Here is a 230,686-nt window from a genome sequence, read left to right as displayed (position 1 = left end):
ACCATTTCCACTCCGTGCCGGCATTCGGATATTTTCGTTCTAAGGCACCGGGGAGCGCAACGCCGGGGAGGTTCTTCTTGCGGTCCGCATCGTTAATGCAGGTAATTTTCGACCATCATAACAAAACCTCCTACTTGGTCGTACCGTACCACGAAGTAGGCTAATTAGGTATAAAAAAGGACAAAAACCACAGCAAATACAACGCAATTGTAATAATCCTTGCTAAAATACATATAAGAAGTAAGCTATTGGCAGAAAAATGGTACGTACCACTAATAATTATGTTGGCTACATATAAGAAACTCTATGGACAATAAACCTGAATATCAAAATGTGACCGTGAGTGATAAAATGGAAGAAGCACTCCAGACCGTCTTTAAATTATCCACCGGTGCACTAGCCTTATCTATCACTTTTAAAAGTGGATTAGTATCTGATGCAACAACACACCTTTGGACTCTAGCGACCTCATGGATTTTTCTATCGCTTGTTGTTTTTTCATTCGTCGCCAACAAATTAATTGATTTGAGGGTGAAAATGAGTGTTCAGTCTTACCTCAAAGACAATCCCGCTGATATCGAAAGGCTAAATGGTTTATCATCACTACATGACTATCCTTCATCATTGAAAAAACCTGTTGTAGCCAAGCTCTTTTGCATACTCACTCTCTTTATCAGCTTCATGTTTGGAGTTCTGTTTTTATTGGCATTTGCACTAACAAATTTAAATAATTAGCCAACCAGAGCATGGACCCTATCGTGAAAACGCCCGTTGATAAAGTTGAAGCACAGGGCACTCAGGGTCACGCTTAACGTTCAGATAAAAATAAGGACATCGTTTTGAAAAAAACCGAAACCTATTACGCTATCCATGTCGTTCAACATCCCAAAGGTTTGAACGGAATAACCTCCACCCTTAAAGGGCAAGTATACTTGGGCAAAAAAGGAAAGTTGTGTTCGATTGGAAATGAATGTGCATTTGCCTCAGAACAAGAAGCGTTGGAACGAATCAAACGATTTAAACCAAAAGCAAAGAACAGAAATGAATATGAATTTGAGATTGTTGAGTGTGGTTCAACAATTGGAGTCAAAGGTAGTATCTTAACTCCACAAAACTATTACATTTCCATACTGAAAATTCCTGAAGAAAGATTAGTCAGACAACCGAGTTTGAGAATTCTATTTGAACGCGATGGTTGTGTTTTGGGAGGAAACAACATTCCTGTAAAACACAAAAAAGCCCATTGGTTCGAGACTCAATCAGATGCCAGAGAATACATCGAAAAGTTACAGCAGAATCCGAGATTTGAAGGATTCGTATTTAGGATAGAAGAAAATCCAGATTCAAAAAAATAATCGAACCAGCGGGTTGACCTTACCGTGAAAACGCCCGTTGAGTCAGGCAAAGCACAAGGCACGGCAGGTCACCCGTAACGTTGGGTAACTAGATAAAAAATGAATAAATAAATTATGAGCAATGAAGAAATAACCGTTTCATTTTTCACATTCACCCTAGAATCACTCAAGATTATCGCGGGCGCATTTGTGGGTGCAACAGCGGCATTTGCCTTTGAACGTAGAAAAAAGAAAGATGATGAAGTTGAACGCCAAAAGAACGTCATAGTTGAAACCCAATTTGCCCTGGCCAGTCGCATAAATTTCGTGACGGGGGTTAACAAAGGTAGTCTAAACGAACACAAGGACAACCCACTCCGTTGGATAAAACTATTGCCACTTGAAATACACCCCGTCGTTCCCAAAATAAAGATTGATGAACTTGTTTTTATCCTCTTCTCAAAGGATGCGAACTTGCTTTCTGAAATCAATCTTATCGATGAAGCATTTGATTCTTTCGTGGGAGCCATGAAAAGACGTAATGAACTTCATCTTGATTTTCAAAACCATCCTGAAAAACCGAATCCAAACTTTGAAGAAATAATGACTGCGTTAACCGACGGGATTTATAAGTATTCGGAAGACCTAGAGAGTAGTATTGAGAAAACGATGTCACTTTTGCTCGATCTCATAAAAACTGGATATAAAAATGGCAAAGGTTTGAGTTTGGATCCCGTGGAGGCATCACACTCTAAAGACAAAGCTAAAGATACTAATTAAACGAAATAACCCAACCAACGAAGTCAGCTTATCGGTCGCTCCGCTCCCGAACGCTGCTTCGAGACGTTAGGAAAGGAAGGAAAGATATGAGTATATTCAAGAAACTATTTGGAGGTTCTGGAAACTCTGGAGGTTCCAATTGCTCCGCGCGCTCAGGGTGATCCGTGACGTTGGCTACAAATAAAAAATGACTAACACAATTGCACAAGTAACAAACGCTATAGTGAATGAGCCATTAAATTCATCCAGCCTCATTACTCAATATGGAAGCGGAATAATTACTAGCGTTTTGACCGCTGCTATTCTTGGCGCAGGAGCCATATTCTGGCGATACTTCGGCCATCCTGCCCTAACTCTTCGTATAAAACATCGTGATGAAAACAAACGAAGAGACGCTCTCATTAAGTCGTTCAACCAGTTGGTCTGTTCTGGCGGTATTGACTGTATTAAGCAAAAACATTTTGTCGCAATTGAGCTTCCAAATCAGACGTCCCAGCCAGTCGTTGTAAGATCGGTCCGTCTTGTGGAGGATGGCCGACCTGTTTATGGGTTATGGCATGACCCAAATCATCATGGACTATCCAGAGATCGAACAGAAATTGTGAAAACAGGAGTAAGGATCGCCCCACGTAGTCACGGGACGTGGTACTTTACAGGGCCAGAGTTCACCAGTGAACAATGTCCCGACATTCGATACTGCCAAATTGATTTTGAATACTTTCTGGATGATCAAGATATATACGTTCATTCCATGCGGTCGCCGGAGGATAAGGGTGATACTATTTTTACCATGTTCAAGATGTGGTGGAAGGCCGTTGGAGAGGATATAAAAAAGAAGAAAAAACAGCCAACCAGATCCTAGACCCTACTTGGACAACGCCCGTAGATTCGGTCAAAGTCTATTTCCCAAGCGGATCAGGATTAACGTTCGGCACTGAAAGAATATGAACTCACAAGATGAAATCCTGAATATCGCCCCTGGTCGCGATGGAAAGCAAAGAGGTGGTTTTAAGTCAGGGGTCAGTCCGCTTAATTCGTTATTTGTACTCGGGCCAGTCCTATGAAGTAATGTTTTCAAAAGCCCCCTCCCCTGTTTCGCGCATAACGCGGTCAAAGAGCGCGAGAATCGGTTTCATGTCCTGCGCGCTGTTTTCATCGCCGTCAATCAGCTTGTAAAGCGGGTCAATGATGATGAGTTCTGCGCGCGCGATTTGCGACGCGCAGAAATCCGCGCCACGTAAATTCATGATTTTCAGGTTTCCGCACAATTTATCAATATCCATGCGCATCGCGCGCGCAACGGTGTTTACGCGTTTATGAAAATGCGCGTCTTTAATTTCAAATTGCACCGTTACATCTTCCGTTCTTTTGGCTCTTCCCCGTCAAGGCAATCGCCCCTGGTCGCGACGGAAAGCAAAAAGGTGGTTTTAAGCGCAACTTTAGTCATTTGTCATTTGGCACCCTTAAAGGGGTGCGCCAAATAACAAATGAATGACTTGGTATTTGGTAGGTTTGGGAATAACAAATCACCAAACGCCAAATCAAAACTTCCAATCCAGTTTCAGCTGTTCTATTCGTTCTGGTGTGGCAATCCACGTTTCCCGCGATCCCGGTTTCCGGAAACGTTCTAATTTCCCATTAGCTGGGAAATCATCAATGACTTTTCGCGCATTGCTATCTGTCAGACCGCACTTTTCCTTTAGACGCAATCTGAATTCCGACATCGAACAATCAGCTTGCGCGATGATTTCCGCGTCTGTCGCGGTAACCTCCTGTTTCTTGCGCGCGTTGCGCGATGTCTCTGCAACCGCGGGAAGGTCGGAAATTTTGAACTTATTACTCCAAAACTCCGCAACGAAATCCGGTTGGGGCGCGTAATTGCGCAAAAGCGCGCTTACAACTACCGCGCTTTCGTTATCGCGGTGCGGGGTAAGCGCGAAGCATGCGTCATAATCGCGCGCGACTACACCAGAACCCGCGCCACGGTCGCGCATATTGCGATCTCCCGCGCTTCCTTTCGCGTCGTGATGCACATACAACAACGCCGCGCCTGTTTCGCGCATAACGCGATCAAAGACCGCGAGAATGGGTTTCATGTCATGCGCGCTGTTTTCATCGCCGTCTATCAGCTTGTAAAGCGGATCAATGATAACAAGCTCCGCGCGTTCGCGCTTCGCGATGCGCGCGATATCCGACGCGCGAAAGTCCGCACCGCGCAAATTCGCAATGCTCAGGTTCCCGCGCAATGCGTCCGCGCTTAATCCCATCGCGCGCGCAACCGCGTTTACGCGTTTATGAAAATGCGCGTCCTTAATTTCAAACTGCAAAACAAGGACTTTGCGCGGTTTCTCTATTGCCCAGTTAAGGAAATCGTGCCCGGTTGCTACGCAAAGCGCGAGTTGCAACGTGAAATAGGTCTTTCGCGTTTTCGATGGGCCGATAAGCGCGACCTTGTCGCCAAGGTCGAACGTATCGCGCAAAAGCGGTTCCGCGCTGGGTGGTTCGCGTTCGCACCAATCCGCTGCATCGATAATTTCCGGAAAATTGTCACCTCCCCTTTCCCTAAATTTCTGGATTTCCTGAAAAAGGGTTTCCGTTGTTTTCGTTTTCCCTTTCTCCACGGAAACAGCCATTTCCTGCAATTTTCCGAGCATTTCCCTTTTTCGGAAGGTTTTTTCCAGAATTTCCATGTAGCTTTCCGAATAGGCGGAAACATCGACGGAATCCGAAAGTTCCGAAAAGTATTCTATGGGGATTTCCGAGGCGTTTTCCCTTAATTGATCGGAAACGGAAACAAGGTCGATTTTCTGGAAGTCCATTTTTTGCAGGATTTCAAAAATTTTCCGGTTTCGAAGATCATAGAAATGATTCGGGGAAATTTCCCGCTCTATGCATTTCGGCATAACGCGGGAAGCTTCCAAGAGGATGGAACCAAGCAATCCGGCTTCCGCTTCAGGGGAAAATTGTGTTTCCATCATTTTCCGCCCCCGTTTTCTTGCTGGAAATATGTTTCCTCTAGCTTTTTCCATACTTTCGGGAGTATTTCCGAGATGGAAGCGATGTTGCTTAGACAATCCGCTTGCGCAGGCCGGCGGGAATGGTAGCTTCCTGTAGTCGTTTTTCGAATCCTTGGAGACCGACATTTTTCGAGGCCAGTAGTTGCAGCTACTGGCCTTTTTCTTTTCCCCGGCCTCATGCGGCTTCCCCCTCGTCAAACTCGATCTCGCAGAGCCCGTTGATATATCCCATGAGGCTGTCATAGGAGATAAGGCGGATCCCGCGCATCGCGCCGCGTTTTTTGATAACCGCGCTTCTTACGGGAGGGAGGTAGTCATTCGCATCGGAGGGAATAACCAGTTCGTTCATAGTGGAGCGGGAAAGGCCTGTATGAATGCAACGTTCGCCGGGTTTCGGCAAACGAATCCATTCAGGCTTTTCACTCGGGCGATTCGCTTCCGTCATGGAAGCGACCTTCTGTTGTGTTTGGTTGGATTTATTCATGTGCGCTATGAAAGCGCATCAGCGACAAATAAATCTATCGGGTGACTTTTAGTGTTCTGGCTGTCATTGGCACCAGCGAAATGCTTCTTGTGCCATTGACAGCAAGCTTATTCGAAGACTGTCAAGGGAGGTCAGGGAATGGATGGGAATGAAACCACTTCAGTGCTTTCTGAGCTTTCTCCATATATCGCCCTTGTTCTCTTTTGTAATTCCCAGCATCTTGACCGTTCGGGGGCGGGTATAGTTTTACATACTCCGACCATGAACAATTACGAAACCGACGAAATACCCCCAACCCAGTAAGGAGAGTTTCATAATCGTAACTGAATGGCAGCGCTTTGAGCAGAGGATCTCTCTTCTGTTTAGTTTTATTGTTAGCATATTTTTCTGGACGATTTCGGCTTATAGTCTCTTTCACAGCATCGAGTATTTCGGTGTCAGAATAGTTCCAGTTAATTCCCAAAGCCATAAATTCAGAATGATGCTCAATATCCCCGAAAACGTGCTTTCTCATTATTTTCTTGAAGGAATCTCGAAAAGCTTGGCTTGCGACTGTATCCGGATGAAACGCTGATGGGTGATCGGTGGCGAGCATTATCTGGGTGTAAGAAATTTCTCTTATGGGCGAACCTCGATATCCAAAGCAAAAGCCTTCCTCAAGCTCCCTGTAAACATTTGTAATAGGTGCGTCGGGGAAATGTTTGAAGTCGAAAAGAAACCAAATTATAGGCATGAATTTATGCCCATGCAGTTTGCCTTCTTTGAATTTTGCATCTTGAAATTCTTCTGTGGATTCTAGGATTTCATCTGCCAATTTCATTTGGTTCTGGAAATAGCAGACTGCTTTAGGCGCGGAAGGAATTTCGCGCAGGAATTCGTAATAAAATGCAGTTTCTAGAACAGAGATGTTTTCATTATCTATTGCGAAATTAAAAATCTCAGCGAAATCCCACTCTTCTTGCGCTACGCGCTTTGACTCTAACTCTTCGTTATTACTCATTCTATCCTTTCGTAATATCTGGCATTGAATCCAGAGCTTTCCGTTTAGTGTTTTCCTCAATGTGTGTGTAATTCTGAGAAATCATTTTGCTGTCATGCCCGACAATATCCATTGCAACAGCTTCCGATACTCCCGCATTTTTTAAAAGGCTTGTTGCGGTGTGGCGTAGGCAATGGAAACTAAGGGCGTTAACTTCCCTTGTTGTGCTTCGCCCTTTCCCTTGGCTGGCGTGGGTACGCTTTGGGGCAAGCCCGGCGGAGACTAGAATTTTATTGAACTGATTCGACAATGAAGCAACACGCCCGTTTTGTCTTTCAATCACGTCATAGGAGTGAAGAAAGATGGGAGCTTCTGGGTCATCTTGTGACGCTTCGGCAATCAACCAATCAAATAGAGGTTTTGCAATGGGTAGAATCATAACACGGCCTGTCTTTTGCGAAGAAAGGCGGATTTCCTGCCGGGTCAAATCGATGTTATTCCAGCACAAGCGGACAATATCACCCATGCGCTGCCCGGTATAAAGACCGGCTAAAATGATGCCCTTCCATTCATCGGAAGCATGCTCCAGAATCAACTTCAACTCCGGCAGCGAGAAAGCCCGCCGTTGCGACGTAGCGTTTTTTCGTTTGATGATCGGTACCAATTTTGCAGGATTGCTTTCCGTCAACGATTCGCGCATCGCATCGGTGAAAACCGTTCTCAGAACCTTGAGCGCCATATTTCCGCTCGTGATGGAGGTTGCTTCCGATGTTTTATCGCGAAAATCGGTGATTTCGGTTGTGGTGATTGAACTGATTTCACTAAGCCTCTTTTCTCCCAGATGCGTGAGAAACCGCTCAACAACCGCCGAGTATCGAGAATAGCTGGATGGAGCTAATTCAGCTTCCTTCCGCTTAATCCATTGCTTAAGGAAAGTTTCAGTGCTGGCAGAACCAAGCGGGGAACCATGAATTTCTTCATAGATGTCGGAGAGCACGCGTCGGGCTTGTTGTTCCGTCTTCAGCTTCCGATACGCCGCTTCATATTCATGCGCCCGAGATAACGCTTTCTTGCGGTCTGTCTCTTTGGTGCTACGCTGTCGCTGCTTCCCAGTAACGTCTGTATAGCAGGCAATCCAAAATCGTGAACCGAGTAGTTTTCGTATGCTGGCCATGTAGCCCCCTTGGTTTTCGAGGATCAAGATATATCACCTTACAATGAGGCTTACAATGACGTGGAGCGAAAATCATGTCGTCGAAATAATAAAAGCCTATAAAAGCGGGGGTTTGTTGGTGTTTAAAGGGGTGTGTGTTGCGCCGGGGGTTCGAATCCCTCTCTCTCCGCCATTTTAACGGCCAGCTTCTTGCTGGCCGTTTTTTTGTAAAAAGAGGGATGAGAACTGCAGTTCGACGCGAAGCGAGGCTTGAGCCTGCGAAAGCAGTGACCAACGGGAAAAAGAGGGGTACCAGATCGCCGTAGCTCGGCTTGTAGATCCAGCCGTCAGGTTGTTTGAAATAGTCGAGCATATCGACCGAGCTGTGATTTCCATAAAACACATCCAACGCATTTTGCGCTGCGTCCATCGGGAAGCCTTCAAAAAACATCCCGAGTGGAATAGAATCAAGGCCATCCCGAAATACAAGGGCAGTGTGTCGAACATTACAAAAACATTCCTGAAGGCCGCCCCCATCTCCCAGATATAAAGTCGCAGAAAGAAGAGATTGACCCGATGCCTCCTGCCCGCCTCCTATAGCAACTCTCCGCCCTATTATTTTCCGAGGCAGTAGATCGCCTTGTCGGTCCGCATAATGAGCTGGTTTTTTGATACGGCAATGCTGGCGTTGACGCGCGAGGGATCATCCTCGAACGTATTTACCGCAAGCAGCTTGAACTCCGGCTTGGCGTCGATGACATACGTCCCATTGTCCTGCGAAGAGACATAGAGCTTTCCGTCGGCGACCAGCGGAGAGGCGTAGACGAGACCTGCGGCGGGTTCGAGCTTTTCCTCGAACAAGGCCTCCCCTGTTTTCGCATCAAGGCACACGGCCGTCCCCTTTTCGTGGAAGAGATAGAGATGCCCGTCGACATAGACCGGTGAGGTGACATTCGAGCCGTACTTCACCGACCATAGGATATGGCTTCCCGTAACGTCGCCTTCACCGCCTGCGCGCACGGCCAAGGCACTGGCTTTACGTGCGCCAATGACGTAGACAATGCCGTCGTGGGACACCACACTCGAGCAAAGATAGCTGTCTGAAGGTCCTTCGCAATGCCATAATTCCTTGCCGGTCGCCGGATCGAAGGCCTTGATGTTCGAAGGCTTGTTACGCTCGCTGCCGGGAATGGTCAAAACCACTTCTTTCCGGCTTCCGGCATCCACCAGCATAGGAGAGCCCCAGCATTTGATAATCCCATCGACCTTCCAGACTTCCTTGCCGGATTCCGTGTCCAGTGCAATCAATGCCTGGCTTTCAACGTGGGCGTTTACAATCAGCCGGCCTTCGTGAAGCAGCAGTGAAGTGGCACAGCCCCAGTTATGGATGCCGGTGCCAACCATCGTTTTCCAGAGCTCGGTGCCTTCCAAATCAAAGGCGTAGACCCCCGAAATACCGAAAAAGACATAAAGTCGTTCGCCGTCGGTGACCGGCGTACTGGACGCGTATCCGTGGCGAGTGTTATTTGCGCCGGAGTATTTAGATTCCGGCTGTTCCGTCTTGAATTTCTTTTCCCACAGGATTTTTCCAGAATCGCGGCCGATGCAAATCAGATGGCGCTTAAGGTCGTCCATGTTGCCCGGAGCGTCAATCGACTCTCCATAACCGGAATAGCAGGTCACAAAAACTTTGTTGCCAACAATAATCGGGCTGGAGGTCCCCGGACCTGGAAGGTCGCACTTCCATACGATATTATTTTTCGAATCCCATGTTGTCGGCAAATCCGAGGCTTGTTCCGCCTTACCCAATCCGCCCGGTCCCCGAAATTGAGTCCAGTCGTTTCCTTCTGCGCCCAGCACGGTCAACATGCAGGCCAGCACCCCTAAGATTCGTGAAATAAATTTCCTGTCCATAGTACAGCCCCCCTTAGCATTAGACCACTTCTATCTCAGATAGTTCTCGCACTGTAGGAACGTGCCCGGCCTTTTGCAATGGTTCTTTCCTTTAAGGTTAGGGAAAATGTCCCGCGTTCGTGTCTACTTATACTCGGAAGAACCGTACGGTGCAAAAAAGAACGGTTGCAAGGGTGATTCTACTAAAACGGAAGTGGCCCAGCAACGGGCGCTTGGATTTAAGAATATTGAGAACTACAGGTTGCCATTAGGCTCAGTCATTTTCACCGCATTGATCTTTTATATTCCCGACATGGGGGCTATTGTATTCGCATGAAACGAAGAGATTTACTTCAACAACTGGCGATCACTGGGACCATCCTCGCACCGCCAGTGGCATTATCAAAAGGTTCTGCTTCGGATCGTCTAGGCCCCGTTCTTCCCAGAAGAACGCTGGGAAAATGCGGTGAAAAAGTCACCTGCCTCGGGCTGGGTGGCTACCATATCGGCTGGCCGGATGACGAAGCCACTGCTCAGGCCGCCATCGAAAAGGCGATGGAAGTCGGCATCCGTTTTTTTGACACCGCCGAAAGCTACGGCAAAGGGCGCAGCGAAGAACGCTACGGAAAATACCTCATCCCGAAATACCGCGATGATATTTTTCTCATGACCAAAACCCAGGCCAAGGATGCGGCCACCGCCCGCCAGCATCTTGAAGGCTCGCTGAGACGAATGAATACAGAAGTCATCGACCTATGGCAGATCCATTCGCTTAAGGATCCAGCTGATGCCGACGACCGGTTGGCCAAGGGCGTGCTGGACGAAGCGCTGAAAGCTCAAGCAGAGGGTAAGGTCCGGCATATCGGGTTTACCGGACACGCCTCGCCCTATGCCCACGTCCGGATGACCGAACATAAGGCGGTGCTGGACGCCTGCACCTCCTGCCAGTTCCCGATCAACCCTGTGGACGCAGCGTCGAAGCACAGCTTCATTGAAACAACCATTCCCAAGATGCTTCAAAACAACATAGGTATTCTGGCGATGAAGACGCTGGCCGACGGACGCTTCTTCGCGCAAAAGGAGATGAACGGCAAAGTTAAGTGGACCTCCGACAAGCCGGTAATTCCCGGCGCACTGTCTGTTGAGGAATGCATCAACTTCACGCTGTCGCTCCCCGTATCCGTATTGATTACCGGTGCCGAGAAGCCGGAATTTGTCGAGGAGAAAGCCGCCATCGTCAAACGGTTCACAACCCTCTCCGAAAAACAACGGCTGGCTCTCGCCGAAAAGGTTGCCGCCTATGCCGAAGAGGGTAAGGTAGAGTATTATAAGAACAAGGATCTGCGCAGCTCGTCCAAAACAACATAAGGGAGAGGCCATGAACAAAGCATCATCCGCCCTCGTAATGGGCGTGCTTATACCAGCCTGCATCTCCATGGCGGCACCAGTATGCAAGCTGGTGGAAACATGGAAAACGGAAGCGGTGCTGGACGTGCCCGAATGTGCGCTTCTCAACCCGGCGGACCATCTGCTCTACGTGTCCAACGTGTCAGGCAAACCAGCAGAAAAAAACGGGAAGGGATTCATATCCCAAGTGGATCTGGGCGGGAATGTTGTGAAGCTCAAGTGGGCAACCGGCCTGAACGCACCCAAGGGCATGGCCATCCATGGGAACAGCCTCTACGTCTCCGACATCGATGAACTTGTCCAGATTGATCTCAAGACCGGAATCGTTGCAAAACGATATTCGGCGGAGGGAGCTGTTTTCCTGAACGACGTTGCAGCAGATAAAGATGGCAATATCTATACAGGCGACTCTTCGGCCGAGAACGGCAGGATCTACAGGTTGAACAAGGGGCGGCTCGATATTTGGCTGGTATCCCCTGAAATGGAACGTCCAAACGGCCTTCACATGCTGGAGAACAGGTTGCTGGCCGGCGACGCGCGGAACGGAAAACTCAACTCCATAAACCTCAAGACCAAGAAAATCACCCGCATCGCGCAAACCGACTCCGGCATCGATGGCCTCAAGCCCGACGGGAAGGGAAACTATTTCACCTCCAACTGGAAAGGCCGGACAACACTCATCACTGCAGATGGAAAAACCATCGTTCTAATGGATACCACAGCATCGGGAGTGAACGCGGCAGATTTTGAATATCTGTCCGGCAAAAAGCTTCTGGTGATCCCTACCTTCTTCGACAACCGGCTTGTCGCCTATAAGGTGGAAGATCCTTCAGGCAACTGAGTCAGCCCTACTAAAATAAAGGACATACCATGCAATCACTGAAATTTTTATTGTGTACTCTCGCCCTTTTCCTTGGCCTAAACGCGCAAGCCAATGAAGTGCAGATCGTGAATGCCAAGGCCACAAAAACCTCGGACACCTGGACAATCGCCGTCACCCTGAACCATGCCGATGTTGACAGGCAACACTTTGCCGACAGTTGGCGGATTGTGACAAAAGACGGCAAGGTTCTAGGCCTCCGGGAACTCGGGCATCCTCACAAAGACCAACCTTTTACGCGTGACCTGAAAAATGTGCAGCTTCCCGATTCCACAACCACAGTATACATCGAAGCCCATGACAAGGTTCATGGATGGAGCAAGGAAAGGTTCGAGCTGAAGCTGGCTGAAGGCCTGCAAGTCGGTGAGAAGGCACCAAGCTTCCAAGCTATGGATCAAGACGGTAAGCCTTGGAGGCTTCAGGATCATACGGGTGGCAGATATTTGGTGCTCTATTTTTATCCCGCCGCCATGACCGGTGGCTGCACCAAGCAGGCCTGCAGCTACCGTGACTATGTCAAAAGCGACGCTGACTCGAATATTGAGATTGTCGGAATCAGCGGGGACACCCCGCAGAGTCTCAAATATTTCCAGCAGGCAGAGCAGCTTAACTTCACTTTGCTGTCCGACCCCGACGGAGCCATTGCCAAAATGTTCGGAGTGCCTGTCCGCACCGGTGAAAAATCAATTAAACGGACCGTTGAAAGCCAGGAGGTCGAACTGAGCCGCAGTGCGACGGCATCCCGCTGGACCTTCATTATTGATCCGCAAGGCAAAGTTGTTTATCGGGATACCGAGGTAAAGGCGACCGATGACCGCAGCACGGTGGTTGAATTCATTCGGAACCTGGAGAAAAATTGAACCCGAAAAAACTACACGGAAAATGGGCGCTGGTGACCGGATCGAGCCGGGGCATTGGTCAACAGGTCGCGATCGGACTGGCCGAGGAAGGGTGCAACATTATCCTGCACGGCAGGACGCTGGAGCATTGCGCCGGAACACTTGGTTTGCTGAAGGAATATGGGGTGGATGTACGGGCCGTGGCCGGTGAACTGGGAACACCAACGGGCGATCAATCGGTCATTGATGCGGTCTTGGCCGAGCAGGTCCCTGTGGATATCCTCTACAATAACGCCGCGGTTGGGAGCGATTGGAAAGACAGTGCTTTCGATATTCCGCTGGAGAACTGGGAGTGGGTTTTCAATATTAATCTCTTCGCGGTAATTCGACTTTGCAATGCGTTTACCCCGCTGATGGTGACGCGCGGATGGGGGCGGATTGTCAATGTTTCATCGGGGATCAAGGATCAACCGCAACTGGCCCCCTACAGTGTTTCAAAGGCCGCCGTAGACAAGTACACGCAAGATCTCGCGACGGAGCTGAAGGGAACGGGCGTGATCATTAACACCCTCGATCCCGGATGGCTGAAAACCGATCTCGGCGGCGAACAGGCCGACCACGAAGTCGAAACCGTGCTGCCCGGCGCACTGGTGCCGGTGCTGCTGGACGACCAGGCGGAGAGCGGCCGCATGTATGCCGCGCAGGACTTCCGAAGGCTGGAAAAATAACACGGGGTAAAATGCATGCATTTTTTCTAACAGGAGTCCGGAATGATTAAGCAACTCGCGCATGCCTGCATTATGTCATCGGACCTCGCCGCAACAGAGACGTTCTATTGCGGCAAGCTTGGCTTAAAAAAGACGTTTGATTTCTTCAAGGAAGGCGAGCTCTACGGCTTCTATCTTGAGCTCGGCAACGGCACCTTCCTTGAGGTGTTCGCGGAACCGGCGGAGGAACGCCCTTCACGTATTCGTCATCTTTGCTTTGAGGTGGAGGATATCGACCGGGTTGTGGAGAAACTGGATGCTATGCAGGTGGCGCATACAGAAAAGAAACTGGGCGGGGATAACACGTGGCAAACTTGGATCAAGGATTCCGACGGCATCGACATCGAGTTCCATCAATACACCGACGAGTCGTCGCAGACGACCGGCACGGACTGCCTCGTGGATTGGTGAAAGGGGAAAAACGGATATGAAAACACGAACATTGGGCCGCGGAGGATTTGAGATTGGGGAAGTCGGCATGGGCTGCTGGCAGTTCGGTGGCGACTTTGGCCCCATGGAAGAGCGCTCCGCCATGGCTATTCTGGAAGCGGCGGTCGAGAATGGAATCAATTTTTTCGACACCGCCGATATTTATGGAGCTGGGCGCAGCGAGGAATTGATCGGCCGGTTCCTAAAGACGTGCGGAACACCCGTTGCCGTGGCGACCAAATTCGGTCGCGGCGGGGATGTCTATCCGGACCACTACAGCCGCCAGGCCTTGCGCGATGCCGTACAGGCCTCCCTGGATCGGCTGGGGCTGGACGTCATTGATCTGCTCCAGCTCCACTGCATACCCATCGAGACCATACGTGATGGAGAGGTGTTCGGTTGGCTGCAGGATCTGAGGCAGGAAGGTTTGATCAAGCACTTTGGTGCAAGCGTTGAAAGCGCCGAGGAGGCGCATCTCTGCATGGAGCAGGACGGTTTGCTATCGCTGCAGGTCATATTCAACCTATTCCGGCAAAAGCTGGCCACCGAACTGTTTCCCCAAGCGAAGGAACAAGGTGTGGGCATCATTGTCCGCCTGCCGCTGGCCAGCGGCCTGTTGAGCGGAAAATTTACAAAGGATACACAATTCGCGGAGTCGGACCATCGGAACTATAACCGTGACGGCCAGTGCTTCAATGTGGCTGAAACCTTCGCGGGGCTCCCCTTCGAGAAAGGCGTCGAACTGGCGGATGCGTTGAAGGAACAGGTTCCCGAAGGAATGACGATGGCCCAGATGGCGCTGCGCTGGATTCTCGACCACGACGCCGTTTCGGTAGTCATTCCCGGTGCCAGCTCGCCAATGCAGGCGCGGGCCAATGCCGCGGCGTCGGATCTGAAACCGCTAGCGGAAGGGTTGCACGAAATACTCGGCACATTCTATAAGCAACGCGTTCACAGCCACGTTCGCGGAGCGTATTGACGAAAGAAACATAGTCCTTTGCTGGATCAGCATTCGAGAACCCGGTTAATAAGTTGGAATGATTATGAAAAACAAAGTTTTTACATTCGGGATCGCACTAATTTTAGGAGCGGTGCTTTGCGGTTGCAGTACGAAGCCGGAAGTCCTGACCATGAAACGCGGCGTTAACTTTAGCCACTGGTTTTCGCAAACAAGGCTTCCGGATTATCCTCCTGTGCCGGCCACCGCCGAGGATATACAACTGATCCGTTCGCTTGGTCTCGACCATGTCCGCCTGCCGGTCGATCCCGTCCGGATTTGGGAATTTCCGGACGAAGGGCCCTTAAATCCCGAGGCCCTGCAGGAGGTGGATGCCGCCATCGAGCTTGCGCTGAACCATGACCTAAGCGTTGTGGTGGATATGCACCCCCGCCCCGACCTCAAGGAGCAGCTCGAAAGCGATCCGGCCACCTTCCAGTCATTCCTGAAGCTTTGGCAGGAACTGGCAACGCATCTGGCACAATACGATACCGATCGTGTGGCACTCGAAATCCTCAACGAACCGATGGTGGAGAATCCCGAAAAATGGCAGTCGATGGCGAACGAGCTGCACGGCATCATTCGAAAAGCCGCGCCAAAGCATACCCTCATCATTGGCGGCGCAGAGTGGTCGGATGTCGCAACATTACGCCGGCTGGTGCCAGTGGGTGACCCTAACGTAATCTATACCTTCCATTTTTATGAGCCGCATCTCTTCACGCACCAAGGCGCCCCCTGGGGCTCGCCTGAATGGTTGGTGCTGACGAATGTTCCCTATCCGCTGCCGCCGGAAGCGGGTACCAACATGCTGGCTGGCGTGACCAACGAAATTGCCCGCGAAGCCCTGTTGGACCATATCGCCCAGCAGTGGGATGCCGATAAGATCGATAGCCGGATTAGCGGGGCAGCCGAATGGGCGGCAACGCATGGCGTTACGATCTGGTGCGGCGAGTTCGGGGCCTACCGCCCCTACGCCAACCCGATTGACCGCGCCCGCTATGTTCGCGATGTTCGTTCCACGCTGGAGCGCTATGGCATCGGTTGGACCCTATGGGATTATCAGGGCAGTTTTTCGCTGGTTGAAAAAGAAGCTCCGGGAGCGCCGGCAAAGGTGGACTGGCCAATGGCCGAAGCGTTGGGCCTGTCTTCCATTAAATCGACGCCATTGGAGACGGATTGAAGAGCAGCATCTGGCTTCAGCCGATATCGTTGCCCGACCACCCTTTCGGCCATTGGCTCAATCCCTTGTAGAACATGAGATGCTCATAGTGCGGCTTCACCTTGTCCTCGATCGCCAGCATCTCTTCTTCGCTTAGCGGCACAAACTCCTGTGCGATCCTGACGTTCTCCTCCAACTCATCGATGTTGTCTAATCCTACAATGATGGTGCTCACCGGAAGGGACATTGTGTAGCTCATGGCTTCCTTCATGGAGATAATGCCACCATGGGAGAAGATGCGGTCACGGGCGGGTATCTTCATTCCGATAACACCCATCTTCTTTTGTGTCGCCACAGGAAGCAGTTTTTCTATGAAAGGATTGTGGTGCTTGTCGGCGGCATTCAGAGCCATCAGCACGCAATCGAATGGATAGCGTTCAACCAGCACCCGCATGGGCTCAGGATCGGCATGCCCCGTGAGGCCCAGATGTGTGACGATCTTTTCATCACGGGCTTTCTCCATCGCCTTCAGCACGCCGTCGTCGGCAAATATTTGATCGATGTCTTCTTTGCCCTCCCCCTTGATGTTGTGAATCTGCCACAGATCGATGTGGTCGGTCTGAAGGTTGTTCAGCGACTTTTCCAGCAGTCGCATGGAACCGTCGTAGGTGCGGTCGTGGGTTTTGGTAGCCAGGTAGACCTCGTTGCGGCGGGTTTTCATAACCTCGCCGACATGGCGTTCGCTGGTGCCCTGCATCTCCGGTGTTTTGCGAGAGAGTCCGTTCTGTCCATACATGGCCGAGGTATCGATGTAGTTGATGCCCAGATCAATGCAGCGGTTGACGATCTCGATTGCCTGATCCTTCATGCCGACCTGCTCAACAGTGGCCTGTGCACCTAGGCTGTAGATGCCCACCATACGACCGGTGTTGCCTAGAGGACGTTGGGGAATTAGTGGAGGTTTACGCATTGCTCCTGCCAGGGATTGTCCCGGTGTCAAGGATGCCGCTACACCAAGCATGGCGGTATGGGCGGTTAGCTCTTTGAGAAACTGTTCACGGGTCCTGCCATTATACCTTTCCATAACAACATCTCCTTATCATCGCCGTCGTACTCAATACGCAATTCACCGATCAGCAACCCGACCAGATGAGCTTCACGGTAAGTGGTAAGCACCTCGGTGTCAAATCGAGACCCTTATAGATCCCGCCCATAAAACCAATCCATGACTACAGGGCAAATCCCGGATAGCTCACTTCTATTTGGTACACGCACTTGCCCGAGGTAATATACAACATCCTGGAATTAGGCCCTCGTCCAAAGGTGACATTCGTCGGCTTGTCCGGTACCGCAATCGTGGCCAACTCTTCCCCCGATGGTGAAAATATCGCCACTTTCCCATCGCCATGCAAAGCGGCGTAGACATTGCCCTTGATGTCAACAGCCATGCCATCAGCCTGACAAGCGGCGAATTCACCACGATATTCAACTTCGCCATTTTCATCTAAATCATAGGCAAGAATGGCATGTGGCACGGTCCTTTTTTCCCAACCGCCGACACCCCCACCCACAGCTCCATTATCAACGGAAGCAACATAGAGCGTTTTTTGGTCAGGGGATACCATCACGCCATTCGGCTTGACCGCATTGACAATAATCAAGGAGATCTTCCCATCCGGATCAATCCGATAGACGCCCTGAACCGGCTGATAGATTGGTTCAAACGCCATCTGACGCCCAAAAGAGGGGTCAGAAAAATAGATTCGTCCCTGTTTATCAATGGCCAGATCATTAGGTGCATTGAAGGGCAATCCATTAAACGTCGCCGCCAGAATGACGGATCGTCCCGTATTCAAATCAGTGCGGACAATCCGGCGTCCTCCAAAGTCGGCCCCCTCGGCAATCACCAGGTTTCCATGAGCATCAAAAGCCATTCCATTGGCCTGGCCGCTCGGAGAGCGGAAAATCCGGGCTTCTTTAGTCCGGAAATCATAGCACCAAATGTGACCGGCCATATTCAGCCCCCTGTGGCTCCACGTTATGTCCGAAAAATAGAGCGTCCCGTCAGGTGAAACCGCTGGACCTTCAGTAAAGGCATCGGCTCCATCAAAAAGTAATTCCAATCTGGAACCCGCCGGAACAACGGACGGCTCTTCTGCCATGGATTCAACCAACGAGCATCCCAAGCATAGCCATATACCAAATGCAATTCGCCAACTATCTTTGTTCTTCATGGATCAGCTCCCTCAATATAATTATGTTCAGCCAACATATGAGCCTAACTCAAATTCTGTATTGCAGCTAGACTTGACTGAGAACAGACCTGCCAGCTTCCCGTGCAATCATCCTGCAGTTTTCGGTCTGCTTTTCTTTTCACCGTAAACATACGGATTACCGTCATTGATGATTGCTACGTCCTCTCCGTCTTTTTCAACCGTCGGCGCATTGGTTGCACCCATTGTGAAGGCAATGCTGCCGCTCCACGTTGCTCCCGGGGCATTGTCTGAGCGCATAGTCAAGAAGACCGAGGAGTCATTCGTTTTCGCCGCGCTCGCATAACCTACTGCAAACCCGTCACCCGTATTGTCCGCCACGGCAAATGCACCCGGCACCGAATTGATGTTGTCTCTCCATACCTGCTGACCATGGAGGGTGCCGTTGGCATAACCCTCGCTCTGGATAAACGTGGTATCGATCAGTACGCCGGTTTGTGAAGCCAGGGGTTCCGCCGAAACCGGACTGGAGACCGCACCCGTCGCGCCGGCGGATTGCGCGGTAACCTTGTACCAGTATACGGTTCCGTTACTGAGAGAAGAATGTGTTACGGAGTTGGACGTAACGCCCGTGGCCACGGCAGCGTAAGTTCCATTGCTTGTTGAGGACCACTCAACGTCGTAGGTCTCTGCCTCCGACACATCGCTCCATGAGATCACTACTTCCCCATTCAATCCGATGGCTGAAGCAGTCGGCGCAATCAACACGGGAGCCACACCGGTGGTCTCATCTAAGCTGATAGAATCGATGGTTGCATCAAATCGCTCAGAACTGTCTAGAAAATCGGCACCCCCATCCTGCTGGATCAGGAAATAAGCCAAGCCGTTTGCCGGGTGCGGTCGCAGTAATGGGTGAACCCAAGGAAGTCGAACGTGTTCGGACGGCGATCCTGCCGGTCGGCGTTATCGTGTGCCACCCGGGACTGACGCAGGCGGTCATCGATCTCTGGATTACTCAGGCACAAAAACGGGTGGCCTTCGATATGCGGCTATTCAATACCCTCGAAGAAGCCGAAGCGTGGCTTGGCGTCGGTGAAGCCATGCTGGCCTGATCGGTCATTGCACCCCTTCCAAACACCTCATATAGGAAATCCATTTCCCCCCGTAACAGGCTTAGGATTTGGCCAAGGGTCTAGTATGAGCAACCCGTCCATCCACTTCTTCAACACACGAAAAGCCGCAGTGTACCGAAAAAACAACGGAGGGAGCATGGCAACGCCTGCCTAAATCCAGTGGATCGTGTCCATCCCGTCCAAAAAAAAAGCCCCGTGCAGCGTGTTTTTCGTGTGCTTCGCGACTTCGTGGTCAAAAATGACAGCTCGTGAAATATCCGGGTTAACCTCACCCCCCTTTGGGAGGGAAAGCCTATTCGCTTTGGCAAGATTGACATATCATTTCGGCCAACCTCACCGATGACAAAGCATATACGTAACCGCAATGCATGAATATTCAGCAAGATCGCACTATTTTTTGTTCTGTTAGTGCTATTTTTTTTTGAACACATTGATTAACTTCTGTACTGAATTAACGATCACGCAAAGGAGATTTATCCATGGCTAGGAATGAAGCACTGTATGAAGCTGTTTTAAAAGGTAAACGCAAAGATGTTGCGGTATTGGTTCAAGAAGATATCGATGCCAATGTGAACGTCGAAAGCATTCTGATGGATTCCATGGTTCCGGCCATGTCGGAAATCGGCGACCGGTTTTCGCGCAACGAAGCCTATGTGCCGGAAATGCTGATTGCCGCCCGCGCCATGCAAGCCGGACTGGATCTGCTCGACCCGCTCCTTCAGGAAGCCGGACACGAGCCGATCGGCAAAGTGGCCATCGGAACCGTAAAGGGCGATCTGCACGATATCGGCAAGAACCTCGTCGCCATGATGCTCAAAGGCGCAGGCTTCGAAGTGATGGACCTCGGCGTCGACTGCGATGTCGACAAATACAAGGAAGCGGTTGAAGGCGGCGCACAGGTTATTCTGCTCAGCGCCCTGCTCACCACCACCATGCCCTATATGAAGGAAGTCGTCTCCAGCCTGTCCGGTTGCGGCGCCAAAATCCTGATCGGCGGTGCCCCGGTGACGCAGGACTATGCCAACGAAATCGGCGCAGACGGTTACTCCGACGATGCCAACACGGCCGTTAAGGCCACCAAGGATGCCCTCGGCATTGCCGCCTAACCGTATGACCATCAAGATCCATTTCAATGGACGATCGGTCGCTGTCGAATCCGACAGTGACCGTTCCGTTTTGGAGCTGGCGCGCAAAGCGGGCTGGCACATCGATGCCAAATGCGGAGGGCGCGGTTCTTGCGCCAGCTGTAATGTCCTGCTCGGCGAAGGTCGCTACCGCGTCTTTGACGAAGAAATAGAGGTGCTCCCCGAACAACGTCGCGAAGTGCTCTCCTGCCAGACCAAAGTGCTTAGCGAGAATGCGGAATTCTTCATCCCCCGTTCATCCGTGATCTCCTTCGACGGCGCACGCATTGCTGACGAAATGGAAATCCCCGAACATGCCTTCAACCCTCGTTTTAAAGTGGGTTGCGGCGTTGCCGTCGATGTTGGCACCACAACCGTGGTGGCCGCGCTGCTGGATCTGAAGACTGGCAAAGTGCTCAGCCGCGAATCGCTCTACAACCAGCAGATCCTCAAGGCCGACGATGTGGTTTCGCGCATCTCGCTCTGCAACACCGAAGGCCAGCTTGAAGCGCTGCAGGAACTGGTAATCGGTCACACGCTAAACCCTCTGATCCACAAGCTATGCGCCGGAACCGGCACTGCCCCAGAAGAAATCGTCCATTTGGCGGTCTCCGGCAACACCGTGATGATGCACATTTTCTTTGGTGTGTCCCCAGTCAGCATTGGAACAATTCCTTTCAAACCGGTCAGCCATTTTTTCAAAAGCACCGCCACCGAACTCGGCATTGACATCAACCCCGGCGCGCTCGTCGAAGACGTCCCGGCGATCTCCGGTTATGTCGGGGGCGACATCACCTCCGACCTGTACGCTTCCAACCTTTGGAAAAACAGCGGACTGACCGTGCTCATTGACATCGGAACCAACGGCGAAATGGCCGCCTGTCTCGACGGAAAAATCTCCGCCTGCGCCACCGCCGCCGGGCCCGCTTTCGAAGGCGCCGGACTCCTGCACGGCGCGCGCGCCGCCAGCCGCGCTATCGACACCATCAAATACGATGCAAACCTCGATTTCGAACTGACCGTCATCGGCGAACCCAATCCCATGGGCTTATGTGGCTCCGCCATCATCGACTTTATCGCCGACGGCTTCCGTTGCAAACTCATCAACATGATGGGTCGCTACGACGTTGAAATGCTTCGGAAAAACTTTCGCTACGAATCGGTCTGCAACATGCACGCCTGCATGCTGGTTGCACCGGAGCTTTCCGCCACCGGTGAGTCGATCACCATCACCGAAGGCGACATTGCCGAAATCCTCAAGGCCAAGGCGGCCATCTACGGCGGACTAAAATCGCTGCTGGCCGAGCTGGGTAAAACCGTGCAGGAGATCGACCACATCGTTTTGGCTGGAGGCTTCGCCAAGCACATCAACCTCGAAAACGCCATTTGCATCGGACTGCTTCCAGACATTGGAACCGAGAAATATGAGGTCATCGGCAACGGTTCGCTCGCCGGCGCGGCCCTCGCCCTGCTCGACCAAAGCACCGAACAGGCCTATCTCGAACTCATCAAAAAACCCGAGATCGTCACCCTCAACCAAACCGACCATTTCACCAACCACTTCCAAGAAGCCCTCGCCATCCCCAACCTTGAAGAAGATGACTTTCCGAGCATGGGAACCGATAAGGCAGAATAATTTAGCGGTAAAATAATTTTCCCTTTCAACCGATGAACCGGAATCATTCTGCCGCTGAATTATTCTGCCTATATTTTTGTATGAGCCGTCATGAAATTTAAGCTGATCAGTTGTGAGATCTTTTTTCGGGAGATGGAGTTCCTGCTCGAGCAGTCGCCCCATCAGATTGACGTGGAGTTTCTGCAGAAGGGCCTGCACGACATTCCGACCGAAGAAATGCTCAAGCGCATACAGGCGCAGGTTGATGCCGCCTCGGAACAAAATTACGACACGATTATTCTAGGTTATGCCCTCTGCAACAACGGCCTCGTCGGACTGAAAGCCCGCAACACCAAGCTGATCCTGACCCGCGCCCACGATTGCATCACCCTCTTTTTCGGAAGTCGCCAGAAATATCAGGACTACTTCAATGCCCATCCGGGAACCTACTTCAAAACCACCGGATGGATTGAACGGGATTATGTTTCGGAGGAACTCAAGCCGCTTTCCATTCCAAACCAAATGGGCATGGACCAGACCTACGAAGAACTGGTTGAGCAGTATGGAGAGGACAACGCCGAATTCCTCTGGGAAGAACTGTGCGACACAAAGAAAAACTATTCGCAGATCACCTTCATCGAAATGGGCGTCGAACCCGACGACCGATTCGAAACGTTGTCTAAACAGGAAGCTGTGGAAAGACACTGGACCTACGAAAAAACCGCCGGCAACCTTACCCTCATCCGTCGTCTGCTTAACGGCGACTGGGATAACGAAGATTTTCTAACCGTCGCCCCCGGATCCGAAGTTGCCGCCAGCCATAATGAAAACATCGTAAAATCAGTTCCGTCCGCAGGACAGGCGTGACGACCGCTCTATCTCATCCTCTATGGAACGTTCTTCGGGATGATTCCAATTGCTTGCCATAATGGCATCGAGCTGCGGCAGATGACTACGATAGTCAGAAGGCGTCATGCGCGAAAACCGCTTAAAGGACTCTGCAAAATATTGACTCGTGTTATAGCCGCACTCAAAAGCAATGTCCGTGATGGGCGTTTCTGTAGTCTTGAGCAGCTCACAGGCTCGCTCAAACCGAACACGGTTAAGATACAGCATAGGCGGATAGCCGGTCAGCTGCTTGCAGCTGTTTGCAAAATGGGTCCGTTTCATGGAACAGCTGCTCGCCATTTCATCCAACGTCCATGGGTGATCCAGCGATGAAACAACCGTTTGCAAAAATTGTTGAACGCGCGTCATGGTCGGAGTCATGTGCCTGAGTGATGCGGGAGCACTATCTACAATGCCTGCCAGCTCTACGATAATGGCCCGAAGCAAGGCGTTTGCCGCGACGGCCTCGATCCGCGTGTTTCCGTTCAACTTTTGAATCAGTTTCGGAAACAGATCGCGCAGCAGGCCGGATGCCGGCCACGAATGGCGCTGCGCCGGAACCAGAATATCACTGACCAGTTTTTCTTCTGCAGCACTAAACCCCAGTGATGCCGGAAACCCGAGGCGCGCCTTTTTCGGTTTTTCTATTTGAGCGAGCTCAAACAGAACAAAGAAAATTTTATTCCGGGGCTCCCTCACCTTGAGGCTGCCGTGCACCTGCCATGGAAGTGTGAAAAACACCGATCCCGGATTCAGGCTTTCGGGGATTCGCTCAACCGCCCAGTCCAAGCGCCCCAGCTCCGCCAAAACAATTTCCATGCCCGGATTGGTGTGCGGATACATGAGTTTGTTCTCGATATGCCCGTAACTGATTATTCCACTGGATTCACACATGTCGGAAATTTACCACTGGGGAAATATGAAAGCAATGTATTGTAAATCATGTATAACAAAACATCTGATTTAGGGATTGGTAACGGAAAAGGGAACTTATGCTAAACGTACTGGATTTTGGAATTCTCATCGCCTATGTGGTGCTGGTGCTGTCCGTCGGTTGTGGCGCGGCCTGGATGCAGAAGCGAAAAGCGGCCAAACTGGGCCTCGAACGCGACGACGGCGCCTACTTTTTGGCCGCCCGAACACTGAAGTGGCCGATCATTGGCCTATCGCTGTTTTCCACCAACATTTCAACGGTCCACATTGTGGCGCTCTGCGAAGAGGGATATAGAAGCGGGCTGGCCTACGCCAACTTTGAGCTAGCGGCCGTCTTCACGCTGGTGATCCTCGCGGTCTTCTTTGTCCCGTTCTACCTGCGGGCCCATGTGACCACCCTGCCCGACTTCCTTGAAAAACGCTTCAACCGAAACTGCCGCGACTTCCTCGCCTTCCTGTCGATCATCTCGGCCGTGTTCATTCACATCGGCGTCTCGCTCTATGCCGGCGCGGTGGTCATCAACGCCATGCTCGGCTTTGGAACCGAGGTTGCGCAGCTGATGCCGACCATGATCATGATCGCCGTAGCCACCGGCCTCTACGTCGTGGTTGGCGGCCTGCTCGCGGTAACCTTGACCGACGCCATCCAGACCACCACCCTTTTGATCGGCTCGGCCATCGTTACGACCTTCGCCTTCATGAAACTGGGCGGCTGGGGCGTGCTGGAAGATACCGTCGGCCCGAATATGATCTCCGTGCTTCGTCCGTCCGGCGACTTCAGCCATATGCCATGGCATGCGGTTGTGATTGGATATCCAGTGATTGGAATCTGGTATTGGTGCACCGACCAAACCATCGTCCAGCGCGTACTCGGCGCAAAGGACGAAAACCATGGCAAGGCCGGTGCGATGTTCGCCGGCATGCTGAAACTGCTGCCCATGTTCCTGTTCGTACTGCCCGGCCTGCTCTGTCTGGCGCTGATCAACAAAGGCCTGCTCCCTGAACTGGCCGACAGCAAGGAGGCCTTTGCGCACATGGTGATGAATCTGCTGCCGTCCGGATTCCGCGGACTGATTGTTGCGGCGCTGCTGGCGGCGCTGATGGGCACCATCGCAGGCGCACTCAACTCGATTGCGACGCTCTTTGCTTTCGACCTCTACAAACGCTTCAAACCCGAAACCTCCGATAAAAAGCTGGTGCACATCGGCCGCATTGCCACCGTTTGCGGCGTGATCCTGGCCATCATTTGGTCTCCAATCATTGGAAAGTTTGATTCCATCTACGGCGCGATTGCCTCAATGATCTGCTACATCTCCCCGCCGATCACCGCCGTATTCATGGTCGGCATCTTCTGGAAGCGCGCGACGGCTAAAGCCGGAGCGATCACGCTCTGGGCAGGATTCGCCATGGGCCTGATTGTCTTTGCGCTCGACCTGCTAAAAGAGCACACCGGCTGGAGCATGCTGTTCATGCATGCGGCCGGTCTGCTCTGCCTGATCTGCATCATTATCATGGTCGTCGTTTCCCTGCTTGGTGAAGATACGAACACGGAAGAAAACCTCAAACTCGTCTGGGATTCCCCAATGACGCCGCTCCGAATCAAAGGAGCACGCGGGCTTATGAACTACAAGTTCCAGTCCGTCGCTGTCATGACCATTGCCTGCATCATCTACTTCATTTTCCGCGCCCCGTCCGCTGAAAAAATCAACGCATGGAAAACGGCCAACCCCGAGGCCGCCGCAAAAATCGAAGCCCATTGCAACCCGACATTGGAGGTCGAATAATGAAATCGCTACTTGCTGCCGCGCTCGCATTGCTCGCTCTACCGGTCTTTGCATTCTCCCCCTACGAAAGCTATCTGCAATCCGGCAAGCAGACCCATGTCGGGCTGATTGCGGTTGCCAAGGACGGGAAAACCGAAGAGCTGGCGTCCGCGCTCAAAACGCTCAATGAAAAGAAAGCGGCCAAAGCATTCAAGAAGGCCGACATCACCAACCTAAGCACCTACTCGAAAGAGCTGCAGGGGAAAACCTGGGTCATGGTTTATTTCGACTATGACGGCGACAACTATCTCGAAGCTGTTCAGGATTTTGAATCGGTAAAGGCCACCCAAACATTGGAAGCGCTGGTTGCTCCACATCCGCGCGCGAAGCGGTATGGCGACGTTTGGCTGCAGATGGAGTGGATCAATTATATCCACGGTGCAAAACCCATTGATGATCCTGACCGCCTCGCGATGGTCACCCGCGTTAAACCGGAGCGGGAACAGGAATACCGCATGCTGCACCAAAGCGTGTGGCCGGGCGTCACCGACCAGATGGCTCGCGGAAACTACCACAACTTCTCCATCTACTTCGTTGAAATGGGCGATGAGCTATTCGAATTTTTCTATGTGGAATATGTGGGCACGGATGCTGAAAAAGACGGCAAAGCGAACAAGGCCGACCCCTTCAATCAACGCTGGTGGAAAATCACCGACGCCTGCCAGGATCCCCTGCCCGATGCCGATGGCGTCTGGTCGAAGATGGATGGAATCTCGAAATAGAGATAGCTAAACACAAAGACACGAAGAGCACAAAGAATCACGAAGCTACTGCCCATTCCTTCTTTGAGACCTTAGTGCCTTCGTGTTTAAAAAAACAGGTAAAAACATGACTTCAAGAGAACTCGTTTTAGCGGCAATCAATCATCAGAACACCGACCAGATTCCGATCGACATGGGCTCCAATCCCAGTTCCGGCATTTCGGCGATGGGATATAATAAACTGAAAAAGGCGCTCGGCATCGAAGGCGGCCACACCCGCATCTACGATGTCGTACAGCAGCTCGCCCAACCGGAAGACGATGTGCTTAACGCGCTGGGTTGCGATGTGCTCGACGTCGGCCGCACCTTCAATACTTCCGATGACGACTGGTACGATTTCACCATGCTCGACGGCTCAACCGCGCAGTACCCAAAGTGGTTCCAACCATTGGAACGGCCCGATGGAGCCAACGAAGTGGAAGTCGACGGCATCGTAATTGCCCGCCGCCCGCCGGACGGGGCCTTCTACGACCAAACCTATTTTCCCTACGAGGACGACTATCCTGCGGACTACAGCGGCTTGCCCAAAGCCATGAACATGGTGCTCTGGCAAAACCTGGCCCACAGCCCGTGGGACAACGCCGCCGACCCGGACTTCTGGACCAAGCTCCGCGAAAACACCCTGCGCCTGCGCGAAAGCACCGACAAAGCGCTGATGGTCGTCTGCGGCTGCAACCTCTTTGAATGGGGAACCTTCCTGCGCAAGCTCGACAACTTTCTGATGGATCTGCTGGCCGAGCCCGAAAAGGTGGAAGGCCTGCTCGACGCACTTATGGCCATGCATCTCCAAACCTTGGAAAAGGTCTGCAACGCCGTCGGCGACTGCTGCGACATCCTGCGTTTCGGCGACGACCTCGGAACGACCGGCGGACTCTTCATGCCGCCCGACACCTACCGGGAACTCTTCAAACCGCGCCATACGCAGCTCAACGCCTTTGTGCATGAAAATTCGCAAATGAAAACCTTCCTGCACTCCTGCGGCTCCATCTACCGCATTATGCCCGACCTCATCGAAGCCGGATACGACATCATCAACCCCGTTCAAACCAACTGCTTTGAAATGGAGCCCGAAAAACTGAAAGCAGAGTTCGGCAGCGACATCACCTTTTGGGGCGGCGGCTGCGACACCGCATCGATCCTGAACAAAGCCACGCCGGAAGAAGTACGCAAGCACGTGCTCGAACGCTGCAAAATCTTTGCGCCGGGAGGCGGCTTCATCTTCAACACCATCCACAACATACTTCCCGAAGTACCGGCCGAAAACGTCATTGCCGCCTTCGGCGCCGTGAAGGAATTCAACGGGAAGTAAACCATGGAAGAACGAATCAACTGGTATCGCACGCCCATGGAGAAAGGAGTGATGCGGGAGCTAACCAAGCGCAGCGATGCAAAAGGGCTGGCGCAATGCCTCTCCGTCATTGCTCTATCCATCGCAACCGGGACGCTGGCCTATTATTCATTCCATCATTGGGCGTGGCCGATCACGCTGCTGGCGGTTTACATCCACGGAATGGGCTGCACCTTTTTGGGCGACCACGCGGCCATCCACGAGCTTTCGCACGGCACCCCCTTCAAAACCAAAGCGCTGAACGAATTTTTCATCCGGCTTTTTTCGTTTATCACCTGGATCAACTTTGTGCTCTACCGCGCCAGCCACATGCAGCACCATCAGGTTACCGTCCATACGGGCCGAGACTTGGAAGTTGAGCTGCCCTGGACGGTGAGCCGATGGGAATGGCTCGGCTACTGGACGATCGACTTCAAGCGCATGCTTCAAAAAACCGGCATTATTTGTCGCCACAGCTTCGGCACCCTGAAGGGCGAATGGGAGCATCGCCTCTTCCCTGAATCGGATCCCAAACTGCGCCGGAAACTGTTCAACTGGGCGCGAATGGTTCTGACGGGTCAATTGGCCCTGGCCGCTGCATTCATTCTATCCGGCCAGTGGATTCTGTTGTTTCTTTTCACCTTCGCTCCGTTCATTGGCAGCATTCTCGCGTGGGCGGTAACCGTGCCTCAACATGCCGGTCTGCCGGCGGACGTCCCGGACTTCCGGCTCAACTGCCGCTCCGTCAAAGTTCACCCGTTTGTGCGCTACCTGCATTGGCAGATGGACTACCACGTGGAGCACCACATGAACGCCGGCGTTCCTTTCTTTAATCTGAAGAAGCTGCGCAAGACCATTGAGCACGATCTTCCGGAATACGACGGACTCATAACCACCTGGTCAAAACTGCTCCCGATCATGCGGAAGCAACGGATCGACCCGTCCTATGTTGTTGCTTCGAAACTTCCGAACTCTCCCTCGCATTAAATCGACATTCCAGCAAGATCGTACCATTGCAATCCTGATCCGTCCTATCCTGCTTTTCTTAAAACCGTATCCTTGTTCCACCATTTAAACAAGGAGACCATGATGACAGGCAAACAGATACTTTTAGACGCAATTAAAGGCAAAGAAACCGAACGTACCGCATGGCTCCCCTTTGTGGGATGCCATGGCGGCTTTCTCATTGAAAAGACCGCAACGGAATATTTAAAGTCGGCCGACCTGATTATCGAAGGTCTCAAGAAAGCAAAATCGCTATATAACCCAGACGGTCTTCCCGTCATGTTTGACCTGCAGATTGAAGCGGAAATCCTCGGATGCAGCCTGCACTGGGCCGACGAAGTGCCTCCCGCGGTGACCAGCCACCCGCTGGCTCAGGGCAAGAAGATTGCCGACCTGCCGGAGCTCGACGAAACCAAAGGCCGCTTCCCCATTGTGGTGGAGGCGCTGAAAACGCTCAAGAAGGACATTGGCGACGACACCGCGCTGTATGGCCTCATTTGCGGGCCGTTCACCCTGGCCCTCCACCTGCTCGGCAACGACATCTTTCTCGATATGTATGACGAAGAGGACGAAGTCTGTGCTGTGATTGATTACTGTGCCGATATCTGCATCAAATCCGCCGACATCTACCTTGATCACGGCGCAGATGTAATCGCCGTGGTAGACCCGATGACGAGCCAGATTTCGCCGGATCATTTCGCGCAGTTCGTCACGCCGTTCATGAACAAAGTGTATGACCACATCCGTGCCCGAGGCGGCATTTCCTCCATCTTTGTCTGTGGCGATGTTACCCGCAACCTCGAAGTCATGACCCAAACCACGGCAGATAACATTTCGGTGGACGAACAGATCGATATGACGCATCTGCGCCAGCTCTGCGAAGCGCAAGGCAAGTCGTTTGGCGGAAATATTAAGCTGACTGCCGTATTGCTGCTGGGCGACGAATCCGACGCCAAAATGGAAACGCTCGACATTATGGAAAAGAGCGGAAGCAAAGGCTTCATCCTCGCTCCCGGATGCGACCTCCCCTACGCCGTTCCGGTTAAGAACCTGCAGGCTGTTTCCGAGATGGTTCACGATGAATATGCCCGCGAAGCAGCCAAATCGCTGCAGGCCAAGGATGCGGATTCGTTTGATGACGTCGAACTGCCCGACTATCATGGCGCCCGCGCAGTAGTCGTGGATGTGATCACGCTGGACTCCACCTCCTGCGCCCCGTGCCAGTATATGATGGAAGCCGTACAAAAGGCCGCCGACAAAACAATGGTCAAGGTATGGATCAACGAACATAAAATTAAAGTCCGCGAAGGCATTGGCATGATGGTCAAACTGGGCGTCAAAAACCTGCCGACCATCTGCATCAACGGCGAACCAACCTTTGCCTCGATCATCCCCGATCAAACCACGCTGGTTAAGGCCATTGAGCAAGCCGCTATGGCAAAAATGAGTGTGAGAGCATAAAGTCTGAAGATCGAAAGCCGAAGATTAGTGCCGTGACTTTCGACCTTTGACTTTCCGACCTTCAACCCAAAGGAACTTTGCCATGATTCCGATTTGTTTAATTACTGGATTCCTTGGAGCGGGAAAAACCACGCTGCTGAAGCGTAGCGTAGCGGAAAACCGCGACCGTAAATGGATCTACCTAGTCAATGAGTTTTCTGCGCTGGACGTGGATGGCGCCATTGTTTCGGAGGAGAACCCGGACGTGGTCTCCATCCCGGGCGGGAGCATTTTCTGCAAATGCCTCGTCACCGAATTCATCGGGCAACTGACGAAAATCCACGAACAGCACCCGGATGCCGAGGGCGTAGTGATCGAAGCCAGCGGCATGGCGGATCCGCGCGTAATCGCCGACATGCTGAAAGAAACCCGGCTCGACCAACACTTCGAACTGGCCAGCATCATCAGCATTGTGGAGCCGCGCAGTTTTCTGCGCCTGATCCACACCCTGCCGAACATTATCCACCAAGTGGAAGCCGCCGATCTGGTGCTGCTCAACAAATGCGACCTGTTCGATGAAGCACAGCTCGCCGACACCGAACGGGCCGTGCGTGGCATCAAAGCGGATGTTAACCTGGTGCGCTGCATAAAGGGTGCAGCTGATTTCCCCATCTTTGGCCCCCGCTCCACCCATAGCGAACTGCATGGCGAATATGCAAAATGCAGAGATCCGCGCTACTCCGCCTTTGCGTTGACCTTTTCAAGCGAAGTGGATGCCCAACAGCTGGAAGATTTCATCTTAAGAAACGAAGAAGACGTCTATCGGGTAAAAGGATACATCCCTACCGCGGACGGCCCGCTCTATTTCGACTATTCAAAAGCCGGATTTTCCCACAAGCCGGCCACCATCAGAGAAAGCTATGGTCTTGCATGGATCTGCCGAGGCGAAACGGCGGAGCAGATCCATCAGCAGGCGATGGCCTTGCCAGGCTGTGCCATTGCTTAGAGATCCAGCAGCAGCTTCCGGTAGCGTCGCGCGGGCACTCCAGAGATCCGGTTAAACAGCCTCGAAAAATAAGCGGGGCTGTTAATGCCGACGGCGGATGCGATTTCCTGAATGGTTAGATCGGTGGAACCCAGCAGGAGCTGAGCGCGCTCAATGCGTCGACGGTTGATGAACTCCACCGGACGCACGCCCTGGGTCTTGAAGAAGAGGTCGGAAAAATAGGTCGGCGTCAGCCCGGCCAGCCCGGCCAGCGTTTCCAGCGCAATATCGCGTTGCAGGTTTTCATCAACAAACTGGAGGATCGGAGCAAACCGCCGGTCTTTCTCCAACGCGACCTCGACCGCCTCATTGGCGTGCTTCAAAAACGACGCAGCCAACTGCATCGCCAGCCCTCGTGCTTCGAGCTCAACAAACATCGGCAGGTTGACGCTGGCCAATCGGCCAAACTTTCCGGTCAGCGGCTGGATCAAATCCACCAGCCGTTTAAAGATTTCATAATGAACCTTCTCGGCTGGCAGCGTCGGCTCGCAACGGTGGATTCCAAACAAGTCGGTTCCCGTCGCGAGCGTCATCGTTAATCCAACAAAATATTGCGTGTGGGATTCAGGGCACTGGTAGTCGGCGGTTACATGGCAGGGAACCAGATGAAGGTCGCCGGCTTTCAAATGGTGGGTTTGGCCGGAATGCCGAAGCACGGCCTCGCCTTCTTCGATTAGATAAATGCGCGAAAACGGGCTCGAAAGCCGTTTATAGTTCCAGTTGCTGGAAAGCCGGCAATGGCCCGCCTCAATCAGCCTCATCCGAACCGATTCAATTTCCCGTCGTTTTTCCAATGCATTAAATCCGTGATTTGTTCAACTTTGAAGAATTATGCATCATTCGCGGATTGAATGCTTAAAGTCGATCCTAATAATGCGTATTGAGTTATGAAACCAAGCCATGGGGAAAGACGATGAGTTATGAGAACGGATGGGCCGCGCTAAATCTGGAAATGCCGCCGAAGGTGCCGCGGACAGAATATTCACCGGAGTTTCACTGGGATCTGCTCAATGCCGTAACGGGCTCCCACCTCTCCACCGCATCGACACAGCAGGAACGCAATGCCGCCGGAAACAAGTTTGTGAAGGAATGGGACTACGGCATGTTTTGGTCGATCCTGACGCATTGCCAGGTCATCGAAGAATGCCGCACTAAAATGGGCCATGCCGAATATGCATCCGCCGGGAGCGATCGCTGCGATGATGTCGAATGCCCGTTCGATGATCCCGATGAGGTGCTGGCCTTTGACCCTTGGGCGGTCTACGGCCCGCGCGACCACGCCACGCTGGTCAAAGAATACAATGAGCACTACGCCATGCTCTGCAAACGCTATCCCGACACCGTCAACATGACCGGCATCTATGTTTCGTTGATGTCCGGCCTGATTGAAATCTTTGGCTGGGACATGATGCTGATGGCCATGGCCGATGCAAAAGAGTTCGGTGAAATGACCAACCGCTACACTTCGTGGATCCAGCAATACTTCAACGCCCTGGCCGATTCCGACGCGCCGTGCGTGATGATCCACGACGACATTGTCTGGACCTCCGGCCCGTTCTGCTCGCCGGACTGGTACCGCGAATATATTTTCCCGAACTATAAAAAGCTCTTCGACCCGATCCACGAAAGCGGCAAAAAACTGATCTACACCTCCGATGGGAACTACACCATGTTCATCGACGACATAGCCAAAGTTGGCGTTGACGCCTTCGTGATGGAACCGACGACGGATATGAAATACATAGCCGATAATTATGGAAAAACCCACGCCTTCATCGGCAACGCCGACACGCGCATCCTGCTCGGCGGAACCAAGGAGCAGATCCGCGCCGAGGTGCAGCGTTGCATGGATATCGGCAAGCACTGCCCCGGCTTCATCATGGCCGTCGGCAACCACATCCCCGCCAACACCCCCGTCGAAAACGCCCTCTACTACAACGAGGTCTACAAGGAGCTGGCACGCAGATAAATTAAACACAAAGACACTAAGAACACTAAGCATCAGTCCTTCGCGAACTTTGTGTCTTCGTGTTTAATAATTGGAGCTTTGGATATGAGCAGAGAACGAGCACGCGCCGCGCTGAACGGCGAAATGACCGACCGCATCCCGCAATGGGATGTTCCCGACTGCCCCGCCTTGGCGGAGCAGCTGTTCGACTACAACGTGCAGGCCGAACCGCACCGCGCCTGTATTGGCATGCTCAAGCACTTCGATGTCGATGCAACCATCAGCAGCATTCCCGGCGACTGCGCCGAATGGAACTTTCCGCTCGTGCGCTACTATGAGGACGCCACCTTTACCGACGATCCCGAAAACGAACGCTACAAGTCCCTCCCCCGCGCCCCCTCCCCGCGTCCGTACAACTCGATGTACGATGCGCTCGGCATGAAGGCCCACGGCGCCTTTTGGGGCTTCTCGCCTACGCTTACCATGCAAAACCACCCCTGTTCCTCTCCGGAGGAGGTGCTGGAGTTCCAGCCGTTGGACCATTTTACCCAGAGCCAAACCGAGCGCGCGGCCTTTTTCAAAAACCACTATGCCGAGAAGCAGACGCTGCTGGGCGACAGCACGATGGTGATGGGCTGGTACTACCACACCCTGTTCATGTGGCCGGTCGAACTCTTCGGCTGGGAAAACTTTATGATGGCCGCCATGGACGATCCCAAACGTTTCGAGGAAATGTTGCTGCAGTTCCTTGAAGTGTCCAAGCGCGACTTTTCGGCCATGTGCGAATCGCCGGACATTGAGCTGATCGGATGCCACGACGACCTTTGCAGCGCCAACGGCCCAATGTTCCCGCCGGAATGGTACGACCAATATATTTTCCCGCACTACAATGAAGTGCTCGACATCATCCACTCCGCCGGCAAGAAAGCTTTTTTCTGCTGCGACGGCAACCTGATGCCCCTGCTCGACCGCATCCGCGCCACCGACTTTGACGGGATTGCTTGCGACGGCAACAACGACCTTGAAACCGTACTCGACGTGTTTAGCGGAAAAACCATTTTCGCCTGCATGCAAAACCCGAACATCATTAACTTTGGTTCGCCGGATGAGATCCGCGACATGGTGCGTGAAACCGCCAAGCTTGCCAAACGAGAGCCCGGCTACTTTTTCTCCGCAGGCACCATGACGGGGAAAACGCCGCCGGAAAATATTTTGATCTATCAGGAAGCCGTCCGCAAATTCGGCGCACGATAACGTAGAGAGGTAGACGTTCATGACAATGCTCATGGAAAAGAAAGTGGATTGGCTTCGCATCCCCATCGACAAGGCGATACGGAAGAAGCTGATGGAACGCAGCGATGCGCGCGGCTTCCTGCAGATCATTCCCCAGCTGCTGTTCTCCGTGCTGACCGGCGCAGGAGTGGTTTATTCATTCTACCACCTGCCTTGGCCGTTCACGCTGCTCGCGCTATTTATCCGCGGCACGTGCTTCACCTTTTTGGGCGAGCACGCGGCGATTCACGAGCTTTCGCACGGCACGGTTTTTAAAACCAAAGGACTGAACGAATTTTTCCTGCGCCTCTGCGGATTCATCACCTGGAAGAACGTCATCTTTTATCGGGCCAGCCACATCCGCCACCATATGGCCACGGTTCACCGCGATCAGGATCTGGAGGTGCCCCTTCCCTATAGAATTACGCTCTGGCAGTGGATTCAATACTACACGTTTGATTTCACGCGTTTCCAATCCTGTGCCGGCATGATTCTACGCCACAGCTTCGGCATGCTTTCCGGCGATTGGGAAAACCACCTTTTTCCAGAAACCGACCAGAAGGCCCGCAAGCAGCTCTTTGGTTTTTCCCGCGCGGTGTTCATCGGCCAGCTGTGCATCCTCTCGCTAATCCTCTATTTGAAACTGTGGATCCTACTCGCCATTTTCACTGTCCCGTTCTACGCCACATGGCTGGCGTGGCTCGTCACCATTCCGCAGCACGCCGGACTGCAGCCCGACTCCACGGACTTCCGCCTATGCTGCCGCTCGGCAAAGGTCGATCCCTTCACCCTCTTCATGCACTGGAAAATGGACTACCACGTGGAACACCACATGCATGCCGGCATCCCCTTTTATAATCTGCCGAAGCTGCGCAAAGCCATTGAAGGCAATCTCCCTCCCATGGATGGGTTTTTTAAGACCTGGCGAGAAATTCGCTGCACTCTGAAACGGCAAAAAAAGGAGCCGGGCTACTATTACACTCCTTCGCTTCCGCCTACCGAAACGGAGCAGGCCCTCGATCCCGCAGTTTGATCTGGCGACCTGAAATTCTTTGTGCGCCGCAAATTTTTAAGGTAGCTTATTTGCTCCATTGAAACAGGGGAACAAATTATGCACCAAACCATCGAAAAACTGCTCAACGAACGCCCGGTCATCATCGACGGAGCATGGGGAACGGAACTGCAAAAGCAGGGATTGAAGCCCGGCGAATCGCCGGAAGCGCTAAATCTGGAACGCCCCGAAATCGTCGAAGCGGTGGCGGCAGCCTACGTAGAAGCCGGAAGCCGGATCATCATCACCAACACCTTTGGAGGCACCCGCTTCACACTCGAACGCCATAGACTGGCCGACCGCGTTGCAGAGGTCAACCGGGCCGGAGCGGAAATCTCCAAACGGGCGGCAGGCGACAAAGCGTTGGTTTTTGCATCCGTCGGGCCCACCGGAAAAATGCTGATGATGGAAGAGGTGACCGAAGAGGAAATGCTCGACGCCTTTACAGAACAAGCACAGGCGTTAGCGACCGGCGGAGCCGACGGACTTGTGATTGAAACCATGTCGGATCTGGAAGAAGCCAAAATCGCCCTGCAGGCCTGCAAAGCCACCGGCCTTCCAGTCGTTGCCTCAATGGTCTACGACGCCGGCGCCGACTTTGACCGCACCATGATGGGCACCACCGTCGAACAGGCCACCAGAGAACTGACCGAGGCCGGCGCAGATGTGATCGGCTCCAACTGCGGTCAAGGCATTGAAGGTTTCGTGAAGCTTTGCGCCAGCATGAAGGCGAATACAGATCTGCCGATTTGGATCAAGGGCAACGCCGGTTTGCCGGTCATGGTTGACGGCAAAGCCATCTACAAAACCACGCCGGACGAATTTACATCCTTCGCGCAGCCCTTGCTCGACGCCGGCGCCGACTTTATCGGCGGTTGCTGCGGCACCAGCCCAGACTTTATCCGCGCGCTGAAAACCGCTCTGAACTGATGGCCGGCGAAGGCAGAACGCCGAGCTTCTTACAGCCGTCCACGTATTGCACGACGGCAGAAAACAATGCAACCGCAGCCGAGAACGATCAACACGGCGCTAGCAGCCTGTCGGACTTGGACTGATTTTGAAAAATCACCGAAATCCGGCCAAACAACTGAGTGTAGAACACAAAAACCTTAAAGTTGTCCGCAACTGGATTTCTATTTTTAGATTCTCAGCGAGTTGTTTTGTTAAACCCGACAGACCGCTCACCTAAAATAATGAATGCGCCTTCGCCAATCACTGGAGCTCGGCGGAATGTCGCGGGGGAAACACGCTCCCTCTTCGCAAAATATTTGCAATAGCCTGAACACCACCCAAATTAGCGGCAACTTGAACGGGCGGATTGGTGGCATAAGCTTGCAATTCAGCCAACGTGCAATCCGGCAGAACCGCATATCTATAGGTGTCATCAACCGGGGTGGCACCATGATCAAGCCAGAGGCGGAACATGTCTATAACCTTGGAACTCCAAACTGCTGTCCCAAGCTCATCCTGAATCCGCGTTTCCCACTCTTCATCGGCTTCCAGAATTGGGTTAAACGGACGATCCCCAAAGGAAAGTACAAGCTCTGTTGTTGGATTGACGGAAGGCCAGATGACATAGCCCATGCCATCGTGATGGGACCAGGCAACATTGGTTACGGCATGACGTTCTTCCAATGCTGTGCCAAGAGAAATATTCGTGATAGCGGAACCATTAATGGAATAAGTCACATCCGTAAGCCTGCGTACGTTGTTGATGGTCGTCAGAATTTCTTCCTGGGTACCATCCACGGTTGCTAGGCGGTTGATCTTCTGCCCCACAATGCCACCATGCCGTCATCAAAGAGAAAGGTCCCTTTAAGAGCGCCAGCCCCGTTCTTATAGGTATAGGTTCCGTCGTCATTGAAGTTAACCAGATTCATCTCGAATGCCCCGAAACCGTAATAACCATCAGTAACACCTCCGGAAAAGAGGTTCAGCCCCCCGGGTTTGGGAGCCTGCAAATCCTCCACCAATATCCTTCCCCTGCTCCACCGTGGTACCGGGGACATGCCGGAAGTCCCACCCCAAGCGACTGAAGCGAAGCTCATCGCCACGGCGTACAATCGGCGTATAGCCTACGCCATAGTTCAGATGCAACGGAGCCGTGTCCCGACTTGCAGGAGCACGGGCACGCTGCGAACACCGCCGCGTATAAATTCCAAAGTTCGAACGACGGTGCGCCTGGTATTCCGACGTCCAGAAATAGCGGTGCCCCTCGAACTCCGGCGTCGTCGGCTGTTCGGAGTCGCCCGTTTCCCAGTAGGGAAGAATCACATTCGCTTCGAGATCGATCAATTCACTCTTTCGGGTAAGCAAATCTCCGCCAACCGCAATTAAGCGGCCATACAGTTCCTTGAATTGTAAAGCAACAGAATCTGTGCGCCCCAGCAGTACCGATGAGCGCTTTGGCGCGAAAGTATACTCCACCACCCCGCGAAACATCACCCAGCGCGTTCCTTCAATCATGCAATCGGCAATAAAGTCCAGCTGATCCGATTCGTATGCCCAAGGTTTGCCGGAAAAAAGTTCGCCGTATTCAATGACGCGGCTCGTCCATGAGATGCCGTACATGCCCCAATAATTCTGATCGCCATGGTGCATCAATATCCAGTCGGGATGCACGCCGGCAGATTCTTCCTCCCACCGGTTAAAGCTGATCGCCTTTTTCCAATGGTAGTCATACTCGTCCATATCGGCTACCTGATCCGTAAAGAGAATATAGCGCAGACAGTTTTCGATCCGGAACGACCAATTGGGGCCGCGGATCTGCGGCGAGGCATTGATGAACGCGCGCCCGAATTCGCGCATTTATTGGAATACCGCTTCAACGTCAGGATCCGTTGCCCGATCGGCATGGATTTCGTCGAACATCAACAGCCCGACAAGCACCATCGTTCCGCCGATAGTAGCTTCGGGATCATGGTAGTTGAAGGTCTCATGGTACTCATGGGGCGCGGCATGGCCGTTGTCGAAGCACCACGCCAGCGAATCATAAACAATCTGCCGCTGATCCGAACCTTGGAACTCGTCCAGATAGGCCAGCGCGAGTAGATCAAAAAAGCATTCGCGGTTGAGATCATACTGAGAGGCGGTAAACGTTGCGCCTGTCGGCAGGCTCTTGTACCACGAACCGTCGGCATTGAAATTATTGGTGACCGACCAGGGATCCGTAACACCCTTGTTGGAGAGGATGCCCGGAATATTGTTCGCAGCATAGTTGTCGCCGCCCCATTCGCTCCGAAGCGCAGCCAGCGCAGCCTGCTTCTCAGCCAACTGGGCGGGGCTGTTGGTTGCCGGCGTATAGGGTTGGACTTCATACCCGTCAGCAATCGCGGCGCAGCTGACCAACAACAGGAAACCTGTCTTTACGATTCCTCTTGGAATGTTCATTGGCCTCCCTTTACCGAAGCACCTTCTTCGCCCCGCTCTGTAGACAATTGAAACCCTACAGACGTTTCACTGCCCAAGCCTTCAACCCGGATCACAATCGGTTCTTTATAAAGTGTGCCGATCGTTTTACCCGAACCTGGAACATATTCGCGCCGCAGTCCCCGGTGATCCGGATTGGATGCATGGAATTCATACTCGCCGGAATCGTTTTTCCGCACCATCACCACCAGTGGAACATCCGATGAAATAGAGACGCCGTCCGCAAACTGTACTGTGCCGGGTTTGGAGAACACCGCGTAAAAAATACCGTCTTTGGCGATGGCCTGAATACCCGCGACGTTCTTTTTGGAAAACGTTCCAACCTGCGCTGCGCGCGCCTTCAGCTCCTGAACCGAACAGTTGGGATAGACGGCATAGGCATAGGATTGATTCTGAGGATCAGAGCCGTGATCGAGCCAAAGCCGGAACATGTTAAAGCGATCATTCCCCCAGATCTCTTTTCCCAGCTCGGCAATAATGATCTTTTTAAAATCCTTGTCCTGCTTCAGCTTCTCGTTGAACGGCTGTTCGTCGCATGAAAGAACCAATTTTGCAGCCCCGGAAACGACATAACCGACATGGTCGTGCCAAACCCAGGCAACATGATTCACAGTCAGCTGTTGCTCTATTGGATTGCTCTGCTTAACGGTTTTCGGACTGGATTCGTCAATGGAATAAACAACATTCCCCTTCCGCATCACGTTGTTGAGCGTGGTTAGGATTTTTCCGGAGCCCGGCGCAATGCGGCGGATGTTCTGTCCCAGCGCCACCATGCCGTCATCAAAGAAAAAGGTTCCCTTCAGCGCCCCCGCACCATTGATGAACTCGTACGAACCGGAACCATCAGGATCAAACTGCACGATCTGCATATCGAATGCGCCGCAGCCATACATGCCATCGTCAACCCCGCCAGAAAAAAGATTCAGCCCGCGTTTGGTTGATCCGGCTTTGCCGGAAGCGACGGTGCACCCCTGCTCCACGGTGGTGCCAGGCACGTGTTGGAAATCCCACGCCAAGCGACTCAGGCGCAGCTCATCGCCGCTACGCATGATTGGCGTGTAGCCGGTTCCATAATTAAGGTGCAGCGTGCCGGGTTTCTGCGAACTGTCCTCCGGCGGACGGGTGCGCTGCGAGCAGCGCCGCGTGTAGATGGCAAAGTCCGGACGGCGGTGTACCTGGTATTCCGTCGTCCAGAAATAACGATGGCCGGAAAACTCGGGCCGTGTATCAACTGCACCGCCTTCAACCGACCACGGCGGGAGGATTAATTCCGATTCAAGCCGTTCGAGCCCGGTCCGGCTTGAAAGTTGGTCGCCGCCCAGCTCCAGCAACTGTGCAACCAGTTCCTTGAACGAAGCCGCAACACCGTCCGTTCTCGCCAGTAGAAACGAGCCACGTTTGGGGGCAGACGTGTACTCGCAGTTGCCGCGATAAAGCGACCAGCGCACCCCTTCGGTCATGCAGTCGGCAATAAAGTCGAGCTGCTCGATTTTGTATGCCCAAGGCGTTCCGTTGAATACCTCTCCATATTGAATGACCCGGCTCGTCCACGCGATGCCATACATGCCCCAGTAGTTCATGTCGCCGTGGTGCATCATGCTCCAGTCCGGATGCACCCCGTCGGTTTCGGTTTCCCAACGATTGAACGAGAGCGCCTTGTTCCAATGATAGGAATATTCATCCATCACCACGGGATCATCGCAAAACAGGACATAGAGCATGCAGTTATCCAATCGGAACGACCAGTTCGGCCCCCGAATCTGCGGCGCGGCGTTGATAAACTGCCGGCCATAGTCGCACATATATTCGTAGAGATTTTGCGCCTTCATGTTTTTGGCGCGATCCGCGTGGATGTCGTCGAAAAGCACTGTTCCGACAATCAGCATCCGCCCACCGACCGTAGCCATGGGAGCATGATAGTTAAACGTCTGGTGATATTGCGGAGGAGCAGCAAAGCCGTTATCGAAATACCAAAGCAACGAGCGGTAGACCAAGCCCTTGGCCTTGTTTTTATCCAGCGCGTTTTTCGCCCCGAAGCGGGAATATCCGGCCAGTGAAATCAAATCGGCAAAATAGGCTTCGTGGGTTTTGTATTCTTTTTCCGTCAGGGTCTCGCCAACCGGCAGTTTCTTTTTCCACGAACCATCATCATTGAATGATTCAAAGAGAGCATCCGCATCAACCTTCCCTTTTTCCGCCTTGTTGCGAACACCGGCAACAACCTCGTCGTCGAGCGTCCAGACCTTCCGTACGGCAGCCAATGCCACCTGTTTTTCTGCCAGCAGGGCCGGACTGTTTTTTACTGGGGCATAGGGCTGCGAATCATAGCCGGCCGTACCAGCCCCGCAACATGTCGCAATCAGCAACACGGCCCCGACACATACATTGAAGTTTTTCATTCTCACCAAATCCTTCGGTCTTTCCGATAGTCCTACCTATCAATTTCCAACAGTAATATAGATTGCACACCGTTCCGACACAACCCGCACAATACGCAATAGAACGCTGCCATTTGCGCATGCTGAGCAACGGTCTTTTGACTACAAGAAAACAGGATTCAGCACGGGAGCCTGCATTAGGGAATTTCATACACCCGAACGTTGTCGTATATCCCCATAGCCGGATTCATGAGACGGATGGCGAAGTATCCGCCCTTCAGCACTTTTTCCGGATCGGATTCGACATAGGCAAAAGATTCGACGCCATCGATTTCCCACACGACCTTGTTGTCGATTTTCGTGATCCGCAGCTTATGCATTTCACCCGGCTTCTCATCCGTTGAATCGGATCCCTTTGCCAGGATTTTCTGTTCGGGACTTTTCCGAAGATTAGAAGTCGCCCAGCCATAGTGAAAATAGCTGATCCGATGTAAACGCCTCTTCTTTCACCCCGTAGTCAGCTCCGGCAAAGCCTGATAATTTGTCAGGCATGGATACGAATGAAAACAATGTGTCGGGGCGGGCTTCCTATACGGAGGAAGAACGCCGGGAACTGATCGAGGAGTTTAATTCAGCGGGGCTGACCCAGGCGGCGTTTTGCCGGGAATGGAGCATCAACCCGAAAACGCTGGCCCGTTGGCTGCGAATTGAACGTCAGGAATCTGAGGTTGCTTTTTGCGAGGTGGAAGTTCAGCCCGGACCTCCTGAGATAGATGAACTGAAGATCTTTCTGCCGAACGGGATTGAGGTTCAGCTTCCAATTCCGTCACTGAATGAACTCGGTATGGTTCTGCGGGAGGCTGCCGGATGTTTGGATTAAGTAATTCAATCCGGGTATTTCTGGCGGTTGAGCCGGTGGATCTGCGTAAGAGCTTCAACGGATTGCACTGTGTAGTGCAGGATAGGTTAAATGAAGATCCGTGTTCGGGCACATTGTTTGTGTTTACGAACCGACGGAAAAACCGGATCAAGACGCTGTACTGGGATGGTACCGGCATGTGGGTTGCTATCAAGCGGCTTGAAAAGGGCTGTTTCAGTTGGCCTCAAGGCGTTGGCGCAGATGAAAAGCTTAGTCTTGCTCCGGAAGCGCTGGCCCTGCTGCTCGATGGAGTTGATCTAAAACAAGGCTCGCTCAAACCTTGGTATCAGCGCTGATTTTTTTTGCATTTTCCATCAGGTTGGTGCCGCATTTTCAACGTGTTTTGGTATAATGTACGGCATGAATTTTAACCGGGAAAATTTTGATCTGATGGTAAAGGAGCGGACGTCTCTGAATGCCGAAAACACTCAGCTCAAAACCGAAGTTAAACTGCTTAATGAGAAAGTTCAGTATCTGCTGAAAAAACTGTTCGGGCGCAGTTCCGAAAAGTTAAGCCCGGATCAGATGGAACTACTGCTCGATGAACTGCAGGAAGCCCAAGAGGCTCTGGAAATAGCGGAAGAGGCCGAACAGGATGATTCAGAGCCGGTTGAGTCCCGTCGAGGAAAGCGCAAGCCGCTCAAGGAACGGGTCCCGGAAGACCTGCCGGTTGAGCAGGTGATCATCATTCCCGATGAGGTTCAGGGAAATCCTGGTCGCTATAAAAAAATCGGGGAGGAAAAAGTACGGGAGCTCGACGTTGTTCCGACCCGGTATTTTATCCGTGAAATCATTCGAGAAAAGTTTATTGAGATTGATAACCGTGAAGTGCCGCCGCTGATCGCACCAGCTCCGGCAAGACTGATTCCAAACAGCTATGCTTCTGCCGGTCTGCTCCTACAGATCATTCTGAGCAAATATTGCGACCATCTTCCGCTCTACCGTCAGGAACAGGTTTTAAAATACCGCCACGGCATCGAAATCAGCCGCAAAACCATGGGCAACTGGATGTATCTTATCGCCGACTGGTTAACGTTGATCTACGAAGCACTGAGAAATGAAATCCGGCAAAGTGAGTATATTCAGGCCGACGAAACTTTTATCAAATACCAAGACCCGAAAAAGGACCATTGTCCCAATGGATACCTATGGGCCTATCACAGTCCAGGCGTTGGAGTGCTCTTTGAATGGTTTCCGAGTCGTGCTGCATCATGTCTTGATTCGATGCTGACAGATTACGCCGGTCTTCTGCAAAGCGATGGATACGGTTCTTATCCGTCATGGCTGAACGACCCGGCTCATGAACAGGAAAAGGGAAATATTATTCATGCCTGCTGCTGGGCACATGCCCGGCGTAAATTTCATGAGGCCGGGGATTCAATCAGCCGGAAAATTATCAAACTCATTGCGAAGCTCTATCGCAACGAAACCACGTTGCGCAAACAACCGGAGCTCGACCGGGCAACCTATCGGCAGGAACACTCTGCTCCAGTGCTTAATGAAATAAAAACCATTCTGGATCGTGAACAGAAAAAACAACTGCCCAAAAGCAAGCTCGGAGAAGCTATCAGCTATACCCTCAAACGCTGGGACAGCCTGAACCTGTTTCTTGAGCACGGGAAGCTGGAAATCGACAATAACCTTGTCGAAAATGCCATCAGGCCCACGGCCATCGGCAAGAAAAACTTCCTCTTCTTCGGCAGCCCCCGATCCGGTCAGGATAGCGCCATCATATACAGTCTCATCGAAACCTGCCGAAAACTCGACATCAACCCCGCCGACTATTTGCGGGATGTGCTCGAAGCCCTTCCAACCATGGGACAGAACGAAGCTGCCAGCTGGACTCCGGCTCAATGGAACTCATCCCGCGCACAGTCAGCATAAATGCTGTCAAGTGGGTGAACGAACAGACGCATACGATCCGATAGCCCACCATATCCCCTTTGGTATACTGCCCGGCAATTCCGCTTCGGGGCTTTAACGAAGGATCGAATACGCTCTCGCCGTTCAGCCCTAGGTGACTGAACATAATCATGTGAAGGGAATATTCCGACACGCTTCGGAAATCGCATTCCAGAATATAGTTTTCGGGAGTCGGATTTTTATTCCAGCAGACAAAATGCGCATTCTGAAACTTCCCACTCATATAGGAATTCTTAATGCGGTCTTTACCCACATCCTTGAGCATGAGGTTTTCCACAAAGTCCCGTACGCCTTTTTCCTTGCAGCCCTCCTTCAAGAACCTTTGTGTCGCGACGGCATATTGGCTCTAAATTCGCAGTTGCCCATTTTCGATAGCGACCTGCCCCGGCCCTTCAATGATCCAATCATTCAAAGAAGATTCGTCATCAAACGAGTTGGAATAAATCAGCTTCGGTGTTCCGCCTCTGGAATCCTTCAACTTCAAAATTTCAAACAAGCAATACGAATCATATCGGCTGTCCTTAAGCGCGATGTTGTTCTTCAGAACATGGTCGATGATAATGTCGTAAACCTCCGGCCGATAGGCTGCATACCAGATGTATCCATCGTAGGAGATCGGGGTGCCTTTTTTCGCCGTCCCTTTGCCATTCAGTCTCTCGGCGAATTCGCCCTTCCCCTTATCAAGCACCTCAACCAACGTGTTCGCCATGGCCTGCACGTACCGCTCGCCAAAGTCATACCGGCCACTTTGATAGAACAGCTGAAAGTCCCTCGAATCAAAAGAGCCGTGCGTGAAGTCTTCAGACTGTTCCGGATTCTTCTCCTGGGCTTCATCGCTGTAAGGGTAGCGCACGCATTCCGCCCCATTCACCGCGTGGAAGGTCATGTCCGCTACGAGGAAGTCGATCATTGCCTGATTTACCGCGTCGATTTTCTTAACGCTATCAGAATGAATGCCAAAAATCTCATAGGCTTCGGCCAACGGAATCGCACCCGACATCACCGGGAACACCCGGTTATAGATATACACATTGCCATGCCATTCGCTGCGCTGCATCGTCTCGGGATAGCGGATCAGATTGTCATCGCCGACAAACACCTCGTAGGTATAGTCCAGCGTTTTCTGCGCCTCCGAAGCCAGCTCCAGCGCAATATCGCGATACGTTTTCACTTCATATTTCAAATCCCACACGGAGGGGTTTTCAGTAATCATTCTGACCGGAATCGCAATCATCGGCACACCGGCGAATCCAGATGCCCCCGGCGCCAATCCATGAGAACCATCCTTGTAGACCTCCAGTTCCTTATAGTTCGGCCAGACCGGTTGCAACGCTGCGATCATAACTAATTTGATAGCAGGTGAACCGATCATCAATCTGATCAATATTATCGTTCCGATACGCAACCGTTCGTCTGGCAATTTCAATCGCTCTGTTCAGCAGCGCAATATCTTTATCTTTCCGATACAGCCACTCCAGCATGTAGCTGTTGCTCCGCTTGCGGAAATAATAGTTCATCGAATTGTGCGTCGGCAGCCACGCATTGAGCGCGTACTGCGTCAACCCTTCGACTTCACGCTCGGTCAACGCACCCTTCACGCTCTCCAACACCAAATAGTCAGAGGAGGGATCATCCCAATTGTATTTATCCACCTCCGTCGCCTGAATGTATTCAACATTCCGAATCAACTTCTGGTTCGCCGAACGCGCCAGTACATCGCCACATCCGATCCCGATAAAGGAAAACCCAATAAACAATATTTTCCCAACAAAGATATTCTTCATAGTGACTCCAGAATCTATGACGGGTAGGTAATCCACTCCGGAAATTTACGATCCTTCGCCCAGCCGTCGCCAGCCAGCTCAAGACGCATGCCCAGTTCCTTCTTCAGCATTTCGAGGTCCGCAACTGGAATGGCGGAGGGTTCCTGCTTATTCAGCTGGTAGGGATCCTTCACATTATCGACCACTTCCGCCCGGCCGCCGTTATGAACGCAGTAGGTGTATCGATTCGTGCGCACACCTTTGCGTTTCATGTTCAGATAGAGGGCCGACTTTGGTTTCGGGCAACTTGCATAATCACCGGTTATGATGCCCTGACTGTAGTCTGTACCTTCAACCGTTTCAGGAATTCGATCTTTCATTCCCAGCATTCCCAGAACACTCGGCATGATATCCACCGAGCCCATCAGCAAGTTGTCGGCATGTGGCTTGATCTTTTCCGGATAGCATATAAGGAACGGGACAAGGAAGGATTCATCCTCATAATAATTTTTCCCGGTCACGCCATGACTGCCCATCATTTCGCCGTGGTCGGCGGTGAATACCACGATGGTGTTATCAGCCTCTCCCGTTTTTTCCAATGCCTGGAGAACGCGACCTAGTTGACGGTCGACGCCGGTGACCAGGGAATAATAGACCGCGGTGCATTTCACTGGATCATATAGTTTGTTTTCCGACGCGAGCTGAGGCTTAACGTTTTTCCGATACATCTGCTCATCAAGCGGCATGTCGCGGTAATAGGTGTCGTAGATATCCTTCTCGCAATCGTCCGGAGAAAAGTACGGATTGTGCGGCGGGTTCGGAGACCAGATCAGACTGAACGGCTTGCTCGCATCGCGCTCGCCGTTTTTGTTCTCCAAATAATCAACGATGGCATCCGCCTCAACCTCCGGCGTAAAACGCCCGGGTTTATAGGGCTGCCCATCTTTCTTTCCATTCACCAGCTCAGGGCGGTTTGAATAGCCCAGCGAACTGAAATGATCGTCCTTGAACAGTTGGAACCAATACTTGTTGCTCAACCGACCGCGTCCCGGCGGAATATAGGTGTCGTAGGCATTGGCATATTCTCCGCCGGGCGGCTCCGAGGTGCCGACATAGTTGAACTCCTTGTCAAAGAACGGTTCTGTACGCTGCCAATGGGTCTTGCCCACATAAGCCGTTTCATAACCTGCCGTTGCCAAGACGTCGGTAAAATATTCTACGTTGTACAGCAGCCCCTGCGGACGGCCGGCATGGCAGTTGACGTCTTCAATCCCATTGCGGCTCGGATACATCCCCGACATCAGCATGGCGCGGTGCGGACTGCAGACGGGATGCGTGCTGGTCGCCTGGGTAAAGACCACACTGTTCTCTGCCAGCCGATCAATGTTCGGTGTATGCACCGGATCGGTCTCGGTTCGCAGCAATTTATTAAACTCTGGCTTCTTCCAGAACCCCATGGCATGCATGCGCATCTGATCAGGGAAAACGTATAGCAAGTTAGGCTGTTTTTCCTGAGAAACGGTAGTTGAACAGCCGGCTAGAAATGCACTGCCCACTGTTATGCTTTTGCTGAATGATCGTCTGTTCATGTTATCTCTCCGATTTAACTATATTTTTCTACTGATTCCGGAACGTAGAATACGTTCAACACCTATTTCCAGTCCATAGGTTCATTCAATTCCATCTTAAAGACCGTTGCAATATCATCCATTTCGGAGTCAGGCACCTTTAGCCAAAAATTACGTTTGGCCCAATGAAACGGCGCTTCAACACCGCTTCCCAAAACAGTGATCCGCTTGAAGCCACCCTCGGGACAATAGGTGTGCCCCGCCAGATCCCGGATTTCTATTTCTTTCCCGGCGTCCGGTTTTCCCAACATGAAAAGATAGAGCGTCTTGCCGTCTTTCGATCTCAAAAAACGCCCGTCCTCCGCGGTATATTGGGTTGTAGCCGATTGCCCGCCATGTTTGCCGGCATCCGTCTTGGCATGTCCGAATCCATACACATCGAAGGCACGAGTTCCGTAAACCGCCTCTTCATGTTTTTTCATCCACGTACCGATTTTGTGCAGAATATCGCGCTGATCCTGGTTGATTACCCCGTCGGCTCTTGGCGAAATATTCAGCAACACCACTCCGTTTTTACTCCAGACGTCAATCATGTTTCGAACCACCAGTTCGGCCGGTTTATATTTCTGTCCTTCGATGTAACACCAGGATTTGGTGCTCAGCGTTACATCCGTTAACCAGACGGATTCTGACAGGTCTTTCTTTCCGCCCTGTTCGATATCCAGCACCCCAACGGACGATGGAAGATCAACCTGTTTATATGCAATAACGACGTCCTGGCGTTTCTTTTGGGCTTCATTCAAATAGTAGGCGGCAAACTTTTTCCGGTATTCCTGCGGAATCATTTTCAGCCAGGAATCAAACCAAATAATGTCCGGAGAATACTGATCGATAACCTCTTGCAACTGATCAAACCAATATTGATTAAACGCTGCTTCAGTCATATTGCCGTACAGCTTCGAAATATCGGGATCGGTTGATGACGTGGCAAAGTCCGGATGATAGGCATAGTGGCTGTTATACCCGCCCCACTGCTCCGGCTTGTCGGCATACCGCTGCCCGTTTCGGGCATGATGGAACGTCGTAATAAATTTCATCCCCCTGGCTTTGATGGTTTTTTCCAGCAACCCCGTAATGTCCTGTTTGGGACCTCGATCGGCCGCATTCCAGGGATTCACTTCGCTGTCCCACATGGCGAAACCATCGTGATGCTGCGCGCAGGGGCCGGCAAATTTTGCGCCGGCATCGTCAAACAACTGAGCCCAGTCTTCTGCATTGAATTTCTCCGCCTTAAACATCGGCACAAAATCGTGGTAGTTAAATCTGGAAGGTTCTCCATATGTTTTTACATGATGCTCATGCACATTCCCATCGCGGTACATGTGATAGGGATACCACTCGCCTCCGTATGCGGGTACAGAATAAATGCCCCAGTGAAAATAGATTCCCAACTTGGCATCGGCAAACCATTCAGGAGCCGCATCACGCTGTCCCAGTGATTCCCAAGCTGGTTCATATTTTTTCACCTCTTCAGCCTGCGTGGAACAATTGAACCCAAATAGACTGGCCAAAATATATCCTGCTCGTATGGATGAAACTTTATTCATAATATTCACCTACCCGTTACTGAAAACTCAGTGGTTATCATTTTAGGGAACTGCGCAAAAGACCATTTCCCTAACTCAAAAACTCCACCCTATTTAGAAAGTAAAAGTTCTGCGCTCAAGCCATCGCGACATACCACCTCAACGACGGTTTTCCCATTCTTGGAAGAAATAATCCGTGGTTGGGTTTCCACCGTTTCCATGGGCGTTACGAGCTCATCGATTTTCCATTCGCCATCCAACGTGATCTGCACTTTGGACGGACGGCTGGGCCAGAAGAACCATTCGCGTTCATAGATCGAAAGTTCGCCGCGGGTGCCGTCCGGCAACAGGTCCTCCTGTCCGTCGTAGATGTTCAGGTCGGGATCGGCCACGGAAAGGCGCAGTTTTTTACCTTCCCGTTTTACGATGAAGGTGGATTGCTTGTTCACATTCTTCACAAAGCCCTCGCCAAACGCCGCGCCCTTTTCTGCATAGACAGCATAGGCCGTAGCGTCCTCTTCGCTCAGTTCAACCACATGGGCGGAGCTGTCTTTTTGCAGCACTTTGACGGTCGGCTTCCGGCTAAACTTTTTCATCTGGTCCGCATCCGCATCGGCCACGAGCACATATTCATATTCGGCATCCTTCGGCGTTTTTCCATGGTCGAACCAGGCTGTTGCAAAATTGCCGGACACTTCTCCCTCATCATGAGGGTCCGGATTGGTCTGAACGGAACGAGAAAGGTGAAGCTTTCCTTGGGGCACATAATATCCAGTGCCGCGGTTGTCAATCAGCCACCGCGGCTGCTTGGTTTTCAACTGCCGCATAACGGGAAACTTATCGACCGCCCGCCCTCCCAGCAGCACCGGTTCATTTGTTGCGGACAGCGGAACCTGGAAGAGCGTCGTTTCGACAGGATAGCCGGGGATGTCGCTCTGGATATCTGAACCGAGACAAACGACTTTGTTACCGACAAAGAACCACGATTTTTTGCCGGTGAAAGACTCGAGACCGTATTTGTCGTGCCCCTTGAACTGGAAGGCCTGAACGCCACATCCATAGGACGTTTCCACGCCGCCGGAAAACGCCTGGTCGCTGAAGAGATATTCGCCGCCTTCATCCCGCACCACGCCGACACGCGTGGCGATATCTTCAAACGGCAGCCGGACAGACGTCGTTCCCGGATAACGCAGCCAATCAATCCCCTCATGCCAGGTTTCTTCCGACGGGGTCAGGCTGTCGAGCGAATCCGGATAAGCAACGTCGAGATAGCCGTTGGCAATGAACAGTGCGAAGGCAAAGTAATCCCGCCCCCAGCTTTCGTATGGATAGACATATTTGCTGTGCGTCCGGGCCGTGATCATCCAGTCGTCACTCTGCCGCTTCAGACCGACACAGGTATACGGCAACGACCGGAAACCGTCGAGCGGCTCATACGTTTCGCCCATGAGATCCAGCATATCGGCAAATTGTTCCGCGCTTTTATAGTTGCTAAAGCGGATGGATGCGAAAGCCTTAGGGGTCATCTTTTCTTTTGTGAAAAGACCGTCGAAATAAGTCCGTGCACACTTCTTGATTCGCTGGGCGGCTGCCGCAGAAGCCTGGAACGAGGTGCCTTTCAGGATATCGAACGTGCGAACCGATCCGTAGATGGCGCGACCGCCGTAGCCGTAGGCGTGGCCGGCGTGGTGAAAGATAGTGCCGTCCGGCTTGAAGGTTTCGTCGAGGGCATTGGCGTAGGCCGTACTGACATTGGAGAAGAAGGAGGAGAAGTGCTTCAGATCGCGCGCTTTTTCCGGCGAATCCTTCATCAGCAAGGGCGTGACCAGCCGAAGCGTCTGCAGGCCCTGCATGTCGTCGGCATCGTTGGCTTTGCGGCCTTCGTAGCCATAAACCAGGTCTTCGCGATACACCTGGTTGAAGCCGCTGAACCATTTGCAGGCCTTGATCGCTTCGTCCAGCCGTCCGTGGCGTTCGAGCGGTTCGCGCATAACGAACAGTGCGGGAATGTATTCGCGAATAATGTAGGCATAGTGGTGAATCCACCCCAACCCGGCGCCGGCGGCCATACCCTGATCAATCCCGTAGTCGAAGACGTCCATAAACATCGTTTCGAGCTTTGCTTTATTATCCGCCGACTGCGTAAATTCCCAGGCGCGGGCGATCTGAAACAGCGTACCGCAGTAGTCGTAGCGCCAGCTCATGATGCCATCATACAGCTCGTCTTTGGGAATGCCTGTTTCGGAAAAATATTCCTTCATGATGTTGCCGAAGACCAGAGGACGACCGTAGATGTTGTCGCCGTCGCGAACGATTTCCAGCTTGGCGAATTTCTTTTCAATGCCCTTGATCTTGGAATCATTCCAAGTCGCACGGTCGCTCTCGGGGAACCAGTACGGCATGGCCTGTTTTTCCAGGGTTCGGAAATCGGCCACGATTTCATCGGTCAGCGGTTCCAGATTGAAGGTCGGAGTCAGCTTGCTGAATTTATATTGGCAGTGCTCGTACTGGCTGACGAGACGGGCGTGAGGATCGATGTCGGGTAGCTGCGGGTTGGGGTTAACGGTGCGCGGGTTCATGGGAACCGAAAGCCCGATGGTATCGATAAAGAAAGTGCCGGAGCCGGTGTTGGGTGTATTGATGGTCAGGCGGGTCATGTCTTCGCGCGGCAGGCCTTTCATGTCGCCGCGGTCATAATTCAGCGCAACCGTGCGCCATCCTTTAAAGTTCAGGTTGTAATCAAACCAGCAGTCGACCTCATCCCCGCGACCGAACTCAAAACGGATGCGCTGCGGGCGCGGCTCATCGTTATGGATCCACATGAAGAAACCGTGAGGCGGTTCGAGAATGTCCACTGCCGTCGGATCAACGTGCTGCAACGCAGCACTGTCTTCGGTGAGCTTGCGCTGCTTGCGGTAGCCGATGGGCGTATCAAAAATGATTTGATCGTTCCCCTTCCATTCCCACTTAACCGACTGCTCGCCATGTTTCATTCGTCTTGTATCAAGAGTCAAATTTCCTGTGGCTGAAAACCCTGCGGGCATCCCTTCCTCAAAACTCTCAATACTTTTAACGGGCGTATTGTAGGCACTTCCAATCATTGGAATGAACAACGCCACAGCCGCACCTAGCAGGACGGGATTTAAAATGATTTTAGCAGTACGTTTCATATCGTTACTCTCAGTTTAGATTTCCGGTTTATATTTTGACCATTTTCCTCAACCCTCACAAACGAACCAGATCTGTTTTGCGCAAAATAGATGACGTAAAAGCGCAGTCAAAAAATATTAATAAACAGTGGCCGCTTGAGTAAACAGGAGGATTTCACAATAGGACCTCCCTTTTCACAATTCACGGAGTTGATTAAACTCAGTAATGGCGGAGGCATACGCTTCAATATTGTCCCAGGGAACCTCGGGCTCAAGCATATGCGTCGGGCAGCACAGAAGGCCGCCTTTATCTCCGGCGGTTTCCAGATTACGGAATACTTCATTTCGAATGTCTTCAGGGCTTCCGTGGGGAAACAGTGTTTGTGTTCCGAGCGTTCCGTTAAATGAAATGCGCCCGCCGAACTCCTCAAAGATTTCCTTAAAGTCCATGCACTCGGGCTGAATCGGATTAAGAATATCAACGCCGATTTCGATCAGATCACCAATGAAGGGTTTGCAGAATCCGCAGGAGTGATAACTAACCAGAATATCCGGCTTCACCTCTTTCGCAGCAGCAATGACTTTTACCAATCGGGGCTTCAACCATTCCTGATACATTTCAGGCGACATCATCGGCGAATCCTGCATACCGATGTCATCGCCCAGCCCGAGGATATCCGCTCCGGCTTCAGCAAATTTACGAGCACGGAAGCAGGCTAGGTCGGTTATCTTATCAAATAGCCATTCCGCTTTTTCATCTTCCATAGCCATATCGACAAACAACTCATCCATACTGCGCAGGTACCACGACGTTTCCCAGATCGTACATTCAGCCCAGACAAAAACAGCCAGCCCTTGATCATGAATCGCCTTCACTTTTTCAGGCAGATAGGAAAAGTCCATCCCTTCAAAATCGGGCCAGGGATAAGCCTCTAAGTCCTCTACGGTTTTAATGTTTTTAAGCGGATGATGCATGCGCGTCATATGTTCGGAATTAGGATTATCCTCATGCGCCACCCCCCACCCATCGAACTTTTTATCGTAGCTGAATCCGTCTGGATAATAGGTATGCCAGTCCACATTACGTTCCGGAATTCGCCAGACTTCTTCAAAATTCCAGGCAAATCCAGGATCATAAACAATGCGGTACGGTGCACCGAAATGTTCCAGATAATCGGTCTTCCCCGGGTAACGGTTTTTAAATTCCTCTTCGAGCGATGGACAAAAGTGCATCCCCAATAGAGCCTGTTCCATGCCTTCACGACGATATAGTTTTAAAAGCTGTTCTTTTTTAGTCATTTGAGTCCTTTTCGCTAGTCTGCTTCTTTCGATATTTGGTGGCGCTCATTTCCAGCAACTTGCTGAAGCCGCTCTCTTTCGCAACACGCGACATCAATATTTCAGCAAGAAACAAGATCAGATAATGCGACGCCCATCGACATGGCCGTGGTCGATCAAATAGTTGTGGCCATCCTTAAGCGCAAGTTTTACCCCGCATGCTACACCAGACGAGGTCCACGGGATGATTTCCAATGACTTAACCGGATTCAGCTCTTCCTCCGTCCACTCCCCTCCGTCGAGGCGGTGCAACAAAACCATCACTAAGACATCCATGCCCGAATAGTCTTTTTCGCGGATACGCTCTGCATAGAGCACGGTGCTCTCATCCGCCTCGGGATTGAGATTCCTGTGCGTTGCTGATTTGACGGTATCCCATCCAAGCACAGGCACCAGCGCCAGCGTGCGGCCATCTTCAATAGTGGCAACCAGCCCGTTGCCCACCTTCTTCACGTCGGCCGCCTTTCCATCCAAATGAGGCAGTGCAAAATGACCCAACTGCAGCTCATTACGATAAGGCACTCGAATCCGGTCGACCCGGATAACCCCGCCGGGAATAATGATGTCAGCTAAATCAATGCGTTCCGACCCAAGATTGATTCCCCCCTTGTTGGGGTCTCCCAATCCGAGCGGCTGCGTATTCATCTGCCGATACAACACACCGTCTTCCAGCTTGTTGAATGCAACATTCAACGGAATTCGAAAGTCCTCCCCGGATTCAAAGTGGCGAACCGAATAGTTTGCGGGATTGGCCCCTTCAGGCCCTTCTGTTTCGAGCGGAAAATGCGGATTGAACTGCAATTGGTTATAATATGGATCGTGAAGATATGATCTACCTGTGCGCAGTTCTGTGGTGCCCGTGCTTCCATGGTTTGTAATTTGCAGTCCCGGGCAAGGCAACTCAACCGACTCCGACCGATCACCCAGCTCCGGCCAGAAGCCCTCATTTTCCTGCGCCGTCCAGAACGGGGAATCCTTAGGCAGCGACAGCGCCACGAAAATCTTGGCCATCCAGAACGGGCTGGCGGCACAGCTGTAGAACTGAACCAGTGGCTCGAACGGACCATAGTAACCCAGACAAGGCAGACCGTTTACATACAGCTCTTCCCGAGTAAGGAACTGCAGCATGTTGCCCGATGCAATCTTTCGAGCAAAACCAGGATCCAACACCGGATCTTTCATCAGGAAATGAGCGCCGAATGCCGTCGAGGCAGCAAAGCGATAGATTAAACTGCGGCCCCACATGAGCTGCTTGCCATCGCGCGCAAAAAAGCGCGGCCAATTTTCAATGAAGTCCCGGTTGCGTTGCTCAAAAATAGCCGCCAGTTCCGGCTCGTGTTCATACCCATACCACTTGCACCAAATAGGAATATAGAAGTGGAACCCCCATGGGTTGTAGAAGTCAAAATTGGTATCGTCGATGTACCACCCATCTCCGGCATAGCTGCTTGCAATATTTTGAAGATGATCCTCCAGCGCACGCTCGTCGATTGGGAAGCCATTGATTTTGAGAAACGTCAACATGAGTATATTGAATAGCCGCCAGTTGGCCGCGATGGTCAGGTTATGGGCATAATCTGAGATAAGGTCTGCCACCCTCTGTTTTTCGTCAGGCGTATAGCGGTCCCATATCTGCTCGCGGGTATGCATCAGGCTAATGACAAGGGCGCCGCCTTCAACCGTGTGCTGATAGTTCTGGCGGCCATGTTCCTTCGTGAAATCGGTGATACGCCCCCAGTAGCGCGGCGAACTGGGATCCGATGCCTTCAGAATCATGGAATGGTAGTAATCCCTAAGATTAATCCCGTTGCATTCAAGCGAAGGATCCTCATTGATCAACGGGGCGGCAGCCATGAAGCTTCTGGCTAATCCCTCAAATTCGGCCGCTTGATATCTCCATTGAGGATCATCGGCCTGGGGATAGGTAATCTCGGATTGTTTGGGCAGCACAATCGGTTCATCCATGCCGCCCACATGCTGAAAAACACCTTCCGTTAGATTTTGTGCAGCATCCAACCAGTGCTGGCGAGTCATCCCGGTAAACGGACTTTGCTCCAAATCCGGATTCTCGACGCCGAATGCGTGTGGTGCGTTTTCCCCCCTCGCCGCTTCGCTCTTAACAACGCTTTCCCCTCTCTTCAAACCAGATGACATACCATACTCCTTTATCTAAACCATTTTCCTTAACCCTCTCAAACGAACCAGATCTATTTCCCGCAAAACACACGGCATAAAAGCGCAGACCAACACCGTACTAAACGGTGGTCTCTTAATTTTGATAACTCTCATTCTACGGTTCCTGATTATTTTTGAATCAGATTCCCATACCAATCCCGCAGCTGAACGGTTGAGGGTCTGTCATCAAGGAACATGGCCGTGGCATGAGCACCTAAACCGGAGCTGGCAAAAGTGACATCAGCCCCCACTTCTGAAAGCATGGTCTTTAGCGCTTCATGGCGTTCATTGTCTGTATGAAAAACCGGGCTTTTTCCAATTCGCTTGGCCCGCTCCTTGGCTCCGTTCATATCGGCACCATTCCAGCCATCGCCATCGTAATGCTGGCAGGGGTGGAAACCTTTCCACAGGGAGGCAATAACATCATTCCTTCTGCCGATATAACCACATGCGAGTGCACCTCGGGAGAAGCCGGTAATGACAACGTTGTCTTTATCGCCACCAAAGCTATCGACAAGTTCATTTACCAGTTTTACGGTATAATCTGCGGTGTCGTCCGCGTTACCAAAACCACTTTCTACGTTCTCGTTGAGATCATAATCAACAAACGGAACCGAGACCCAGATCACCTCTTCATGCTTACTCATCCCATACCCGATCGCGCATTGCTCGGGTCGACCGCTGGAATAGACGCTTCCGGTGTAATAGATGTTTCCGGGAAATTCTACAATGACGGGATATTTCCCATGCCGCGTCCATGTCTTCGGCAAATACAAAACACTGTAAATATCTGTATTCCGATGTTCGAGTAACTGATAACGCACTCGTTTCCCTGCGGCATATTTCCTCGTTTCCATATTCGGTACTGTCATGCGCCCTTCCGGCATCACCCATTCCGGTACTGTTCCGGAGGATGACAATCCTTTAACCTGAATGGAAGCACCGACAGGAGCTTTTGAGAACATGACCTCCACCTTATTAATTCGGTGCGGATTAAGCTTGGGCGTGCCGTCCTTGAATGACGCTCTGAGGTTGCATTTGAAGAGCAAACTTTTTCCGGCCTCTATCGTTGCCCTTTTCCCAATGGCGTCCCACCCCCTGTCCGGCACTACCCACAGGATTACTTCAACAGCACGAGTGCCGCTGTTATTAATTTCTGCCTCGATAAAGTTGGCATGATCAAGCCCCCAACCTTCGACAGGAGCAGGAATGAAAACCCAAGCATACCGGCCTTCTTCAGCCTGGGTTAGGTTTAATACCCGCTCCCCACCCTTTTGAATAAACTCAGTTTCTACGCCGTGATGATTAAGGGCATCGGCATGATCTAAGTGTGACCATAATGCATTCGTGACGGCCAATGATGGCGTCATATAGACCATCGTTAAGAAGGCGATGTTTAAGCACAAATTTTTCATTATCTCTCGCGGTTGGAATATTCAAAAAACTTCACAAACAGAGTTTCCCACGCCAGCGGTTCCTCTTTCTGATGCGGGTTATCCCAAAATAATTTATTCAAATTCGGTTGAAACAAGGTCAGGAAATAGGTGTCCGTCGCCAACGTCTTATTCCTACCTCTCCCACTGCCGTTGAGGCGGTACGCCATAAAATCATCGGCATCGCGGGGCGCGTTGACCAACAGCGTGTTTGCGAGTTTCCTCAGCACATCTTCCGGCACATGAACCCGAGGTGAAACGTGGAAAATATACAGTTGCGATGCATCACATCCCAAGTGCCCTAAGTCCTCTGACGGGAAACCTTCAAAAAACTCCGGCATATAGTTCCAGACCGCCGGATCTTTTTCAAAAATAGTTTGAGAAGGATAACTATAGGGATAGTCGAACAACTCCAACCCATCCTTTTCATAGTAATCCATGGATTTCAGCCAACGGTCGATGCTGATCTGCGCAATACGGTCATACGTTCCCACCTTATCCGATTCTATATCCAGAATCTCCATGGCCGGGCACAGCGCAAGAAATGCAATCGGAACGTGCCAGTAGCGGTTAAACGGGACATACCCTCCTTCATCCAAGGTGCGGACGCCGGGAAGGTTGCGGCGAAACTGATAAACAAACTCCAGTGTTTCCGGCTCGATATACCGGGGAATGATACAGGTCTCGACCGTGAAGATGGCTTCATTCACATAGAGTTTTGCCTTATCAAGATAGGTCTGTTCAGAACCATCAACCTTCGTATTCCAAACCTCCGGTGTCTCTGCGATGGCTCTTGCGGCCACAGCCAGATAATGTACTCCGGCCGCATCTTCACCGACGTCGCCGTAATAATATTTTTCTCCGTCCTGGACCTGCCATCCAGAAAAATGAGGCCAGGACGGTAGAACCTCGCCCGTCCACTTCCCATCTTTTCGACCGGTCAGACATTTATGGCTGCCGATAACTTCATTGCGATCATTTCGGCTGTCTAATGCCATTTCGGCGATGTCCATCAAATGGTTCAGGATTCGGACATCCCCTGAAGCATCATATACCCGGTAGACCCGATATAGATTCCGATGCCCACTCAGCATGCGATTGGCATGATTACTCCACTGCCCGGGTTCATTTAATGCCCACTCAACCAGCTTCTCTGCTTCCTTTTTTGTCAGCGGCCCTTCCGGGTTTTCAAGGAGAGGTTTGGTTTTGTTGGATGCAGCTGGCGGCAACCTTGATTTAATGGTCAACTCAGCGATCGATGCAGCCGGCCGCTCATCCGGACTCAGGTCGCCGTATCGGAAGTCAGAAAAAGAAACGTGTTTCAACACTTCCCGGTAACCGATATTAAAGGAAAGACCAAATCGAGCTTCTTCCGGCATATTCTCGAGCTCAGTTTGTCCGCCCATGGACAGCCCCTCATCCGACACATACCAGTAGAGGGTATTTTTATCTTTTCCCGCTCCACGGGAAATGGTCAGGGTAATGTCCCCATCATTGATCAGCTCTCTATTCAGATCATACTGCTTCCCTTTTAGTCCGAGATAGAGTCCTTCGCTAGGTTGCGTAATCGTAAATGAAACCCCATCTACAACGATGCCGCATTTCGTGTATTTCCAGGCCTTCTCTGGATAATGCAGGCTCACTGATGCCGCCTGCCCCGGCTTCAGTCGTTCTTCTTTCCGGTAAAGGTTTCCCGCCCGTTTCGTAGATTTATCGTTGGTCCAGAATTTTTCAACCGCTTCCGGTGATGGATACCACCTGCTTCCCTTGATCCGCCAATTGTTGTTCGGAAGGTTGAATGTATTACTCTTCAGGTCGGTAACATATGCGTTTTTCGAATCTTCTGAAAACTGATCGATAACCGGCAAACTAATACCGGCTCGGCAGGTCAGGCTGCCCAGCATTAGAGCAATCATTACCCCTGTTTTTGTTCTTATGTGCATACCATTCAACTCCTATATCGGCAGATTGCGCGTCGTGCTGAATACTCTATAACTTATAATCGAAGCTGTAGTCCCAGCCCCCGACAGGACGGCACACACGCACCCCGTTCACCTTGCTTAGTGAACGCCAGCGGCTGCAACCTTCGGCTTATATTTCGGTGGCTCTTTCTGCATTGCATTCGGTTTGGTGGGAACACCGGCTTCCATGCGTTTAATCAACTGGTCCAGATGCTTTTCATACACCCCGCGCGGAGATGTACCATTTTCAATGGCCGTAGCGGCCGCCATACCAACCACCTCGCCCATCATGCCGGTGGTCACCATCACACGAACCGTGCCGAGCGCGGCATGCGTCACACTGATATTCCGTCCCGCCATAAAGAGGTTATCAACATTACGGGAATAGAGCGTGCGGTATGGAACATGATACGGCTTGATTGGATCCTGAATACAATAGGTCTGCCATTCCCATCCGGGATAACGCTGCTTGTTTTCAGGAGTTGCATAATGAAGATCAAGCGACCAGGTGGAGGTGAAACTGGCATCCGGATATTCCACCTGGTTGATAATATCATTTTCCGTCAGGATCAGATCACCCAACAGACGACGGGATTCACGCTTACCGCCGATGTGGCTGAGCCAGGTAATTTCCCGGTTTTTAAACTGATCCAGATTATTGTGCACATAAGCCCAGTTTCCATAAATGCCGCGCAGCCCGTTATCGCGGACAATTTCCGCGTCGATTGCACAATCCATGTTCATACCGGTTTCCCAAAACCAGCGGCCGCCCATATCCGTCATATGATACTCTTCAGAACAGGGATGTGCCCACGGAATCTCTTCGGACGTAGGAAACGGCTTCGGGTTGCCAACCTTATCCGATCGCCAGCGAACACTCATGCCCAGCAGCGTATTATCCGCTTCTGCCGGGGCACTGGGTTCATTGGCATACTCTTTTCCTTCACGAGTCTGTGTCCAGTCCGCTCCGGCGAGCCAGCCTAAGGTACCGTCACCCGTGCAATCTGCAAACAATGTGCCGGGAAATACCACTTCTTTTCCCGTCTCAGTTGAACGTGCCACAACAGCCGCAATCTTGCCGTCTTTCATCTGCACATCAAATGCATGCATGTTCAGATGGAGGCTCACATTCTTCTCTTCGTTCATGATTTGTGTACGAAGATCAGCCGTTGCCTCGTCCTGCCCTTCCTTGGACAGGAATCCGCCATGCGGGAATTCCACATTGTATTCCTTATGGCTGTCCTCAGGTATCGCTATACCCGTGATTTCACGGACGATATTTCCAATTTTCGGATAGCGGTTTTTGTTCAGCAAACCGCAGATCTTAACATGGACCTCCGGGCTGTTGTTGCCGCCCAGCACTGGACGGTTCTGAATCAGGGTAACTTTGAGCCCCAACCGAGCGGCGGAAAGTGCTGTTGTGCAGCCGGCAACGCCACCACCTACGACGACTAGATCGGATTTCGGCATCACTTCCGGCTCATGAAACCCCAATAGTTCCCGACGGAAATTATTCAGTTTCTTCGGATCATTTGGGGGATAGATCCGGTCGTTGCAGAAATAGATGGCATCGACACGTCCGTTAAAACCGGTCAGATCCCGCAACCCGATTCCCACCGTTTTTCCAACCGTCACCTGTCCGGCATACTGCCATTCCCACTGCTTGCCGGTTTCGCCTACAACCTTTGGCAATGGCTGCCCATCGACAAGCAGTTGGATCTTGCCGGGTCCTTTGCCGTCGTACCACGGAGCCGTCCAGTTATAGGTGCGCACCAGTGCATGATATTTTCCAGGCATTGGAAATTCGACCGTCTTTGTGGTGTCCGGTATCGTCCGTCCCATTCCATTGGCCATCAGATAAGCGGAACCCATTTTTTCGAACGATTGCTGATCGATTACCCAGCCGTCTTTTGCACCAAAACTCTCTGCCTCAATCAACAGCCCCGCAGCGTGCACAGATACCGCCATTCCCGCCCCCACAAATGTCATTAACCATTTTTTCATTTCATGCTCCGTCAGTTGAGTTCAAATCTAAATACGGTGGCGATTTCATCCATCTGAGCATCCGGCACTGTCAGGAAAAAGTTACGAAGCCCGAAATACCACTCCGCTTCCATATCGGTGCCCATCACGGTAATGCGCCTAACGTCCTGTTCCGGATAAAAGTCGTGCTGAGCCAGTCCACGGATTTCGATTTCGCTTCCGGCCTTTGGCTTGCCGAGCATGAATAGATAGAGATATTTGCCATCCTTGGATTGCAGAAACCGGCCGTCATGCTCCGTATATTCGACAGTGGACGACTGCCCCCCGAAGTGCCCGTCCTCGGCCTTCGCCTGTCCAAATCCGTTAAAGTCGAACGGCCGCGTTTCATAAACCGCTTCGGCGTGTTTCTTCATCCAAACACCGATATCGCGAAGCACATCGCGCTGCGCCTGCGGGATGACCCCGTCCGCCCGCGGAGAGACATTCAGCAACACGATGCCGTTTTTGCTCCACACATCGATCATGTTGCGGACCACCAGAGCAGCCGGCTTGTATTCCTGCCCCTCGACATAGCACCAGGACTTCTTGCTCAGCGTCACATCGGTCAGCCAGATGGACTCGGAAAGATCCTTCTTTCCGCCCTGTTCAATATCCAGAATCCCAACCGACTTCGGAAGGTCGTTTTGTTTGTAGGCCAAAACCACGTCCTGGTTTTTCCTGGCCGCTTCATTCAGGTAGTAGGCCACGTACTCCTGGCGAACGCTTTCTGGAATGATATTCATCCAGGAGTCGAACCACATGATGTCCGGTGAATATTGATCCACGACTTCCTTCAGCTGGTCGAACCAATATTGGTTGAACTCCTCCTCCGGCATGTTGCCGTACAGTTTGGAAAGAACAGGGTCGGTTGACGAGGTGGCATAGTCGGGATGATAGGTAAAGTGGCTGTTGTAACCTCCCCACTTTTCCGGAGTGTCTGCATACCGCTGCCCATTGCGCGCGTGGTGGAAGGTGGTGATAAACTTCATCCCCTCCCCTTTAATCGCCTTTTCCAGTTTCCCGGTCAGGTCCTGCTTCGGCCCCTTGTCATAGGCATTCCATGGATTCACCTTGCTTTTCCACAGAGCAAAACCATCGTGGTGCTGCGCACACGGACCGGCAAACTTTGCCCCCGCCTCCCGGAACAGCTTTGCCCAGTCCGCTGCATCAAAATGCTCGGACGTAAACATTGGGACAAAGTCGTGATAGTTAAAGTCCTTCGGGTCGCCGTAGGTTTCGCGGTGGTGCTTCTCCACCTCATGCCCATCGGAACGGTACATGTGCCACGGGTACCATTCGTTGTGGAAAGCTGGCACCGTGTGTACGCCCCATGTAAAATAGATGCCTAGCTTAGCATCGGAAAACCACTCAGGAGCGGCCTTATGCGCGGATAGAGATTCCCAATCAGCCGTATATTTTTCGGATTTAACAGGAATGGATGAACATCCCGCAAAAACGGTTGCTGCAACTAACAACACTATATATTTCACGCGCACTCCTCATGCAGGATACTGAATGACACCGGCAAACTTTTGCTCGCGGAACCAGGGATCGTTGGAGCTCTTCAGCCACGTCCCTAGTTCAGAAACAATGAAGTCGGTATCCGCTTTCGGAATATCCGATAGTTGAAGCGCCTTCATCTGGTAGGGATCCTTTTCGTTATCGAACAGCAGTTGCTCGCCCTTCTCATCGATCTGGAACGAATAGCGGTCGGTGCGGAGGCCTTTGAACTTATTGTTGTAGCCGAGAAAATGGGCGGACTTTGGCTTTGCCGTCTTCGACCAGTCGCCCGTGATGATTTCGCGCGAATAGTTTTTGCCTTTGACCGTCGAAGGAATTCGTTTTTTCAAGCCCAGCATACCGAGAACAGTCGGCATAATATCGACCGGGGTGATCATCAGATCTTCAAGCGTTCCCTTGGTCTTGCCCGGATACTTGATCATGAACGGCACACAGAACGCTTCTTCATAAATGACGAGCTTACCGAACTTATTGTGGCTGCCCATCATTTCGCCATGGTCAGCCGTAAAGACCACAATGGTGTTGTCGGCCTCGCCAGATTGCTCCAAAGCCTGGAACACCCGTCCCAGTTGCTTATCGACGCCAGTGATGTTGGCGAAATAGAACGGCACGCTTTTCTTTGCCTTGGCGAGATTTTCCGCATCGGATTCCACGACATTCGGACGAATCAGAAGCTCGTCAGAATGCTTGTCTTTGTAAAACTCGCGATAGGCGATCTCATCGCAATCCTTCTCGGAAGCATATGGGTTATGCGGCGGGTTGGGTGCCCAGATGATGGAAAACGGCTTGCCGGCCTCGCGCTGCCCCTGATTGTTTTTCAGATAATCGGTGATCACATCCGCTTCGAGCTTCGGCGAATAGATTTTGGGCCGGTGCTGCACTCCGTCGGCCTTGCCGTCGATCCGTTCGGGGCGGTTGGAATAGACGCGCGGATCCTTATGGACATCTTTTACGCACTGGAACCAGTAGTCGACTCCATGCCGGCCGCGGCCCGGCGGAATGTAGGTGTCGTACGGATTAAAGTGATGGCCGCCGGGCGCTTCGGCTGTGCCGACATAGTTCTGGTTTTCGTCGAATAGCGGGTCGTTGCGCTCCCAGTGCGTCTTGCCCACGTAGCAGGTGTCATAGCCCGACTGGGCCAACACATCGGTGAAGCAGTCAATATCATGCCGCAGGTGATCCTTGCGGTCTTCGCGGCAGTTGTTGACCACCCCGTTCTGCCACGGATACATGCCGGACATCAGCATGGCGCGGTGCGGGCTGCAGACCGGACACGTACTGACCGCCTGCGTGAACACCACGCTATCCTGAGCAAGCCGATCGAGCGTTGGAGTAATCACCGGATCTGAAGCCGTTTTCAGCGCGCCTTTGAACTTGCCCTTCTGCCAGAACCCCATCGCTTCACGACGCATCTGGTCCGGAAAGATGAATAACAGGTTTGGCTGTTTATGTTTTGCAGCTATGGCCTTAGCCCCAAACATCGGGGAAGCCATTGCAACGGCTGAAAGTTTCATATAATTACGTCGTTTCATTCTAAGCTCCAAAAGACTCGGTTGATTCAGTTTAAGAAGGCTGATTTAAGATAATCGACTAAGGAACGTTCGGAAAGACCATCTTTGCGTAATAACCATCAAAGATCTGCGCATAAGGAGTTGGCACTCACTATTGGTTTGATAGGGGTAGGAACGACGCATTGATTTGCGCCGCTCCTCCCTCCGAACCGTACGTGCGGTTCTCCCGCATACGGCTCTCCAGTTGATGATTACCTTTAACCTCTTTGAGGACTGGCAGCTTCCTCCCAGGCCGTGTACATCGAGAACAGCCCGAGTTTCGCGAAGAAGGTGTACTCTCTTCGACTCCGTTGATTCCACTCTCCAGAACCTCCAGCATGCGATCCGTCCAGACAGCAGGTTCCACCCACGCCCAGCGAGCGAGGACTTCTGAAATCGGTTCAGCCGTTTCCGGCACTTTTGATTCCTTTGCTTCCATACATTCTAACATCACACTTATACTCGCCGCCTATAAGTCCATGCCTTCCGTACAGGTTTCGGACTTTAGAGATTTGCGCCTCCTCATCCGGCATGGCCGCCTCGTATGCGGTTCTTGTTCATCGGGCCAGTGCTTTGCCTTCGGCTTCCTTCCCACGGTTCCTCGCGGTTACGCAGTTGCCGTTCAGCTAATCGTTCCCCCTGCCGGGCCGATAGAGGACTTTCACCTACGAGCAAGTGCTCCCTGCCGGGCACACACAAAAAAAGCCGCCGGGAATCCGGCGGCTTCAGCATGTATTATAAGGTATTAATCACATCATAAATCTGCGGCGGATCAGGATGATTCCACCTCCAAAGGCAGCAACCAAACCCAGCGTAGCTGGTTCCGGAATAACTTCGACCGTCAGGGTATCGAACTTCACACGGGCACGGGCATTTGAATCAACTACCCCGCCTTCTTCAAAGAAACCAGCGGCTGTGATGTTATCAAGCGCAGAGCCCAGCACATCGTAGGTTAGACCTTCGGCTGTCATGAGACTGGTTGATGCTGATGTCGCGGTTGTGAGCGTCGCCCAGTTTGCGCTCGAATAGCTTAACGATCCTTCAACGTCCAAGTAATCGGAACTTACATACCAGTTCCCGCCACTCTGAACGGCAAAGCGAAGCGCTACATTGCCTATGTTGTTCGCAGACATCGACATAGCCGACAGTGTGTTGCCTACTCCACCAACAGCATTAAAATACACCAACGCAGCGATCGAACGCGTGTCTGTAGTGACACCTGGACTGCCTGGATTGTTATCTGGAGTATTTCCGTCTACGCCGAGCCATAAAGCACCATCGTCGTTGATGATGCTTCCGGCCGAATCCAAATCAACACTTGAACCATTTGCGCTGGATGTTTGAATGATCCCATACATATCTTGCCCGATGTAGTTAGAATCCAGCCCCGTTGACATAAACGCTCCGGCCTGTGTGTAGTTCCGAATATTTTCACCTGTACCGACCTGATCTGTGGCACTTAGGTTACTTTGAAACGACGTATCTGTTGCGGCCGTCAAGTTGTTGGCCTTGTCCCAGTTCAGGATAGATGTCGCCATCGACGGAAGCGCTATCCCCATGCCAACCAGCATGGCAACGGTCTGTATTGCTGTTCTATTTTTCATTATTTGTTCTCCGGTTTCAGTTGATAATTAGTTTCAGGCAAAACCGTTAATTCATCAAATACGCTTTTGCGCAATCCGGCGAAGCCATTTGCGCAGAACATTCATTTTTAATCAGGTTGTGTACATACCTTTGGCTTTAACCGGGGCGGCGGGCCAGCTGTCGCCGGTGTCGGCGATCCACTGGACGAGCCGGTCGTAGAGCTGCTGTTTGACGCCGGCGCGGGCGGGGTCGTCTTTTAGATTGGTCTGCTCGTAGGGGTCGCTATCCATATCGAACAGCTCGGTGACACTGTTGATCGACATAGGGCTGGTGTTGTCCCGCACGATCAGTTTGTAGCGGTCGGAACGCACCATGCGCCAGGCACCCTGATGCGGGCAGAAGATGGAATCCACCTCGGGCATGGGCTGACCTTTTGCGGCGGCGGATTTATCGACACCGGCGCAGGTTTTCTGCGAGGGCAGTCCGCAGAGGCTCAGCAGCGTGGGCATCACGTCCACACCGTTCATGAGCGTGTCGGAAACCTGTCCGGAGGGAATGGTTCCCGGCATGCGCATAAAGAGCGGGATGTGGCAGGATTCCTCTTCGGGATGCCCTTTTTTCTCGAGGTTCTGCGAGTAGTGCATGTCGCCGTGGTCGGAGGTGAAAACGACGAGGGTGTTGTCTTTCAGTCCTTCGTCTTCCAGGAACTGCATGAGGCGGCCGAAGTGGTCGTCGAGGGCGGCGCACTGAGCGTAGTAGTCGGCGAGGTCGCCGGCGCCGGGGTTGCCGGCGGGCACGTTGGGGCGACGGTCGGATTCGCTGACAGAATAGATCTGATATTCCGCCGGGACTTCATCGTACGGGGTGTGAGGCGGCCCCCACGAGAGATAGCAGAGCCACGGGCGCTCGCGATTGCTCTGGATGAAGGTTTCGGCCAGCTCGCGCTGGAATTCGGGTTCGTAGCGGTTGAGCACTTCGGTCATGGTTCGGCCGTCGTCGTCGACCATGGCGACATTACCGGCGGAAGTTGAAATGAAGTTGTGGCCGCGGTTGAAGCCCTGATAGGTGGTGAATCCGCGGCGGCGCCAGCGGCGCGACGGGTCGCCCGGAAGCCAGCCGGTGTTGCCTTCGGCGTCCACGGTGTCGTAGCGGCCCTCGCCGTCGTAGTGGGTTTTACCGATGTAGTGGGTGGCATAGCCGGCCTGCTGGAAGACTTCGGCAAAACAGCGGTTGCCGGGCGGAATCATCAGGTCGTTGTGGGTCATGCCGGTCTGGTGGGGATAGAGTCCGGTCATCAGCACGGCGCGCTCGGGGGTGCAGACCGGCGAGGTGGCGTAGGCTTTGCGCCAGCGGAGGCCTTCGGCGACAAAGTTGTCGATGTTCGGCGTCTGCACGAGGGCGTCGTTGACCTCGCCGTGGCTGAACGCGCTGAAGCGCCACTGATCGACCAGTACAAACAGGACGTTGGGAAGCGCGCCGTGCGCGGCACCGCGCGCGGAGAGCAGAGGCGAGGCGGCGGCCAGAGTTCCGACGCCGCCGAGGAAGGCACGGCGGCTGGTGCTGAAGGATTGGGATGTGTTCATCAGTAGAAGACCTTCACGTTATAGGTGTTTTCCAAAGTCTGGATCTGGTTGGTGGCGGCGGCGCTGAGCGGGTTGCCGCGCACCCAGAGCTGATCGCCCTCGCCCAAGCCGCCGGCGGCGGCGTTGGCAACCACGGCGGAGAGGTCGGTGATCTGGTTGTTTTCCAGATCGAGCCAGCGCAGGTGCGTCAGGGATTCAATGCCGGACAGGTTGCTGACCTGATTGTTGTCGAGATTCAGCGCCTGCAGATTGCTCAGCACACTCAAGCCGGAGAGATCGGACAGCTAATTGCCGGAAAGATTGAGCCCGGTCAGGCCGCTCAGGCCGGAGAGGTCCATCAGCGCGGAGAGCTGGGCGCTCGCCAGAGAAAGCTTATCGAGTGCCGAAAGCTGCGCCAGCTCGGGGGCCTCGAACAGGCCGTTGGTCAGGGTGATTCCGAGAATTTCGAGTAGCTCAGCATCGTAGATCCGGTTGGTGGGCGCATCCAGCGGCGAGATGGCTTTAATTCCGCTATAGAGCACCGGACTGCTGATGCTGTCGACGGCGGCGACGCCGTCCATGATGCGGAAGAAACCGGCGGGCGCATCGTAGGCAAAGGAGGCGGAACGGGAGGCGTTGGTTGAGGAAACCTCGCAGGTGCCCTCTTTGCCGAGCTCCGAAGGCTGAGCGGCGGAGATGACAATGAAATGATCGGACTCCAGATTCCAGTCGAGCTGTACGGAGCCGGAGTCTACCACCAGATTGGTGATGAGCAGTTCGATCTCTTCCGGCGGAGGCGGTGGCTCGGCCGCAGCGACTTCGCGCACCGTGATATTATCGAAAAAAATCTCCTGCTGCGTGTCCGCGTTGATAAATTTCAGACTGGACAGTTGAGTCGACGGGCTGGTGTCGCGCCCCTGCGAGACGCCGGCGGCGACGCGCACCTGGTCGATCCAGATATCCATCAGGCCGGTTCCGAGCGAGGAGGTTCCGCCGCCCGGGTCGTCGTAATCAAGCGTCGCGCCCGTCTCGTTGAAAACAACGTCGAGATGGTGCGCCGCGTTGAGGGTGTAGCTGCCGGAAGGTCCGACCGCACCGTCGGTCAGGGTGAAGGCATTAACGGGGTTTTTCGCGCCGGAGCCGCTGCCGACCGAAATGCTGACCCCTCCGGCAATCGTTGAGGGTTCATAGAAGTCGAAACTGACCATCAGCACCTGTCCGGTTGAGAGGCTGTTAGCCGAAAAGGTTGTCTCATAGGTGATCGGGTCGCCGGCGATGTTATAGAAATAGAGAATCTGGTTGGCGGTTCCGCCACCCATCCGGTTGCTGCCATCGGCGACCACTTCGATTTTGCGTTTGGTTTTCAAGGCGTTCGGATCGACGGTGGACCAGCCACCGGTTGTTGTCAGCACACCCAGGGCATCCGACTCGAAGGTTTCGGAAAGCACGGTTTGGTCGATGGCGACCGCCTGAGCGGAAAGCGCGCACAAGGCGAACGCCGCGGACAACGCCGCGGACAACCCGGATTTGTTTGTTTTTACGGTCATTTACGGATCCCTCAGTAAGTTGAGAATTTTAGCATTTCGCGCGCATATTTTATCCTCCATTCCTCACTCCTAATGAGTTTGGCTTCGTATAAGAATTACGGCTGTTCAATCGGGACCAGCTCCACGTAGTTCAGCGCAAGGCCTTTGGTGCGATATTTTTCGTAGGCCAGGTCGAGGCCGCTTAACTCAAGTGTATAGTCGCCGGGTTTCTCGAATTCAACGTCGCCGATTCGGGAGATGACATAATTCCACGGAATCTGATTAAAGTTTTTAAGTACACCGTCCTGTTTCAAAACAAACTCGGTGGCTTTCCCATTTACTTGCAACGTGGCAGACTGTCCACCGCCAACCCATTCGGGATTTTCATGATGCTGGCTTTCGGAGCTGATGAGTTTGACCTTATAGCGTCCGGGACGAAGCACGTTGAAGTCCCATGCCAGTTTCTTCGCTTCGTCATCGCGTTCCGCATTGAAGAAGTCGAGACGTGTGATGCAACGGGCGTCCTGCACCATGCTTTGATCAATTTCCAGATCTCCTTCGTGTTCAACCGCTATGACGGTGTTCAACACGGAAACGGGTCGATCAGGAAGCATCACGTTCAGGTGATGAACCGACGTGTTTTTGATGACCTTTTGTTTGTAACTGAGCGGCAGTTTCCCCTCTTCCGTCAATGCGTAGACGCTTTTCACTTTATTCTGCAGACCACTTAGATCTATGAATCCGCCGGCGGGCCACTCAAACACATTCAGGTAGAGGATGCCCGGCTTGCGGGTGATCACGCCCCAGTCATGGGTTCGTGAAAAAGGGGTTCCCTTTGCGCTATAGACCGTTTCGCCATAGTGGTCCAACCAGACTCCAACGTTTTTTAAATGCTGCTGAATGGCGGGGTCCACAACACCAGTGGCATCCGGCCCGACATTGAGCAGCAGGTTTCCGCCTTTACTCACAACGGAAACAAGCACCTGGACAATCTGTTTAGCAGAACGGAAGTTGGTATCTACCTTCTTATGCCCCCAGCTGTCAGTCGTGGTCACAATCGCTTCCCAGTCCTTCATGTCCAATTGGGGGTGGATATAATTATCAGAGCTGGTCTCATAGTCCCAGAGTTCCATGCCCGGGCCCTCATAGCCCTCATCCATTATCCGACTGTTGATCAGAATATCCGGTTGCAGGGAGCGGGCCATTTCGGCCATCTCTCTCGCATATTTAATATCGAGTCCACGGGCCATATCCACCCACAGAAGCGAAACATCCCCGTACTGGCTCAACAGCTCTTTGACCTGTGGCATGCTCTTTTCTTTCCAATACCGATCGAAGACAGCATTGGTCGGGTTGTAATCCCAATCGTTATATCGGTCACAGATGGCATCGGGATGTTCCCAGTCGATGCGATGAGAATAATAAAACCCGAGCCGGATATCATACTTTTTACAGGCTTTGGCCAGCGCCTTGAGCGGATCTTTCCCATAGGGCGTCGCATCAACCATATTATATGCTGATACGGCGGAGTCATACATGGCAAATCCATCATGGTGCTTCGCGGTGATGACAATGAATTTCATACCGGCATCACGAGCCATTCGAACAAATGCATTCGCATTGAACTCCGTGGGATTAAATTTTCCCGCGTAGTCCTTCAGGTACTCTTGTTTGGGGATCTGTTTTTTATACTGAATCCACTCGCCAATACCGGGAACGGTTTCACCCTGATATTCGCCGGCTAGAACCACATACACGCCCCAGTGGACAAACAGACCGAACTTGGCCTCGCGCCACCAGGCCAACCGTTCATCATTATCGCGCTCCACATGGTGCACTGTCGCGGCATTGCCCGCGGCTTCCGTCTGCACTTCACTAAACCCGGTCAGGGGAAACAGACACATGAGCACACATCGAATCACATTTTTTTTCATAATAACTCCAAGCCATTAATCCCGAAGGTTTTCAACACTAAACACAACCGTCTATTTTGCGAATAAAAAGCCCCCGACAAAACGCCGGGGGCTCTCAGTGTGATGAGAAATATAATCTTACATCTGCTCGATGATCAGTCGGATGAACTGAGCGTCTTCAACTACCGTTGAAACTTCGTTGGTAACAAAGTCCAATGTTCCGCCGGTCACTTCCGTTCCCGTTACCGTATAGCCGGAGTTCGTCCAGGTTCCGTGAACCAGATTATCATTCAACTCCACGTAGTAATTCAGGGTTTCATCGTCCGAGCGCTGTGGGTAGACATAGTTAAACACACCACTGGCAACCTCAATCGTTGAAGCCGTTCCTGTATCGAAGATATCGTTTGGATTACCATCTCGAGCATACTCCTCAAGGTTAGTCAGGCCGTCGCCGTCCGGGTCATCCCCAGCATCCTGATCGGCGGCATCCAGCCCAAAGAGAGGGCTGGAGACCCACCCGTTGAATCCGACAATCTGAAAACTTCCAATCAAGGCAAGGTTGTCCAGCCATGCCTGGCCGGTTTCGGTTGCGGCATCGGTTGATGGAATAAGGCTCATTCGGAAGGTCGCGGATTCGCCGTAGGCCAGGCTGGTATCCGCCATCGCATTGAAGGTAACCGCTTCAGCAGAAGGCGTGGCGCCCTCGGCAGCAAATGTCCAGTCAAAGTCAGCCCATGGGTTAACCGTAACCACATTCGTTATACCGCCGGAAATATCATTGGTGGTATATTGCACAAACTCATTGGTCTGAACCGCCACGCTATACACGATTCCACTCGAAACACCGGAAAGGTCTCCACCAACGTAATCTAGTTGGACCTGTCGCAGTGCCTGCGTATTTAGCCGCATAAAGTCGAAATAGAAACCTTCCAGCTGCATGGAGGAATCCTCCAGCACATTGGATACGGTAAATTCGGCAATCAGAAAAGCGTCTCCTGTTCCGCGGCCTCTCCATGGACGAGCAGCGCTGTTGGTGTCTGCCCCAACTGGATCGTAGAATGACCCAAAAGAGCCATCGAGAGACCCATTCGATGATTGACCGGTCTGAGCGCTGACAATATTAACAGAGACATCGGCCCCGCTCTTGACATATTCAAAATAATCGGGGTTATCGTCCGTGTTGTATGCAAGCACCTGCGCGTCCGGGAACTCGGTCGGAGCCGGGCCGGCCAGGGCGGTGAAGGAATCATATTTGAACCGTACCTTATTCACCGCCACGCCGCCGCTGCCTTCCACGAAGAAACCGACCGCTTCAACATTGGTGAACGCGGCACCTGCCGTATCAAAGGCAACGCCGTCCGCCGTCATCATGGAGGAGGAGTCGCTGGCTGCCGCGCTCAGGGCACCCCATGCTCCCTCTAACGCAGGCGTCGAGAGGGAGAAGGATCCGATGGATGTCGTTTTCGCAAAGCTGATGTACCACTGCCCGTCATTCTTCACGGCAAAGCGTACCGTCGCATCATCCGCATCCAGCTCAACCAGGCTCATTGCCAATGAGCTGATGGTTTCTCCGGCGCCGATGCTGTCGTAGAAATCATCCGCCATGTAGTGGATGATCGTGCTCTGGTAGATGTCGGTGCCGTTGAGGTCATCCCCGGCCGGAGTAACGGTCATCACCAGGTTGCCCTGTGAGGTGTTTGCTTCGGTAAACTTGTAATATCTGAAGGGACGGATCTCAGCGCCTGTACCCTGATTTCCAGTCTGCATGATGCCGTAGATATCCTGCTTTTGGTAGTATTCGGCCTGGCCCCTATCAAACAACGGCGCCGTTGGGAGATAGTTGCGGATATACAGATCTCCGGCAGTCACATCTGTGTTGCCGCCCAGTCTTAAGAGCGCCGAGCCCTGGTCGCCGAAGAACATATCCGGGCTGCTCCAATCCACCAGCACATCGTCTTCATAGAAGTCGCCGATCAGCGCAATATTGTCGAGCAGCATCTGCGACGGTTCCGTTGCAGCATCCGTCGAGGTCTGCAGGGTCAAACGGAACGTAGCGGATTCACCAGCACCAAGCGTTGCGTCGGACATCGCATTGAAACCGAGATCTGGCGAGGTGGTTACGTTGCCGGCCGTTTCGAAGGTCAGGTCGACAAACTTCCATGTGCTTATCGCGGCCGTGGTATCCAGCGTGAAATTATAAATCGCTCCCGTTCCGGTTGCAAGGTCGCCACCGATATAGTCCAGTTTAACCTGACGGACGGAATCAGCCGCATCGCGGAAAACATCGAAATAAAGACCATCCAGCTTCAGGCTTTGGGAAGAGTTGTTGGTGATGGTCACATCGGCCACCAGCGAGTTGGCGCCTTCGGCACGCCAGGGATAAGCTTCTGAGGAGCTGTCTGCTCCAAGCGGATCCTTGAACGAACCATAAGAGCCATCGGTCGAACCACCGGCACTATCGCCATTCAGTGCGGCGGTCAGGCTCAGGTCGAGTCCTACATTCTCAGCAACATATTCAAAATCCGACTTTTCACCGTCCACATTGAAGGCCAGCACACGGGCTGAATCAGAAATTCCGGAAGTCAATATGGTTTCCAGAACAATGTTGTCAGCGTTTCCGCCCTTTGGAACCATCGTGCCGATCGTCGAATCGCGGAGCAGCCTGAAGAAAACATCTTTACCCGCGTCAGCGGCGCCAACGGTGAAGGTGCCTGAGAACGTTTCCCAGGTTGTTGTAGCCGATACGGCATTGGTAACGGCACCCAACAGGTTGGTGTCAGCGGTGTATACCTCTAATGCCCATTCCGGCTTACCGGAAATGTTACCACGATAAATATCGACCGAGAATTGGTAATTCTCACCCTCAACCAACGAATGACCGATCGGAGTCGATTGCAGGTGAATCAAGTCACCCGCGTTCTTCGGGTTAGCCGCAAAAGAGAATGCTCCATCCGGAACGGTACCACTATTGAATGTACGCGGCTTATTGGCGGTATCAACGTCCGCTATGACCGTCCATCCCTCGCTATCGGCGATGAGCTGATCGTTCGTGGGTGCCGTCGTATTTGCCAGATCAACGAATTCGAACGAACTAATTGCGTCATTGATCGGGACGTCGATCGCTGAAGCAATTCCAGCAGCAGAAGCGAAACAAAGAGCAACGGATAAACACATTTTCAATATTCGATTTTTCATCATTTATATTCCTCCAAGCGTGCAGACCGAGCAATCCTATACCACTCTTCTATCCGCATGGTGATAAGAATAACTGTCGGGAGAAAAATAAAAAGCCCCCATTTGCGCAATAATAACTCCATATTTGCGCAGAGCCGGAAGGCAACCCGTCCAACATGCAACAGCCGTGTAAAGAGCCGGATATCGCTATTGGTTAAGTCGCACATCCAAGCGGTAATAGCCGGCGAAATCCGCCCGGTTGACCAGAGCAGTATAGCTGTTGGCAGGAAAGACCAGATTGCTTTCGATTCGGGAGAAGGTTCCAGTCAGGCTGTTGGAATAATAGACGTCGTAAACACGCCCTTCCCGGCTGTCCCACTCGATAATAAAGTTGTTTTCCAATGGGTGGAAAAAGGCGTTTCCAATGGTTGGAAAAACGGACGAAAGCGTTGGGTCGGTTCCGGCAATAAACTCCGAAAGATTGTCGAAGCCGTCGCCGTCGAAATCATATTCCGGGTCGGCATCGGGGCTTCCGGACAGTCCATAGTCTTCGACCCACTTGGTGTAGCCGGCAAGCGGCAACTGGATACTGAGCCGATCGATCTGCAGGCGGCGGGCCTTTGTATCGGAATCGGAGCCGGCGCGAATCAGCAAGGCATTGGGAATCATGTCTTCAAGAAAGGATTGGCTGAGCAGGATAACGGTTCCGCTGTCGAGGCCGGTGAGCCGGATGTCGGCAATGCCGTTGTTCCATTCGATTTCAAGATCGTGACTGGCATCCTCCCACGTGCCATCGATGGAGGCGCTGCCGCTACCTGTGGTGATCAAGTTTTTAGTATTGCTGCCGTCGCGCTGGATGTTGACGTCGACAAGGTGGTTGGTTGTGCCGCCGGAAATATTGACGAGATTGAATTTGGCGGCTGTCCAGGTGGAGCCGGAGTTGAGGCCGAGCGAAGCGGCGATGGCACCACGCGCACAGTCTTTGCCGAACGGCAGGACGGCTTCGCTGATGCCGCCACCGGCATCCGCTTTACCGGTCAGCACCAGAGTGCCGCCTTCTACAGTCAGTCCGGACTCCGCATCGCTGCCCAGCAGCGATACCGTCCAGGCAGGAGCTGCTGTTTCCGGTGTTTCAGATCCCCAGTCTGTAGCCGTTGTGCCGGAATCAACTCCACCGGCACCAAGCACATCAAATTCCCAATCGGAAAATACGCCCAGAGCATCGGACAAAGGGATGGTGGCGGCAGAAACAGACGCGCCCTCTTCGCCGCGCTCCGTGAGAAATTGGAAATCAACACTGTCGCCCGCATCAAATCCGGCCAGCCCCACGCTGATCGGGTTCACAAACAGCGTGCCGATGGTGGAGCCGCTGCCCGGGACATAGGAATTGCGCAGGCCGCGATGCGTCGGGTTGGAGGCCGTGAACTCAAATGCACCCGCCCGGCGGCGCGCCATCACCATCAGCGGTCGGTCGGCGGTGATGGTTTTTCCACCGCCGAAGTCGGCCGTTCCGGCCGCCTCGAAGGAGGCGTAGTAGACACCTGCGTTAGTGTTGGCGACAGCCTGAATGCCGTTGGTGTTGGCGGCAATCTGCACAGGAGGCGCGGCAACCCACGCCTGCAACTCCGCAAGTGTGCAGTCCGGCAGCACCGCATAGGCATAGGTATCAGAAGCCGGGTTCGTTCCGTGGTCGATCCAAAGGCGAAACATGTCGAGAACACCTCCGTTCCACACGGCGGTGCCGAGTTCGTCTTTAACAATATCTTCCCATTCGTTGTCGACGGCCATGTAGGAGTTAAACGGACGGTCGCCAAGCGACATGACCAGCTCCGTCGCCGGCGAGGCGGACGGCCAGATGACATAGCCCATGCCATCGTGATGGAACCATGCATTCGATGTAACCGTGAACCGCTGTTCGGATGCGACGGACGGCGAAACGGTGGTCTGCGCCGCGCCGTCAACAGAGTACACCACGTCGGTGAGACGACGGACGTTGTTAATGGTGGTCAAGATGCTGTCCTGCGTTCCATCGACGGTTGAGATGCGCTCAACGTCCTGGCCGAGGGCCACCATTCCATCGTCGAAGAAAAAGTTGGCCTTCAGCGCGCCGGCGCCGTTTATATGTTCATAGGTTCCGTTGTCATTGAAATCGACCAGGTTCATTTCAAATGCGCCGCAGCCGTACTGGCCGTCGGTAACCGCGCCGGAGAAAAGGTTCAGCCCCCTGGTTTGCGAGCCGGCGAAGCCCCCGGAAATATCCTTTCCCTGCTCCACGGTGGTGCCCGGCACATGGCGGAAGTCCCAGCCGAGGCGACTGAAGCGCAGCTCGTCGCCGCGCCGCACAATGGGCGTGTAGCCGGCGCCATAGTTGAGGTGCAGCGGAGCTCCGTCGCGACTGGCCGGCGCGCGGGCGCGCTGTGAGCAACGGCGGGTATAGATTCCGAAGTTCGACCGGCGATGCGCCTGATATTCTGTATTCCAGAAATAGCGGTGCCCTTCGAACTCCGGCGTCGTCGGCGGCACGGAGCCGCCCGTGCTCCAGTACGGCAGAATCATATTCTGCTCCAGATCGATCAGCTCGGTCTTACGGGTCAGCGAGTCGTCGCCGATTGAAATCAGCCGTTGGTAAAGCGCCTTGAACTCTTCCGCAACATCATCGGTGCGGGCCAGCAACGTCGAGCCCCGCTTGGGAGCCGACGTATACTCAACCGCACCGCGGAACATGACCCATCGTGTTCCTTCGATCATGCAGTTGGCGATAAAATCGAGATTGTCGCCTTCATAGGCCCAGGGCTTGTCCGCAAACAGTTCGCCGAATTCGATGACGCGACTGGTCCAGGAAATGCCGTACATGCCCCAGTAATTCTGGTCGCCATGGTGCATCATGCTCCAGTCCGGATGGATGCCGTCGCTCTCCTCTTCCCAGCGGTTGAAGCTGAGCGCCTTTTTCCAGTGGTACGCATATTCATCTATGTCGGCCACCTGATCAGTGAAAAGGATGTAGCGCAAGCAGTTGTCGATACGGTACGACCAGTTGGCTCCTCGAATTTGGGGAGAGGCCTGAATGGTTGCGCGGCCGAACGCGCGCATGTCCTGAAAAACATCTTCCACGTCCGGATCGGTTGCGCGGTCGGCGTGGATTTCATCAAACATCAACAGGCCGACCAGCACCATGATACCGCAAAGATGCTTCTCCGGATTGTGATAGCTAAAGGTCTCGTGGTATTCGTGCGGCGCAGCATAGCCGTTGTCGAAATACCAGGCGAGCGAATCGTAGATGGTCTGACTGTGATCCACCCCCTGAAATTCGTCCAGCCAGGCCAGAGCGAGCAGGTCAAAGAAATAGGCCCGGTGCGTATCGTATTGCGATTCGGACAGCGAAGCCCCGGTCGGCAGGCTCAAATGCCACGAACCGTCCAAATTAAAATTTGCGGGAACCGATGACGGATTCGAAATGCCGTTGTCCGAGAGAATCCCGGAAATTCGGCTTTGTGTTGGATAGTTATCGCCGTCCCACTCGGAGCGCAGCGCAGTCAGCGCCGCCTGTTTGGCGGCCAACTGCGCCGGGCTGTTGGTGACGGGCGTATAGGGCTGCACCTCATACGCATTCGCGCAATAGGCCAGCATCGCAAAACACAACGTGGCAGCAAATTTCCGTCTAGCCATTGTTAACCATCCAGCGCGTAAATTTTAACATTGTCGTACAGTCCCATGGCCGGATTCATCAAGCGGATGGCAAAATATCCGCCGCCCAGCACCTTTTCAGGGTTTTCTTCGATGTAGGTGAATGATTTTTTACCGTTGATCGTCCACTCCACTTTATTTCCGATCTTGGTAATTCGGAGCTTATGCACCCTGTCGGGATTCTCATCCGTTCCATCGCCCCCGGTAATCAGAATCTTCTTTTCCGGACTTTTCCGAAGATTGGATGTTTCGCGCTGCGGATGAAAATAACTGATGCGGTATCCGACCAGATCCCCCTTGGTGTATCGTCCGGCAATTCCATTGCGCGGCTTGAGCCCCGGATCAAATACACTCTCCCCGCCCAAACCCAAATGGCTGAACATAATCATATGCAGCGGGTATGTATTCAGACTCTGAAAATCGCATTCAAAAATATAATTTTCCGGCGCCGGGTTTTTGTTCCACAGCACAAAATGAGCGTTCTGGAATTTTCCATCCACGGTTAACGCCTTAACGCCCTCTTCTCCAACATCGTTCCGCATCAGCTCTTCAACAAAATCGCGCGCCGCTGTTTCGCTGCCGCCCTCGTCCCGGAATTTCTGCGTCTGTTTTGCATAGCGGCTATGCAGCAGCAGTTTGCCATCCTGAACAGAGGCATGTCCCGGCCCCTCCATGATCCAATCCTCCAGAGCTGTTGCATCATCGAATGAATTGGAATAGATCAGCTTTGGTTTTTTCGCGATCGTGTCCTTCAGCTTCAGGATTTCAAACAGGCAGTAGGAGTCGTAAATGCCCTCTTTCCGGGTAATCCCGTTCGTGAGGGTATAATCGATAAGTATGTCATAGATTTCCGGACGGTAGGCCGCGTACCAGATATAGCCATCATAGGAAATCGGCGTCCCCTTCTTCACCGCTCCTTTACCGTTTAGACGCTCTGCAAATTTACCATTGCCCTTGTCGGCAACTTCAACCAGCGTGTTGGCCATGGCATGGACGACCCGCTCGGGGAAACCGTAGCGTCCGCTCCGGTAAAAAAGCTGAAAATCCCGCGAATCAAATGAACCGTGCGTAAAATCCTCCGACTGATCCGGATTCTTTTTCCTCGAATAATCGCTGTAGGGATAAAAGACACACTCTTTTCCATTGGCTTCGAAGTAGACCATCTGACCCAGCAGAAAATCGATCATGGCCTGATTCACACGGTCAATTTTCGCCACATATTCAGGATGTATACCGAAGGCTTCATACGCCTCGGCTAGGGCAATCGCACCGGACATGATCGGAAACACACGATTATAAATATAGACTCCCCCATGCCACTCTTCACGTTGCATGGTGTCGGGATAGCGGATCAGCTCATCGACCCCCACAAAAACACGGTAGGTATAGTCCAGCGTCTTCTGTGCTTCTCCAGCCAGCCGCAAAGCAATGTCAAGGTAGGTGTTCCCATTATATTGCTTCTCCCAGATGGAGGGGTCAGATGCAATCATCCTCACCGGCACCGAAATGACATCCAGGCCGGCAAATCCGCCGGCGCCCGGCGCCAGGCCAAGGGAACCGTCTTCATAGACTTCAAGTTCCTTATAGTTCGGCCAGACCGGCGCGACACTGCGGTCGTAGCTGATTTTATAGGAGGTGTACCGCGGATCAACATTCCCGATATTATCATTCCGATAGTCGATGGACTTCTGCGCCAGTTCAATGGCCCGATTCACCAGCGCAAGATCCTGATCCTTTTCGTAGATCCATTCCAGCGCATAGCTGTTTGACCGTTTCCGGAAATAATAGTTCACCGCATTGTGCGTCGGTTCCCAGGCATTCAGGAGGTATTGCTTCAGCCCTTCCAGCTCCCGCGCCGTCAGTTCGCCCTGCACACTGTCGAGCACCATGTGCTTTGCCGCCGGATCCTCCCAGTTGTATTTATTGACGGCCGTTGCTTCGATATAGTCCATGTTACGGATCAGCTCACGGCCTTTCGTCCGGGCTGATGCCTCATCCGGAAGGAACGCCGTCAGAATAAATAACAGGGTAATCGCAGATAAAAACGGTTTCGAATAAATCATAGTTCAAGCGTCCTTCTTCAAGCCGGTCATGCCGGATAGTTAATTAATTCAGAAAGTTTTCGTTTCCGGTACCATGGATCGTTCGACTGTTTCAGCCACATGCCTAGCTCGGAAACAATGAAGTCTGCATCCGCCTGAGAAATATCGGCGAGCTGTAACTCTTTCATCTGATAGGGGTCGGTTTCGTTATCAAACAAAATCTGCTTTCCTTCCTTATCGATCTGGAACGAATAGCGGTCGGTGCGCAGCCCCTTGACCTCTTTGTTAATTCCGAGGAAGTGCGCCGATTTCGGTTTGTCGGTCGCCGACCAGTCGCCGGAGATGATTTCGCGGGAAAAGTTTTTGCCCTCGACCGTTGAAGGAATTCGTTTTTTCAAGCCCAGCATACCGAGAACAGTCGGCATAATATCGACCGGGGTGATCATCAGATCTTCAAGCGTTCCCTTGGTCTTGCCCGGATACTTGATCATGAACGGCACACAGAACGCTTCTTCATAAATGACGAGCTTGCCGAACTTATTGTGGCTGCCCATCATTTCGCCATGGTCAGCCGTAAAGACCACAATGGTGTTGTCGGCCTCGCCAGATTGCTCCAAAGCCTGGAACACCCGTCCCAGTTGCTTATCGACGCCAGTGATGTTGGCGAAATAGAACGGCACGCTTTTCTTTGCCTTGGCGAGATTTTCCGCATCGGATTCCACGACATTCGGACGAATCAGAAGCTCGTCAGAATGCTTGTCTTTGTAAAACTCGCGATAGGCGATCTCATCGCAATCCTTCTCGGAAGCATATGGGTTATGCGGCGGGTTCGGCGCCCAGATGATGGAAAAGGGCTTTGAGGCATCGCGCTGTCCGATATTGTTTTTCAAATAGTCAACCAGCACATCCGCTTCAAGCTTCGGCGAATAGATTTCCGGGCGGTGCTGCACACCATCGGCCTTGCCGTCGATCCGTTCGGGGCGGTTGGAATAGACGCGCGGATCCTTATGGACATCTTTTACGCACTGGAACCAGTAGTCGACTCCATGCCGGCCGCGGCCCGGCGGAATGTAGGTGTCGTACGGATTAAAGTGATGGCCGCCGGGCGCTTCGGCTGTGCCGACATAGTTCTGGTTTTCGTCGAATAGCGGGTCGTTGCGCTCCCAGTGCGTCTTGCCCACGTAGCAGGTGTCATAACCCGACTGGGCCAACACATCGGTGAAGCAGTCAATATCATGCTTCAGAGAGTCCGGACGGTTCTGATGACAGTTGTTCACGACCCCGTTCTGCCACGGCCACATCCCCGACATCAGCATGGCGCGGTGCGGACTGCAGACCGGACAAGTGCTGACCGCCTGTGTAAATACGACACTTTCCTGCGCAAGCTTATCCAAGGCAGGCGTAATTACCGGGTCGCTGACGGTATTCAAAGCCCCCTTGAATTTTCCCTTTTGCCAGAACCCCATCGCTTCGCGGCGCATCTGGTCGGGAAAAATGAAGAGCAAATTAGGGCCCTTGTTTTCTGAGGCGGCGACCTTTCCGGGAAGGGATACTGCCCCGACCGCCATACCTGAAGTAAAGAGATAGTTCCGTCGATTCATTCTATGACTCCTAATTGGGCGCTTGCCAAAATCCAACTTAAAGATCATTCACCGCAAAAGCGGCAATATATTCACTTCATAACGTGTAAAAACATACCCAATGTTCGAGGCAAATGGCACATTTCTTTTGCGCAATAGTCAACCACGATATGCGTAGACGGTGCTACGGAATACGCACATCGACCCGGTAGAAACCAGAGGATCCGGCACGCGGTTCAGAATCAATATACGTATCTTTAGGATAATGAATTCCGGAAACAATATTTGTAAATGTATTTGTTATCGAAGAGCTGAACCCAACATCGTAAACCCGCCCGGAAACAGAGTGCCAGGAAACCATCATGCCGGACTGACACCCCCTATTTTCCACGACGAACCAAGAATTTCCATTGGTTGGAATGGTGCCGGAAATATATTCAGCCAGATTATCAAACCCATCTTCATCCGGATCCAGCCCGGATACCGCATTGGTTGCATTCCCGAAATACTCCATTTCCCAAACATCGGGGATCAAGTCATCATCAAGATCGCCGTCAGCAGATGCTCCGGTATGGGTCACCAGCAGTTTCGGAGGATTTGCCCCCTCCTTTGAAGAAAAATTACGGTAGCTTCCGCTAGTCGTTTTCAGCCCAAACGCATACGTTCCGTTGCTTGTTACGACATCCGTAACATCCAGTTCAACCCATTCGTTCGCGCCGACCGGCTGCGTCATGATGGAATTATTCATCGATGCCCGGGAGTTCCAGGTCATGGAAGTTTCGTTCCATGAAACATCATTCACCCGAAGAATCTCAACAGTATGTGCATGCAGTGAATAGAGTTTTACTTTTACTTCCGAAATGGTGCCGGGCACCTCTGAAACTGTAAATTTGAGATAGGCATTCATTTCCTTATCTCCCTCGCCTCGCAGATTCATTACGGCGGATGTTCCGAAGACTGCATCAGGATCTACTTTTTTTACCGTGGAGTCATCCACAACATCGAATTCCAGTGTACCGGGCCCCGGAGGAGCCGGAGGATCTTCGCCATATTCGGGAATATTTAGGTGGGGAATGGTATAGTTTTGATAAGAATCCGTACGCGATAAATCCGGAGCACCACTTTCCGGGGAAACCAAACCATTTGGGGAGTCAATGTTGATCGGAATGCCTGTTCCTTCATAAACATTCGAGTCATAAATTGTATGTCCGCTCACATCGACAACAAACAGCTTTATAGGCACCTCTCCGGATGCACAACTATAGATATTTTCTGCATATTCATTATTCAAGTCCTCTGCATCAACACCTCCATTTTCCTGGTAGTAAATCCCATGTTTTTCTAGCTCTGTAAAATATTCAGCATCCAATACAAAGTAGTTTCGGTAGAGCAACATATTCGAATAAGCCTCAGGCAAAGTAGATGAGGCATTTCCCGCAGAAATATACGGCGTATTTACCAACTTGTTGGCCGCAACTGCCCCAGGCCCATTGGCATTGCGAAACTTGATCCCTCCCGAAGCGCCATTTGGCCAACCACGCACCCAGTTTTCCACAAAGTCGAAATTCGTCCAGTCGCGAACATAGGCTGCATGATCCTGAATGGATGAATCCGAATCATCCGCAGGACTACCGTTATAGATATTACCCCGGACCAACACATCCGTATCAGATAGCGATTTATGCCCCTGTTCAATACGACCCATATCATCATCAAAGCCATGGGTTAACTTAACCTCCCCTAGCTTGACCTCAATATTATCCCAACTTCCATACCCTTTCCATTCGGTATCAAGCCAACTGAGATTGTTAAGATCCATTCCAATGATAGTGTACCGAACGACAACACCGTTACAGGTATCCGTCTGCAAGCCCTTGGCCTGGCTCGAGGCCGCCTGCAGCAAGATATTGTCTTCAAAACTGATGTTATTCACCGCCTCGACATTCATCTGATACCCTGCTCGAGTAGTATAATAATTGGCATTTGTAGCAATGCTGACACAACGCGCGACCGAAATATTCTCCTTTGTTATAGATGCCGTTTTACCTAGAAAGAAAACCTGCACGTTCAGGAGAAACAGATCCTTGATGTCCACATTCTTCACTACATTTGCTTTAATATCGTCACCAATCATCTGAACGCCCGATGCGGCTTTGATTAGAGACACACCACTGAAATCCCCGTACAAGCTTACACCGTTCTTAGCGATGATATCTCCAGAAATCTTGTATTCACCAACCGGAAAATAGACATCCTTTGCCTGCGACAAGGCTCTGGAGATCGTGGCATTGATTTCATCCGTGTCATCAGAAATGCCATCCCCGACTGCGCCACCATCGGCAACGACACTCAAGGTATTGTCCGGTTGCAGTGCAAAAACGACCGTATGCATCATCATGAACACCCGCAGAATGCCAGAGAACAGTATCTTTCGATGATGCATTATCCGCCCTTCTTCTTAAATTTCTAAAAATAAAACTCAGACATCCTACCCTTTGCCCGCAAATCTTTGGTGAACAGAATAAAGAAAATCCTATCGGTCAGGCCGACTAAATCAACCTGATTCGATTCCTTCTGGAGCTCAAACAACGAACTCACAGACGTCATACGCCATACATCATCATCGATGGAACCGAGCACATAAAGTATTGGCCGTGCAGCGCTGGCCAGTCTTTTCGTACTGCCGGTATTGTATGCGCAAAATAGTGGTTTTCCATCTTCGCTGATCCCTGCGAACAGATTATATTTCACCATGTTGGCAATAAGCTGAAGATCGCTTGCTGAAAGGAACTCATCGCGAAACAAACCGTAGTTCCATGCAACATAATTGTGAAAAAAATCCGATCCACAGTGCCCCATGGAATTGTATAGTCGATCCGGATCGTGCGCAGAATAGTTCCAGTTCAGAATGTTGGTGCCGGGCGTGTTCGATCCTTCGACCACCCGCGCGCTAGCGCGGAAGTATTCCAGCTGTGCCTTCATCATCAATTCCATACGTGAAAATTCCTCCAGCATGTCTTCAGTCAGCCAATTGTCCAGTCCGCCCCGAATCAGCTCATTCCGAGCTATCAGCGCAGGCGCGCCCGCCGAAGTCACGAACATGGCCCTGTTCCACGGGGGCATTTCGCCGGCAGGCAGATCCGTTGCTGAATGAAACACCACTCGGTCCGGTCGCCGAGTTAAATACTCCTTATATTTCAACCCTATCTGAGCATCCGTGTAGGGAACAAACCGGTTGCTGTTTTTCTGTCCGACCTCAGTGTAGAAATCCCAAACTAATTCACGTTGAACCTGCAATGTCTCCTCAAGGCACCAAAGCATTTCCTCCAAATAGGTTTTACCGCTCATTGATTTCCGAACATGCAACGCAGGCGTATTGGCAATCATGAAGGCGCATTCTGCAAAATAGGCAATCGGCCCCACGGGCGAAAGCGATGGAGCTCCCCGCTGCTCTCCCCCAGGGAATCCCGGCCACATGCGCGGAACAACCCCTTCTAGCGAATGGATGTTGATACCCTCCCGCTCCGCCCATCGGTCATAACGCATCGCGGCGCAATATCTGCTGATTTCCAGCAAACGGTCGATCAGTTTTTGTTTGGTATTCAAATCACTGATATTACGACAAACGAATGAAAACTGCATCGGAGTTTCCTGATCATTCCACGTAGGTAATCGTTCGGCCCAATCGGTAAGCAAGAGAAGATCTGCCAGAGTGGACAACTCTTGTTCCGTTGCGGGGCCTGACACACTCTCAAACAAAACCGTTCCATTTACGCGCACAGGAAGCTTGATCATCTTCTCTTTTGCAAATAGCTTTTTTCTCAATACTTCTTCGGCCCTGATTTTGATCTTGGGGAAATTTTCGGCTCTCCGTCGCTGCTTCTTAGATGCCTTCCTCTCTAATTTGGCTTTCAGGAATTCCTCATCCACCTTTGACTCGAAAATAGACGACAGTTCTCCCTGATTCTGCATCCTGTTCTGTGTATCCGCATGGCCTGAAACACATAGACCCATTAGGGGAAATATTAATCCCAACATGTTTTTTATAGAGTAATGGCACATCTGTTTTCCTTTTCTAATTACCAACAGCTCGGAGACAACACAGCGGACTCTTTCGGCAACCGCTGTTTAAACATTCGGATATGCGATGCGTACGCGCTACTTCCCGCCAAATTACGCCATTCGTTCGGATCCGAATCCGTGTCGTACAACTCAGCGGAACCATCCGCATAATGAATAAAATGGAAACCATCCAGGTAGATTGAAATATTTTTGTATCCGTATGACGTGAATGCCGGATGATTCCATTTTATACTTGGATTGTTCAACAAAGGAACAAGGCTGTTCCCCTGGTTCGCTGCATTGGCTTCCAATCCGCACAGTTCCACCAGTGTGGGATACATATCGATCAAACCGACCTGCGCACCGCACCGTTGCCCGCGAACGATTCCGGCTCCGGCAAAGATCAGGGGAACATGTGTTGAGCGTTGCCAGAGGGAGTGCTTACAGACACGGTTCTTCTCGCCCAAATGGTAACCATGATCCGACCACAGTACGACAACCGTATTATCTGCATAGCTACTGTTTTCCAGCGCATCCAAAACTTTTCCAAGCTGGTGATCCATAAAAGCCATGCAGGCCAGGTATCCCTGCAGCATCGGTTTCCACTGTTTTTCTTTAATCAACCACTCGGTTTTAGGCATTTGCGGCATGGCGTGTAGGTTCCTCGAATATTCCGGAACATCATCCAAATCGTCGGCTTTGTATTGAGGAAGCTCAATGGATTCAACCGGAAACATATTAAACCATTTTTGCGGAACATGCCATGGAACATGGGGGCGGATAAATCCGACAGCCATTAAGAATGGCTTTTCATGATCCTGCTTCAACGCATCGACGGCCCATTCGGCAATTTTATAATCCGACATTTCCGAATCGTCCATATTGAGCGGCGCCCAATCGGTGGAAGTATTCGCTTTATCCGTGAACCATTTAGGGTCGAAATTTACGCGTTTCTTTGGATTTGGCCCGAAGCCCATTTCCGGGAAGACCCCCCCATACAAATCATAGGCTCCTGCATTGTCGCCTTTATGAAACAGTTTCCCGACTCCCAGTGTCTTATAACCAAACGCTTCGAAATAGTCCGGAAGAAATACTGCATTCGCCGCTATCGGCCCGCTCTTCTTAATCTCTTCGTCATGAATCTGGTTATATATGCCGGTTGAGTGCGGGTACATGCCGGTATAAACCGAAGCCCGCGAGGGCCCGCACAGCGGAGCTTGGCAATGTGCATTCGAAAAGAGCATTCCATTTTTCGCCAATCGGTCAATGTTTGGAGTTTTCACTCCGATGTGATTCCCAAGACAGCCAGACCAATCATTCAAATCATCAATCGAAATAAATAGAATATTAGGTCTGCTTATAGGTTTGGCTCCTGCATGGACAGCAACTCTCTCACCGAACAGAAATAGCACCGCTATTGTGATTACAAGTGCCTTTGTGCAAATATTGTTTGGCATACTATACCTTTTCAATCATTTATGGATTACAATCGTGAACGAACATCAGTAAGCAAGTTTGAACGCATAAGCGCACGCAGTCATTGCTGGTTCAGGAAACATAATACGGCAACCATTATTGCTCATTTCCCAACTGATTTTACCCTCAAAACCCAACAGCCGGATATCCTTCGGCGCTTCAGTTATTGACCGAATCAACACCTCTGAACCCGGTCGGTCAAGCACGATAACATAGACGATTTTACCATCTTTGCTTTGAGTAAACCGAATGTCCTTGTTCGTATAAACGGTTTTCTGCTTCAGGAAGCTTCCATCACCCTTTAACTTTGTAGGCCCTTCTTCCGCCACTCTCCAGGTTCGAGTGTTATAAATGGCTTCACCGTTGGTCTTCAACCAAGCTCCGATTTCAAGAAGCACTTCCTTTTCATAGCCGGAAATACGACCTTCGGAATCGGGGGCTATATTGAGAAGCAAACAACCATTTTTGCTCACAATGTCAATTAGCATGTCAACGACATCGTTGGCATCCTTATCTACCGACTGAGGGAAGTTAAACCAGCTCGGATTGATCGTGTCGTCCGTAAGCCATGCCCCCTTCTGCTTGTTCTGCACTCTGCCCTTTTCATAATCGACGATGCCACCCGGCAGTTTCGGTGCATAGTCTTTGAAGGTCACCGCGACTTCCTTGTTCGCATCTTCAGCATGGTTATAGTACCTAGCGAGGAATGGATACATCAATTCCGTCGGAATATCCCTAGTGCCCATATCGAACCACACCATATCCGGGTCATATTTTTCCAAATACTCATCCAGCAAACTTCTCCACCATTTTTTGAACAGTGGCGAAAGCGGAGCACCATAGGCATGGGGTTCAAAATAGAGATCCACATAGTCGGGATCTGAACCATCAAACCCATAGGAGGGAATGAAGTAACGCCAAGTATGGCTATGGTGGAACGAAGCAATATATTTCATCCCCCGCTTTCTGATTTCTTTTACAAGCTCAGCCGACGGATCAAAACCCGCCAAAGCCTTGGCATTCCATCGGGTAACATCGCTATCCCACATCGCATAGCCATCGTGATGTATAGCTACAGGTCCCGCAAACTTTGCCCCGGCTTGCTCAAACAGATCTACCCATTCCTTGGCATCGAATTTCGTGGGCTTGAATAAAGGTATCATATCCTTCCAGCCGAAGTCCTTCGGATTGCCGTAAGCTTTGGTGTGATAGAGGTAGGCGTCATGGGGCTGATCACTCTTTTTCCGAAGCTTTCCGCCATAAACGCCATCGTGTTGATACATTTCAAAAGGATACCAACCCGCACCTGTTTTTTCACATCCAATTGTTGTGGGCGTCCAGTGCGTATAAATACCGAACTTCGCATCCTGAAACCATTCAGGAACCTGATGAAACCACAGAGTTGCAAAGCTCTCATTATACCGATCAAAAGGTCGCTCTTGAGATACCGCAACTCCAACACAAAACAAACTCACAGAGAATATTAACATACTTTTTTTCATACAGTGCTCATCCCGTTTTTTGCGCATACCGAATGCATCGCCATCATAAGAATTCGCACAACAGCCATGCGTACTCTTTTCATTTTCTTCTACTTCTCCCATCACTCACATTTTCCTTATATAGGCGTAATAAGCTCCACAAATGAGTTCTTTCTCCTTATCCATCAAGGTCGCGCGAAGGCTGTACCGTCCTTTTTTAAGGTTGAAAACAGCACTGGACCACAAGTCGGACGCTTTTACCTTCACCACCTGCTCATCGTCACCCACCTGAAACACAGACCAGGCAATCGGTAATGCTTTTCCTTCTGGATACATCATGGTTAGTGTTTGATGTTCCGGCATTCCCGAAACCATGGGGGTCTCTGCCTCTTCAGGCCATCTCGAACACCTGACTTCATATTCACCATCTTCCAGCACCTCAATATTCCAATTGCCGTTTGCAGATCCACCCATGCGCACAGTCGGTTGAATAGTTACATTTCCTTCACCTTCAAACCCATGCCAATCGAAACAGGTCAACGTGATGTTTTTACACTGTTCACCCCCAACGGGTATGGCCGGAACCCTCCCTAAAGAGTCCTGAACCCCTTCCCACCATTTTTCATAGTGCATCTGGAGCGAATTCACAATTTCCGGATTTTGTACAGCAACATCGTTTGCCTGCCCCGGATCAGCATGCACATCATACAACTCCCTGTTTTTTATCAACCGCCACTTGTTCCACATAATCGTTGCCTTGTATTTTTCCGGCAACGGTGCCATAGCATTTTGCATCACCAAAATACGGTCGCCTAATTGAGTCTGCCTGCTTTCAAGTAAAGGTTTCAGCGTCTGTCCGTCAAACTCCCCACTCATATAATCCAAACCACACAGATCGATGAGAGTCGGCAGGATATCCTGAGCATGCGTCAACACATCTACATCTGTCCCGGTGTTGAGCTTCGCTTTCGGCCAGCGGATGAAAAAGGGTACACGATGCCCTCCTTCGTATAGCGACTTTTTCCGACCTTTCATTTCTGCATTGTAGACAAAAGATCCCACTGTAGTGCCGTTGTCAGACATGAATATAAGTATCGTATTTTCATACAACCCACTTTTCTTCAGGAACGTATCAAGCTTTGAGATGTTTTCGTCGACATTTGCAATCATACCGAAATAGATCGCGACTTTTTCACGGATATCCGTTGCGAGCCCGGCCTCCCTATTTCCATATATATTTTCCAAGGCCTCAGCATATACTCTACTGTATTTTTCAGAAACGATATGAGGACTATGCGGCGCGTTGGTCGGGAGATACACAAAGAAAGGTTTATTCTTTTTCATATTATTTAAAATAAACTTCCGTGTTTCCTCGAACCAAACATCCGTACAGTACCCTTTGAACTGCCTTATCTTTCCGTTGTGTTCATAATGATCATCCACACAATCGTTATCCCAATAATCAGGTGTTTGGAATATGGATGCTCCGCCATGTTTGATCGACTCGTCAAATCCCCGATCTATTGGACGAAACGGATAGTTGTCGCCCAAATGCCATTTTCCGAAATGTCCTGTGGCATAGCCATTGGCCTTGAAAATTTCGGGCATCAACGGCACATCCTCGTGAATAATTTCCCGGCTGTACCCCCATGCAAACGCTCCATTTCTACAGGCGTCCTGCCCGGTCAGAATCTGACTCCTACTCGGCGTACAGATGGATGACACATGAAAATCAGTAAAGCGTATTGATTCGTTGTATAATGTGTCCAATGCGGGCGTTTTTACAATCGGATTTCCATGACAGGACAGATCTCCATATCCCTGGTCATCAGTTACAATCAGTATAACATTAGGATGTTTGGCCGAGACCGCCCCAACGCTTAAGAAGCCAATCGTAAACAAAGTAGTAACTAAAAGTGCTATCGTTTTCATATTCGACTATTCAGGTTCTAACTAAAAAAATGAGCAAGCTTCCGAAAACCGGAAACTTGCTCGCGTTAAATATCTCAGCCTATAGTTGTTCAACAGTCACACGAATGAACTGCTCTAACTTCCCTTCAGTGAAGGTGTTCGTCACAAAGTTAAGTACATCGCCGGTGGAGTTCGTTCCCATAGCCGTATACCCCGCATTCGTCCAGCCCGGTGCAATGACCAGATTGTCATCTGTTTCCACCGTATAAACCAACTGCTCATCATCCACACGAACCGGATAGATGAAGCCACTGCCATCCGTAGCGAAAACGGTGCCGGTTCCAGTATTACCGATATCGTTCGGATTACCATTACGCACATATTCATCGAAGTTGCTGTAGCCATCGTTATCCGGATCCAGTTCCGGATCAGTATCAGCCGGATCAAGCCCAAAACCGTCAACCCAATGCCCGAAGCCGGCCGGTGTCAGCGATCCGATGAACGCAATGTTGTCGACCCAAGTCTGACCATACTCGGTAACAATATCCGTTTCCGGAATCAGACTGAAACGGAAGGTGGCCGATTCTCCATAGGATAGCGTCGTATCCACCAGCGCGTTGAACGTAGGCGAAGCTATGGTCGGCGTGCTGCCTTCACTGTCGAAGGTCCAGTCGAAGTCAGCCCATGGCTGTATCTGGACAACATTGGTTACACCGTCAACCACATTGGTTTCATCATAGGGTATAAACTCATCAATTGATGTAGTAACTCCGTATACCAGGCCGCTGGAAACTCCGGTAAGATCACCGCCAATATATTCAAGTTCTACCCGGCGCAACGCACCGGTATTGCGGCGAATATAATCGAAATAGAATCCATCCATATCCAGCGAAGAGTTAGGTGCCTCATTTGCCACCGTTATCTCAACAATATGCAGATTGTCACCGCGGCCACTCCACGGATATGCGGCACTGTTGGTATCGGCACCGACCGGATCGAAAAATGAACCATAGGAACCATCCTTCGAGCCATCGGAGGTGCCCGAACTGCGTGTATTGATCACGTTAAGCAAAATATCCACCCCGCTTTTCACATATTCAAAGTCGTAGGCATTGCTGTCCACGTTAAACGCAAGTACATCTGACGAGGGAAGCGCGGGTGCAGCCCCAATCTCCACACGAAATCCCTCCACTTTGAATCCTGTATTATCTGATTCCGCCAAATCTTCACCTTCAAAGAAATAACCCACCGCTTCCACATTGGTGAAAATCACCCCGGACACATCAAAAGTAAGTCCTCCAGCCGATGCCATGGAGGTCGATCCACTTGTGGCCGGAGTAAAAGCTGCCCAGGCATTTTCCGCCACGGGAAAATTATGAACAAACTCGCCGACACCAATCGCCTTGGAAAAGCTGATATACCACTGGCCATCGTTCTGCACCGCAAAACGAACCGCTGCTGAATCGCCAGATATCGATGCAATGTTCATGGAAAGGCTGGTGAGCGTTTCGCCCGTTTCGATTTCATCATAGAAGTCTTCTGATTTAACGTAGAGCAGGCTGCTCTGATAGACATCCGTTACATTGGTGGGTGTTTCGACATTAAGAATAAGAGCCCCATCAGTCGGACTACCACCAGCCAATCTCATATACCTGAATCCCGTGCTCTCGGACAGTGCGCCACCGTTTCCGGTCTGATAAATGGCCCACAAAGGCTGATCCTGGTAAAATCCTTCATCAAGTGTGTTGTCAAACGTCGGTTTGGCGGGCACATAGTTATTGATGATCAACGTTCCGTTTGAAGTAACCGTGGCCTCCTGCAGCCTCACATCGGTATTACCCTGATCTGCAAAAAACATGTCCGGACTGCCCCAATCGACAATTACACCGTCTTCAATAAAATCGCCGATGAGAGCAATGTTATCGACCATCCCCATGTCCGGCTCGGTAGCGGCATCCGTAGAGGTTTCCAGAACCAGACGGAACGATGCGGTTTCTCCCGGAGCCAGGCGTTGGTCGCCTAATGCCGTAAAGACCTGACTCTGGTCGTTTGCACTGAAGCCTTCCTTTCCAAAGGTCCAGCTATAATTTTTCCACTGGCCTTCGGCAGCCGTGGTTTGCAGCAAGACATCGTAAACCGTTCCTGTTGCACCAAGATCTCCATCAATATAATCCAGAGAAACACCACGTACCGAGGTACTGCTGTTACGGTAAATATCAAAGTAGAGACCCTCAAGTTTGAGCGTTTGAGCTGAGGTGTTGGTGATCGTGATGTCGGCAGTCAGGCTGTTTGCGCCATCAGCCGCCCAGGGGTAGGCCGCGGGCGTATTGGTATTGGCTCCGACTGGATCGGGAAAACCACCAAACGAACCATCGGTTGATCCACCGTTGCTTGCACCATCCAGCGACACAATGCTGAGATCCATTCCAATACCATCCTGCACATACTCAAAATCCGACATTTCAGCGTCAACATTAAATGCCAGCACACGTGCTGCGTCCGAGAAAGCAGAACCGATTTCTTCCAGGACAATGTTGTCAATCACCATAACTTTTCGGTTGTGGTCGTCATAGTTACGGGTGAACTTCAGATAAATATCCTGTCCCGCGTCCGTCGCGCCGGCAACGAAATCAGTGGTTTGGGTGAACCAGATATTTTTGGAGCTGATACTGAGGGTGTCACTGGCAATTAGTGCATCATCAGAAGCGCGGTATACCTCCAGCAGCACGCCATGGGTTCCGCTGATCCCTACCCGCATATCAATACTGAACTTATACGTATTGCCGTCCACAAGGCTTATTCCCAGATTAGTTGAGGTCAACGTGACTTCACCTCCTTCATCAAAAGCACCTAAGGCGGCTGAGAAAGAACCGGAAGTCACAGTAGTCGAAAAGCTCGCCTTCGATCGTTCATCGGCACTCGAAATAACCCCCGACCATGCCTCGCTGTCAGCAATAAGCTGATCATTCGTCGGAGCAACCGTATTCGCCAAGTCGATATACTCAAAATCGCCTATCGCAGGGTTAATCAGAAGCTCCGCTCCCCATGCCGTTCCGGCAGCAACCGTTACAGCGGCTGATAATACTATGTTTCTTATCACTCGATCTTTCATCACTTCCTCCATGATTTGTGTTTAGTTACCCCGCAACCAGCTGAACGTGGAATATAATCCTTCTTACGGAATGATGCATATAGTAGGACAGAGCCGTGAAAAATAAAGAGATGCTTTGCGCAATAAAATGCCAATATTTGCGCACGGCGAATAAAGAACTTATCTTCGCAAATCAGGACAAATTACTGCGCATTTTACCGCCGCTTTTCTGCATCGGCTACATTAATGCCAATCTCCGGAAACGGAAATAACCACGCATGCACACAGATCAACACGGATACGGGAACAGGCAGACAAAGCAGCAACAATATTAAGTCTAAACCACAAAACCAGACCCAGAGCTTCATTGTGCGGAACAGCTACGTGATAAGAGATGGACTCAATCAGCAGTGTACGCTTTCCTTCCGGGGTGGAATCATAAACGGAGATTTCAAGGGATAGCTCCTTGCCCACGTCATCAGGCTGAACAATATAGGAAAGGACTCCGGTCATACCAGGTTTCCGGCCCCCCTCGGATTCATGATCAGCCGTAGAGAGCGGCAGCGAGGTGTTGTTCAGCACGGTATCGCTCTTGAAACTGCAGATCCGCTTGCAAACGCCATCCAGCTGATAATCGTCCAGCTTAAATTCGCACAGGGAAGTCAGGTTAGCCAAATGGCGATACCCGGAATCGATCTGTATCTGCGCACCAACATCGTCAAGCTCAACCGTTCCGAGCGCAACCTTAACGATATTTTTCCCGGTCATCCGTATTCCGTGTCAGCCGGACACAACCGTCGTCAGCATCATCATACAAGGTGCCGTCACCCAGTTCTGCGCGTTCAAGCGTGAACAACGATTGGTCTCTGGAAACCCGTTCATATTTCCCTCCAGCAGCACTGCCACCCCCGCCTCCGGAAAAGGTATCGGTATGAGATTCAACAATCGCCGTCCCGGCAACAGATACACTTCCCGCAACCAGAGCCGTCAATATGCGAATATTCAATTTCATGTTGTTTCCCCTGCCGATGTAAAGTCCAGATCTGACCGGAAACCGTTACCATTTAAGAAATAAAGCCACCGATACAAAGGCAAAAGCAAAGAGATGCTTTGCGCATTATTACTTAACAATATGTGAAATAATGTATGCGTCTGTTCGTTCACCCACTTGACAGCATTTATGCTGACTGTGCGCGGGATGAGTTCCATTGAGCCGGAGTCCAGCTGGCAGCTTCGTTCTGTCCCATGGTTGGAAGGGCTTCGAGCACATCCCGCAAATAGTCGGCGGGGTTGATGTCGAGTTTTCGGCAGGTTTCGATGAGACTGTATATGATGGCGCTATCCTGACCGGATCGGGGGCTGCCGAAGAAGAGGAAGTTTTTCTTGCCGATGGCCGTGGGCCTGATGGCATTTTCGACAAGGTTATTGTCGATTTCCAGCTTCCCGTGCTCAAGAAACAGGTTCAGGCTGTCCCAGCGTTTGAGGGTATAGCTGATAGCTTCTCCGAGCTTGCTTTTGGGCAGTTGTTTTTTCTGTTCACGATCCAGAATGGTTTTTATTTCATTAAGCACTGGAGCAGAGTGTTCCTGCCGATAGGTTGCCCGGTCGAGCTCCGGTTGTTTGCGCAACGTGGTTTCGTTGCGATAGAGCTTCGCAATGAGTTTGATAATTTTCCGGCTGATTGAATCCCCGGCCTCATGAAATTTACGCCGGGCATGTGCCCAGCAGCAGGCATGAATAATATTTCCCTTTTCCTGTTCATGAGCCGGGTCGTTCAGCCATGACGGATAAGAACCGTATCCATCGCTTTGCAGAAGACCGGCGTAATCTGTCAGCATCGAATCAAGACATGATGCAGCACGACTCGGAAACCATTCAAAGAGCACTCCAACGCCTGGACTGTGATAGGCCCATAGGTATCCATTGGGACAATGGTCCTTTTTCGGGTCTTGGTATTTGATAAAAGTTTCGTCGGCCTGAATATACTCACTTTGCCGGATTTCATTTCTCAGTGCTTCGTAGATCAACGTTAACCAGTCGGCGATAAGATACATCCAGTTGCCCATGGTTTTGCGGCTGATTTCGATGCCGTGGCGGTATTTTAAAACCTGTTCCTGACGGTAGAGCGGAAGATGGTCGCAATATTTGCTCAGAATGATCTGTAGGAGCAGACCGGCAGAAGCATAGCTGTTTGGAATCAGTCTTGCCGGAGCTGGTGCGATCAGCGGCGGCACTTCACGGTTATCAATCTCAATAAACTTTTCTCGAATGATTTCACGGATAAAATACCGGGTCGGAACAACGTCGAGCTCCCGTACTTTTTCCTCCCCGATTTTTTTATAGCGACCAGGATTTCCCTGAACCTCATCGGGAATGATGATCACCTGCTCAACCGGCAGGTCTTCCGGGACCCGTTCCTTGAGCGGCTTGCGCTTTCCTCGACGGGACTCAACCGGCTCTGAATCATCCTGTTCGGCCTCTTCCGCTATTTCCAGAGCCTCTTGGGCTTCCTGCAGTTCATCGAGCAGTAGTTCCATCTGATCCGGGCTTAACTTTTCGGAACTGCGCCCGAACAGTTTTTTCAGCAGATACTGAACTTTCTCATTAAGCAGTTTAACTTCGGTTTTGAGCTGAGTGTTTTCGGCATTCAGAGACGTCCGCTCCTTTACCATCAGATCAAAATTTTCCCGGTTAAAATTCATGCCGTACATTATACCAAAAAAGGTTGAAAATGCGGCACCACCCTAATGGAAAATGCAAAAAAAATAGGCGCTGTTACCAAGGTTTGAGCGAGCCTTGTTTTAGATCAACTCCATCGAGCAGCAGGGCCAGCGCTTCCGGAGCAAGACTAAGCTTTTCATCTGCGCCAACGCCTTGAGGCCAACTGAAACAGCCCTTTTCAAGCCGCTTGATAGCAACCCACATGCCGGTACCATCCCAGTACAGCGTCTTGATCCGGTTTTTCCGTCGGTTCGTAAACACAAACAATGTGCCCGAACACGGATCTTCATTTAACCTATCCTGCACTACACAGTGCAATCCGTTGAAGCTCTTACGCAGATCCACCGGCTCAACCGCCAGAAATACCCGGATTGAATTACTTAATCCAAACATCCGGCAGCCTCCCGCAGAACCATACCGAGTTCATTCAGTGACGGAATTGGAAGCTGAACCTCAATCCCGTTCGGCAGAAAGATCTTCAGTTCATCTATCTCAGGAGGTCCGGGCTGAACTTCCACCTCGCAAAAAGCAACCTCAGATTCCTGACGTTCAATTCGCAGCCAACGGGCCAGCGTTTTCGGGTTGATGCTCCATTCCCGGCAAAACGCCGCCTGGGTCAGCCCCGCTGAATTAAACTCCTCGATCAGTTCCCGGCGTTCTTCCTCCGTATAGGAAGCCCGCCCCGACACATTGTTTTCATTCGTATCCATGCCTGACAAATTATCAGGCTTTGCCGGAGCTGACTACGGGGTGAAAGAAGAGGCGTTTACGAAATAATTATACTTCCTCCGCACCTGATATCAAAAAAAGGCGGTCATGGAACTAATGCCACGACCGCCCGGAGAACCTCATTTTTTTCAAGAGATGATGACGAACGAATCTACATCATAAAACACCGGCGAATGAAGAGAACCGCTCCGCCGAATACCGCAACCAAGCCCAGCGTGGCGGGTTCGGGAATCATCTGTACCGCAAGCTCATCGAGATACATTCTACGCGAATTGGTTGCAGTGCCACCGCCTGCTTCGAAGTATATGGCATTCGGAGTGAGAGCTGATAAGAAAGATGCATTGCTCACCGTAGTCTCTCCACCGTTAGCACCATTCCCGGTTGTATCAACAAAAACACTACCAACGCCATCCTCCCAGCTAAACTGAACAGTATTGAATACATCCTCCCACAACCCGGCATAAAGCGTCGAACCGTCCCCTGTCACAATAGTATTTCCGGCATTATCTTGCTTACCGTTGAGTACGAATTGAAGTAGGGGCGTAATGGTTGTTCCGCTAACATTTACAAGAGAAATCATCCCTGATGTAAACGAGGTTCCTGAATTCACACCAACCTGAGCCGACACAAATCCCTTGGAACTGCTCCCGAATGACAAATAGCCATCCGTAGTACCGTCAGTAACTCCATCTGATCTGCCAATCACCTGTAAGCGACTTTTTCCTTCATTAACATCAAACTCCGACGCAGCATCGGATCCGATAGTCACGATCGTGAACGCCGGTGAGGCCGTCGCTGGCGTTTTTGTCGCCCAATCGGTTCCTGTCGTAGCAGAATCCACACCGCCAACTCCGGTGTTGTCGAAATTCCAGTCCGCAAACGAAGATAGACCGGAAGGCGGAACCAAAGCCGCCTGCGTTACGACTGCCGTCAGACAGGCCATTACGCCCAATACTGATTTCATGTGTCTTTTCATGTTCATGCTCCTTTTTTGTTGTTAACGATTTAATCGTTATAGGAGAAGAATCGGTCTAGCTGAAGAACTCCTTTGCGCATTAATCGGCAGGGATTTACGCACAATAATTCTGCGGAAATATCGACTCTGAAATACGGAAATATTGGAGCCCCTGCACCTACATTCACGCACAGCCCCCCTGCAAGGAACGCTTATTTCCGCGTAAAAATTCGGATATTTTTATACCGGCTGCAACGGGTCCACATGTGGCGTAAACCGATACGTCCTTCGGTAACTTCAGGGAACTGGGTCAGATTCCATTCAAATGCATGCGTCCTGCCGTTATGCTCCCCGGTAAAACGCAACAGATCACCATCCTTAACGGCCGTGATATGCCAGGTTTCGCCAGGCTGAAAAAGATCAAGATCGGCATACTTCGGCTCAAACTGTGTGGCCTTATTGAAGGTCGTGGTATCCTTTGCCGGATAGCGGCGAGCTGAAACATAGCGACCGTCCGAGGCATAGGAAATATGCAACGAGTGCATGTAGAGAAAATAATATTTCATCCACGGTTCCCTGCGCTTTCCCGAGGACTGGAAAATATCCGTCGGCCATTCTTCGGTTCCCAGTCCGGTCGCTTCAATGTAGAGAATATTGACCCCCGCCGCCATGTTGGTATCGATGCGGGTGTAGTCATATTCAATCTTCAGGTCGCCCTCAAAGCTCTGCTTGGTCCAGAGCACGGCATGACTGGCGTTTTCCTTCAGCACGGGGCCGGCCGAATAGGTCATTCCATCGGCCCCGTTGGTGACCCACGCCTTATTCCCCTCTAGGAACCAGTTTTGTTTCCAATCATTGGAACACGGGTCATGAAACACCTCGATCCACTCTGCAGCGGAAGCTGCGCCGACCAGGAGTAACAGCATCACCAACCATTTCATCATCAGCCCTCCAGCTTATCGCCCTTGTATCCGGCTTTGGTCTTTTCCCGGAAATAATCGTTGCAGGGAACGAAGGTCCAGGGCGACCAGGGCGTATTGGTTTTCGGCAGTTTTTTGCGCAGCTGCTTTTTTACCTTTTCATATTCAGGGTTTGCAGACTGGTTGTGCCACTCATTGCGATCCTTGTTCAGGTCATAAAACTCTTCGCTGCCGTCCTCGTACCGGATGTAGCGATAGTCCTCCGTAACGACGGCATGGTTGTTTTCGCCGTAGGTAATAATGGCCGGGCGATCCCACCGGGCATCCGGATTGCGCAACAGCGTCACCAAGCTTTTGCCCTCGTTTTTTTTATTGGCAGGCAGACCGCAAACATCCAGGAGGGTTGGATACAGATCCATCAACGATACCGTCCGCGCGGAGTGCTTTCCTTCAGAAAATCCCGGTGCAGAAATAATGAACGGGACGCGTGTGGCCCGTTGCCAAAGCGACTGTTTGGCAAAGCGGTTTTTCTCGCCCAGGTGGTAGCCGTGATCCGACCAAAGAACTACGATCGTGTTCTCTGCATGACCGCTCTCTTCCAACGCATCGAGCACCATCCCCACGCAGTGGTCCACAAATGAAATACTGGCGAGATAGCCCTGCACAATATTTTTCCACTCGCCGTTTTCAAGCGCCCACTCGGTTGTCGGCATCTGTGGCAGCTCCATGATCCGACGTGCAATTTCCGGGACATCATCCTGGTCACCAGCTTTGTATGGCGGCAACTGGATTGATTCAACCGGATGCAGATCAAACCATTTCTGCGGAACATACCACGGCACGTGCGGACGAACAAAGCCAACGGCCAGGAAGAAAGGCTGCTCATACGGCTTTGCCAACCGTTCCGCCGCCCACGCAGCCGTCTGGTAATCCGGCATCAGTTCATCGCTTTCCGGGAACGCTCCCCAGTCCGTGCTGGTCCTGGGCTGCTCCCATTTAAAATGCTTCGGAGCCTTGGGACCGAAGCGGGGGCTTTCCCGACCGACCAGTTCATGAAACTGACCCTCCGGCGCGTTTTCATGAAATATCTTTCCCCGCCCCATGGTGCGGTAGCCATGGTCGGCAAACCATTTCGGAAGGAATACCGACTGCGATGCCGCCGACTGCTTCAGATCTTCATCATGAATATGCGCATAGATGCCTGTCGTGGCCGGAGTCAGGCCGCTCATGATGGCGGCGCGCGACGGCCCGCACAACGGTGCCGGACAGTGCGCATTATCAAAAACCACTCCACGTTCCGCCAGCCGGTCAATATTCGGGGTCTTCGTGTTTGGATGCCCCTGCATGCAGCCGATCCAGTCGTTCAGGTCATCGATGCTGATCATCAGCACATTAGGCTGCCCGGCCATGCAGCAAAAGCTCAGGCACAGCAGCAGTTTCAATGATTGGAATAAACGCTTCATTATTTCGTCATCCTCAATTCAAACTGCGCGTCGTAGAGCGAATCCGGCCAGACCGGTGCGCCGTTTGATTCAAGCACCTTGATCTCCTCTTCCGCCCAGGCCTGCGGAACGCCATGAAAGCCGATGACGCAAGGCATGATGGTGCGACCATATTTGCTGTCCGACCGCATAAAGTGGAATGCACCGGGTTCACCCAGTCCGATCTTTTCATAGTTCCAGAAGACCAGCCCGTGCAGGTGGTTCGGCTGATTCTGCTCCGCCCCGCCCCAGCGACCATACATCCAGCCGCCGGTCACGTTATCGAACAGCGTCCAGCGCGGCTGCGAGGCGTGGGCCTCATAGCAGGTGTCTTCTGGATAGGCGCAATGCTGGAATACGTTACCGGAACACGCTCCCGCAACTCCGCCGGCATGCCAATGGCTGGCCGTGTCGTTGATCCGGCGAATCAGGCAGTGCGACGTACCGTGCAGTGAAACCGCATTGTGACCGCGGTTTCCTTCAAGCGACAGATCTTCAACCGTCACCGCAGCGGAACCGCCGACAGCCACTACCCGGTTCACATCAATAAAGCGGCAGTTGCGTGCCCAGCTGTTCACACAGCGTGACAGCTGTACAATACTCCAGCCGCCGTCATGGATCGCATTCTTATGGTGCACAAACTTCTCGTGCCAATTGCCGACAAAGGCAATGTCCTCCACGCCCACTTCCTCCAGCGGGGCCCACTTCTGCACGGTCCATTTTTTGACGGCATTCACGTCGATATGGATCGGCTCGTTGAAGGTGATTACGTTCCCGTCAACCGCCGCAACCTGATGCAGCTCATCGATGACAAATCCCCTGTTGATGATCGTTTTCCAGGCCGGTTGAACCGGATACGGCGCAACGGCGGCGGCAACCCCTGCAGGCGATGTATCGGTCATGCTGAGTTCAATCCAGCCCCCGGCCTTGAACGCCGATGCGTCCGACACCTCAACCGCAAATGTTTCGCGCCGGGCATCGGCAACAACCTTTGCCTTTGTCCCGGCCGGCTTTTCACCTTTAAACTGGATGATATAGGGACACGTCCACAGCTTGTCCGGATGCACCGGATCCATGTGGCGGTCAAAAAAAAGTTCCGTACCGCCCTCCCCGCAACCAGCACCGCGGAGTACGATTTTGCTGCCATTGATCACAATTGGCTCATTGTGCGGATCGTCCTGCTCGTTAAGCAGATACCGTCCGGCAGGAAAATAGATGATGCCCGACCCATGCTTTTCTGCCGCCTCAATGGCCAGCAGGAAAGCCTTGCGATCGGACTTGCTATCATTCGGTTTCGCCCCGGCGCGCATCACGTTGAACACCTTCCACTCGACGGTCGGAATCGGTTCCGCGCCATGTCGATAACCGACATAGGAAAAATCAGCCAGCTCCGGTTCACCACCATTCAGCTTTGCTTCGTGATATTGTTTCCAAAGGCTGGACGTATAAGAAGACGGTGCAATCTGTTCTTCAGCAAAACAGACGGCGCCAAGCATAACCCATATACTGCATACGATTCGCTTCATTATTTACCTTCCTGTTCCAGCAACTTTTGATTCACATGCGGCTTAGCATCTTTCTTAAATTCGCTCTGCATCTTCACCAACAGCTCCTGCGCTTTTTCCGGATGCGATTTCACGCAGTTGTGCTCTTCCCCGACATCCTTCCCAAGGTTGTAGAGCTCCAGGTTCAGGTCGGCATCAAACGGCGAGGCGTTGCTGAGCAGCAACTTCCAATCCCCCGAACGCAGCGCCAGGTTTTTCGGCGTCCGCCAGTAAAAGGTTTCCGGCTCAGAATCATCGAAAAAGTTTCGTCCGTCAGACGGATTTTCCAGTTTCACCAGCCCCAGAATCGTATGGTACAGATCCTGAACGATCACCGGTTTATTCCAATCATTGGAAGTAAGTTTCCCTTTCCAATAGACGAAAGCCGGCGTACATACTCCGCCGTCGTAGGGCGATGCCTTCCAGCCGCGCAACGGGCCGACATCACCATAGACGCCGTCGTTGCCGTAAAAATTGATATTGAAGGCTTCTTCCGGAATATACCATTTCTTACCCGGCGCTGACGGCCCGTTGTCGCTGAAGAATACCACCAGGGTATTTTCGAGGAATTCCTGTTTTTCCAGGGTCTGGAAAATCTGACCGATGGAATCATCCAGCTGCGCCATCATACCGGCATAGCCCACGCGGGTTTTCGTGTCGAATTTGCCCTCATAGGGCGCGGTCCATTTCGGATCGACCTGGATCGGCACATGCGGCGCAGTATAGCTCACGCAAAGGAAGAACGGGGCTTCTTCGGCATTCTTCAAATAGCGGATTGCTTCAGCGGTCAAAAGATCGGTCGTATGGCCCTCTTCCCTTTCCGCCACGTTGTCATTGCGCCACCAGTCATAACCCGTTACCGGATTTTCGCGTGTATACTGGTCGAACCAGCCGCCGCGCATCCCGTAGTGCATTTCAAAACCATGTGCACACGGCGCCAGTTCCGATTGCACGCCCAGATGCCACTTTCCGATCAGCGCCGTTTTATATCCATTCTTGCGGAACACTTCCGGCAGTGTCTCTTTTTCAGCCGGAATGCCGTAGTGGTCATCATGCTGAATCGGATACACAATACCCGAACGGCTCGGCGCTTCCCCGGTAAAAAAGGCCGCACGCGTCGGCGTGCAAGTGGAATAGGTATAAAACTTATTCAGGCGGACGCCCTGCCCCGCAATCTTATCGATTTCGGGAGTCGCTATGTCGCCGCCCATATAGCCGACATCTTTCCATCCGGCGTCGTCTAGAATAAAGACCAGCACATTCGGTGAACCAGCGGGAAGCGGCCGTCCGCCCCCCTGTGCTACACAAACAAACAGTCCCGCCAGCATCAACCCTTCTAAAAACCGTTTCATTGTCCTGCCTCCCGATGTATTGCTTTAACTTTTTTCCACGCTGCTTTTGCATCCGCCACCCAGGCCGGCGCACCACCCAACCGCTGCGCCAGTTGCGCTTCATAAAGCGATTCCGGTTCAACCGGAGTGCCGTACGACTCAACAATCCCCAGATGATCTTCATTGAAAGTCGACATCACACCATGAAAGCCAATGTAGTTTGGATAAACGATCTTGGTTTTGCCGAAATACATATTCTTCTTCTCTTCCGCGGTTTTCGGCATGTTCCAGTAGTCGTGATGAATCTTTTCGCCAATTTGCTCAAAGTTCCAGAAGGTCAGATCGACCAGATGATTAGGCTGCAGAAAGGAAGCACCGCCATTGTTTCGCAGATTGGCCACACTGGCATCCCACAATGAACAGTATGGAAACTGGGCATGAAAATCCGGACCGCCGCAGCGCGGGGTCTGTTTCGTTTCCCCGACCGATTCATACCGCCAGATCACCCCTCCGACATGCTCATGCGAAATCCCGCAACCGTGAAAAGAACCGATATCGCTCAAATCCTGACAAAGACCGATCAGGTTTCCGTAGCCCCACTTGGTATTAAAATTTCCGTGCCCCTGATGCCCATCCACCGTATTCATCAAGAACGATGTGGCCATACAGCCGGTGGCAAAACAGGCGTGCGACAGATTCGTAAACCGGCAACGGCGGATCCACCCGTTTTTGCCCTGCACCATTTCGACCGCAAAATACCCGCTGTCGTGAATATAATCTTTATGATGCACAAACGGGGTCGGACTGTTTCCGCTGAAATGGATATCCTCAACGCCCCATCCTTCGGTGGTTGGATAGTCATATACCTTCCATCCATGCCCCGGATCTATATCCGTATGCAACGGCTCCTGCAGAACGAGCGTATGGCCCTCCACCTTAACCACCGTATGCTTTTCTGCCACCGACACACCGTTGTCTATAATTTCGTGGCAGATATCGCGCGGCGTCAGCCCCTTCAGGAAATCGTTGTTGGCCGCCGAGTTCTGCATATGCAGCATGATGGTTTGACCCATCTTAAACTTCGACGCATCTGCCACATCAATTCTGAACGTTCCATTTTTTTCAGCTCCGGCTACCGTGGTTACCGGAACAAACGACTCCCGAAGTCTAAAGTGATAGGCTCCGCTGCCGGACGTTTCAAAACTGAATACCGGGGGCGTCGTCCACTTCTTCGTCGTGTCTTCAGGCACATAGTGATGCTTCTGATGAATTTCTGTACCACCGGTTCCGCTCCCGCTTCCGCGCAAAACAATATTTGCTCCATGAATTTTAATGGATTCCGTACGGCCTTCCTGTTCAGCTACCAGGAATTTTCCGACCGGGAAAAAGACGATGCCTGAACCATTCGCTTCTGCGGCTTTTATGGTTTTCTGAATCGCGTCGTAGTCTGATTTCCCATCGTTCGCAACCGCACCGTAGTCGACAACATTAAAGACCTTCCAGCTCACCTCCGGAATGGCTTCCGTCCCATACTTGTAGCCCGCCCATGAATAATCGGGAATCACCGGCTTTCCAGAAACCCACTCTTTCCAGACCTTGGAAGTTTCGGCCGATGCCAAAGCACATAAGCATAGAAGACAGAAAGCAACGGAAACGGTTTTCATCATAACCCCATCATAAAGTTAAAAGTGCTATCCCAGAAGCCGGGAGGCGGTTCGTGTCCGAAATCCGGATAAACCTCGATCGACTTTTCAGCCCTGATTTTATTATAGGCCGCAAACTGGGTGGACGGAGGACAGATGGTATCGGACAGCGTGGCCCCGAAAAGAACGTCCGCGGCAATCGAGGCCGCATGATGCTGAACATCGATATAACCCAGCTTCTTAAAAATCTCATCTTCACGTTTATGCTGCGGATCAAACTTGCGGAAAAAATCCTTCAGCTCGCTGTAGGCATCGACCGCGAGGTCCATCTCCCAAACCCGTTTATAATCGCAAAGAAAAGGATGAAGCGAAACAACGCGCGCAATGCGCGGTTCAAGAGCAGCACCGGCCAGCGCCAGTGCCCCGCCCTGACTTCCCCCCATGGCACCGACACGGGTTTCATCCACACCGTCCATGGCCATCACGATACCGGCCAGTTGCGCCGCATCCAGAAAGTTAGAGCGAAAGAGCAGTTTTTCCGCTGCACCGTACCCCGGGTATCCGTATTGCCATTACCTGTGCGGGTCACAAACCCCGCCAAACGGTCAACACCGTTAGTATCATTGTTGGTATCGAGCTGCAACGAACCCACCAGCTCTGCACTGGCTAGTGTGGTTGACAAGGCAACCGTTGTAATTATGGCTAATATTTTTTTCATTTTCCTACTCCTCCATGCTTTGAGTTTAAACACGTTATCCATGCGTCGAGAGTGAACCTCTTCTCACGGTATGTTGGGAATAGTAGACGGTCGCTTTGAAAAAAGAAGATTTGCTTTGCGCAAAAAACCGCCGGCATTTGCGCACAAAATTAGGCCGAGTTTGACGGTTATCTCAATTTCCCTCAAAAAGGAAATCGCGCGTAGAATCCTAGCCTTTGTAGTCCTCTCGAAGCGTAGCGGAGAGGGGCTCCTTAGGGCATTCTCGCCGCTGCGCTCCGAGAACACTACATAGCGGGAACACGGCCTACAAAAGCGCACACAAACACCACACACAATGAAGGCCTTGTGCCCCACAAGGCACGGACGGACAACAGGCTTAAACTTTCAGATCCTTGACCTGGAAACCTTTCCGGGCACCCACCTTGATCAGCTTGCTCGCCGCCGGGTTGCCTTTGATCCTCATTTTGCGGGTATCGTATCCCAGCCCCTTGCCGGTACGGATCACCAGCGTGCCGAGAGCAATCATTTCGGTCAGCTGCCCGGCATAGTCGAAGTTGGAACCGGGCTTCGGCCCCTCGCCTTTGCAAGCGCGCAGCCATTCGGCAATGTGGCCGCCCTTGATGCGCGGATAAACCTTTGCCGGACGCAGTTCGGGCTTGGTCTTGAACTCCTGCCAAAGCAGATGCTAAAATTCGGGTACCAAAAACCACAACTGCGGGTAACGAAGGTGCCAAACAAAAAAGATTCATCGAAGCAAAAACCACATAAAATCCATTCAAGAGAACTGATCATTGATGATCCGGCAGGATGACGCTCTGCTTCGAGATATGGGGATCGATCATTTGCCCGGTGAAAAAGTATTCTGCGAAGATCTCGAACGGTTTGGCAAGGGAGCGGTTCTCGGGGGCATGCATCAGATTATTGCCCATAGCACTCGAAAGATTCTAACGCGAGTTGAGCCGGAAGATATTCAACTCCCTCATGGATTTATTCCGCTGTTCGGTGATGAAAGCCTGCTCGAAGGCTCCCCGCGACGCGAAGGAACCAAATACATTACCGACAAAGGCAACGGATTAATGTGGGGCGCATGGATGCTTGGGCCGATGATTGCGGTTCGGCATCTTTGCGCAGAAGGCGAGGGAGAACGGCGTGCGCTGGATCCGTCGTTAGACGATGTACTCGACCGAGTGGTTACGCCACTGCAATAGCGCTCACGCGTGCTCGTGATGATGGATAGTCTGGATGGCGACGGACCGTTTCTGGATCGGCTCGAAAACAAGAGGCATCGCTATGTTATCGGCGGCAAACGCTTCAGGCGTGAGGGGGAAGTGGTAAGATTGCGGCAGATGGCAGGCTCCGAATTTCGCACTTCCGATTCCGGAAGCCGAAGTCTATGCTTCATATATGACCGGTTGAGTGCGTCGGTTCAGAGAAAAACTCAAGGGAGTACGGCATGACACGGGTACTGATTCTCTACATCGTCCGCAACAGCGGCCATCATACGGCGGCCCGCTACCTTGAGACGGCTTTCCGCAAACAGTGTCCGGATGTCGAAACGCGGTGCGTTGATCTGCTGGCCCACCTGCATCCCAAGTGGGGGAAAATCATCGAACGCATGTACATGACCACCATCCGGCGGACGCCGGAGCTGTGGGAGGCGCTCTACGACAACTTCTGGGTCGAGCGTCTGACGCGGAGGCTGCGGCAACTCGTGCAGAAGGGCAAGAGCGAGTCGCTCCAACGGCTGATGGCGGAGTTCAATCCGGATGCGGTCGTTTGCACGCAGGCCTATCCCTTTGCCGTGATCGCCTCGTTTGCCGCCCGCCAAGCCAGCCGGATCCCGTTGCTTGGCGTGACCACCGACTTCGTGCCGCACCGCTTCTGGGTCATGAACAACGGCACTAACCCTCGGTATGTCGTGCCGACGGATTCCGCGGCCGCCCGGCTCATATGGCTGGGCGTCAATGAGAGCCGGATTTGCGTCTTCGGCATCCCGGTTCCGGCAACGGCCGCTCTCGGCGGGCCCCTCGAAAAAGGACGTGTACTCGTGATGGGGGGCGGACGGGCACTGGGTATTCGCTGCCGAACGATAAAAAGACTCGATCGCTGCCCCAACGACTTCACAATCGATGTGGTGTGCGGCACAAACCGGCACCTGCGGAAGCGCCTCATGCGGTGCCGGCAGAGCTTTCAGCATCGAATTCGGATCAGGGGCTATGTCCGCAATGCGGTTGAACTGATGCACCGATCGGATCTCATGATCACCAAACCCGGGGGCGTGACGTTGGCGGAGGCCATCTGTGCCGGTGTTCCACTCCTTCTTGTGCGTCCCCTGCCGGGTCAAGAAAAGGGCAACGCCGAAGTCCTGGTGCACCATGGCGCCGCGCTGCATGTCAGAAACGAATACGATGTGAACCGCAGCGTCACGACCCTGCTGAACAACCGGAAACTTCTAATAATGATGCGGGACAAGGCACTGGCGCTGGCCCGTCCGGACGCCGCCGACCGGATTGTCCGGCATGTGCTCAACCTCGTTTCAGAACAAGAATCCACATGAATGGATTATTACTATTCTACCGCACCGTCAGCCTGCTGACCGCAGTGTTGCCACGTCGGGTTGCGTACGCGGCAGCGAAAGCCGCCTCCGCCGGGGCCTACCGCAACCGCCACGTAATTCGCCGGGCCGTGGCGGCGAACCTTCGTATTGTTTTCGAAGCTCGGGGGCTCGCCATGTCTGACAGCGAGCTTGCGCAGATGGCGCGCAGCACTTTTGACAATTTCGGCAAGTACGTGGTCGACTTCTTTCAACTCGGCCGACTGTCTCCCGCGGCGCTGGACCAATTGGTAAAGGTGGAGCACATCGAGTATCTCGAACAGTGCCGCAGCATGGAAAGGGGCATTATCGGCCTGTCCGCCCATCTCGGCAGCTGGGAGCTGGGCGCAAATGTATTGGAGCGGTATGGATGCCGGATAAACGCCGTGGTCCGCCCGCAGCCTTCCGCCCGGCTTGATGCCTTGTTTGAGTCTCGACGTGCGAACCGGGGAATCAGCGTCCTGCCAATGGGCGGAGGCGCAAGCTTCATGTCCGCCTGCCTGAAACGCGGCGAACTCGTCGTGCTCCTGGGCGACCTGGATTTTTCCGCCAAACAGCGGCGAACATCGTTCTTCGGCAAGCCTGCGCGACTGCCCCGGGGCCCCGCGGTGCTCGCAGCCCGCACCGGTGCACCGATCCTTCCGGCGTTCATTCTGCGCGAACCGGATGAGACGTTCCGGTTTTGCCTCTATCCGCCCATCATCCCTGATCAATTCCGATCCATCGACGACATCCAGGGACGTATCCGCTCCGTCCTGGAAGAGGTCATTGGGAACCATCCCGACCAATGGTTTGCCTTTAATCCGGTGTGGTAGCAAAAACAGGGAATCGCTTATGCGAGAGGTTGCATGCTACCGATCAGCTCATCGACGGCGACGGTGGCGATGCCGGAATGGACGTCCGACATCGCGTAGGGGATGACCAGTTCGTTGTTGTGGATGATCGCGCCGCAGCTGTAGACCACGTTGGGGACATAGCCCTCGCGCTCCTGCTCGTGCGGGGTTAGCAGCGGCTCCTCGAGCCGGGCAATGACCTTGGCCGGGTTTTCAAGGTCGAGCAGCATTGCGCCGATGCAGTATTGGCGCATGGGGCCGACCCCGTGGGTGAGCACCAGCCAGCCGGCTTCGGTTTCCAGCGGCGAGCCGCAGTTGCCCACCTGGATGAATTCCCAGGGGCGTTCCGGCTCTTGGATGATTGCGGACTCCTGCCAGAAATGCAGGTGGTCGGAAAACATGATGTGGTTGTTTTCGCCGTCCTGGCGCGAGAGCATGACGTAGCGCCCGTTGATCTTGTGCGGAAATAGCGCCATCCCCTTGTTATGCACGGCCCGCCCGTTGAGTGTGATAACGTTGAAGGTGACGAAATCCTTGGTTTCGATCAGCTGCGGCAGAATACTGAAGCCGTTGTAGGCGGTGTAGGTCGCATAATAGGTGACCTCGCCATCGTCATCGGTAAAACGCACAAAGCGGGCATCCTCGATGCCGCTGCTTTCATTTTTCGAGACGGGGAAGATGACGCGTTCGGAGAGCGGGAATTCGGCACGAAACGTGGTTTCATAGTTGGAGTGGGCCAGCCAGTCGATCAGCTCCAGCGCCTCGTTCTGCTGCGCGCCGCAGGGGCAGTGTTCCTCCCGGAAATCGGCCACGGTTTCCTCCAATTCGGCATAGGTGAAGTTGTCCGGCAGCTGGTCGAGCACCCAGGCGGTCGTTTCGTTGCAGGCTTCCATTTCGTTGAGCTTGAGCTCGAAGAGATGGCGGTCGTAATCGGCATCCAGATGCAGCGCGGGCGTTTCGACATAGTCGCTGATGGGATCGAAGGCCAGCAGGTTTTCGGCGTTGAGAATGCCGCTGCGGAACACGATCGAAGAAATATGCCCTTCGCCGGTGGCGCGCAGGCTCAGAATGAAGCGCAACTCTCCCGCATTCAGCCCGCTTTGGTCGGGATGCGGAACGATCGAGGGATTGAACAGCGCAGCCGATTCGATGGAATATTCCATGGTGAAATAGGCCCCGAGCAGCTTGTGCTGGGTTCCGCTGAGGAGGGTGCCGCGGGGCAAGTGGTCCTTTACTGCCTTGAGGTGGCTCATGAAGATATGGTCGATGTCGCGGTGGCGGCCGGCGAAGTCGAGCATCACCTGCTCCAGCAGGGCGGCGGCGGTTTCTTCGGGCAGCGCAATGACGCGCTGCATGATTCGTTCAATGCGCTCGGGACTGCCCGGCAGATTCGGACGGGCGATGACCCGTCTGGGGTCGCCGAGGATGCGTTCGCTTTTGCGTTTTACTTTCGGGTTCATGGCAGCTCCTCCTTAACAGGGTTCACGCGGGTCGTCGAGACAGAGTTGAACGAGCTCGGCAATGATCGCCGTGCCCACGCACATAACGGTATCCGCGCCGCCCCAGTAAATTTTCACCGTGCCGTCATCTTCGGGCACCGCCCCGCAGGTAAAGACCACATTGGGCACATAGCCGCTGATTTCCCATGGATCTTCGGGTTGTAAAATCCAGCGGTCAGCCACTCCGATCAGTTTGGCAGGATCTTCGAGATCGTGCAGCGCCACGCCAAGGCGATAAACGACACCGGACATGGTTTTAAACACACCGTGATAGATGCTCAGCCAGCCTGAGTCGGTTTTGAATGGCGGCGCACCGGGGCCTACCTTCATTTCGTCCCAATGATATTGCTCCGGCTTGATGAGCATTCGCGAGTCGCCCCAGTGCACAAGGTCGGGGGAATACGAAATCCAGATCGACCACGGCATGATTTCGGAATGAGGACGATCCAGTCTCACATAGCGGCCCCCAATTTTTTCAGGAAAGATGACGACGTTGCGTAGGTCGGCCTGAGTGATCAGTGCCACGCGTTCGATGGAGGTGAAATCTTTTGTTCGGGCCAGAGCGATGCGGACCCCATAGCGGGAATAGGCGCTGTAGGTCAGTAAATATTCGCCCTCGATCGGCGTGATACGCAGATCCTCGACTCCGAATGCCTCGTATTCGGCAAACACGCCTTCGGTCGCCGGCGTGAGAAAGGGCGCGGGATCAACCGTGAACTCAAAGCCATCTCGACTTTCCGCTTTGCCGATGATGGAACGGCCGTTGTGAATATGTGACCGAAACAGCATGATGTAGCGGTCGTCGTGCTTGACGATGCCGGCATTGTGGACGGTGCCGACGGGATACGGCACATCGTCCCGCGTTAGAATCGGGTTCTTTTTGCAGCGTTGAACCAGGGTGGCATTCTGTGTTGTTTTCATTCTACATTTCCATTTTGAGGATCTGTTTGTACACGTCGATATATTGTTCAGCCATGCGATCGGCGGTGAAGCGTTCCTCCACCGTTTGGCGGCACTGAGTCCGGTCAATGGTTGCAATCTGCGCAACGCATTCGACGGCTTCGGCGCTCGTGTTCACCAAAAAACCGTTTTGCCCATGTTCGATCAACTCCGGCATGCTGCCCCGATTGAAGGCAATGGTCGGCGTGCCGCAGGCCATCGCTTCGATGATAGAAAGGCCGAAGGGTTCGTTGAACGAAATCGGATGCAGCAACGCGGAGGCACCACCGAGCAGCTGGTTGCGGCGCACAGGCCCTACGTTGCCCACATAGTCCACTTGGCCCTCTTTCAGTTCGGATTCGACGTATTGTTTGAAGTAGGCATCGTCCTGAATAATTCCTGCAAGAATGAGCGGCTTCTGGCAGGCGCGTGCAATGGCAATGGCTTCCTTGGCTCCTTTTTCGGGATGGATGCGGCCAAAGAAGAGTAAATAGTCGTCGGGTTGTGCTCGAAAATCAAAGTGTTTAAGGTCGATGCCATGATGGATGGTGGCGATATAATCGAGTTTAGCCGCACGGTCGGAATCGCTGATGGCGACGTATGCCGTGCGCCGGTTGTATTTTTCATAAACGGGCAAAATGCCGGGCGAGGAAAAACCATGGATCGTGGTGATGACTGGGGTGGAAACCAGGGCGGAATAGGTAAGCGGCAGAAAATCGAAGTGGTTGTGAATGAGATCGAATTCGTCTGCGTGCTCAAACACTTCGGAAATATGCAGGCCTTCCCATACCTTGGGAATGATGTTGCGGTCCTCCTCATAGCCCTGCGCGCAGACCGAGCGCAGCGTCCCGCCGGTTTCCGAATCGCCGGTGGCAAACAGAGTGACGTCGATCCCGCGCGCAACCAATCCCTCGGTCAAAAGCGAGACGACGCTTTCCCACGGTCCATAATGAAGTGGCGGGGTGCGCCAGGCAATGGGAGCCAGCATGGCAATTTTCATCGGGATTTCCTTAGGTTAGTGGGTGTCTGGGATGGAATTTTCCGCCAGGCGCAGTTCGAGCAGGGTTTGGATAAAGGCGAGGGTGGATTCCGCTCCTTGATTTTCATTGGGTCGGTCGGGGTGTAGACCATCGCGGCATCCGCCAGAGGTGTGGTCGTACAGTGAAATGCCAAGGTCGTTGTTGCCGAGGAACCAATCGAAGGTGCGGCGAGCCTCGTTCAGCCAATAGACATCGCCGGTACAGCGATAGGCTTCAAGAGAGGCGGAGGCCATGGCATGCGCCTCGACCGGTTGCTGATCGAAGCGGGCTCGCTCGCCCCCTTTTACATAGAAGCCGTTAGAGCCGATCGGCGAGAAATGATCGTCGGACCGTTGCATGTCGGTTAACCAATGAAGCGACTCGAGTCCGATCTCGGTCAGGTCGGAATTGGGGATCCATTGGCCGCACATGAGCATGGCGTGCGGCAGCACGGCATTGCAATAGGTTAGGCGATCTTCGAACCAGCGCCATTCATCCGAGCGATTGGCGTGATACAATTCAACCAGACGGTCTGCCAATTGATCACGAATTTGGTTCACCAATCGGTCGCCCTCGAAACGCCGCAAATATTCGTGAATGCCGATCAGGGCAAAGGCCCAGGCACGCGGGCTTTTGATGGCAAGAATGGAGGGAATTGCCTGTTCAAAGAGACCACTGGCGATGCCGCGCAAGGATGAGAGAGTGGAACGGCCCATTACGGTTCCCAGCGCCCAGAGCGTACGACCCTGACTGTCGTCCGAGCCGCTCGTTTCCAGCCAATTGCGTTGGTAATCCATAAAATTACGAAAGCGTTCGGTTTTTGGATTGAAGGCATAGGCGATAAAGGCGAGGTAACGCGACGACAACTCTAACGACTGGCCGTTGCCTAGTTCAAGTTCCGCCAGCATGATGCCGACAATCAGTGCACGGGCATTGTCGTCAATGCAGTAACCTTCGGCATAATTGGGTACGATGTATTTGGCGTGCTGGATCATGCCAGTGTCATCCGTTAAGCGACGCAAATGATTCAGCTTAAGCATTGGCAGGTCGGCCGGACGCTGGTTTAGCGGTTTGACGGCATAGCTGGATGAAGCGGTGAGAAGGTGCTGGCTGCGAGCCTGCTCAAAGCTCTCCATATATTGCTGGGCGACCTTGGGCCAGATCATTTCCCGACCGAACAGGTAGGCTTTCTTGCGCATGGCATGGCGTTTGGATTCGTGGTCGAGCAGATCAAGTACCTGTTCGGCCAATGCGGCAGAATCTCGGAATGGAAATAGCGCACCGCGCCCGTCGGCGAGCAGCTCCTCTGCGTGCCAGTAGGGTGTCGAAACGACGGCCTTGCCGGCACCGATCGTGTAGGCCAGTGTGCCGGAAGTGATCTGCGCCGCATTGAGGTAGGGCGTGATGTAGATATCTGCCGCGTTGATAAATTCAATCAGTTCCTCGATGGTAACGAAGCTGTTATGGAAAATCACGTTACCGGCCACACCCAGCTTTTGAGCGAGACGTTGCAGCGACAATCGATACTGCTCACCCTCATTCTTCAGTACGTTGGGATGGGTCGCGCCGACAACAATATACACGACCTCTGGATGGCGGGCAACAATCGCTGGCAGGGCTGAAATCACGGTTTCGATTCCTTTGCTGGCAGAGAGCAGTCCAAAGCTTAACAGCACCTTTTTTCCTTCCACCCCAAACAGATCCTTATGAAAGTTGGGGTCGGCAAACGGAACATCTGGCACGCCGTGGTGAATGAAGTCGATTTTTTCCGGTGGCACGCCGTAAATGTCCTTCAGAAACTCCACGCCGCGTCGGCTCATGGTGACGAGCCGGTCGGAGAGCGCCGCCACTTCTTTGAGTACTTGTAGCTGTTCCGGTAGCGGTTTTTCCAAAATGGTATGTAGTGTTGTGACGACTGGCATACGCAACTCACGCAAAAGTGTTAGAATATGACTGCCAGCGGCGCCACCGTAGATACCATACTCATGCTGAAGGCAGACCACATCCACGTTGTTGATGTTGAGGAAATCCGCGGCACGGCGATAGGATTCAATATCCTTTTCCGACAATTCGAATCGCACACGCGGCGGATAGCTGTAGCCCGTCTCGGTGTCGTTAACCGGTAGGGCCAAGCAGGTGATCGTATCGGCGTATGCTGTTGCGACCGCCTCGCACAAGTCGGTAGTAAAGGTGGCAATGCCACACTTCCGTGGTAGATAATTTCCCACAAAAGCCACTCGATTAATTGTCGAACTTGAATTTTTTTTCACTGTTTATCTCCGATCATGTTTGGTTGCGAATCTGATCAAGATCAGAATTGTTCCGGCAGCAGAAGGATGTCATTAGCCAGCGAATCTTTGGATGCATCAGCATCATGTCGCTCAAGTATGCGACAATGATCAACGCCAACGTTGGAGGATCATCGAATTAAACAAGCTTCCACATAGCCAACACTCGTTTTTTGGTATGCAATCCACCCAATTTATCAAATCTATATGGATCTGACTAATCTATTCTCCATATCTCGGATATGGAGGATATGGAAACTTACAGTCTATCCACAGAGGAATAACCGCCGAATGGCGCTTGCAACCGGATTGGCAAGGGGTGTTAGATCGTGACGAATTCTCGAAAAGGTCGAAATATGAATAAATTATTCAAGGTTGCAGATCGCCAATTGAAAAGACTCTTTATCTCGGTTTCGGACAAGCAGGGAACACCGCCCGGAACCATGGTCTACACAGGAACGCAGAAAACGGAACCGTTGCGTATTACCGTTATCGACTACGACGCGGAAACCATTTCCGAGCAGCAGGATGTCACAACAGAGGCATGCGTTGCCCTGAAAGAAACGAACACCGTCAGCTGGATCAATGTGACCGGCCTGAATGATACCGAAGCTGTCGGCCGGATTGGTTCAGAGTTCGGCATCCATCCGCTGGTACTCGAAGACATTCTGCATACCACGCAGCGCCCCAAGCTGGAGGATCTCGGCGACTACCTCTTCCTCGTGGTGCGGATGCTTTTCGTTGAACCTGATACCAATGCGATCCACTCGGAACAGATCAGCTTTATCCTGACCAAACACTGCCTGATCTCCTTCCAGGAGGCCTCCGGCGATGTGTTCGATGTCATCCGCGACCGCCTGCGCAAAGGCCATGGCCGCATCCGCAAGATGGGGGCGGATTATCTGCTTTATGCCCTGATGGACGCCATTGTGGACAACTATTTCTTGGTCCTGGAAAAAACCGGGGAACAGATCGAAGGCATAGAACAATCGCTCATGGAAAATCCGAACAGCCTGCTTCTGAATGAACTCTACGCACAGAAACGCGAGCTGCTCTACATCCGCAAGGCCATCTGGCCGCTGCGCGAAGCCATCGGCGGGCTGGAGCGGGGCGAGAGCAAACTGCTCACGGCAAAAATCTCCGCCTACCTGCGCGACCTCTACGACCATACGATCCAGGTCATCGACACCGTCGAAACCTTCCGCGACATGCTCAGCGGCGTGCAGGACCTCTACCTCTCCAGCATGGGGCAGAAGACCAATCAGGTGATGCAAGTGCTGACCGTGATCGCCACCATTTTCATCCCGCTCACCTTTGTGGCGGGCATCTACGGCATGAACTTCGAACACATGCCGGAGCTGGGCTGGAAATACAGCTATCCCTCCGTCTGGGTGGTGATGGTTCTGGTGGCCATCGGCATGCTTGTCTACTTCCGTCGCAATAAATGGTTTTGATTCGACTGAACCTACGGCTACCACTTCTGCAAGCCCTTCACGAAGGCGATGATTGAATATTTCGACCACGCCGCCGCAGCCGATGCACGGAAGTAGCTGTACACCGTCTAGGTTGAAAAGGATTAATAACATACAGACGGGACGCTGATGCGTTGCGGGTTTAACAGAAAAGGATTGTCCAATGATAAAACTAAAACTCTCCGCCGCCTTGGCGTTGATCATCTTTGTGCTGATCGTGGTGTTCCAGAACACGGAACTGGTTGCGACACGCTTCTTGTTCATCACTTTCACCATGCCGCGCGCCGCGTTGCTGGCGGTCACCTTTCTGGTAGGGGCGGCGGCGGGAATCCTCTTGTCTTTCGGCCTTGCCAGGCACATGCCGAAAAAACAAAAATGAATGAAACATCGCTTCCGGAAGCCGAGAGCCCGAGGCAGGGGTGGTTGCGCCTGTTGAAGCGAGTGTATCCGTTTATCGGCATTCGCATAGAGGATCATCGCCTTTATCGCATCTCCTGATTAGGTCCAAAGCATACCCAAGGAGGGGCTTTTGTCACATAGAACCGATCCATGTAAGAAGCTCCTCGAATACTCCTTTATAAAATCGACGCTTAATGGCTCCCTCATTACGATTTTGTTTTTAAACACAGGGAGAAAAAACAGTGTTCGATAAATACTTTTCAGTGAAATTACCAGCGGGCAGGTGTTGGGATGATTCTAGATGTAAGGCACTGATCATCAACAGTGCGGGCGCGGGTGTTTCCACAGTTGAAATAAACGTTGCCTACGCTTCCATTGGCGGGAATAAATCTGTAATAAATGTTCCACTATTTCTAAATCAGTCGTGGAGTTTGTTACTGACAGGGGAAGAATGCCATCCATCGAATACAACGAGGCGGATACACGCGCCAAGCTGATTGATCCGGCCTTGCATCGGCGCGGGTGGACAGAGGATTTTATCCGTCGCGAGGTGACCGCTGGAAGTATCGAAATTATCAGCGGCAAAGCTCGGCGACGTGGACGTGGAAAAGCGGACTATGTCTTACGCTACAAACTTCGCCCGGATGCACAACCGGTCGCTTTGGCTCTCATCGAAGCGAAGCGCAACACACTGCCTGCCGGGCATGGGCTGGATCAGGCCAAGGGCTATGCCGCCTGCGACCGACTCCATGTCCGCTTCGTGTTTTCCTCGAACGGCTATCAGTTTGTTGAATTTGACCGCGAAACCGGGGTGACCTCCGATCCTCAGCCGATCGAACAATTTCCCTCGCCGGAAGATTTGCGGAAACGCTTCGAAGCGTCTGCGGGCTTTGCGTTGGACGATCCTGCTGCCGCGCCTTTGCTGCAGACCTATCACGAGGGTGAAGGCACCCGTCGCTACTATCAGGACGCCGCTATTCGCGCCGTGCTCGAAAAGGTGGCCCGCTGCGAAAGGGAGGGCAAGCCATCGAGGGCGCTGCTCAGTCTCGCGACCGGCGCGGGCAAGACCTTCATTGCTGTGAACCTCCTGAAGCGCATCGCCGATGCCGGCCTGCTCAAACGGGCGCTCTTCCTGTGCGACCGCGACGAGCTGCGCACGCAGGGGCTGAAGGCCTTCCAGAATGTCTTCGGCTCCGATGCCGCCGAAGTGTTCCGGAAGAACGGGGAGAACAATGCACAGAATGCCCGGGTGCATGTTGCCACCTATCAGACGCTCGGAGTGGACAAGGATGACGGCGATGCCAGCTTTCTGTCCGAGTTCTATCCCGAAAACCATTTCACCCACATAGTCATCGACGAGTGCCACCGCTCCGCTTGGGGCAAATGGTCGGAGGTATTGAACAAGAATCCCAAGGCTGTGCAGGTCGGCCTGACGGCAACGCCCCGCAAGCTGGCGGAAAAACTCGAGCGGAATGCGGGCAGCACCATCCAGTATCCCATGGCGAAGGTCGTCGTTCCGGAAGAGCTTCCTCTGGCGGCGGAATCCGGAGGAAAGCCGGCAACCACGGAAGCGATGAAGGATGCAACGCTCTGTGCCGACAACCATAAATATTTCGGCGAGCCGGTCTATGAATACGACATGGCGCAGGCGATCGAGGATGGCTATCTGGCCGCCTGCCAGATTCAGCATGGTCTCGTCAGCGTGGATGAAACCGGCATAACCAAGGCCGACATTCTCGCGCGCAACCCGAAAGATGCCATTACCGGAAAACCCATTACCGCCGCGCAGCTCGATGAACTGTACCGCAGGCATCAGTTCGAGGATCGGATTCTTCTGCCGGACCGCGTGATGGCCATGTGCCAGGATCTTTTCAATTACCTGCTCGAAACCGGAGGCCCAGAACAGAAAACCATCATCTTTTGCGCGCGGGACCGCCATGCGGACGATGTGGCCACTCAGCTCAACAACCTCTATGCCGACTGGTGCCGCAAAACCGGCAAGGAGCGGCTGGACTGCTATGCCTTCAAATGCACGGCCGCCAGCAGTGGCAACGACCAGTTGCCCGATCTGCGCGCCGCCTCCCGCAGCCACTTCATCGCCACGACGGTCGACCTGCTCTCCACCGGCGTTGACGTGCCGTGCGTGCGCAACATCGTATTCATGAAATACGTCAAATCGCCGATCAGTTTCTACCAAATGCTTGGGCGGGGCACGCGGATCGACATCGAGACCAACAAGCTCATGTTCACCGTGTACGACTATACCGGCGTTACCGGCCTCTTCGGCGAAGAGTTCATTACCAAGCCCCCAAGGGAACCCGGAGACGGCCCGTTTGAGCCTCCTCCTCCACCCCCGCCGCCGGAACCGACCATTATTGTGGACGGGTTCGATGTGCATGTCACCGATGCCGGCCGCTCCATCGTCACCGAGGTGGACGGCAAAGCCATGCCGGTTTCGGTCGAGGAATACCGAGCCCGCCTCGCGGCGAAACTGATTGAAGAGGCGCATACGCTCTCAGAGTTCCGCTCCATCTGGATCGACCCGCCCACCCGGCGGGAACTCATCGACACGCTCGTCAGCGCTGGCTATTCCCCCCGCGTTGTGCGCATGGTGGATGACAAAGATGATTGCGATCTCTACGATGTGCTGGCCGAGCTCGGCTGGGGCCTCAGCCCGCGCACCCGGCAGGATCGGGCGCTGGCCTTCACCTATAAAAACGAAGAATGGCTCGGCAGCCTGCCGGAAGTGGCAGGACGAACGATTAAAGCTATTGCCGGCCAGTTCCGCATCGAAGGCACCGAGGCACTTGAAAATAAATATATTTTCGGTATCCCTGAAGTTGAGCAGGCAGGCGGACTGAACGCGCTCCGCGCGGCGGGCGAGCCCAAAGAGCTGCTGCGCGAAACCAAAATCAGGATGTTTGCGGCTTAACCGTGGGTTTGGATATGGAAACACCGAAGAATACATTGAGATTGCCGGTTTCGCTCGACGATATGTTGCGCGGCAAATCGGTCGAGTGGGAGCGGCTGGAATATAAGCAGGGCTGGAATCCCGAAGCTGTGCTGCATACGATCTGCGCCTTCGCAAACGATTTCCACAACCTGGGCGGCGGCTACATCGTGATTGGTGTGGCCGAAAAGAACGGCCGTCCGGAGCTTCCACCCGCAGGGCTCGATCCCGACACGCTCGATATGATCCAGAAGGAATTGCTCAATCTGGGGCATTCGTCGATTCAGCCGATGTATCATCCGCTCTCAACCCCGTGCGAGGTCGACGGTAAGTGGATTTTGGTCATCTGGGTTCCCGGCGGCGAGACGCGCCCCTACAAAGCGAAGGCCAGTCTGTCGAAGGACAGGAGCGACTGGGCCTATTTTATCCGCAAGATGTCGAACACGGTTCGGGCCAAAGGGGCCGACGAACAGGAGCTCGTCAGTCTGGCGGCGACGGTTCCGTTCGACGACCGCTACAACCAGCAGGCCGCCGTCGCCGATCTGTCGCCGCGCCTGATGGAGGAATTCTTGCGGGAGGTCGGCAGCGAACTGGCCGACGAGGCGCAAGCGCTCCCGCCGGAAGCGCTCGGACGGCAGATGAACATTGTCGGCGGTCCGTCGGAAGCGCTGTTTCCAAAAAATGCGGGACTGCTGTTTTTCAACGATGATCCCCGCCGGTTTTTCCCGGCCACGCAGATTGATGTGGTTTGGTTCCCGGATGGCGCTGGCGGTGACCGGTTTGAGGAAAAGACCTTTTCCGGGCCGCTTTCGCGGATGACCCGCGAGGCGCTCGATTATATCCGCCGCAATTATCTCAAGGAGACCGTCGTCAAGCATCCCGACCGGGCCGAGGCCGAACGCTTCTGGAATTTCCCCTATGCCGCCATCGAAGAGGCGCTGGTCAACGCGGTCTATCACCGCTCCTACGAAATCCGCGAGCCGGTCGAGGTGCGCATCACTCCGCAGGATTTGGTGATCCTCAGCTTTCCCGGTCCCGACCGTTCAATCCGCATGGATGATCTGCGGGAAGGCCGGGCCGTCAGCCGCCGCTACCGCAACCGCCGGCTCGGCGAATTTCTGAAGGAGCTGGACCTGACCGAAGGCCGCTCGACCGGCATCCCCAAAATGTTGCGCAACATGGCCGCCAACGGATCGCCTGCGCCCGAATTCGAGAGCGACGACGACCGCACCTACTATCTCGTCCGCCTGCCGGTGCATCCGCGGGCGGAACAGGTGACCGGGGAAGCCACCGGGGAAGATGGGGCTTCGGCCCAGTCAGGGGCCCAAGTAGGGACTAAGCAGGAACCAAGTAGGCACCAAGTAGGCACCAAGTCGGGACCAAGTAGGGACCAAGCCACCGGGGAAGTCGCCGGGGAAGTCACCGGGGAAGTCAAACGCCTACTTTCCGTGATAGACGGTGAGATGAAACGAGTAGAACTTCAAAGCGCGATGAAGCTGAAACACGAGGATTATTTCCGTGAAGCCTATTTGATTCCTGCAATCCAGCTTGGACTAATCGAAATGACCATCCCGGACAAGCCGACCAGTCGTTTGCAGAAATATCGCCTTACTGAAAAGGGCAGACGCCTGCTGGAGAACCAATAGTGCCGGATTTATGCGAAACGGATCTGGCTGGAGACGCTGTATGCTCCTTATGGTTACAAATTCACACGCAGGTTTCAGCATGCAGGCGGGACGCCTGCGGTACGTATCGCCGCCGTCTCGGCGGCATGTCCGGCAATCGGCCGATAAATCATCTTTTGTGTTGAGCCGGACATAATGTCCGGCAAAATGTCCGGCTCCTCCTTCAATGGGCAGGGACGCAACAACAGGATCTACGCAGCATGACCAAAACAAACACACTTCCAGATCGCGGAAAAAATACCCCGAAAAGTTTCCAGCCCTTGGAAACCGCCGACCGTCTGCCCAAAGGTTGGAAACGCGTTAGGCTGGGGGATATGTGCCGATTTATAAACGGGAAAGCATTCAAACCCTACGAATGGGATACTGAAGGACTCCCCATTATTCGGATTCAGAATCTAAATAATCCGAAGGCAACCTACAACTATTGGTCGGGGGCATTGGATCGTCAGGTTGTGGTTAATAAAGGAGATGTTCTTTTTGCATGGTCAGGAACGCCGGGAACATCATTCGGAGCCCATATTTGGGCTGGTGAAGATGGGGTTCTAAACCAACACATATTTAAGGTGCTCATAAACACGGATGTTATGACCGCAGAATGGTTTTTTTCAGCAGTCAATAATGCTTTGGAAGAAATCATATCCAAAGCTCACGGTGGAGTCGGGTTGCGGCATGTGAATAAGTCAGAGGTGGAGGCTTTAGAAATCCCTCTCCCGCCGTTAACGGAGCAGCAGCGGATTGCCGGGGTTTTGAAGGAGCAGATGGCAGCGATGGAAAAAGCGCGCGCTGCCGCCGAAGCCCAGTTCGAAGCCGCCCGCGCAATGCCCGCCGCCTATCTCCGCGAGGTTTTTGAATCCGAAGAGGCCAAAGGGTGGAAGGACGTTACTCTCGATGAGGCCGCCCGGCTTCTTCCGTCTAAATCGATTGCAAGCGATGGTGATGCCGAGGTTAATGCAGTTACATCAGCGTGCCTTACTGAATCTGGTTTTGACCCTGCGGGAATCAAGGTTGCTCGCATGCGGAGTTCCAGCGTGCCTCTCTGTATTTTGGAGGACAATGAGATTTTGATTGCGCGAAGCAATACTCCAGAACTGGTTGGACGCGTTTCGGTTTACAAAGGGGAACCAAAAGGGATCGTTGCGGCAGACCTTACGATTCGGATTATGGCATCGGATGCCACAAGTCCGGACTACCTCTCGATGTATCTTTCATACCTCTATCTGACCGGCTATTGGCGTGATCATGCTGGAGGTTCAAGCAGTACAATGAAAAAGATTACACGTACACAGATTTCAGCTCTTGAAATTCCCTTGCCGGATCATTCGCGACAAAAAATCATCGCAGATGTACTATTCGCCAAGATTGAGAGTGCACGCATCACTCTGGCAATTGTGCAGAAGGAGTTGGACGCAATAAACGCACTGCCCGGCGCGATCCTGCGCAAAGCATTTAATGGGGAACTTTGATTTATGGCTAAAAACGGAAAGAAGATGGAGACGCAGCGGTCGGTCGACCAGGAGGTCAAGGCGATCTGCGACATTATGCGGCGCGGAAACTGCGCCGGGGCGATGCAGTATGTGCCGGAGCTGACGTGGATTCTGTTCCTGCGTATCCTCGACGAGATGGAGGAGCAGGAGCGTCAGGCGGCGGAGGCGGTGGGCGCGGCGTTTGCGCCGTCGATCGAAGCGCCGTACCGCTGGTCCGACTGGGCCGCGCCGGGGTCTGAATTTAGGACAGAACTTTTCGAAAAGGGACAGGGCAATGTCTTTGCCTTTGTGAACGGCCCGGCCTATGGCGAGGACAATAAAACCAGTCTGCTGCCGTATCTCAAAAATCTGGAAAAACGGCCGAACGCCACGGCAAAGCAAAAGGTGATCAGCGAGGTGATCTCGGGCGTGGACCGCGTGCGCATCGACACCGAACGCAATTTTCTCGATGTGCTCGACAAGGTCGATGCCATCACGTCGGCGGCGATTGACGACACCCACGTGTTTACGCTGTCGCAGGTGTACGAAGGGCTGCTGCTGAAGATGGGCGAAAAGGGCAACGACGGCGGGCAGTTCTTTACGCCGCGCGAAGTGATCCGCGCCATCGTGCGCGTGATCGATCCATCCGTCGGCGAAACGATCTACGATCCCGGCTGCGGCACGGGCGGCTTCCTGGCGCAGGCGTTTGAATACATGACGGGGCCGAAGAACGAAAAGATTAAGTCGGCGGATGATCTATCCGTATTGAAGCGCGACACGTTCTGGGGACGGGAAAAGGACAACGTGGTCTATCCGATCGCACTGGCCAACCTGATTCTGCACGGCATCGACAAGCCGAACCTCTGGCACGGCAATACGTTGACCGACCAGGTGGGCTACGGCGGCCTGTTCGAAGGCGCACCGCCGCAGTTCGACGTGATTCTTTCCAACCCGCCCTTCGGCGGCAAAGAGGGCAAGGATGCGCAGAGCAAGTTCGACTACAAGACCGGCGCCACCCAGGTGTTGTTCCTTCAGCACGTCATTGCGAATCTCAAGAAGAAGGGGCGCTGCGGCATTGTGCTCGACGAAGGTCTGCTGTTCCGCACCAACGAGGATGCGTTTGTGAAAACCAAGCGCAAGTTGCTCGACGACTGCAACGTCTGGTGCATCGTGAGCCTGCCCGGAGGCGTCTTTACCTCGGCGGGGGCCGGCGTGAAAACCAATTTGGTGTTCTTCACCAAGGGCGAACGGACCAAGCGCATCTGGTACTACGACCTGACCGACATCAAGGTGCTCAAAAAGACGCCGCTGGTCTCAAAGCATTTTGATGAATTTTTCAAGCTGCTCCCGAAAAAGGAAGAGAGCGAACTGAGCTGGTTTGTCGATCTCGACGAACGCCGCAAAAAGGCTGCCGCCGAGGCCTCCCCGTTTAAGAAGGAGGCGGAACGCCACGCGCGCGCCGCCGCCCAATGGAACGAAAAGCTCAAAGAACTGAAGAAGGCAAAGCCAAAGAAGGCGCCTGCCATCGAGAAGGCCGAGGCAAAGCAGAAGGCCGAGGCGAAAGCCGCTCGCTTGGCGGCAGGAAAAGCCAAGGAGATCGAGGATGCCGTCTACGATCTAAAGGCGGTTAATCCCAACCGTAAGCCCGAGGTGGACACCCGAACGCCCGAAGATCTGCTCGACCTGATCGAGGCTAAAGGCCGCGAAATCGCCAAGGTTCTCTTCGCGCTCAGGCAATAGGGGAAGGCTTTTGCGTTCCCCGTTTAATTCCTGATTCTTGTTTCGCTGATCACTTTATCGATGGATACGTTGCCGGACCTTTCGGACAACGCGGTTACGAGCTCCAATATTCCCCCAGCGCCTTAAGCCTGCAAAGACGCATCGCCGGCATTATACACTAACACCACGGTGCCGCGATGGAGCAAGCGGTCGATGCCGCTGAACACGCCGTTCAGCGGCTTCATTAGCAGGGTGATCAGCTGGATCGGCACGGCAAAGAACACCGCGATGCGCTCCGGCATGTGCAGGGCGACGCGCTTCGGGGTCACTTCGCCAAAAACCAGCAGCAGCAGGGTGATGACCGGGACGGCAATGAAAATGCCATAGTGGGGGATGGCATGCTCGATCAGGGAATGCCCGAGGCTGGAAGCGGCAACATTGACCAGCGTATTGCCGATGAGAATGGCGGAAAGCAGTTGCGACGGACTCGACAGCAGCCGCTCAATTCGTCGGCCGGCGCCGGGTTTTGTTTCGCCAATGCGCCTTACCTGAAGGGGATCGAGCGAAAAAAGCGCCGACTCTGAACTTGAGAAGAATGCGGACAGGCACAGCAGGAGCAACATGCCGATTATTGATAAAATCGTAATCACTTGGTGGATCTCCCGACAACAGGTTCACAATGATCGCGAACCGTGGCGACATTAGAGCATCCTGCTAGATGCGGTGCGATCTAATTTTTCACCGTCAGGCAGGGAAAAAAACCACGGACATTGAATGAAACCGGAATCGGAGTTGCAGGAACACGGGAAATATTTACAATGCCATAAACAGAGAATGACATCTGCTCTCTAAACCCGGTCCGGCTGCCGTACTCTGAAAAAGATCCAGCACCTACAAAGGACGTTATGGGCAAAGCAAACATTAACATGACTTTCGATATTGAGGAGCTTTCGTCGCTCTTCGAAAAAAGCAACAGCCTGGATGACTTCCTGCAGGCCGCCGTGAGTGTGGTGGCCTATCACATGCGGGCGGCGGTCTGCTCCATCTATAGCTACGACGAAGCAAGCCGCATGCTGACGTTGCGCGCGTCGCAGGGTCTGAACAGGAACGCCATCGGCAAACTTCAGCTTCCCCTTGGGCAAGGGCTGGTTGGCCGCACTTTGAAGGAACTGTGCTCGGTCTGCGTGGGCTGCGTCTCGGATAGCTCGGATTCGCTGTCCATCGAGGGCCTTGGGGAAGAAAGATACAAGGCGTTTATGGCCGTGCCGATCCGGCGCCAGCTGACGCGGGTGGGCGTGTTGGTGGTTCAAGATGTCCAGCCCGACTATTTTGACAAGACCGATGAACAGGTGCTGGAAACCATTGCGGTCCAGCTGGCCGCCGTCATCGAAAATGCCGATCTGCTGATGGGATTGCATCGGAAAAAGGACACCCTGGAACCGGCGCGTGCGAAAGCGGCTTCCGGGCTGGTGAAAGGCCGCCCGGCCAGCGATGGCGTGGCGTGCGGGAAGGCCCGGCTGCTGGTCTCGGGACGGGCCGGCCGCTTCCGGGTGCCGGAGACCATGCCCGCAACCCTGACAATGGAAGATTTCGACCGCGCCCTGGCGGAGAGCGAGCGGCAGCTGCAGAAGATGCAGTTCGATGCGGGCGAGGCGCTCTCCGATGTGGCTCAGCTGATTTTCAACGCTCATCTTTTGATCCTGGCCGATGAAGAGTTTACCGGGGGCATCCGCCGGCAGATCCAGCAAGGCACCCCGCCCGTCGATGCGCTGGTCGCTACCGTGAACCAATATGTCGATATTTTTTCAGCCAGCTCCAATCCGCGTCTGAAGGAAAAAGAACACGATCTGAAGGATCTCGGCCATCGGCTGCTCGAAAACCTGGTCGGCGGCGGCCGGGCGCATGTGGACTACAGCGGGCAGATCATCCTGGCGGATACGCTGCTGCCGTCGGACGTGCTGAAGCTCGCAACCGAAAAGGCGGAAGGATTTATTATACAGGGCGGCATAACCGCCCATATTGCAATTATCTGCCGGTCGCTCCACAAGCCAATGGTCATGGTCGATCCCGAAGTGTTTGGACTGATTCCGGAAAACTGGGAATTGCTGATCGACGGCACGCAGGGGACGGTTTTCATCAAACCTTCAAGTGAGGTGCTCGCGAAGTATGAAGAGCTGCGCCAGGCGGCCTCCATGCAAGAAACCTCGCCGGCGGTCAAGGCGGAAACCCGCACGGCGGACGGCACCTCCATTCATCTGTTTGCCAACATCAATTTGCTGAGCGACCTGGAGTTGGCGAACAAATTCCGAGTGGAGGGGGTTGGGCTGTACCGCAGCGAATTCCCCTTTCTCATCCGCGACACCTTTCCCATGGAAGAGGAGCAATACCAGATATACCGCCGCATCGTCGAGGCAATGGACGGGCGCGAGGTGACATTCCGCACGCTGGATATCGGCGGCGACAAGCTGGTTGCACATCTGGGCGAAGTCGAGGAGGACAATCCCTTCCTTGGGTTGCGCGGAATCCGTTTCCTGCTACAAAACAAGGATATCTTTTCTGAACAGATCTGCGCCATGCTTCGCGCTGGCTCCGGCGGCAATACGCGCATCATGTTCCCGCTGATTTCCTCCGTCGATGAATTTGTTGAGGCGCGGGAACTGGTCCAAAATTGCATGAAGGTGCTGGACGGGCGCGGCGAGGTCTACAACCACGAGACAAAACTGGGAATCATGGTGGAGCTTCCATCAGCAGTTGCGCAGGCGGAGGATTTCGCACGCGTAGTGGATTTCATGTCCATTGGAACCAATGACCTCATTCAATATATGCTCGCGGTCGACCGGACCAATGCCATGGTCTCCCGGCTCTACCTATCGTACCATCCGGCGATCCTGCGCGCGATCGAACTCGTGGCCGCCGCGGGGCGGAAACACCAAACCGATGTTTCCATCTGCGGCGATATTGCCCGCGATCCGAAAATGATCCCGTTCCTGCTCGGCGTCGGAATCACAAAGCTCAGCATTGCACCGCGCCGGATGCCGGACATCCAGCAGGCGGCGGAAGCAGTCAACATGGATGAGGCGGTCTGCACCGCTCTCCAAATGCTCAAATTCAGCCGGATTTCCGAGGTCGAGGCCTTTCTGGAGGGTAGAAGTATCAGGTGAAAAAACATATTCTCGAACGCTATCGCCGCGATGGTGAAGGAAAGCTGGTTGTCGATATTGCAGCGTCGAAGGTAAGCGATCTATACGATGACTTCGACAAGCATGCGCCGTTTGTCAAAAAGGAGCTGGACTACGATCTCGTCGAATACCTGATCGATTCCGTCACCGAGCTGGGACGAGAATCCTTCGGCGTCTGTTTCACGTTTGGCTCTCCCATTGACAACGGGCTTGAATTGCGCGTGCAGAAAAGCATCAAAAACTATTTCGGCTACCTGCTGGAAACGAACAGGCGCGAAGTCATGAAGACGCTACGCTCGTCCGTTATCCTGCTTTCGCTCGGGGCGCTTATGCTGGCGGTCTCCATCTATCTCAACCTTAGGTTCGACCTCGACGATGCCGTCGTTGAGGGGGTGATGGCCGAGGGGTTGGTGATTGCCGCATGGGTATCGGTCTGGGAAGGATTGGCCGGCGTGCTTCTGAATCTTCCGCCGCTGTTGCGCACCCGGCGGGTTTATCACCGGCTCTCTTCGACTGATCTGCAATTCCAAACCGAGGCCTGATTCTGAAAGGCATAATTAGCTGACGACGGGAGGTTCTTCGCTTTCCACCGTGTCCGTTTCCGGATCGAAGGCATCCTGAAAGTTTTCAATCGATTCCGCGGCTTCCGAGGTTTGGGAAAATTTGGCGATGTGAAAAATGGCTTCGCCTTCGTGTACGAGCGGGAGCCGGGTTCGGCCGATCACAATCCCCGCCACGGAACTTTTCACCACCTCTTCGTGCCCGCCGGACGGATCGCTGATGAAAGCCAGTTCGTCGCCGACCGAAACCCTCGCCCCCAGAGCGACCAGTGAGCGGGCGACGCCGCTTTGCGAAGCGCGTACCCATTGCGAGCTTTTTGCGATTAATGGTTGATGTTCCTTTCGGCGAGCACGCTTGCGGGTCATGCCCAGATGGGACAGAATATTGAGTATTCCAACAACCCCGGCGCGGATGGAAACCTCATCGAACCGAAGCGCCTCGCCAGCTTCGTAGACCAGTGAGGGTACGCCCAGATCATGCGCCGCCTTGCGGAAGGTGCCTTCGCGCAGGCCAGAAGCTAGCACCACCGGCGCATTGAATGCCTTGGCCAGCTCTATCAGCTCCTGGTTGCCGTTGAGTGTTGCCCTGATCTGAGGAAGGTTTTCGCGGGCGATGGCGCCGGTGTGAAGGTCAATCACGTGGGTACAATGCGGCATGATCTCGGACATAAGCACATTGGCCAACCGGGCAGCCATCGATCCTTTGGGCGAGCCGGGAAAAGATCGGTTCAGGTCGCGCCGGTCAGGCAGATAACGCGACTGCGCAACAAAACCGAATACATTAACCACGGGGATCAGAATCAAGGTTCCCTTAATCCGCTCCAGCGATTTATGGCCGAGCAGCCTCCGGATGATTTCCACTCCGTTGATTTCGTCCCCATGCACCGCCGACGTGACCAGCAGGCAGGGCCCGGGATTGCGTCCATGCACGATATGAATCGGCATGGTAGTGGGGGCATAGGTGTAGAACTCGGGGAGCGACAGATGAATCAGTTGCCGGGTACCTGCCTTGATTTCATGTCCACCAATCATGATGGCCGGCTGCATGGCTTAACCTTTCCCCTTGGTTTTAGTGTTGCCTGGTTTTGCATTTTTTTCAATGTGCTCTATAATTAATCCAGCAATATCTTTACCTGTGGAAGTCTCGATACCTTCCAGTCCCGGGCTGGAATTCACTTCCATCACAACCGGTCCGTGATTGGAACGAAGCAGGTCGACTCCTGCCAGGTTGAGTCCCATGATTTTTGCGGCGCGCACGGCCGTGGAGCGTTCTTCCGGGGTAATACGGATCAGGGATGCGCTGCCTCCACGATGAAGGTTGGATCGGAATTCACCCGCGGCCGCCTGCCGTTTCATCGATGCAACCACCTTGCCTCCTACCACGAGGCAGCGGATGTCTGCTCCACCGGCTTCTTTGATATATTCCTGCACTAGAATATTGGCCTTCACGCCCATGAATCCTTCAATCACACTTTCGGCAGCCTTCTGGGTTTCGGCCAAAACCACGCCGATCCCCTGCGTGCCTTCCAGCAGTTTGACCACCAGGGGCGCACCGCCAACCATCTTGATCATATCCTTGATGTCGTCCGGCTTGTTGGCAAACCCGGTCAATGGAAGCCCGATGCCTTTGCGCGAAAGCAGCTGCAGGGAGCGCAGTTTGTCGCGAGATCGTGTAATCGCGACCGATTCGTTCAACGGATAGACACCCATCATTTCAAACTGGCGGAGTACGGATGCACCATAAAACGTCACGGACGCGCCGATGCGGGGAATCACGGCATCGATCCCTTCGATAGGTTCTCCCTTGTAGTGAATGGTCGGTTTATGAGAAGCAATGTTCATGTAGGCCCGAAGCACGTCGATGATCTGTACTTCATGCCCCTTTGCCTCCGCAGTCTCTTTGAGTCGGCGCGTTGAATAAAGTTTTGCATTTCGGGATAGTATCGCAATTTTCATGATGTTTTCCTTTTTCAAACAAGACCGTACAGCGTTTTGGCCTTGAGTATTCCGTTGAGGTAGGAAGCCGCAGGATCAACGAGCGTATTTTCTTCCATGGCGCGCCGCCCAAGCAGCATGCGAAAACGCATGGAGTCTCGGTTGGTCAGCGACATCTCAATCAGTCGGCTCTTATCGCCAATTAATACCGTAGTATCAATAATATAGCGTAGCTCTTTATGCCCCCCCGAATCGCTCACGGTTCGTTCATCTTTCACGGCGGCTGTGCATTCAAGAATCAGCTCTTCGTTTTTCTGCAGCGGGTGGACTTTGAAGCGCACGAAACCAACGCCGTCTTCTCGGTATGGCTCGATGCAGAAGGTATGCAGACAGGAAGTTTTTGCTCCTGTATCAACCTTGGCCTTGATGGCCGGTATTCCAATTTCAGGAAGGGCGCACCATTCTCTCCATCCCAGTTTTAGCGTTTCATTCATTGGTTATCCTTGAATCATATAATGTACGCCAGCTAGTTCACTCATGAGGCAAAACCACCCCATGTATCGGGATTTTCGGCGTCGAAGTCGTAACGCTCCAATCACATGTGTTGCGAAATTGTATTTCATGCGTTAGAAGCATGTCAATAGCGACAACATTGCGTCCCGTTGGTTAATGGTACCGCACAAACCGGTGAATAAAATGAAAAAACACATTCTGGAAAGATACCGACGCGACAGCGGCGGGACGCTGGCCATCGACATTGCTGCCTCGAAGGTGAGCGACCTCTACGACGATTTCGACAAGCATGCGCCGTTTGTCAAAAAGGAACTCGATTATGATCTCGTGGAATACCTGATCGACTCCGTTCGGGAACTGCACCGCGAACCGTTCTCCGTAAACTTCATTTTCTCGGAAGCAACCACCCCGTCGCTGGAAAGCCGGGTATGCAAAAGCATACACAACTATTTTGGATACCTGCTTGAAACGAACAAACGTGAACTAATGCGGATGTTCCGCTCGTCCGTGATCCTGCTCGGTCTCGGTGCGTTCATGCTGACGGCGTCCATCTACCTCAACCTCAACTACGACCTCGACGATGCCGTGATCGAGGGGGTCATGGCGGAGGGACTCGTTATTGCAGCCTGGGTTTCGGTCTGGGAAGGGCTGGCCGCACTGTTGATGAACTGGCCGCCCTTGCTCCGAACCAGGCGCGTCTACCACCGGCTTTCTAGCGCAACCTATTCATTCAGCTGCAATCCGAAAGCGGAAACCTTCGCATAAGCACTGCAGACGGAACGGCTTTGCATGCCCAATTAATCTTTCCAACGCCGCGAAAATCTGGATACTCCGCGTCTTTGCAACTGAAGAGGATAGCCACTAAAGGGCGCAAAAAGCACAAAGACCCAAACCTCTTGTCTTCGTGCCTCTTGCGCCTCTTCGTGGCCATACACAACATGGCTTTACTTAGTTTACAGAACCTGCACAAGGCATTCGGCGGTCCGATGCTGCTCAACGACGCAACGCTGCAGATTGAGCGGGGCGAGCGCATCTGCCTGGTCGGGCGAAACGGCGAGGGCAAATCGACCCTGCTTAAAATCGTCAGCGGCTTCATCGAACCCGACTCCGGCGAAATTCTCCGTCAGCCCGGACTCAAGGTCCGTCGCCTGCGCCAAAATGTGCCGCACGAACAGGCCGGCACCGTCGAAGAGCTCGTTTTCCAAGGCTTGGACCCGAGCTTTACGAAGGAGGCTTCCTCCGAAGGAGGAAGCAATGACCAAAGGGAATGGCAACATCCGCACGACGACTATGTCTCCCACCAGGCAGCCGACAAAGCGATCTCGCTGGTCGGCCTTGAAAACGAGTGGCGCTTCAACGAGCTCTCCGGCGGGCAGAAACGCCGCGCCCTGCTGGCCCAAGCCCTCGTCTGCGAGCCGGACATCCTCGTACTGGACGAGCCGACCAACCACCTCGACATCGAATCCATCCAATGGCTGGAAAACTTTTTGGGGCGCTATCCCGGCACCATCCTGTTTGTAACGCATGACCGCGAGTTCCTGCGCAGACTGGCCACGCGCATTCTCGAGCTCGACCGCGGCAAGCTGCACTCATGGGCATGCGACTACGACACCTATCTCAAGCGCAAAGAAGCCCTGCTCGACGGTGAAGCCGAACAATGGGCCCAGTTCGATAAAAAGCTGGCGCAGGAAGAAGTCTGGATCCGCAAGGGCATCAAGGCGCGCCGCACCCGCAACGAAGGACGCGTCCGCGCGCTAGAACGAATGCGCGGCGACCGCGGCCAACGGCGCGAACGCACCGGCAACGTCAGCATGCAGGTGGTTGGAGCAGGCCTCTCTGGACGCAAAGTGATCACCGCAAAGAACATTTCGCACGACTATGACGGGCTTCCCCTCATTCTGGATATGGATGCGGAAATCATGCGAGGCGACAAGATCGGCATCATTGGCCCCAACGGCTGCGGCAAGACCACGCTCATTAAAATCCTGCTCGGACAGCTGCAACCGAAATGCGGCACCGTCGATCACGGCACCAAACTTGAAGTGGCCTATTTCGACCAGCACCGCGTGACGCTCGATGAAACAAAAACCGTTGCCGAAAACGTCAGCATGGATGAGTTCATCACCATCGGCGACAGCAAGAAGCATGTGCTTGGCTATCTGCAGGACTTTCTTTTCACGCCCGACCGCGCACGCCAAAAGGTTGCCGTCCTCTCCGGCGGGGAGCGCAACCGCCTGCTGCTGGCCAAGCTGTTCACCAAGGCATCCAATGTACTGGTGCTCGACGAGCCGACCAACGATCTCGACGTGGAAACGCTCGAACTGCTCGAAGAGCTGCTGGCCAACTATGAGGGCACGCTCCTGCTCGTCAGCCACGACCGTTCCTTCCTGAACAATGTCGTCAACAGCACCATGGTTTTCGAGGGCGACGGGAAAATCGGCGAATATGCCGGCGGGTATGATGATTGGCTGACGCAAAGGTCGAATGCCGAAAAGCCCAAAGCCAAAAGCCAGCAACCGGCCGAAAAGAAGAAAGCCACCCGCAAATTGAGCAATAAGGAACGGGAAGAGCTGAAAAACATGCCGAAACGCATCGAACAGCTCGAAGAGGAGCAGGAAGCGCTTCATACGGCCATGTCGGACCCCGGTTTCTACCAGAAAACAAAGGAAGAAATCGCCGCCGCGAACGCCCGCGCCGAGGCGATTCCCCACGAACTCGAAAAAAGTTTTGAACGCTGGGAGGAGTTAGAGGGTCTATGATCCCAAACCACGGAATCATCGGTTATCCGCCACCCCCCCTTTGGCGGATCCGATGAGGAAGTGTGGCACTTGGGACCACGAGGTCAGGTCACACTTCTCAACCGTGGTTTTTTTTGTGCCAATATGAAGGCGGTTATTCGTTAATAGTTATTGGTTATTTGGCTTCCCGAACTCGGTCGATAGCGTTTAACTGATAACCGTTAACTGAACCGAAGGTTCTCCATGAAACGGCTGATTTGGAACAAGCATACTAAGCTGGTGCTTAAGCACATAGCGGGTTGGTTCTGCATCGTGCTCGGCCTCATCATGTTCATCACGCCGGGCCAAGGCATTCTGACCGTCCTGATCGGCGTATTCCTGCTGGCCGACGAAGTCCCCATGTTTGGGAGGCTCAAAGACTGGATCCAGCACAAGTTCCCCAAAACCTCCGACTATGTCCACCGCAAGGGCGAGCAGCTAAGGGCCAAGTTCCACCACAAGGAAGGCTAAAGCGGATCACGATCGAGATGCCATAAATGGTAATGCCGGAACTTAGGGCGGAGCCCGTAGATCCGGCAATCCCGACCTTGGAAGCCGGATCCACGCCGCTTCGCAGCTGAGTTCCAGCTCAACCGTTAAATACTCTAAGAGTCATTTCCTGAGAATTTAAAACAAGACTCAAGCCTCCCGCTCCTTACTGAAAGTCGGCCTTGAACGCATCCTCGATATTGCCCGGAACCGCCATGATTTTCATGAACTCCGTCATGGTGAGCTGGGGAAAGCTGAGCGCCAAATAGTATTTGGCGTGAAGGATGTTGGCCTCGCCGTTTTCAATCAGCACCGTGTAGGGCAGCAAATGCGACCGGCCCATGGTATCGAGCTTTTCATTGAACTTTTCAATCTCTTTCGGCAAAGCAACGCCGCACAGCATGGACGAACCGTCTCCGGCCAGATCCAGTTTGAACACCACCCGATCCCCGGCGTTGGCTTCGAGCTTCTTCATCAGGTCGGGAGTCGTTCCCTTCGCTACGCGAACAAAGTCGTCATAATAGGGCATGCTCATCATAAAGTGATATTTAGCGAGCTTCTTCGTTTTGAGCTGGTCGGCCGTTGGGGTCAGCGTGCCCAGCGCCGACTGCAGCGCTTTCATCACCGGCTTTTCCATCCCCTCTTTGTAGTCTTTCTGGAAAAATGCGCGGATGAAATATTCCGGATTGGATGCAACCACTTCCTTCTTATCGGCATTGTGCATGATGCGCAGCACCGCAATAAAGCCGCGGTTCGGATTTTTAGCCAGCTTTTTCAGATCTTTGGACGTGTAGACCACCGAAGTGTATTTTTTGTTTCCGGCAACGGCATGCTTGCCAACCACCTCCAATCCATTGGCCGCCAGCTTTTGCTCCAGCGCTTCCAAAGGCAGATAGGCGGCCTTGAAATCCGTCGCCACTGTTTCCGCGGCCCAAGAAACCCCACACACACATAAAATTAATCCCAATACCCACATCCGCTTCAGCATTTCACTTCTCCTGTTAAAGTTGCTTGGTGCAGGTTGGCACACCCCGCTAAATTTATAAATATAAATATTATGGTGTTGTAATGTTTAGATGAAAAACCAACAGGTGGATCAGCAATTCAGCTCGCCGATGATACCGAGGCCCTTGAGGGTGAGCTTGGGATCGATGACCGCTTCGACGTCCCAGTCCTTGAAGATCCAGCCGGCATAGCCGCCGGTGCAGCAAACGGGCAGCTTCTCCACGCCAAAATCCATTTCCAGGGATTGGAGGATTTCGCGGACCATCCCGCGGTAACCGAGGCGCGCGCCAATCTGCATCGCCTGCTTGGTGCTGCGCCCCACCACTGCCTTGGTTTTGGAGGGCGCTACATGCGGGAGCAGCGCGGTTTTTTCGGCGAGGTAGTCGAACATCAACGGCAGTCCGGGGCAGATGATGCCGCCAATATAGCCGCGCGTCCCGTCAATCACATCGAAAGTCAGCGCCGTGCCAAAGTCGCACACCACCGATGGCGTGCCGAAAAGCTTAGCCGAAGCAGCGGCATTGGCCAGCCGGTCCGCGCCGATCTTTTCTGGCTTTGGATAATCGACCGGCACGCCCAGTTCCAGTTTATGCGAAACAAACAGAGGCACCGGCAAGCCAGCGGCCTTGCAGGCCTTTTTCCAGCGAGCATTCACCGGGGGCACCACCGATGCAATGACGACGGCAACCACCCGCTTGACCGTAATGAGCGGCAACACGTCGTCCAAGGATTTAAAGCGCGACTTGCACCGCCCCACCCCGGAAACCTTGCCTTTGCGGCAGTAGCCGATGGAAGTGCTCGTATTGCCGATATCTACAACTAAAATCGAATTCATCACTGCTACAGCTTATTGTTTGGCAGAATAATTTTCTCTGCGCCTGCATGTGGAAGGCATCAGTTAAATCATTCTGCCTATTTCCCGTACGCTAAGAATTATTTTCTAAACAAAATCCAGGGCGAGGTCGATGGAAGGGGCGGAGTGGGTTAGCGCCCCGACAGAAATGGCATCGACGCCGGTTTGGGCGATGTCGTAAACCGTGCTGAGATTGATCCCGCCGGAAGCTTCGGTTTTGCAGATGCCGACGCACAGCGCCACGCATTCGCGCAGGACGGGCGGAGGCATGTTGTCGAGCAGCACCCAGTCGGGCTTGGTTTCGAGCGACTCCCTAAGCTGCTCGATGGTATCAACTTCGACCTCGATCTTTAGCTCCGGATACATCTTGCGGGCGGCGGCGACGGCTTCGCCGACGCCGTTGCCGTGCGTGCGCTCCCACGAGGCCAGATGGTTGTCCTTGATGAGTACGGCGTCGAACAGCCCATAGCGGTGGTTCACCCCGCCTCCGCAACGCACGGAATATTTCTCGAACGGGCGGAGCAACGGCGTAGTCTTGCGCGTGCAGAGAATATCGACCTCCGGATTGGCGGCGGCTTTGACATAGGCGGCCGTAACCGTAGCCACGCCGCACATGCGCTGGATAAAATTGAGCGCAGTGCGCTCGGCGGTCAGGATGCTTTTGGCGGAACCCTTTATGACGAGGACGTTCGTCATGGCCTCAACGGCGGTTCCGTCGGCGACACACTCTTCAACTTCTAGCTCGGGATTGACCTGAAGGAACACCTCCTTGGCCACGGCGACGCCGGCGATGACGCACGCCTCGCGCGCCACCAGATGCGCCACGGCCTGCGCCTCCGGCGATACGAGCGACTCGGAAGTTACATCGACTCTGGATTCACCCAGATCTTCTTCCAGCGCCAGCGCGATAGATGTGCGAACTTCTTTGCGTTCAAAAATGTTTGGTAGATACACGTTTAATTCTCCCTAACTGACTTGCGTTTCCTTCATGCATGTTTTTCCTGATCCCATCAGAATGCTGAGTGGCTTCAGGCCTTCAATATTTTCACAGACAATCTTAATGGTGGCTACAATCGGCACAGACATTAGCGCCCCGACAATCCCCCACATCCACCCGAAAAAGACCAGCGAGAGCAGAATGACGACCGGACTCAGATTTAAGCTGTCGCCCAACAGTTTCGGTTCGATCACATTCCCCATAACCATTTGAATGGAGAGCAGCACGATCATGGTAAAAATGGGCATCCAGACAGAAGGATAGTATTGCACCGCAGCAAGTAGAATCGGAGGAATCGATGCGATAATGGATCCGATGCTCGGAACAAAATTCAGGAAGAAGGCCAGCGCACCCCAAGTGAGCGCAAACTCAACCTTAAGCAGCGTCAGCGCCAGCCAGACCAATACGCCCGTAGAGCCGCTGATGGCGAGCTTGACCGTCAGATACTGGCCGATCTGCTTGGAAATCGATACGGTAACCTCGGAAAAAATCGTGGCGCGGTCAGCGGGAAAGGCATGGGCGACCTTGTACTGGAAATAGGGCTTACCGAGCAGCATAAACACCAGGAAGATCAGGACCATCACCAGGTTTCCCGCAAAACTGGCGAGTGTTCCGGACGCGATAACCAATCGCTTGCCGATTTCCTGCGCCCAGTTGATATCTGCAAAAGCACCTTCCTGAACCTTCATGCGCTCCGAAAGATTATACATCAGGTCGTTATACATGGTCTGCAGCTGGTTTGCATATTTGGGGTATTCACCGATAAAATCCTGCGCCCGGCCAATCAGGAATATCCCGCCTAAATAGCAGACAAACAGCACCAGCATCAAAACGGTAAATACCGCCAGCCCAAGCGGAATCTTTTTCCGTACCAGAAAGGTGACGACCGGCCCGCAGATATAGGACAGCAACCACGCAATCATTAACGGAATCAATACGGTTTGCGCCGCCTTAAAGGCCGTCGCAATTGCAAATACCACCAGCACCGTCAGCAAACCGATCAGCAAATTGAATTTTTTCATATGAACTTTTTCCTGTGAAATAGGGGGCTATAGATAAACCACATCCCCCCGGATTGGAAGTGGATTTGACGAGGGAAACGTCTGGAATGCGGTGGCAACCAACGGGCGACACCGCTTTTGCATCCGAACCGGCCTCGTCTATCGGAAAGCGGTGCGGCGCTTCCTCCTTCGCTAAAGCTGCGGCGGACAAGGTGCATCCCTCCGCACTCCAAATTTTTCTGCGCAGCAATAACAACCCCACGGTCGGCTAAAAAGCGGAATCACGCCTCACTCATCACACATCAAAATGTCCCCATCCCGGTCGTTTCCATCAGCCAGGCGCGGAGGCGGCGACGGGGGGAGCAGTCTTCGTAGGTTGCATATTCGGTCGTGTAGAACCGCCCGTCAGGATTCGACCACCAGCGATCAAACACGTCGCGGGCGCGTTGCAGGCTTTCGTGGTCGAAGGGTGCGGTGAGTGCCAGATCGCACTCGCAGTTAAAGTTGTCCATGTTCCGACGAGTATAGTTGCACGATCCAAGCAACAGCGTAGCGGTGACATCGGCGTGCTCAACAAAAAGCATCTTCACATGGCACTGCTCGCCATGCGTATCGGCCCAGCGCAACGGAATCCCGGCCTTCACCAACCGGGCCGCGCTCTGCCGATTGGGTATGCCGTTCTTGATGCGCCCGAACGCATCTTTTGCGGGATCGAGGATCACCCGCACCTCGCAGCCCCTTTTCTTGGAGGCGATGAAAGCCCGTACGACATCCTTATCTGAAAGATAGAACATCGAAAGGTCAATCCGCGCACCCTGCCCCGCGTCGTACAGCAGGCTCAAAACCCGCTCCTTAATCTTCCGCTCGGTAAGCAGCTCCAGCCTGTGGCCATCGGGCAGGGACGGATCGCCGAGCCGTCCGTCCGCTTGATCAGGCCCTCGGCTCGCCCGGCGGTCGAGCCCTACCTCCAGTGGCAGGAAACGTTCTGCCCCAGACAAGCTCAGAATGGCCGACTCCGCCTCGCACGCCATTGCCATGCCGGATCCATCGACGCGCAAGGCCGTGTTCCAGTGCGCGCTGCTGGCGCTGTGCGGATTGGCGCTGGCCACCAGCAGCGACTTTTCGGTGACGACCACCTTGCGGTGGTTGGCTTTGAAATTCAGCAGCGTCAGCATACTCCGCATGGAGATGCGCCCCGCTCCCATGGGATTCTTTAGCGCATTTCCCGGACCGGCTCCCCACGGCTTGGCTAACAAACACCACGGCTTGGAAATGATGGGGTTGCTGTCGCGCAGCCGATCCAAATTGGTCCAGACCACTTTAACGCCGGCCTTTTCCAAGGCTTGGAAATGCGGCGATTCGACTGATCCGTATACCGTGTTGACCGGATCTGAAATAAATACCACCTCAACCTTGGGATTCAATTTGCGTTTTGCCGCTAACTTGTCGGTCAGTTCTTGGCTAAGGGGGCGCATGCCCGGGCCTGGCTCATAGAGGAAATCGTTAAGGAGAAAAAGGTCGAGCAGGATAAACCGCTCCGCCTCGTCGATGATTTTAAAAACCTCGTCGAAGATTTCCTGCTTCATATGGCGAACACCGGAGGCATTGGCCCAGGTTTCGTCCACAAGCAGCCGGACGTTTTCCGCCGTTGTTTCAGCGGAAAATGCCAGCCCCAGCCTTTCAGCCGAAGATGTGGATAAGGTAGTCAAGCGCATGCGCCATCTCCAAAGATTGGAAACAGCCTATCCGGTTTCCGCGGGCGGGAAAATAAAAAAGGCCCCTCCTGCATTGCACAGGAGGGGCCGGGGTGGGGTGTTTACTAACCAGGGGAAGTTAGATCTTTCCTACGAGGTCGAGACCGGGAGTCAGGGTGTCTGCACCCGGAGCCCAGTTTGCAGGGCAAACCTGGTCGCCGTGTTCGTAGACAAATTTTGCGGCGTTCAGCTTGCGGAGGGTTTCCGCAGCGCTGCGGCCGATGCCGAGATCGTGAATTTCAGCAGTTTTCAGAATGCCTTTCGGGTCGATGATGAAGGTGCCGCGCAGGGCCAAACCTTCTTCGTCGATATAGACATCGAACAGCTGGCTAACGGAACCGGTCGGGTCTGCACCCATCAGGTAGTCTACCTTGCCGATCGCATCGGAGGTATCATGCCACGCTTTGTGAACAAAGGCGGTATCGGTGCTGACGCTAATGACTTCTGCTCCGGCAGCCTGGAATTGCGGGTAAAGGGCAGCCACGTCTTCGAGCTCGGTCGGGCACACAAAGGTGAAGTCGGCCGGATAGAATACAAGCACAACCCATTTTCCTTTAAAATCCGACAGGTGAATGTCCTTGATTTCGTCGTTCTGAAACGCCGCCATTTTGAAATCTGTCACTTTTTGGCCTACTTTAACCATTTCGAAATCGAACAAATCTTGATCCAAGCTTTCCATTTTTTTCTCCTTTAATTTAGCACTATTGTTCCCAAACAACGGCAATACAGTACCATTCCCGTACGGATTGTAAACAGGAATATGGATACTTTTTTAATGTTTTCACAAAATGCCTGTAAATAAAGGGAAGAATGATTAGATTGCAGAATAATTTTACCCACAATCGATATTGAAACACCTTGCCTAAATCAGATTTTCTGGCAGTTGGAGCAAAATGTCGTACCGCGCTGGGCAACGACGGTTTTTTCGAGGGTGGTTTTGCACCTTTTGCATGGCCTTCCACCTCGGCCATAGGCTTTGACCATCGCCCGGTGCCCGCCGGACTCCCCTTCCACGTCGCGGTAGTTGGTCTTTCCGTCACCCAGCGAGGTGCCGCGGTTTTTGACGCCGACTCGCAACACATGCTTGATCGCCTTGAACAAAGCCGATAATTCATCGTCCGAAAGCGAGTCTGACAACCGCTCTGGATGAACCTTGGACTCCCACAGCGCTTCGTCGGCATAAATATTTCCCAAGCCAGCCACAATCGACTGATCGAGGATGAGTGGCTTAATCATCCGATGCCGCTTGCGCATCGCGTCGGAAAAATACTTTTGGGTAAACTGGCGCGTCAACGCATCGGGTCCCAGCTTGCCGAGAATCTCCTGCGGATCGTCCACCAGCTTCCAACGCCCAAATTTGCGCGTGTCGCGGTAATACAGACTCAAACCGTCCGACAGTTCCAGCACAATCCGGTCGTGCGCCCCCTTCTCCATTGAAAAGCTTCCCGCCATGCGGAGATGAATCATGAGGGTTTTTCCCGAGCTCAACGAAAACAGCATCCATTTTCCGACTCTGGAAATTTCGTTGATCGTGGTTCCGCGCACCTGCCAAGAAAACGACGCGGCCGAAAGCGGCTCGACCGTCCGCGCCCAGTTTATTTTCAGGGACAAAATTTCCCGCCCTTCAACCCCCCTCTCCCGCAGTTGCCTTGCAATCGTTTCAACCTCTGGTAGTTCCGGCATTCATGTCCTCCTCTTTCATTCGCTATACGCAACGATCCATCCCGCCGATCCATTTTCTGCCGAGGAACGGCCTGATCTGCGAGGAGTGTGAACAGCACTGACACGGCCTTGTTTCCACACAAAACCGCAGGCGTTCCAATCGCCCGCGCGCTCTTGCAACAGGAGGTTCCGCAGCCTTACCGACTCGCCCCGCTAAGACTCATTTTGTTCGGTAATTTACAGTGATCCGCATGCTAAACGAAGCCGCCTGAGTGACATAAGTAAAAAAAATCGCCGTTGAGACCGAACCCATCCAAAACAGATGGTAAAATTCGGGTACCAAAAACCACAACCGCGGGGAACGAAGGTGCCAAACAAAAAAAATTCATCGAAGCAAAACCCACGTAAAATCCATTCAAAAGAACTGATCATTGATGAAACATCCTGGAAACGCCAGACGTTTTGAATCAGCCCCATTATCAATCTGTGTGGCAAATAATCCATTTTTATGATCCAGGGATGCGCCATTGGCAAAATTTGCGCCAATAGTTCCATAATACCGACTGACCAACCGATTATTCTTAACCGGTATATCTGGAGTTGTAATTCCATTGCGACGGCTCCAGTTAAAGCCGGCGGTCTCAAACCCGTTCTCTTTGAGCGAGCGATCGTAGCAGTAGAGTTCCATTCGGCCAAAGGATTGCAACAATCCGGAGAGATTTGCATTTCATGCCTATGCATTTGACTAAGGGTTCTTTAAATCGGTCAATGTTTGTGGGGCTTTTTGAGTAGCGATCCCCAGAAGTGTTTGAAAAGCGGCCATGGGTGTTTTTCGGCGATTGAATCGAAATGTAAATTCGTCGAGATAAGTCTGTAGGTATTTCGGATCAACCCCATGATGCGTACCATTGATCCAGGTCTTGAGATTGCCGAAAATCGATGGATGTGCGTCGTTGCCCTTATTTCTGAGGATTCCCCGTGGTGATAGTTCGAAAGAGCCGTTTTTGAATACCCCTTCCAGCCATCCGTTCTAATCATCGATCCGCCATCTACATTCTGGTCCAGAAATCGCTCGATTGATTTCTCGTCGGCTCTTCCTGTGATACATAAACGAATGCGTCCTGCCCGCTCAGTGGCCTGGCCATGTTTGTCGATGTATCCAACCATTTGAACGGCCCCGAAGGCCAATGTTTTGGTTGGCGCCGCAGTTACCCCACGGCCTCGCTGTCCCTTGACGGGGCCTCCTACGATCGTTTCATCGACCTCCACGACCCCTGTTAGTTTGGATCGTGCATCATTGACCGTCGCAAGCGGCGCAGCATAAACCATGCAGTTCTGTACTGGCATCCAAGTTATCGCTCCAGCTGCTTGGCGCTGAACCCGGGGGTATGCATCGCCATTAGATAGGCCGCCCAAAACCAATCCTGAATACCAATGTGGCGGTGGCCATCCGCAAAGGATTGATCTGAACCTACCCCAAATAATCCATTCTCTCTCACATAAATCCGAGTAGGTAGTAAATGATTTCAACTTGTGATTTAGGAATGAGAGCACGCCTTCATGTACCCCTCATTTGAAAGGTTCTTTCATCAGGGTTTTATCGCCCCAATAAATGGCTTCGATAAATCAATCTCATTGCCGAACAGGTCATATTTCAAGTCAAATCCGCCCATCAACCCCACCTCATCACTCGGCAGCTTTTGTAGTGCAATTCCCGTCGAGCATGCTTGCTTGTTTTTCGGAATATAATCTTCGATTGAATCCCCGCCTGCTCTAACGAACGCGGGATCGGCAACCACCGTCCCCGTCACGGTAAATGGATCGCTCATCCACGCAAACTCCCTTCTAAACAGATTGTTCTTAAAAAAGACAAGGTTGTTTTTCTGCGCATCACCCGAAACCGCATCATCACTTTTTTCCCGGTTATGAACGATATTCCCCACGGTATAAACAACGTTATTGGCAAACAACGCACCTTTAACTGTTTTTTCAATTAAAAAGACGTTGTCTTTAAAAGTCTCGTCCGTGTATGGATCAGACACCGCTGAATGACCGCTTCAGGCCATTTCTTTCGGATGCTGTTACGCAAGGCTTTTGAACCGTCTGTGACAGCCAGCAATCGACGTTTAGGGTTAAAGCCGCGCTCCTCAATGCGGTTAAGCAGATCGGCGCAGACCTCTAAATTTTCTGATGCACCGATTTGAAAGTCCAGGATATGATTCTCGCCTTCAACCGTAATACCCAGTGCTACGACGGCACAGAGATCGTTGCCAAGTCCGATGCCGTCGAGCATGAGTACAACGTAGTCAGCCTTTCTCAGATCCCGTTCGTGCCACCATTCGAAGAAATGATTCAACCGCTGCTCCAGCCTCGGAATCCTCGGCTTGTGCCAGTAGTTCGATCAGTGATACGTTATCCATTGTGTGGTCTCCTTTCATTGGTCTGAAAAGTCCAGTCTATACGGACCGGACGTGGAGGCCACATACCTAAATTTTAACAATCAAAAAAACGCTTCCAGAAACCACAACATCGGTTTTTGCTCCAGGATTTCCAATCCCTGGATAATAAACAATCAACGGCGAGCGCAGGGACTCTTCAAACAAGCTGTGCTTGCCCCAGATTGAATGTTCGCCAAGGTGCCAGCCGTGATCGCCCCACAGAATAATGATGGTGTCTTTGTCCGCACCGGTTGCCGCCAGTTTTGTATGCGTCTGTTCGTTCACCCACTTGACAGCATTTATGCTGACTGTGCGCGGGATGAGTTCCATTGAGCCGGAGTCCAGCTGGCAGCTTCGTTCTGTCCCATGGTTGGAAGGGCTTCGAGCACATCCCGCAAATAGTCGGCGGGGTTGATGTCGAGTTTTCGGCAGGTTTCGATGAGACTGTATATGATGGCGCTATCCTGACCGGATCGGGGGCTGCCGAAGAAGAGGAAGTTTTTCTTGCCGATGGCCGTGGGCCTGATGGCATTTTCGACAAGGTTATTGTCGATTTCCAGCTTCCCGTGCTCAAGAAACAGGTTCAGGCTGTCCCAGCGTTTGAGGGTATAGCTGATAGCTTCTCCGAGCTTGCTTTTGGGCAGTTGTTTTTTCTGTTCACGATCCAGAATGGTTTTTATTTCATTAAGCACTGGAGCAGAGTGTTCCTGCCGATAGGTTGCCCGGTCGAGCTCCGGTTGTTTGCGCAACGTGGTTTCGTTGCGATAGAGCTTCGCAATGAGTTTGATAATTTTCCGGCTGATTGAATCCCCGGCCTCATGAAATTTACGCCGGGCATGTGCCCAGCAGCAGGCATGAATAATATTTCCCTTTTCCTGTTCATGAGCCGGGTCGTTCAGCCATGACGGATAAGAACCGTATCCATCGCTTTGCAGAAGACCGGCGTAATCTGTCAGCATCGAATCAAGACATGATGCAGCACGACTCGGAAACCATTCAAAGAGCACTCCAACGCCTGGACTGTGATAGGCCCATAGGTATCCATTGGGACAATGGTCCTTTTTCGGGTCTTGGTATTTGATAAAAGTTTCGTCGGCCTGAATATACTCACTTTGCCGGATTTCATTTCTCAGTGCTTCGTAGATCAACGTTAACCAGTCGGCGATAAGATACATCCAGTTGCCCATGGTTTTGCGGCTGATTTCGATGCCGTGGCGGTATTTTAAAACCTGTTCCTGACGGTAGAGCGGAAGATGGTCGCAATATTTGCTCAGAATGATCTGTAGGAGCAGACCGGCAGAAGCATAGCTGTTTGGAATCAGTCTTGCCGGAGCTGGTGCGATCAGCGGCGGCACTTCACGGTTATCAATCTCAATAAACTTTTCTCGAATGATTTCACGGATAAAATACCGGGTCGGAACAACGTCGAGCTCCCGTACTTTTTCCTCCCCGATTTTTTTATAGCGACCAGGATTTCCCTGAACCTCATCGGGAATGATGATCACCTGCTCAACCGGCAGGTCTTCCGGGACCCGTTCCTTGAGCGGCTTGCGCTTTCCTCGACGGGACTCAACCGGCTCTGAATCATCCTGTTCGGCCTCTTCCGCTATTTCCAGAGCCTCTTGGGCTTCCTGCAGTTCATCGAGCAGTAGTTCCATCTGATCCGGGCTTAACTTTTCGGAACTGCGCCCGAACAGTTTTTTCAGCAGATACTGAACTTTCTCATTAAGCAGTTTAACTTCGGTTTTGAGCTGAGTGTTTTCGGCATTCAGAGACGTCCGCTCCTTTACCATCAGATCAAAATTTTCCCGGTTAAAATTCATGCCGTACATTATACCAAAACACGTTGAAAATGCGGCACCAACCTGATGGAAAATGCAAAAAAAATCAGCGCTGATACCAAGGTTTGAGCGAGCCTTGTTTTAGATCAACTCCATCGAGCAGCAGGGCCAGCGCTTCCGGAGCAAGACTAAGCTTTTCATCTGCGCCAACGCCTTGAGGCCAACTGAAACAGCCCTTTTCAAGCCGCTTGATAGCAACCCACATGCCGGTACCATCCCAGTACAGCGTCTTGATCCGGTTTTTCCGTCGGTTCGTAAACACAAACAATGTGCCCGAACACGGATCTTCATTTAACCTATCCTGCACTACACAGTGCAATCCGTTGAAGCTCTTACGCAGATCCACCGGCTCAACCGCCAGAAATACCCGGATTGAATTACTTAATCCAAACATCCGGCAGCCTCCCGCAGAACCATACCGAGTTCATTCAGTGACGGAATTGGAAGCTGAACCTCAATCCCGTTCGGCAGAAAGATCTTCAGTTCATCTATCTCAGGAGGTCCGGGCTGAACTTCCACCTCGCAAAAAGCAACCTCAGATTCCTGACGTTCAATTCGCAGCCAACGGGCCAGCGTTTTCGGGTTGATGCTCCATTCCCGGCAAAACGCCGCCTGGGTCAGCCCCGCTGAATTAAACTCCTCGATCAGTTCCCGGCGTTCTTCCTCCGTATAGGAAGCCCGCCCCGACACATTGTTTTCATTCGTATCCATGCCTGACAAATTATCAGGCTTTGCCGGAGCTGACTACGGGGTGAAAGAAGAGGCGTTTACCCAGTTTTGCCAGAATATCACCGACATGTTTATCTGCATAGCTGACGCAGGCGGCATAGTGGCGCCGCACTTCGGTGGCGAATGCCGCGTCTTTCCGGGGATCCTTATTCCAGCGGTTGTAGGAGTTGAATTCGCTGGAGCCATGCCACGTTATCCGGCCTTCCGGTTTCTCCGGGTGAGGAATCGGCGGCAATTCAACGCCGGCGTAAAGATCCATATATTTCTTTGGCGCCCCGAATGCAATGCAAACAGCACAGATGATCCCCCAGCCTAAATTGCTACAGGCGAATTCTTTTTTGACCGCGAAAACGCGAAGAAACAAAGATTGAACCAGTTTCCGCCCTTTGCGACTGCGGTCAAAACTATTTCGTGTATTCGGTGGTTCATTTTGCGTTCTGTGTGTTCTATCGCGGTTAATAGTTTTTCAAACACCGGAAGCCCTGCTCGTGTGAAGGGGGTTGGTCACGAGACCAAAGGCACCAGTCCTTTATCGCTATTTCTTCTTTCCCTTTTTCAGGGAGGCCTAGCGCTGGTCTGCTCCCTAGCAGTCTGTCGGAGTTAGAACCCCGCACTGGCGACATCCCGGCATGAACTTATCAAGTAAAAGAGGCAAAGGCCGGGCGAAGCAAGAAAATGTCTGAAAATACGCCCGAAAATGTGCCGACAGTGCATTGGCGTGCTGTTTTGCGGTTGCCGCCGGGTGTTTCGGGGCACGCGCCGCCATGAGCTTGAATATTTTCTTTAGATTGTAACTGAGGCAGACGAGGCTCCATTCGGTTTCGGCTTTCTCCTTCCCCCTCATCGAGAAGCGGCGGAAGCCGAGCACTTCCTTGATAACCCCGAAAACGGGTTCGACGGTTTGCTTGCGCTGCTTGTAGAGCGCCTTCCCTTCGGGGGTCTTGAGACGGTAGGCCATCTGTTCCTTGATGGGTGCGCCAGGTGGCGGCGGGGTCGGCAGCGGTTGCTTCTCGAGGTCGGCAACGCTGACGTGGTGCGAGCCTTTGGCCATGGCGCTGTACACCGTCGGCCCGCCACCGGTTTCGGCGTCTTTGACGGCCTTCTCACTGGAGAAGCCGGTATCGGTCAATACGCTTTCCGGAGTGGCCGCTTCCTCAGGAATGCTTGCGAGAACAGGATTGAGCTGCTCTTTGTCATTGGGCGCATCGGTGACGAGCTGACCAACGATGAGATAGGTTTCGGTGTCTACAGCGGCCTGCGCGTTGTAGGCCTGTTCGAAGTGGCTGCCGTTGCCGGCCTTCATGATGCGGCTTTCGGGGTCGGTAAAATTGTATTGCTTCTTATCCGGCGGCTCTGCGGATGGAGGTTTAGGTTCTTTTCCCCGCGGTTTCTTGTTTTTACGCTTTTCCTCGAAGGCCGTTTTCTTCTCTTCGTACTCGGCCTGTTTTTGTTTGCGCTCCTCTTCGTAGCGCGCCTTGATCACTGCCCGGGCGTGCTCCAGGCTCTTGATGCGGTCTTCGCGCCGGACGATTTCGTCCGGGATGCTCAGCCCGTCATCAAGCGGGACGTTATCGACCTGCTCGGCTTTGGCGGCGAGTTGTTCGACTTCCTTGCGCAGCAGTTCGACCTGCTCGCCGGCATGCTTGTAGCTGACAGCGGAATGCTTGCTGGCACTGGCTTTGATCTTGGTGCCATCGACGCTCACGGTGCCGACCTTTTTGAGACCGGCGGTTTCCTGCGCCATGAGCAGCACCCGTACAAAAGCCTTTTCGAACAGCTCGCGGTTCGTGCGGCGAAAGGCACAGATCGTGTCGTGATCGGGATGCAGGCTGCCGCCGCAGATGTAGCGAACGATGACGTCCGACCAGGTCGCATCCTCGATCCCGCGCGAGGAGAAGCGGCCCGTGGCGTAGCAATAGATCAGCAGAGTCAGCATCATGCGCGGCGGATACTGCTCGTCGCCAGTTCCCCGAAGGTTGAAGCGGAAGTCTCCAGCGGGAAGCCGGTCCACCGCATCGATCAGGAAATGCACAATGTGCTTCTGAGGAATCCAGTCGCGCAGGTCTGGCGGAAGCAGCATCGGGGTGTCGCGGTCGAGGTTCTTGAGTCGTGTGGCCATCACTTCCTTTTGGTTAAGACAGGCATAGACTGGCACAGTCTCATGAATATTGAAATATTATTCGCAAGCTAAGTCCGACAGACTGCTAGGACTTCTTAACGATTTCCGGACGCAGGGCATCCAATCCGGGCATGTGGACCATGGCCAGCGTCTCCATCTCGGTAGGGCGGGCTGTCCCAGCCGTCCCTACCGCACCGGCCAACACGTAATAGTTTAATCTGTATCGATCCGACATCTAAATATTGTGAGTTTAGCCACACAATTGAAAAACAATTGCGCACCGAAAAACCACAAAGACAAGAACTACAGGTTTTCGTGCCTTTTGAGCCTCTTGGTGGCCATTATATCGGCGCACCTGATTCTCAATTCTTCGTTTTTTTTGCGTCTTTGCGGTCAAAACTATCCCGTGTATGAGCCGTTACAGCACCCCGTCCCGGTGTGGTGCGTGCTAAACCCAAACGATGCGCGCTCCATCAGAATGGAAGCACGCGCTAGTTTTACTTTTTAATAGTCATCTCGCGCGTCAGGAGTTCCGGCTTCCGGCCAGTGATTTCCGTGCGAACGGTTACGGATTTTTTTCCGGGTTTGATCTTATTTCCTGACGTCTTCAGCGTAACGACCGTCTTTTCGAACGGCTTGAGCGGCGACACGGATGCGGATGCAATTTCCTGATCGTCCAGAAGCACCGTTACGGTGCCATCGACGGAAGCAACCTGGCCAAAGTTCTGCACTTCCACCTCTATCTTGTCTTTTCCAAACACTGGAAGTTTAGACGAAAGAATCGGTTCGATGTATTTCACCTTCGGCAACCGGCTCCAGCCGAACAGCAGTTTTCCGTCGGTGCTTTTCCCCAATAGTTTTCCGGCAAAATTATCTTCCGTAACTCCATGCCCTTCCCCATCAAAGAATACGATCAGGTCGGCACCGTCTTTTTCGGTTTTCCGAACCTTGGAACCACCGCCAAAATTAACCGTTTCCGAAGCACCGAAGCGCAACGAGTCCACCTCCACATCGGTGTGGGGATTAAACCCAGGCTCCGCATGGATCTTAACCCGAACCGTTTTCGGCATTGACGTGAGCGGATACTTGTTCAACACCGTCAGCAAACGACTGGTTATCATGGGGACCACAATCAGTTTTGAGCTATGATTATCGTTCGGCAGGTCGCTGTGCTTCAGCACATCGATCACTGCGAGATTGGCCGCATAGGCCCGCCCATACTTATCCTGCACCATGCGTACGCGTTCAAACTTAAACCAGTCCTCCTTGACTCCACTCTCGTGAACAGCGATTCCCGGCACGTAGGCTTCGCCCGGCTCAACCTTCCAGTTGACGCCGTCTTTGGAGCGCAGATACCAAGCGATGCGCCCCATCCAATCGTTCACGATCAGGTGGTATTGAACATCATCCTTCCAGACCACCGGATCCTCGTATTTCCCTTCAGCAAGAGGATATACATTTTCACCGGTCACCCGGTGGTAGGTGGAGACTCCATCTTTACTGAACCACGCCTGACCATGCCGGTTGAGCAGAAAGAACGATCCGTCTTCGCGTTCGATGAAGGAGTTGTTGGCCAAATAGTTTTTCTGCTTCGTGGCCTTGCGGTCGCGGCTGTCGTAGTCCAGTTCCGACTTGATCCATGGACCGTTAATGGAATCAGCAAAATAGGCGCCGTCGATAATGTAGAGCACATATTTTCCTGATTCGGTTACATACCACGTTGGATTGTGTCCGGGGCCAATTTCTTCTTTGGCCTTGAAGGGGCCATATGGAGAGTCGCACACGGCATGAACCACAACAGACTCTTTCCACGACATATGTCCTTTCGGAGCATTCTCCGGCCAACGGGCGACCAAAAGATGATATTTCCCATCGGCCTCAAGGCGTGTGTTTCCGCCCCAGTAGGACCACTTAGGATCTTCGATGCCGTTGTTGACGTCGCGCGGCACCACGTTGGTTTCGCCCCAGGTGTCGGAGGTCATGCCCCCGAGATCCGGCATGGGTTGAAATAGGTCCATGAACCGGCCGCCCGAAACCAGCTTGCTCCACTCCGCGGGCCGTTCACGCTCCACCACCTGAACCTTATGTTGTGGTTGTTCCGCTGCACCGACCAGTTGAACGCAAAATATGCAAACAAGTGAATATGCTAAACGTTGTTTCATGATTTCTCCTTACTGAACGCCGGAATACTGCTCGACGCCCATTTCTTTTTCCCAAGCTTTCAGTTTTGAAACAAGCTCCTGAACCTTCTCAGGATTTTTCTCGGCCAGATCATTTTTCTCCTCGCGATCTTCTTCCACATTATAAAGCCAGAGCTTGCCGCTGCGGTGGCCGAGCAGTTTCCAGTCGCCTTCCCGCGCGGAAACATAGAGATCCTGATAGGCGCGGTACCCGTAGACCGGCTTGCCACGTTCCAATACACTGTTGTTTTTAATCGTGGCAAGCAGCGAGGTGCCGTCCAGATCCTTGTATTCAGCCGGATCGCCGCCAGCAAGTTCAACCAGCGTTGGGAAAATGTCGGTCGTTTGAATGATGCTGTCATTCTGCACGCCGGCCTTGGCAACCCCCGGCCAGCTGACAATAAACGGTACGCGCGCGCCGCCCTCGCAAAGCGTATCCACGCGCTTTCCTCCGCGATACGGAGCCCATTCATAGAGACTGCCCTGATCCGAGGTAAAGATGATGACGGTGTTCTTATCGATCCCCCTGGCTTTAAGTGCTGCACGAACGCGGCCGATGGATTCATCGACCGCCATGACCTGCGCGGCATATTGAGCACGCTTACCCTCCAGTCCCTTCCGGCCTTCAAAGCGGGGAACCAAATCCTTTCGGCCGGTGTTCGGCGTATGAACGCCGTAATACCAAAGCGAAATCATAAAGGGCTGTTCTTTGTCGTAATCCTCAATGAAGCCGACGGTTTCATCGGTAAGCTTGTCGGTCAGGTAGCGCTCCGTTTCTTCCGGGAAGATTTCCTTGAAAGGCGTGTACGGCGGATAGTAGCCCTTGGGATGACCGCGATTGCTGGTGCCAATCTGGCGGTCGAATCCATTTTTGACTGGATGGTAAGGCTCATGCCCCAGATGCCATTTCCCGACAAACAGACTGTAGTAGCCCTCTTTTTTCAGTGCTTCAGCGTAGGTGGTTTCCTCCAGCGGAAGCCAGTTCCGGCTGGGAAACTGTGCGGGGTCCTGTTCCAGCAGATGGAACTCCGCGTCCGTACGGTCCCACTCATCGAAATCAGGATGTTTGCCGCTTGGAATGTGCCGAACCAGTTTTAGCCGCGCCGGATGCTTGCCGGTAACGAGCGTGCTCCGACTCGGGCTGCAGGTCGGGCTGGCACTATACGCCTGCTGGAAATCCGTTCCGTCCTGGGCCAACTGATCGATATTCGGAGTTTCAAAAAGGTCCGGGTTACGATAGCCAAGGTTGTTCCAGCCGAGGTCGTCTACAAAGAACAATACGACATTGGGCTTCGACTTTGCCGACTTAGCATCAACACCGACCAACAGGAACAACGCGATACACAATAAAATTCTACTCATCCATTTCATCATTCATTCCTCTCACATTCTATTCATCATTCAGACGGGTCTTATTTTCCCGCATCGAAGTACTTTTTCGACTTCTCAAACTTGGTGCTTTTCTTCGGCTTCTTCTTTGAATGGATAATCTTGAATTGCGGTGTTTGTACGTTTACGCCCGCTTCCCGGAAAACATACGGCGTCCAGATTTCCAGCGCCTTTTCCCACTCCGCCAACGTCCTCGTCGGATACCAGTTCGGCCATCCGGTTTTGTTGAAGTCGTAGTGCTGCCCGTTTTCAGCGACCCACGCGTCCACAGTCGGAGTTGGGCACGTTGCCGGATAAACATTCAATGCCCGGAACTGATCGCTTACGCCTTGATCGAGGATCACGTTTTCGCGCCAATTATTCAGCTCTTCCAGCAGCTCGGCTTTGACCTCTGCATATTTTGGATCATCTGCGAGGTTCTTCACCTCGAACGGATCGTTGCGAAGGTCGAAGAGCTCATACACCGGTTTCGACGGAGCCATGAATGCGGCCTGTTCAGGAGTGAGCTGTCCCTTCATATTCATTACATTCATTTCCGCCAGCATCGGATAACCGCCCTCTTTATAGCGGTTGTACTGGCAGTAGGGACGTTCCGGCATCAGGTTATGAATCAACTTCCAATCCTTGGAACGGATTGCGCGCATGGAATCGTGGGTTTCATCCATCTTGTCGCGCGCCGCAAAGACATACTTGCGGTTTTTAACGTCCTCACCGAACAGGCTTTTGCCGTGCAGCGGAATCGGAGCCTTAACGCCACCGGCTTCCAGCACGGTAGCGCAGAGGTCGATGGCCATCACCATGTCGCCATTAACCTGCCCCGGTTTAACCTTGCCCGGCCAGCGGACGATCATCGGAATGCGCAGCCCCCCATCGTAAAGGAACTGCTTGCCACGGACGTGGCAACGACCGTGGTCACTGATAAATATGACGAGCGTATTGTCGGCCAGGCCCTCGTCCTCCAGCCGTTGCAGCAACGCGCCGACTTCGCGATCCACCAACTGCATTTGCTCCAGACCGTTGGCCCAGTCTCGGCGGCAGAACGGCGTGTCGGGATAATACGGAGGGAGTTCAACATCCTTGATGTCGATCGGCCGAGCCGGATCGCGAATCCAGGAGCGATGAGTGCCGCCGATGGTGATGCGGGCAAAGAAGGGCTGGCCCGGCGCACGTTCAGTCCAGTCTTCGCCCATAAAGAGTTCCTCCCGGGTACAGGGAAGGAAGTTGACGTCGGTCTTCCAGCTCATTAGAGCCGTGAAGTATCCTGCCTCCTGCATTAGCTGCGGGATAGGTTTAATCCCGTATGGCAGAGGTTTCTTCTCTTGTTTCAGGAGGCGATGCTGGCCCGCGCCGATGTAGTTTTGGTAGAATCCGGTCATCATGGCCGAACGCGACACAGAGCAAACCGGTCCGGTGGAGAAGGCCTGTTCGTAACGGATGCCTTCGGATGCGAGTTTATCCAGATGCGGCGTATCTATGCCCTTGGTGCCGTAGCAGGAAAGATCCAGACACCAGTCCTCAATCGTGATCCATAAGATATTCGGCCGCTGAGCGGGCTGACGCGCGCCTGCCAAGGCAGAGTTGCAGCAAAGCGCCAGAATGCAAGTAAGCAATAGTGGCTTGGTATTTTGTTTTTTATTATTCAGTTTCATGGGTTGGTTCTCCTTATTGTTAAAGCCCTGTATTATCCTTAACTGTCATGGTGGCGCGCGATGTTCTATCGGCCCGGATCATCTCCGGATAGGAGCCTTCGATGGTATTTCCGACGAGCTCCACATTGCGGCAGTTGGTAAATTCAAAGACCGGCGCGTTGGGATGCAGCGGCTCGTAATCTTTGGTCTGCCGAATGGTGTTGCCTTTAATCACCAGCCCGTCCGCACGATCCGCCCAGATGATGCGGTTGTCAAAGGTTTCGATCGTGTTGTTGATGAAACGGATGTTTTTGTCGTAGGGCTCGTCCTGATTGAAGTTTTTCCCGTGCCGGGGAGTGATGTACAACACGGCCTGCTCTGCGCCGCCGTGGTTGCAGAGGGTAAAATGGTTGTTCTGGATCAGGACATCCTCAACGGCGCCGGATTCAAACCAGCTTGACGTTTCGCCGCGAAAAAGGATCGATGCCAAGTCGGAGGAGATGAATCGATTGTTTTCCACCACGGTTTTGAGGGGCGTTTTAAACACGAGGTTTCTGGCGCGATGCTTCCCAATGCTGCAACCGCGGACCGTGACGGTCGGGTTCCAGCTTTTGTTTTCCAGCACATCGCCCGGCGCCGTGGCCGTCGGCAAATCATTTTTAAACGTCAGATCAGTGAACGTGGCGTCAATCTTCTTTACCGAAACTACTTTGTTCACGGCGGCCCGCCGGGTGCTCGGCTGATGGATAAACCAGACGTCATCCCCTGCCTCGGCAAAAACATTTCCCTGCTGCTGCTTGTGTTCCAGGCGGATGCGCAGCGTTTTCGAGTCGATGGCTTTTTCGACCGAAACATGGGTACCGTGGACGTTGGTTCCATCGTCCATCATGCCCTCGATACGCAGGTTTTCGAGAAGGATATGGCCTTTGCAGTTGCTGAAATGCGTTGCGTCCGCAATTGAGGAGATCACCCGATCTGTTCCTTCCGACAAGTAAACGCCGCCGTTTTTCACGGTAATATTTTCCGAACGTTCAAACAGGAAACCCATCCCCAATGCATGATGAACGACAACACCGTCCATCGCCAGATTGCTGGAGGCTTTGCCGTATACGGCCGGGGCGTAGCGGTTGACATGGCCTTTGGATCCGAAAACGGCTCCAACCGGCGGTTCCTTCCCTTTCTGTATTTTCTGATAAAAACGCAGGATACCGCCCTTCCGCTCCTCAATTTTCGATGGTCTCAGGCGCATCGCGGAGGCACCGTGGGCAACATCTTTTGTCTCCTTATTAAACGCGTAGGTGTGCCCGAATTCTTCAAACGAAAAGCCGTCGATATTCGGAAACGAGACATGTCCATTTTCAAAACTCCAGGAATATCCTTCCGTAAGCGGCCGCGCATCAAACCAGCCTTCGCTGGCATTAGCGGCAAGGATCTCCCCCTGAAAAAGGAACGGGATGTCCCAGTCGATCGTAAGGTTGCTCATCGTCACATTGGCGCAGTTTTGAAAGATGAACGGAGCGCACTGCCCATGGAAAACAAAAGAGGCTCCGTTCCCTTCGATTTCAATCGAATCGAGTCCATCGACATAAAAGATGATCTTCTTGTCGCCGTCATCATGGTTTGTGATGTGATAAAATTTGCTCACCGCCTGATCCGGAAGGAAACGGTAAGTGCCTTTTGAGAAGACCAGCTTTACTTCCGAATCCGATGCCCCTTCCAGAACGCGGCGAACCACCGGTGTCATATCGCCGCTTTCGGGCTTAATTTTAATTACCTGGAGCGCCTCGGCACCATAAGCGGTCAAAAGCAGCGCCGCTCCCATAAGTCGAGTGATTCGCATTGTGTGTCTAGCGTTCATAATTATCCCAAGGGTTGGAAGTGTCGTTGCTCTATTCAGAACCGATTTCAACAAAATTAAACCGGTCGGCGGTCGGTACACTTTCGATTTCCAGCTCGCCGGCCTTAATCGTTGCCGGGCCTTCCCGAAGTACCGATGCGCGGATTTTAATTTTTCCCGGTTTCAAGGTAGAACGCACCAACAACGGTGCGGAGCCCCATTCCATCCGGCGCGGATTGGCATCGATGGATTCATCGCCGATGATTTCACCTTCGCCGCTTACTTCAAATTTGATTGATTCATTCTGGTAGCGAACCAGCGAGCCGCTTTTATCAACCGTGTAGGCCGAAACCATCACAAAGTCAGAACCGTTGGCGGTCAGCGGAACGCCGCGGTCTTCAAGCTTGAGCACAATCTGCTCCCCGTTTACGGGAACTTTTTTAATGGCGGTCGCGACTACTTTTCCGCCGATCAGTCCTTCGACTCGCAGATCCGCCGGCCATGGTTTGCCATCCGACTTAAGCGGACGCTGCATCGTGTCTTCATAAATGAAGGCATCTTTAAAGGTAACGACCGGATGCGGCATGGAAGTTCTTTGTGCTGTTGCCCAAACTCGCTTTGCATCGCGTGTTTCCCAAGTTCTGGGGTTGTGCCCTTTGGTTCTGTAGGGATGTTTCACCTGCTTTTGAAACACACGGTAGCCGCCGTTCACGGAAAGCCGAACCTCTTCGCAGTTGGTGAATACCGTTACATCCCTGCTGGAGAACGGAGCGACCTCATGCGCAATATACACCATCGGCTCGGTGGTTTCAGAAACATCACGCTGGCTGGCAAACATGTGGTAGGAATATTTATCCTGACGGAAGGCATCCGTGATCCCGCCATAGAACGGGCGCGGATGTTTTCCTGCAAAATGGTCAAAGGAGTGCCAAAGCGCCCCACCCACAAACTGGCGAGGTTGCGCGCAAATCATTTCCCATGAAGCTTTGTTCAGCGTGGATTCTGCATACTGCTTGGCCTGCATGACCTGTGCCGCCTCGCCCCACGCCCTGTTCATGCGGTTGGGTGTATTCACACCGCTGACGGAACCGAACTCGCGCTGGAAAACGCTCCGCTCTTCTTTTAGATAAACCTCAGGAGAAGAAGCGTGCCCGTAGACCACTTCATACACTTCGTGCCCGCCGACATCGATGTCACAGGCGGTATAGGCACCGGGATAGGGATATTCTTCGTGGACGATGTTATGGGCATTAATGGCAAATGAGCCCGGGTTCATGGTTTCGTTCAACACCGGCTCCCAAAGAATGATGGACGGCCGGTTGCGATCGATACGCACCATTCCGCGAATATCTTCGTAAACGCGCTGTTCAAAGATGGGATCTTCATTCCAGAACTGCCAACCGGGCGTGGCCGTAATAAAGAACATGCCCAACTCGTCGCACGCATCCATAAAGGCCGGGTCCGCCGGATAGTGCCCGGCCCGGATAATATCGCAAGCCGCGTCTTTCAGAATTTTGGCATCGCGCCATTGGCCGTTGTTCGGAATCGAGTAGCCCACATAAGCATGGTCCTGATGGCGGTTCGCCCCCATCAGCTTGCCGGGATAGGGTTTGTTGTTCAGATAGAGTCCGTCGCGACCCTTGAATTCAATCTTGCGCAGGCCAACCCGGGTAGCTACCGCGTCCAGCGCCTTGCCTTTTTTATCCGTCAGTTTGACTTCCAACCGATAGAGCTCCGGCGACCAGGGTGCCCAGAGTTTTGGTTTCTTAACGGTAAACTGCTTTTCAACCTGCCCGGATGCGCCCTCCTTAAGTTCCAAGGTCTGGAACTCTTCCGCAACCTTCTTTCCCGCTGGGCTGAGCAACGTCAACGCCGCTTTGACTTTAGCTGTTTTGCTAAAATCGTTCTGAATATCGACCGCCACGTTGAGCTCGGCCAACTCATCGGTGAGTTCCGTCACTGCGGTGAAAACGCCGCCGCCGGCCACCTTGTTCGCTTGGTTTGCATCGGTCACGTAGACCGGGCTGGTGGCGATCATCCATACATCGCGATAGATTCCACCGAAATAGGTGAAATCGAGACCGGTCTGCGGCTTGCCCGGAGGATACGTCGGATCGTCGCTGTTGTCCGCCCAGACCGCCAATACGTTCTCTCCTTCGGGATTCAAATGTTCTGAGAGGTTGACCGTAAACGGCAGATAGCCACCGAAATGCTCGCCGATCGGTTTACCGTTCAGCCACACCTTGCATTTACCCATCACGGCCTCAAAGTGGAGTTTGAGTAGCTTGTCCGAGATGTCGCTATCAACTTTGAAATGCTTGCGATACCAGGCCGGACCCTGATAGTTGCAACTGCCACTCGCCTCGCTGGTGATATATTCCAATCCGTTCGGGCAATTCACAACTGCCCAGTCCGAATCATCAAAGTCCGGTTTTTCAGCGCCGGCGGCATCCCCCTTAAGCAGGCGCCATCCAATATTAAAATTAAAAACGTCACGCCCGCTTTTTTCGACCTCGAAGAATCCCGCTTTCGAATATTCAGGCACTGTCGTCGCAAAAGAACAACTTGTGATCAGAACAGCCCCTACGATGTATTTGATATATTTCATTTCCAACCTCTGGATTTATTTGCCCACGCCTACTGTAATATGGAGCTTCGCAATGTCGAATCCCGACATCCCTCTATCAACTTTCACTGTAAAAATATTTTCACCTGAATCCGAACGGACGGGCTTTCCCCGCAATCTGCCGTCCGCAGAAACGGAGAGCCAGTCCGGCCCGAATAGCTTCGAATACTTCAGCTGTTTATCGCTCTTCCCTTTGTATAGGGCCGTATCAGCAAGCGTTCCCGCATACACCTTGCCCATTGAGGCAGAAGGCTTGTGGAGCAACGGACCGTCAAAGGCAACATCGGCTCCGGCCCACGGCAAATCCGGCGCATTTTCAATTTTCGCTTTTTTCGAAAGCGACTGCAGACTGCCCGTGTACTGGTTTTTGTGACTGATAATATCCGGATGATATTTAAATCCGTTTGCCGTCACATGAGTGACCTTGACAGCAGGATCGTTTACATCCGGAATGGAGACAGCGGCAATTGACGGGCCGCGGGAGCCCGGCTCGCCGTAGAGACTGCGCCCAATCTGTGTAATTTTCCCGTGCAACTCTTCGGGATAGTCCTTGAAATGAACAAATCGTGTAACGATGTCGTGATCCCTATACGTAGCCGTCACCCCTTCGATAGTGATGGATTCAAAATCGCCCGGGGTCAGCTCGCCGGGATCAATGGTCATGTATTTTTGATCCGCGGTATATTTCCGCTTAGATACAAACCCGCCGCTCAGATGCACCGCGAACTCACTGCCGTCCGCCTTGATATCCCGGGCCACCACGGTTCCATGCTTCACCGTATGGGCCTCCATCATCAGAGCCGCCTGCCCGTTCACACTCGTCGTGTCTTCCACGGCAATGTCGTCGAGTCCAATATAGCCGCGCGGTTTTCCGAACGCGGCCAGGTTCATCTGAGGCAATCCTGTTTCCAGACGGGTGGCCACGCCGCCAATCGCCGTGATATTGCGAAAATGCAGATCATTCCCGGCATGCACCTGCAAAGCGCCATAACCGTAGTGCGCATTCTTAGCCACGATATTTTCGATCAAGCCATGTTTGGGAAGCAACGCGACGCCGTCCTCCTCGCCGGACCAGACAAAGATTAATGAACTGAATACCGTCCGGCTGTCATGAATGGTTAAGCCGGAAATCCAAAAGTTTTCAACATTGGAAAGAGCAGCAACCCGCAGCCCCTTTTCACTTAGGGGCAGGTAGATCTCTGCCCACTCATTCCGACTGCTGACCGACACGTTATTCGCTCTGCTTCCCTTCGCGCCGATGCTGAACATGATGGTGGACATCTTTTTCGGCCCCTCAATGGGCAAATGCAGCGATACCCCATTTTCAAAGATAAGATGCACTTCACTTTTCAGCACCAACCCCGTCACACGATACTCGCCGGCGGGTACGACAACATGTCCGCCGCCGTTGGCATGCACATCATCAATCGCTTTCTGGAAACCCAGAGAATCGTCATCTGCATCCATTTGGTAACCGGAACTGCCCAAAATGATTGTCGTAGACGGAGCGGTATAACTGTCCGGTGGCATATACGCGGCATAAGAACAGCTCGCAATCAGAACGGACAAAACTATGTGTTTGATATATTTCATTTCCAATCTCTCAATTATTTTCGTTCTACAAAACCTACGGTATCCAGGTCGTAGTTCTTAAACCCATCGAATTCGCCGCGATTCCAAAGGACAATGCGCTTGTCGCCGTGCCTCACGATAACCGGGCGGATATTCATCACCGGAGAATTTTGGGTGACCGCCTCCCACTGAATGGAAGAAACGTCATCGGCCAAGCCGATTTTTGCGCGGTAAATTTCGTGTTGGGTATCAAGATCCTCGCCGGTGGTCGGATTCACGTCCGTAGCAATATAAACAGCCGTCGGGTCAACCGGATCGATGGTAATCAGACCGGTGTAACTGGTTTCTCCGCTATGCAGGTTGTTTCCTCCGAACGCGACTTCACGGTCGAGCCATTGGGTGCCGTCCCATGAAGCGATGCGATAGCGGTGATCATACCGGCTGATGTAGAGCGTGTATCCGATATGCGGATGGCCTTCGGCATCCAGCATGATCGAACTGGTCCATGCCGCGCCATCGGCGCTATCAGCGCCGCCCTTTCCTTTCGCCGCCTTGGCTTCGGGTGATTTCGGCCCTTTCGGTCCGGTTCCATGATAGACGACCTCTGTTTGACTTGGAAGCACGGGGCCGTCTTTCAAGTCCTTGATAAAGGTCCCATCCGCCTTGAAGAATTTTCCATCGCGAAACTCAAAATAGTAGATACTGTTACCGTAATTGCGCGGATGCGCATCGGTGGTGCTAACATGGATGGTATCTATTCCATTGCCGACATACCGAGCATAGGGGCGGGCTCGTTTGCCGACCTCGCTTTGCACGAAGTGAACCGCATCGCTCCAGGTTTTTCCGGAATCCGTGGAGGTCTCGAAGGTCGGGTTATAGTTGATACCGCGGTAAAAGTTGTAGAGTTTCCCTTCGTCCTTCAGTTCCATCAGGTTCATGTAGGTCACATGATCCTTCGGATCGGAAGAAACAAGTGCATGCTTATATTCTTCGCTCCATTTCATCGGATCAACCGGGTCGGAAATGCGGTAATAATGATACACATCCCGTCCGTGCTTGGCATAAACGGAGAGCACGCTGCCATCCGGCCGGACGTGAAAGACCGGCGAGTTGTGATCGTCCTTATCAAAATTATCTTGCATCAGAACGGTGCCGATCGGCTTCTTCTGATCTAAGTTATAGATGCCGACCAGCGCCGGACCGGAGTCATTCCCCTTGACCGAGCCGATAAACAACTTCCCGTCGTGAGCGATGACGCGCGGATCCTGATACCAGCACCAGCCGCCGTCTTTCATGAAAACGGTGAAGGCGTGCGGATCTGCGCTCCGGTTATACTTCTGGGGTTTAGCTGCATTCGCAACCATGCAGGCCGTGGTTGCCATGAGTGTAAATAAAGTCAGGTATTTCATATTTTTAATGCAGTGCATTATTTGCCACCGACGAGTTTGTAGACTTCGGTGCCTGCTGCTAAGAAAGCGCCGATGCCATAGACTTCGGTTTTGTCAGGAAATGTTTTGCCCGGGCCAATACCCGTCGCCTGGACATAACCAAGAAATCCTTCTGGCGTAATACACTCAGTCAGCGCCTGCCAACCATGCAGGGCGACCGGTTCGTAGGTCGCACGATCCAAGATTCCGTTATTAATGCCCCATGCCAGCCCGAAGGTGAAAAAGGCGGTGCCGCTGGTGTCTTTGGAGGGATAGCTTTCAATATCGCCGAGCAAGCCCATCGACCACGTACCGTCTGGTCGCTGGCAGTTTTTCAGGCTGGCGGCCATTTCCTGGAAGAGGTTGATGTAGAACGGACGACCTTCCCAGTCAGTCGGCAGTTCCGGAATCATGAGGGCCAGTCCTCCGAAAACCCATCCGTTTCCACGCGCCCAGAACAGTTTTTTTCCGTTTTTCTCGAACTTGGTGAAGTTCTTGAAATCACGCGAGAAGAGGCGTGCTTCTGTATTCCACAGCAAGTCATAGGAGGTATGATATTCCTGATCCATGAAGTTGAGGTATATGCGATCGCCCGTTATCTTGGCCAGACGCGCCCAAGCTGGAGGCGCCATAAAGAGGGCATCGCACCAGCCCCAACGATCATGAGATTTGGTTCCCTTCCCTGTGATCAGTGATCCGGTTTTGGGATGGGCTAAAATCCAATCAAAATGGCTCTGTAATGCTTTCAGCATCGCCGGATCCTTGAACTCCTGATACATCGACGTATAGAATTGACCAACCGTGTGATCATCCGCGTGGTAAGGACGATTCGTATACAGTGTCCACTCGTTACGCACACCGATCATCTTCAGCCAATCCGTATATTTTGCCGGATTATCCGCGATGGCACACCAGTGAACCATGCCCGCATAAAGTGCCCCGTTGTGCCACGCGAGGTCGGGCCAGTTATCCTGCAACGTGCCCGCTTTTTTACGTTGCTCGATTCTACCCTTTGTTATGGCTCGATATTTCCAGGCCTCATCAAATGTCTCAATTTGCCAATCAGCCACCTTCTGGGTCAGGACTTTCACCTCTTCCGGAGAAGGCTCAGGTACAGTCACCATGCAGAGCAGCGCTTGCCCCATGGCTGTTCCCAACCGTTTCTGACCTTCCTGATTATAATGGGCCCCGTCCACCTTTGGAAAATCCATCGGAGGCCGTTCTTTCATAGTGCGAATGACCGCCACGTTCGGATCGGAGTCGGCTACGTCGACAAAAGCCGTACGGACCATATCGGGACCTTCCGGGAAACTCCCATAGGCGGAGTTGATTTGACCGCAAACAACGGGCATTTCCGGCACGTTGAATTCGGCACGATATGATGCAATCAGTGTTGTAAGGTTGGCCTCGTAGCTTCGAGCGGAGATTTCACGGGCGGCATCGTTTTCGCCCTGCATCCAGACCATGCCGATGATCTCGTAGCTTTTCCCCGCCTTTTCCAGTGCGGTCAGGTTTTCCTTAATGGCAGCAATATGCTCGCTATACAACTTCCGGGCCTGCTTTGCCTCGCCTTTTTCAACGGCCTGAGCTTTTTCCTGCGTCCATTCCGGATTCCACGCACCATAGAGCGACGTACCGCCCATCGAGTATTTAATAAACAAATATTCCTGCTCCGGATTCGCTTCGGCCAGTGTGACGCCGATAAACATTTCCGGACCGAAACTCTCGGCGTATCCATTTTTCTTCAAGTGTCCTTTTGAGATGGTATAGGTCAGCGGTATAGGTGCTTCGCCGTTTCGGCTGAGCAGAACGCATGAGGAGACCGCCTTAATCCGTGCCTTATCTGCATCGGATAGAGCATTATAGTTCCCCGCGCCGGCCATGTTCGACTGGCCTCCCAATAAAACGACTTGAACAAGCTCTGCACCGTTTGAGCACAGCACGGAACTGCAGAGGAGCAAGGAGCTAAGTATATTTTTCAGCATACGATATTCTTCCACTATTTTTTGAACTCAATACGAAAGGCATAGGCCGCTTCGCAGGGCTTGCCGCCTTTGGTCCGGATCACCAGTTCATCGTCGGTCTGCTCCCATTTAGCTTTCTTTCCGCCGCTGATGGAGTACACCGACTTGAGCTCGCGGGATTCGTGCGGGTTGCCCTTCGCCAGCGACTTGATTCTGAAGACACCGTCTTCCGGCCAGGCCAACGACGTTGCATACAGTATATCGGCATTGGTAGTGAAGCGGATGTCGGCGGCAACGTTGTCCACGTTTTCGTGCTCGGAATGGTTACCAGCACTGACTTTGGTGGGGCCTTCACCGAATAGTTTCCATGGGCGCGTGTCATAGATGGCCTCGCCGTTGACTTTCAGCCACGCGCCAATTTCCAGAAAGATCGCTTTTGACTCGTCGGCAATCGTTCCATCCGCCTTGGGTCCGGTTGCGAGCAGCAGGCTGCCGTTCTTGCTGACGATATCGACAAGCTCATCAATCAAGTAGCCGGAGGTTTTGTATTCCTCGTGGTTGATGTATCCCCAGGAGATCTTTCCGACCGAGGTATCGGTCTGCCATGGGCGCGGATTGATGTCGCTCATGCGGCCGCGCTCTAGATCGAGCACAATCAAATCTTCCGGAAACGACTTTACCGAATGATCCTGAACAAACTTCCCGTCTACGCGCTTGGTTTTGTTCATGTTCTTACCCTGGAAAACAACCTCTTTCCCCCACTCCAGCCCCTTGTTGTAGTAGTATGCCAGAATGGGAGCATGCACAGATTCAAATCCGGGCTTATCCAAGCCGAAGTCGAACCAGAGCAGATCCGGTTCATACATATCGATGGCCTCGGTGGTGCGGGCCCACCACTGGTCGAGAAACTCCTGGCTAGGCTTTGAACCTTTCTCTATCGGCTTCCAGTAAAGATCCTGATACTGCGGATCATTGACGTCCCAATCTGGATCCCTTTTGGGATAGTATCCGCGGCTAAGCGCCAGGTGCGATGAAACTCCAAACTTCATGCCTTCGGCGCGCACTGCCTGTTCGAGCATACGCATGATGTCTTTTTTCGGTCCAATCTCGACCACATTCCATCGAGTCAGCTTCGAGGCATACATTGCATAGGCATCATGATAGTCCGCCATGGGAACCACATAGCGGGCTCCGGCCTCCTTGAACAGAGAAGCCCACGCGACGGGATCATATTTTTCCATTTTGAACAGCGGGAAGAGATCCTTGTACCCAAACTCGGACGGATCGCCATAGTGCTCACGATGGTAGCTCCAAGGATTCACCCCGCCACGAGTCCAGCTTTCCTGGTAGATCCCCTTGCCGTATTTTTCGCTGCTGACCTCCGGCACGGAAAACGCCCCCCAGATCACGAAGATACCGAACTTCGCGTCGCGGAACCATTCCGGGCACTTGTAATGCGAGCGGATAGAGCCCCAGTCCGGCTCGTAGCGAAACTCCTCCGCCTGGGTGCTCAATACAAAACCGACGAGGAGTGTTGTGATCAGCCGCTTCATTTTCAATCCTTGAAATGAATACGAAAGGCATAGGCCGCTTCGCAGGGCTTGTTGCCTTTCGTCCGGATGACCAGTCCTTCATCGGATTGTTCCCATTTTACTTTTTTACCGCCGCTGATGAATTCGACTGACTTGATTTCGCGGGATTCGTACGGGTTGCCTTTGGCGAGTGATTTAATGGTGAAGACGCCGTCTTCCGGCCAGGCCAGTGAGGTGGCATAAAGCGTGTCACCATGGATGGTGAAGCGAATGTCGGCAGCGACATTCTCAACATTTTCTTGTTCGGAGTGGCTTCCGGCACTGACCTGGGTCGGCCCTTCGCCAAAGATTTTCCACGGGCGGGTTTTGTAAATCACTTCACCGTTGAGCTTCAACCAGGCCCCCATCTCTTTCAGGATTGCCGTTTCTTCTTTGGTGATCGTTCCGTCTGATTTCGGGCCGACATTGAGCAACAGGCATCCGTTTTTACTGACAATATCGATCAGCTCATCCAGCAGGGATCCGGAGGTTTTGAATGTCACGCCTTGGATATAGCTCCAGGAGTTTTCTGCGGTGGCGGTATCCGTCTGCCAAGGAAGATCGCGAATTCCGCTCATACGGCCCCGCTCCAGATCAAGCACAATCAAATCCTCTGGAAACGATTTCACCGATGTGTCATGAAAAAACTTCCCGTCTATGCGTGAGGTTTTGTTCATATTCTTGTCCTGAAAGACGACGCCTTTGTTCCACTCAAGACCTTTGTTGTAGTAGTAGGCAAGGATCGGTTTGTGGATGGACTCCCAGCCCGGCTTATCGATTCCAAAATCAAACCAAAGGATGTCCGGCTCATACTGATCAATAATGTCGGTCGTGCGGTTCCACCACAGTTCCAGATGCTCTTTGCTCGGCGGTGACCCTTTTTCGGTGGGCGGCATATAGAGATCCCAGTCGTCCGGATTGTTGGTATCAAAGGTCGGATCCTTCTTACTGAAAAAGTTGCGGCCCGTCGCCAGATGCGAAGAACAGCCGAATTTCAAACCCGCGCTGCGAGTCGCATCGGCCAGCATGCGCATGGTGTCCTTCTTCGGGCCCATGTTGACCACATTCCAACGGGTAACCGTTGAGTTGTACATGGCAAAATTATCATGATGCTCAGCAACCGGCACCACATACTTTGCACCTGCCTCTTTGAAGAGGTCCACCCAGGCCTCGGCGTCAAACTTTTCGGCTTTAAACATCGGAATAAAATCCTTATAGCCGAACTCCGAGTGAGGGCCGTAGGTTTTAATGTGATGCTCGTAGGCCGACTGTCCCCGTGGATTCGTCCAGTGTGAATAATACATGTATTTGCCATATTTTGTCGTGGCATAGGCCGGCACGGTATAGGGGCCCCAATGAAGAAAGATGCCGAACTTTGCATCGCGGAACCATTCCGGCACTTGATACTGACTCCGGATCGAATCCCAGTCGGCCTCATACCTGAATTCTTCTTTCGGCTGTCGCCCGCCACCCAACGAAATCGACACCACCACAACCAAACAACATACAACTCGAATCACTTTAAGCATCTCTATCTCCTTTTTTAACAATCCTACCGATTACCCTTTTTTGAAATAATATCGAGGTAATACGCATCCGTGATGATATCCGGATCCTTAAACGGGAAACCGCGGCGTTCAATGACGGCATCCTTGTCGATGACAATCCAATCCACGGGCGCAACCTTGACCGCTCCTGAAGAAGCACCGGTTGAAAACTTATTCCTTCCATAGCCCGGAATGACCGTGACTTTTTTCTGAATATCCTCCGGCAAAAACTGAACATTGTTCATTTTTCGGGAAAGCGTGCGGAACTGGCTGCCGTGATCATCATAGCGGGCTGTGATCTTCCCTTTGATCAGCACATTTTCAAAGACTCCGTCTTCTTTACCGCTGCTGGCATGCACGGCCCACTGGCAGCCATACGACGTAACATTTTCAATAACGGCCTTCCCGTTTACAGCACTTTTCGGAGCAATCAAAACCGCAGCCCGGCCGTGGCGTCCGATAATATTTGAAGCTTGCAGATTCTGGATGCCGCCCGGTGCCGTGGCAGATCCCTGCTCGAGCCGCAGCGTAAACCCGCCCTGCCCATCAAGATTCCGCGCAATAATATTGGCTCCACCCTGCATCTGCAGGAGTCCCCAACCAGGGCCGGCGCCCGTCATAGTAATGTTTTCGATCGTACCATCACTCGCCGTGTTTTGCGTCATGATCGTTGAAAAGCGGGTGTCTTTTTCATCGATGAAAATATTCGCAATCCAGAAATTTGTAACCTCTTTCGCTCCGAAAGCTCGAAATGACTGTTGATCCGGATTATCAGAATCTCCGTCTACCGCAATGACCGCTTTGTCCGAAGGGGAAGCACCAACAATGCTCATATTCTCCCCCGTTAGGTTGAAAACGTTGGCTCCCTTGACATTGTCTTTCCTGATCCGAACACCCGGTTCCATACGGATGTGAATGTCCGATGCAAGTACAATGCCTCCCAACGCATATTCATCGTCACTGGACTTCAGCAAAATGATCCCCCGGTGATCCGGAAGTCCATCAATAAGCTCCTGAAGGCGACTGGAATCACTTCCGGCTTTATTGACAAATTCGTACGTTTTTAACTGCTTGAAATTTTCAGGCTCCGTGTAACCGCCTTTTGCACCGACTAAAGCCGGCACTGAAACAAGAATGAGTGCAACGGCTGGAATGATTCTAACAACAGATCGTTTATTCATACTAAACCTTAGTTTGCAGCTCGTTTATTCGATGTGGTTTCCCGATGACCTTCCCACTCCTTGGTCATGTAGGACCGGCGTTCATAGGTATATCCCTCCGGCAGGCCGCGTTCTTTGGGAATGAAAGGTTTGAGTTTGTTCACGATGGAGTCGTATTCCGGATTACGAATACCTTTGGCCAACAGGTTTTTCCACTCCTTGGAATCCTTGCGATGGTCGTACAGCTCCTCAGATCCATCACCATAACTGATATAGTGCCAATGGTCTTTGACCACGCTGATATCTTTCCCCGATCCTGCGTTGGTAATCACCACCGGTTCGGACCGTTTTGCGTTCGGGTTTTCCAGCAGCGGAAGCAGGCTCACGCCCGAAAGCTGATGTGGCGGGTCCATATTTGAAAGTTCCATGATGGTCGGATAAATATCGATCAGCGAAACCGGCACATCCGTTGCACCGGCCGGTTTGCCCGGGACCTTAACAATCATCGGTGTGCCGGAGCTGCCCTTCCAGTTAACCGATTTCCCGACCCGGTTCTTTTCACCCAGCTGATATCCGTGGTCACCGATAATAATCACCACCGTGTTATCCGCATACGTACTTTTTGCCAAACCATCCAAAACGATACCGACGGCAGCATCGGCATACGATGTTGCTGCAAAATAGGCATGGCGCAGTTCCTTCCATATATCCGGCGAATGCTGGACGTGTGTCATGAACCACTGTTTTTTCTTTTGCACGGATGCCGGAAGGTCGGCCATTTCGTCATCGGGAATTTTCGGAAGTTCCAGCCGCCATTTCTCTTCTTCATTTGTATAGAGATCAAAAAACTCCCGCGGCGCAATGATTGGAATATGCGGCCGGAAGATTCCACACGCTAAGAAAAACGGTTTTTCTTCCACGTCCGGGGCAAGCGCTACCTGCGGATTGGATTTATTTCCAGTCAGGAAATCCGCGCAGAATCGGGCGGAATTAAAGTCGAGCGTATTTTCGGGACTAACGTCTGTGGGACCAAATGCCCATGCCTCTTTGATTTTTTTCCGCTCTGCCAAAGGCATGTCCGGATTTGCGCGGCCGACCCACTCGGGCACCCAATCCGAATCGAGAAACTCATCATAAAAGTTTTTGCCGTAATAATCGCCGAAATCGACGACCGGCTGGTACGTCCAGGATCTGGGATCCGAATCGGACTCAGGGTCGTTTTCTTTTTTCAACCGCCCGTGAAAGATCTTGCCCGCAACAACCGTATTGTATCCATTGTTCTTGAGAAACTGCGGAAGCGTCACTAGATCCTTCGCCTCTTCGGTTTTGCGGAAATGCTGCGAATTGGAAAAGACCTTGCTGACCTCCGGGCGCACACCGGTCAGCATGGATACACGCGAGGGATTACACGACGGGCAGGCGGAGTAGGCGGAGGTGAATTTCAGCGCCCCTTCACTGAATCTATCGATGTGCGGGGTAATCGCCGGGCCATCAAAACAGCCCAGCGAAGTATTCATATCATCAATAACGATCAACAAGATATTCGGCATCTGCTCTGCCGTCACGGAAACCGCGATACAGAGCAACCCACCAAACAATGCAGCAAGTTTCATTATTTAAACTCTATTTTAAAGACGTACGCTGCTTCACAGGGTTGATTCCCTTTTACGCTGATGCGCAATCCATCGGCCGTCTGCTTCCATTTGGTCTTATTGGAGCCGCTGATGAATTCGACCGACTTAATTTTCCGGGATTCATGCGGATTCCCTTTAGCCAGTGATGTAACGGTAAAGACACCATCTTCAGGCCAACCCAGCGAAGTGGCATAGAGTACGTCCCCATTGACAGTAAAGCGGATGTCGGCCGCAACGTTGTCTGCATTTTCACTCTCGGAATGGTTTCCGGATGCAACCTTCGTGGGGCCTTCGCCGTAAATTTTCCACGGGCGCGTACTGTAGATGGCCTCTCCGTTGAGCGTCATCCATACACCGATTTCTTTCAGGATCGCTTGGTCCTGATCCGGAATCGTGCCGTCGGCCTTGGGCCCAATATTGAGCAGCAGACATCCGTTTTTACTGACGATATCGATCAGCTCGTCGATCAGGTATCCGGACGTTTTGTATTCCTCATTCTTAATGTAGCCCCACGAACGTTTGCCGACCGCGGTATCGGTCTGCCACGGAAGCTCGCGAATGTCCGACATGCGACCACGTTCGATATCAAGCACAATCAAATCTTCGGGGAACGATTTTGCGCCTTTCATGTTCTTGTCCTGAAAAACGACGCCCTTGTTCCAATCGAGTCCCTTGTTGTAGTAGTAGGCGAGAATTTTCTTGTGCACGCTCTGCCAGCCGGGCTTGTCGAGACCAAAGTCGAACCAGAGAACATCCGGCTCGTACTGGTCGATGATATCGGTAGTGCGATCCCACCAGTGGTCCTTAAATTCCTGGCTGGGCTCTGCCAGCCCCTTTTCCGAGGCCTTCCAGTAAAGGCCCTGATTTGCCGGATCACTGGTATCCCAGCTCGGGTCCTTTTTACTGTAATAGTTTCTGCTATTGGCATAATGCGACGACGCACCGAACTTCAGGCCCGCTGCGCGGGTCGCATCGGCCAGCATGCGCATGGTGTCCTTCTTCGGCCCCATTTCCGCTACATTCCACTTGGTATGCTTCGAGGCATACATGGCGAAGGCATCGTGGTGCTCAGCAACCGGAACCACATATTTTGCCCCTGCTTCCTTGAACAGAGCCACCCATTCTTCAGCATTGAAGTTTTCAGCCTTGAACATAGGAATAAAATCCTTGTAACCGAACTCAGAATGCTTCCCGTAGGTTTCCTCGTGATGCTTAAAGTGGTTGTAGCCGTGCTTCTCGCGACCTTTGTAGTACATGTATTTGGGATATTTTTCGCCGCCATAGGCCGGAACAGCGTACGGGCCCCAATGCAGGAAAATGCCGAACTTGGCATCCCTGAACCATTCCGGCACCTGATAATGGCTGCGAATCGAATCCCAGTCGGGTTCGTAGCGGAACTCCTCCGCCTTTGCCTGCGTATTCAGCAGAACCGTAAAACACAATAAAAACCATGCTGTCTTGGCCATCTTCCTTCTCCTGTTCAAGGTATGTTTAACTCGTCTATTCCTTATACAAGCCGAAAGAAGCAACCGAAACAGTCTCCCCTCTCATTCTGTGCATAATAGCCGGAACTGTTCTAGTTCCTGCCCTTTCTCCATGGCCTCTTCCGTTCCGTGATGATCCGATCGGGCTGATGCTCAAATCCTTCCATGGTCACATTGAGTATTCTGATCTTAGGATCTGTGGTGGCGGCAGCGGCAACCGAAGGGCCGTCGTAACTGACACCGTCCGGGTTCAACGTTTTTGAAATGCGATCCTGAAGCGGTGCTGGAACCTCCGGGAAATTCTTAGGCTTGAGCTGCGCCTTTTCCCCATAAACCGCATGCACATTCCTGATGATGCTGGAGGGAGCAAAGCGTCCTGGCTTGAGCCCCGCAGCGACCTGCTCGGCGTTCGCAAACCCCACCCCCGCCGAAGCGGCTAGAATCGCACTTTCAGCATAAACGCCATCAATATCAACGTGCCCGTTCTGTCGAACATGGGATCCCATCATGACGCCGCCGTGCCCGTTGGCAATTGAAATGTTCCGGCCGAAGATCTGATCCAGATTCATATCCGCCGGGGCAAAGGTCACCCCTTTGGCACCGGTTTCCAGACGCAGGGTGATTCCCCCGGTTGCTGAAAGATCTTTAAACAGAATGTTATATCCGGCCTGCGCCTGAACAACCCCGTAGCCATAATGCCCTTTATCCACATTCCCGTTTTTGACGACTCCGTTCCGAGCTCGGAAATAGTTGCCGTCCCGTTCGGCCAGATTAAACGTCAGGGATGAAAGCGCGGTGAAATTATCCAGGACATTAAAATCCGAAATCATGAAATTATCCACGTCCTTGCAATTCACAAAGCCCATCCGCATCGTGCGCCCGGCAGGAATCGATGTAAGATCCACCGTATATCGCCGACCTCCAGCCCCCCGGATACTGCAGTTATTCGCAGCCGCGTCCCTGCCCATCGAAAACATAATTCCAAGCCCAGGAGGAACCAGCACCGCTTCCGGATCAACCTCAATGTGGACATTCGATTTGATCTGAATGTCGTCCAGAATAAACCGGCCTTGGGGAATCATGATTTTACCGCCATCCGGCAGCACCGTCATCTCGTCGACCGCTTTCTGCAAAGCCGCTGAGTCATCCGCGTCGTCCGATCCGCTCGCTCCATAATCCTTAACCAGATTCACCGACCTGCTGACTTGCTGAATAGTATCTTTATAAAAATCTTGCTCTGCTGGTTCGGCGAGAACCGTCACAACAAACCCTAAAAACAACAGATAGGCCCTTCGTTTATTTTTCATAATTTTTTCCCTGAATCTTGCCCGCTATTCCATTGGCCACTTTTTCCCTCAGTCGAACAACATCGCCTTTTGCTGCCACTCCCCACACCATTTCAAACTCATCAATAGCCTTCTTCGCCACCTTCGGGCTCTGTGCTCCGACCGCTTCTTCCGCTTGCTTTAATTCTCCGCGATAGGCTGTGCTCAAATCATTGAGTGCGGGCAGGGCTTCCGCTCCCCAAGGCTGGTTGAACATTACGCCGCGATAGGGACGAAGGGCGGCGAGTATTTCTCCCCTGCGTTTCGCGTCGCCGATTCCCGGCTTGATCTTCGCCCACGCCGCTTCGCCTTCGGCCGAAAGCGGACTGTCCAGAAAATCGATAGCCTTGTCGAGGTAAACGGGATCACGGACTCCATGACCTGCATTGGGATCTTCTATATATGTTGCCATCGACATCTTAGCCTTATAGAAGTCGTAGTTTTCCTTCGATTCAGCGCGGTTGAAGTCATCTTTTCCTTCGATCACGGCCAGCCGCGAGGACGTGTAAAAACGCTCAAGCGATTCCGGCGGTATGTTCGAAGGCTCCCAAGTCGCGAAGGAATAGAAGCCGCAATTCGGCATGGCGCCCGTAAAGATTTCCGGGTAGCGCAACATGATGTAGCTTGTGACCCGGCCCCCGCCAGAAGAACCGGTTGCGTAGACCCGATCGGGGCGAATGTTGTACCTTCGCTTTGCCAGTTCCACCCCAGCCAATGCACACGCGACCCGCCACGCAACCGAATCATAATTGCCTGAGAGGTTGGCGGTCATCGTGACCATCCGCCTGTCATCGACGACATACGTGAAGCGATGCCCGGAATCTTTATCCAGGGCTCCTTGCTTGGGGGATAAATAAAAGATCAGTCCGAGGGGTTCTCCGGGTTCAATGTCCGTGGGTGCGCAAACCGTAAAAACGACCGGTTCGCCCTCGAATCGCCTGAACTTGCTCAGCTCCTCCTTCTCCTTTTTGGTCTTGGCCTTCTTGACGGCGGCTTTGTCGGAGCCATACCGATAGGTCAAAGGATTCTTGAGCGCATCGACCGGTTGCTCTCCCAGTGGAACCGCAATGGTATTCCATAAGGCTGAAGGAAGGCCAGGGCAGCTGACCCGATAGGTGCCGGTCTGCTCATGCTGTTGGTCGAATATCGGGTCCCAAAAAACAAATGGATCACCGCGTTGACTGTTTGAAGGATTCTCCGATCGCGCGGCTATGGCGACACCTGCAACGGCACATATAACTAAGAAGACTGAACAGGTTTTCATTGGTTGCTGCCTCATCGGTTCGGCTATTTTAAATTTCCATCGGCATTCTGTCCGACGTCGAAGCTCGTCAAGGCGTTGCCTTCACGGGGATTTTCAACGCTTCGACTATTTTGACTTCCTGTTCTCCATAGGCCGGATTGCCTTTCCAGAGGAATTTTCCATCCCGTCCAAACAGGAACAGCGACGGGAAGCCCCTGACGCGAAGATCCTTGGCCAGAGTGCCGCCGCATCCGACGGGATACTTCATCTCAATCTCCTTTATGAACTCGCGGACCACATCGGCTTGTTCCCACGTGATTCCCAACACCACCAGCCCTTGGTCTCGATATTTTTCCTGGAGTTCATTGATCTCTGGAATGCCTTCAACACAGGGTTCGCACCAGGTTGCCCAAAAATCAATCAAGACGACCTTTCCTTTCAAGCTTTTCCAAGTCGGAGGGATCTCCGCACCCAACCATTCCTTCGATTGGAACGGCGGAGGAACATCTCCAACTTTGAGCCGTGGTTTACGCTGTGGCTTATCCTTTTTCCCCTTCTTGGTTTTGGGGGTATTGGGGATCTCCGCTATACACGGGTTTTTGCCCGGCTCCATGGCGGCATCTTCGGTCGTTGCACTGGACGAGCCGCTCCATCCTACCGAAATGAATCCCAACGCTACCCCGATCACAAGCAAGACCATCGTGCTTTTCCCAGTGATCTTCTTTGTGTGCATGGCGTTCCCTTCTTTCATTTTCAGTTATTCTGACATTACGTGATTGAACTTCATAAAGTTCAGATTCATTTGAGACAGGAACGAGGCGGGGCAATCTGCGCCGCTCCCTGTTCATAGTTAAACTTTTGTTTACCACACCCTAATTTTATTGGCACCCGGCCCGATTTGGCCCAAAGGTCCTGCCGTTGGAGACGGGGAATTCCGCTTCTTCCCCAGCAGGTCGAGATTAATCTTCATGGATGAACCATCCGGATTCTCGAACGGTGCGCGGGCAATAAAGGATTGGCCGAGCGACTCGGTGGCAACCAACGACGTATTTACTCTGGATACGGAGTCATCCAGGTCGATCTCAAGGAAAAACTGTCCGCCTTCTTCAACGATTTTTGCAACCGGATCGACATCCTCTACCGAAAGCGATCCTTCCTCTGAACCGAACGGCTCTGTGCCTTTGTAATACAAATTACCGCCTGTGAACATGGGCAATAGGTTTTCAACATTATTAAACGCGCCAAGCCCCAGACCATAGTTTTTGGTGCCAAAGTTCCGGGTGCGATGGTCCTGCTGGAGAAAAATGTTGTTGTAAAAACGATCATCACCACACTGAACAAAGGCAAACCCCTTGATTTCCGTCGAATGCGGATAATTATAGGGTGTGTAGCGCTCGCCCGTCAGGACGGCATTCTTCCCCGCAATCAGGTTATGGACAAATGTACTGCCTTGTGAGCGATTGATAAGGCCGGACAAAAAGATATTGTTATCAAACACGCACGGCCCATGGTTCACCTCGGCCAGAACATCGCAACTGTAGTTATCAAACAATACATTGGAAGAAACCCGCGTTCCCTGAACAATCCAATCCATCCACATGCCCCGAAAGGTATTGTGGATCAGGTTATTCCGAATAATCACATCAATCGGGCCATGGAACTTAATGCCGGCGATTTCCGCTCCAGCGAATTGCCTTTGGGTATGAATGTCGTAAATATGGTTGCCGCTGATTTCACTGAATGCGCATCCCAAACTTCCGCAGATGCCTGTTTGACCGCAGTTGAAAATTGTATTGCCCCGCACAATATGGGAACCGACAGTCTCTTTGGACCACCCTTCCTTAGCGAGCTTCATGATCATTTCAATATACAAAACGGAACCATCCCGCTCTTTTTCTTTGGTCCAAACGTTGTGCCCGGATGCACGGTCTTTACCGAGGGTAATGCCGGAACACTTGGAATCACTGATCACATTGTTTTCAATAATCCAGCCCTTGCTCCAGAAGGTTCCAATCAACCCCACCTGCTCTGCGGTTGGAGCCGCCCAGTTTGCAGCCGCCTGACTCATCCGAAAACCACGGATGGTGATATAGTTAATTCCGGTTTCGGCCGGATAAAAACAGCTGTTGCGGGCATTGATTTCAATCAATTCCTGAGTCGGGTCCGCACCTTGGAAGTTGGCGTAAAGGGTCGTCGTTTTTCCATCCGACTCACAGAACCAGGTAAACAGTGAATCCTCCGGCCTGTAGGCTTTTTCAACCATCCGAGACTTCATCACATTTTCCAGCGTGGCGCTTTCGAACAGCGCCTTCCCACTCAGATACACCTCGCCGGTGTGGTGAATCCGATCCCGATCATTAAACCAGTCGCCCTCAATCAGGATTTGATAGGGATTATGGCCTTTAAATAATGAGTTCGGAACCATCGCTTTCCAAACGTCCCCCTCCACCGGTTCCCAGCCCGTGATGACTTCGGACCCTTTAATGTGGACCGCCTCATCTTTTGCTGCCTGATAGGTAATTCGTTTTGAATCCGACTTTCCGCCGCGGGGCGGAACAATCTTTTCACGATAGATACCTTCATGCACGGTAATGACATCACCGGGCTTAGCCCGATCCGCCGCCGCCTGAATGGTTAAGAAGGGGGCCTTTGAACTCCCTGAGTTGCCGTCCTCCCCCTGCTTTGAAACATGGTATTCCTTCGCAGAAACCAGCGTCGCGAGAATTAGTCCAAGAGCTATGATAATCTGATGTTTCATCGGTATTCCCTTTATTTGCAATACGAACGAAGCGAGTCAACCTGTGTCCATTTCCCCTTGGATGCTTTTTCATTCTGCTGAGTTGGGCCCGGCGTACTGCGGCCGTTAAAAACAATCGAAGCCAGTTCTCTCATCATGGCATCCACCGTTTCCGGTTTTTGAGCCGCAACGTTGGTGGATTCGACTTCGTCGGTTTCCATATCGAACAGCATCACCGTTGCATCGGAATTGATAATCGGCTGATCTTTCGGATTAACACGCGGCGAAGGGCCGCCGTCATCCAGAACCAGCTTCCATTTCCCGCGACGCAGTGCAAAGGTGCCTTGGTCCGAATGGTGTACGATGCCACGGCTGTCATTTCCAGGGATTGGAAGTCCGTTCAGCGCCCGTAAAAAGCTGACACTGTCTTCGCCGGTGTTTTCGGCCAACGGCACCTTGCACAGGTCCGCGACCGTTGCGAGCAGGTCGGTGGTGCAAATCAGGTCATTGTTCCCTACCCCGGCTTTCACAGTAACCGGCCAGCGCACCAAAAACGGAACGCGATGGCCGCCTTCCCATATATTGCCCTTGCAGCCGCGGTAGATCCCGCAGGAAAAATGCCCTTTGGCCTGCATTTCTGCATTGCCCACCTTGTGCGCAATGCCGTTATCGGACGTAAAGATAACCAGCGTATTCTCGGACAGCTTCAACTCATCGAGTGTTTTCAGCACTTCACCAACGGCCCAGTCGACTTCCATCATAAAATCGCCGTGCAGGCTGAGCCCGCTCTTGCCGCGAAACTCATCGCGCGGCATCAACGGATAGTGCGGCGCATTCAGCGGCATATACGCAAAAAACGGTTCCTGAGCATGTTCCCGGATCCAGCCGCAGGTTTTATCGGCCGTTTTTTCAAGCACCTCGGTCTGATTAAAGTCATCGGCAAGCCAGCCGGTATTGCCCTCAATGCCGCGCGCGGCAATTTCATCTTTGGAGTCGATATATTCCAGGTTACCTAGCGCCTGCCCGTTTTCCACATAGCAGTGCGGAGACAGATTAAAGGTTTCCACGCCCCAAGAATAATCGAATCCATACGCGTTCGGCGCAAATTCAGAAACCCCGAACACCTCGCTTGCAGGGCCATTAGCCGGCTTTTTAGATTTCTTCGGCAGCTCCATGCCCAAATGCCATTTGCCGATGCAGGCTGTCGCGTATCCCTGTTTTTTCAAGAAGCTGGCCACCGTTTCGCGTGCAGGATCGATCAAGTGATGCGAATTCCCACGCAGCACCCCTTTCTTTAGTCCCGAGCGCCAGGAATAACGCCCCGTGAGAATGCCGTAGCGCGTTGGCGTACAAATCGTGTCGCTGGTGTGTGCATCGGTAAACTTCATCCCCTCCGCTGCCAGACGATCAATATTCGGCGTCGGAAATTTACAGTCGCTGTTGTATAGCACTGCGCATCGCCGATGCCCATGTCGTCGGCCAGAATATAGATAATGTTCGGCTTTGTTTCTGCCATACTGGAGATTGCGAATAGCCCCGCGCATGCTATGCAAAGAACCCATCTCATAGCTTCGCCATCCTATTTAGCTTTTGTTTTTCCACTCTTCTTCCTTTCCTGATAGTCGATTCCGAGCGGAACCCAAGTTTCCACAGGTTGGAAATCCGTGTTGTATTCTTCGCCGGCATGGCTCTTTTCCGCAGACGCCAGGAAGGCAAGAATCTCCTTCCGCATCTCCACCACTTTTTCAGGATAGCGGGACGCTACATTATTGGCCTCTGTCTTGTCGGTGGTCAGATCAAACAACAGATCGTTTGACGTATCATCCGCCGACTCAATGATCAGTTTATATTTCCCCTTCACCAACCACGCCTGTTTGTGATGGCGGAACGGAATGGATTTATCGTGCACCTTCTTTTCACCCTTCAGGATCGGCAGGATGTTTTCTCCGTCGCGAATCCGGTCTTCCGGCAGCTTGGCCCCCACATAGCTTCCAATGGTTGGTAGATAATCGAGCACGGACATAGGGACATCGATCACAGAGCCCGGTTGGGTCACGCCCGGCCAGTACGCGAGTCCCGGCACGCGGACGCCGCCTTCATGAATCGTGCGCTTGCCTCCGGTGAATCCGCCAGAAGATCCAGCAACCCGCCCCTTCTGCTTCATGTATTCTTCGCGGGTTTTAACTTTGTTGCCCACCGGGCCGTTATCGCTGGTAAACAACAGGACGGTATCGTCGGCGATACCCAATCGTTCGAGTTCTTCCCGCAAACGGCCGACCTGATCATCCACCCCGGAAATACAGCCCAGATAATGCGCGGCTTCGCCGAAGCCTTCATAGCGGGCCAGATGCTCCGGCCCCGCTTCCACATCTTTATGCGGTGCGTTAAACCAGATTACAGATAAAAACGGCGTGTCGCTTTTTGCCGCTTCCTGAATGAACGGAATCGCTCGATCCATGATGATACGGGAAGTATCTCCATTCAGATTCTCTGTCGTCACCTTTCCGTTTTCATAATAGGGATTATCCTTTGCCTGCCGGCCTTCGGTCGGCTCCCACGTTTTAACGGCCACTTCCATGACAAACGAACGGTCATAGTCGCGCTCCCACGGCGGCGCAAAGTTTTTTTTCGGCATGCGCCCTTTCCCTTTAGGCGACGTTTCGGGATTAAGCGTGCCCATGTGCCATTTGCCGAAATGACCAGTGGTGTAGCCCTTCTGTTTCAGCATTTTGGCCAGCGTAAACTCTTCTTTAGGCAGGTGCCCTTTGTTGGCACTCCAAATGCCCATACGCCAGTAATGGCGTCCAGTTACAAACGAAGTGCGTGTCGGCGAACACACCGGACCGATCGAATAAAAGTGCGTCAGGTTAACACCATCCGTTGCCAGTTTGTCCAGATGCGGCGTCAGCACCGTGTCGTTGCCGTTAAACCCGACATCCCCGTAGCCAAGGTCGTCGCACATCATCAGAACGAAGTTGGGCCGGGTATTTTCCGCGCAGGCCGAAACAGCCCCCAGCAGCGCTAATGCAAACCATCCGCTCCTGTTCATAATGATCACTTGTCCTTCTTCGGTTTTTTTCCTGAAGAGTCCTTTTGCACCCGTCCAGAATAGGCCTTTACCAGATCCTTTTTGGCATCCCACAACAGCGAACGGCCAAAGACCTTCCCGAACGCATCATAATTGTGGTTCGGAACAAATGAGGAGGAAATCGCAGCCAGTTCGACGTCATAAGCCTTCTGCATTTTCGCCAACACATCCGCGTTTTCGGGATTGCCCGCCACGTTCTTCATTTCGATGCGATCCTTCGCCAGGTGGAACAGTTCGTCGGTCGTTTTCATGCCCTTGTCTTCGGAGTACCAATGGATATATTTCCACTCCGGTGTAACAATCGCCATCGACTGGCAGGAGGCCGGACCCCAAAAATTAAACAGCGGCAACGCATCGCGCACCCGCGCCGACGGATTGCTCAGCAGCGGCAGAAGGTCCTTCCCGTCGAGCTCTTCCGGCGCCGCAACGCCGGACAAGGCAAAAATCGTGGCGGCCATATCGACGTTCGCAGTTACAGCCTCGCTTACCAGTCCCGCCTGCGTTTCCGGCTGACGCGGATCGTAGATAATCAGCGGCGACTTGGACCCTTCCTCGTACGGAAGCACCTTTCCACCAAACCCGTGCGAACCGCTGTTGTAGCCGTTGTCGGATGTGAAAATGATCACGGTGTTTTCCGCCACCCCTTCACGTTCCAGCCCCTCTCGGATCATTCCAACGGCGGCATCGACGCCCGTGATCAGCGCATAATATTTGCGGACGGTTTCATCATAATTGTTCACCCAATCCCGATAAATCTTTGCCTGCCGGCCGGTCTGGGACTGCGGCGAAAGGTGCGCGGCGTTGTCCACACCGAAGTTGGCCGGGCGCTTGAAGATCTTGACCGACTCATAGAGTTTCAGATCGATCGGGTCCGGTGTGAACGGCATATGCGGAGCCTTGAAGCTGACGCTCATGCAGAACGGTTTTCCGCTCGCCTTCGCGGTTTTAATGAAATCCTGTCCCCACGCACCGCAAGCGCGAGAAGCATGCGGATACTGTTCCGCATACCGGGCATAGCGTTTGTTTTTCGCGGTATTGTACGAGGTTTGTGATGGCCCGCCGGCAAACACATCGAATTCCTGGTCGAACACATCAAAATCTTCATCCTGGATTTCGAACCCGATCTTTCCCACGAAACCTGTAAAGTATCCCGCTTTGCGCAACCGCGCCGTGTAGGAGGCTTCAAATATCCGCCGTTCCAAATCGCCGTGCCCGAAATTGCAGCCATGACGGTATTCGTAAAGCCCCGTCATTACACAGGCTCGGCTGGCCATGCAGATTGAAGTCGTGTTGTAGTGGTTTAAAAACCGCACGCCATCCCGCGCCAGCTGATCGAGGTTCGGTGTAATAATCTCCTTGTTGCCGTAGCATCCCATCGCACCGATAGTCTGATCGTCGGAAAAGAGAAAAACAATATTCGGGCGCTCTGCCGCCATCGCACCCGATCCAATCGCAAGAATTAACAACAAGCTTTTTAGTCTGAACATACTATTTTTCTCTCCGCGGTTACCTATTAAATTTCTTCCGGCATCCACTCCGGAATGCCCTTTTCCATTTTCTGTTTGTTGTAGAGAATTTCCATGGGCGCATCGCCCTCCCATGTATTGTTCTGATTGATCATGTACGGCAGCATGGCATCGAACCATTCAAAGTGGGACTTGCTTAGACGCTCCACAACCTCCGGATGCAGGGCGGCAACATCCGCTTCTTCATACGGATCTTTTTCGAGGTCGTAGAGCTCCCGTCCGACCAGACGCCAGCGATCCGTGCGCACCGACCACATTTTATCGGCCGCTTTTTGCGGATCTTTACCCAGGTTTCCGCGGTGCGTCTGCAAGATGCGCGGCTCCCATTCAGCTTGCGGATTTTCCAGCAGCGGAAGCAGCGAGCGGCCTTCGAGTTGCTGACCGACGGCAGACACATCGGCACCGGTCAGTTCGCAAAAGGTTTTGTAGAGATCGACCTGTGCCGTAAGCGCGGCAATATCCCCGTCCTCCTTCAGACGGCCTTTCCATTGCCAGAACATCGGCACATGCACCCCGCCCTCATACGGAGTGCCCTTGCCGGTCTTATGTCCTGCTTTAAATTTCGGATCGAGGCCTTTGTGCGGCGCACCGTTATCGGTGGTAAAAATCACAATCGTGTTGTCGAGCATGCCCCACTCTTCGAGCCTGGCCATCATGACGCCAAAGTTGTCATCGATGTTCTCGATCATGCCCCAGCGCTTGTTGGACTTTACCATGCCGCGATCGAGCTGGCGTTGCAGGTTTTCTTCCGGTGCAATCAGAGGCGAGTGCGGGGTGTTGGTGGAGATATAGGCAAAGAACGGTTTCTTTTTTGCATGCAAGTCTCTCATCCAGGCCAGCGCAGCATGGAAAAAGATGTCTGTGCAATAGCCTTTGGTCTGCACAATTGTATCGTTATGCAGCAAAACCGGATCGAAATAGCAGTCTTTCCTGCGTTCCACATTGGGTGGAAAATCGGCATAGCTTGTTACTTCAACCCCTTCTTCACGCTGACCGATTCCACCGGCTCCGTGCATCAACACTTCCGAAAACCCACGGTTCTGCGGCAGATACGCATCGATATCGCCGAGATGCCACTTACCGAACAATCCCGTTTCATAACCTGATCTCTGAAGCAGCTGCGGGAAGGTGGTCAGATCCAGAGCCATCCGCTCACACTCTGCATGCGTCGCCGTGACGGCCGCGCGAAACTCGTGCACCCCGCTCATAATGGCCGCGCGCGTCGGCGCGCAGTTCGGACTCACATAGTAGTTTCTGAACCGCAACGCCTTCTGCGCAAACGTGTCAATGTGCGGTGTCTGGATTTCATAGTGTCCCATATACGACAGGTTCATGCCCTGGTCATCGGTCATTACAAAAATGATATTGGGGCGGGAATCTTTCAGCGGCTTCCCCTGAACAGAGAAGCCCAACAGAAGAACCGCAACAATTGATAATGTTGATTTCATAGCATGATCCTGACTGGTTACTTCTGTTTCTTAGCTTTCAACAGCTTCATTTTCGACTTCGGAAGCGTCAGTTCGGGAGGCGCAACACCGCCTGAATTGGCCACCACATCATCAGGAACATCATATTGTTCGATCAAGTTGGCGAGTTCCTTTTTCAGCCGTTCGATCTGTGCCTTGTTTTCCGGATGGTTGTAGATGTTGTTCATTTCGGTCGGATCGTTCTGCAGGTCGTAGAGTTCAAACTCCTCGCCGTTCGGCACGTGGGTTCCGTAAAATCGGATCAGCTTCCAGCGACCGTCAAACACGCCTTCGTGACGACGAACACAGTGGGCGCCGCCGTGACTGCCATACTGGTAGTAGTGATAATAAAGCGACTTGCGCCAATCGTCCGGCGTCTCCCCTTTTAGCAGCGGCACAATACTTTCGCCGTGTACCTCTTCCGGCGCTTTCACGCCCGCCAGATCAAGAAAGGTGCTGGCAAAGTCAATGTTCTGAACCAAGTCGCTGTTGACCGAGCCCGCTTTGATTTTGCCCGGCCACCAGGCAAGCAACGGCGTCCGGAACGACTCCTCGTACATGAAGCGCTTGTCGAACCAGCCGTGTTCGCCCATGTAGAAGCCCTGATCGGACGAATACATGACGATGGTGTTTTTATCGAGGCCCATCGCCTTCAGCTCATCCATCATGCGCCCCACGTTCACATCCACACTCCAAACGCAGCGCAGATAGTCTTTGAGATACTGTTGGTATTTCCACTTCACCAGCTCCTTGCCGGTTGGCTGATGTTGCGCAAACCACTCATTACGCACTTTATATCTGGGATCATTGGCATAGCGCTCACTGACTTTTAAGTCCGTCGGCATTTCCATGTGCCGGTCAACTTCCATGGCCTGCCCACTTGCCGCGACTCCGCGCGTGGAATAGTCATCGAACAGGTTATCGGGTTCGGGGATAAAGACGTCCTCGTACAGATCCTTGTACTCTTCCTTGATTTTCCATTTCCGGTGCGGCGCCTTATGGTGGACCATCAGCATAAACGGCTTATTCGGGTCGCGATCGTTTTTCAGCCAGTTCACCGCTTTATCGGTGATTACATCGGAAACATAACCCTTTTCCCGGATTTCACCTTGGTCGCTGGTAATGAAGCGCGGATCATCGTAGTCACCCTGCCCCGGCAGCACGGCCCAGTAGTCAAAGCCCTGCCATGGTCCATTCATATGCATTTTGCCAATCAGTGCGGTTGCGTAGCCGGCCTTTTGAAGGTCTTTCTGGAACTGCCACTGGTCATGGTTGAAATTTTTACTGTTCGCGAGAATGCCGTTTGCGTGGCTGTGCTTGCCGGTCAGCATCGTGGCACGGCTCGGACAACAAATGGAGTTGCCGACATAGCAGCGGTCGAACCGCATCCCCTCGCGCGCCAGCTTGTCCAGATTCGGCGTTGGGTTCAACGAAGCCAGCCGCCCTCCGTATGCACCGATGGTTTGATAAGAATGGTCATCCGAAAAAAACCAAACGATATTCGGTCTTTTTTCAGCAACAGCGTGCTGTACAAATATTCCAGTCAGGGCATAGCCCAGCAGCAGGTTCAACAAGGTTTTGCTCATTTTAATTTCCCTCATTATTTAAGATACGGTTTAAGTTTTTCAAGCTGCGCCCAAGTCACACCTTCCAGGAGCGGATCGTTCGATTGCTGAGCACCGGCCGTACTGCGTCCTTTCTGAATGATTGCTGCGAGCTCCTGCATCAGAGATGTAACCACTTCCGGGTATTCTGCAGAAAGGTTTGTGGACTCAATCTGATCCTTTTCCATATCAAAGAGAAGGATATCGGCACTGTTAATGACCGGATTATTTTTCTCCTTTGGATTCTGTCTGCGCGAGCCGCCCTTGTTATCTAACATGAGCTTCCACTTGCCGCGTCGTACAGCAAAGAAGCCTTTGTCGGAATGATGCACGATCATGCGGTCATTCTGCCCGGGAATCGCCTGTCCTTTCAATGCAGGCAGAAAGCTGACACTGTCCTCACCTGCCTGGTCCGGAAGTTTCCGATCAGACAGGTCGGCGCAAGTGGCCAACAGGTCCGTTAAACAAATTGCCTGGGTTTCCACCACTCCGGCCTTAACCTCATTGGGCCACTGAACGACAAACGGAACCCGATGTCCGCCTTCCCAAATGGTTCCCTTCAGTCCGCGGTAGATCCAACTCGAATAATGCCCCTTCGCCTGCATATCCTTCACCTTGGCCCCCGGCGACGTTCCATTATCCGTCGTAAAGACAACCATGGTGTTGTCCGCAATCCCAAGCTCCGCGAGTGTTTTCAGCACTTCGCCAACCGCCCAGTCCGTTTCCATGCAAAAATCGCCATGTGGATTGAGACCGCTTTTCCCCTTGAATTCATCACGAGGAACAATCGGTCCATGCGGCGAATTCAACGGCATATAAACAAAGAAAGGTTGATTCGCATTTTGGCGGATCCAATCGCAGGTTTTATGTGTGATTGTTGAAAGCACCTCATCCTGGGCAAAACCTTTTGCTACCCAGCCGGGACGCACGGGAACCAGCCCTAGCTGTTTTAATTCCTCATGGCTTTCGGTCAGCACGAGTTCACCCTGAACGAACCTCCCGTCAATAAATGCGTACGGATTCATATCGAGCGATGCCGCAATGCCGAAATAATCATCAAATCCCACATCCTGCGGCCCGCTTATGAGCGGCTTTGAAAAATCAGTATACTTTCCGCCGGTACGTCCACCCGGGCCTTCTTTGCTGGTCCACTGAATGCCCAGATGCCATTTCCCGATACAGGCGGTTTTATAGCCCTGTTTCTTTAAAAAAGAAGCGACTGTTTCGCGCGACGGATCGATAAGCGGAGCGCTGTAACTGTTAAGCACTCCCTGTTTTAAATGAGTACGCCAGGCATAGCGGCCTGTCATGATGCCATACCGGGTCGGAGTACAGACAGATGACCCGGTATGCGCATCCATGAACTTCATGCCCGCGCGGGCCATTCCGTCAATATTCGGGGTGGGAATTTTACCCTCGGGATTATAGGTGGAGACATCACCAATCCCCATGTCATCAGCTAGAATATAAACAATATTCGGACGCTCTGCCGCAATGGATTTTAAGCATATGCCGGACAGCACGCAACCCATCAGAATAAACACAAGCAGTTTGTTTCGGTTCATACGATTTCCTCTATTATGATTCACTTCTTTCCAATGGTTGGAACGGATGCCTACCGGACTTCCAAACGGTGGCAACTTGCGTCCGCCCTTTTCTCTGCAACGCGTTTTCCCTTCTTGGCCTTTTCCCGCATTTTTTGTCTTCGTTGCTGCTTTTGCCGCGGGATTTTTCTCTCTGGAGCCCGGCGAAGACATTCTTGCTTCATGCCCATCACCCTAGCTTTTCTTTTTTTTCTTTTTGGCGGCCTGCGGACGCGGCACGGTTTTGATTCCCGTTGGCGGATCTTCAAACAGCTTTTTGAAGCGCTTCGGAACCTCTGCGCTCAGGGTCTCTTCGAACGTCACTTCAGGACGGAAAAAAGCTTGATCCTTGTAGCCGATATTCTTCAGCCCCCAGTACGACGGGTAGAACTGCCCGAAGCTGTCGATCCAGTTGACCACGGCAACAAATTCGGCCTGACTGAGCTTCACATCCTTATGGGCCTTCGCCAGCTTCGGCGCAATGTTTTCAACGTCTGGAAAACGCGGCGTTACCCGCCCATTGCTCAGCACCGAAACCAACGGAGCAGTGTGCGAGCCGGAGTGATAGGATTCGCGATATGAAATGTCGCTGGTCGCCACTTCCCGCGTACTCTGATATTCCCCGACCAATGCATTCTTTCCTTTGCTCTTAGTCGACATCAGGTTTTCATAGGAGGTCACAAACATACGCGTAATTTCGTCGCTGAGGTCCAGGCCGCCCTTTGGCTTATCCCCACTGTGACACGATACGCAATGCTTGTTCCAAACGGGCTGAACCTGTGTCATATAGTCGATTACCTTTTCAGGGCGGTCGTCGCCCGGCTGCGGCTGCGCTTCCGACGGAGCACGGCGGAGCGCCAAGGGCGAAGCAAAGGCCGCGGCGGGCGCCGGCGCCATGTCCGGCGTTTCGTGGCAACCAATGCAGCTGCGCCTTTCGCCGGGCATGTAGTTGATAAAAGTGCGTTCGGTCTGGACCATCATATGGTTTTCATCCAAAGCTTGGAAATAGATGTTGCGGACCGCAGGCACCTTGAAGTAGGCGGAGCCATCCTCCTCAACGGGGACAACGCCCCACTGAACCTTGATGCCGACGTGCCCCGAGCCAACGGCCGTGTGCGCGGAACCTTCAACGTCGCCTTGCCATCGGGTGCGCGCCGCCCACGGACGGCCGACCTGCTCCATGATGCGCAAATACTTGATGGTGCCGCGCTCCACGCCCGGCATCCCGACATAGACATCGGCCACAATGCATTCCGCCATGTTTTCCGCAGCCAACCGTGGATCAAGCGAGGGCGCGGCGGTGGACGGCTTTTCACGGGCAACGAGCGGAAGCGGATGCCAGCAGGAGATTTCCGATGTTTGGAAAAGCGGCATGGTTTCGCCATCGGCGTTGAGCAGATAGAGGTCATACGCATTCGGATCGTTCCATTTGAACCCCTTGGGCTTGTGAGAAACAATGAACAGTTTATCGCTGACCGGGTACGGATCCTTGAACAGGCGGCCGGGAATCCCGGTATCGTCTTCCACCCACTCGCCATCCACCAGGAAAGAAAACCCTTTGTGGTCCGGCGCATCGACATCCTTTGTGATGTAGCTCAACGGCTCGCGGGTTCGGATATTCTTTTCCGTATCGATCATGACCACTGAACCGATTGCATTGTTCGGGCCGGTATGGCTGCTCACCAACGCCAGGAACTTGTTGGCCCGGCCCGGAACCGACCGTCCGTAGATCAACGTGTCGGGCTGAGTCAGCGTATTGCCGTAGATCTCCACCGAACCGGTTCCGTTCGGATGCATGGCCCAGAGGCATTTCGCATTGCCCGAAGCCTTGTCGTTGTATTCCCAGCGGTGGTAGAGAATGCGGCCGTCCGGCATCATCACGGGGGCGGCCTCGCTCACCACATTGTTGCTCAGTTTCCGAAGATTGGAACCGTCGGCCTCCATCCGATACATCACCTTGGTGGTAAAGGCGTCGGGTTTATTGCATAGGATGCCCTGTTGCACGCGGGTTGAAACAAAGGCGACTCCGCCATCCGGAAGATAGCACGGATGCATATCGTCGGTGCCGTGGTGATAATTTTTCGAGCCGTAGAGTTCAACCAGCCGGGCTTCATCCGCCGCATCGAACGTAAGCTGATGGAGGTCTGTCCCATCCACGTTCACCTCATAGATACGGTAGCCGGTTTTCTTGCTCTTTTTATAGTCGAAAACAATCTTCTTCGCGTCGTACGAGACATCGAACCGGTTGAACACGCCTCCGTTCAGCTCAGGAACCACCTCGCGAACGGCACCGGTTTTCAAATCCAGCACGCAGATATTTCCGCCGGGCAGCCAGGAACTGTTTACATATTCCGTATAATAGTGGTTTCCATCCAACGTCTTGCGTTTGATAAATACCAACCGATCTATCCCCTGCTCCATCAGCAACTTCGCCGCATCCGGATTAAACGCATTGCCCAACTCCGGCACCTGTGCATGCGTACTGTAAATAAGCCATGCCACTGCTGCAAAAAGAACTTTCGACCTCATAATTCCCCAATACCTGTTTATTCTATATACAGTGGAAATACGCTAGACGAAACAGATGCCCGCCAAATTGTGACGTTCAGCGTTCTCCCTGACGCAGCCGTTCCCTGCGTTGCTCTTCGTTCAGGCCATGCCCAAAGAGATATTCTGCATCATGCATCCCGGGACGTGCTTTCATCTTCGGGTCGTCCACATCAAGACTTAGGTCGCAATCAAACCGAACCAACATACGGCTTTTTATATTCTCCCTCGGGTAGGTAAAGCTCAGTCCCCAGGTTATTCCCCGCCCATAATCGGCATTGGTGAAAGCGTCGGGCACAAAGGGGCCCGCGGCGTGCGGTATCAGAGCAACTGTCGCAGCAATATTAAAATTCACCCCGTCTTCTGCATATTGAATGGTAGATCGTTCATTGCCATCCGCAATAGCGAAAGCGGCAATGCCTTCTTTAAAAGGAAACAAGGTTGTTTCGTGCCCAGAATTCATGATCGGGTTTAACGGGTGCTTTACAAATGGCCCCAAAGGATTATCGGCAGTTGCCAATCCATGCATCCGTATGAAATCGGCATGGCTGGTGCCGCCAAAGTCACATTTGTAGTACAAGTGGATCTTATCCCTGTAAACCAATAGATAGGGATCATGGATACAATGATGATCCCATTCGCCTTCAGCCCCCCTCGGAACGATGATTTCATTATGCGAAGTCCAAGGGCCATCAGGAGCATCAGCAGTTGAGACCATCACGGGGCTTTGTTTATGCTTCCCGCTTTCATCACCGAAGGCCTGATAGTAGAGATAATATTTTCCTTCCCACTCCAGAATGTCGGGCGTAAGGACAGAGAACCATCCCGGAAGCGGCTGGACTGGACGGGAAACAGCAACGCCCTGCTCTTCCCATGTAAATCCATCCTTTGATGTCGCGTGCCAAATATCGCAGTTGTTACACCCGTTCTGCGGTTTTGCAGACTTCCGGCATGTATACCAAACGTGGAACACGCCATCCGCAAAAATTACTTTGGTCGGATCACGCCGAATAATGGTTCCATCGTGGTTGTTATAATCGAGACCTTTTAATTCGGTGTATCTGAATTGGGAATACAGCTCATTGATTTCAGGGCGCTCCCCATTATAGGTCTCATAGTAACGCTCCAGCGCCGCACTGAGTTCCATGTCCGGTTTTTCCTTCGGCGGATAAAACGGAAAAACGGGTTGAGATTTACAACCCCCCAAAACAGTGAGTAAGAAAAGCGGAAGTAATGCAAAGAGTAGAAGTTTACCTCTCATGATTACATATACTCTTTCAATGCATCGATCTGATGCCAGGTTTCACCGGGCCATGGAGCATCGTTCACTCCCTTCGGGCCGGGTGTGCTGCGGCCATTGCTGATTACCATCGCCAACTCTTTTTTCAGCGCTTCCGCCATTTCGGGGTACTGTTGGATCAGGTTAACGGTTTCGCCGGGGTCCTTATCCATATCAAACAGCAGCGTGGGTGTTGCATCTTTGATCGGCTCCTGCTTTTTCATCGCTCCTTCGCCTTTCCCCTGGGTGTAGTCCATGATCAGCTTCCACTTCCCTTTACGTGCCGCGTAGAAACCAAGGGAGTCGTGATGAACGATCAGCCGGTCTTTCTCGCCGGGGATCGCTTCGCCCTTCATGGCTGGGAGGAAGCTGACACTGTCTTCGCCGGCCTTGTCCGCCAGCTTTTGGCCGCTCAATTCAGCGAGAGTCGCGATCAGATCGGTGGTGCAAATCAGCTGTTTATCAACCGAACCGGCTTTGATCCCCTCCGGCCAGCGGACGACAAAAGGCATGCGGTGTCCGCCTTCAAAAATCGACCGCTTCGCTCCGCGATAGATCCAGCTGGAATAGTGGCCCAGCTTTTGCATTTCACCGATTCCTGCACCGCCGTTGGTTCCGTTATCGGAGGTGAAGATTACGATCGTATTCTCGGCCAGCCCCAACCGATCCAGCGTCTTCAATACTTCGCCGACCGCCCAGTCGGTTTCGATGCAAAAATCGCCGTGCGGGCCGATGCCGCTTTTTCCCTGAAACTCCGGACGGGGACAGATTGGATTGTGCGGCGAGGTTAGCGTCATGCAGACAAAAAACGGATCTTCTTTATGAGCCGTAATCCATTCATCGGTTTTTGCCGCCAAATCCTTCAGCACATTTTCATTTTTGAATCCCTTGGCCACCCAGCCCGGGCGTCCGGTCGGGAAACCAAGTTTTTTCATCTCGTCGCTTTTCTTGCCTCCTTGGGTCAGGAAAAGTTCACCCAGCAGCTGGTCGTTTTCCATGTAGGCGTGCGGATCGTGATCAAGGGAGGAAGTAAGCCCAAAATAATAATCGAAGCCCAGTGTGGTGGGACCGTTTTTAACAGGGATTTTCGGATTCTTCACATACTTGGCGGTCACGCGCTTGGCTTTCGCCGGCGCATCGTTTTCCCACGACATGCCGAGGTGCCATTTTCCGATCAGCGCCGTGGAATAGCCATCTTTCTTCATGAGAGAGGCTACTGTTTCGCGGCCCTGCTCAATGATCGGATCGGAATGGCCGCCCAGCACGCCCTCTTTCAGCCAGGTACGCCAGGAATAGCGCCCCGTCATGATGCCGTAACGCGTCGGAGTGCAGACACTCGAGCTCGTGTGGGCATCCATAAACTGCATGCCTTCACGCGCCATGCGGTCGATGTTCGGGGTTTTAAACTTTCCATCGGCGTTGTAGCACGAGACATCGCCCGGCCCCATATCGTCGGCCAAGATATAAACAATGTTGGGCTGTTGCGCTCCAAGCACCGCAGTCGCAACTAAAACCAGTCCGCTCATGATTTGATGTATTTTCATATGAGTATTACCCTATTTTAAATTCAGCTTTGCTTTTCGACCCTTGGGCGGGTTTTCCTTTAACCTGATGATTTGCCACCACTGCGCGTCAACGCGGTCTTCGTCAATGACGGTGCTTTTCCAGCCTTCTGGAAACCCTTCCATCGTGACGTTTTCAAAAATCACGTCATAGGCATCGCCGGAACGATCAATGACTGCGGCGACACTCGGTCCCATATGACAGCTTCCCCAGTCCGTGCCGGTCTTTTCGTGCGAGATTTTATTCCAGTATGCTTCCGGAATAAAATTGAGGTGCTTCCGGCCAACCGGCGATTTTTCACCGTAAATACAACGGATATTCTTCACCGTTGTTCCGGCTCCAAAGGTGCCCGGCGTATAGGCCGGATCATCCTTCAGTTGACTCTTGACAAAAGCCGGCCCCATATCGATGGCGAAGCCGCAGCTCTTAGCGGTTACATTCTCAATCTTTGCCACTCCGTTCTTGGCAAAGTGTGGACCGAAGATCATCGCAGCGATGCCGTATTCGCAATAGATGTCCTTTCCGGTGATCTCATGCACGCCGCCGTAATGTCCGCCCGCACCGGTTTCGAGGCGGAGCGAAACACCGCCGCCGTTGCACCAGAGATTTTCAAAATGGCAGTCGCGCCCGCCGTGCATCTGCACCAGCCCGTAGCCCGGACTGGTATCCATGATCTTCAGGTTCCGTATGAGTCCCGCAGTCGGGCGGTTTATCTTCCATTTATCGGAACCATCTTTTTTCGCGGGGCCGAACGTGAGGGCGGAATAGACCGTGTAGCTATCCTTGACGTAGACGTTTTCAATCAGGAAATTATTCACAATTTTTACGATAAACGCCCGTACACGCGCTTCGTATCCCCAGTCGGAATAATCTATAACAAAGTGGCCGCCAACACCTCGAACGCTGACGTTTTCAAGATAGTCCCCTTTCCGCTCGTCCGCAGTGCCCAGATAAAACAGCAGCCCCTTCTTCTTGCCTTTGCTTTCGCCAAAATAAGCAGGATCTTTCAGAGGTTTTAAGACGGTATTTTTTTCGATCAGAAGGTGAACATTGGATTTCAGGTTAACCGTTGAAAGAAGGTAGGTTCCTTTCGGAATAAAAAGCCTGCCCCCGCCATTAGCCGAGGTTTCATCAATGGCCTTCTGAACCAGCGCCCCCTGATCCGTTTTTGCATGGTCATCCACCAGACCAAAATCAGCCTGCAGGTTTTTGGTCAATCCGTTTGGATCCATGGTTTCGTGGTATGCGGCATATGAATTCATGCCCAACAAAAGAGCGGCCAGAACAATTAAACGTGTATGCATAGTTTTTCTCCCTGTCGTTTTAGTAAGACGAGCGCACAGACTGTTTCCAACTGAACCTACTTTTTCTTCTTCGGCACTTTTTTCAGTGCCTGTTCGAGCTCGTCCGCAATGGGCAATCCCTTGAGCACCTGCTTCCAGTTGACTCGATCTTTCTTGCTCGTTTTCATTACACCCTTGTTGTACTCAAAACCTTCGCTGGTCACATTTTTGATGATGGGGTTCCAGCTGCCTTCGGTGGCATCCCGCACGGCGCCGATAGATGCCCCGCGAATACGTTTCTGCTTGGGGTCGTTTTTATCGATCCGCAAATCTTTGTGATATTTCTTCGGCACGTAGACGATTTCTTTCAGCGAAATGGCCGCGTCGGTTCCAAAGATGGCATGAACGTTTTCAACCGTGCTGCCTTTCCCAAATATACCCGGTTTAAATTTATCGTTGCCCTGATATTTGGTCTCCACATAGCCCGGCCCCATCATGGCTGCATACATGCAGCTTTTTGCGGTCACGCCATCCACTTTAACCACTCCGTTCTGGGCACTGTGCGGCCCCATCACCATCGCCGACATTCCATTTTCGCAATAAATGTTCTTTGCGGTGATATGATGAATTCCACCGTGCTCACCCCCGGACCCGGTTTCCAACCGGAACGTGACCCCGCCGCCGTAGGCTTCGAGATTTTCAAAATGTATGGTATCTCCGCCGTGCATCTGAACCAGTCCATAGCCCGCACTCGAGTCGGTGTTTTTCAGATTCTTAACCAGGCCATCGGTCGGACCATAGACCCCCTTTCCCCGGGTGGCCTTATCCTTGACCGGTGTAAAGACGAATGCGCAGTACGTTGTAAAGCTGTCTTTAACGTAGACATCCGAGATCTGGAAATTTTTCACACCACGGCAGTTCACCACCCGACTACCTTCGCCTTTGCGAGCACCTCGCTCTGAATAATCAACAATGAATTTTCCACCCAACCCGCGAATGCTGACATTTTCGACATACCCGGCTTCGGTACCGGAACTTCCATCCATCGCAAAAACGGCAATTTTCGAACCGTCAGGCCACCAGGGTTTTATCACGGTATCTTTTTCAATCAACAGGTGAACACCGGATTTAAGGTTGATGCCCGAGAAGCTGTACACGCCCTTCGGAAGGATCAAACGTCCTCCACCCTGCTCCGCAACCTGATCAATCGCCTGCTGCAGTTTCGCGCTCTGATCACTTCCGGCGTTGTCATCAACAAAGCCATAATCGGCCTGCAGGTTTTGGGTCAAACCGTTGGAATCCATGGTTTCTTTATAGTCTGCCCTGACCGAAGCGGCCATCGTGCATAAAGCCAATATCATTATGGTTTGTTTCATCATCATTCCTGTAGTTGATGCTATTTTTTCAGTTTAAAAGTTCGGCGGGAGATCGCCTCCGCACTCGGGAAATCTGCTGGAATATCCGTCTGGGCGACCTTCCCCGTTGCGGCCCATTCAACCCCGCGCTGCAGCGTCGTGATAAACCCGACGCACTCGAAGCCCCGCGTATCGTGGCCCAGTGTCGTGTGGAATACCCGGCCCTCGTGATACCGGATGGTCATCAGCATCGGCTCATCGCGTTTCGTCAGCGCGCTTTCGGCGGTTCCCAGAATCGTCAGTTCTTCGGCGGGACCACGCATCAGGGAGTAACACTCGTCGAAAACATGCATCCATGTTTCCGGCAGCCCCTTGCAGATCGGGTGATCCGTCTCGCGCAGGGTCACGAGAAAATCGCAACGCTTGCCGTGTTTTCCGGCAATACCCGGTGTGTGATCGCGTACCACCTCGCCGAGCTTGTTAACATAGATATAAGGGCCATCCTTTTCCGTACGCCCGTCCCAGCCGCCAATACCGATAATCCGGTTATAGGCTTTCCAGTTTGGGAAACAGTTGTCGGCGGCATGGACAGAAACAAATCCCCCGCCATTGCGGACATAGTCCTCGAATGCGACCTGGGTTTCCTCCGGCCACGGCGCGGCGTGATAACCGAAGTTGGAAATAACAACGTCATACTTTGCGAAATCCGGTTTAAAATCCGGGTCCGTTTTTGCCTTGCCCTCAATGCCTTCACCAACGCCGGCAAGAGGCAGCCAATCCGCTTCCAGCGTGCTGTTCATCAGAAACTTGGTCCGGGCAATATCGACCTGAAACAGGCCGGTTTCTTCCAGATACTGTTTCATCATGATGGTCGACTTCGGCCAAACCTTGTGGTTGTTCTGCCCATCAACGATCAACGCCTTCAGCGGTGCCGCCTGAACAAGGCAGGGCACAACAGCCACGACCACGACCACGAGATTGAATAACTTTGATTTCATTGCGAACTTCCTTCTTAGACTGGATTACAGGATGGACAGGATTTGCACTGCGGAGGAACAGATCCTGTTAATCCTGTCATCCTGTCTAAAGTTTTGTTTATTAGCTTTTCCAGAGATCCTCGCCATATTCCCAACCCTTGCGGACGGGCTCTTTAACGAAAGCGTTGAGTTCGGGACGGTTGGTGATCCGCATGTTTTTCGAGTCCCACTCGATCCGGCCGCCGAAACGTTGGGCTAGCACGCCGAGAAGACCAACTTCAGACATCGGCGCGGCATAGTCAAAATTGGACCCCGGTTCAGGGCCTTCGCCCTTGATCGCCTGCATCCACTCGATATGGGGGCCGCCTTTTACACGAGGAATCGTCTTCTCAATTTTGGGGCCTTTCTTAAATTCAACATGGGCCGCCTTCGTTGCTAATCGAGGCCCGGTCGATCGGGCGTTTACATACCCGTTGTTCTTGTCGCCATACCAATACGATCCGCCCTTTATTTCGCCCATGTCCCAGTCATCGGGTTTCTTAATTGAGGGGCCACCATTCAGCGTTCCATCCGTCCAGTACATGGAACAGGGCACCTTGTTTCCGCGAGCGGGAAAATCGAAACGAACGATCGACCAGTCGGGAGCCATGCCCGTCAACGATTCTTTACGATCAACACATTCAACGACCGTCGGTTCATACAGATCCAGCGTCCATACCGCGGCATCGGCCGTATGACAGAACCAATCACCAAACTGGCCTGTGCCGTAATCGAGAAAGCCACGCCACGTCTGCGGGTGGAAGATTTCATTATATTCGGTAAATTTAGCCGGCCCGATCCACTGATCCCAATTCACATTGCCCGGAATCGGCTGCTTGGCCAGCGGCATCGCGGACGGTTTCTCGAAATATTTTCCGCCCCATTGCGGGCCGGCGTGTCCCATATGAACTTCGCTAACCTGACCAAACACCCCGGCGTCATACATTTCACGCATAGCACGGATGCCTTCGCCGGTATGCCCCTGATTCCCCATACAGGTCATCAGGCCATACTTGTGCTTGGCCTTTCTTAAGGTCCGCGCCTGCCAGATGTTGTGGGTCAATGGCTTTTGCGTGAAAACGTGAATGCCGCGTTGCATGGCATCGATCGTGGCGGGAAAGTGATTATGATCCGGGGTGTTGACCACAACGCCATCAATCTCCTTGCCCATCTTGTCGAGCATTACTCGGTAATCCGAAAAGGTCGGCGTGCCCTCATGCCCCTGCGGGAAGCGATTGCTGTCGATATCGCACATGGCCACCACGTTTTGACCGTGTTCTTTGACAGCCATAAACGCCCCCTGGGCGATACCGCTGCAACCGATCATGGCAATATTGAGCTTACTATTGGCTGACGAACCGGATTTTCCTATGGAAAAAAGCGGGATCGCAGTAGCTGCGACGGCACCTGTTTTTACGATAGTTCGACGGGACGTTTTCATCTTTCACCTCTTTGGAGATCGCACTTGCACTCAAAACCCTGCGGTTTATGTCAATACACACCTGTATCAGGCATTTTCCGCATTCATAACTATGTACAAGCCGAACTCCGGCATCGAAACAGAAAGCCCGTATTTTCCCGCATACACCTTTGTAGTCGCTTCGCAGCGAAGCGGAGAGGGCCCGGAGCGTTTGGATATTCTCTCCGCTTCGCTACGAGAACACTACAAAGAACCGTTCACTTATATGCGCAGAATAGGCACAGGGTCAGGGCACAGGGTCAGGGCACAGGGTCAGTCCCGTAATCTAGTAATCTTCTAAACACTGGAAAGATGAAAAATCGCCAGTTCTTCCTACGTCCAAACATTGGAAATGCGGTAAAGACATAGCATCTACTGGTTCCAAAGGTTGGAAACTTTTCCGGATGCGCGGCAAGGAACCTCCGTCATTTTTCCGTCCAACAGGTCATACCGGTCGTTAAAGCAAAGGGTCAGGGCAAAAGGTCAGGGCGTTGCATGATCGCCACGGAACAGAAATACGATGGCCAATCAACCAGAGGCCGCACCTCCAGTTTTAACAACGGGAAAAACACCCCCGAGGAGTTTTTACCTTTAGTTCTCAATGAGAAGTCGTGGTGCTCCCCATTTACCATCCCCTTTGATCTCGTACTCTCCGACCTCTAAATACTTTTCCAATATTAGAAATCTAAAAACCGGGCTTTCCTTTCCAGTATAAAAAGAGTCTACCTGCTTCCAGCCGGAACGATCTAGCTGACGATTTGCCGTCTCAAGTGTGACAAGTGTCACCATCCCTGCTTCCTTTACTTTAAACACCAGTGGTTCAGCTGAACGGAGAGTCATCTTCCAGTCGGAATATGCTTCAGGTATATTGAAGAAGATGACGTAGTTATTGCTGTCAGGAACCGCTCTAGCTTCGTTTTTGAACCGTGTTTCAGGAACTCTGCAATATAACTTTGCCCGTTGCTTCCGATCAATTTCGCCGGCGTCCGGAACTTTTGCGTCAATAGCGACAATTTGCATGTTTTCGATATACGCTATTGCCTTGTAGTTTCCATTTGCTGCGTAGTTCTTTTTCAACTTGTCCAGTTCTCGGTTGTAGGCTGAGTCTATCTCTTCTGTTTTTTTATCTCGTAGGATTTTAAGGCGCTTAACTTCGGGTGGCATGTCGTCTGAATAACCAATGTTGGCAATCGTAGATATGATGATTATCAGTAGTAGTTTTTTCATACTTTCCCCATAGTGTGTTTCCCATAGAAGTGCCTGTATTACGCACTGCCATGCATGCTGCTACACGCCAAAACAGCGTACTCCCCATGCGTGATTTGACAAGGGTAAAACAAGACACTCCAGGAGTTGCAAAAATGCCCCATAATGCTCCGGCTTCGAGTCGTCTTGCACGCGGCCACAGTTGGTCCTTGTAGATTTCAGGATGGCTTGACTGAGGAATTAGTTGACCAAGTCTTTGTAGGTGTTCGGGAGTTGTCAAAGTCCTCTGTCCACTCCCCGCCTCACATCTCGTCTAATTCATGGAGACTTGATTAACTTCTCTGGAACAACGTACGGGTTTCTCTCCTCTTTTCCCGTGCGTTGTTTTTTTATGCCCATACGCATGAAACCATTCCTGAATATTTTTGAACATTTTCCGACAGGACGGTCTAAGACCCTAACAACTCCCTGATAAACAGGTTTTCTTCTTTTTTCCTGTTTAAACAGCGCATGGATCTCCCCCTTCCGTGCGCTGTTTTTTTATGCCTTTTAAACCAAATAGATATCCGCTCAATCATACATCGGCCCAACCATCCCCTCCTCTAGCCGAGTAGACTTGCATTTTGGACAGCGGGGCAATCCATCAACCGTGTACCTGCCTCCACATTCACAAGGGCCAGCAAAGTCCGAAATCCCTCGATGATACTCCTCTTCTGTTATCGAAGTAACCGGGGCATGCTTACGGACGTATTCATCGTATTCCAAAGTCGCAACACAATAGCACCCATCCAACCCTTTGAGGTATTGAAGGTGCAATTCTCCTAGCTCGTCAAAAGCTATCTGCTTCGAGTCACCGCATTGATCACAGCGCAACAGATGAAAAGTAAATCCACCTCCGTAGCTCTCCCAAAAGGTATAGCCGCAATCTAGGCATTTTGTTTCAGCGTGATGTCCCATTATTATGGTTCCTAATTTTCATCCGGGCCAATAATACTGGCCGTTACATCCTCAGAAGCTTCTGAGTGAATCAGCTTGCGAACCCTGGCCAGCTCCCTGTTCTGCACCGCATAGCATCCACGATGTGCATAGTGAATTGTCTCGATCACTTTTGCATTCGGAACCATTTCACGGATCGCCGTTGCAAAGCGATGTGTTTGCTTTCCCGAAAGAATGACAACATCCGGCATAAGCAGTCGGACCAAAGCGGAAGTATGTTGCTCAAAGCAATGGCAAAGCATTCGTGCGGGATACTTGTTCCTTCTGGTGGCACACCAAGCAATATTGCCGAATGCAATTTTCTCCAACTCTAACCCGAAACCACCCAGATAGAATTTGCTCAGTCTACCCCTGCCCCAGTTGGGAATATCCTCGCCCTGATGGGCAAATATCTCTTCCAGCCCACCATCACCGGCGGCATAGGCATGCAGCAGATTCCGAAATCTAGTATCAGCATCATCTTTTCGGCTCTCCCCACTGCCCGGATTGAGCATCAGAATCAATACCTTCGGAGACGCTTTCCAGTATTCACTGCCAATCCATCTGGGCTGGGCAATATCAATGAGAGGAGCCTCTACACCAATCTGATTAAAGCAATGGCGACACTTCATAGCACGTAGGCACAGGTCTGAAAATTCGGGTAACTTTGATTTCACTTATCCCACCAATCCCGGAACCTTCTGCTTCAATAGACGAATCAACGCATCATCCATGTACTCGTAATTATCCGGAATGCCCAAACACACTACTCGTTGATCCTTTATTGATGCCCCGAACTTCTCCTTAAGCTTCCTGCGGTGCATAGACTCCATCACGAACACGATATCAGCCCATTCCAAATCCTCTGCCGACAACTGAACCTCGGCATCCTTAGCCAGCCCGGCAGAACGTACCAACCACCCTTGACGGTCACAGAAGATCGTTTCCGCCGTAGGGCTGCGCAGTCTGTTGCGACTGCATATGAAGAGGATGTTTTTCATGATCGGCATTATTCCTAAACGGATGTGTACGTCTTCAACATTCGTATCGTTAAGGCCATCACAGACCGCAGGTAAACCTTACTCTGTTTTACTTGCAGAAGCCAGAGGGGGAGGCGTACTCGCTTGCTCACTTGCGATGCTTTTAGCTTTCTTCCCACCAGCAACAGCAATCAAGTTTTCAACAATCTCTTGCGCTATGTAATCCGCAATAATAGGAGCGGCCTTTTCGTGAGCAATCGGGGTTACATTGTCGTCGTAATTTATGAAAACAAACCCACCGATTAAAGGTATTATCCCGAACTCAAGCCAACCTATTTCAGTCCATGTACGATTAAATGATGCGTGCCGAATGTCCAAAGAAACGGGAACAGCAAATGAGTTTATCTTTTCCCCTGTATTTCCGTCTGTAATTAAAACCATGAAGTCATGGTTAATTTCGTAATTATATCCATGCCATGCAGGTGTAAATATCAAGAATCCAGGCCAATTGATGAGGAAGTTCCACCCCGATCCTTTATACTCAGAATTTACCGTAATGGTCGCAATGGCATCTACGTCTCCATGTCCGTTCATTATCGCTGTCGTGGCATGGACGTTGTATTTCCCCAGCGAGTCAGCGACCGCTTTAACAAACTTCTTTCCTTCTGCTGTTTTTACATCCGCTTTAATCCCAAGCGACGTGGGTTGCCTCAGTGAATTAAGAGAAACATTCTGGTACATGTCCATATTCTTAATAGCCAATTGATGAGTGCATCCCGATAAAACGGAAAGCGACATTAACATTGCAAGGGGTATGGTCTTTATCATTATATTCCTTATGATGCGTTTAGGTGATTGATAAATGTCAAACATCTTTGTATTTCACTCAACTCTTAATAGCCAAGCGAGCTTTATAAGACAAAGTCTAAACAGGTCTGAGGCCGCATTGAATTCTATTGTTCATAGGCCATAATTCACGTGTAAATCTCACTTAAAGCATCTATTAGTTTTTGGCCAGCCACACTATCCATTCTTTCCTTATAGTCACTCGCGATAGTGCTTATTCTAGCATCGTCGAATTCGTATAAGTACGCTATCAACACTTCAGCAAAGGCGTTCATGAATACACCGGGTTTCCCCCGTATTCTAAAATAGAACGATGATACAGATTCCGAATCAAAAATTTCCTTGTCTTTGAACTCAGGTATTCCTTGCCTCTTGATCTTCTCATCTATGACCCCTGAATGCTTGATGTTATTATTCACGGTTCTTAGGCAGTTAATGGATTCATATTCCATTACATTACCAAGGGGAATGCCGTTACTATTTAGAAAGGATTTTACATTCTCCCACTGGAACAAATCCCTCTTGTTAACATCGGAGAAAGCTTCCGCAATGAGATCTTTCAATATAATTTCAAAATCCTTGAATAAGCATACGACCCTCATGCTGCCAACCGACAGCAGTCGCTCTTCATTCATGTCAAAATCGTAGTATAATTCTCCCATCTGCTCATATATAGCGATATCACCATCACAAGGCCGTTCAGCCTCGCCCCCATCAACAACAGACACTCCATTTCTGTCAACTTGTTCATGTGTTAAACTGTTTTTGAGGGCATCTATTTTCATCTCAAGTGAAGCAGATTCATTTTGCATTTCGGCAATTCTGGGCTCCACAGCATCGTCAAACCAATTTTCAAAACTGCCGGCAAGGCTTCGCAATCTGTTTTTTTTAAGGGAAATGGGAGAGGGTAAATTTTTCATTCTAGATTTTCTTTTCATGTGTATTAATCCATTTTTATGAACATGCCACTTCGGCAGTTTGAGGGTGCCTTACCCCGCTGCTTACGGCGTCTGTATTCAAGTAATGAAGATACCCCGTCTGCTGGCAGCGGGGAGCTTCATTAGGAGGCATGAGTTTCCCTTCTGAAGTTATTTAGATCGGTTCAAGTAAGCCGCTGCGCGGCAGTTAAACAATCCCTGTTAATCATATAGCTTCCACTCTGAAAGAGGACGTATTCAGCGTCCTCATAACAGAGCGAAAGGAAGCTGATATGAACAACAAATTACAAAATAAGATGATAGAGGACATGCAGCTGTGTGACTACTGCGATCGTACACAAAAATCATACTCGCGCGCGGTGCGCCAACTCTCCAACTTCTGGCATGTGCCGGCAGAGGAGATCGCGGAACAGCAGGTGCGTGAATATTTCCTGTATTGTAAAAATGACCAGGGCTGGAGTGCATCGACGATGCGCATTGCCTACAGCGGGATTAAGTTTTTCTATACCCACACTCTCCCGATGGACTGGGAGACGCTTCGGCTGCTGAAGATCAAGCGCCTGACTACGCCGCCGACGGTTCTTAGCATTAACGAGGTCCGCCTGATTCTGGGCACGGCACGTACGCCTCAGGCCCGCGCGTTTCTGGCCACGGTGTATTCGTGCGGCCTGCGTCTGCAGGAGGCACTGAACCTTACGGTTCATGATATCTGCAAAGAACGCATGACACTCCATGTCCGCCAGGGCAAGGGCGGGAAGGACCGCTATATTCCTTTGCCGAAATCCACCTATAATCTGTTGGTTGAATATTGGAAAACACATCGTAATAAAGCCCTGCTTTTCCAGGCGCTTGGCCGTGATCGTAAAAAGGGACGCACGGCGACCACGCCCATGGCCCGCTCGTCGGTTCAGCAAATGATGCGCCGGATTCTTAAAGAGCTCCCCAAGATAAAAAAACACGCTACGCTTCATACGCTGCGGCACTCCTATGCCACGCATCTGATCGAGGCGGGCGTTAACCTGCGCATTGTTCAGCAGTATCTCGGTCACAGCTCCCTTGAAACCACCATGATCTATCTTCATGTCACCGACATGGGCAACAGTGATGCCGCCGCGCGCATCAACCGCCTGATGGGAGGGCTCGACGATGCCTAATCCCATTCAGAACCTTTTCCAGACTCACGGCGCGGCCTATCTTGCGCGCTTCGGTGCGGACATGCCCTCAAATCATCGGAAGGTGATCCGGGCTATCCGCAACTGCGGCACCGGTGCTTTCGGCCAACATTCATTTTCGTGCGACGGTTGCGGCGAAAGCCACTATGCCGACAGCTCCTGCGGCAACCGGCACTGTCCGACCTGCCAGGCCGGAAAGTCGGATGAGTGGTTGATCAAGCAGCTTGAGAAGGCGCTGCCGGTTAATTATTTCATGATCACCTTCACCGTGCCCAAGGAACTCCGCTCGCTGATCCGGTCCAACCAAAAGGCGGCTTATTCCGCGCTCTTCAAAGCGGCCTCCGGCGCTCTGAAAAAGCTGGCGAAAGATCCGCGCTTTGTCGGATGTGAAACCGCCGGGTTTACCGGCATCCTGCACACGTGGACGCGACAGCTTGAATACCATCCGCACGTGCACTTCATCGTGCCCGGCGGCGGGCTCTCAAAAGACGAGACCGAATGGAAAAGCTCCGGTGCTGAGTTTTATATCCATGGCAAACCGCTCTCGATAATCTACCGCGCCAAGTTCATGGAGCTGCTCAAACAAGCAGGGCTCGCCGCGCCGCCGTGCGTGTGGAACCCCGACTGGGTTGTCGATGTCCGCAACGTCGGCAACGGCCAGCGGGCGCTCAAGTATCTCGCGCAATATGTCTTTCGCGTGGCCATCGCGCCGAGCCGAATCATCCGCGTGGCCGACGGCGAGGTGACCTTCAAATACAAACCTTCCGGTTCCAAAGCCTGGAAAACAATGAGCCTCAAGATTTTCGAGTTCATGCGGCGCTATCTTCAGCACGTCCTGCCGCACGGGTTCATGAAGGTGCGGCACTACGGATTCCTCGCGTCCAACTGCCGCGTACCGCTCGAGCGGATTCGCGAACTCATCTGCGCGCTCTATGAGATTCTTGTCGAGTTGCTGCCCCCCGGGAAACCACCGCACCGTAAACCCTGGAAATGCAAAACCTGCGGCGGTCTCATTCGCTGGCGTGAGTTTATCCCGTGTCCGCGCGGCACGGGCTAGTAGACCGACTGTTTCAGCCCGCAGCCGGGACGGCCGCGACACGATAAAGGCCTCCCGCTTCCAAGCTTTGGAAGCGGCAACGCAGCGGTCTGTCCAGACGTTTGAAAAATGGAAAAACAGTCGAAATTCAGGATAAAAAAAGAGAGAAAGAAGCTCGGAAAACGATACCTGCACTCGCAGGCATCCTCTTTTCCTCATAACGAATAACGAATAACCGATACCAGCGGCAAAGCCGCTTAAGCATTGCCCTATATATAAGGGGGGCCCTTCCTCCACGGATGATCAAGCGCGTCTCCGACGCTTTAATCATGCCGCCTCTCCGCAGCTTACATGAACCTGACAATGATGCTGATCGTTCCCTTCGTGCCTCAGTACAGATCACTTCATTGCTTTATTGTTGTGCTTGGAACCCAGCTAAACTCAAATAAGCCTATCATGAATATTTATTTTTATTCAGAATAAATGCTGAATAAATGCTGAATAAATATCAAAAGACAGTATAGTTTTCTAGTTAATGCGAAACAGCATTGATGTAAAGATGTGGCGAATATGTTTTCCGGGTTTTGTCTTATTCATCTGTAGTCAGGGAGCCACGGAAGAGAATGGTTGCAGCTAATAACCGAGGATCGATAAATGAAAATTGACGGAAGTGCATATTCTATTTCCGAATTGCGAGAGATGCTCCAACGCAAAGATTTGCTGGTTAATCGAGAATACCAACGGGGTTCACGCTTGTGGCCAACGGGGGCTCGGAGCTATTTTATAGATACCATTTTGACAGAATTCCCATTTCCGAAATTGTACTTTTATGAATATCTGGATCGCGAGGTTCGAAAGACGAAACGAGAGATTGTCGACGGCCAACAGCGAATAACTGCAATCATGGACTTTGTCGATGGCAAGTATGCTTTGACAAACGTATCCCAACGATACCACGGGAGCCGTTTTTCAGATCTTGATGAGGAAGTACAGGATAAGTTTTTTAGTTGCCCTGTTCCTGTGGATGTAATTAGGAATGCAGAAAAATCCGATATTCTTGAGATGTTCCGAAGAATGAATGCATATACATTACCTTTGAATGACGCAGAGAAACGACACTCCTCATATCAGGGAGCATTTAAATGGTTTATCAATGAATCAGCCAGTGAGTTTACTCCCATATTTATTGAGTATGGCATTTTTACCAAGCGACAAATTGTACGTATGGCAGATGCTGAACTACTAGCCGAGATGGTACTATCCTTAGAGCAGGGCATCGTGAGTAGCAGTAATGTGGGGCTTTCTAATTTATACAAGAAATACGATGTGGAATTTATTCTGGAGAGCGAATACCAATTCAGGCTAGGCGAGTTCTTCAGCTATGTCACCAATAACTTAGGCGTACTCCGCAAAAGCTTCTTGATGAAGCCATACGTGATGCACTCCCTCTTCTGTGCGAGTATGCACAATAAATATTGCGCTTAGCCCCGATTTCAGGACCACCGGCTTAAGTGGAATCTGCGTCCTTAAAATGATAAAAAAGGACGCATGGATATGGGAAGAAAACGTAGGACATTCACGGACAAGTTCAAGGCCAAAGTGGCTGTTGAAGCGATCAAGGGCATCAAGACTCTCAACGAGCTGGCTTCGGAATATCAGGTTCATCCGAACCAGATTTCGGACTGGAAGAAACAGTTGCTTTCAAATGCTCCAGATCTTTTTGCATCGGGAAAAAAGAAGCAGGCAAAAACTGAAGAGGAGCTGACGGCTCCACTTTACGAGGAAATCGGTCGACTGAAGATGGATGTGAAGTGGCTCGAAAAAAAGCTCTGAGCCTGCCGCTTTCAACACGTCGGAGCTGGGTGGCCCCCAGCCCCGATTATTCGGTTCGACGACAGTGTCGGCTGGCAGGCGTCCCGAGGTCGGGCCTCTACTATCAACCCGCACCGGAAACAGCGGAGAATCTCCGATTAATGCGACTCATTGATGAGCGATACCTGTTGCATCCTGAATATGGTTATCCACGCATGACGGACTGGCTTCGAGAAAAGGAAAATGAGGTCAGCTACAAGCGGGTGGCCCGTTTGATGCGGACGATGGGGCTTCAAGCTATTACCCCCGGGCCGCACACGAGCAAACCCGCGTCAGGGCATAAGATATACCCGTATTTATTACGTAACGTGGAGATTGAGCGAGTGAATCAGGTGTGGAGTACGGACATCACCTATATCCCAATGCGTAACGGATATATGTATTTGGCTGCCGTGATCGACTGGCGCAGCCGCTATGTGCTCTCCTGGGAGCTTTCAAGCACAATGGATAGCCTGTTCTGTATCGATGCTCTTGAATGCGCTCTGCGGCAAGGAACGCCTGAGATATTCAACACGGATCAGGGGGCACAATTTACATCGAGCGGCTTCACGGGCGTATTACTCGACAAAGAGATCACCATCAGTATGGATGGGCGCGGACGGGCGCTGGATAACGTTTTCATCGAACGACTCTGGTGGTCCGTGAAATATGAAAAGATTTATCCTCAATCCTATAGCGACGGACATTCATTACACCAAGGGCTAAGCAGCTATTTTGAGTATTACAATAACGAGAGAAAGCACAGTGCTCTGGACAAGCGAACGCCCGTTGAGGTATTCAAGGAAGGAGCACTCAGCACATGATCGCAAGTGATGCCGTCGCTTCGCTCCGCCCTCGGCCCTCCGGGCCGCCCCTTCGGGGACGGGCTCCGCAAAGCGACGGCATCATAAAGGGGCGGCCTTATTGGCCGCCGGAACACGGAACAGGGAACCGCAGGTTCCACCTTAAATTCGCCGATCCGTGGTCGAAGATTGGGGGTAGGCGCATATGGTCTACCTAATATTGAGCAAAAAACGGGTTTGGCACCGATTGGATCTCTTGCGGGGGAACCTGAACAAGCGCTCTTATCTTTACAGGCATTATCTTTGGCCCATGAAAGCAAGGAATTGGAAGGAGAGTTTAGCAAATATGTATGGGGGTGCATCGGAGGAACAAACCGAGAACCTCGACGCATTGAACGGGTGAAATATCTAGCCCTTGCTTTGCGTGGCGAACTACTTACGTAACGCTTGTACTTGTGGCACACCTTGAACCAATATTTAGACGGTTTGGACATCGGCTTGATGTTCTAGAAGACATCTTTGCGCGTTGGGTGGTAAATAAGCCGTCTACGTTACAAGAATCTGATATTATGTTTTTTGAGGGGTTAATATCCGCTCTCTGGCAACACTGGTCACTCTTCTGCCGTCGAATTGTCTTTGAATCTTCCATGGGTTGCACAACTCGGACCGGAAGCGTGATCAAAGGGTGCGTAGCCCCATCAACATGGGAAAGAGTCTCATATATCGCATGTCGTGCGCGTAGAGGAGCAGGTGTCCCGGCAAGTTGCAATACGGATTTAAAAAAAGAACCCACATGGGGTGATGTGCAGAAGTTACAGAGCATTATCACGGTGATCGCACCTCAAAATTCAAACTACCTAAATTCATGCTTCGGCTCCATCTCTCGGGGGCCTGCACATGTTCAGATTATTCGTAATGCTGCATCACATCGGAACTATCAGACTTTTAAGAATATTAAGAAATTGTGCCCCTACTACAATGTTCTGCCCATGCATCACCCGGCAGAGGCTGTTATCTGGGAAGAGCCTATCTCGCAGGATTACGCTTTTATAGCGTGGATAGATGAGATGCGGATTATTTCCGATTTGGTAACCAACTAGCCGAAGAAAACTTTTCAAACGCCAGTCCTTAAGCCATTTATAATTTACTCCACGACATCCAAAAACATGCCCGAACATGGTCGCACCTATTGTAACCCTCATTGTAACCTAGGCAAAAAAAGCGGGCAGTGATTTTATAAATCACTGCCCGCTAGGGTATTACAAATTGGCGGAAAGGGAGGGATTCGAACCCTCGGTACCGCGTAAGCAGTACACCGGATTAGCAGTCCAGCACCTTCAGCCACTCAGTCACCTTTCCGCACCAAATTGAAGGCGATGAAGATAGTTAACCGCCCTACCCTTTGCAAGGGGTTTTTAGCACGAAAATATAACCACCCCAAAGGCGGCCCGCTCATGGGCGTATTTTTTACAAACAGGGATTCTGTTGTCTTGTATTTCCGGGCGTTCGCAACCACTATTCCACGTTCTTTTTCAACTCTTTTTAAATCAACAATAGGCAGCTAGTTATGAATCCTTGGGTACTGCTCGATGAAGCAGAAGTTCCTGGCGACGGCGGAAAAATGAAGCTCTATCAACGCGCTTTCGAATTTTCGATCTCGGTAAAGAACGACGAACTAATGAACAGCCGAATGCACGGCTCGGAGGACGCTTTGGCGGAGCTGGCCTGCAAGCATGTGGCGGACCGGCCGACCCCGCGGGTTTTGATCGGCGGACTCGGCATGGGCTTCACCCTGCGCGCGGCGCTGGAGCATCTGGGCGCAAACGCCGAGGTGGTCGTAGCCGAACTGGTGCCCGCCGTCGTAAAGTGGAACCAAAGCCATCTGGCTGATTTGGCCGAGCGCCCGCTGGAAGATTCGCGGGTGGAAGTTCGGGTATCGGATGTCGGGCTGGTCATTAAGGAGCAAACGGAGGCCTACGACGCCATTATGTTGGATGTCGACAATGGCCCAGACGGACTGACGCATGAAGGCAACGACCGGCTTTATTCGCGGGGCGGCCTAAACGCCGCAAAAGCCGCACTGAAGCCGGGGGGCATGCTGGGCGTGTGGTCGGCGGAGCCCGATCCAGCATTCACCAAGCGCCTCAGAGGCGCGGGTTTCAAGATCAAGGAGGTCACGGTACGGGCGCGCGGCAAGCGCGGCGGCCGGCGGCATACCATCTGGCTGGCCGAAAAAAAAGCGTAGCCCTACAGCGTGGATGATTGGATGGGGGGAATATTGGATTTCTGGAAGAAACTGCGGTGCGAAAGTTGTTGCGCGTCACCCCGTAGGTGACATGGAGAGTTTTTTTCGAAACAGTCATCCAGCACACGGAGTGAAGCGAGAAAAAGCAGCCGATGGTCGGGCTTGTATTTTTCATCCATTGGAAACATGATGCGCCTCCCTTAAATCAGGAAACAGTTTATGAATACGAAGTCATTCAAAGTTCACTACAAACATGAAGACAAGCGCCTTTTTGAGGTGATTGCCGAAGTGCAGGGCATTTCGAAAAAACAAGCGCAGGCAGTCATCGACGCCAAGCAGGTGCTTGTGAACGGCAAGCGCATCTGGATCAGGAAGCATCTCGTGAAAGAGAACGATGTGGTTGAAATCCTGATTACTGACAAGGCGCCCAGCATTCCGAAACACATCGCGATCCTTTGGCAGGATCAGGACTACATGGTGGTCAATAAGCCGGCCTATCTGCTGAGCAACGCCTCGGACGAAAGCGTGGAGGCCATGTTGCAGAAGCAGGAAAAGAACCCCCAGATTTGCGCCGTGCACCGGCTCGATAAAGAAACCTCCGGTTGTCTTATTTTTGCCAAAAGCGCCGAAGCCAAAGAGGCCGCCATCCCCATGTTCCGCGGGCGCGACATCATGAAGATTTACCGCGCGGTAACCATCGGCAAGTTTCCCAGCAGCTGGAAAGAGATCCGTACCGACATCAAGGGCTTGATCTCAACCACATTGGTGAAGACGCTGGACACGAACAAGCAGGCGAGCTATCTGGAGCTCCGGATCGAAACCGGCCGTACCCACCAGATCCGCCGGCACTTGGCCGACAAGCGCCACCCCGTGCTCGGCGACAAGAAATATGCGGGAACCGGACACGAACTTTCGCTGGAGCAACCCCGGCAAATGCTGCACGCCTACCGCCTTATCTTCCCCCATCCGAAAACAAAAGAAGCCATCCGCGCAACCGCCCCCCTGCCCGGCGATTTCAAAAAATGCTTGGCGCAGCTGAAACTGAGATAGATCGTTAATGGAGCCACTTGCAAAACCTCCCGGTTTTGAGCGGCAGTTATCAGTTAATTGTTATTAGTTATCGGTGTTACACACTGCAGACGAATGGGTTTTGCCTAATAACGAATAACTGACAACCAGTAACCGGAACAGCAAAGCCAGAGGTTTTGCAAGCTCCTCAATGGTTAATAGTTATGTCCCCCTAACAGCCATTAACCAATAACTAATAACTGCTTTCCCTAATACGCCCTGGCATCGCTCTTTTCTATAAAATTGATGAAAGAGCGGTTGGCGACGCGATGGCCACCAGGCGTGGGATAGTTTCCGGTAAAGTACCAATCGCCGGTATGGTTCGGGCAGGCTTCGTGTAAGCCGCCAATGCTTTGATAGATGACCTGCACTTCGGCCTTCATGCCGACCGGCGTCAATATTTGAGCAATTTTATCGGAAATCTCGTCGGGCGTGAAAGGATCAAACATATGGATCACTTGGTTTTGCGCTTCTGAACGCGGCTTGCGCTCGTCCTCCTTGCAGGCCTCGTAAATCTCGTTGAGCATATGCTCTCGCCCAGTTTCGCGGATGAGAGCAATGCCCGCCTCGAAGGCGACAAAATCCTTCATCTTCGACATGTCGATGCCGTAGCAGTCCGGGAAGCGGATTTGCGGCGCGGAGGAAACAACGACGATCTTCTTCATACCCAAACGGTCGAGAATGCGCAGGATGCTCGTGCGCAGCGTGGTGCCGCGCACAATCGAATCGTCAAGCACAACGAGCGTGTCGGCCGGCTTGATGATGCCATAGGTTGTGTCGTACACCTGTGCCACGAGATCCTCGCGGTCGGCGTCGGCCGTGATGAACGTGCGCAGCTTGGCATCCTTGGTCATAAGTTTTTCAACCCGGGGCTGGAACGAAAGCAGCTCGTCGATGCGCTCGGCGGTCAGTCGTTTTTCTTTAAGCAAATGGAATTTCATCCGCTCGCCGACCATATCCTTCACCCCCTCCACTAAACCAAAGAAAGCGGTCTCCGCCGTATTCGGGATATAGGAGAACACTGTGTTTTCCAAGTCGTAATCAACGCGGTCGAGCACGCGGCGAACCAGCGAACGACCGAGGTTCTTGCGTTCCTGATAGATGTCCTTGTCGGTGCCGCGCGAAAAATAGATGCGTTCGAAGGAGCATTGCGTGGGTTCGGCCGGCTTGTTGACTTCCTCGTGCTGCACTTCGCCGGTCCGCTTCACCAGCAGGGCGTGGCCCGGCTTGATTTCCTTAACGGATTCGATCGGCACGTTCAACGCCGTTTGGATTTGCGGGCGCTCCGAGGCAATCACAACAATTTCATCGTCCTTGTAGTAGAACGCCGGACGGATGCCGCCGGGGTCGCGTAGGGCGAACAGGTCGCCATGGCCAATCATGCCGGCCATCACATAGCCTCCGTCGAACGAACGGGTGGCTTTTTTAAGGACGCGGTAGATGTCGAGTTCCTTAGTGATTTTCTCGGTGATCTCTACCCGGTTAAGTCCTTCTTTACGGTATTTGCGAAAGAGAAAGTCGTTCGCCTCATCGAGGAAGTGGCCGATTTTTTCCAGCACCATGACGGTGTCGGCTTTGTTCCGCGGATGCTGCCCGAGTTCAACCAGCATATCGAACAACTCGTCATTGTTGGTCAGGTTAAAGTTTCCGGCCACCACCAGGTTGCGGGTCATCCAGTTGCTTTGGCGCATGAACGGATGGCAAAAGCTCTCGCCGGAGGCGCCGTGGGTGCCGTAGCGCAAATGCCCCAGCAGCAGCTCGCCGGCAAACAACACGTTGCGCTTGACCCACTCGGCATCCTGATAGTTGATCGGGTGCTTTTCGCGAGCCTCTGCAAAGGCCTGAACCATGCGGTTGCGCACTTGGATGATCGGGTTCTTATCGGCGGAGCGGGTGCGGAAAATGTAGGGCTCGCCGGGAGGCATATCGAGCTTGATGGCGGCCACGCCGGCACCGTCCTGCCCGCGGTTGTGCTGCTTTTCCATCAGCAGCGAAAGTTTGTTCACGGCATACATCGGGGTGCCGTATTTTTCGGCATAGTAGCCTAGGGGTTTCAGTAGACGAACCGCGGCAATACCGCACTCATGGCCGATCCAATCGCTCATTACATACCGTCCTCGGGTTATGTTCGGGTTTGGTTAGGAAAGCGGCATCCTTGCACCAGCGGGGCATCCGGTCAAGCCCCGCATTAGTATTTCATGCTACGGGGAAAAATCCGTTGCACGCTCCAGTGCAAACCGCCATATTACGCGCGATTTTTTGAACATATTCAGATTCTGGAAGTCTGAATTCCCAGCGTTTTGAAAAGGAGTCCGCTATGTTTATGTATTTCGATCCCATGTATCTTATTTTCATGATCCCCGCCCTGATTCTGGCCGGCATCGCCTCCGCCAAGACCAAAGGCACGTTCAAGAAATACAGCAAAGTGGCCGCCAGCTCGCACCTCACCGGAGCGCAGGCCGCGCGGCGGATGCTCGACCTCAACGGACTCAACGACGTGAAGATCCACCGCGTGCGCGGCTTTCTGTCCGACCACTACAACCCGATGAACCGCACCCTCAACCTCTCGCCCGACGTCCACGACTCGCAGTCGCTCTCTTCCATCGGCGTCGCCTGCCACGAGGCCGGCCACGCCCTCCAGCACGCCACCGGCTACGTGCCGCTCAAATTCAGAAGCGCCATGGTTCCGGTCACCCAGTTCAGTTCCTACGGCGCCTACATCTTTATCCTGCTCGGCATGTTCATGCACAGCATCGTAATGGCCAAATTCGGCGTTGCGCTCTTTGCGGTCGGCTTCGTGTTTGCGCTCGTCACCCTGCCGGTGGAATGGGACGCCTCGGCCCGCGCCAAGCGCCAGATGGTTACCGACGGCATTGTTCAGCCTGCAGAAGCGCAGGATGCCGGCAAAGTGCTCGACGCCGCCTTTCTTACCTATGTCGCGGCCGCCGTCTCCTCGTTGCTCACCCTGCTCTATTATTTGATGCGCCTCGGCCTCCTTGGCGGCAGCGACGACTAAACTCCCCGCGTTCTTTTTGCGGTTGCAATCCCGCGCACCTCTGGCAAAATCCGATGTTCATTTTTAAAATAAAGGAATAACTATGTCTAAAACATATAAAATCACGCTGTTGCCCGGCGACGGCATCGGCCCCGAAGTCATCGCAGAATCCGTCAAGGTTCTCGACGCGGTAGCCGAAAAAAGCGGCTTCGCCCTCGAATACACCACCCAGAATGCCGGTGGAGCAGCTATTGACGCGCACAACGACCCCATGCCCGACTCCGTGGTCGAAACCTGCAAAGCGTCCGACGCCGTACTTCTCGGCGCGGTCGGCGGCCCCAAGTGGGACCACCTCGCCGGCGCGCTTCGCCCGGAAAGCGGTCTGCTTAAAATCCGCAAAGAACTCGGCGCATTCGCCAACCTCCGCCCCGTAACCGTTCCGGCCTCGCTGGCCGAGAACTCCCCGCTGCGTCCCGAAGCCGTTTCCGGCCTCGACCTCTTCACCGTGCGCGAGCTCACCGGCGGCATCTACTTCGGCGAGCCCATCGGCGAATCCGGCGAAGGCGACGACAAGAAAGCATGGAACACGATGGTCTACTCCGTCGGCGAAATCAAACGCGTCGCCCGCGTGGCCTTCGAATGGGCGCGCAAGCGCCGCAATAAAGTGACGAGCGTCGACAAAGCCAACGTCCTCGCCGTCTCCCGCCTGTGGCGCGACACCGTTAAGGAACTGCACGAAGCGGAATACTCCGATGTCGAACTTGACCACATGTACATCGACAACGCCGCCATGCAGATGGTCATCAACCCGCGCCAGTTCGACGTTATCCTGACCGGCAATGTTTTCGGCGATATTCTTTCCGACGCCTCCGCCACGCTCGGCGGCTCGCTCGGCCTGCTGCCGTCTGCCTCCGTCGGCGGGCCGGTCGGTCTGTTCGAACCGGTGCACGGCTCCGCGCCCGACATCGCCGGCCAAGGCAAAGCGAATCCGTTCGCGATGATCCTGTCGGTTGCGATGATGCTCGACACCCTCGACGAAAGCGCAGCGGCTGCCGCCATCCGCGCCGGCGTCGACAAAGTGCTCGACCAAGGCTACCGCTCCGGCGACCTGTGGCGCGAAGGCAACACCCTTGCCTCCACCACCGAGCTCGGTGATCTGGTTAAAAATGCGGCCGTTGCCACGCTTTAAAAATTAGCGCAGCAAAAATTGCAAGGCGGGAATGGCTGAAAGCCTTTCCGCCTTTTTTATGCGTATAGCGTTGGCTCTATGAGCCAATTTCCCCCCGCAGCTCGGTGGAGCTGACGTCTTCGCGGAAGAGGCTTTCGGGAATGGGGATGAAAAGCTTTTCAAAACCAGAGGGAATGTTGATGCTTTCCAACCCTTGGAATTTCCCGGCATGGAGGCGCCCGGCCACAACGAAGCGGGTTTCCAAGGTTTGGAAGCGGGCAAGCATGGCCGAAACATCGTCGTGATACTTCGGGTCAAGCAGGCGCACGGCGGTGTCGAATCCCATGGCAAACCAAACGCCGGGAAATAGTTCGGCCTTCTCGGCAAAGGTGGGCGCGCAAGTGAGCACGGCCAAATACATGCCCTTCAATTGCAGCAACCGGCACTCCACTTCGACAATACCAAGCGGTGGCTTGTCGACATTGGTCACGGAGAGTTCCAGCAGCCCTTCCCGATCGCTGACCCTTTCGGCCGCCAGAAGCAACCCCTGATGCCCTTTGTGGAGCGGGTTGAACGAGCCCGGAAATAAAATAGCTTTATCCGGGAAATAATTACGCCCAACCAAAATATAGGGAAGGCTTCCTTCGATCAATTGGTCTAATGCATCTTTCATGGCTCCACCTCCACAACAAATTCAGCGATGAACTTCAACAGCGCCTCGCTAAGCGCCTCTTCCTGTTCCGCACGGGTTCCCCGCGCTAGTTCCAAAACCTGAGAAGCCTCACGGTCTGTTGACTTGATGTAAATAAAAGCCCGGTCGGCTCCCTTTCGTTGGCGGTTGGTCTGAAGCGCTGCCGTGCAGGCAATGCCCATACCTTTAAATTTGGAATCAGGAACCTGAAGCTGATGAGCCCGCTCCAGCGCACGCGAGGCCATGAGCCGGCCGGTTTCTTTGGAGCAACCCTGGGCAGGCGCATACCCAAGATAGGCGCTGAGCGCTTCGGCGCTGTAGGGGATTTGCGTTTCCAGCACAAAGCGCGAGGCACCGGGATGCGACAGCAGCGCATGAACCGCCCCGCTGCCACCGCCGGTCGCAACGATAGAAGCTTCCCAACCGCTGGACTGGATATTTTCAATCAATTTATCGCACTCGCCTTTCATGCCAAAGAGAATGCCGGAATCTCCCCGCTATGGGAAGTTCCGGCATTGGCATTTTTCCACTGAATTGGAAAACTATTTTTCGAGGACGATCACCTCGGTAATGATGACCGGATCTACCGGAACATCGCCGTGCATGCCCTTGTTTCCGGTCGGAACGGCTTTGATTTTCTCAACGACATCCATACCTTCGACCACCTTGCCGAATACGCAGTAGCCCCAACCCTGCGGGGTTTTGGCGGTGTGATTCAGGAAACCGTTGTCCTTCACGTTAATAAAGAACTGGGCGCCGCCGCTGTGCGGATCGGAGGTGCGCGCCATGGCAACGGAGCCAAGGTCGTTTGACAGCCCGTTGTCCGCTTCGTTCTCGACGGTGTACGGCGCATTTTTCTGGGTCATGTTTTCGTCGAAGCCGCCACACTGGATCATAAAGTTTTCGATCACACGGTGAAAGATCGTTCCTGAATAGTGGCCGGACTCGGCATATTTCAAGAAGTTGGCCACGGTTTTCGGCGCCTTTTCCTTATTGAGTTCGAGCTTAATGTCCCCTTTGGATGTTTTCATCAAAATCATTACGGTTGTCCTTTCCTGTTCAATTTTTGCCGGAGCGTTCTCCGCTTGTTCAACTTTTTCCATTGCCTGCTGCTTCTGCTCCTGCTGCAGTTCAACTTCTTCAACCCGCTCCGCTGCATCATTCGGCGTGGACTGGCATCCGGTCAAGATTACGGCCAACGCCGCCACTGAAATGCAATGCTTAATCATGATTCCTCCTGTATGGTTATTGAAAGGAGTGAAATTATTGATCTTTGCCCGCTTTGTCAAATCCTGCATGACAAGACCCAGCGGCTCCCGCAATTTTCAAGACAACTAATTGGCTTGGAGTTATGCGGCGCAATGTCTATGGTTTTGCGCAATCTTAAGGGGATATTGGCATGTCGGACAGCAACCGCATTACAGAGCGGATCACCTTCTGCATCAAAGGCGAGCTTTGGGAGCAAATCCCCAAGTTTTTCGAAGAACTGCATCCGGCCGATATCGCCGAGATCATCAACCATGCCCCATCCAGCACGCACAACAAGCTGTTCGACCTGATTGACGACAGCATCAAACCTGATGTGCTAGCCGAGCTTGACGACCAGACCGAGGCCGATATTCTCGAAGAGCTGACCGACGAAGAAATCTCCGACATCATTGAGGAAATGGCGCCGGATGATGCCGCCGATGTATTGGGCGAGCTTGAAGGCAAGCGCAGCGAAGAGATTCTCGAGCTCATGGAGAACGAGGAATCCGAAGAAGTCCGCGAACTGCTTCAATACGACGAAGACACCGCCGGCGGCATCATGACCACCGACTTTGTGGCGGCGAGCGCCACCATGACGGCAGAGGAAGCCATCGACTACATTGGATCGCTCGAGTTCGATGAACCCTTGTACTACCTTTACGTCGTTGATGCCGAAGGCCGGATGACCGGATGGATTCAGTTGTGGGAGCTGCTTAAACAAGCCAACCGGAACCTGTCGCTCGAGAAAATGGCAGAAAAAGAAACCATTTCCGTCCACACCGACACCGACCAGGAAGAAGTGGCGAGGCTCGCCTCCAAATACGACCTTAGTTCACTGCCGGTTCTCGACCGGCAAAACAAACTGGTGGGACGCATTACGGTTGACGACATCATGGACGTCATGGAAGAAGAGGCTTCAGAAGACATCTTTAAGCTCGCCGGCTCCAACGATTCGGAACTGGAAGACACCTCCCCGCTCCAAGCCTGCAAGGCCCGGCTGCCTTGGCTGCTCATCACTTTGGGCACCGGCTTTGTCAGCAGCCTGATTCTAAAAAGCTTCATGAACCACATCACCATGTCTGAAGTCGTGGCGCTGAGCTTCTTTGTCCCGATCATCATGGCCATGGGAGGCAACACCGGCATCCAATCCTCTACGCTGATTATTCGCGGTATTGCGCTCGGTGCGAGCCACAGCCGAAAAGTTGCAAAGATCATTACGCACGAAATTATTGCCGGAGCATCGATGGGCCTCATCTGTGGTGCTACCATCGGTCTGTGGGCGCGCTTTATGATTGCCCATAATGGGCCATCAGCCATCGCTCCGTCTTTCTTGGCTGTAACGGTTGGAATCGCGCTCTTCAGCGCCATGGCCTTTGCCGCCGTATTCGGCGCGTTGGTTCCGGTGCTTCTCAACCGGTTCAAGATCGATCCAGCCGTGGCATCCGGCCCCTTTGTCACCGCTTCGAACGACATCTTTGCCCTATTGATCTACTATGGCGTAACGCTGGCCATGATCAGCGCCGTGCATGCGGTGGTTTAGGAGGCGGGCATGATCATTCGCGCCACCGCCATACCGCTGGCCGTCTATCCCTATTCAAGCACCTCGCGCATTGTGCATTGGCTGACGCGTCGCCACGGCAAGGTTTCCACCCTGCTCAAAGGAGCGTTGCGCCCCAAGAGCCCTTTTCTGGGAGAATACGAACTATTCAGCACCAGCGAACTGCTCTATTTCGCCAAACGCGCCGACAGCCTCCATACCGGCAAGGAATGCTCGATGCTCTACCGGCGCGATGCTTTCCGCACCGACTGGCGGGCCATGCAAACGGCCTCCTATCTCACGGCGCTGATCAACAAAACAACGCCCGATGAAGCCCCCCACCCCGAACTGTTCGAATTCTATGAATCGCTGCTGGATTTTTCAGCAGAATATGGAGGAGGGCCTCAGTTTATCGCCTGGGCAGAACTGCAGTTTTGCACTCACCACGGCCATGCTCCAAATTTCGGAAAGAACTGCGTGCTTTGCGGATCGGGCAACGAGTTGCGCTTCTGCGCTTCGACCGGCGGCGTAGTCTGCGCCCCGTGCAGCAAAGCGAAGAAGCTGCCCTTCTTGGTGAGCCCGCCCGATGTGCTGGCCATCCTGCGCGCATGGCAGCACGCTGGCACTCCCGGAACGGCTGTAAAGACGTCCTTATCCGGTCCGCAGCTCACGGCGGTCAATGCTATTGCCAGCACCTTCATGAAGCATCACTTCAACATGCGCACCGAACCGCGCAACGCGGCCCTGCAAAGTCTTTAAGCCATTTGCTGACGAGGCATTTCGCGCACCCGAAGCGGCAGTGACCCCAAGGCGACATCATCCATAGCGAGGTTGATCTGATAGTCCGCAAACGCTTCGAATTTGATGTGCTGGAAGTTGAGGATCAGGTTCACGGCCACCGACCCCACATCGTCGCCCATGCGCGGATTAACTTCGCCTTCCATGCCTTGGAACACGGGAAGTCCGTCGGGATTGACCAATTCGAGGTTCACCTTGTGCGCACCCTCTTCCATTTTGTCGAACCGGATCCGCAGGGCAATGGCGCATGCGGGATGAACCACCGGCATTTTAGCGGCATAGATCTGGTCGAACGTTCCAAGGATGTTCAGCTTCCCGCGGTTATCGGTGGCGGCGTCGCAAAGGGCAAAAACTTCAATTTTCATAAGTCGGTCTCCGCAAACCAAGGTAGGCGAAGCACCGGTCAGAAAAAAGCCCGAAGTTCCAAAGGATGGAGCTTCAGCCCGTGACGGCGCCTCCAGAAGCGGGGCCGACAAGCTTTGCATATTTGGCAAGCGCGCCGGTTTTATTGCTTTGGCGGGGCGCCTTCCATTGCGTAAAGCGTCGCTTGATCTCTACCTTTGAAAGCTGCAGTTCAACCGAACGCTTCTTGCAGTCGATTGCGATGGAGTCGCCGTTCTTGACGATGGCCAGCGGTCCGCCGACATAGGCTTCCGGCGTAATGTGGCCAATCACAAATCCGTGGCTGCCGCCCGAGAAGCGGCCGTCGGTGATGAGTGCCACGTCCTGTCCCAGTCCCCGCCCCATAATCGCCGACGTCGGCGCCAGCATTTCGCGCATGCCGGGGCCACCCTGCGGACCTTCATAACGAATAACAACCACATGGCCCTTCTTCACGGTGCCATCGAGAATCTTCTTGAGCGCTTGCTCCTCGGAGTTGAAAACGATCGCTTTTCCCTCAAAGCGTAGTCCTTCCTTACCGGATATCTTGGCGACCGCTCCTTCGGGCGCAAGGTTGCCTTTGAGGACCACCAAATGCCCCTCCTTTTTGACCGGCCGGCTGAAGGGGCGAATGATGTCCTGCTTGCGGGGATAAGGTTTTACATGTGCCAGATTTTGCTTAAGCGTCTTTCCGGTGACGGTCATGCAGTCGCCGTCGATCAGCCCCTCCTTCAGCAGCCTCGCCATCAGCGGTGCAACGCCGCCGATCGCCGTAAGATCGGCCATCACATATTTTCCGCTCGGCTTTAGGTCGGCCAGCACAGGCACCTTTTTGCCGACCGCGGTGAAATCGTTGAGCGAAAGCCGCACCTTCGCAGCGTTGGCCATCGCCAGCAGATGCAGCACCGCATTGGTGGATCCGCCGAGCGCCATAACCACGGCGATCGCGTTCAAAAACGCCTGCCGGGTCAGAATATCTGAGGGCTTTATTCCCCGTTCGACGAGTTGCATAACGGCGCGACCTGCCGCATGGCTCTCTTCGCGCTTGTCTTTCGACGCCGCCAAGCGCGCCGAGCTGTTGGGTAAGCTCATGCCCATCGCCTCAATGGCAGACGCCATAGTATTAGCGGTATACATGCCGCCGCACGAACCTTCGCCGGGGATGGCCGATCGCTCAATTTCAGAAAGCTGGCGCAAAGAAATCTCGCCTTTGGCGTGCTGACCGACTGCCTCAAAAACCGAAACGATGTCCACATCCTTGCCGCAATAGCAACCCGGCTTGATGCTGCCGCCATAAACAAACACGGCCGGCCGGTTCAGGCGCGCCAGAGCAATCAGGCACCCCGGCATGTTTTTGTCGCACCCGCCAAAGGCCACTACACCGTCAAACCCCTCGCAGGCAACAACGGTTTCAATGGAGTCCGCAATGATTTCGCGCGACACGAGGGAATATTTCATGCCCTCGGTTCCCATCGAAATGCCGTCCGAAATGGATATGGTGTTGAAGACAACCGCCTTGCCTCCGGCTACCGCCACGCCTTGTTCGGATTCCTTGGCCAGCTGATCAATGTGCATATTGCATGGCGTCACCATGCTCCAGGTGGAGGCAATCCCGATTTGAGGCTTCTTGAAATCGGCATCAGTAAAACCGACTGCCCGAAGCATCGAGCGGCTCGGAGCCCGTTCAATGCCATCCACCACGACCGACGACCAAGGACGCTGATCCTTGCGGAACGATTTCGCGCACATATGCATGCCCTCCGTTAATGGAGGCGAGTTTATAGTCCCTTTCATGCGTTGCAATCCATTTCCAAACTTTTCCAAAGAATGGGAACATCCCCACTTCCGGCTTGAACATTCTCAATTTTGAAAGAGCACCAGACCTCCAAACGAGAACTAGAACCGAATTTAACGAGGGAAAATAAGGGGAAATGAGCACGAGCAAGACTGTGGCATGCACATTGCTATATATCTATCAATCACAGGAGACAAAATCATGAAGACATGGTCAATAGTTGCAGTAGAAGTATCGATGGCCCTCACCGGGGTCGCCATGATCGGGCTGATGGTTGTTGCCACCCTGATCTAGAAAATCAATCTCCCGAGGTTCCAATGGCTGGGAGCCATCCTCCTCCCGAGCTTCCAGTCATTGGAACCTGTTTCCCACTAGTTCCTTGATGTATTCCGAAAGAGGCTCTTTCAGCTCTGGATGCTTTAGCGCGTAGTAAATGTTGGTTTTTATGAAATCCAGCTTATTGCCAATGTCATGGCGTTTCCCCTCAATCCTTGCACCGAACATGGGCCGGCTTTGCGCCATCTGGCGCATGGCGTCGGTCAGCTGAATTTCGTTGTGCTTGCCCCGCCCGGTCTGCATTAGAAAGTCAAAAATATCGGGCATGAAGATGTAGCGCCCGGCGAACGCGAGGTTGGAGGGGGCATCGGTCGGTTCCGGCTTTTCAATAAAATCATTCACACGGTAAACTCTGGCGTCGATCGCAGTGCCATCCATGATGCCATAGCGGTTGACCTTTTCTGGGGGCACCTCTTCGAGCGCCACGACGGATCCCTGATGCTTTTCCGAAATATTCATGAGCTGTTTCGTGACGGGCACGCCGGAATAGGATTCGAGAATGGTGTCGCCTAAAAGAAGCGCAAAAGGCTCGTTGCCGATGTGGCTTCGGGCATAGGAGACCGCGTCGCCCAAACCATTCAACTCCTTCTGCCAGATAAAATGAATCTCAGCCATTCCGGACACATGCTTGATTTGGTCCAGCAACGCCGTCTTGCCCTTTTCAGCGAGTTCCTGCTCCAGCTCAAAATTGCGGTCAAAATGCTCTTCGATGGCGCGCTTCGACTTGCCGATGACCATCAGAATATCGGTGATGCCTGATTCAACCGCCTCCTCGACCACCATCTGAATGGTGGGTGTATCGACAATGGGCAGCATTTCCTTGGGCTGCGCCTTGGTCAGCGGTAAAAAGCGGGTTCCGAAACCAGCAGCGGGAATAACAGCTTTGCGTATCATTGGGGTTCCTCGTTTCTAAATAATATTCGGCTTCAACACGACAATGCCCATTGGCTCCAGCGTGTGCTTTAGTTCAGAAAAACAATCCTCGCCGGCATAAGTTCCAACGATGGCGCCGCCTGAACCGGTGAATTTGGCGCTGGCGCCGGTGGAACGGGCGGCATCAACCATCTCAATGTTATCGGGATGGATTTCATAAATGCTTCGACGCATATCAAAGTTTTCATTAAGCAGCGGGCCGATCGCATCGCGATCGCCGCTCAGCAGTGCCACGCGTACCAGGTCGGCAAGTTCTGCCCATGCCTGCATAGCCTCAACGACGGCCTCCTCGCCCATATTGTAGCGCGCTCGGATATCGTTGTGAAAAACCTCAGAACCTTCGCTGAGTTCGCGTTTATAGGCGATATAGACATTCGGAAGCAGGGAGGACTCAAGCGGTTCGTAGATTCCGTGCCCTTTCTGCTCCATAGTTTCCTGATCGAAGTCCATGAAGGTCAAGCCTTGGTAGACTTGAGCCACGCGGTCCTGCAAACCGGCGCCGATTCCAAGCTCCTCGGTTTCAACAGACAGAATAATGTTGGCCAGTTGTTCCTTGGCAATGTCGACTCCATAGAACTGCATCAATCCACGGAAACATGCTGTAATGATCGCACTAGAACCCGCCATGCCGACATGATGAGGAATGTTGGAAAAATAGCGCATCGCAAAAACGCGCTCGCCAAGATCAATATCCTTTTCCCGGCAATAGATGAGGAACCTTTTAAGGGAGGCCTGAAGCAGACGGATTCCACCGTAGTATCCGCATTCGCGGATATGCTGTTCCAAATGGTCGAGGTTCTTATAGATGGCCAGATCGCGGCGGTTGGGCAGCAACTCCAACCGTGGTGCTTCGTACATAACGGTTTCCGCGTAGAAGTTGCTGAAGGTGAACGAAATGGTTTTGCCGAAATAGCCGTCGGACGGGTTCCCGACGAACCCGGCGCGGGAATAGGCCCTGCTGCGTATGATTCCGTTATGTTCCATAGAAGAGCAATATCGCTGTATACTCAGCTCTTATCAAGCCATTTTCAATTATTGGAAGGTTGTTGCGTAGCGACGGGCTTCGGCAACGATCTCCTCTTCGCCTTCCACACAGCCGTTTTGCATCAGAATTCTTCCGTCGCAGATAACGGTATCAATGCAGGAGGTATCGGCGCTGTAGACGAGATCGTCAATCAATTGGTAGCCGGGCGCAAGCCGGTGGTTGGAAAGATCAACCAACATGCAGTCGGCCAGTTTCCCCTCGGCAATTTCGCCGCAGTCCAGGCGCAGCGCCTTCGCGCCTTCTAGCGTGGCCATGTTGAATGCCTCGCGGGCGGACAGCACCGTTGGGTCGTTATGAACCAGCTTGGCGTGCAGCGCCGCCATTTTCATTTCTTCGAGCATGCAAAGGTTGTTGTTCGACGAGCACCCGTCGGTGCCGAGCGAGACTTCCACGCCGTGCTCGCGCATGCGGGCATAGGAAAAGCTGCCCGAAGCCAATTTCATGTTTGAAACCGGATTGTGCACGACCTTCACTCCATTCTTCGCCAGCAGATGAATTTCCTTGTCGGTCACATGAATGGCGTGAGCCGCCACGATGTTGCAACCGAGGAATCCGATTTTTTGCAGCCACTCGACCGGCCGCAACCCGCAGAGCGCCACGCAATCTTCGACCTCCTTTTCCGTTTCGGAAATATGGATATGGATGAGCAAACCATGTTCGTCGGCAAAGGATTTGATCCAGCGAAGCGAGCTCTCAGAAACGGTGTAGATGGCGTGGGGCCCCAACGCAAAGCCGATGCGGTCAGAATAGCGCTTGGACTCCTCGAACAGCCGCATCGTCAGTTCTCTCTGTTCGGCCGCTTTGGCTTCATCGCTGAAATCAATGAAAACCGAAGAGAGCACCGCGCGCAGGCCCATTTCCTCGACGGCGCGGGCCACGCCGTGGAAATGCCAATACATGTCATTGAAGCAGGTGGTGCCGGACTTGATCATCTCGAGGCAGGCCAAGCGGGCGCCGTGATAAATATCTTCCTCACCCAATTTTGATTCGAGCGGCCAGATATAGTTGGTGAGCCAATCGTGCAACTCGAGGTCGTCGGCATAGCTTCGCATGAGCGTCATCGAGGCATGGGTGTGGCCGTTTACGAAAGTCGGAACAACGGCCATACCCTGCCCTTCCAAAAAATCAGATTCTGGCGCATTCAGATCTGCCCCGATCGCCTTGAACCGATTGCCCTCGATCAAGACATCCGTTTCCTTCCCATCTAGTTCAACGTTTTTAATCAGTAGTCCCATAACATTATTTCCGAATTTGAATTTAGGAAACCTACCCATCCGCGTCGGCAAAGCTGTAAAAAGAACTTTCAACACAAGGGCTTTATAGGTTTTAATGTCCCATTGATTCAGGGGGCTTGCAATGAAGATATTTGTACCGGGCAGGATTTGTCTTTTTGGGGAACATTCGGACTGGGCCGGCGGCTACCGGCGCATCAATGCCGATATCGAAAAAGGCGCGGCCCTGATTGTGGGCACCAACCAAGGGCTCTATGCCGAGGTCAAGCCCCATCCGGACAAGCTGATCCTCAACGCCTCGTTCGAGGACGGCCGGCGCAAAGGTCCATTTCAAATTCCGATGGAACGGGAGGCGCTGCTGAAGGAAGCCATGAAGGGCGGGTTTGCCAGCTATGCCGCCGGAGTGGCGTATCAGATTCTAACCCACTATCGCGTGCGCGGCCTCGAGATCGACAACTATCATACCGACCTCCCCGTGCAGAAAGGGCTTTCCTCATCGGCAGCCATCTGCGTGCTGGTGGCGCGCGCGTTCAACCGCATCTATGACCTGAAGATGACCGTTCGCGGCGAAATGGAATATGCCTATCTCGGCGAGATCACCACCCCCTCGCGCTGCGGACGGCTCGACCAGGGCTGCGCCTACGGCAACCGCCCGGTTAAAATGATTTTTGACGGCGACCGCCTCGACGTGGAAGAGTTGACCGTGCCCCAGACCCTCCACTATGTGATTGTCGACCTCAAGGCCTTCAAGGATACCAAAGAAATTTTGGCAAAGCTCAACCAAAGCTACCCCTTTGCTGAAGACGGGATTCAAAAAAAGGTGCAGGAATACCTCGGGCCGATCAACGCCGAGATCAACCGGCGCGCCTCCGAAGCCATCCGCCAGGGCGATGTTGAAGAACTCGGAAAGCTCATGAACGAAGCGCAGGCCAAGTTCGACGCACATTTGCAACCGGCCTGCCCGTCTCAGCTCACCTCGCCGGTGCTGCACAAACTGCTGGCCTATGAACCGCTGCGCCCCTATGTACTCGGAGGGAAGGGCGTCGGCTCACAAGGCGACGGCACCGCCCAGTTTCTGGTGAAAGATGAAGACGCGCAGAACAAGGCGATGGAAATCATTGAGCGCGACCTAAAGATGCCCTGCATGAAGCTCGACATTGAATCGGTCAACCGCCTGCGCAAAGCCGTGATTCCCGCCGCCGGATTCGGCAACCAACTGTTCCCCTCCACCAAGACCCTCAAAAAGGAAATGTTCCCGATCGTTGACCGAGACGGACGAACCAAGCCGGTGATTATGGTGATTATCGAGCAAGTGCTGAATGCGGGAATCGAGGATGTCGGCATTGTAATCCAAGAGGCCGACCGTCCGCTGTTCGAGGACTTTTTCCACCAACATCTAGCCGTGGAACATGTCAACAAGCTGTCCAAGGAAGACCAGCGCTACATGCAGCACATTATGGATATCGGCAGCCATGTCACGCTGCTGGTTCAGGAATCGCAGGAAGGGTTCGGCCATGCGGTGCACTGCGCCAAGGAGTGGGTCGGAAGCGAAGCCTTCATCCTTATGCTCGGCGACCATCTGTTTGCGTCCGACACCGACACCTCGTGCATCCAGCAGCTGATGAACATTTACGAGCGCACCGGACGGAGCGTGGTGGGGTTGCAGGAAACCCCCGTAGACAAGGTGAAGCACTTCGGCTGCGTCACAGGGGCTTGGGAAGGAGGTGGCAACCTGCTGTCGGTCACCGAGTTTTCCGAAAAGCCCTCAATAGAATATGCCCGTGCACATCTGGCCACCCAGAATGTGAAAGACGACCACTTCCTGACCATCTTCGGCCAGTATATTCTCACCCCGCGCATCTTTGAGCTGCTGGGCGAAAACATTGAGCGGAACATGCGCGAACGAGGCGAGTTCCAACTCACGTCCTGCCTCGACCGGTTGCGACAAGAAGAAGGGGTCCAAGGATGCCGCGTCCACGGGCGGCGCTTCGACATCGGCCTGCCGGAAGCCTACCGCCAAACGGTCATTGACTATCCGAACACCTAGGCAACGCGGTTGTCGTTAAGTCGATGTCTCTTTATCGGATGGGATGGACAACTAATGGTTTTCCAATCTCCGGAAAATTCTGTATATGTTTTTCTAACCATTAGAAACAACGTTGCATGCCGGAAAACCCAAAATCGAATAATGAACGGGAAAAACGATTCCGCCGTCTGGACGAGGGATTCCGTGACTTCTATGATGCTGACCTCTCTACGATTTCAGAAGAGGAAGAAGCATCGCTCACCCCTATTCTGAACTCGGTGGGCACCTATTCCGAACGATACCAGACGCTCGGTGAAATCGCGGAGGGCGGCGAAAAAAAGATTACGCTGGTCTATGACCACCGGCTGGATCGCCAAGTGGCGATGGCCCATGCCGTTCATGCAAAAACAAAGGCCGAGCAGGAGCGGTTTCTGCGGGAAGCGCGACTGACGGCCAATCTGGCGCATCCCAACATTATGCCGGTGCATAACATGGGTGTTGATCAGGAGGGCATCCCCTTTTTCACCATGGAGTTGATTGGAGGAGACAGCCTAAAGGATATCATCGCAAAGCTGCGCGATGGCGACGAGGCGTACCAACGGAACTATCCCCTGACCAAGCTGCTGGATATCTACATTAAAATCTGTGATGCCGCGGCCTATGCCCACTCCCGCAATGTTCTCCATCTCGACCTCAAACCGGAAAACATTCAAGTGGGTGAATTCGGCGAAGTGTTTGTCTGCGACTGGGGTCTTGCACGCGTGATGCACTCCGAAGACCCGAAACCGCAGGAAATACCGGGAACACTCGATGCAGACATTCTGAATGACATGACGCTTTCAGGAATGATGAAGGGAACTCCGGGCTTTATGGCACCGGAGCAAGTCGTGGCCGATAGCGAAAAAACACCGCAAACCGATATCTACGCATTGGGCGCCGTGCTCTATCAATTGCTGACACATGAAACGCCGGTGCGGGGCGACTCCGCGAACGAGATTATTCAAAACACAAGGGCAGGGAAAATTATTCCACCGCATCGGCAGAACCCTGAGAAACAAATTCCAAAAAGTCTGTGCGCGGCAGCGTTGAAAGCCTTGTCGCTAAAACCGGAAAACCGTTACGGAAGCGTTGTTGAACTGAAACAGGAGATTAACCGCTACCTATCCGGCTATCCGACCCATGCGGAAAACGCCAGCCCCATAACTACCCTCACCCTGCTGATTCAACGGCACAGCCGCATTACTTTTCTACTGCTCTTCTTCCTGCTCCTGCTCGCCGGGGTTATGAGCGTTAATCTGGCCATCATTGAGAAAGCCAAGAGGCGGGCCGAAATCGAGCACAAGCAGGCCGAACAAAACTTTCAACTGTATCGGGAAGAGCAACAGGCCGTGATTCAGCTGAACGAAGATCTGGGTGATGCTCTTGTATCCACCATGCAGAGCCCCACGTTCCTGAATCTGGATTTAACGCTGCGCGTATTGGATGCGGGGATCAGCAAAGACCTTACTCCGGAGCACTATAAGAAGCTGATGGTAAAAAAAGGAACCATTCATTTTATGCTCTATCAGTTTAACGCGGCCAGCGAGTGCTTTGAAAAAGCCGGAGAGGATCAAACGCGCCCCATCAAAACCATCTGCGATCTGAGCCGCGAATATGCAACGCTGAAGACGAACGATAAGCAGGATCTCTCGAACCAGCAGATGGCGGATTTGATTGCGGCATCCGGGCACACCAATGCCCGCATCACCCTGATATTGCACTACATGTATCTCTACCATATCCGAAGCCATACCAACCCAAGCCCCGAAGACTATCTTCCGCTGGCCACCGCCATGCTGGACAAGCTGAACAAGATCCGAACGCGAACCGAACCCCTGCAGCTGACCCGGAGAACCGAGGGCTGGCATCTCAACCTGGCGGGGACGGAATACCGCGAGTTTAAGCTAAAGATTGATGCCGCGTACGAATTGAACGTACTCAAACCGCTCAACCTGTATTCGCTGGATATCAGCCATACGCCCATCTCGAATCTGGCGGAACTCTCCGGGATCGAGCTGAAGGAACTGAGGATGGTTGGGCTGCACCTTCACCAGAAAAACCTTGCCGGCCGATTTAGATTGTTTGAGCTGGAAAAAGTCGTAATCGACGCCGATGCCTACCCAAAGTTAACCATGAATCGTCTTCGGGAGGACTTCGAAGTCATTGATGTGCCGGCCTCTCCATGAAGCCGGCTATTCCAACTCTTTTCGGAGTTGCGCAATTTCCTGGATCAGCCGCACCTTCACCCGGTTTCTGAGCCGGTATACCGAGTTTTCCTGAAGCCCCAGCTCTTGGGAAATCTCTTCAATGCTGAGCCCCTTGAGGCTCAACCGGAAAGCCTTTACAGCCTGACCGGAAAATAGCGGCTCCACTTTTGCAACCGCCAAATTGGTCAGATGGATTTCCCATTCCCGGTCAGCAATGGCATCGACCTCCGATTGGGTGATCGAACTCAGGTACGAAAGGGTTTCGTCCTGTCCGGCTCTTTCAAGCCGGTTGGCATCCGTGCCCCGCTTTCGCATGAAGTCAATTACCCTATGCCGGGTGACGGTGCTCAGTACGCTGCGGAAACGCTTAATATCGTCATAGTCCATTTTCGGCAGATTGTTCCACAGATTAATCAACACCTGTTGGAGCAGATCGTCGGCATCGTGCTCGGAAATCCCCATCCGGCGGATAATGGCATAGATATAATCCTGGTAAACCCGCACAAACTCTTCCCACGATTTGTCGTCGTGCTGGTTCTTGACACGCTCAATCAGTGTTCTTCTTGTTCGATACGGATCCTTCATACGCTTCCTTATTCCGCAGAACTTATACGAAAACAGAAGGCGAGACCAGCGGTCTCGCCTTCTGCTTAAAGAAAAAACTTCCTGCACCATGTTACATGATTACAAGGAACAATCGGGATTCAATGTTGGCTTCTCTGCGCCGACCTCTTTCAACCAGCGGTGCAGCTTAACGGTTAACGCGTCTCGTTTTTCCGGATTCTTCGTCGCCAGATCCTTTTCCTCTTTCGGGTCTTCGGTCAGGTTGAAGAGCTCGTATTCATCGTATTCCGGATATTCAATCAGCTTGTAGTCGCCGTCATACATGACGTTGCGCCAGGAATAGGTCCAACGCGCCTTCTTGCTGTTGAACTGCGCATACTTTGGATAGTAGCAATAGACTTTCCGGGGCGCCAACGCCTTGGCCTTCCCGGTCAGCAACGGCGTCAGATCTGCTCCGTCCAGCGGATAGCCTGCCGGTTTTCCAATGCCTGAAAGCCCGAGCAAGGTCGGATAGACATCCACCCCAATGATCCGTTCTTCGCAAACGGAACCGGCTTTTATTTTTCCGGGCCATTTAAAGATATAGGGCACCCGCATGCCGCCATCGTACGTATCGCCCTTGCGGCCGCGGTAATCTCCCACCAGATTCCGGTCATACGACCCGTTGTCCGACGTGAAGACAATGATGGTCTCCTCTTCGATCCCGAGCTGTTCGACTTTTTCGAGCAGTATGCCGACAAAGTCATCGAGCATTTTGGTCATGGCCAGAATGGTTTCGAGTTTTTTTCCACCCGAACCTTCAACCCCCAGCTTATCGAGTTTCTTCTTAAAATGATTAATATATTCATCGGTAGCTTCCTCCGGGCCATGCACCAGGAAATAGGGCATATAGATAAAGAATGGTTTATCCGCCTTCACCGCCTTTTCCATGAAGGCCGCCGCTTTGCCGCTGTAGAGCTCCTCAATCATCATGCCGTCCGGCAAATCCACCGGCGGATTCGATTTGGCCTTATAATGAGCGCCTGCACTTACAAACGATTCATCAAACCCAAAGTTTTCCCGCAACGGCACCTGCTTGTCATTGCTCACGTGCCACTTGCCGTACATGGCGGTCGTATAGCCGGCCGCCTTGAACACTTTTCCCAAGGTGGCTTTTTCCGGGGCGAGCTGATGGTTCTCCGGGATGAGCAACCTCGCCTTGTCCTCGTTTCCATAGCTGTTTTTCACCCGGTATATCCCGGTGCGCGGCCCATACTGGCCGGACAAAAGCGCGGCCCGTGACGGACGGCACGTCGGATAGGCCGCCAGTCCCTCTGTAAACTTCATCCCTTCGCCGCATAGCCGGTCAATGTTCGGCGTTTCCAGATATTCCGGCCCGTAGCAATGCAAACCGCCAATGCCTAGATCATCGGCCAGGATGAAGAGTACGTTCGGCTGTTTCGCCTGCGCAACCACGGCCAGCAGACAGCAGATCCCAATATTTATATTTAGTTTTTTCATTTTTTATAACCCTTTGTTTATTTGGAGAGTTCCTGTCCTTTCAGACTAGTTGGACACCGCAATCGGTGCATATGCATTGATGGAGTTGATGGAGACCGAAGGCGAATCAAACGAGAAACGAATGGCATCGCAAACCACCGGTTCTTTTAAGACAATACCGGTTTCAATATTCAGACGATCGCCTTTGCAAACCTCTTTCCAATCCCCGTTTTGCCGCACTTCCACGGTGTAGCCCATATCGGATCGAACCAAACTCCCGTATTTTCCCTGACGAATTTCCAGAGATTGGACGGACTGGGCATCTTTAAAAGCAATCTTCACCCAAGGGGTCTTATCACTTTTATCGGGGCCCCAGGCGGACTTGACAAAAATGCCTTCACTGAATTCCGTGGCATCGGAGGCCACGATCACCGAAGCCGGCTCTTTCTTGTTGCTGGAGGACGTCACGGCGGCGCCCACCGTCAACGATTCTCGAACGGTGTCAATGGGCGGCACTTCCGCGATGGACTGGTTCAACCGCAGGGCAATGACCGTATCGAGTTCGTCGCGGCTTGATGTTGGAACAACCACCATCAGCTGCCCATTTTTCTGAGCGGCTTTGACGGGTTTTCCGTTCAAACGTTGCACCTCCACTATTTTTGCCGGCAAGGCAGGGAGTTGAAGGACATTCCCAACGATTTTGCCCAGCACATGGAGATAGACGGTCTTGCCATCTTTACTCCGTGTTGCACAGCCCCACGGCCCCGGCTTATAGGGCCCGCCGCGGGTTGCATAGATGCTTTCTCCATTCTCCTTCAACCAAGCTCCGATCTCGCGATAGCGCTGGGCATGCTCCGGAATGATTTCGCCGGTGGGGCGTGGTCCGGTATTCAGCAGCAGGTTTCCACCATTGCCGGCGCAGCGCACCAATAGAGCGACGCTATCCTGCAACGACATCGGATGGGACTCTCCCCCATACCCCCACTTGCCGCCGATCACCGTGCAGGTTTCCCACGGGCGGTTGGTCTGGAAGCGGCCGGTTTGGCGTTCCGGTCCGTCAAAGTCGCCCATACGATATGACCGGGGCGCAAAGCGGTGATTGGTCACGATATGGGGTTGCAGTTCGCGCACCATGTTCAACAGGCGCGGACTGTCCCACGTATCCGGATGCTTTCCGAGCCCGTCAAACCACAGAATATCAATCTTGCCATAGTGGGTTAACAGCTCGCGAATCTGCGGAAATAAAAACTCGTCATTAAAGCGTTGCGAGGGCAGCTCTTCCCGATAGCGCGGCTCATACCAATCCGGCTGGGAAAAATACCAGCCGACCTTCAGGCCCCGCGCATGCAAGGCTGCGGAAAGCTCCTTGCAGACATCGCGTTTGAAGGGGCTCGACATAATGTCAAAATCCGTCACGGCCGAATCGAACATGGAAAATCCGGCATGATGCTTGGCGGTGAATACCACATACTTTGCCCCTGAAGCGGCAAAGAGATCGGCCCATTCATCCGCATTGAATTGGGTCGGATTAAACGTATAGGCCAGCTTGTTGTATTCCTCTTCCGGCACGCCCTTTTGTTCGCCATCGCGAGAGTGGTGCGGTTTCGCCCCGCCCCGCCCCCAGCTCATGGAGGCCTTCACCTGGCTGCTATGATCCCAGTGGACAAAAATGCCGAAGCGATCATCCTGCCATTCCTCCAGCGCCTCCGGGTTTGCACGCAGCGAAGGAACTAAAGAGGGATCAACCTT

At 52.7% G+C, this 230,686-nt stretch carries 187 protein-coding genes, 1 tRNA gene and 4 pseudogenes (2 of these 192 cut by a window edge); 56 read left to right on the top strand and 136 right to left on the bottom strand.

Annotated elements, in window-relative coordinates; genetic code table 11:
• Positions 1 to 85: pseudogene (locus SCARR_RS29205) on the bottom strand (tyrosine-type recombinase/integrase); its annotated part reaches 303 nt to the left of the window's first position; the annotation flags it as partial.
• 221 nt (positions 86 to 306) lie between these two features.
• On the opposite strand from SCARR_RS29205, the gene SCARR_RS01350 reads away from it, so the two are divergent.
• The 4 genes from SCARR_RS01350 (at position 307) to SCARR_RS01335 (ending at position 2,976) form a co-directional block, all read left to right on the top strand.
• The gene (locus tag SCARR_RS01350) at positions 307 to 735 is read left to right on the top strand and encodes a hypothetical protein (RefSeq protein WP_136059737.1); all 429 of its coding nucleotides are present in this window, start codon (positions 307 to 309) and stop codon (positions 733 to 735) included.
• A 104-nt stretch (positions 736 to 839) separates the two neighbouring features.
• Complete coding sequence (locus SCARR_RS01345) at positions 840 to 1,355, top strand: hypothetical protein (RefSeq protein ID WP_136059736.1); 516 nt, start codon at positions 840 to 842, stop codon at positions 1,353 to 1,355.
• Positions 1,356 to 1,469: 114 nt separating this feature from the next.
• The gene (locus SCARR_RS01340) at positions 1,470 to 2,114 is read left to right on the top strand and encodes a hypothetical protein (RefSeq protein ID WP_136059735.1); all 645 of its coding nucleotides are present in this window, start codon (positions 1,470 to 1,472) and stop codon (positions 2,112 to 2,114) included.
• A 187-nt stretch (positions 2,115 to 2,301) separates the two neighbouring features.
• Positions 2,302 to 2,976 carry a hypothetical protein gene (locus tag SCARR_RS01335; RefSeq protein WP_136059734.1) on the top strand — a complete coding sequence of 225 codons (675 nt, stop codon included), beginning with the start codon at positions 2,302 to 2,304 and terminating at the stop codon, positions 2,974 to 2,976.
• A 196-nt stretch (positions 2,977 to 3,172) separates the two neighbouring features.
• Here the strand turns inward: SCARR_RS01335 and SCARR_RS01330 are convergent, their stop codons facing one another.
• From SCARR_RS01330 to SCARR_RS01300, 7 genes are all read right to left on the bottom strand, one after another.
• Entirely contained in the window at positions 3,173 to 3,463 is a 291-nt protein-coding gene (locus SCARR_RS01330; RefSeq protein ID WP_136059733.1) for an AAA family ATPase, read from the bottom strand.
• Positions 3,464 to 3,655: 192 nt separating this feature from the next.
• Positions 3,656 to 5,089 carry an AAA family ATPase gene (locus SCARR_RS01325; RefSeq protein ID WP_281281163.1) on the bottom strand — a complete coding sequence of 478 codons (1,434 nt, stop codon included), beginning with the start codon at positions 5,087 to 5,089 and terminating at the stop codon, positions 3,656 to 3,658.
• Positions 5,090 to 5,306: 217 nt separating this feature from the next.
• Positions 5,307 to 5,576, bottom strand: coding sequence for a hypothetical protein (locus SCARR_RS01320; RefSeq protein WP_136059731.1), 270 nt, complete (start codon positions 5,574 to 5,576; stop codon positions 5,307 to 5,309).
• A 160-nt stretch (positions 5,577 to 5,736) separates the two neighbouring features.
• Positions 5,737 to 6,615, bottom strand: coding sequence for a hypothetical protein (locus SCARR_RS01315; protein WP_136059730.1), 879 nt, complete (start codon positions 6,613 to 6,615; stop codon positions 5,737 to 5,739).
• A 1-nt stretch (position 6,616) separates the two neighbouring features.
• Positions 6,617 to 7,768 (bottom strand): tyrosine-type recombinase/integrase, encoded by a 1,152-nt coding sequence (locus SCARR_RS01310; RefSeq protein WP_136059729.1) that lies wholly within the window; start codon positions 7,766 to 7,768, stop codon positions 6,617 to 6,619.
• A 174-nt stretch (positions 7,769 to 7,942) separates the two neighbouring features.
• Complete coding sequence (locus SCARR_RS01305) at positions 7,943 to 8,254, bottom strand: hypothetical protein (protein ID WP_136059728.1); 312 nt, start codon at positions 8,252 to 8,254, stop codon at positions 7,943 to 7,945.
• 108 nt (positions 8,255 to 8,362) lie between these two features.
• A complete protein-coding gene (locus SCARR_RS01300; RefSeq protein ID WP_136059727.1) occupies positions 8,363 to 9,661 on the bottom strand; it encodes an outer membrane protein assembly factor BamB family protein in 1,299 nt (432 codons plus the stop codon).
• Positions 9,662 to 9,973: 312 nt separating this feature from the next.
• On the opposite strand from SCARR_RS01300, the gene SCARR_RS01295 reads away from it, so the two are divergent.
• The 7 genes from SCARR_RS01295 (at position 9,974) to SCARR_RS01265 (ending at position 16,139) form a co-directional block, all read left to right on the top strand.
• Entirely contained in the window at positions 9,974 to 11,008 is a 1,035-nt protein-coding gene (locus tag SCARR_RS01295; RefSeq protein WP_136059726.1) for an aldo/keto reductase, read from the top strand.
• 10 nt (positions 11,009 to 11,018) lie between these two features.
• On the top strand, positions 11,019 to 11,888 hold the full coding sequence (locus SCARR_RS01290) for an SMP-30/gluconolactonase/LRE family protein (protein ID WP_136059725.1): 870 nt from the start codon (positions 11,019 to 11,021) through the stop codon (positions 11,886 to 11,888).
• Between the two features lie 29 nt (positions 11,889 to 11,917).
• Positions 11,918 to 12,787 carry a peroxiredoxin gene (locus SCARR_RS01285; RefSeq protein WP_136059724.1) on the top strand — a complete coding sequence of 290 codons (870 nt, stop codon included), beginning with the start codon at positions 11,918 to 11,920 and terminating at the stop codon, positions 12,785 to 12,787.
• Entirely contained in the window at positions 12,784 to 13,494 is a 711-nt protein-coding gene (locus tag SCARR_RS01280) for an SDR family NAD(P)-dependent oxidoreductase (RefSeq protein WP_136059723.1), read from the top strand. Before SCARR_RS01285 ends, SCARR_RS01280 begins: the two co-directional genes overlap by 4 nt.
• Positions 13,495 to 13,536: 42 nt before the next feature.
• Entirely contained in the window at positions 13,537 to 13,944 is a 408-nt protein-coding gene (locus SCARR_RS01275) for a VOC family protein (RefSeq protein WP_136059722.1), read from the top strand.
• 16 nt (positions 13,945 to 13,960) lie between these two features.
• Entirely contained in the window at positions 13,961 to 14,941 is a 981-nt protein-coding gene (locus SCARR_RS01270) for an aldo/keto reductase (protein WP_136059721.1), read from the top strand.
• A gap of 64 nt (positions 14,942 to 15,005) precedes the next feature.
• Complete coding sequence (locus tag SCARR_RS01265) at positions 15,006 to 16,139, top strand: glycoside hydrolase family 5 protein (protein ID WP_168432876.1); 1,134 nt, start codon at positions 15,006 to 15,008, stop codon at positions 16,137 to 16,139.
• 16 nt (positions 16,140 to 16,155) lie between these two features.
• Here the strand turns inward: SCARR_RS01265 and SCARR_RS01260 are convergent, their stop codons facing one another.
• The 3 genes from SCARR_RS01260 to SCARR_RS01250 form a co-directional block, all read right to left on the bottom strand.
• Complete coding sequence (locus SCARR_RS01260) at positions 16,156 to 17,202, bottom strand: aldo/keto reductase (protein ID WP_136059719.1); 1,047 nt, start codon at positions 17,200 to 17,202, stop codon at positions 16,156 to 16,158.
• A gap of 145 nt (positions 17,203 to 17,347) precedes the next feature.
• Complete coding sequence (locus tag SCARR_RS01255) at positions 17,348 to 18,352, bottom strand: SMP-30/gluconolactonase/LRE family protein (protein WP_136059718.1); 1,005 nt, start codon at positions 18,350 to 18,352, stop codon at positions 17,348 to 17,350.
• A 108-nt stretch (positions 18,353 to 18,460) separates the two neighbouring features.
• The gene (locus SCARR_RS01250; protein ID WP_136059717.1) at positions 18,461 to 19,213 is read right to left on the bottom strand and encodes a fibronectin type III domain-containing protein; all 753 of its coding nucleotides are present in this window, start codon (positions 19,211 to 19,213) and stop codon (positions 18,461 to 18,463) included.
• 26 nt (positions 19,214 to 19,239) lie between these two features.
• Here SCARR_RS01250 and SCARR_RS01245 point away from each other — a divergent pair, with 26 nt between their 5' ends.
• The 4 genes from SCARR_RS01245 to SCARR_RS01230 all read left to right on the top strand — a co-directional run bounded on the left by SCARR_RS01245 (position 19,240) and on the right by SCARR_RS01230 (position 23,070).
• A complete protein-coding gene (locus SCARR_RS01245) occupies positions 19,240 to 19,443 on the top strand; it encodes a hypothetical protein (RefSeq protein ID WP_136059716.1) in 204 nt (67 codons plus the stop codon).
• A 500-nt stretch (positions 19,444 to 19,943) separates the two neighbouring features.
• The gene (locus tag SCARR_RS01240) at positions 19,944 to 20,570 is read left to right on the top strand and encodes a corrinoid protein (protein WP_136059715.1); all 627 of its coding nucleotides are present in this window, start codon (positions 19,944 to 19,946) and stop codon (positions 20,568 to 20,570) included.
• 4 nt (positions 20,571 to 20,574) lie between these two features.
• Complete coding sequence (locus SCARR_RS01235) at positions 20,575 to 22,224, top strand: ASKHA domain-containing protein (RefSeq protein ID WP_168432875.1); 1,650 nt, start codon at positions 20,575 to 20,577, stop codon at positions 22,222 to 22,224.
• A gap of 90 nt (positions 22,225 to 22,314) precedes the next feature.
• On the top strand, positions 22,315 to 23,070 hold the full coding sequence (locus tag SCARR_RS01230) for a DUF1638 domain-containing protein (protein ID WP_136059713.1): 756 nt from the start codon (positions 22,315 to 22,317) through the stop codon (positions 23,068 to 23,070).
• Here the strand turns inward: SCARR_RS01230 and SCARR_RS01225 are convergent.
• Positions 23,044 to 23,985, bottom strand: a complete 942-nt coding sequence (locus SCARR_RS01225; RefSeq protein WP_136059712.1) for a helix-turn-helix transcriptional regulator — start codon at positions 23,983 to 23,985, stop codon at positions 23,044 to 23,046. The two genes, SCARR_RS01230 and SCARR_RS01225, sit on opposite strands and share 27 nt — an antisense overlap.
• Positions 23,986 to 24,083: 98 nt before the next feature.
• Between SCARR_RS01225 and SCARR_RS01220 the strand changes: the two genes are divergently transcribed.
• The 6 genes from SCARR_RS01220 (at position 24,084) to SCARR_RS01195 (ending at position 31,386) form a co-directional block, all read left to right on the top strand.
• Positions 24,084 to 25,808 (top strand): sodium:solute symporter family transporter, encoded by a 1,725-nt coding sequence (locus tag SCARR_RS01220; protein WP_136059711.1) that lies wholly within the window; start codon positions 24,084 to 24,086, stop codon positions 25,806 to 25,808.
• Positions 25,808 to 26,569 (top strand): L-rhamnose mutarotase, encoded by a 762-nt coding sequence (locus SCARR_RS28530; RefSeq protein ID WP_222846125.1) that lies wholly within the window; start codon positions 25,808 to 25,810, stop codon positions 26,567 to 26,569. The genes SCARR_RS01220 and SCARR_RS28530 overlap by 1 nt, the downstream gene beginning before the upstream one ends.
• Before the next feature lie 106 nt (positions 26,570 to 26,675).
• Positions 26,676 to 27,917: a uroporphyrinogen decarboxylase family protein gene (locus SCARR_RS01210; protein WP_136059710.1), complete on the top strand. Its 1,242-nt coding sequence runs from the start codon at positions 26,676 to 26,678 to the stop codon at positions 27,915 to 27,917.
• Between the two features lie 3 nt (positions 27,918 to 27,920).
• Positions 27,921 to 28,922: a fatty acid desaturase gene (locus tag SCARR_RS01205; protein ID WP_136059709.1), complete on the top strand. Its 1,002-nt coding sequence runs from the start codon at positions 27,921 to 27,923 to the stop codon at positions 28,920 to 28,922.
• 99 nt (positions 28,923 to 29,021) lie between these two features.
• Positions 29,022 to 30,401, top strand: a complete 1,380-nt coding sequence (locus SCARR_RS01200) for a uroporphyrinogen decarboxylase family protein (protein ID WP_222846124.1) — start codon at positions 29,022 to 29,024, stop codon at positions 30,399 to 30,401.
• A gap of 82 nt (positions 30,402 to 30,483) precedes the next feature.
• Positions 30,484 to 31,386 (top strand): CobW family GTP-binding protein, encoded by a 903-nt coding sequence (locus tag SCARR_RS01195; RefSeq protein WP_136059708.1) that lies wholly within the window; start codon positions 30,484 to 30,486, stop codon positions 31,384 to 31,386.
• Here the strand turns inward: SCARR_RS01195 and SCARR_RS01190 are convergent.
• Positions 31,383 to 32,219, bottom strand: coding sequence for an AraC family transcriptional regulator (locus tag SCARR_RS01190; RefSeq protein ID WP_136059707.1), 837 nt, complete (start codon positions 32,217 to 32,219; stop codon positions 31,383 to 31,385). The two genes, SCARR_RS01195 and SCARR_RS01190, sit on opposite strands and share 4 nt — an antisense overlap.
• 119 nt (positions 32,220 to 32,338) lie before the next feature.
• On the opposite strand from SCARR_RS01190, the gene SCARR_RS01185 reads away from it, so the two are divergent.
• The 4 genes from SCARR_RS01185 to SCARR_RS01170 all read left to right on the top strand — a co-directional run bounded on the left by SCARR_RS01185 (position 32,339) and on the right by SCARR_RS01170 (position 36,626).
• On the top strand, positions 32,339 to 33,394 hold the full coding sequence (locus SCARR_RS01185) for a uroporphyrinogen decarboxylase family protein (protein ID WP_136059706.1): 1,056 nt from the start codon (positions 32,339 to 32,341) through the stop codon (positions 33,392 to 33,394).
• An 84-nt stretch (positions 33,395 to 33,478) separates the two neighbouring features.
• The gene (locus SCARR_RS01180) at positions 33,479 to 34,627 is read left to right on the top strand and encodes a uroporphyrinogen decarboxylase family protein (RefSeq protein ID WP_136059705.1); all 1,149 of its coding nucleotides are present in this window, start codon (positions 33,479 to 33,481) and stop codon (positions 34,625 to 34,627) included.
• A gap of 19 nt (positions 34,628 to 34,646) precedes the next feature.
• A complete protein-coding gene (locus SCARR_RS01175) occupies positions 34,647 to 35,678 on the top strand; it encodes a fatty acid desaturase (protein ID WP_136059704.1) in 1,032 nt (343 codons plus the stop codon).
• Between the two features lie 78 nt (positions 35,679 to 35,756).
• Positions 35,757 to 36,626 (top strand): homocysteine S-methyltransferase family protein, encoded by an 870-nt coding sequence (locus SCARR_RS01170; protein WP_136059703.1) that lies wholly within the window; start codon positions 35,757 to 35,759, stop codon positions 36,624 to 36,626.
• Positions 36,627 to 36,908: 282 nt separating this feature from the next.
• Here the strand turns inward: SCARR_RS01170 and SCARR_RS01165 are convergent, their stop codons facing one another.
• The 6 genes from SCARR_RS01165 to SCARR_RS01145 all read right to left on the bottom strand — a co-directional run bounded on the left by SCARR_RS01165 (position 36,909) and on the right by SCARR_RS01145 (position 41,988).
• The gene (locus SCARR_RS01165; protein WP_168432874.1) at positions 36,909 to 37,475 is read right to left on the bottom strand and encodes a polysaccharide lyase family 8 super-sandwich domain-containing protein; all 567 of its coding nucleotides are present in this window, start codon (positions 37,473 to 37,475) and stop codon (positions 36,909 to 36,911) included.
• Complete coding sequence (locus tag SCARR_RS29010) at positions 37,451 to 37,576, bottom strand: hypothetical protein (protein WP_281281086.1); 126 nt, start codon at positions 37,574 to 37,576, stop codon at positions 37,451 to 37,453. Before SCARR_RS29010 ends, SCARR_RS01165 begins: the two co-directional genes overlap by 25 nt.
• A gap of 28 nt (positions 37,577 to 37,604) precedes the next feature.
• Positions 37,605 to 38,504 (bottom strand): polysaccharide lyase family 8 super-sandwich domain-containing protein, encoded by a 900-nt coding sequence (locus tag SCARR_RS01160; protein ID WP_136059701.1) that lies wholly within the window; start codon positions 38,502 to 38,504, stop codon positions 37,605 to 37,607.
• Positions 38,505 to 39,086, bottom strand: a complete 582-nt coding sequence (locus SCARR_RS01155) for a hypothetical protein (RefSeq protein ID WP_136059700.1) — start codon at positions 39,084 to 39,086, stop codon at positions 38,505 to 38,507. It lies immediately after the preceding gene.
• The gene (locus tag SCARR_RS01150) at positions 39,083 to 41,524 is read right to left on the bottom strand and encodes a polysaccharide lyase family 8 super-sandwich domain-containing protein (protein WP_136059699.1); all 2,442 of its coding nucleotides are present in this window, start codon (positions 41,522 to 41,524) and stop codon (positions 39,083 to 39,085) included. The genes SCARR_RS01155 and SCARR_RS01150 overlap by 4 nt, the downstream gene beginning before the upstream one ends.
• Positions 41,525 to 41,700: 176 nt before the next feature.
• Positions 41,701 to 41,988: a DUF1961 family protein gene (locus SCARR_RS01145; RefSeq protein ID WP_136059698.1), complete on the bottom strand. Its 288-nt coding sequence runs from the start codon at positions 41,986 to 41,988 to the stop codon at positions 41,701 to 41,703.
• A 65-nt stretch (positions 41,989 to 42,053) separates the two neighbouring features.
• Between SCARR_RS01145 and tnpA (SCARR_RS01140) the strand changes: the two genes are divergently transcribed.
• The 3 genes from tnpA (SCARR_RS01140) to tnpC (SCARR_RS01130) all read left to right on the top strand — a co-directional run bounded on the left by tnpA (SCARR_RS01140) (position 42,054) and on the right by tnpC (SCARR_RS01130) (position 44,306).
• Entirely contained in the window at positions 42,054 to 42,383 is a 330-nt protein-coding gene (tnpA, locus tag SCARR_RS01140; RefSeq protein ID WP_136059628.1) for an IS66 family insertion sequence element accessory protein TnpA, read from the top strand.
• Positions 42,371 to 42,718, top strand: a complete 348-nt coding sequence (gene tnpB, locus SCARR_RS01135; RefSeq protein WP_136059629.1) for an IS66 family insertion sequence element accessory protein TnpB — start codon at positions 42,371 to 42,373, stop codon at positions 42,716 to 42,718. The genes tnpA (SCARR_RS01140) and tnpB (SCARR_RS01135) overlap by 13 nt, the downstream gene beginning before the upstream one ends.
• Positions 42,719 to 42,782: 64 nt before the next feature.
• The gene (gene tnpC, locus SCARR_RS01130) at positions 42,783 to 44,306 is read left to right on the top strand and encodes an IS66 family transposase (protein ID WP_168432867.1); all 1,524 of its coding nucleotides are present in this window, start codon (positions 42,783 to 42,785) and stop codon (positions 44,304 to 44,306) included.
• On the opposite strand, the gene SCARR_RS29445 is transcribed toward tnpC (SCARR_RS01130), so the two are convergent.
• The 41 genes and pseudogenes from SCARR_RS29445 to SCARR_RS00925 all read right to left on the bottom strand — a co-directional run bounded on the left by SCARR_RS29445 (position 44,191) and on the right by SCARR_RS00925 (position 105,539).
• Positions 44,191 to 44,610, bottom strand: coding sequence for a DUF1961 family protein (locus SCARR_RS29445; protein WP_168432873.1), 420 nt, complete (start codon positions 44,608 to 44,610; stop codon positions 44,191 to 44,193). The genes tnpC (SCARR_RS01130) and SCARR_RS29445 overlap by 116 nt on opposite strands.
• 81 nt (positions 44,611 to 44,691) lie before the next feature.
• The gene (locus SCARR_RS01120; RefSeq protein WP_136059696.1) at positions 44,692 to 45,687 is read right to left on the bottom strand and encodes a hypothetical protein; all 996 of its coding nucleotides are present in this window, start codon (positions 45,685 to 45,687) and stop codon (positions 44,692 to 44,694) included.
• Positions 45,650 to 46,129 (bottom strand): hypothetical protein, encoded by a 480-nt coding sequence (locus SCARR_RS01115; RefSeq protein ID WP_136059695.1) that lies wholly within the window; start codon positions 46,127 to 46,129, stop codon positions 45,650 to 45,652. Before SCARR_RS01115 ends, SCARR_RS01120 begins: the two co-directional genes overlap by 38 nt.
• Positions 46,130 to 46,143: 14 nt before the next feature.
• Entirely contained in the window at positions 46,144 to 47,697 is a 1,554-nt protein-coding gene (locus SCARR_RS01110; protein ID WP_136059694.1) for a sulfatase family protein, read from the bottom strand.
• Between the two features lie 62 nt (positions 47,698 to 47,759).
• On the bottom strand, positions 47,760 to 49,283 hold the full coding sequence (locus tag SCARR_RS01105) for an alpha-L-fucosidase (RefSeq protein WP_136059693.1): 1,524 nt from the start codon (positions 49,281 to 49,283) through the stop codon (positions 47,760 to 47,762).
• An 89-nt stretch (positions 49,284 to 49,372) separates the two neighbouring features.
• Positions 49,373 to 52,432, bottom strand: coding sequence for a chondroitinase family polysaccharide lyase (locus tag SCARR_RS01100; RefSeq protein ID WP_136059692.1), 3,060 nt, complete (start codon positions 52,430 to 52,432; stop codon positions 49,373 to 49,375).
• 174 nt (positions 52,433 to 52,606) lie between these two features.
• Positions 52,607 to 53,710 (bottom strand): uroporphyrinogen decarboxylase family protein, encoded by a 1,104-nt coding sequence (locus tag SCARR_RS01095; RefSeq protein ID WP_136059691.1) that lies wholly within the window; start codon positions 53,708 to 53,710, stop codon positions 52,607 to 52,609.
• 117 nt (positions 53,711 to 53,827) lie between these two features.
• Positions 53,828 to 55,903 (bottom strand): DUF2264 domain-containing protein, encoded by a 2,076-nt coding sequence (locus SCARR_RS01090; protein WP_136059690.1) that lies wholly within the window; start codon positions 55,901 to 55,903, stop codon positions 53,828 to 53,830.
• Between the two features lie 149 nt (positions 55,904 to 56,052).
• Positions 56,053 to 57,339 (bottom strand): hypothetical protein, encoded by a 1,287-nt coding sequence (locus tag SCARR_RS01085; RefSeq protein WP_136059689.1) that lies wholly within the window; start codon positions 57,337 to 57,339, stop codon positions 56,053 to 56,055.
• Positions 57,339 to 59,300 carry a hypothetical protein gene (locus tag SCARR_RS01080; protein ID WP_136059688.1) on the bottom strand — a complete coding sequence of 654 codons (1,962 nt, stop codon included), beginning with the start codon at positions 59,298 to 59,300 and terminating at the stop codon, positions 57,339 to 57,341. The genes SCARR_RS01085 and SCARR_RS01080 overlap by 1 nt, the downstream gene beginning before the upstream one ends.
• A gap of 117 nt (positions 59,301 to 59,417) precedes the next feature.
• A complete protein-coding gene (locus tag SCARR_RS01075; RefSeq protein WP_136059687.1) occupies positions 59,418 to 61,322 on the bottom strand; it encodes an FAD-dependent oxidoreductase in 1,905 nt (634 codons plus the stop codon).
• Positions 61,323 to 61,333: 11 nt separating this feature from the next.
• On the bottom strand, positions 61,334 to 62,830 hold the full coding sequence (locus tag SCARR_RS01070) for an alpha-L-fucosidase (RefSeq protein WP_222846123.1): 1,497 nt from the start codon (positions 62,828 to 62,830) through the stop codon (positions 61,334 to 61,336).
• 9 nt (positions 62,831 to 62,839) lie between these two features.
• A complete protein-coding gene (locus tag SCARR_RS01065; protein ID WP_136059686.1) occupies positions 62,840 to 64,393 on the bottom strand; it encodes a sulfatase family protein in 1,554 nt (517 codons plus the stop codon).
• Between the two features lie 767 nt (positions 64,394 to 65,160).
• Positions 65,161 to 66,015 carry a PEP-CTERM sorting domain-containing protein gene (locus SCARR_RS01060; protein WP_136059685.1) on the bottom strand — a complete coding sequence of 285 codons (855 nt, stop codon included), beginning with the start codon at positions 66,013 to 66,015 and terminating at the stop codon, positions 65,161 to 65,163.
• Between the two features lie 111 nt (positions 66,016 to 66,126).
• Positions 66,127 to 67,578: a sulfatase family protein gene (locus SCARR_RS01055; RefSeq protein ID WP_136059684.1), complete on the bottom strand. Its 1,452-nt coding sequence runs from the start codon at positions 67,576 to 67,578 to the stop codon at positions 66,127 to 66,129.
• Positions 67,578 to 67,838 (bottom strand): leucine-rich repeat domain-containing protein, encoded by a 261-nt coding sequence (locus tag SCARR_RS01050; protein ID WP_168432872.1) that lies wholly within the window; start codon positions 67,836 to 67,838, stop codon positions 67,578 to 67,580. The genes SCARR_RS01055 and SCARR_RS01050 overlap by 1 nt, the downstream gene beginning before the upstream one ends.
• Positions 67,839 to 67,862: 24 nt before the next feature.
• Entirely contained in the window at positions 67,863 to 69,104 is a 1,242-nt protein-coding gene (locus SCARR_RS01045) for a hypothetical protein (protein WP_136059682.1), read from the bottom strand.
• Between the two features lie 95 nt (positions 69,105 to 69,199).
• Complete coding sequence (locus tag SCARR_RS01040; RefSeq protein ID WP_136059681.1) at positions 69,200 to 71,017, bottom strand: alpha-L-fucosidase; 1,818 nt, start codon at positions 71,015 to 71,017, stop codon at positions 69,200 to 69,202.
• Between the two features lie 117 nt (positions 71,018 to 71,134).
• Positions 71,135 to 74,194 (bottom strand): carbohydrate binding domain-containing protein, encoded by a 3,060-nt coding sequence (locus tag SCARR_RS01035; protein WP_136059680.1) that lies wholly within the window; start codon positions 74,192 to 74,194, stop codon positions 71,135 to 71,137.
• Positions 74,195 to 74,377: 183 nt separating this feature from the next.
• On the bottom strand, positions 74,378 to 77,836 hold the full coding sequence (locus tag SCARR_RS01030; protein ID WP_136059679.1) for a polysaccharide lyase family 8 super-sandwich domain-containing protein: 3,459 nt from the start codon (positions 77,834 to 77,836) through the stop codon (positions 74,378 to 74,380).
• A 2-nt stretch (positions 77,837 to 77,838) separates the two neighbouring features.
• Positions 77,839 to 79,917 (bottom strand): DUF1961 family protein, encoded by a 2,079-nt coding sequence (locus SCARR_RS01025; RefSeq protein ID WP_136059678.1) that lies wholly within the window; start codon positions 79,915 to 79,917, stop codon positions 77,839 to 77,841.
• Positions 79,918 to 79,943: 26 nt separating this feature from the next.
• The gene (locus SCARR_RS01020) at positions 79,944 to 81,497 is read right to left on the bottom strand and encodes a sulfatase family protein (protein WP_168432871.1); all 1,554 of its coding nucleotides are present in this window, start codon (positions 81,495 to 81,497) and stop codon (positions 79,944 to 79,946) included.
• Between the two features lie 163 nt (positions 81,498 to 81,660).
• A complete protein-coding gene (locus tag SCARR_RS01015) occupies positions 81,661 to 83,919 on the bottom strand; it encodes a CBM96 family carbohydrate-binding protein (RefSeq protein WP_136059676.1) in 2,259 nt (752 codons plus the stop codon).
• A 23-nt stretch (positions 83,920 to 83,942) separates the two neighbouring features.
• Positions 83,943 to 85,448 (bottom strand): hypothetical protein, encoded by a 1,506-nt coding sequence (locus SCARR_RS01010; RefSeq protein ID WP_136059675.1) that lies wholly within the window; start codon positions 85,446 to 85,448, stop codon positions 83,943 to 83,945.
• Between the two features lie 107 nt (positions 85,449 to 85,555).
• Complete coding sequence (locus tag SCARR_RS01005; RefSeq protein ID WP_407984799.1) at positions 85,556 to 86,950, bottom strand: sulfatase; 1,395 nt, start codon at positions 86,948 to 86,950, stop codon at positions 85,556 to 85,558.
• Positions 86,951 to 87,040: 90 nt separating this feature from the next.
• Positions 87,041 to 88,618 carry an alpha-L-fucosidase gene (locus tag SCARR_RS01000; protein WP_222846122.1) on the bottom strand — a complete coding sequence of 526 codons (1,578 nt, stop codon included), beginning with the start codon at positions 88,616 to 88,618 and terminating at the stop codon, positions 87,041 to 87,043.
• A gap of 3 nt (positions 88,619 to 88,621) precedes the next feature.
• Complete coding sequence (locus SCARR_RS00995) at positions 88,622 to 90,427, bottom strand: arylsulfatase (RefSeq protein ID WP_136059673.1); 1,806 nt, start codon at positions 90,425 to 90,427, stop codon at positions 88,622 to 88,624.
• A gap of 79 nt (positions 90,428 to 90,506) precedes the next feature.
• Positions 90,507 to 93,518, bottom strand: coding sequence for a hypothetical protein (locus tag SCARR_RS00990; RefSeq protein ID WP_136059672.1), 3,012 nt, complete (start codon positions 93,516 to 93,518; stop codon positions 90,507 to 90,509).
• A 222-nt stretch (positions 93,519 to 93,740) separates the two neighbouring features.
• Positions 93,741 to 94,265, bottom strand: coding sequence for a hypothetical protein (locus tag SCARR_RS00985; RefSeq protein ID WP_136059671.1), 525 nt, complete (start codon positions 94,263 to 94,265; stop codon positions 93,741 to 93,743).
• On the bottom strand, positions 94,243 to 94,509 hold the full coding sequence (locus SCARR_RS00980) for a hypothetical protein (RefSeq protein ID WP_136059670.1): 267 nt from the start codon (positions 94,507 to 94,509) through the stop codon (positions 94,243 to 94,245). The genes SCARR_RS00985 and SCARR_RS00980 overlap by 23 nt, the downstream gene beginning before the upstream one ends.
• A gap of 166 nt (positions 94,510 to 94,675) precedes the next feature.
• Positions 94,676 to 96,199, bottom strand: a complete 1,524-nt coding sequence (tnpC, locus tag SCARR_RS00975; RefSeq protein ID WP_168432867.1) for an IS66 family transposase — start codon at positions 96,197 to 96,199, stop codon at positions 94,676 to 94,678.
• A gap of 73 nt (positions 96,200 to 96,272) precedes the next feature.
• The gene (gene tnpB, locus SCARR_RS00970) at positions 96,273 to 96,611 is read right to left on the bottom strand and encodes an IS66 family insertion sequence element accessory protein TnpB (protein WP_136059669.1); all 339 of its coding nucleotides are present in this window, start codon (positions 96,609 to 96,611) and stop codon (positions 96,273 to 96,275) included.
• A complete protein-coding gene (tnpA, locus tag SCARR_RS00965) occupies positions 96,599 to 96,928 on the bottom strand; it encodes an IS66 family insertion sequence element accessory protein TnpA (RefSeq protein ID WP_136059628.1) in 330 nt (109 codons plus the stop codon). The genes tnpB (SCARR_RS00970) and tnpA (SCARR_RS00965) overlap by 13 nt, the downstream gene beginning before the upstream one ends.
• A gap of 170 nt (positions 96,929 to 97,098) precedes the next feature.
• The gene (locus SCARR_RS00960) at positions 97,099 to 97,923 is read right to left on the bottom strand and encodes a hypothetical protein (protein WP_136059668.1); all 825 of its coding nucleotides are present in this window, start codon (positions 97,921 to 97,923) and stop codon (positions 97,099 to 97,101) included.
• A gap of 191 nt (positions 97,924 to 98,114) precedes the next feature.
• Complete coding sequence (locus SCARR_RS00955) at positions 98,115 to 98,846, bottom strand: DUF1961 family protein (protein WP_136059667.1); 732 nt, start codon at positions 98,844 to 98,846, stop codon at positions 98,115 to 98,117.
• Positions 98,846 to 100,285 carry a sulfatase gene (locus tag SCARR_RS00950; protein WP_222846121.1) on the bottom strand — a complete coding sequence of 480 codons (1,440 nt, stop codon included), beginning with the start codon at positions 100,283 to 100,285 and terminating at the stop codon, positions 98,846 to 98,848. The genes SCARR_RS00955 and SCARR_RS00950 overlap by 1 nt, the downstream gene beginning before the upstream one ends.
• Positions 100,285 to 101,829 (bottom strand): DUF4955 domain-containing protein, encoded by a 1,545-nt coding sequence (locus SCARR_RS00945; RefSeq protein ID WP_136059666.1) that lies wholly within the window; start codon positions 101,827 to 101,829, stop codon positions 100,285 to 100,287. The genes SCARR_RS00950 and SCARR_RS00945 overlap by 1 nt, the downstream gene beginning before the upstream one ends.
• A complete protein-coding gene (locus SCARR_RS00940) occupies positions 101,829 to 103,199 on the bottom strand; it encodes a sulfatase-like hydrolase/transferase (RefSeq protein WP_136059665.1) in 1,371 nt (456 codons plus the stop codon). The genes SCARR_RS00945 and SCARR_RS00940 overlap by 1 nt, the downstream gene beginning before the upstream one ends.
• Positions 103,196 to 104,845 carry a DUF4955 domain-containing protein gene (locus SCARR_RS00935; RefSeq protein ID WP_136059664.1) on the bottom strand — a complete coding sequence of 550 codons (1,650 nt, stop codon included), beginning with the start codon at positions 104,843 to 104,845 and terminating at the stop codon, positions 103,196 to 103,198. Before SCARR_RS00935 ends, SCARR_RS00940 begins: the two co-directional genes overlap by 4 nt.
• Positions 104,842 to 105,360: pseudogene (locus SCARR_RS00930) on the bottom strand (acetylxylan esterase); the annotation flags it as partial. The gene SCARR_RS00935 and the pseudogene SCARR_RS00930, both read right to left, overlap by 4 nt.
• Positions 105,303 to 105,539: a hypothetical protein gene (locus SCARR_RS00925; protein WP_136059662.1), complete on the bottom strand. Its 237-nt coding sequence runs from the start codon at positions 105,537 to 105,539 to the stop codon at positions 105,303 to 105,305. The gene SCARR_RS00925 and the pseudogene SCARR_RS00930, both read right to left, overlap by 58 nt.
• Positions 105,540 to 105,873: 334 nt before the next feature.
• Here SCARR_RS00925 and SCARR_RS00920 point away from each other — a divergent pair, with 334 nt between their 5' ends.
• The 4 genes from SCARR_RS00920 (at position 105,874) to SCARR_RS00905 (ending at position 108,947) form a co-directional block, all read left to right on the top strand.
• Positions 105,874 to 106,350, top strand: a complete 477-nt coding sequence (locus tag SCARR_RS00920; RefSeq protein ID WP_136059661.1) for a hypothetical protein — start codon at positions 105,874 to 105,876, stop codon at positions 106,348 to 106,350.
• Entirely contained in the window at positions 106,334 to 106,747 is a 414-nt protein-coding gene (locus SCARR_RS00915; protein ID WP_136059660.1) for a hypothetical protein, read from the top strand. The genes SCARR_RS00920 and SCARR_RS00915 overlap by 17 nt, the downstream gene beginning before the upstream one ends.
• A 245-nt stretch (positions 106,748 to 106,992) precedes the next feature.
• On the top strand, positions 106,993 to 108,096 hold the full coding sequence (locus SCARR_RS00910; protein WP_136059659.1) for an MGDG synthase family glycosyltransferase: 1,104 nt from the start codon (positions 106,993 to 106,995) through the stop codon (positions 108,094 to 108,096).
• Positions 108,093 to 108,947 (top strand): lysophospholipid acyltransferase family protein, encoded by an 855-nt coding sequence (locus tag SCARR_RS00905; protein WP_136059658.1) that lies wholly within the window; start codon positions 108,093 to 108,095, stop codon positions 108,945 to 108,947. Before SCARR_RS00910 ends, SCARR_RS00905 begins: the two co-directional genes overlap by 4 nt.
• A 17-nt stretch (positions 108,948 to 108,964) precedes the next feature.
• Here the strand turns inward: SCARR_RS00905 and SCARR_RS00900 are convergent, their stop codons facing one another.
• From SCARR_RS00900 to SCARR_RS00885, 4 genes are read right to left on the bottom strand one after another with little or no spacing between them, the layout of a single operon-like run.
• A complete protein-coding gene (locus SCARR_RS00900) occupies positions 108,965 to 110,425 on the bottom strand; it encodes a glycoside hydrolase family 130 protein (protein ID WP_136059657.1) in 1,461 nt (486 codons plus the stop codon).
• 12 nt (positions 110,426 to 110,437) lie between these two features.
• Entirely contained in the window at positions 110,438 to 111,385 is a 948-nt protein-coding gene (locus tag SCARR_RS00895) for a glycoside hydrolase family 130 protein (RefSeq protein WP_136059656.1), read from the bottom strand.
• 1 nt (position 111,386) lies between these two features.
• The gene (locus SCARR_RS00890) at positions 111,387 to 112,403 is read right to left on the bottom strand and encodes a glycosyltransferase family 4 protein (protein ID WP_136059655.1); all 1,017 of its coding nucleotides are present in this window, start codon (positions 112,401 to 112,403) and stop codon (positions 111,387 to 111,389) included.
• 15 nt (positions 112,404 to 112,418) lie between these two features.
• Entirely contained in the window at positions 112,419 to 114,650 is a 2,232-nt protein-coding gene (locus SCARR_RS00885; protein ID WP_222846120.1) for a glycosyltransferase family 4 protein, read from the bottom strand.
• A gap of 416 nt (positions 114,651 to 115,066) precedes the next feature.
• Here SCARR_RS00885 and corA point away from each other — a divergent pair, with 416 nt between their 5' ends.
• The 6 genes from corA (at position 115,067) to SCARR_RS00855 (ending at position 124,419) form a co-directional block, all read left to right on the top strand.
• On the top strand, positions 115,067 to 116,164 hold the full coding sequence (corA, locus tag SCARR_RS00880; RefSeq protein WP_136059654.1) for a magnesium/cobalt transporter CorA: 1,098 nt from the start codon (positions 115,067 to 115,069) through the stop codon (positions 116,162 to 116,164).
• A 181-nt stretch (positions 116,165 to 116,345) separates the two neighbouring features.
• Positions 116,346 to 116,561, top strand: coding sequence for a lipopolysaccharide assembly protein LapA domain-containing protein (locus SCARR_RS00875; RefSeq protein WP_136059653.1), 216 nt, complete (start codon positions 116,346 to 116,348; stop codon positions 116,559 to 116,561).
• A 471-nt stretch (positions 116,562 to 117,032) separates the two neighbouring features.
• On the top strand, positions 117,033 to 119,513 hold the full coding sequence (locus SCARR_RS00870) for a DEAD/DEAH box helicase family protein (protein ID WP_136059652.1): 2,481 nt from the start codon (positions 117,033 to 117,035) through the stop codon (positions 119,511 to 119,513).
• 14 nt (positions 119,514 to 119,527) lie between these two features.
• Positions 119,528 to 121,177 carry a Fic family protein gene (locus SCARR_RS00865; RefSeq protein ID WP_136059651.1) on the top strand — a complete coding sequence of 550 codons (1,650 nt, stop codon included), beginning with the start codon at positions 119,528 to 119,530 and terminating at the stop codon, positions 121,175 to 121,177.
• A gap of 239 nt (positions 121,178 to 121,416) precedes the next feature.
• The gene (locus tag SCARR_RS00860; protein ID WP_136059650.1) at positions 121,417 to 122,679 is read left to right on the top strand and encodes a restriction endonuclease subunit S; all 1,263 of its coding nucleotides are present in this window, start codon (positions 121,417 to 121,419) and stop codon (positions 122,677 to 122,679) included.
• A gap of 3 nt (positions 122,680 to 122,682) precedes the next feature.
• Complete coding sequence (locus SCARR_RS00855; RefSeq protein ID WP_136059649.1) at positions 122,683 to 124,419, top strand: class I SAM-dependent DNA methyltransferase; 1,737 nt, start codon at positions 122,683 to 122,685, stop codon at positions 124,417 to 124,419.
• A gap of 122 nt (positions 124,420 to 124,541) precedes the next feature.
• Here SCARR_RS00855 and SCARR_RS00850 read toward each other — a convergent pair whose 3' ends face one another.
• Positions 124,542 to 125,048 (bottom strand): DUF21 domain-containing protein, encoded by a 507-nt coding sequence (locus tag SCARR_RS00850; protein ID WP_136059648.1) that lies wholly within the window; start codon positions 125,046 to 125,048, stop codon positions 124,542 to 124,544.
• Positions 125,049 to 125,303: 255 nt separating this feature from the next.
• Between SCARR_RS00850 and ptsP the strand changes: the two genes are divergently transcribed.
• Entirely contained in the window at positions 125,304 to 127,559 is a 2,256-nt protein-coding gene (gene ptsP, locus SCARR_RS00845; RefSeq protein ID WP_136059647.1) for a phosphoenolpyruvate--protein phosphotransferase, read from the top strand.
• Positions 127,556 to 128,119, top strand: coding sequence for a hypothetical protein (locus tag SCARR_RS00840; protein ID WP_136059646.1), 564 nt, complete (start codon positions 127,556 to 127,558; stop codon positions 128,117 to 128,119). The genes ptsP and SCARR_RS00840 overlap by 4 nt, the downstream gene beginning before the upstream one ends.
• 15 nt (positions 128,120 to 128,134) lie before the next feature.
• On the opposite strand, the gene SCARR_RS00835 is transcribed toward SCARR_RS00840, so the two are convergent.
• From SCARR_RS00835 to SCARR_RS00825, 3 genes are read right to left on the bottom strand one after another with little or no spacing between them, the layout of a single operon-like run.
• Entirely contained in the window at positions 128,135 to 129,184 is a 1,050-nt protein-coding gene (locus SCARR_RS00835) for a succinylglutamate desuccinylase/aspartoacylase family protein (protein WP_136059645.1), read from the bottom strand.
• A gap of 3 nt (positions 129,185 to 129,187) precedes the next feature.
• Entirely contained in the window at positions 129,188 to 130,093 is a 906-nt protein-coding gene (gene rimK / locus SCARR_RS00830; protein WP_136059644.1) for a 30S ribosomal protein S6--L-glutamate ligase, read from the bottom strand.
• 14 nt (positions 130,094 to 130,107) lie between these two features.
• A complete protein-coding gene (locus SCARR_RS00825; protein WP_136059643.1) occupies positions 130,108 to 130,566 on the bottom strand; it encodes an ATP-dependent zinc protease family protein in 459 nt (152 codons plus the stop codon).
• A gap of 202 nt (positions 130,567 to 130,768) precedes the next feature.
• On the opposite strand from SCARR_RS00825, the gene SCARR_RS00820 reads away from it, so the two are divergent.
• The 3 genes from SCARR_RS00820 to SCARR_RS00810 all read left to right on the top strand — a co-directional run bounded on the left by SCARR_RS00820 (position 130,769) and on the right by SCARR_RS00810 (position 133,833).
• Positions 130,769 to 131,350 carry a TetR/AcrR family transcriptional regulator gene (locus tag SCARR_RS00820; RefSeq protein ID WP_136059642.1) on the top strand — a complete coding sequence of 194 codons (582 nt, stop codon included), beginning with the start codon at positions 130,769 to 130,771 and terminating at the stop codon, positions 131,348 to 131,350.
• A 173-nt stretch (positions 131,351 to 131,523) separates the two neighbouring features.
• A complete protein-coding gene (locus SCARR_RS00815; RefSeq protein ID WP_136059641.1) occupies positions 131,524 to 133,344 on the top strand; it encodes an ATP-binding cassette domain-containing protein in 1,821 nt (606 codons plus the stop codon).
• Between the two features lie 222 nt (positions 133,345 to 133,566).
• Positions 133,567 to 133,833 carry a PGPGW domain-containing protein gene (locus tag SCARR_RS00810; RefSeq protein WP_136059640.1) on the top strand — a complete coding sequence of 89 codons (267 nt, stop codon included), beginning with the start codon at positions 133,567 to 133,569 and terminating at the stop codon, positions 133,831 to 133,833.
• Positions 133,834 to 134,017: 184 nt separating this feature from the next.
• Here SCARR_RS00810 and SCARR_RS00805 read toward each other — a convergent pair whose 3' ends face one another.
• The 4 genes from SCARR_RS00805 to SCARR_RS00790 form a co-directional block, all read right to left on the bottom strand.
• Positions 134,018 to 134,839 (bottom strand): hypothetical protein, encoded by an 822-nt coding sequence (locus SCARR_RS00805; RefSeq protein ID WP_136059639.1) that lies wholly within the window; start codon positions 134,837 to 134,839, stop codon positions 134,018 to 134,020.
• Positions 134,840 to 134,947: 108 nt separating this feature from the next.
• Complete coding sequence (locus tag SCARR_RS00800) at positions 134,948 to 135,691, bottom strand: type III pantothenate kinase (protein ID WP_136059638.1); 744 nt, start codon at positions 135,689 to 135,691, stop codon at positions 134,948 to 134,950.
• A gap of 105 nt (positions 135,692 to 135,796) precedes the next feature.
• Entirely contained in the window at positions 135,797 to 136,663 is an 867-nt protein-coding gene (gene nadC, locus SCARR_RS00795; RefSeq protein ID WP_222846119.1) for a carboxylating nicotinate-nucleotide diphosphorylase, read from the bottom strand.
• A 12-nt stretch (positions 136,664 to 136,675) separates the two neighbouring features.
• Entirely contained in the window at positions 136,676 to 137,728 is a 1,053-nt protein-coding gene (locus SCARR_RS00790; protein ID WP_136059637.1) for an AI-2E family transporter, read from the bottom strand.
• Positions 137,729 to 137,814: 86 nt separating this feature from the next.
• Here SCARR_RS00790 and SCARR_RS27985 point away from each other — a divergent pair, with 86 nt between their 5' ends.
• Positions 137,815 to 137,979 carry a hypothetical protein gene (locus SCARR_RS27985; RefSeq protein WP_168432869.1) on the top strand — a complete coding sequence of 55 codons (165 nt, stop codon included), beginning with the start codon at positions 137,815 to 137,817 and terminating at the stop codon, positions 137,977 to 137,979.
• A gap of 30 nt (positions 137,980 to 138,009) precedes the next feature.
• On the opposite strand, the gene SCARR_RS00785 is transcribed toward SCARR_RS27985, so the two are convergent.
• The 51 genes and pseudogenes from SCARR_RS00785 to SCARR_RS00550 all read right to left on the bottom strand — a co-directional run bounded on the left by SCARR_RS00785 (position 138,010) and on the right by SCARR_RS00550 (position 200,288).
• On the bottom strand, positions 138,010 to 139,422 hold the full coding sequence (locus SCARR_RS00785) for a phospholipase D-like domain-containing protein (RefSeq protein ID WP_136059636.1): 1,413 nt from the start codon (positions 139,420 to 139,422) through the stop codon (positions 138,010 to 138,012).
• A 118-nt stretch (positions 139,423 to 139,540) separates the two neighbouring features.
• Positions 139,541 to 140,104: a peroxiredoxin gene (locus tag SCARR_RS00780; RefSeq protein ID WP_136062061.1), complete on the bottom strand. Its 564-nt coding sequence runs from the start codon at positions 140,102 to 140,104 to the stop codon at positions 139,541 to 139,543.
• Positions 140,105 to 140,328: 224 nt separating this feature from the next.
• A complete protein-coding gene (mutM, locus tag SCARR_RS00775) occupies positions 140,329 to 141,144 on the bottom strand; it encodes a DNA-formamidopyrimidine glycosylase (protein ID WP_136059635.1) in 816 nt (271 codons plus the stop codon).
• Between the two features lie 394 nt (positions 141,145 to 141,538).
• The gene (locus SCARR_RS00770; protein ID WP_136059634.1) at positions 141,539 to 141,811 is read right to left on the bottom strand and encodes a hypothetical protein; all 273 of its coding nucleotides are present in this window, start codon (positions 141,809 to 141,811) and stop codon (positions 141,539 to 141,541) included.
• Positions 141,812 to 141,868: 57 nt separating this feature from the next.
• Positions 141,869 to 142,036, bottom strand: coding sequence for a transposase (locus SCARR_RS29200; protein WP_342803675.1), 168 nt, complete (start codon positions 142,034 to 142,036; stop codon positions 141,869 to 141,871).
• 122 nt (positions 142,037 to 142,158) lie between these two features.
• Positions 142,159 to 142,452 (bottom strand): annotated as a pseudogene (locus SCARR_RS29195) (IS1595 family transposase); the annotation flags it as partial.
• A 260-nt stretch (positions 142,453 to 142,712) separates the two neighbouring features.
• Positions 142,713 to 143,165: a hypothetical protein gene (locus tag SCARR_RS00760; RefSeq protein ID WP_136059632.1), complete on the bottom strand. Its 453-nt coding sequence runs from the start codon at positions 143,163 to 143,165 to the stop codon at positions 142,713 to 142,715.
• Complete coding sequence (locus SCARR_RS00755) at positions 143,117 to 143,479, bottom strand: transposase (protein WP_168432868.1); 363 nt, start codon at positions 143,477 to 143,479, stop codon at positions 143,117 to 143,119. Before SCARR_RS00755 ends, SCARR_RS00760 begins: the two co-directional genes overlap by 49 nt.
• Positions 143,480 to 143,609: 130 nt before the next feature.
• Positions 143,610 to 143,891 (bottom strand): sulfatase-like hydrolase/transferase, encoded by a 282-nt coding sequence (locus SCARR_RS29440; RefSeq protein WP_222846118.1) that lies wholly within the window; start codon positions 143,889 to 143,891, stop codon positions 143,610 to 143,612.
• A complete protein-coding gene (tnpC, locus tag SCARR_RS00745; protein WP_168432867.1) occupies positions 143,861 to 145,384 on the bottom strand; it encodes an IS66 family transposase in 1,524 nt (507 codons plus the stop codon). Before tnpC (SCARR_RS00745) ends, SCARR_RS29440 begins: the two co-directional genes overlap by 31 nt.
• Positions 145,385 to 145,448: 64 nt before the next feature.
• Positions 145,449 to 145,796, bottom strand: coding sequence for an IS66 family insertion sequence element accessory protein TnpB (gene tnpB / locus SCARR_RS00740; protein ID WP_136059629.1), 348 nt, complete (start codon positions 145,794 to 145,796; stop codon positions 145,449 to 145,451).
• Positions 145,784 to 146,113 (bottom strand): IS66 family insertion sequence element accessory protein TnpA, encoded by a 330-nt coding sequence (gene tnpA / locus SCARR_RS00735; RefSeq protein ID WP_136059628.1) that lies wholly within the window; start codon positions 146,111 to 146,113, stop codon positions 145,784 to 145,786. Before tnpA (SCARR_RS00735) ends, tnpB (SCARR_RS00740) begins: the two co-directional genes overlap by 13 nt.
• Positions 146,114 to 146,126: 13 nt before the next feature.
• Positions 146,127 to 146,390, bottom strand: a complete 264-nt coding sequence (locus SCARR_RS00730) for a hypothetical protein (RefSeq protein ID WP_136059627.1) — start codon at positions 146,388 to 146,390, stop codon at positions 146,127 to 146,129.
• A gap of 507 nt (positions 146,391 to 146,897) precedes the next feature.
• Positions 146,898 to 148,250, bottom strand: a pseudogene (locus SCARR_RS00725) (transposase); the annotation flags it as partial.
• A gap of 85 nt (positions 148,251 to 148,335) precedes the next feature.
• Positions 148,336 to 148,485 (bottom strand): hypothetical protein, encoded by a 150-nt coding sequence (locus SCARR_RS27980; RefSeq protein WP_168432866.1) that lies wholly within the window; start codon positions 148,483 to 148,485, stop codon positions 148,336 to 148,338.
• A gap of 262 nt (positions 148,486 to 148,747) precedes the next feature.
• A complete protein-coding gene (locus tag SCARR_RS00720; RefSeq protein WP_222846117.1) occupies positions 148,748 to 150,412 on the bottom strand; it encodes a glycoside hydrolase family protein in 1,665 nt (554 codons plus the stop codon).
• A gap of 9 nt (positions 150,413 to 150,421) precedes the next feature.
• On the bottom strand, positions 150,422 to 151,792 hold the full coding sequence (locus SCARR_RS00715) for a sulfatase (protein WP_222846116.1): 1,371 nt from the start codon (positions 151,790 to 151,792) through the stop codon (positions 150,422 to 150,424).
• A gap of 50 nt (positions 151,793 to 151,842) precedes the next feature.
• A complete protein-coding gene (locus SCARR_RS00710) occupies positions 151,843 to 153,468 on the bottom strand; it encodes a sulfatase family protein (RefSeq protein ID WP_136059625.1) in 1,626 nt (541 codons plus the stop codon).
• 19 nt (positions 153,469 to 153,487) lie between these two features.
• The gene (locus tag SCARR_RS00705; protein ID WP_222846115.1) at positions 153,488 to 155,305 is read right to left on the bottom strand and encodes a right-handed parallel beta-helix repeat-containing protein; all 1,818 of its coding nucleotides are present in this window, start codon (positions 155,303 to 155,305) and stop codon (positions 153,488 to 153,490) included.
• Positions 155,306 to 155,336: 31 nt separating this feature from the next.
• Positions 155,337 to 157,892 carry a glycoside hydrolase family 2 protein gene (locus SCARR_RS00700; RefSeq protein WP_136059624.1) on the bottom strand — a complete coding sequence of 852 codons (2,556 nt, stop codon included), beginning with the start codon at positions 157,890 to 157,892 and terminating at the stop codon, positions 155,337 to 155,339.
• 15 nt (positions 157,893 to 157,907) lie between these two features.
• Positions 157,908 to 159,503, bottom strand: coding sequence for a glycoside hydrolase family protein (locus SCARR_RS00695; RefSeq protein WP_136059623.1), 1,596 nt, complete (start codon positions 159,501 to 159,503; stop codon positions 157,908 to 157,910).
• A gap of 14 nt (positions 159,504 to 159,517) precedes the next feature.
• Positions 159,518 to 160,909 carry a BNR-4 repeat-containing protein gene (locus SCARR_RS00690; RefSeq protein ID WP_222846114.1) on the bottom strand — a complete coding sequence of 464 codons (1,392 nt, stop codon included), beginning with the start codon at positions 160,907 to 160,909 and terminating at the stop codon, positions 159,518 to 159,520.
• A complete protein-coding gene (locus SCARR_RS00685; protein WP_136059622.1) occupies positions 160,909 to 162,894 on the bottom strand; it encodes a glycoside hydrolase family 88 protein in 1,986 nt (661 codons plus the stop codon). The genes SCARR_RS00690 and SCARR_RS00685 overlap by 1 nt, the downstream gene beginning before the upstream one ends.
• Before the next feature lie 14 nt (positions 162,895 to 162,908).
• Entirely contained in the window at positions 162,909 to 164,426 is a 1,518-nt protein-coding gene (locus tag SCARR_RS00680; protein WP_136059621.1) for an alpha-L-fucosidase, read from the bottom strand.
• 2 nt (positions 164,427 to 164,428) lie between these two features.
• Complete coding sequence (locus SCARR_RS00675; RefSeq protein WP_136059620.1) at positions 164,429 to 165,973, bottom strand: alpha-L-fucosidase; 1,545 nt, start codon at positions 165,971 to 165,973, stop codon at positions 164,429 to 164,431.
• Positions 165,974 to 165,996: 23 nt separating this feature from the next.
• Entirely contained in the window at positions 165,997 to 167,172 is a 1,176-nt protein-coding gene (locus SCARR_RS00670; protein ID WP_136059619.1) for a hypothetical protein, read from the bottom strand.
• 8 nt (positions 167,173 to 167,180) lie between these two features.
• Complete coding sequence (locus SCARR_RS00665; RefSeq protein WP_136059618.1) at positions 167,181 to 168,764, bottom strand: sulfatase; 1,584 nt, start codon at positions 168,762 to 168,764, stop codon at positions 167,181 to 167,183.
• On the bottom strand, positions 168,764 to 170,251 hold the full coding sequence (locus SCARR_RS00660; protein WP_136059617.1) for an alpha-L-fucosidase: 1,488 nt from the start codon (positions 170,249 to 170,251) through the stop codon (positions 168,764 to 168,766). The genes SCARR_RS00665 and SCARR_RS00660 overlap by 1 nt, the downstream gene beginning before the upstream one ends.
• Before the next feature lie 110 nt (positions 170,252 to 170,361).
• A complete protein-coding gene (locus SCARR_RS00655; protein WP_136059616.1) occupies positions 170,362 to 171,576 on the bottom strand; it encodes a glycosyl hydrolase family 28-related protein in 1,215 nt (404 codons plus the stop codon).
• Entirely contained in the window at positions 171,566 to 172,858 is a 1,293-nt protein-coding gene (locus SCARR_RS00650; protein ID WP_168432865.1) for a prolyl oligopeptidase family serine peptidase, read from the bottom strand. Before SCARR_RS00650 ends, SCARR_RS00655 begins: the two co-directional genes overlap by 11 nt.
• 67 nt (positions 172,859 to 172,925) lie before the next feature.
• Positions 172,926 to 173,570, bottom strand: coding sequence for a TlpA disulfide reductase family protein (locus SCARR_RS00645; RefSeq protein ID WP_168432864.1), 645 nt, complete (start codon positions 173,568 to 173,570; stop codon positions 172,926 to 172,928).
• Positions 173,571 to 173,699: 129 nt separating this feature from the next.
• Positions 173,700 to 175,595 carry a right-handed parallel beta-helix repeat-containing protein gene (locus tag SCARR_RS00640; protein WP_136059613.1) on the bottom strand — a complete coding sequence of 632 codons (1,896 nt, stop codon included), beginning with the start codon at positions 175,593 to 175,595 and terminating at the stop codon, positions 173,700 to 173,702.
• An 11-nt stretch (positions 175,596 to 175,606) separates the two neighbouring features.
• Entirely contained in the window at positions 175,607 to 176,962 is a 1,356-nt protein-coding gene (locus tag SCARR_RS00635) for a sulfatase family protein (RefSeq protein ID WP_168432863.1), read from the bottom strand.
• A complete protein-coding gene (locus tag SCARR_RS29005; protein ID WP_281281081.1) occupies positions 176,959 to 177,090 on the bottom strand; it encodes a hypothetical protein in 132 nt (43 codons plus the stop codon). The genes SCARR_RS00635 and SCARR_RS29005 overlap by 4 nt, the downstream gene beginning before the upstream one ends.
• Positions 177,091 to 177,153: 63 nt before the next feature.
• A complete protein-coding gene (locus SCARR_RS00630; RefSeq protein ID WP_136059611.1) occupies positions 177,154 to 178,623 on the bottom strand; it encodes a sulfatase family protein in 1,470 nt (489 codons plus the stop codon).
• 5 nt (positions 178,624 to 178,628) lie between these two features.
• Positions 178,629 to 180,149 carry a sulfatase family protein gene (locus SCARR_RS00625; protein WP_136059610.1) on the bottom strand — a complete coding sequence of 507 codons (1,521 nt, stop codon included), beginning with the start codon at positions 180,147 to 180,149 and terminating at the stop codon, positions 178,629 to 178,631.
• A gap of 26 nt (positions 180,150 to 180,175) precedes the next feature.
• Positions 180,176 to 181,636, bottom strand: coding sequence for an arylsulfatase (locus tag SCARR_RS00620; protein ID WP_136059609.1), 1,461 nt, complete (start codon positions 181,634 to 181,636; stop codon positions 180,176 to 180,178).
• A 17-nt stretch (positions 181,637 to 181,653) separates the two neighbouring features.
• A complete protein-coding gene (locus SCARR_RS00615; RefSeq protein WP_136059608.1) occupies positions 181,654 to 183,240 on the bottom strand; it encodes a sulfatase family protein in 1,587 nt (528 codons plus the stop codon).
• Positions 183,241 to 183,254: 14 nt separating this feature from the next.
• Complete coding sequence (locus SCARR_RS00610) at positions 183,255 to 184,823, bottom strand: sulfatase family protein (protein ID WP_222846113.1); 1,569 nt, start codon at positions 184,821 to 184,823, stop codon at positions 183,255 to 183,257.
• A gap of 213 nt (positions 184,824 to 185,036) precedes the next feature.
• Entirely contained in the window at positions 185,037 to 187,370 is a 2,334-nt protein-coding gene (locus SCARR_RS00605; RefSeq protein WP_136059607.1) for an HzsA-related protein, read from the bottom strand.
• 76 nt (positions 187,371 to 187,446) lie between these two features.
• Complete coding sequence (locus SCARR_RS00600; RefSeq protein WP_222846112.1) at positions 187,447 to 188,535, bottom strand: glycoside hydrolase family 117 protein; 1,089 nt, start codon at positions 188,533 to 188,535, stop codon at positions 187,447 to 187,449.
• A gap of 116 nt (positions 188,536 to 188,651) precedes the next feature.
• The gene (locus tag SCARR_RS00595) at positions 188,652 to 190,211 is read right to left on the bottom strand and encodes a sulfatase family protein (protein ID WP_136059605.1); all 1,560 of its coding nucleotides are present in this window, start codon (positions 190,209 to 190,211) and stop codon (positions 188,652 to 188,654) included.
• Positions 190,212 to 190,223: 12 nt separating this feature from the next.
• Positions 190,224 to 191,534 carry a glycoside hydrolase family protein gene (locus SCARR_RS00590; protein WP_136059604.1) on the bottom strand — a complete coding sequence of 437 codons (1,311 nt, stop codon included), beginning with the start codon at positions 191,532 to 191,534 and terminating at the stop codon, positions 190,224 to 190,226.
• Positions 191,535 to 191,590: 56 nt separating this feature from the next.
• Positions 191,591 to 192,889, bottom strand: a complete 1,299-nt coding sequence (locus tag SCARR_RS00585) for a glycoside hydrolase family protein (RefSeq protein WP_136059603.1) — start codon at positions 192,887 to 192,889, stop codon at positions 191,591 to 191,593.
• A 20-nt stretch (positions 192,890 to 192,909) separates the two neighbouring features.
• Entirely contained in the window at positions 192,910 to 193,866 is a 957-nt protein-coding gene (locus tag SCARR_RS00580) for a ThuA domain-containing protein (protein WP_136059602.1), read from the bottom strand.
• A 100-nt stretch (positions 193,867 to 193,966) separates the two neighbouring features.
• Entirely contained in the window at positions 193,967 to 195,325 is a 1,359-nt protein-coding gene (locus SCARR_RS00575) for a Gfo/Idh/MocA family protein (protein ID WP_136059601.1), read from the bottom strand.
• Positions 195,326 to 195,934: 609 nt separating this feature from the next.
• A complete protein-coding gene (locus SCARR_RS00570; protein WP_136059600.1) occupies positions 195,935 to 196,570 on the bottom strand; it encodes a hypothetical protein in 636 nt (211 codons plus the stop codon).
• 947 nt (positions 196,571 to 197,517) lie between these two features.
• Positions 197,518 to 198,201, bottom strand: coding sequence for a hypothetical protein (locus tag SCARR_RS00565; RefSeq protein WP_136059599.1), 684 nt, complete (start codon positions 198,199 to 198,201; stop codon positions 197,518 to 197,520).
• Positions 198,202 to 198,525 carry a low molecular weight protein tyrosine phosphatase family protein gene (locus SCARR_RS00560; RefSeq protein ID WP_136059598.1) on the bottom strand — a complete coding sequence of 108 codons (324 nt, stop codon included), beginning with the start codon at positions 198,523 to 198,525 and terminating at the stop codon, positions 198,202 to 198,204. It abuts the gene before it with no gap.
• Positions 198,526 to 198,603: 78 nt separating this feature from the next.
• A complete protein-coding gene (locus SCARR_RS00555; RefSeq protein ID WP_136059597.1) occupies positions 198,604 to 199,332 on the bottom strand; it encodes a hypothetical protein in 729 nt (242 codons plus the stop codon).
• A gap of 146 nt (positions 199,333 to 199,478) precedes the next feature.
• A complete protein-coding gene (locus SCARR_RS00550; protein WP_136059596.1) occupies positions 199,479 to 200,288 on the bottom strand; it encodes a hypothetical protein in 810 nt (269 codons plus the stop codon).
• Positions 200,289 to 200,560: 272 nt separating this feature from the next.
• On the opposite strand from SCARR_RS00550, the gene SCARR_RS00545 reads away from it, so the two are divergent.
• The 4 genes from SCARR_RS00545 (at position 200,561) to SCARR_RS00530 (ending at position 205,171) form a co-directional block, all read left to right on the top strand.
• A complete protein-coding gene (locus SCARR_RS00545) occupies positions 200,561 to 201,442 on the top strand; it encodes a site-specific integrase (RefSeq protein WP_136059595.1) in 882 nt (293 codons plus the stop codon).
• Entirely contained in the window at positions 201,435 to 202,517 is a 1,083-nt protein-coding gene (locus tag SCARR_RS00540; protein WP_136059594.1) for an IS91 family transposase, read from the top strand. Before SCARR_RS00545 ends, SCARR_RS00540 begins: the two co-directional genes overlap by 8 nt.
• Before the next feature lie 633 nt (positions 202,518 to 203,150).
• Positions 203,151 to 203,981, top strand: coding sequence for a DUF262 domain-containing protein (locus tag SCARR_RS00535; protein WP_136059593.1), 831 nt, complete (start codon positions 203,151 to 203,153; stop codon positions 203,979 to 203,981).
• Between the two features lie 69 nt (positions 203,982 to 204,050).
• Positions 204,051 to 205,171 (top strand): IS3 family transposase gene (locus tag SCARR_RS00530; protein WP_407984754.1). Its coding sequence is split into 2 segments (ribosomal slippage): positions 204,051 to 204,314 and positions 204,317 to 205,171, totalling 1,119 coding nucleotides; the frame shifts between segments, so codons are not numbered across the junction.
• Between the two features lie 1,246 nt (positions 205,172 to 206,417).
• Here the strand turns inward: SCARR_RS00530 and SCARR_RS00525 are convergent.
• Positions 206,418 to 206,509: transfer RNA gene (locus SCARR_RS00525), tRNA-Ser, on the bottom strand.
• Between the two features lie 208 nt (positions 206,510 to 206,717).
• Here SCARR_RS00525 and SCARR_RS00520 point away from each other — a divergent pair.
• Both SCARR_RS00520 and SCARR_RS00515 read left to right on the top strand, forming a co-directional pair.
• Entirely contained in the window at positions 206,718 to 207,395 is a 678-nt protein-coding gene (locus SCARR_RS00520) for a spermidine synthase (RefSeq protein WP_136059591.1), read from the top strand.
• Positions 207,396 to 207,614: 219 nt separating this feature from the next.
• On the top strand, positions 207,615 to 208,445 hold the full coding sequence (locus SCARR_RS00515) for an RluA family pseudouridine synthase (protein WP_136059590.1): 831 nt from the start codon (positions 207,615 to 207,617) through the stop codon (positions 208,443 to 208,445).
• Positions 208,446 to 208,672: 227 nt separating this feature from the next.
• Here SCARR_RS00515 and SCARR_RS00510 read toward each other — a convergent pair whose 3' ends face one another.
• Positions 208,673 to 210,568 carry an amidophosphoribosyltransferase gene (locus SCARR_RS00510; protein ID WP_136059589.1) on the bottom strand — a complete coding sequence of 632 codons (1,896 nt, stop codon included), beginning with the start codon at positions 210,566 to 210,568 and terminating at the stop codon, positions 208,673 to 208,675.
• Between the two features lie 212 nt (positions 210,569 to 210,780).
• On the opposite strand from SCARR_RS00510, the gene SCARR_RS00505 reads away from it, so the two are divergent.
• Complete coding sequence (locus tag SCARR_RS00505; protein WP_222846111.1) at positions 210,781 to 211,479, top strand: zinc metallopeptidase; 699 nt, start codon at positions 210,781 to 210,783, stop codon at positions 211,477 to 211,479.
• 82 nt (positions 211,480 to 211,561) lie between these two features.
• Positions 211,562 to 212,647: a 3-isopropylmalate dehydrogenase gene (gene leuB, locus SCARR_RS00500; RefSeq protein WP_136059588.1), complete on the top strand. Its 1,086-nt coding sequence runs from the start codon at positions 211,562 to 211,564 to the stop codon at positions 212,645 to 212,647.
• 76 nt (positions 212,648 to 212,723) lie between these two features.
• Here the strand turns inward: leuB and SCARR_RS00495 are convergent, their stop codons facing one another.
• The 3 genes from SCARR_RS00495 to SCARR_RS00485 form a co-directional block, all read right to left on the bottom strand.
• The gene (locus SCARR_RS00495; protein WP_136059587.1) at positions 212,724 to 213,299 is read right to left on the bottom strand and encodes a nucleotidyl transferase family protein; all 576 of its coding nucleotides are present in this window, start codon (positions 213,297 to 213,299) and stop codon (positions 212,724 to 212,726) included.
• The gene (locus SCARR_RS00490) at positions 213,296 to 213,787 is read right to left on the bottom strand and encodes a hypothetical protein (RefSeq protein ID WP_136059586.1); all 492 of its coding nucleotides are present in this window, start codon (positions 213,785 to 213,787) and stop codon (positions 213,296 to 213,298) included. Before SCARR_RS00490 ends, SCARR_RS00495 begins: the two co-directional genes overlap by 4 nt.
• A 72-nt stretch (positions 213,788 to 213,859) precedes the next feature.
• Positions 213,860 to 214,357 (bottom strand): peptidylprolyl isomerase, encoded by a 498-nt coding sequence (locus SCARR_RS00485; RefSeq protein ID WP_136062055.1) that lies wholly within the window; start codon positions 214,355 to 214,357, stop codon positions 213,860 to 213,862.
• A 359-nt stretch (positions 214,358 to 214,716) separates the two neighbouring features.
• Between SCARR_RS00485 and mgtE the strand changes: the two genes are divergently transcribed.
• Both mgtE and recO read left to right on the top strand, forming a co-directional pair.
• Positions 214,717 to 216,105 carry a magnesium transporter gene (gene mgtE, locus SCARR_RS00480; RefSeq protein WP_136059585.1) on the top strand — a complete coding sequence of 463 codons (1,389 nt, stop codon included), beginning with the start codon at positions 214,717 to 214,719 and terminating at the stop codon, positions 216,103 to 216,105.
• A gap of 9 nt (positions 216,106 to 216,114) precedes the next feature.
• A complete protein-coding gene (gene recO / locus SCARR_RS00475; RefSeq protein ID WP_136059584.1) occupies positions 216,115 to 216,861 on the top strand; it encodes a DNA repair protein RecO in 747 nt (248 codons plus the stop codon).
• Here recO and SCARR_RS00470 read toward each other — a convergent pair.
• The 5 genes from SCARR_RS00470 to SCARR_RS00450 all read right to left on the bottom strand — a co-directional run bounded on the left by SCARR_RS00470 (position 216,858) and on the right by SCARR_RS00450 (position 222,625).
• The gene (locus tag SCARR_RS00470) at positions 216,858 to 217,265 is read right to left on the bottom strand and encodes a DUF6941 family protein (RefSeq protein WP_136059583.1); all 408 of its coding nucleotides are present in this window, start codon (positions 217,263 to 217,265) and stop codon (positions 216,858 to 216,860) included. The genes recO and SCARR_RS00470 overlap by 4 nt on opposite strands.
• Positions 217,266 to 217,338: 73 nt before the next feature.
• A complete protein-coding gene (gene ilvD / locus SCARR_RS00465) occupies positions 217,339 to 219,030 on the bottom strand; it encodes a dihydroxy-acid dehydratase (protein ID WP_136062054.1) in 1,692 nt (563 codons plus the stop codon).
• 397 nt (positions 219,031 to 219,427) lie between these two features.
• Positions 219,428 to 220,306 carry a UTP--glucose-1-phosphate uridylyltransferase GalU gene (gene galU / locus SCARR_RS00460; RefSeq protein ID WP_136059582.1) on the bottom strand — a complete coding sequence of 293 codons (879 nt, stop codon included), beginning with the start codon at positions 220,304 to 220,306 and terminating at the stop codon, positions 219,428 to 219,430.
• Between the two features lie 15 nt (positions 220,307 to 220,321).
• The gene (locus SCARR_RS00455; protein ID WP_136059581.1) at positions 220,322 to 221,329 is read right to left on the bottom strand and encodes a mevalonate kinase family protein; all 1,008 of its coding nucleotides are present in this window, start codon (positions 221,327 to 221,329) and stop codon (positions 220,322 to 220,324) included.
• A 48-nt stretch (positions 221,330 to 221,377) separates the two neighbouring features.
• Entirely contained in the window at positions 221,378 to 222,625 is a 1,248-nt protein-coding gene (locus SCARR_RS00450; protein WP_136059580.1) for an amidohydrolase, read from the bottom strand.
• Positions 222,626 to 222,746: 121 nt separating this feature from the next.
• Between SCARR_RS00450 and SCARR_RS00445 the strand changes: the two genes are divergently transcribed.
• Positions 222,747 to 224,669, top strand: a complete 1,923-nt coding sequence (locus SCARR_RS00445; protein WP_136059579.1) for a sugar phosphate nucleotidyltransferase — start codon at positions 222,747 to 222,749, stop codon at positions 224,667 to 224,669.
• A 116-nt stretch (positions 224,670 to 224,785) separates the two neighbouring features.
• A complete protein-coding gene (locus SCARR_RS00440) occupies positions 224,786 to 226,873 on the top strand; it encodes a serine/threonine protein kinase (protein ID WP_136059578.1) in 2,088 nt (695 codons plus the stop codon).
• 6 nt (positions 226,874 to 226,879) lie between these two features.
• On the opposite strand, the gene SCARR_RS00435 is transcribed toward SCARR_RS00440, so the two are convergent.
• The 3 genes from SCARR_RS00435 to SCARR_RS00425 form a co-directional block, all read right to left on the bottom strand.
• A complete protein-coding gene (locus SCARR_RS00435; RefSeq protein ID WP_168432862.1) occupies positions 226,880 to 227,479 on the bottom strand; it encodes an RNA polymerase sigma factor in 600 nt (199 codons plus the stop codon).
• 99 nt (positions 227,480 to 227,578) lie between these two features.
• Positions 227,579 to 228,958, bottom strand: a complete 1,380-nt coding sequence (locus SCARR_RS00430; protein WP_136059576.1) for a sulfatase — start codon at positions 228,956 to 228,958, stop codon at positions 227,579 to 227,581.
• Positions 228,959 to 229,003: 45 nt separating this feature from the next.
• Positions 229,004 to 230,686: the 3' portion of an alpha-L-fucosidase gene (locus tag SCARR_RS00425; RefSeq protein WP_168432861.1), read on the bottom strand. Its footprint extends 156 nt past the window's final position; the window shows 1,683 of its 1,839 coding nt (coding positions 157-1,839); the start codon falls outside the window, past its right edge; it ends in the stop codon at positions 229,004 to 229,006.

It is taken from the genome of Pontiella sulfatireligans, from assembly GCF_900890705.1.
Classification (GTDB): Bacteria; Verrucomicrobiota; Kiritimatiellia; order Kiritimatiellales; family Pontiellaceae; genus Pontiella; species Pontiella sulfatireligans.
This window is presented reverse-complemented; position numbering and strand designations above follow the sequence as displayed.

Coding starts and splice junctions, on each gene's coding strand:
- SCARR_RS01350 (WP_136059737.1), top strand. CDS start 307: ATGGACAATAAACCTGAATATCAAAATGTGACCGTGAGTGATAAAATG.
- SCARR_RS01340 (WP_136059735.1), top strand. CDS start 1,470: ATGAGCAATGAAGAAATAACCGTTTCATTTTTCACATTCACCCTAGAA.
- SCARR_RS01335 (WP_136059734.1), top strand. CDS start 2,302: ATGACTAACACAATTGCACAAGTAACAAACGCTATAGTGAATGAGCCA.
- SCARR_RS01325 (WP_281281163.1), bottom strand. CDS start 5,089: ATGGAAACACAATTTTCCCCTGAAGCGGAAGCCGGATTGCTTGGTTCC.
- SCARR_RS01320 (WP_136059731.1), bottom strand. CDS start 5,576: ATGACGGAAGCGAATCGCCCGAGTGAAAAGCCTGAATGGATTCGTTTG.
- SCARR_RS01315 (WP_136059730.1), bottom strand. CDS start 6,615: ATGAGTAATAACGAAGAGTTAGAGTCAAAGCGCGTAGCGCAAGAAGAG.
- SCARR_RS01310 (WP_136059729.1), bottom strand. CDS start 7,768: ATGGCCAGCATACGAAAACTACTCGGTTCACGATTTTGGATTGCCTGC.
- SCARR_RS01305 (WP_136059728.1), bottom strand. CDS start 8,254: ATGTTCGACACACTGCCCTTGTATTTCGGGATGGCCTTGATTCTATTC.
- SCARR_RS01300 (WP_136059727.1), bottom strand. CDS start 9,661: ATGGACAGGAAATTTATTTCACGAATCTTAGGGGTGCTGGCCTGCATG.
- SCARR_RS01295 (WP_136059726.1), top strand. CDS start 9,974: ATGAAACGAAGAGATTTACTTCAACAACTGGCGATCACTGGGACCATC.
- SCARR_RS01290 (WP_136059725.1), top strand. CDS start 11,019: ATGAACAAAGCATCATCCGCCCTCGTAATGGGCGTGCTTATACCAGCC.
- SCARR_RS01285 (WP_136059724.1), top strand. CDS start 11,918: ATGCAATCACTGAAATTTTTATTGTGTACTCTCGCCCTTTTCCTTGGC.
- SCARR_RS01275 (WP_136059722.1), top strand. CDS start 13,537: ATGATTAAGCAACTCGCGCATGCCTGCATTATGTCATCGGACCTCGCC.
- SCARR_RS01270 (WP_136059721.1), top strand. CDS start 13,961: ATGAAAACACGAACATTGGGCCGCGGAGGATTTGAGATTGGGGAAGTC.
- SCARR_RS01265 (WP_168432876.1), top strand. CDS start 15,006: ATGAAAAACAAAGTTTTTACATTCGGGATCGCACTAATTTTAGGAGCG.
- SCARR_RS01260 (WP_136059719.1), bottom strand. CDS start 17,202: ATGGAAAGGTATAATGGCAGGACCCGTGAACAGTTTCTCAAAGAGCTA.
- SCARR_RS01255 (WP_136059718.1), bottom strand. CDS start 18,352: ATGAAGAACAAAGATAGTTGGCGAATTGCATTTGGTATATGGCTATGC.
- SCARR_RS01245 (WP_136059716.1), top strand. CDS start 19,240: ATGGGTGAACCCAAGGAAGTCGAACGTGTTCGGACGGCGATCCTGCCG.
- SCARR_RS01240 (WP_136059715.1), top strand. CDS start 19,944: ATGGCTAGGAATGAAGCACTGTATGAAGCTGTTTTAAAAGGTAAACGC.
- SCARR_RS01235 (WP_168432875.1), top strand. CDS start 20,575: ATGACCATCAAGATCCATTTCAATGGACGATCGGTCGCTGTCGAATCC.
- SCARR_RS01230 (WP_136059713.1), top strand. CDS start 22,315: ATGAAATTTAAGCTGATCAGTTGTGAGATCTTTTTTCGGGAGATGGAG.
- SCARR_RS01225 (WP_136059712.1), bottom strand. CDS start 23,985: ATGTGTGAATCCAGTGGAATAATCAGTTACGGGCATATCGAGAACAAA.
- SCARR_RS01220 (WP_136059711.1), top strand. CDS start 24,084: ATGCTAAACGTACTGGATTTTGGAATTCTCATCGCCTATGTGGTGCTG.
- SCARR_RS28530 (WP_222846125.1), top strand. CDS start 25,808: ATGAAATCGCTACTTGCTGCCGCGCTCGCATTGCTCGCTCTACCGGTC.
- SCARR_RS01210 (WP_136059710.1), top strand. CDS start 26,676: ATGACTTCAAGAGAACTCGTTTTAGCGGCAATCAATCATCAGAACACC.
- SCARR_RS01205 (WP_136059709.1), top strand. CDS start 27,921: ATGGAAGAACGAATCAACTGGTATCGCACGCCCATGGAGAAAGGAGTG.
- SCARR_RS01200 (WP_222846124.1), top strand. CDS start 29,022: ATGATGACAGGCAAACAGATACTTTTAGACGCAATTAAAGGCAAAGAA.
- SCARR_RS01195 (WP_136059708.1), top strand. CDS start 30,484: ATGATTCCGATTTGTTTAATTACTGGATTCCTTGGAGCGGGAAAAACC.
- SCARR_RS01185 (WP_136059706.1), top strand. CDS start 32,339: ATGAGTTATGAGAACGGATGGGCCGCGCTAAATCTGGAAATGCCGCCG.
- SCARR_RS01180 (WP_136059705.1), top strand. CDS start 33,479: ATGAGCAGAGAACGAGCACGCGCCGCGCTGAACGGCGAAATGACCGAC.
- SCARR_RS01175 (WP_136059704.1), top strand. CDS start 34,647: ATGACAATGCTCATGGAAAAGAAAGTGGATTGGCTTCGCATCCCCATC.
- SCARR_RS01170 (WP_136059703.1), top strand. CDS start 35,757: ATGCACCAAACCATCGAAAAACTGCTCAACGAACGCCCGGTCATCATC.
- SCARR_RS29010 (WP_281281086.1), bottom strand. CDS start 37,576: ATGAATCTGGTTAACTTCAATGACGACGGAACCTATACCTATAAGAAC.
- SCARR_RS01160 (WP_136059701.1), bottom strand. CDS start 38,504: ATGCGCGAATTCGGGCGCGCGTTCATCAATGCCTCGCCGCAGATCCGC.
- SCARR_RS01155 (WP_136059700.1), bottom strand. CDS start 39,086: ATGAACATTCCAAGAGGAATCGTAAAGACAGGTTTCCTGTTGTTGGTC.
- SCARR_RS01150 (WP_136059699.1), bottom strand. CDS start 41,524: ATGAAAAACTTCAATGTATGTGTCGGGGCCGTGTTGCTGATTGCGACA.
- tnpA (WP_136059628.1), top strand. CDS start 42,054: ATGGATACGAATGAAAACAATGTGTCGGGGCGGGCTTCCTATACGGAG.
- tnpB (WP_136059629.1), top strand. CDS start 42,371: ATGTTTGGATTAAGTAATTCAATCCGGGTATTTCTGGCGGTTGAGCCG.
- tnpC (WP_168432867.1), top strand. CDS start 42,783: ATGAATTTTAACCGGGAAAATTTTGATCTGATGGTAAAGGAGCGGACG.
- SCARR_RS29445 (WP_168432873.1), bottom strand. CDS start 44,610: ATGCTCAAGGATGTGGGTAAAGACCGCATTAAGAATTCCTATATGAGT.
- SCARR_RS01120 (WP_136059696.1), bottom strand. CDS start 45,687: ATGATCGCAGCGTTGCAACCGGTCTGGCCGAACTATAAGGAACTGGAG.
- SCARR_RS01115 (WP_136059695.1), bottom strand. CDS start 46,129: ATGAAGAATATCTTTGTTGGGAAAATATTGTTTATTGGGTTTTCCTTT.
- SCARR_RS01110 (WP_136059694.1), bottom strand. CDS start 47,697: ATGAACAGACGATCATTCAGCAAAAGCATAACAGTGGGCAGTGCATTT.
- SCARR_RS01105 (WP_136059693.1), bottom strand. CDS start 49,283: ATGAATAAAGTTTCATCCATACGAGCAGGATATATTTTGGCCAGTCTA.
- SCARR_RS01100 (WP_136059692.1), bottom strand. CDS start 52,432: ATGAAACGTACTGCTAAAATCATTTTAAATCCCGTCCTGCTAGGTGCG.
- SCARR_RS01095 (WP_136059691.1), bottom strand. CDS start 53,710: ATGACTAAAAAAGAACAGCTTTTAAAACTATATCGTCGTGAAGGCATG.
- SCARR_RS01090 (WP_136059690.1), bottom strand. CDS start 55,903: ATGTCATCTGGTTTGAAGAGAGGGGAAAGCGTTGTTAAGAGCGAAGCG.
- SCARR_RS01085 (WP_136059689.1), bottom strand. CDS start 57,339: ATGAAAAATTTGTGCTTAAACATCGCCTTCTTAACGATGGTCTATATG.
- SCARR_RS01080 (WP_136059688.1), bottom strand. CDS start 59,300: ATGCACATAAGAACAAAAACAGGGGTAATGATTGCTCTAATGCTGGGC.
- SCARR_RS01075 (WP_136059687.1), bottom strand. CDS start 61,322: ATGAAAAAATGGTTAATGACATTTGTGGGGGCGGGAATGGCGGTATCT.
- SCARR_RS01065 (WP_136059686.1), bottom strand. CDS start 64,393: ATGAAACGACGTAATTATATGAAACTTTCAGCCGTTGCAATGGCTTCC.
- SCARR_RS01060 (WP_136059685.1), bottom strand. CDS start 66,015: ATGAAAAATAGAACAGCAATACAGACCGTTGCCATGCTGGTTGGCATG.
- SCARR_RS01055 (WP_136059684.1), bottom strand. CDS start 67,578: ATGAACACATCCCAATCCTTCAGCACCAGCCGCCGTGCCTTCCTCGGC.
- SCARR_RS01045 (WP_136059682.1), bottom strand. CDS start 69,104: ATGACCGTAAAAACAAACAAATCCGGGTTGTCCGCGGCGTTGTCCGCG.
- SCARR_RS01040 (WP_136059681.1), bottom strand. CDS start 71,017: ATGAAAAAAAATGTGATTCGATGTGTGCTCATGTGTCTGTTTCCCCTG.
- SCARR_RS01035 (WP_136059680.1), bottom strand. CDS start 74,194: ATGATGAAAAATCGAATATTGAAAATGTGTTTATCCGTTGCTCTTTGT.
- SCARR_RS01030 (WP_136059679.1), bottom strand. CDS start 77,836: ATGGCTAGACGGAAATTTGCTGCCACGTTGTGTTTTGCGATGCTGGCC.
- SCARR_RS01025 (WP_136059678.1), bottom strand. CDS start 79,917: ATGATTTATTCGAAACCGTTTTTATCTGCGATTACCCTGTTATTTATT.
- SCARR_RS01020 (WP_168432871.1), bottom strand. CDS start 81,497: ATGAATCGACGGAACTATCTCTTTACTTCAGGTATGGCGGTCGGGGCA.
- SCARR_RS01015 (WP_136059676.1), bottom strand. CDS start 83,919: ATGCATCATCGAAAGATACTGTTCTCTGGCATTCTGCGGGTGTTCATG.
- SCARR_RS01010 (WP_136059675.1), bottom strand. CDS start 85,448: ATGCAGAATCAGGGAGAACTGTCGTCTATTTTCGAGTCAAAGGTGGAT.
- SCARR_RS01000 (WP_222846122.1), bottom strand. CDS start 88,618: ATGGGAGAAGTAGAAGAAAATGAAAAGAGTACGCATGGCTGTTGTGCG.
- SCARR_RS00995 (WP_136059673.1), bottom strand. CDS start 90,427: ATGAAAACGATAGCACTTTTAGTTACTACTTTGTTTACGATTGGCTTC.
- SCARR_RS00990 (WP_136059672.1), bottom strand. CDS start 93,518: ATGAAAGATCGAGTGATAAGAAACATAGTATTATCAGCCGCTGTAACG.
- SCARR_RS00985 (WP_136059671.1), bottom strand. CDS start 94,265: ATGACCGGGAAAAATATCGTTAAGGTTGCGCTCGGAACGGTTGAGCTT.
- SCARR_RS00980 (WP_136059670.1), bottom strand. CDS start 94,509: ATGAAATTGAATATTCGCATATTGACGGCTCTGGTTGCGGGAAGTGTA.
- tnpC (WP_168432867.1), bottom strand. CDS start 96,199: ATGAATTTTAACCGGGAAAATTTTGATCTGATGGTAAAGGAGCGGACG.
- tnpB (WP_136059669.1), bottom strand. CDS start 96,611: ATGTTTGGATTAAGTAATTCAATCCGGGTATTTCTGGCGGTTGAGCCG.
- tnpA (WP_136059628.1), bottom strand. CDS start 96,928: ATGGATACGAATGAAAACAATGTGTCGGGGCGGGCTTCCTATACGGAG.
- SCARR_RS00960 (WP_136059668.1), bottom strand. CDS start 97,923: ATGAAAAGACACATGAAATCAGTATTGGGCGTAATGGCCTGTCTGACG.
- SCARR_RS00955 (WP_136059667.1), bottom strand. CDS start 98,846: ATGATGAAATGGTTGGTGATGCTGTTACTCCTGGTCGGCGCAGCTTCC.
- SCARR_RS00950 (WP_222846121.1), bottom strand. CDS start 100,285: ATGAAGCGTTTATTCCAATCATTGAAACTGCTGCTGTGCCTGAGCTTT.
- SCARR_RS00945 (WP_136059666.1), bottom strand. CDS start 101,829: ATGAAGCGAATCGTATGCAGTATATGGGTTATGCTTGGCGCCGTCTGT.
- SCARR_RS00940 (WP_136059665.1), bottom strand. CDS start 103,199: ATGAAACGGTTTTTAGAAGGGTTGATGCTGGCGGGACTGTTTGTTTGT.
- SCARR_RS00935 (WP_136059664.1), bottom strand. CDS start 104,845: ATGATGAAAACCGTTTCCGTTGCTTTCTGTCTTCTATGCTTATGTGCT.
- SCARR_RS00925 (WP_136059662.1), bottom strand. CDS start 105,539: ATGAAAAAAATATTAGCCATAATTACAACGGTTGCCTTGTCAACCACA.
- SCARR_RS00920 (WP_136059661.1), top strand. CDS start 105,874: ATGAAGGCCTTGTGCCCCACAAGGCACGGACGGACAACAGGCTTAAAC.
- SCARR_RS00915 (WP_136059660.1), top strand. CDS start 106,334: ATGATCCGGCAGGATGACGCTCTGCTTCGAGATATGGGGATCGATCAT.
- SCARR_RS00910 (WP_136059659.1), top strand. CDS start 106,993: ATGACACGGGTACTGATTCTCTACATCGTCCGCAACAGCGGCCATCAT.
- SCARR_RS00905 (WP_136059658.1), top strand. CDS start 108,093: ATGAATGGATTATTACTATTCTACCGCACCGTCAGCCTGCTGACCGCA.
- SCARR_RS00900 (WP_136059657.1), bottom strand. CDS start 110,425: ATGAACCCGAAAGTAAAACGCAAAAGCGAACGCATCCTCGGCGACCCC.
- SCARR_RS00895 (WP_136059656.1), bottom strand. CDS start 111,385: ATGAAAACAACACAGAATGCCACCCTGGTTCAACGCTGCAAAAAGAAC.
- SCARR_RS00890 (WP_136059655.1), bottom strand. CDS start 112,403: ATGAAAATTGCCATGCTGGCTCCCATTGCCTGGCGCACCCCGCCACTT.
- corA (WP_136059654.1), top strand. CDS start 115,067: ATGAATAAATTATTCAAGGTTGCAGATCGCCAATTGAAAAGACTCTTT.
- SCARR_RS00875 (WP_136059653.1), top strand. CDS start 116,346: ATGATAAAACTAAAACTCTCCGCCGCCTTGGCGTTGATCATCTTTGTG.
- SCARR_RS00870 (WP_136059652.1), top strand. CDS start 117,033: ATGCCATCCATCGAATACAACGAGGCGGATACACGCGCCAAGCTGATT.
- SCARR_RS00865 (WP_136059651.1), top strand. CDS start 119,528: ATGGAAACACCGAAGAATACATTGAGATTGCCGGTTTCGCTCGACGAT.
- SCARR_RS00860 (WP_136059650.1), top strand. CDS start 121,417: ATGACCAAAACAAACACACTTCCAGATCGCGGAAAAAATACCCCGAAA.
- SCARR_RS00855 (WP_136059649.1), top strand. CDS start 122,683: ATGGCTAAAAACGGAAAGAAGATGGAGACGCAGCGGTCGGTCGACCAG.
- ptsP (WP_136059647.1), top strand. CDS start 125,304: ATGGGCAAAGCAAACATTAACATGACTTTCGATATTGAGGAGCTTTCG.
- SCARR_RS00835 (WP_136059645.1), bottom strand. CDS start 129,184: ATGCAGCCGGCCATCATGATTGGTGGACATGAAATCAAGGCAGGTACC.
- rimK (WP_136059644.1), bottom strand. CDS start 130,093: ATGAAAATTGCGATACTATCCCGAAATGCAAAACTTTATTCAACGCGC.
- SCARR_RS00825 (WP_136059643.1), bottom strand. CDS start 130,566: ATGAATGAAACGCTAAAACTGGGATGGAGAGAATGGTGCGCCCTTCCT.
- SCARR_RS00820 (WP_136059642.1), top strand. CDS start 130,769: ATGAAAAAACACATTCTGGAAAGATACCGACGCGACAGCGGCGGGACG.
- SCARR_RS00815 (WP_136059641.1), top strand. CDS start 131,524: ATGGCTTTACTTAGTTTACAGAACCTGCACAAGGCATTCGGCGGTCCG.
- SCARR_RS00810 (WP_136059640.1), top strand. CDS start 133,567: ATGAAACGGCTGATTTGGAACAAGCATACTAAGCTGGTGCTTAAGCAC.
- SCARR_RS00805 (WP_136059639.1), bottom strand. CDS start 134,839: ATGCTGAAGCGGATGTGGGTATTGGGATTAATTTTATGTGTGTGTGGG.
- SCARR_RS00800 (WP_136059638.1), bottom strand. CDS start 135,691: ATGAATTCGATTTTAGTTGTAGATATCGGCAATACGAGCACTTCCATC.
- SCARR_RS00790 (WP_136059637.1), bottom strand. CDS start 137,728: ATGAAAAAATTCAATTTGCTGATCGGTTTGCTGACGGTGCTGGTGGTA.
- SCARR_RS27985 (WP_168432869.1), top strand. CDS start 137,815: ATGCGGTGGCAACCAACGGGCGACACCGCTTTTGCATCCGAACCGGCC.
- SCARR_RS00785 (WP_136059636.1), bottom strand. CDS start 139,422: ATGCGCTTGACTACCTTATCCACATCTTCGGCTGAAAGGCTGGGGCTG.
- SCARR_RS00780 (WP_136062061.1), bottom strand. CDS start 140,104: ATGGTTAAAGTAGGCCAAAAAGTGACAGATTTCAAAATGGCGGCGTTT.
- mutM (WP_136059635.1), bottom strand. CDS start 141,144: ATGCCGGAACTACCAGAGGTTGAAACGATTGCAAGGCAACTGCGGGAG.
- SCARR_RS00770 (WP_136059634.1), bottom strand. CDS start 141,811: ATGGAACTCTACTGCTACGATCGCTCGCTCAAAGAGAACGGGTTTGAG.
- SCARR_RS29440 (WP_222846118.1), bottom strand. CDS start 143,891: ATGGAACTCATCCCGCGCACAGTCAGCATAAATGCTGTCAAGTGGGTG.
- tnpC (WP_168432867.1), bottom strand. CDS start 145,384: ATGAATTTTAACCGGGAAAATTTTGATCTGATGGTAAAGGAGCGGACG.
- tnpB (WP_136059629.1), bottom strand. CDS start 145,796: ATGTTTGGATTAAGTAATTCAATCCGGGTATTTCTGGCGGTTGAGCCG.
- tnpA (WP_136059628.1), bottom strand. CDS start 146,113: ATGGATACGAATGAAAACAATGTGTCGGGGCGGGCTTCCTATACGGAG.
- SCARR_RS00730 (WP_136059627.1), bottom strand. CDS start 146,390: ATGGATCTTTACGCCGGCGTTGAATTGCCGCCGATTCCTCACCCGGAG.
- SCARR_RS27980 (WP_168432866.1), bottom strand. CDS start 148,485: ATGTCGGATCGATACAGATTAAACTATTACGTGTTGGCCGGTGCGGTA.
- SCARR_RS00720 (WP_222846117.1), bottom strand. CDS start 150,412: ATGAAACAACGTTTAGCATATTCACTTGTTTGCATATTTTGCGTTCAA.
- SCARR_RS00715 (WP_222846116.1), bottom strand. CDS start 151,792: ATGAGTAGAATTTTATTGTGTATCGCGTTGTTCCTGTTGGTCGGTGTT.
- SCARR_RS00710 (WP_136059625.1), bottom strand. CDS start 153,468: ATGAAACTGAATAATAAAAAACAAAATACCAAGCCACTATTGCTTACT.
- SCARR_RS00705 (WP_222846115.1), bottom strand. CDS start 155,305: ATGAACGCTAGACACACAATGCGAATCACTCGACTTATGGGAGCGGCG.
- SCARR_RS00700 (WP_136059624.1), bottom strand. CDS start 157,892: ATGAAATATATCAAATACATCGTAGGGGCTGTTCTGATCACAAGTTGT.
- SCARR_RS00695 (WP_136059623.1), bottom strand. CDS start 159,503: ATGAAATATATCAAACACATAGTTTTGTCCGTTCTGATTGCGAGCTGT.
- SCARR_RS00690 (WP_222846114.1), bottom strand. CDS start 160,909: ATGCACTGCATTAAAAATATGAAATACCTGACTTTATTTACACTCATG.
- SCARR_RS00685 (WP_136059622.1), bottom strand. CDS start 162,894: ATGCTGAAAAATATACTTAGCTCCTTGCTCCTCTGCAGTTCCGTGCTG.
- SCARR_RS00680 (WP_136059621.1), bottom strand. CDS start 164,426: ATGAAGCGGCTGATCACAACACTCCTCGTCGGTTTTGTATTGAGCACC.
- SCARR_RS00675 (WP_136059620.1), bottom strand. CDS start 165,973: ATGCTTAAAGTGATTCGAGTTGTATGTTGTTTGGTTGTGGTGGTGTCG.
- SCARR_RS00670 (WP_136059619.1), bottom strand. CDS start 167,172: ATGAATAAACGATCTGTTGTTAGAATCATTCCAGCCGTTGCACTCATT.
- SCARR_RS00665 (WP_136059618.1), bottom strand. CDS start 168,764: ATGAAACTTGCTGCATTGTTTGGTGGGTTGCTCTGTATCGCGGTTTCC.
- SCARR_RS00660 (WP_136059617.1), bottom strand. CDS start 170,251: ATGGCCAAGACAGCATGGTTTTTATTGTGTTTTACGGTTCTGCTGAAT.
- SCARR_RS00655 (WP_136059616.1), bottom strand. CDS start 171,576: ATGAAAAATAAACGAAGGGCCTATCTGTTGTTTTTAGGGTTTGTTGTG.
- SCARR_RS00650 (WP_168432865.1), bottom strand. CDS start 172,858: ATGAAAACCTGTTCAGTCTTCTTAGTTATATGTGCCGTTGCAGGTGTC.
- SCARR_RS00645 (WP_168432864.1), bottom strand. CDS start 173,570: ATGCACACAAAGAAGATCACTGGGAAAAGCACGATGGTCTTGCTTGTG.
- SCARR_RS00640 (WP_136059613.1), bottom strand. CDS start 175,595: ATGAAACATCAGATTATCATAGCTCTTGGACTAATTCTCGCGACGCTG.
- SCARR_RS00635 (WP_168432863.1), bottom strand. CDS start 176,962: ATGAAGTTTACCGATGCACACACCAGCGACACGATTTGTACGCCAACG.
- SCARR_RS29005 (WP_281281081.1), bottom strand. CDS start 177,090: ATGGCAGAAACAAAGCCGAACATTATCTATATTCTGGCCGACGACATG.
- SCARR_RS00630 (WP_136059611.1), bottom strand. CDS start 178,623: ATGAACAGGAGCGGATGGTTTGCATTAGCGCTGCTGGGGGCTGTTTCG.
- SCARR_RS00625 (WP_136059610.1), bottom strand. CDS start 180,149: ATGTTCAGACTAAAAAGCTTGTTGTTAATTCTTGCGATTGGATCGGGT.
- SCARR_RS00620 (WP_136059609.1), bottom strand. CDS start 181,636: ATGAAATCAACATTATCAATTGTTGCGGTTCTTCTGTTGGGCTTCTCT.
- SCARR_RS00615 (WP_136059608.1), bottom strand. CDS start 183,240: ATGAGCAAAACCTTGTTGAACCTGCTGCTGGGCTATGCCCTGACTGGA.
- SCARR_RS00610 (WP_222846113.1), bottom strand. CDS start 184,823: ATGAACCGAAACAAACTGCTTGTGTTTATTCTGATGGGTTGCGTGCTG.
- SCARR_RS00605 (WP_136059607.1), bottom strand. CDS start 187,370: ATGAGGTCGAAAGTTCTTTTTGCAGCAGTGGCATGGCTTATTTACAGT.
- SCARR_RS00600 (WP_222846112.1), bottom strand. CDS start 188,535: ATGGAACTCAGTGCGGCGCTGGAGCGTTACTATGAGACCTATAATGGG.
- SCARR_RS00595 (WP_136059605.1), bottom strand. CDS start 190,211: ATGAAAATACATCAAATCATGAGCGGACTGGTTTTAGTTGCGACTGCG.
- SCARR_RS00590 (WP_136059604.1), bottom strand. CDS start 191,534: ATGCATACACGTTTAATTGTTCTGGCCGCTCTTTTGTTGGGCATGAAT.
- SCARR_RS00585 (WP_136059603.1), bottom strand. CDS start 192,889: ATGAAACAAACCATAATGATATTGGCTTTATGCACGATGGCCGCTTCG.
- SCARR_RS00580 (WP_136059602.1), bottom strand. CDS start 193,866: ATGAAATCAAAGTTATTCAATCTCGTGGTCGTGGTCGTGGCTGTTGTG.
- SCARR_RS00575 (WP_136059601.1), bottom strand. CDS start 195,325: ATGAAAACGTCCCGTCGAACTATCGTAAAAACAGGTGCCGTCGCAGCT.
- SCARR_RS00570 (WP_136059600.1), bottom strand. CDS start 196,570: ATGAAAAAACTACTACTGATAATCATCATATCTACGATTGCCAACATT.
- SCARR_RS00560 (WP_136059598.1), bottom strand. CDS start 198,525: ATGAAAAACATCCTCTTCATATGCAGTCGCAACAGACTGCGCAGCCCT.
- SCARR_RS00555 (WP_136059597.1), bottom strand. CDS start 199,332: ATGATAAAGACCATACCCCTTGCAATGTTAATGTCGCTTTCCGTTTTA.
- SCARR_RS00550 (WP_136059596.1), bottom strand. CDS start 200,288: ATGAAAAGAAAATCTAGAATGAAAAATTTACCCTCTCCCATTTCCCTT.
- SCARR_RS00545 (WP_136059595.1), top strand. CDS start 200,561: ATGAACAACAAATTACAAAATAAGATGATAGAGGACATGCAGCTGTGT.
- SCARR_RS00540 (WP_136059594.1), top strand. CDS start 201,435: ATGCCTAATCCCATTCAGAACCTTTTCCAGACTCACGGCGCGGCCTAT.
- SCARR_RS00535 (WP_136059593.1), top strand. CDS start 203,151: ATGAAAATTGACGGAAGTGCATATTCTATTTCCGAATTGCGAGAGATG.
- SCARR_RS00520 (WP_136059591.1), top strand. CDS start 206,718: ATGAATCCTTGGGTACTGCTCGATGAAGCAGAAGTTCCTGGCGACGGC.
- SCARR_RS00515 (WP_136059590.1), top strand. CDS start 207,615: ATGAATACGAAGTCATTCAAAGTTCACTACAAACATGAAGACAAGCGC.
- SCARR_RS00510 (WP_136059589.1), bottom strand. CDS start 210,568: ATGAGCGATTGGATCGGCCATGAGTGCGGTATTGCCGCGGTTCGTCTA.
- SCARR_RS00505 (WP_222846111.1), top strand. CDS start 210,781: ATGTTTATGTATTTCGATCCCATGTATCTTATTTTCATGATCCCCGCC.
- leuB (WP_136059588.1), top strand. CDS start 211,562: ATGTCTAAAACATATAAAATCACGCTGTTGCCCGGCGACGGCATCGGC.
- SCARR_RS00495 (WP_136059587.1), bottom strand. CDS start 213,299: ATGAAAGATGCATTAGACCAATTGATCGAAGGAAGCCTTCCCTATATT.
- SCARR_RS00490 (WP_136059586.1), bottom strand. CDS start 213,787: ATGAAAGGCGAGTGCGATAAATTGATTGAAAATATCCAGTCCAGCGGT.
- SCARR_RS00485 (WP_136062055.1), bottom strand. CDS start 214,357: ATGATTTTGATGAAAACATCCAAAGGGGACATTAAGCTCGAACTCAAT.
- mgtE (WP_136059585.1), top strand. CDS start 214,717: ATGTCGGACAGCAACCGCATTACAGAGCGGATCACCTTCTGCATCAAA.
- recO (WP_136059584.1), top strand. CDS start 216,115: ATGATCATTCGCGCCACCGCCATACCGCTGGCCGTCTATCCCTATTCA.
- SCARR_RS00470 (WP_136059583.1), bottom strand. CDS start 217,265: ATGAAAATTGAAGTTTTTGCCCTTTGCGACGCCGCCACCGATAACCGC.
- ilvD (WP_136062054.1), bottom strand. CDS start 219,030: ATGTGCGCGAAATCGTTCCGCAAGGATCAGCGTCCTTGGTCGTCGGTC.
- galU (WP_136059582.1), bottom strand. CDS start 220,306: ATGATACGCAAAGCTGTTATTCCCGCTGCTGGTTTCGGAACCCGCTTT.
- SCARR_RS00455 (WP_136059581.1), bottom strand. CDS start 221,329: ATGGAACATAACGGAATCATACGCAGCAGGGCCTATTCCCGCGCCGGG.
- SCARR_RS00450 (WP_136059580.1), bottom strand. CDS start 222,625: ATGGGACTACTGATTAAAAACGTTGAACTAGATGGGAAGGAAACGGAT.
- SCARR_RS00445 (WP_136059579.1), top strand. CDS start 222,747: ATGAAGATATTTGTACCGGGCAGGATTTGTCTTTTTGGGGAACATTCG.
- SCARR_RS00440 (WP_136059578.1), top strand. CDS start 224,786: ATGCCGGAAAACCCAAAATCGAATAATGAACGGGAAAAACGATTCCGC.
- SCARR_RS00435 (WP_168432862.1), bottom strand. CDS start 227,479: ATGAAGGATCCGTATCGAACAAGAAGAACACTGATTGAGCGTGTCAAG.
- SCARR_RS00430 (WP_136059576.1), bottom strand. CDS start 228,958: ATGAAAAAACTAAATATAAATATTGGGATCTGCTGTCTGCTGGCCGTG.